At 54.8% G+C, this 193,168-nt stretch carries 178 protein-coding genes and 1 other RNA gene; 96 read left to right on the plus strand and 83 right to left on the minus strand.

The annotated features are described in order from the left end of the window. Window positions 1-204: 204 nt before the first annotated feature. Window positions 205-1,434, plus strand: a complete 1,230-nt coding sequence (gene serA / locus AAC019_RS04235; RefSeq protein WP_339897329.1) for a phosphoglycerate dehydrogenase — start codon at window positions 205-207, stop codon at window positions 1,432-1,434. A gap of 54 nt (window positions 1,435-1,488) precedes the next feature. On the opposite strand, the gene AAC019_RS04240 is transcribed toward serA, so the two are convergent. Further along, entirely contained in the window at window positions 1,489-3,318 is a 1,830-nt protein-coding gene (locus AAC019_RS04240) for a hypothetical protein (RefSeq protein WP_339897330.1), read from the minus strand. Between the two features lie 77 nt (window positions 3,319-3,395). Next, on the minus strand, window positions 3,396-4,676 hold the full coding sequence (locus AAC019_RS04245; RefSeq protein WP_339897331.1) for a TonB family protein: 1,281 nt from the start codon (window positions 4,674-4,676) through the stop codon (window positions 3,396-3,398). Window positions 4,677-4,853: 177 nt separating this feature from the next. Between AAC019_RS04245 and AAC019_RS04250 the strand changes: the two genes are divergently transcribed. The 9 genes from AAC019_RS04250 to AAC019_RS04290 all read left to right on the plus strand — a co-directional run bounded on the left by AAC019_RS04250 (window position 4,854) and on the right by AAC019_RS04290 (window position 16,166). Next, window positions 4,854-6,869 (plus strand): protein-disulfide reductase DsbD domain-containing protein, encoded by a 2,016-nt coding sequence (locus AAC019_RS04250; protein ID WP_339897332.1) that lies wholly within the window; start codon window positions 4,854-4,856, stop codon window positions 6,867-6,869. A 21-nt stretch (window positions 6,870-6,890) separates the two neighbouring features. Then, entirely contained in the window at window positions 6,891-7,505 is a 615-nt protein-coding gene (locus AAC019_RS04255; protein WP_339897333.1) for a thioredoxin family protein, read from the plus strand. 145 nt (window positions 7,506-7,650) lie between these two features. Beyond that, window positions 7,651-8,241 carry a DUF938 domain-containing protein gene (locus AAC019_RS04260; RefSeq protein WP_339897334.1) on the plus strand — a complete coding sequence of 197 codons (591 nt, stop codon included), beginning with the start codon at window positions 7,651-7,653 and terminating at the stop codon, window positions 8,239-8,241. A 37-nt stretch (window positions 8,242-8,278) separates the two neighbouring features. Then, window positions 8,279-8,704, plus strand: coding sequence for an MAPEG family protein (locus AAC019_RS04265; RefSeq protein ID WP_339897335.1), 426 nt, complete (start codon window positions 8,279-8,281; stop codon window positions 8,702-8,704). Window positions 8,705-8,834: 130 nt separating this feature from the next. Then, window positions 8,835-11,888: a PA14 domain-containing protein gene (locus AAC019_RS04270; RefSeq protein WP_339897336.1), complete on the plus strand. Its 3,054-nt coding sequence runs from the start codon at window positions 8,835-8,837 to the stop codon at window positions 11,886-11,888. Further along, window positions 11,800-12,393 carry a DUF1080 domain-containing protein gene (locus tag AAC019_RS04275; RefSeq protein ID WP_339897337.1) on the plus strand — a complete coding sequence of 198 codons (594 nt, stop codon included), beginning with the start codon at window positions 11,800-11,802 and terminating at the stop codon, window positions 12,391-12,393. Before AAC019_RS04270 ends, AAC019_RS04275 begins: the two co-directional genes overlap by 89 nt. Before the next feature lie 95 nt (window positions 12,394-12,488). Beyond that, window positions 12,489-13,679, plus strand: coding sequence for a BamA/TamA family outer membrane protein (locus AAC019_RS04280; protein ID WP_339897338.1), 1,191 nt, complete (start codon window positions 12,489-12,491; stop codon window positions 13,677-13,679). A 198-nt stretch (window positions 13,680-13,877) separates the two neighbouring features. After that, window positions 13,878-14,885, plus strand: a complete 1,008-nt coding sequence (locus tag AAC019_RS04285; RefSeq protein ID WP_339897339.1) for a cupin-like domain-containing protein — start codon at window positions 13,878-13,880, stop codon at window positions 14,883-14,885. Window positions 14,886-14,969: 84 nt separating this feature from the next. Further along, window positions 14,970-16,166 carry an NAD(P)/FAD-dependent oxidoreductase gene (locus tag AAC019_RS04290; RefSeq protein WP_339897340.1) on the plus strand — a complete coding sequence of 399 codons (1,197 nt, stop codon included), beginning with the start codon at window positions 14,970-14,972 and terminating at the stop codon, window positions 16,164-16,166. A 40-nt stretch (window positions 16,167-16,206) separates the two neighbouring features. On the opposite strand, the gene AAC019_RS04295 is transcribed toward AAC019_RS04290, so the two are convergent. Together AAC019_RS04295 and AAC019_RS04300 are read right to left on the minus strand one after the other, a co-directional pair. Beyond that, entirely contained in the window at window positions 16,207-16,620 is a 414-nt protein-coding gene (locus tag AAC019_RS04295; protein WP_339897341.1) for a methyl-accepting chemotaxis protein, read from the minus strand. A gap of 14 nt (window positions 16,621-16,634) precedes the next feature. Further along, on the minus strand, window positions 16,635-17,504 hold the full coding sequence (locus AAC019_RS04300) for a PAS domain-containing protein (protein ID WP_339897342.1): 870 nt from the start codon (window positions 17,502-17,504) through the stop codon (window positions 16,635-16,637). Window positions 17,505-17,749: 245 nt separating this feature from the next. Between AAC019_RS04300 and ppk2 the strand changes: the two genes are divergently transcribed. Next, window positions 17,750-18,508: a polyphosphate kinase 2 gene (ppk2, locus tag AAC019_RS04305; RefSeq protein ID WP_339897343.1), complete on the plus strand. Its 759-nt coding sequence runs from the start codon at window positions 17,750-17,752 to the stop codon at window positions 18,506-18,508. A gap of 66 nt (window positions 18,509-18,574) precedes the next feature. On the opposite strand, the gene AAC019_RS04310 is transcribed toward ppk2, so the two are convergent. Both AAC019_RS04310 and AAC019_RS04315 read right to left on the minus strand, forming a co-directional pair. After that, on the minus strand, window positions 18,575-19,678 hold the full coding sequence (locus AAC019_RS04310; RefSeq protein WP_339897344.1) for an alginate lyase family protein: 1,104 nt from the start codon (window positions 19,676-19,678) through the stop codon (window positions 18,575-18,577). A 791-nt stretch (window positions 19,679-20,469) separates the two neighbouring features. Further along, window positions 20,470-21,381 (minus strand): alpha/beta hydrolase, encoded by a 912-nt coding sequence (locus tag AAC019_RS04315; RefSeq protein WP_339897345.1) that lies wholly within the window; start codon window positions 21,379-21,381, stop codon window positions 20,470-20,472. Window positions 21,382-21,525: 144 nt separating this feature from the next. Between AAC019_RS04315 and AAC019_RS04320 the strand changes: the two genes are divergently transcribed. From AAC019_RS04320 to AAC019_RS04330, 3 genes are all read left to right on the plus strand, one after another. Further along, window positions 21,526-22,608: an endonuclease/exonuclease/phosphatase family protein gene (locus tag AAC019_RS04320; RefSeq protein WP_339897346.1), complete on the plus strand. Its 1,083-nt coding sequence runs from the start codon at window positions 21,526-21,528 to the stop codon at window positions 22,606-22,608. A gap of 69 nt (window positions 22,609-22,677) precedes the next feature. After that, window positions 22,678-23,412 carry an SIMPL domain-containing protein gene (locus AAC019_RS04325; RefSeq protein ID WP_339897347.1) on the plus strand — a complete coding sequence of 245 codons (735 nt, stop codon included), beginning with the start codon at window positions 22,678-22,680 and terminating at the stop codon, window positions 23,410-23,412. A 265-nt stretch (window positions 23,413-23,677) separates the two neighbouring features. After that, a complete protein-coding gene (locus AAC019_RS04330; RefSeq protein ID WP_339897348.1) occupies window positions 23,678-24,673 on the plus strand; it encodes a GGDEF domain-containing protein in 996 nt (331 codons plus the stop codon). Here the strand turns inward: AAC019_RS04330 and fghA are convergent. Together fghA and AAC019_RS04340 are read right to left on the minus strand one after the other, a co-directional pair. Beyond that, window positions 24,670-25,512 (minus strand): S-formylglutathione hydrolase, encoded by an 843-nt coding sequence (fghA, locus tag AAC019_RS04335; RefSeq protein ID WP_339897349.1) that lies wholly within the window; start codon window positions 25,510-25,512, stop codon window positions 24,670-24,672. The two genes, AAC019_RS04330 and fghA, sit on opposite strands and share 4 nt — an antisense overlap. Before the next feature lie 10 nt (window positions 25,513-25,522). Then, window positions 25,523-26,641 (minus strand): S-(hydroxymethyl)glutathione dehydrogenase/class III alcohol dehydrogenase, encoded by a 1,119-nt coding sequence (locus AAC019_RS04340; RefSeq protein ID WP_339897350.1) that lies wholly within the window; start codon window positions 26,639-26,641, stop codon window positions 25,523-25,525. Between the two features lie 105 nt (window positions 26,642-26,746). Between AAC019_RS04340 and AAC019_RS04345 the strand changes: the two genes are divergently transcribed. After that, window positions 26,747-27,625 (plus strand): LysR substrate-binding domain-containing protein, encoded by an 879-nt coding sequence (locus tag AAC019_RS04345; RefSeq protein ID WP_339897351.1) that lies wholly within the window; start codon window positions 26,747-26,749, stop codon window positions 27,623-27,625. Between the two features lie 76 nt (window positions 27,626-27,701). Here AAC019_RS04345 and AAC019_RS04350 read toward each other — a convergent pair whose 3' ends face one another. Together AAC019_RS04350 and AAC019_RS04355 are read right to left on the minus strand one after the other, a co-directional pair. After that, window positions 27,702-28,496 carry a hypothetical protein gene (locus AAC019_RS04350; protein WP_339897352.1) on the minus strand — a complete coding sequence of 265 codons (795 nt, stop codon included), beginning with the start codon at window positions 28,494-28,496 and terminating at the stop codon, window positions 27,702-27,704. 240 nt (window positions 28,497-28,736) lie between these two features. Beyond that, the gene (locus AAC019_RS04355) at window positions 28,737-29,315 is read right to left on the minus strand and encodes an MliC family protein (RefSeq protein WP_339897353.1); all 579 of its coding nucleotides are present in this window, start codon (window positions 29,313-29,315) and stop codon (window positions 28,737-28,739) included. A 777-nt stretch (window positions 29,316-30,092) separates the two neighbouring features. Between AAC019_RS04355 and AAC019_RS04360 the strand changes: the two genes are divergently transcribed. Next, on the plus strand, window positions 30,093-31,247 hold the full coding sequence (locus tag AAC019_RS04360; RefSeq protein ID WP_339897354.1) for an AraC family transcriptional regulator: 1,155 nt from the start codon (window positions 30,093-30,095) through the stop codon (window positions 31,245-31,247). A gap of 475 nt (window positions 31,248-31,722) precedes the next feature. On the opposite strand, the gene AAC019_RS04365 is transcribed toward AAC019_RS04360, so the two are convergent. The 9 genes from AAC019_RS04365 to AAC019_RS04405 all read right to left on the minus strand — a co-directional run bounded on the left by AAC019_RS04365 (window position 31,723) and on the right by AAC019_RS04405 (window position 43,249). Beyond that, on the minus strand, window positions 31,723-32,865 hold the full coding sequence (locus AAC019_RS04365) for a helix-turn-helix domain-containing protein (RefSeq protein WP_339897355.1): 1,143 nt from the start codon (window positions 32,863-32,865) through the stop codon (window positions 31,723-31,725). Window positions 32,866-32,881: 16 nt separating this feature from the next. Then, window positions 32,882-33,691 (minus strand): cupin-like domain-containing protein, encoded by an 810-nt coding sequence (locus AAC019_RS04370; RefSeq protein ID WP_339897356.1) that lies wholly within the window; start codon window positions 33,689-33,691, stop codon window positions 32,882-32,884. Between the two features lie 24 nt (window positions 33,692-33,715). Then, the gene (locus AAC019_RS04375) at window positions 33,716-34,399 is read right to left on the minus strand and encodes a DUF6445 family protein (RefSeq protein WP_339897357.1); all 684 of its coding nucleotides are present in this window, start codon (window positions 34,397-34,399) and stop codon (window positions 33,716-33,718) included. A 29-nt stretch (window positions 34,400-34,428) separates the two neighbouring features. Then, window positions 34,429-35,913 (minus strand): tryptophan halogenase family protein, encoded by a 1,485-nt coding sequence (locus tag AAC019_RS04380; protein ID WP_339897358.1) that lies wholly within the window; start codon window positions 35,911-35,913, stop codon window positions 34,429-34,431. Between the two features lie 70 nt (window positions 35,914-35,983). Next, window positions 35,984-37,549, minus strand: coding sequence for a tryptophan halogenase family protein (locus AAC019_RS04385; protein ID WP_339897359.1), 1,566 nt, complete (start codon window positions 37,547-37,549; stop codon window positions 35,984-35,986). Window positions 37,550-37,579: 30 nt separating this feature from the next. Continuing rightward, window positions 37,580-38,587, minus strand: coding sequence for a cupin-like domain-containing protein (locus tag AAC019_RS04390; protein ID WP_339897360.1), 1,008 nt, complete (start codon window positions 38,585-38,587; stop codon window positions 37,580-37,582). Between the two features lie 5 nt (window positions 38,588-38,592). Continuing rightward, on the minus strand, window positions 38,593-39,321 hold the full coding sequence (locus AAC019_RS04395) for a SapC family protein (protein ID WP_339897361.1): 729 nt from the start codon (window positions 39,319-39,321) through the stop codon (window positions 38,593-38,595). A gap of 201 nt (window positions 39,322-39,522) precedes the next feature. Then, window positions 39,523-42,561 carry a TonB-dependent receptor gene (locus AAC019_RS04400; RefSeq protein WP_339897362.1) on the minus strand — a complete coding sequence of 1,013 codons (3,039 nt, stop codon included), beginning with the start codon at window positions 42,559-42,561 and terminating at the stop codon, window positions 39,523-39,525. A 436-nt stretch (window positions 42,562-42,997) separates the two neighbouring features. Next, window positions 42,998-43,249, minus strand: a complete 252-nt coding sequence (locus AAC019_RS04405; RefSeq protein WP_339897363.1) for a GlsB/YeaQ/YmgE family stress response membrane protein — start codon at window positions 43,247-43,249, stop codon at window positions 42,998-43,000. A gap of 272 nt (window positions 43,250-43,521) precedes the next feature. Between AAC019_RS04405 and AAC019_RS04410 the strand changes: the two genes are divergently transcribed. Further along, complete coding sequence (locus AAC019_RS04410) at window positions 43,522-44,814, plus strand: DUF3300 domain-containing protein (protein ID WP_339897364.1); 1,293 nt, start codon at window positions 43,522-43,524, stop codon at window positions 44,812-44,814. A gap of 33 nt (window positions 44,815-44,847) precedes the next feature. Here the strand turns inward: AAC019_RS04410 and spoT are convergent, their stop codons facing one another. The 3 genes from spoT to gmk all read right to left on the minus strand — a co-directional run bounded on the left by spoT (window position 44,848) and on the right by gmk (window position 48,068). Further along, window positions 44,848-46,962, minus strand: coding sequence for a bifunctional GTP diphosphokinase/guanosine-3',5'-bis pyrophosphate 3'-pyrophosphohydrolase (spoT, locus tag AAC019_RS04415; RefSeq protein ID WP_339897365.1), 2,115 nt, complete (start codon window positions 46,960-46,962; stop codon window positions 44,848-44,850). Window positions 46,963-47,001: 39 nt separating this feature from the next. After that, window positions 47,002-47,262 (minus strand): DNA-directed RNA polymerase subunit omega, encoded by a 261-nt coding sequence (gene rpoZ, locus AAC019_RS04420; protein WP_041521730.1) that lies wholly within the window; start codon window positions 47,260-47,262, stop codon window positions 47,002-47,004. 188 nt (window positions 47,263-47,450) lie between these two features. Next, the gene (gmk, locus tag AAC019_RS04425) at window positions 47,451-48,068 is read right to left on the minus strand and encodes a guanylate kinase (RefSeq protein ID WP_339897366.1); all 618 of its coding nucleotides are present in this window, start codon (window positions 48,066-48,068) and stop codon (window positions 47,451-47,453) included. 377 nt (window positions 48,069-48,445) lie between these two features. On the opposite strand from gmk, the gene AAC019_RS04430 reads away from it, so the two are divergent. The 3 genes from AAC019_RS04430 to AAC019_RS04440 all read left to right on the plus strand — a co-directional run bounded on the left by AAC019_RS04430 (window position 48,446) and on the right by AAC019_RS04440 (window position 51,076). Further along, window positions 48,446-49,573 (plus strand): hypothetical protein, encoded by a 1,128-nt coding sequence (locus tag AAC019_RS04430; protein WP_339897367.1) that lies wholly within the window; start codon window positions 48,446-48,448, stop codon window positions 49,571-49,573. Between the two features lie 160 nt (window positions 49,574-49,733). Next, complete coding sequence (locus AAC019_RS04435; protein ID WP_339897368.1) at window positions 49,734-49,943, plus strand: hypothetical protein; 210 nt, start codon at window positions 49,734-49,736, stop codon at window positions 49,941-49,943. A gap of 230 nt (window positions 49,944-50,173) precedes the next feature. After that, window positions 50,174-51,076, plus strand: coding sequence for an aspartyl/asparaginyl beta-hydroxylase domain-containing protein (locus tag AAC019_RS04440; protein WP_339897369.1), 903 nt, complete (start codon window positions 50,174-50,176; stop codon window positions 51,074-51,076). Window positions 51,077-51,095: 19 nt separating this feature from the next. On the opposite strand, the gene AAC019_RS04445 is transcribed toward AAC019_RS04440, so the two are convergent. The 3 genes from AAC019_RS04445 to AAC019_RS04455 form a co-directional block, all read right to left on the minus strand. Beyond that, window positions 51,096-52,001 carry an SMP-30/gluconolactonase/LRE family protein gene (locus AAC019_RS04445; protein WP_339897370.1) on the minus strand — a complete coding sequence of 302 codons (906 nt, stop codon included), beginning with the start codon at window positions 51,999-52,001 and terminating at the stop codon, window positions 51,096-51,098. A gap of 112 nt (window positions 52,002-52,113) precedes the next feature. After that, window positions 52,114-54,555 carry a family 20 glycosylhydrolase gene (locus AAC019_RS04450; protein WP_339897371.1) on the minus strand — a complete coding sequence of 814 codons (2,442 nt, stop codon included), beginning with the start codon at window positions 54,553-54,555 and terminating at the stop codon, window positions 52,114-52,116. Then, window positions 54,546-55,793: an amino acid deaminase gene (locus tag AAC019_RS04455; RefSeq protein WP_339897372.1), complete on the minus strand. Its 1,248-nt coding sequence runs from the start codon at window positions 55,791-55,793 to the stop codon at window positions 54,546-54,548. Before AAC019_RS04455 ends, AAC019_RS04450 begins: the two co-directional genes overlap by 10 nt. 298 nt (window positions 55,794-56,091) lie before the next feature. On the opposite strand from AAC019_RS04455, the gene AAC019_RS04460 reads away from it, so the two are divergent. The 12 genes from AAC019_RS04460 (at window position 56,092) to AAC019_RS04515 (ending at window position 68,603) form a co-directional block, all read left to right on the plus strand. Continuing rightward, window positions 56,092-56,958, plus strand: coding sequence for a MurR/RpiR family transcriptional regulator (locus AAC019_RS04460; RefSeq protein WP_339897373.1), 867 nt, complete (start codon window positions 56,092-56,094; stop codon window positions 56,956-56,958). Between the two features lie 62 nt (window positions 56,959-57,020). Next, window positions 57,021-58,502: a D-aminoacylase gene (locus tag AAC019_RS04465; protein WP_339897374.1), complete on the plus strand. Its 1,482-nt coding sequence runs from the start codon at window positions 57,021-57,023 to the stop codon at window positions 58,500-58,502. Next, entirely contained in the window at window positions 58,492-58,881 is a 390-nt protein-coding gene (locus tag AAC019_RS04470; protein ID WP_041521737.1) for a RidA family protein, read from the plus strand. The genes AAC019_RS04465 and AAC019_RS04470 overlap by 11 nt, the downstream gene beginning before the upstream one ends. Window positions 58,882-58,961: 80 nt before the next feature. Further along, entirely contained in the window at window positions 58,962-60,407 is a 1,446-nt protein-coding gene (locus AAC019_RS04475) for a sodium:solute symporter family protein (protein WP_339897375.1), read from the plus strand. A gap of 63 nt (window positions 60,408-60,470) precedes the next feature. After that, window positions 60,471-60,896 carry a DUF488 family protein gene (locus tag AAC019_RS04480; RefSeq protein WP_339897376.1) on the plus strand — a complete coding sequence of 142 codons (426 nt, stop codon included), beginning with the start codon at window positions 60,471-60,473 and terminating at the stop codon, window positions 60,894-60,896. Between the two features lie 325 nt (window positions 60,897-61,221). Continuing rightward, entirely contained in the window at window positions 61,222-62,301 is a 1,080-nt protein-coding gene (locus tag AAC019_RS04485; protein WP_339897377.1) for a Fic family protein, read from the plus strand. 92 nt (window positions 62,302-62,393) lie between these two features. Continuing rightward, window positions 62,394-62,819 (plus strand): FKBP-type peptidyl-prolyl cis-trans isomerase, encoded by a 426-nt coding sequence (locus tag AAC019_RS04490; protein WP_339897378.1) that lies wholly within the window; start codon window positions 62,394-62,396, stop codon window positions 62,817-62,819. A 314-nt stretch (window positions 62,820-63,133) separates the two neighbouring features. Further along, on the plus strand, window positions 63,134-64,180 hold the full coding sequence (locus tag AAC019_RS04495; RefSeq protein WP_339897379.1) for a 2-oxoglutarate and iron-dependent oxygenase domain-containing protein: 1,047 nt from the start codon (window positions 63,134-63,136) through the stop codon (window positions 64,178-64,180). A 4-nt stretch (window positions 64,181-64,184) separates the two neighbouring features. Next, on the plus strand, window positions 64,185-65,147 hold the full coding sequence (locus tag AAC019_RS04500) for a hypothetical protein (RefSeq protein ID WP_339897380.1): 963 nt from the start codon (window positions 64,185-64,187) through the stop codon (window positions 65,145-65,147). 23 nt (window positions 65,148-65,170) lie between these two features. Next, window positions 65,171-66,244, plus strand: coding sequence for a putative urea ABC transporter substrate-binding protein (locus AAC019_RS04505; protein ID WP_339897381.1), 1,074 nt, complete (start codon window positions 65,171-65,173; stop codon window positions 66,242-66,244). A 138-nt stretch (window positions 66,245-66,382) separates the two neighbouring features. After that, window positions 66,383-66,610, plus strand: coding sequence for a helix-turn-helix transcriptional regulator (locus tag AAC019_RS04510; protein WP_339897382.1), 228 nt, complete (start codon window positions 66,383-66,385; stop codon window positions 66,608-66,610). Further along, window positions 66,603-68,603: a DUF2075 domain-containing protein gene (locus AAC019_RS04515; protein ID WP_339897383.1), complete on the plus strand. Its 2,001-nt coding sequence runs from the start codon at window positions 66,603-66,605 to the stop codon at window positions 68,601-68,603. The genes AAC019_RS04510 and AAC019_RS04515 overlap by 8 nt, the downstream gene beginning before the upstream one ends. Window positions 68,604-68,868: 265 nt before the next feature. Here the strand turns inward: AAC019_RS04515 and AAC019_RS04520 are convergent, their stop codons facing one another. Next, entirely contained in the window at window positions 68,869-71,643 is a 2,775-nt protein-coding gene (locus tag AAC019_RS04520; protein WP_339897384.1) for a di-heme oxidoredictase family protein, read from the minus strand. On the opposite strand from AAC019_RS04520, the gene AAC019_RS04525 reads away from it, so the two are divergent. Further along, on the plus strand, window positions 71,600-72,031 hold the full coding sequence (locus AAC019_RS04525) for a hypothetical protein (protein ID WP_339897385.1): 432 nt from the start codon (window positions 71,600-71,602) through the stop codon (window positions 72,029-72,031). The two genes, AAC019_RS04520 and AAC019_RS04525, sit on opposite strands and share 44 nt — an antisense overlap. Before the next feature lie 732 nt (window positions 72,032-72,763). On the opposite strand, the gene AAC019_RS04530 is transcribed toward AAC019_RS04525, so the two are convergent. Continuing rightward, window positions 72,764-75,937: a DEAD/DEAH box helicase gene (locus AAC019_RS04530; RefSeq protein ID WP_339897386.1), complete on the minus strand. Its 3,174-nt coding sequence runs from the start codon at window positions 75,935-75,937 to the stop codon at window positions 72,764-72,766. A 573-nt stretch (window positions 75,938-76,510) separates the two neighbouring features. On the opposite strand from AAC019_RS04530, the gene AAC019_RS04535 reads away from it, so the two are divergent. Both AAC019_RS04535 and AAC019_RS04540 read left to right on the plus strand, forming a co-directional pair. After that, complete coding sequence (locus AAC019_RS04535; RefSeq protein WP_339897387.1) at window positions 76,511-76,816, plus strand: transcriptional regulator; 306 nt, start codon at window positions 76,511-76,513, stop codon at window positions 76,814-76,816. Continuing rightward, window positions 76,813-78,063 (plus strand): type II toxin-antitoxin system HipA family toxin, encoded by a 1,251-nt coding sequence (locus AAC019_RS04540; RefSeq protein WP_339897388.1) that lies wholly within the window; start codon window positions 76,813-76,815, stop codon window positions 78,061-78,063. The genes AAC019_RS04535 and AAC019_RS04540 overlap by 4 nt, the downstream gene beginning before the upstream one ends. A gap of 273 nt (window positions 78,064-78,336) precedes the next feature. On the opposite strand, the gene AAC019_RS04545 is transcribed toward AAC019_RS04540, so the two are convergent. Beyond that, window positions 78,337-79,203, minus strand: a complete 867-nt coding sequence (locus tag AAC019_RS04545) for a YicC/YloC family endoribonuclease (protein WP_339897389.1) — start codon at window positions 79,201-79,203, stop codon at window positions 78,337-78,339. Between the two features lie 163 nt (window positions 79,204-79,366). Between AAC019_RS04545 and rph the strand changes: the two genes are divergently transcribed. Then, window positions 79,367-80,086 carry a ribonuclease PH gene (gene rph, locus AAC019_RS04550; protein WP_339897390.1) on the plus strand — a complete coding sequence of 240 codons (720 nt, stop codon included), beginning with the start codon at window positions 79,367-79,369 and terminating at the stop codon, window positions 80,084-80,086. A gap of 115 nt (window positions 80,087-80,201) precedes the next feature. On the opposite strand, the gene AAC019_RS04555 is transcribed toward rph, so the two are convergent. Next, window positions 80,202-80,972: an exodeoxyribonuclease III gene (locus tag AAC019_RS04555; protein ID WP_339897391.1), complete on the minus strand. Its 771-nt coding sequence runs from the start codon at window positions 80,970-80,972 to the stop codon at window positions 80,202-80,204. A gap of 209 nt (window positions 80,973-81,181) precedes the next feature. On the opposite strand from AAC019_RS04555, the gene pyrE reads away from it, so the two are divergent. Next, window positions 81,182-81,823, plus strand: a complete 642-nt coding sequence (gene pyrE / locus AAC019_RS04560) for an orotate phosphoribosyltransferase (RefSeq protein ID WP_339897392.1) — start codon at window positions 81,182-81,184, stop codon at window positions 81,821-81,823. 29 nt (window positions 81,824-81,852) lie between these two features. Next, a complete protein-coding gene (locus tag AAC019_RS04565; protein WP_339897393.1) occupies window positions 81,853-82,479 on the plus strand; it encodes a hypothetical protein in 627 nt (208 codons plus the stop codon). 33 nt (window positions 82,480-82,512) lie between these two features. Here the strand turns inward: AAC019_RS04565 and slmA are convergent, their stop codons facing one another. The 4 genes from slmA to coaBC form a co-directional block, all read right to left on the minus strand. Beyond that, window positions 82,513-83,127 carry a nucleoid occlusion factor SlmA gene (slmA, locus tag AAC019_RS04570; protein ID WP_339897394.1) on the minus strand — a complete coding sequence of 205 codons (615 nt, stop codon included), beginning with the start codon at window positions 83,125-83,127 and terminating at the stop codon, window positions 82,513-82,515. A 182-nt stretch (window positions 83,128-83,309) separates the two neighbouring features. Next, window positions 83,310-84,218 carry an acetylglutamate kinase gene (argB, locus tag AAC019_RS04575; protein WP_339897395.1) on the minus strand — a complete coding sequence of 303 codons (909 nt, stop codon included), beginning with the start codon at window positions 84,216-84,218 and terminating at the stop codon, window positions 83,310-83,312. A gap of 2 nt (window positions 84,219-84,220) precedes the next feature. Then, complete coding sequence (locus AAC019_RS04580) at window positions 84,221-86,758, minus strand: phosphomannomutase/phosphoglucomutase (RefSeq protein ID WP_339897396.1); 2,538 nt, start codon at window positions 86,756-86,758, stop codon at window positions 84,221-84,223. Between the two features lie 50 nt (window positions 86,759-86,808). Beyond that, complete coding sequence (gene coaBC, locus AAC019_RS04585; RefSeq protein ID WP_339897397.1) at window positions 86,809-88,002, minus strand: bifunctional phosphopantothenoylcysteine decarboxylase/phosphopantothenate--cysteine ligase CoaBC; 1,194 nt, start codon at window positions 88,000-88,002, stop codon at window positions 86,809-86,811. Window positions 88,003-88,174: 172 nt separating this feature from the next. Here coaBC and radC point away from each other — a divergent pair, with 172 nt between their 5' ends. From radC to rpmG, 3 genes are all read left to right on the plus strand, one after another. Beyond that, a complete protein-coding gene (gene radC / locus AAC019_RS04590) occupies window positions 88,175-88,849 on the plus strand; it encodes a DNA repair protein RadC (protein ID WP_339897398.1) in 675 nt (224 codons plus the stop codon). Window positions 88,850-89,185: 336 nt separating this feature from the next. Beyond that, window positions 89,186-89,422, plus strand: coding sequence for a 50S ribosomal protein L28 (gene rpmB / locus AAC019_RS04595; RefSeq protein WP_339897399.1), 237 nt, complete (start codon window positions 89,186-89,188; stop codon window positions 89,420-89,422). A 15-nt stretch (window positions 89,423-89,437) separates the two neighbouring features. After that, window positions 89,438-89,593 carry a 50S ribosomal protein L33 gene (rpmG, locus tag AAC019_RS04600; protein ID WP_339897400.1) on the plus strand — a complete coding sequence of 52 codons (156 nt, stop codon included), beginning with the start codon at window positions 89,438-89,440 and terminating at the stop codon, window positions 89,591-89,593. 138 nt (window positions 89,594-89,731) lie between these two features. Here rpmG and rpiA read toward each other — a convergent pair whose 3' ends face one another. Beyond that, window positions 89,732-90,406, minus strand: coding sequence for a ribose-5-phosphate isomerase RpiA (rpiA, locus tag AAC019_RS04605; RefSeq protein WP_339897401.1), 675 nt, complete (start codon window positions 90,404-90,406; stop codon window positions 89,732-89,734). A 197-nt stretch (window positions 90,407-90,603) separates the two neighbouring features. Here rpiA and ilvA point away from each other — a divergent pair, with 197 nt between their 5' ends. Beyond that, window positions 90,604-92,118, plus strand: coding sequence for a threonine ammonia-lyase, biosynthetic (gene ilvA, locus AAC019_RS04610; RefSeq protein ID WP_339897402.1), 1,515 nt, complete (start codon window positions 90,604-90,606; stop codon window positions 92,116-92,118). A 397-nt stretch (window positions 92,119-92,515) separates the two neighbouring features. On the opposite strand, the gene AAC019_RS04615 is transcribed toward ilvA, so the two are convergent. From AAC019_RS04615 to AAC019_RS04630, 4 genes are all read right to left on the minus strand, one after another. Further along, window positions 92,516-93,157 (minus strand): 5-formyltetrahydrofolate cyclo-ligase, encoded by a 642-nt coding sequence (locus tag AAC019_RS04615; RefSeq protein WP_339897403.1) that lies wholly within the window; start codon window positions 93,155-93,157, stop codon window positions 92,516-92,518. A 12-nt stretch (window positions 93,158-93,169) separates the two neighbouring features. After that, window positions 93,170-93,347: non-coding RNA, 6S RNA (gene ssrS, locus AAC019_RS04620), on the minus strand. Window positions 93,348-93,393: 46 nt separating this feature from the next. Further along, window positions 93,394-93,696, minus strand: coding sequence for a cell division protein ZapA (locus tag AAC019_RS04625; RefSeq protein WP_339897404.1), 303 nt, complete (start codon window positions 93,694-93,696; stop codon window positions 93,394-93,396). Window positions 93,697-93,746: 50 nt separating this feature from the next. Beyond that, window positions 93,747-93,953, minus strand: coding sequence for a TIGR02449 family protein (locus tag AAC019_RS04630; protein ID WP_339897405.1), 207 nt, complete (start codon window positions 93,951-93,953; stop codon window positions 93,747-93,749). A gap of 208 nt (window positions 93,954-94,161) precedes the next feature. Between AAC019_RS04630 and AAC019_RS04635 the strand changes: the two genes are divergently transcribed. The 11 genes from AAC019_RS04635 (at window position 94,162) to hisF (ending at window position 102,673) form a co-directional block, all read left to right on the plus strand. Continuing rightward, window positions 94,162-94,752 carry a UPF0149 family protein gene (locus AAC019_RS04635; protein WP_339897406.1) on the plus strand — a complete coding sequence of 197 codons (591 nt, stop codon included), beginning with the start codon at window positions 94,162-94,164 and terminating at the stop codon, window positions 94,750-94,752. A 21-nt stretch (window positions 94,753-94,773) separates the two neighbouring features. Further along, window positions 94,774-96,108, plus strand: coding sequence for a Xaa-Pro aminopeptidase (gene pepP, locus AAC019_RS04640; RefSeq protein ID WP_339897407.1), 1,335 nt, complete (start codon window positions 94,774-94,776; stop codon window positions 96,106-96,108). Between the two features lie 2 nt (window positions 96,109-96,110). Continuing rightward, a complete protein-coding gene (ubiH, locus tag AAC019_RS04645) occupies window positions 96,111-97,337 on the plus strand; it encodes a 2-octaprenyl-6-methoxyphenyl hydroxylase (RefSeq protein ID WP_339897408.1) in 1,227 nt (408 codons plus the stop codon). Beyond that, complete coding sequence (locus tag AAC019_RS04650; protein ID WP_339897409.1) at window positions 97,330-98,541, plus strand: UbiH/UbiF/VisC/COQ6 family ubiquinone biosynthesis hydroxylase; 1,212 nt, start codon at window positions 97,330-97,332, stop codon at window positions 98,539-98,541. The genes ubiH and AAC019_RS04650 overlap by 8 nt, the downstream gene beginning before the upstream one ends. 46 nt (window positions 98,542-98,587) lie before the next feature. Beyond that, the gene (locus AAC019_RS04655) at window positions 98,588-98,929 is read left to right on the plus strand and encodes a hypothetical protein (protein WP_339897410.1); all 342 of its coding nucleotides are present in this window, start codon (window positions 98,588-98,590) and stop codon (window positions 98,927-98,929) included. Between the two features lie 171 nt (window positions 98,930-99,100). Continuing rightward, complete coding sequence (locus tag AAC019_RS04660; protein WP_041521769.1) at window positions 99,101-99,313, plus strand: cold-shock protein; 213 nt, start codon at window positions 99,101-99,103, stop codon at window positions 99,311-99,313. Window positions 99,314-99,424: 111 nt separating this feature from the next. Further along, window positions 99,425-99,742, plus strand: coding sequence for a DUF3301 domain-containing protein (locus tag AAC019_RS04665; protein WP_339897411.1), 318 nt, complete (start codon window positions 99,425-99,427; stop codon window positions 99,740-99,742). Window positions 99,743-99,893: 151 nt separating this feature from the next. Further along, window positions 99,894-100,487, plus strand: a complete 594-nt coding sequence (gene hisB / locus AAC019_RS04670; RefSeq protein WP_339897412.1) for an imidazoleglycerol-phosphate dehydratase HisB — start codon at window positions 99,894-99,896, stop codon at window positions 100,485-100,487. A 9-nt stretch (window positions 100,488-100,496) separates the two neighbouring features. Beyond that, on the plus strand, window positions 100,497-101,141 hold the full coding sequence (hisH, locus tag AAC019_RS04675; protein ID WP_339897413.1) for an imidazole glycerol phosphate synthase subunit HisH: 645 nt from the start codon (window positions 100,497-100,499) through the stop codon (window positions 101,139-101,141). Between the two features lie 20 nt (window positions 101,142-101,161). Next, window positions 101,162-101,896, plus strand: a complete 735-nt coding sequence (gene hisA, locus AAC019_RS04680; RefSeq protein WP_339897414.1) for a 1-(5-phosphoribosyl)-5-[(5-phosphoribosylamino)methylideneamino]imidazole-4-carboxamide isomerase — start codon at window positions 101,162-101,164, stop codon at window positions 101,894-101,896. A gap of 3 nt (window positions 101,897-101,899) precedes the next feature. Then, window positions 101,900-102,673 (plus strand): imidazole glycerol phosphate synthase subunit HisF, encoded by a 774-nt coding sequence (gene hisF, locus AAC019_RS04685; RefSeq protein WP_339897415.1) that lies wholly within the window; start codon window positions 101,900-101,902, stop codon window positions 102,671-102,673. A gap of 217 nt (window positions 102,674-102,890) precedes the next feature. Here hisF and AAC019_RS04690 read toward each other — a convergent pair whose 3' ends face one another. The 5 genes from AAC019_RS04690 to gpmI form a co-directional block, all read right to left on the minus strand. After that, on the minus strand, window positions 102,891-103,115 hold the full coding sequence (locus AAC019_RS04690; protein WP_339897416.1) for a DUF6316 family protein: 225 nt from the start codon (window positions 103,113-103,115) through the stop codon (window positions 102,891-102,893). Window positions 103,116-103,237: 122 nt separating this feature from the next. Then, entirely contained in the window at window positions 103,238-104,170 is a 933-nt protein-coding gene (locus tag AAC019_RS04695) for a divergent polysaccharide deacetylase family protein (protein WP_339897417.1), read from the minus strand. Beyond that, complete coding sequence (locus AAC019_RS04700; protein ID WP_339897418.1) at window positions 104,167-105,588, minus strand: S41 family peptidase; 1,422 nt, start codon at window positions 105,586-105,588, stop codon at window positions 104,167-104,169. Before AAC019_RS04700 ends, AAC019_RS04695 begins: the two co-directional genes overlap by 4 nt. Before the next feature lie 53 nt (window positions 105,589-105,641). Then, a complete protein-coding gene (locus AAC019_RS04705; protein WP_339897419.1) occupies window positions 105,642-106,808 on the minus strand; it encodes a peptidoglycan DD-metalloendopeptidase family protein in 1,167 nt (388 codons plus the stop codon). A 50-nt stretch (window positions 106,809-106,858) separates the two neighbouring features. Then, window positions 106,859-108,409, minus strand: a complete 1,551-nt coding sequence (gene gpmI / locus AAC019_RS04710) for a 2,3-bisphosphoglycerate-independent phosphoglycerate mutase (protein ID WP_339897420.1) — start codon at window positions 108,407-108,409, stop codon at window positions 106,859-106,861. A gap of 224 nt (window positions 108,410-108,633) precedes the next feature. Here gpmI and AAC019_RS04715 point away from each other — a divergent pair, with 224 nt between their 5' ends. From AAC019_RS04715 to ppx, 4 genes are all read left to right on the plus strand, one after another. Beyond that, window positions 108,634-109,068: a rhodanese-like domain-containing protein gene (locus AAC019_RS04715; RefSeq protein ID WP_339897421.1), complete on the plus strand. Its 435-nt coding sequence runs from the start codon at window positions 108,634-108,636 to the stop codon at window positions 109,066-109,068. A 10-nt stretch (window positions 109,069-109,078) separates the two neighbouring features. After that, window positions 109,079-109,336 (plus strand): glutaredoxin 3, encoded by a 258-nt coding sequence (gene grxC, locus AAC019_RS04720; RefSeq protein WP_339897422.1) that lies wholly within the window; start codon window positions 109,079-109,081, stop codon window positions 109,334-109,336. A 34-nt stretch (window positions 109,337-109,370) separates the two neighbouring features. After that, on the plus strand, window positions 109,371-109,877 hold the full coding sequence (gene secB, locus AAC019_RS04725; RefSeq protein WP_339897423.1) for a protein-export chaperone SecB: 507 nt from the start codon (window positions 109,371-109,373) through the stop codon (window positions 109,875-109,877). A 196-nt stretch (window positions 109,878-110,073) separates the two neighbouring features. Beyond that, entirely contained in the window at window positions 110,074-111,585 is a 1,512-nt protein-coding gene (ppx, locus tag AAC019_RS04730) for an exopolyphosphatase (protein WP_339897424.1), read from the plus strand. On the opposite strand, the gene AAC019_RS04735 is transcribed toward ppx, so the two are convergent. From AAC019_RS04735 to AAC019_RS04770, 8 genes are all read right to left on the minus strand, one after another. Beyond that, the gene (locus AAC019_RS04735) at window positions 111,582-113,213 is read right to left on the minus strand and encodes a tetratricopeptide repeat protein (protein WP_339897425.1); all 1,632 of its coding nucleotides are present in this window, start codon (window positions 113,211-113,213) and stop codon (window positions 111,582-111,584) included. The two genes, ppx and AAC019_RS04735, sit on opposite strands and share 4 nt — an antisense overlap. Before the next feature lie 30 nt (window positions 113,214-113,243). Then, window positions 113,244-115,298 carry a polyphosphate kinase 1 gene (gene ppk1 / locus AAC019_RS04740; RefSeq protein WP_339897426.1) on the minus strand — a complete coding sequence of 685 codons (2,055 nt, stop codon included), beginning with the start codon at window positions 115,296-115,298 and terminating at the stop codon, window positions 113,244-113,246. A gap of 121 nt (window positions 115,299-115,419) precedes the next feature. Next, window positions 115,420-115,728 (minus strand): DUF4156 domain-containing protein, encoded by a 309-nt coding sequence (locus tag AAC019_RS04745; protein ID WP_339897427.1) that lies wholly within the window; start codon window positions 115,726-115,728, stop codon window positions 115,420-115,422. 37 nt (window positions 115,729-115,765) lie between these two features. Next, entirely contained in the window at window positions 115,766-116,608 is an 843-nt protein-coding gene (gene metF / locus AAC019_RS04750; RefSeq protein ID WP_339897428.1) for a methylenetetrahydrofolate reductase [NAD(P)H], read from the minus strand. Window positions 116,609-116,669: 61 nt separating this feature from the next. Beyond that, window positions 116,670-118,070: an adenosylhomocysteinase gene (gene ahcY, locus AAC019_RS04755; protein WP_339897429.1), complete on the minus strand. Its 1,401-nt coding sequence runs from the start codon at window positions 118,068-118,070 to the stop codon at window positions 116,670-116,672. A 49-nt stretch (window positions 118,071-118,119) separates the two neighbouring features. Further along, the gene (locus AAC019_RS04760) at window positions 118,120-118,476 is read right to left on the minus strand and encodes a four helix bundle protein (RefSeq protein WP_339897430.1); all 357 of its coding nucleotides are present in this window, start codon (window positions 118,474-118,476) and stop codon (window positions 118,120-118,122) included. Window positions 118,477-118,538: 62 nt separating this feature from the next. Beyond that, window positions 118,539-119,693 (minus strand): methionine adenosyltransferase, encoded by a 1,155-nt coding sequence (gene metK, locus AAC019_RS04765; protein WP_339897431.1) that lies wholly within the window; start codon window positions 119,691-119,693, stop codon window positions 118,539-118,541. Between the two features lie 30 nt (window positions 119,694-119,723). Continuing rightward, on the minus strand, window positions 119,724-120,734 hold the full coding sequence (locus tag AAC019_RS04770) for a metalloregulator ArsR/SmtB family transcription factor (protein ID WP_339897432.1): 1,011 nt from the start codon (window positions 120,732-120,734) through the stop codon (window positions 119,724-119,726). Window positions 120,735-121,006: 272 nt separating this feature from the next. On the opposite strand from AAC019_RS04770, the gene tkt reads away from it, so the two are divergent. From tkt to AAC019_RS04790, 4 genes are all read left to right on the plus strand, one after another. Beyond that, the gene (tkt, locus tag AAC019_RS04775) at window positions 121,007-123,007 is read left to right on the plus strand and encodes a transketolase (RefSeq protein ID WP_339897433.1); all 2,001 of its coding nucleotides are present in this window, start codon (window positions 121,007-121,009) and stop codon (window positions 123,005-123,007) included. A 118-nt stretch (window positions 123,008-123,125) separates the two neighbouring features. Then, complete coding sequence (locus AAC019_RS04780; protein ID WP_339897434.1) at window positions 123,126-124,301, plus strand: phosphoglycerate kinase; 1,176 nt, start codon at window positions 123,126-123,128, stop codon at window positions 124,299-124,301. A 175-nt stretch (window positions 124,302-124,476) separates the two neighbouring features. Further along, window positions 124,477-125,328: a rhombotarget lipoprotein gene (gene rhlP / locus AAC019_RS04785; RefSeq protein ID WP_339897435.1), complete on the plus strand. Its 852-nt coding sequence runs from the start codon at window positions 124,477-124,479 to the stop codon at window positions 125,326-125,328. Window positions 125,329-125,634: 306 nt separating this feature from the next. Beyond that, entirely contained in the window at window positions 125,635-125,847 is a 213-nt protein-coding gene (locus AAC019_RS04790) for a cold-shock protein (protein WP_339897436.1), read from the plus strand. An 83-nt stretch (window positions 125,848-125,930) separates the two neighbouring features. Here the strand turns inward: AAC019_RS04790 and AAC019_RS04795 are convergent, their stop codons facing one another. Next, a complete protein-coding gene (locus AAC019_RS04795) occupies window positions 125,931-127,001 on the minus strand; it encodes a CNNM domain-containing protein (protein ID WP_339897437.1) in 1,071 nt (356 codons plus the stop codon). A 178-nt stretch (window positions 127,002-127,179) separates the two neighbouring features. Between AAC019_RS04795 and AAC019_RS04800 the strand changes: the two genes are divergently transcribed. Continuing rightward, window positions 127,180-127,734 carry a YbhB/YbcL family Raf kinase inhibitor-like protein gene (locus tag AAC019_RS04800; protein ID WP_339897438.1) on the plus strand — a complete coding sequence of 185 codons (555 nt, stop codon included), beginning with the start codon at window positions 127,180-127,182 and terminating at the stop codon, window positions 127,732-127,734. Window positions 127,735-127,813: 79 nt separating this feature from the next. Here the strand turns inward: AAC019_RS04800 and AAC019_RS04805 are convergent, their stop codons facing one another. Next, complete coding sequence (locus AAC019_RS04805) at window positions 127,814-129,298, minus strand: glycosyl hydrolase (protein ID WP_339897439.1); 1,485 nt, start codon at window positions 129,296-129,298, stop codon at window positions 127,814-127,816. A 317-nt stretch (window positions 129,299-129,615) separates the two neighbouring features. Between AAC019_RS04805 and AAC019_RS04810 the strand changes: the two genes are divergently transcribed. From AAC019_RS04810 to AAC019_RS04820, 3 genes are all read left to right on the plus strand, one after another. Beyond that, window positions 129,616-130,257 (plus strand): cellulose binding domain-containing protein, encoded by a 642-nt coding sequence (locus tag AAC019_RS04810; protein ID WP_339897440.1) that lies wholly within the window; start codon window positions 129,616-129,618, stop codon window positions 130,255-130,257. A 24-nt stretch (window positions 130,258-130,281) separates the two neighbouring features. Next, window positions 130,282-130,749: a PKD domain-containing protein gene (locus AAC019_RS04815; RefSeq protein ID WP_339897441.1), complete on the plus strand. Its 468-nt coding sequence runs from the start codon at window positions 130,282-130,284 to the stop codon at window positions 130,747-130,749. A 271-nt stretch (window positions 130,750-131,020) separates the two neighbouring features. Further along, window positions 131,021-133,099, plus strand: coding sequence for an EAL domain-containing protein (locus tag AAC019_RS04820; protein WP_339897442.1), 2,079 nt, complete (start codon window positions 131,021-131,023; stop codon window positions 133,097-133,099). A 47-nt stretch (window positions 133,100-133,146) separates the two neighbouring features. Here AAC019_RS04820 and AAC019_RS04825 read toward each other — a convergent pair whose 3' ends face one another. Beyond that, window positions 133,147-133,827: an HAD-IB family hydrolase gene (locus tag AAC019_RS04825; RefSeq protein WP_339897443.1), complete on the minus strand. Its 681-nt coding sequence runs from the start codon at window positions 133,825-133,827 to the stop codon at window positions 133,147-133,149. Between the two features lie 15 nt (window positions 133,828-133,842). Continuing rightward, a complete protein-coding gene (locus AAC019_RS04830) occupies window positions 133,843-134,640 on the minus strand; it encodes an AfsA-related hotdog domain-containing protein (RefSeq protein ID WP_339897444.1) in 798 nt (265 codons plus the stop codon). Between the two features lie 253 nt (window positions 134,641-134,893). Between AAC019_RS04830 and AAC019_RS04835 the strand changes: the two genes are divergently transcribed. The 3 genes from AAC019_RS04835 to AAC019_RS04845 are packed head-to-tail and all read left to right on the plus strand — an operon-like array spanning window position 134,894 to window position 137,609. Next, window positions 134,894-135,655, plus strand: a complete 762-nt coding sequence (locus AAC019_RS04835) for a transporter substrate-binding domain-containing protein (protein WP_339897445.1) — start codon at window positions 134,894-134,896, stop codon at window positions 135,653-135,655. Between the two features lie 9 nt (window positions 135,656-135,664). Further along, window positions 135,665-137,212: an ATP-binding protein gene (locus tag AAC019_RS04840; RefSeq protein WP_339897446.1), complete on the plus strand. Its 1,548-nt coding sequence runs from the start codon at window positions 135,665-135,667 to the stop codon at window positions 137,210-137,212. Continuing rightward, the gene (locus AAC019_RS04845; protein WP_339897447.1) at window positions 137,190-137,609 is read left to right on the plus strand and encodes a response regulator; all 420 of its coding nucleotides are present in this window, start codon (window positions 137,190-137,192) and stop codon (window positions 137,607-137,609) included. The genes AAC019_RS04840 and AAC019_RS04845 overlap by 23 nt, the downstream gene beginning before the upstream one ends. 26 nt (window positions 137,610-137,635) lie before the next feature. On the opposite strand, the gene AAC019_RS04850 is transcribed toward AAC019_RS04845, so the two are convergent. After that, a complete protein-coding gene (locus tag AAC019_RS04850; RefSeq protein ID WP_339897448.1) occupies window positions 137,636-139,918 on the minus strand; it encodes a hypothetical protein in 2,283 nt (760 codons plus the stop codon). 556 nt (window positions 139,919-140,474) lie between these two features. Continuing rightward, on the minus strand, window positions 140,475-143,132 hold the full coding sequence (locus tag AAC019_RS04855) for a DUF2339 domain-containing protein (RefSeq protein ID WP_339897449.1): 2,658 nt from the start codon (window positions 143,130-143,132) through the stop codon (window positions 140,475-140,477). 169 nt (window positions 143,133-143,301) lie between these two features. Here AAC019_RS04855 and AAC019_RS04860 point away from each other — a divergent pair, with 169 nt between their 5' ends. Then, window positions 143,302-143,691, plus strand: coding sequence for a RidA family protein (locus AAC019_RS04860; protein WP_339897450.1), 390 nt, complete (start codon window positions 143,302-143,304; stop codon window positions 143,689-143,691). 27 nt (window positions 143,692-143,718) lie between these two features. On the opposite strand, the gene AAC019_RS04865 is transcribed toward AAC019_RS04860, so the two are convergent. Next, entirely contained in the window at window positions 143,719-144,558 is an 840-nt protein-coding gene (locus AAC019_RS04865) for an SDR family oxidoreductase (RefSeq protein ID WP_339897451.1), read from the minus strand. 51 nt (window positions 144,559-144,609) lie between these two features. Here AAC019_RS04865 and AAC019_RS04870 point away from each other — a divergent pair, with 51 nt between their 5' ends. The 3 genes from AAC019_RS04870 (at window position 144,610) to AAC019_RS04880 (ending at window position 149,181) form a co-directional block, all read left to right on the plus strand. Next, window positions 144,610-145,545 (plus strand): LysR substrate-binding domain-containing protein, encoded by a 936-nt coding sequence (locus AAC019_RS04870; protein ID WP_339897453.1) that lies wholly within the window; start codon window positions 144,610-144,612, stop codon window positions 145,543-145,545. Between the two features lie 2 nt (window positions 145,546-145,547). Continuing rightward, the gene (recG, locus tag AAC019_RS04875; protein WP_339897455.1) at window positions 145,548-147,638 is read left to right on the plus strand and encodes an ATP-dependent DNA helicase RecG; all 2,091 of its coding nucleotides are present in this window, start codon (window positions 145,548-145,550) and stop codon (window positions 147,636-147,638) included. Window positions 147,639-147,780: 142 nt separating this feature from the next. Beyond that, a complete protein-coding gene (locus AAC019_RS04880) occupies window positions 147,781-149,181 on the plus strand; it encodes an HDOD domain-containing protein (protein ID WP_339897456.1) in 1,401 nt (466 codons plus the stop codon). 41 nt (window positions 149,182-149,222) lie between these two features. Here the strand turns inward: AAC019_RS04880 and AAC019_RS04885 are convergent, their stop codons facing one another. Continuing rightward, window positions 149,223-150,476: a dicarboxylate/amino acid:cation symporter gene (locus AAC019_RS04885; RefSeq protein WP_339897457.1), complete on the minus strand. Its 1,254-nt coding sequence runs from the start codon at window positions 150,474-150,476 to the stop codon at window positions 149,223-149,225. A gap of 139 nt (window positions 150,477-150,615) precedes the next feature. On the opposite strand from AAC019_RS04885, the gene AAC019_RS04890 reads away from it, so the two are divergent. The 11 genes from AAC019_RS04890 (at window position 150,616) to AAC019_RS04940 (ending at window position 160,017) form a co-directional block, all read left to right on the plus strand. Beyond that, complete coding sequence (locus tag AAC019_RS04890; RefSeq protein ID WP_339897458.1) at window positions 150,616-151,227, plus strand: chorismate lyase; 612 nt, start codon at window positions 150,616-150,618, stop codon at window positions 151,225-151,227. Beyond that, window positions 151,220-152,089, plus strand: a complete 870-nt coding sequence (gene ubiA, locus AAC019_RS04895) for a 4-hydroxybenzoate octaprenyltransferase (RefSeq protein WP_339897459.1) — start codon at window positions 151,220-151,222, stop codon at window positions 152,087-152,089. Before AAC019_RS04890 ends, ubiA begins: the two co-directional genes overlap by 8 nt. A 195-nt stretch (window positions 152,090-152,284) precedes the next feature. Next, entirely contained in the window at window positions 152,285-152,983 is a 699-nt protein-coding gene (gene phoB / locus AAC019_RS04900) for a phosphate regulon transcriptional regulator PhoB (RefSeq protein ID WP_041521804.1), read from the plus strand. 31 nt (window positions 152,984-153,014) lie between these two features. Beyond that, window positions 153,015-154,301 carry a phosphate regulon sensor histidine kinase PhoR gene (phoR, locus tag AAC019_RS04905; RefSeq protein WP_339897460.1) on the plus strand — a complete coding sequence of 429 codons (1,287 nt, stop codon included), beginning with the start codon at window positions 153,015-153,017 and terminating at the stop codon, window positions 154,299-154,301. Between the two features lie 83 nt (window positions 154,302-154,384). Further along, a complete protein-coding gene (locus AAC019_RS04910; protein ID WP_339897462.1) occupies window positions 154,385-155,371 on the plus strand; it encodes a cellulase family glycosylhydrolase in 987 nt (328 codons plus the stop codon). Between the two features lie 31 nt (window positions 155,372-155,402). Further along, window positions 155,403-155,681, plus strand: a complete 279-nt coding sequence (locus AAC019_RS04915; RefSeq protein WP_339897463.1) for a dihydrouridine synthase — start codon at window positions 155,403-155,405, stop codon at window positions 155,679-155,681. Window positions 155,682-155,689: 8 nt separating this feature from the next. Then, window positions 155,690-156,118: a hypothetical protein gene (locus AAC019_RS04920; RefSeq protein ID WP_041521807.1), complete on the plus strand. Its 429-nt coding sequence runs from the start codon at window positions 155,690-155,692 to the stop codon at window positions 156,116-156,118. 12 nt (window positions 156,119-156,130) lie between these two features. After that, complete coding sequence (locus AAC019_RS04925; protein ID WP_339897466.1) at window positions 156,131-157,960, plus strand: DUF885 domain-containing protein; 1,830 nt, start codon at window positions 156,131-156,133, stop codon at window positions 157,958-157,960. Window positions 157,961-158,021: 61 nt separating this feature from the next. Then, window positions 158,022-158,465, plus strand: a complete 444-nt coding sequence (locus AAC019_RS04930) for a hypothetical protein (RefSeq protein ID WP_339897467.1) — start codon at window positions 158,022-158,024, stop codon at window positions 158,463-158,465. Window positions 158,466-158,558: 93 nt separating this feature from the next. Further along, entirely contained in the window at window positions 158,559-159,503 is a 945-nt protein-coding gene (locus AAC019_RS04935; protein ID WP_339897469.1) for a diguanylate cyclase, read from the plus strand. Window positions 159,504-159,564: 61 nt separating this feature from the next. Next, a complete protein-coding gene (locus AAC019_RS04940) occupies window positions 159,565-160,017 on the plus strand; it encodes a DUF2147 domain-containing protein (RefSeq protein WP_339897470.1) in 453 nt (150 codons plus the stop codon). A 27-nt stretch (window positions 160,018-160,044) separates the two neighbouring features. On the opposite strand, the gene AAC019_RS04945 is transcribed toward AAC019_RS04940, so the two are convergent. From AAC019_RS04945 to AAC019_RS04985, 9 genes are all read right to left on the minus strand, one after another. Then, window positions 160,045-160,686 (minus strand): putative glycoside hydrolase, encoded by a 642-nt coding sequence (locus tag AAC019_RS04945; protein WP_339897472.1) that lies wholly within the window; start codon window positions 160,684-160,686, stop codon window positions 160,045-160,047. A gap of 77 nt (window positions 160,687-160,763) precedes the next feature. After that, window positions 160,764-161,630 carry a MipA/OmpV family protein gene (locus AAC019_RS04950; protein WP_339897473.1) on the minus strand — a complete coding sequence of 289 codons (867 nt, stop codon included), beginning with the start codon at window positions 161,628-161,630 and terminating at the stop codon, window positions 160,764-160,766. Further along, window positions 161,627-162,502, minus strand: a complete 876-nt coding sequence (hslO, locus tag AAC019_RS04955; protein ID WP_339897474.1) for an Hsp33 family molecular chaperone HslO — start codon at window positions 162,500-162,502, stop codon at window positions 161,627-161,629. Before hslO ends, AAC019_RS04950 begins: the two co-directional genes overlap by 4 nt. 69 nt (window positions 162,503-162,571) lie before the next feature. Then, complete coding sequence (locus AAC019_RS04960) at window positions 162,572-162,979, minus strand: S4 domain-containing protein (RefSeq protein ID WP_339897476.1); 408 nt, start codon at window positions 162,977-162,979, stop codon at window positions 162,572-162,574. Further along, entirely contained in the window at window positions 162,972-163,634 is a 663-nt protein-coding gene (gene yrfG, locus AAC019_RS04965) for a GMP/IMP nucleotidase (protein ID WP_339897477.1), read from the minus strand. The genes AAC019_RS04960 and yrfG overlap by 8 nt, the downstream gene beginning before the upstream one ends. Before the next feature lie 92 nt (window positions 163,635-163,726). Beyond that, the gene (locus AAC019_RS04970) at window positions 163,727-164,800 is read right to left on the minus strand and encodes an efflux RND transporter periplasmic adaptor subunit (RefSeq protein ID WP_339897478.1); all 1,074 of its coding nucleotides are present in this window, start codon (window positions 164,798-164,800) and stop codon (window positions 163,727-163,729) included. 41 nt (window positions 164,801-164,841) lie between these two features. Then, window positions 164,842-166,101 carry an ABC transporter permease gene (locus tag AAC019_RS04975; RefSeq protein ID WP_339897479.1) on the minus strand — a complete coding sequence of 420 codons (1,260 nt, stop codon included), beginning with the start codon at window positions 166,099-166,101 and terminating at the stop codon, window positions 164,842-164,844. Between the two features lie 24 nt (window positions 166,102-166,125). Then, window positions 166,126-167,364, minus strand: coding sequence for an ABC transporter permease (locus AAC019_RS04980; RefSeq protein WP_339897480.1), 1,239 nt, complete (start codon window positions 167,362-167,364; stop codon window positions 166,126-166,128). Between the two features lie 2 nt (window positions 167,365-167,366). Continuing rightward, window positions 167,367-168,068, minus strand: a complete 702-nt coding sequence (locus AAC019_RS04985; protein ID WP_339897481.1) for an ABC transporter ATP-binding protein — start codon at window positions 168,066-168,068, stop codon at window positions 167,367-167,369. A gap of 343 nt (window positions 168,069-168,411) precedes the next feature. Here AAC019_RS04985 and nudE point away from each other — a divergent pair, with 343 nt between their 5' ends. From nudE to AAC019_RS05000, 3 genes are all read left to right on the plus strand, one after another. After that, a complete protein-coding gene (gene nudE, locus AAC019_RS04990) occupies window positions 168,412-168,960 on the plus strand; it encodes an ADP compounds hydrolase NudE (protein WP_339897482.1) in 549 nt (182 codons plus the stop codon). Beyond that, entirely contained in the window at window positions 168,953-169,810 is an 858-nt protein-coding gene (locus AAC019_RS04995) for an inositol monophosphatase family protein (RefSeq protein ID WP_339897483.1), read from the plus strand. The genes nudE and AAC019_RS04995 overlap by 8 nt, the downstream gene beginning before the upstream one ends. 214 nt (window positions 169,811-170,024) lie before the next feature. Beyond that, on the plus strand, window positions 170,025-170,264 hold the full coding sequence (locus AAC019_RS05000; RefSeq protein WP_339897484.1) for a hypothetical protein: 240 nt from the start codon (window positions 170,025-170,027) through the stop codon (window positions 170,262-170,264). Window positions 170,265-170,277: 13 nt separating this feature from the next. Here AAC019_RS05000 and glp read toward each other — a convergent pair whose 3' ends face one another. The 3 genes from glp to moaA are packed head-to-tail and all read right to left on the minus strand — an operon-like array spanning window position 170,278 to window position 173,063. Continuing rightward, the gene (gene glp / locus AAC019_RS05005) at window positions 170,278-171,498 is read right to left on the minus strand and encodes a gephyrin-like molybdotransferase Glp (protein WP_339897485.1); all 1,221 of its coding nucleotides are present in this window, start codon (window positions 171,496-171,498) and stop codon (window positions 170,278-170,280) included. Next, the gene (moaB, locus tag AAC019_RS05010) at window positions 171,498-172,001 is read right to left on the minus strand and encodes a molybdenum cofactor biosynthesis protein B (protein WP_339897486.1); all 504 of its coding nucleotides are present in this window, start codon (window positions 171,999-172,001) and stop codon (window positions 171,498-171,500) included. Before moaB ends, glp begins: the two co-directional genes overlap by 1 nt. 24 nt (window positions 172,002-172,025) lie before the next feature. Continuing rightward, complete coding sequence (gene moaA, locus AAC019_RS05015) at window positions 172,026-173,063, minus strand: GTP 3',8-cyclase MoaA (RefSeq protein ID WP_339897487.1); 1,038 nt, start codon at window positions 173,061-173,063, stop codon at window positions 172,026-172,028. Window positions 173,064-173,640: 577 nt separating this feature from the next. Between moaA and cobA the strand changes: the two genes are divergently transcribed. From cobA to nirD, 3 genes are read left to right on the plus strand one after another with little or no spacing between them, the layout of a single operon-like run. Next, complete coding sequence (cobA, locus tag AAC019_RS05020) at window positions 173,641-174,480, plus strand: uroporphyrinogen-III C-methyltransferase (RefSeq protein ID WP_339897488.1); 840 nt, start codon at window positions 173,641-173,643, stop codon at window positions 174,478-174,480. Window positions 174,481-174,520: 40 nt separating this feature from the next. After that, window positions 174,521-177,064 (plus strand): nitrite reductase large subunit NirB, encoded by a 2,544-nt coding sequence (nirB, locus tag AAC019_RS05025; RefSeq protein ID WP_339897489.1) that lies wholly within the window; start codon window positions 174,521-174,523, stop codon window positions 177,062-177,064. A 14-nt stretch (window positions 177,065-177,078) separates the two neighbouring features. Next, window positions 177,079-177,432, plus strand: a complete 354-nt coding sequence (gene nirD, locus AAC019_RS05030) for a nitrite reductase small subunit NirD (protein WP_339897490.1) — start codon at window positions 177,079-177,081, stop codon at window positions 177,430-177,432. Window positions 177,433-177,570: 138 nt separating this feature from the next. On the opposite strand, the gene AAC019_RS05035 is transcribed toward nirD, so the two are convergent. Then, window positions 177,571-177,807, minus strand: a complete 237-nt coding sequence (locus AAC019_RS05035) for a hypothetical protein (protein WP_339897491.1) — start codon at window positions 177,805-177,807, stop codon at window positions 177,571-177,573. A gap of 170 nt (window positions 177,808-177,977) precedes the next feature. Between AAC019_RS05035 and AAC019_RS05040 the strand changes: the two genes are divergently transcribed. From AAC019_RS05040 to AAC019_RS05050, 3 genes are all read left to right on the plus strand, one after another. Further along, window positions 177,978-178,637 (plus strand): HAD family phosphatase, encoded by a 660-nt coding sequence (locus AAC019_RS05040; protein WP_339897492.1) that lies wholly within the window; start codon window positions 177,978-177,980, stop codon window positions 178,635-178,637. A gap of 198 nt (window positions 178,638-178,835) precedes the next feature. Then, window positions 178,836-179,399 (plus strand): type 1 glutamine amidotransferase domain-containing protein, encoded by a 564-nt coding sequence (locus tag AAC019_RS05045; RefSeq protein ID WP_339897494.1) that lies wholly within the window; start codon window positions 178,836-178,838, stop codon window positions 179,397-179,399. Window positions 179,400-179,525: 126 nt separating this feature from the next. After that, on the plus strand, window positions 179,526-179,684 hold the full coding sequence (locus AAC019_RS05050; RefSeq protein WP_041521829.1) for a YqaE/Pmp3 family membrane protein: 159 nt from the start codon (window positions 179,526-179,528) through the stop codon (window positions 179,682-179,684). Window positions 179,685-179,735: 51 nt separating this feature from the next. On the opposite strand, the gene AAC019_RS05055 is transcribed toward AAC019_RS05050, so the two are convergent. Then, window positions 179,736-180,188, minus strand: coding sequence for a DUF2059 domain-containing protein (locus AAC019_RS05055; protein WP_339897495.1), 453 nt, complete (start codon window positions 180,186-180,188; stop codon window positions 179,736-179,738). 196 nt (window positions 180,189-180,384) lie between these two features. Continuing rightward, window positions 180,385-181,197: a bifunctional DNA-formamidopyrimidine glycosylase/DNA-(apurinic or apyrimidinic site) lyase gene (gene mutM / locus AAC019_RS05060; RefSeq protein WP_339897497.1), complete on the minus strand. Its 813-nt coding sequence runs from the start codon at window positions 181,195-181,197 to the stop codon at window positions 180,385-180,387. A 180-nt stretch (window positions 181,198-181,377) separates the two neighbouring features. Between mutM and AAC019_RS05065 the strand changes: the two genes are divergently transcribed. Then, window positions 181,378-183,360, plus strand: coding sequence for a hydantoinase/oxoprolinase family protein (locus AAC019_RS05065; RefSeq protein WP_339897498.1), 1,983 nt, complete (start codon window positions 181,378-181,380; stop codon window positions 183,358-183,360). 9 nt (window positions 183,361-183,369) lie between these two features. Here AAC019_RS05065 and AAC019_RS05070 read toward each other — a convergent pair whose 3' ends face one another. Continuing rightward, the gene (locus AAC019_RS05070) at window positions 183,370-184,350 is read right to left on the minus strand and encodes an alpha/beta hydrolase (RefSeq protein ID WP_339897500.1); all 981 of its coding nucleotides are present in this window, start codon (window positions 184,348-184,350) and stop codon (window positions 183,370-183,372) included. Window positions 184,351-184,561: 211 nt separating this feature from the next. Here AAC019_RS05070 and AAC019_RS05075 point away from each other — a divergent pair, with 211 nt between their 5' ends. Then, the gene (locus AAC019_RS05075; protein WP_339897501.1) at window positions 184,562-185,290 is read left to right on the plus strand and encodes an SIMPL domain-containing protein; all 729 of its coding nucleotides are present in this window, start codon (window positions 184,562-184,564) and stop codon (window positions 185,288-185,290) included. Between the two features lie 24 nt (window positions 185,291-185,314). Next, window positions 185,315-185,749, plus strand: coding sequence for an MgtC/SapB family protein (locus AAC019_RS05080; RefSeq protein ID WP_339897503.1), 435 nt, complete (start codon window positions 185,315-185,317; stop codon window positions 185,747-185,749). Here AAC019_RS05080 and AAC019_RS05085 read toward each other — a convergent pair. Genes AAC019_RS05085 through AAC019_RS05110 form a run of 6 tightly spaced genes read right to left on the minus strand, consistent with a single transcriptional unit; the run spans window position 185,746 to window position 189,773 of the window. Further along, window positions 185,746-187,026, minus strand: coding sequence for a glycosyltransferase family 4 protein (locus AAC019_RS05085; protein ID WP_339897504.1), 1,281 nt, complete (start codon window positions 187,024-187,026; stop codon window positions 185,746-185,748). The two genes, AAC019_RS05080 and AAC019_RS05085, sit on opposite strands and share 4 nt — an antisense overlap. Beyond that, window positions 187,027-188,016 carry a lipid A deacylase LpxR family protein gene (locus tag AAC019_RS05090; RefSeq protein WP_339897506.1) on the minus strand — a complete coding sequence of 330 codons (990 nt, stop codon included), beginning with the start codon at window positions 188,014-188,016 and terminating at the stop codon, window positions 187,027-187,029. Window positions 188,017-188,033: 17 nt separating this feature from the next. After that, window positions 188,034-188,348, minus strand: coding sequence for a DUF3144 domain-containing protein (locus AAC019_RS05095; RefSeq protein ID WP_339897507.1), 315 nt, complete (start codon window positions 188,346-188,348; stop codon window positions 188,034-188,036). A gap of 27 nt (window positions 188,349-188,375) precedes the next feature. Further along, complete coding sequence (locus AAC019_RS05100) at window positions 188,376-188,780, minus strand: nuclear transport factor 2 family protein (protein ID WP_339897508.1); 405 nt, start codon at window positions 188,778-188,780, stop codon at window positions 188,376-188,378. 11 nt (window positions 188,781-188,791) lie between these two features. Beyond that, window positions 188,792-188,980: an antitermination protein NusB gene (locus AAC019_RS05105; RefSeq protein ID WP_339897509.1), complete on the minus strand. Its 189-nt coding sequence runs from the start codon at window positions 188,978-188,980 to the stop codon at window positions 188,792-188,794. Beyond that, the gene (locus AAC019_RS05110) at window positions 188,973-189,773 is read right to left on the minus strand and encodes a hypothetical protein (protein WP_339897510.1); all 801 of its coding nucleotides are present in this window, start codon (window positions 189,771-189,773) and stop codon (window positions 188,973-188,975) included. Before AAC019_RS05110 ends, AAC019_RS05105 begins: the two co-directional genes overlap by 8 nt. Before the next feature lie 235 nt (window positions 189,774-190,008). Between AAC019_RS05110 and AAC019_RS05115 the strand changes: the two genes are divergently transcribed. After that, entirely contained in the window at window positions 190,009-192,345 is a 2,337-nt protein-coding gene (locus AAC019_RS05115) for a Tex family protein (protein ID WP_339897511.1), read from the plus strand. A 125-nt stretch (window positions 192,346-192,470) separates the two neighbouring features. On the opposite strand, the gene AAC019_RS05120 is transcribed toward AAC019_RS05115, so the two are convergent. Together AAC019_RS05120 and AAC019_RS05125 are read right to left on the minus strand one after the other, a co-directional pair. Continuing rightward, window positions 192,471-192,899 carry an FAD-binding oxidoreductase gene (locus AAC019_RS05120; protein ID WP_339897512.1) on the minus strand — a complete coding sequence of 143 codons (429 nt, stop codon included), beginning with the start codon at window positions 192,897-192,899 and terminating at the stop codon, window positions 192,471-192,473. A 39-nt stretch (window positions 192,900-192,938) separates the two neighbouring features. Beyond that, a partial coding sequence (locus AAC019_RS05125; RefSeq protein WP_339897513.1) for a VOC family protein occupies window positions 192,939-193,168 on the minus strand: 230 nt, incomplete at its 5' end.

A 193,168-nucleotide genomic window follows, 5' to 3' on the forward strand; every position in this document is an offset into this window, starting at 1 on the left:
ACGGTGAACGGTGAACGGTGAACGGTGAACGGTGAACGGTGAACGGTGAACGGTGTATCGTAACCACTGCGGAGCTCAAGCAAATCCGCGTTCAGCCGCCTGCGGAACTATGCTATCATTCGCGGCTCTGACGGCGGCGCCGGCCAGAACAACCTACCCCCACCTTTCATTCTCTGACAACGCGCGAGTTGAGGTCTTTGTTTTATGGGCAAAAAGTCACTGGATAAGAGCAAAATTAAGTTCTTACTGCTGGAGGGCGTGCACCAGTCCGCCGTCGAAACGCTGCATGCGGCAGGCTACGAAAACATCGAATACCTGAAAACCGCCCTGTCAGAAGACGACCTGATCGAGAAGATCAAAGACGCTCACTTTGTTGGCCTGCGCTCGCGCACTCAGCTAACCCGCCGGGTGTTTGACAATGCCCCCAAATTAATCGCCGCCGGCTGCTTTTGCATTGGCACCAATCAGGTGGATTTGCAGGCGGCGCAAGAGCACGGCGTAGCGGTATTTAACGCGCCTTACTCCAACACCCGCTCGGTAGCCGAGCTGGTGATTGCCGAAGCCATCCTGATGATGCGCGGCATCCCCGAGAAAAACATCGTCTGCCACCGCGGCGGCTGGTTAAAATCGGCGGCCGGCTCTTACGAGATTCGCGGCAAAACCCTGGGCCTGATCGGTTACGGCTCGATTGGCAGCCAGACCAGCGTGCTGGCCGAGTCGATGGGCATGAAGGTTAAGTTTTACGATGTGGTAGCCAAGCTACCGCTGGGTAACGCCTCGCAGGTGCGCTCGCTGGACGAGCTGCTGCAAACCGCGGACGTCATCAGCTTGCACGTACCCGAGACCGGCTCGACCAAAAACATGATCGGCGAGCGCGAGCTGGGCCTGATGAAAAAAGGCGCCTACTTAATCAACGCCTCGCGCGGCACCGTTGTGGATATCGACGCGCTGGCCGCGGCGGTAAAAAACAAGCACATCGCCGGTGCGGCGATTGACGTATTCCCGGTAGAGCCAAAAGGCAACGACGACGAGTTTGTCAGCCCGTTGCGCGGGCTGGACAATGTGATTCTTACACCGCACATTGGCGGCTCTACGCAAGAAGCGCAAGAGAACATCGGCGTAGAAGTGGCCGAAAAACTGGTGCGCTACTCGGATAACGGCACCACCATTACCTCGGTTAACTTCCCCGAGGTGGCGCTGCCCGAGCATCCGGACGCCCACCGCTTGTTGCACGTACACGCCAATGTGCCCGGCGTGTTATCGGCTATTAACAAAGTGTTCTCGGATAACGACATTAATATTTCGTCGCAGTACCTGCAAACCAACGATAAAGTGGGTTATGTGGTATTGGATGTACACTCGCCCTATAGCGAAACCGCGTTAGAGCAACTGCGCAATATTGAAGGCACGATTCGCTGCCGCGTACTGTTTTAAGATAAACCCGGCGCTGGTAAGTGTTTACGTTTACCAGCGCCGGGTTTGCACGCACTATTGTTTCTCTAAAGCATCCAGCGCGTTCGACAACCGGGTAAACTCGTTGTCGATTACCGAGCCCGCCTCGTGCAATAACGCAAAGCGCTGCTGCGCCTCGGCAATCACATTGCTAAACACCTCGCGCATTTCATCGTCCGTATCCAGCCCCAACAATAACTCGTCCAGCTCGGTTAACAGCGAGGCCGCAATCCGTTTTACCTCTTCGGTTTGATACGCGTACTGGATATCGATATTGGTTATGCCAGCGCGAATGGCTTGCTCCAGTGTCAGCACCTGCCGGTGGTGATGTTGCAACTGTTGACTAAAGCCGTGCTGCTCTAACTGCAACAGTATCAGCGAGTGCATCACATCCAGCAGACATGTGAGTTCTTTAAAATCAATATCGGCCAGTGCCGCTTCGGGCACAAACAGCTGCAAGCATCGCCGGGAAAAAAACAACCCCTCGGCACTGTGCTCTTGCAAGCTTACATCGGCGATATCCATTAGCCGTTGCCGCAAGGTGTTGTTATCCAGATTAGCCGAGCCGCCAAACGCTGTCTCCTGGGCAAAGGATACGGCCGCGACATAGGGTAAATTTAGCTGCACCAGAGTATCGGCCAGCAGGGCAATAATCTCGTCCGGGCTGTGCTTTTCCTGCACCGCCACCGAAAATGCCAACAGTGTTTCGGCCAGTGTATTATCGGGTAATACCGGGGTGACCGGCGGCGGTGGGGGCTCTGGGGTGGGTGGCGTTTGCTCAAGCAAACCCTGCAAATAAGCCACTTCGCTCTCGAGAGTTGCGATGCATCCTTCGCACTCGTGCAACATGCGCTCTAGGGCGTCGGTCTGGCCTTTTTTATCGTGCTCATCATTGTCTAGGGAATGCTGCAGCTCACTTAACTCGCGGTGCAAATTAGCAATGGTGTTGCGCTGGCGATGATTATTGCTGCGCAGGCTGTCAATAACGGTCAGCTTATCCAGCTCGGCGTCATGATGCAGCGATTTATGCAGCTGCTCTAGCGTTTGATCGACATGTTGTACGCCCTCTTGCAACGCCCCTACCTGTTGATGCACGCCGTCGCGCTCGCGGTAAATAGGCTCGTGCGGGTCGCTGTTGATATGGCTGTGCATAGTATCCACTACCTGGCGCTGCTCGTGGTTAGCGTGGCTTAGACGTTGCGCGTTATCGCGCGCTTTTGCGCCGGCCTCGTCTGGCGCATCTGGTTTGGCTTTATCGGCCACAAGCGCCCGATATTTTTGGTAATACTGCCGCAGTTTTTTTAGCTCTTCATCATAGCGCTGGTTTTGCCCGCGCAGCTCGGCGTTATCTTGCTCGACATGCTGTAGGGTTTTCATGCGCTCGCGCAGCAGCGAAACTTTATCGGGCTCGTGGGCTTCAATTGCACCGGTACTGCTCGCTATGTCAGCGACGATTTTCGCCAGCGCTTTTTCCAGTGTTTGCCAACGCTCGTGCTCGGTGTGTTGTTGCTCGGCCTGACGCTCGGCCTGTAGGTAGTGATAACGGATCGAGGCGATCCGCGCACTAAACGGGTCGTCGGCGGCATAGTCGCCTAAGGTTTTTTCACTAAAGCTTTGGTAGCGAGTAAGGGATTCAGCCTCAAGCGCAGGCCAATCGATACGCTTAACGGGCTCAGCGCGATCGGCACCCTCAGGGTGGGGCTCGGTATGCTCATCGGACTGGTGCTTTAAACTGGCGTAGACGCTCAGCAGCCGCCGGTAACGCTGGCGAACCCGCCATAGCATCAGCCCCAACAAAGCCGCAATCAGCAAACTAACGGCCAGGAGCTGCGCCAATATAAGCACTAGCGTGCCGCTATTAGCCATAAACCACTCAGAAGTTATTATTGGTTCTGAGAGTATAGCCCTACCGCCGGCTTACGTCATAGTTCAGTCAAACCGGGCTACGAGCGCTCCAGCATAAAGGTAATAGGAAACACAAACTCAAAGTGCTCGGCCGCTACCCCTTCGGGGATCGCCGGATAAGGCGCGGCTTTATCGATCGCGCGGCGCACGGCATCGTCGAGCTGCTTAAACCCCGACTCCAGCAACGGCTGCACCTCCAACACCTCGCCGGCGCGGTCAATCACCACCGCCATACGCACACTGCCGGTCTGCTCTAATTTCATGGCGCGGCGCGGGTACTTAATCTCGGCGTGAGTCAGTGTGACTAATTGCGAGGTGTAATCCTGCAACAGGCCGAGCGATTCGGCCGAGAAGTCCGGCAGATCTTCCTCCGGCTCGGCCACACCGGCCGCTGCTATCGCCGCAGGCGCGGGCGAGGATGGCGCTGCGCTCGAGCTGGCAACCGCGGCGGGCGCTTGTGTTGCGGCGGCGGGGCTACTAACGGCCTCCGGCTCCGGGGCGCGGCTGCTAGCGGCCTGCTCTGCCACCTTTGTACTCGCGCCCAGCTCAGGTCTGGGCAGCGTCACCGCCGCCACCGCGGGCGCGGGCACGACCGCCACGCTGGCCTGACGCTCTGCCACCGTGGCGGAAGTCGTGTTAGCGGCGTCGCTGCTATTAGATGCCACCGGCGCCTTGCTGGCAGCCGACGAAGGCGCGGCCACTTTAGGGGCGGGATTTTGCCACTGGGCGACTAAACCCAAACGCTCATCCGCCGGAGTTATCTGCCCGTAGCGCGCAATATCACCCGCCGCCGAGTCGCCCAGTAGTGCGCTTTTAAATTCACGGCTAGGCGGCACCGAACCAATCCAGGTCACCAGCAACATATTAAAAAAATTGCCGTCGTCCAGGCTGATTAGGCGCTGCCGATTAAGGTAAACGTTCACACCACTGCCATCTGTGCGCTCGCTAATCGAGAGAATATCGCCGCGCCGTAAGCTGCCTTTAAAGGCGTTAAAAAAACTGGCCAGCGACTCGCCACTGGCGCGCTGGGCGGTAGCGGGGTTGTTAATGGCGATACTCTGTAAAAACATCCGCGACAGTTTTCCCGCCGTCATATGATCGGCGACAAAACGAATTTCCATTTGCCGCGAACCTCGCAGGCTAAGCGCTTGCTGCGCATTGCTGACGGGCTCGGGTAAATACAAGCCGGCCAGAAACAGCTCTCGCTGTAATTCGATGTAAGGCGCAATACCATCGGGAGCAGCCAATGCCCGCTGCACTGGCAACAACATCATCAGTATCGCAATCATCGCACTACAACAAAATACGGTGCGTTTCATACCTTTCCCCATTGTCGGCTGGTAAAGTAAACAGCGCCCGCTCAAACGCTTACCAAGTAGCTTTGAGGGGCGGAATATTGTTGTGATTATTAGCGGTAGGGTATCGTGCGTGATAGCTGTTATCGTTTTATGACAGCACAGGTTTTATAACTAAATTAATTTTATTTGAGGTGACCCATGAAACCTGCGGTGCTCGCGCAACCTTTTATTTTTTTAGCGTTGCTGTTTGCTTTGGCATTGCCCGCGCAGGCGGGCACCATCGCCTCGGGCGACCATGTAAATGTGCGCTTAATCACCCCCAGCCAATTTGCCGCCGGGCAAACCGCTACCGTAGGCTTTTACTTTGAGGTGGACCCGCAGTGGCATGTGTACTGGCAAAACGCCGGCGACTCGGGCGCCGCACCGCGCTTTGACATAACCGCCACGGGCGCCACTGCCGGTGATATTCAGTGGCCCTACCCCGCCCGCCTACCCATCGAGCACTTAACCAACCTCGGCTACGAGGGCAATGTCGCCTATTTATTTGAGCTAACGCCCGAGCCGGGAAGCACATCGATTGCACTCGACATAAACCTCGAGTGGTTAGTGTGCAAAATCGACTGTATCCCCGGCTTTGGGCAAATGAGCGGCCAGTGGCCGGTTGCCGACACCGCCGGGTGGAACAAAAGTGATAAAGCGTTGCTCGATACCTTTGCCGCACGGGTGCCACAAGGTGCGGCCGGCAGCCCGTGGCAAGCGACCGCACTGAGTGCAGACACAGATGGCAGCGCCTCGCTCACGCTAAACGGCAGCGGGCCCGCCCCCGAGGTATTCCCCATCAACGGCGACTGGCTGATCGCCCAGGCGCCCAAGGCCACTGCGACCGACTCCGGCTACCAGTTTCGCTTTACGACTCAGCCCGGTGTAAGTGCACCGGCCAGCGCCGGGTTTGTCATCGCGCAACAGGGGCGCGCCTGGCAATTTGACTCCGTGGCACTTGGCAATAATGCAACAGCCGACGCACCCACAACCGCTACCACCGCACTGTGGCTGCTGTTAGTGGCGGCCTTTGCCGGCGGTGTGATTCTCAATTTAATGCCCTGCGTATTTCCGGTGCTTTCTATTAAGATTTTTAGCTTGCTGCAACCGGGGGTCACCCGCCGCGAGCGCCTTGGCGAAGGTTTGCTATACAGCGCCGGGGTACTGACGACCTTTGCTCTGCTGGGCGGGTTATTGCTGGCGCTGCGCGCCGGCGGCAGCGCTATTGGCTGGGGGTTTCAGTTGCAGTCGGCACCGGTGGTACTGGCGCTGGCGGTGCTGTTTTGGCTTATGGCGCTATCGTTTAGCGGGGTCTTTGAGTTTGGTCACAAATTGATGAACCTGGCCGGCGGCGCCCGCGGCGGCGCCTTTGCCACCGGGATACTGGCGGTGTTTGTCGCCGCGCCCTGCACCGGCCCCTTTATGGGTGCCGCCCTGGGGGCGGCCGCGGTATTACCTGCGGTATCGGCGCTGGCGATTTTTATCGGCTTAGGGGCGGGCTTAGCCGCGCCATTTTTACTGTTAAGCGCGTCGCCGGCGCTGCTTAAGCGCCTGCCCAAACCCGGCCCCTGGATGGACACCCTGCGCCAATTTTTTGCCTTTCCTTTATACGCTACGGTTATCTGGCTGCTGTGGGTGTTGGGCAAACTGGTGGGCGATATCGGCTGGGTACTGGGTTGCTCGTTACTGCTGGCACTGGCGTTCGCGCTGTGGCTGGCACACGGGGCGGGGCGCCTACGTACCGCGCTCGCCGTGGCGATCGCTCTTAGCGCAATCACCATAAGCGGCGCCGCCTTAATACGCGCCGAAGCACCTACCCCCCAAGCGGGCAACACGTTGTGGCAAAGCTACGATAAAACCGCCATAGCCGAGGCCCGCGCCGCCGGCCGCGCCGTGTTTATCGACTACACCGCCGCCTGGTGCATTACCTGTCAGGTGAATAAAAAGCTGGTGTTAGATACCGATCACACCCGTGAATTATTTACGCGGCATAATGTACTGGCGATACGCGCCGACTGGACCCGTTTTGACCCGGCAATAACCGAAGCACTTGAAGCGCTGGGGCGCAACTCACTGCCGGTTTACGCCTGGTACCCGGCGGGCAGCCGACAGGCGCAGCTCTTGCCGCAGCTATTGCAAGAGCGCATGATAAGCGAACTGTTTGATAGCGAATAACCCAACTATTGGAGATCCGAGATGAACGTCCGCAACCCGATCCGCCCGTTGTTATTTGCCGCCGCCCTGGCTGTGCCAAGCTTAAGCTTTGCCGTGGCCACCCCCGGCGAATCCGCCCCGGCCTTTTCCGAGGTGGACGCCTCCGGCGAGATGCACTCACTGACCGACTATGAAGGTGAGTGGCTAGTGCTCGAGTGGTTTAACAAAGATTGCCCCTATGTGCGCAAGCACTACGGCAGCGGCAATATGCAGGCGCTGCAAAAAAAGTACACCGACCAAGGCGTTAACTGGTTAACAGTGATTTCGTCTGCCGAGGGCAAGCAAGGTTATCTCGGCCCGGTTGAAGCCAAAGCCGAAGCCGAGAGCCACAACCTAAACGCCAGCAGCGCGTTTGTGCTAGACCCAGACGGCAACATGGGCCGCGACTATGGCGCCAAGACCACGCCACATATGTTTGTCATTAACCCCGAGGGCGATGTGGTCTACGCCGGCGCCATCGACGATAACGACTCCGCCAACCCGGCGGTCATCCCCGACTCGCACAACTACTTAGCCGCCGCACTGGACTCGGCCATGGCCGGCGAGCCAGTGGCTGAACCTGCCACCCGCGCCTATGGGTGTAGTGTTAAGTATTAAAGGTCGGAGGACGGTTTAAGGGGGACGGGGAACGGAAAATTTCTCGCCCCCGTACTCCATTCCCCGTCCACCGTTACCCGCTAGTCCTTTTAATGCAGCGCCAAAAACCTAGCCACCACTATCACTCTCAACCAACGATCTTTCTATGTCCTTACCCTTTTCCCAAGCGTGCGAAAACAACAAACAACCCATTCTTACCATTTTGCAAAATGTGCTTTCAGATCGCACCCGGGTGCTGGAAGTGGGCTCGGGCACCGGCCAACACGCGGTGCATTTTGCCCCCGCTTTGCCGCATCTAATTTGGCAAACCAGCGATCTGGAACATAATCACGCGGGCATCAATAGCTGGATCGATTCGCAGCCAAGCGACAATCTACACCGGCCGGTGATTTTTGATTTGTCGGAACCCAGCTGGCCGGGCGAGTTCGACGCCCTGTACTCGGCTAACACCGCTCATATTGTCAGCTGGCCGCTGGTGCAAAATTTGTTTCACGAGGTGGGCCGGCACTTACCCACCGAAGGCGTGTTTGCCCTGTATGGCCCATTTAATTACAGCGGCCAATTCACCAGCGAGAGCAATGCCGCGTTTGACCAAATGCTGCGCCAGCGCGACCCGGGCAGCGGTATTCGCGCTATAGAAGATTTAATCGAACTGGCCCAGAGCAATCATCTACACTTACAGGACGATCACGGGATGCCCGCCAACAACCGGTTGCTGATCTGGCGTAAGCTCTGACACGAATAAACTCTTTTACTCACAAAAGGATACCGCTATGCCGTTGGATTACACTTTCACTTATCTTTGGGTTTACGTCGCCCTGATTACCTTGTTGGTACAGGCAACCGTTGCCGCCATGAGCAAGGCCAAGCAACCGGGTGCCATACCGGGCAAGATGGATGAACACCTCTCCCACGACTCGTTTGTGTTTCGCGCCAATCGCACCTTTATGAACTCGCTGGAGAACTTTCCGCTGTTTATCGGCAGTGTGTTTCTCGCGGTGTTTAGCGGTACCAACCCGCGCTGGATTGGCATTTTGGTGATGGTTTACGCCCTGGCACGAATTGTCCACATGGTGCTTTACTACGCCATCGCCACCGAGAAAAACCCCAGCCCGCGCAGTTACTTTTACGGTATTGCGCTGTTTGCGCAAATCGGCATTCTGGTGCTGATTGGCATTAATCTCCTGGGCCGTCTGTAAGGAAGCGTTAAAACCCGTTTAGTTTACGGTTATGAAAACGTATTCAACCGCCGCGGCGCCTTTCGCCGTGGCACACTTCCGCACAGAGAAATCCTATACCGATAATAACGAGCACACTGCGGAGGCCGCTATGCCGACTTTATTCAACTGCCACCCATCACTACTACTGGTAAGCAGCGCGCTGGTGTTAACCGCCTGCAGCCCCGACGCCCCCACCCAAACCACCGCGAGCACAGATCTTAGCGGCCCGATGCCGGCGTTTCGTTCGGTACTGGACGGCAAGCCCCGCGTACTCACCGTCCGGCTAGACGATGAGCTGAGCGTTGCCTACGACACCGACGGTGGCGAGCTGTATAAAGTGTGGGATGGCCGCGTAGAGTTTTCGGGCGCCGTGTACGATCAAAAACACGGGCCGCAGCCGACGACACCGCCGCGCAACTATCTGTTAAACGGCGCAAGCCACTGGGCGGACGGCATCGATTATCAGGGTTACCGGCTAAATGGTGACAGCGCCCAACTGCGCTTTGGCAATGGTGATATCACCATTACCGAAACCCCGAGTCACGCCCTATCGGCCGAGGGGGTAATACTCACTCGCACGTTCGAGGTAAACGGCCTTAGTGGTGAGCAACAAGCGACGTTAGCCGGTTTAGCCTTACCGCAAAGCTTTGACGTGAAAGGCGATGGCGCTATCGAGGGCGACACGTTACACCTGAGCAACGGCACCACCATACTGACACTCTCTTACCCGCCATTGCCAGCGGCCACCGCAGAGCCTGAGCCCGCCACCCAAAGCGACGAACACCCGGGGCTGGCACTCATAAAAAACAGCGATTGCGCCGCGTGCCATAACGCCGAGGTAAAAACGGTTGGGCCATCGTACGTTAGCATCGCTACGCGCTACGCCAATGAGAACGACGCCGTTGCCGCACTGAGCGAAAAAATTATTGTCGGCGGCGCGGGTAACTGGGGCCAAGTGCCCATGACGCCCCACGCCAGTTTAAGCAAGCAAGATGCGGCGCAAATGGTCGAGTATATTCTCGCGCTTAAACCTAAAACAGAAGAGGCTGATAGCGGCGCCGGCCCAATGGCCCTGCCAGCCGTGCCGGTTAATTTAAAAGACGAAACACCACTACTGGACGAGAACACCCCGGGCGCGCTGGTGTATTTACATTATTTTAGCGGCGACCAACCCAACGTTGAGGTACTGCGCACCACACCACCGGCGCTGGGGGCGCACACCCCGCAATTGCACTTGCCCGATATCGACGGGTTTGAGCCCATCAAAGAGCGCTTTGCGTATCAGGTAAAAACCAATTTAAACCTTACCGAGCCACTTAACACCACTTTGCGTTTGGTAAGCGATGACGGCTCGTATTTGTATTTAGACGGTAAGCTCGCCATTGATCACTGGGGGTTTCACGGCCCCGACCCGATGGACACCGAGGTCTCACTCGCGCCCGGTATTCACCCGCTAGAGATTATATTTTTTCAGGGCACCTCGGGCGCGGCGTTATCGCTACAGTGGAAAAACCCGACCTCGGGCGAATTTGAGCTAGTGCCCGAGAGCATGTTACTGGCAACCCCAAATGATGTGCGCACCGTTAAACCGGTGATTACCGACCCGGATATTATTAAAACCATTCCCGGTGATCAGCACGAAGTTGCCGGTGTTCACCCCTCGTTCGATTTACACCAAGCGCGGCCCAAAGCGTTTGAACCCATGGTGGGTGGCATCGACTTTTTAGACGATGGCCGTATGGTGGTATCAACGTGGGATCCGCAAGGCTCGGTGTATTTAGTGTCTAACTTCAACGCGCCGCCCGAGCAAATAACGGTTAAACGCATCGCCCGCGGCCTGGCCGAGCCGCTTGGTGTACAAGTGGTCGATGGCGACATTTACGTGATGCAAAAACAAGAGCTCACCCGCCTGGTCGACGTCAACGGTGATGACATTATCGATGAGTACCAAAAGGTCGCTAACGACTGGGCCGTGACCGGCAACTTTCACGAGTTTAGCTTTGGGCTGGAGTACTTAGACGGCTATTTTTACGCAACGCTTGCCACCGCGATTTTACCCGGCGGCGCCAGTGCCGACCCGCAAGCCGCCAACCGTGGCAGCGCCATGAAGATCAGTAAAGCCGACGGTACGGTAGAGTTTGTCGCCAACGGTTTACGCACCCCCAACGGTATCGGTTTTGGCACCGATAACAAGCTATTTATTGCCGACAACCAAGGCGACTGGCTACCGGCCAGTAAAATTGTCGAGCTTACCGAGGGCGCGTGGTACGGCTCGCGCTCGGTCGACTTTGCAGGCACCGCCAACTTGCAAGAAACCTTGCCGGTAGTGTGGCTGCCGCAAGATGAGATTGGTAACTCCCCGAGCGAACCGGCACCTCTGAATGTTGGCCCCTACCAAAACCAAATGATTCACGGCGAAGTCACCCACGGTGGTATCAAGCGTGTTTTTGCCGAGCGGGTGAACGGCCGGTTACAGGGCGCCGTGTTTCGTTTTACGCAAGGCTTAGAAGCCGGCATTAACCGTTTAGATTGGGCACCCGATGGCTCGCTGATTGCCGGCGGCGTGGGCAACCCCGGTAACTGGAGTCACGCGGGTAAAAACTGGTATGGCTTGCAGCGCTTAAGTTACAACGGCAACACCACCTTTGAAATGCTCAGCGTCAGTGCGCGCAGCGATGGTTTTGAAATTACCTTTACCGAGCCGCTAAAAGCCGGGCAAAACGTCACCGCCGATGACTTTGAGATCATTCAGTGGCGCTATGAACCCACGGCCGAATACGGCGGCCCCAAATTAGATAAAGGCCCACTAGAGGTGCAGGCGTTTGCGCTGTCCGACGATCGCACCCGCGCGCAATTTAAACTGGCCGGATTAAAACAAAATCACCTGGTGTATTTTCGTATTAAGCGCCCATTTAGCAGCGCCAGCGACCGAGAGTTGTGGACCACCGAGGCCTGGTACACCTTAAATGCCATACCCGCAAACAAACCGGTTGATATCAATAGCGACTATCGCGTTAACCACAACCAACTCACCAAGCAAGAACACGCCGACGGTTGGCAAAACCCTAAACGGCTTGCGCAACTACAACAGCGACACACTAGGCGAGCGCTGGGTAGTCGACGACGGCACACTGCACTTAACCGGCCGCACCCCGGACGATAAAGGCTGGACAACCCCCGGAGGCGGCGATGTCGTGATCAGCCCAGAGCCGGTGACAAGCTTTGAGTTGCGCCTGGAATGGAAGCTGGCCAACGATGGCAACAGTGGCATACTCTACAACGTCAAAGAAAAACCCGAGCTAGAACACGCCTACCAGAGTGGCCCCGAATACCAGTTGCTGGACAACCCCGGCCACCCGGACGGCAAAATTGAAAAACACCGCGCTGGCGATTTGTACGATTTGATAAAATCAAAATTCGTCACGGTACTGCCCGCCGGGCAATGGAACCGCACCCGTCTGGTGGTGAATAACGGTAAAATCGAGCACTGGCTAAACGGCTACAAGCTTGTAGAAACGGATATGGCCTCGCCCCAGTGGCAGCAGCTTATTAACAACAGCAAGTTCGCCGACTGGAGCGATTTTGCCAAAACCTCCGGCGGCCACATTCTGCTGCAGGATCACGGCGATAAAGTGTGGTTTCGCAACATTAAAATGCGCAACCTTTAATACCCGCCCAGCCCCGGATATTGTCCGGGGCCATTACTACCCTTATAGGCTTTTATCAGCTAACCTTAGTGGTCAGTGCTGCACAAGGATAGATTATGAAGCCTCTGACGTTACTTAAAGCCGCCCCTCTCACTCTGGCGTTTGCCGCCGCCCACAGTTTTGCCATCAGCGAAGACTTTATCGATCCCGAAGACGGCATGCTCGATGCCAGCCAGTTTTTAAGCCAACATATGCTCGGCTTTTTACCCGTGCCGGTGATTATTACCGAGCCCGCGACCGGCAATGGCTTAGGGGTCATGGGGGTATTTTTTCACGAGTCCGACGAGCAAAAAGAGGGCGCCAAGACCACCGGCGTAGTACCCGAGAATATTAGTATTCTCGGCGCGGCCGCCACCGAAAACGGCACCAAATTTGGCGGCGCGGGCCACATTGGTTTTTGGCGGGGCGATACGATCCGCTACAAAGGCGGTATCGCCTACCCGGACATTAACCTGGATTTTTACCGTATTGCTAATGTGGATTTACAAAATCCCGTCGAGTTAAACATTAGCGGCCCCGCCATGCTGCAAAAGCTGACCTTCCGCTTAGGCGGCAGCAAATGGTTTGCCGGCGTTTACCAAACCTATCAGCACATGGAGACTAAACTCGCCAACAATATCGACATCGGGCTATTGCCCAACGATGAGCTAAACGACAAAGTCGAAAATTTTTTGCAAAACCGGCTGGACGTTAGCGAGGACACCTCGGGGCTGGGGCTGGTTCTTGAGTACGACTCGCGCGACAACCCCATGAACCCCGAGGCGGGTTATAACTACCGCGCCCGGGCGGTACAGTTTGATGATGCCATTGGCAGTGATTTAAATTACACCCAGTACCAGTTTACCGGCTTAAATTATTGGCGCTTAAGCGATAAAGTTAACCTTGCTCTGCGCCTTGATTACCAAAGTGTCGAGCCCGCCGGCGGTGAAACCCTACCGCCCTACGCTCTGCCGGGTTTGCGTATGCGCGGCATACCCGCGGCCCGCTACCAAAACAATCAGGCTTTTATTAGCGAGCTGGAAGCCACCTATAAACTAACGCCACGCTGGCACCTTAAAGGCTTTGGTGGCGCCGGCTTTGTCGCCGAAAACTGGAGTGAGCTGACCGGCGATGCCGACAATGTCGAGAGCTACGGCACCGGTTTTCGTTACCTGATTGCGCGGCGCTACGGCTTTACCATGGGCGTGGATGTCGCCTGGGGGCCAGAAGAGTCGGCATGGTACATTCAGGCCGGCTCCAGCTGGTAGTAAGGCTTAGCCAATCGCGCAGACTAGTACGATTGGCTAACGCTTAGCATCACAAATTACCTCTATTGATAACGCCACTTATAACGCTACTTATAACGCCACCCCAAAAGCCCGACGTTATAGAAACGTAAAGCACCCTTGGCAGCACTGGCCGATCCCCCTACACTCGGCAGCTCAATACCTTAACCCGCTGCTGCTATGTCCAACTCGCTAAACCCCGTACGCGAATGCCACACGGTCGACTCTGACATCTTCGATAACGACATCGTCCCCGCAGGCCAGCCCGTGATTATGCGCGCTCTGGTAAAACACTGGCCAGCGGTAGCGGCCGGTTTACGCTCTCGCAGTGATTTATTTGCCTACCTCGGCCAATACGCCACCGACGAGCCGGTTAAGCTATTTTTAGGGCCGCCAGACATTGCGGGGCGGTTTTTTTATAATCAAAGCATGAGCGGCTTTAACTTTGAGCACAGAAAAGGCGCTTTTCGTTCTATATTGGCCCGGCTCGAGAAGATGCAAGACACTCCTAAGCCTGCCGCCATTTACATGGGCGCGACGAAAATAGCAGGGGCCTTACCGGGGTTTGACACAGATAATACCCTGAGCTTGGTGGATAAAACGGTACAGCCCAATATTTGGATTGGCAACGCCGTTAATATTCCGGCCCATTTCGACACCTCAGAAAACATTGCCTGCTCTGTGGCCGGACGCCGACGCTTTACGTTGTTTCCGCCTAATCAGATTAAAAACCTCTATGTCGGGCCTATCGATCACACCCCGGCGGGCCAACCCATCAGCTTAGCCTCTTTACAAGCCCCGGACTTTGAGCGCCACCCACGTTATAAAGAAGCCTTAAAACACGCCTTGGTGGCCGATTTGGAGCCCGGCGATGCGCTCTATATTCCGCCCCTGTGGTGGCACAATGTGGAATCCTTCGACAGCGTAAATATTCTCGTCAACTATTGGTGGGAGCATTTAACCGAGCTTACCGGCTCCCCCATGCACGCGTTAGTGCACGCCATATTAACCATTGGCCACTTACCGCCGGTGCAGCGCCGCGCCTGGCAAGATTACTTTGAGCACTATGTCTTTAGCGAGGACAACCCCGCCGAGCATATCCCGCTTGAGCGGCGCGGTGCACTTAGCCCGCTCAGCCCCAAGCTGGCGCGTTACCTGCAGAATTACCTAAAGCAAGTGGGCCTCTAAGCGCCAGCGCAACCCGGCGCCCGCAAGACTTGCGGCCGACCTTGACGTATCATGGCGACTTTTGTCGGGCAGGTCGGTAAGGGTATGAAAAGCTACGATGTGATTATTGTTGGCGCAGGCGCTGCCGGCTTAATGTGCGCCGCCACCGCGGCCGCCAGAGGTCGCCGCGTGGCGCTGCTCGATCACGCCAACAAGGTCGGTAAAAAGATCCTGATGTCCGGCGGTGGCCGCTGCAACTTCACCAATTACTTTGTCGAGCCGGCCAACTACCTGGGCGATAACCCGCACTTTTGTAAATCGGCACTGGCGCGCTTTAACCAGTGGGATTTTATTGCGCTGGTCGAAAAGTACCAGCTGGCATATCACGAGAAAACCCTCGGCCAACTGTTTTGCGATAACAAGGCTAAGGATATTCTGAATATCTTACTCGCCGAGTGTGAACAATACGGCGTGGATATCGTCACCCACTGCGACATTGAATCAATCGAGCCAATCGACACCCCGGAGCATCGTTACCAATTGGAGTCCAGCATGGGGCCATGGCGTTGCCAATCCCTGGTTATTGCCACGGGCGGCCTGTCGATACCCACCATGGGCGCCACCGGTTTTGGCTACGACATCGCCAAACAGTTTGGCCTAAAAATAAAGCCGCGCGCCGCCACCTTAGTGCCTTTTACTTTTAAAGGCGAGCTGCTTGCTCTGGCGCAGTCTTTGGCGGGCGTGGCACTGCCGGTAACCATTAGCTGCGCCGAACAGCGCTTTGCCGAGGCATTACTGTTTACCCACAAAGGCATCAGCGGCCCGGCCGTTTTACAGATCTCAAACTATTGGCACTCGGGCGAGGCGATTGTGATCGACTTTTTACCCCAGCTAAACCTTGCCGAGCAACTGAAGCACTGGCGTGACAGCGGCGAAAAAGCGGGGCTAACCAAATTACTGGCGCAACACCTGCCCAAGCGCTTTGTGCAAACCTGGCTCGAATTTCACGGCGCGCACTATGCCAGCGCGCCGGTAGCGCAACTGAGCAATTCCGATATCGAGCATTTAGCTAATTGCCTGCAGCACTGGCATTGTACGCCGGCAGGCACCGAGGGTTATCGCACCGCCGAAGTTACCCGCGGCGGCATCGATACCGACGAGATCTCATCAAAAACATTTGAAGCGAAAAAAGCACCCGGGCTGTATTTTATCGGTGAGGTACTGGATGTGACCGGGTGGCTCGGGGGGTATAACTTTCAGTGGGCCTGGGCGAGTGGTTACTGCGCCGCCCAGTCACTGTAATCTATGCGATGACTTACCAGGCGGCTTCATACCGGGGGGTTTAACGCTCGACTAACTGCCCTACCATTTCGGCAAAGTGGCTTACGCCCTGCTCAATCTCGGTCAGGCCCTCGGTTAAACCCGTTATTTTTGCCTGCCCTTCACCCGAGATGTCCCGGACTTGATCCATTTTCTCCCGTATCGCCCGGGTAAGCTCGTGGTCATGGCTTACCACCGAGGCAATCTCCTGTGTGGCCTCGCTGGTGCGAAACGCCAACTGGCGAACCTCATCCGCCACCACCGCAAAACCGCGCCCCTGATCCCCCGCCCGGGCCGCCTCAATGGCCGCATTTAGCGCTAACAGGTTAGTCTGGTCGGCAATAGAGCGAATGGTACTCACAATAGTACTGATACTGTCAGACTGCGAGTTCAACCGATCCGTAATCTCTGAGGCCTGCGCGATTTGCTCGCTCACCTGATTGGCTGTGGCTACAGCGTCGTTCGGCGCGAGCGCGCCTCGGCGGTGATGTGTGTGGTCTGCTCTGAGGTCGACGAGGCCGTCTCGATAGCCTGCAGGGCCGTATTGATACGAGCCGTGATGTCACTGGCAAATTTAATAACTTTGTACACGCGGCCTTTATCGTCGTAAATCGGGTTGTAAGTCGCCTCCAGCCAAATCGCCTGACCGCTCTTGCCCCGGCGCTCAAACTTGCCCGATTTAAACTCGCCCCGCGCCAGCGACTGCCAAAAATCTGGGTTATTGCGATAAAAAGATTCTGTGCAAAATATTTTGTGGTGCTGCCCGACCACCTCAGTTAATTCATACCCGACGGTTTGCAGAAAGTTTTTATTGGCAGTTAAGATCGTGCCATCGGGGGTAAACTCAATAACAGCCAGCGAGGTATCCAGCGCAGTGAATAGCGCATTGCGCTCTTGCAGCGACTGCTGAGTGGCGGTAACGTCCGAGGCGATTTTTATCACCTTAACCACCTTGGCCCCCGAAAACACCGGAAAGTAGCTGGCCTCAAGCCAGATTATCTCGCCATTTTTAATGCGTCGGCTAAAGGTACCTTTTTGCGTTTTGCCGTCGCGTAAATCTTGCCAAAATTGCTGATACTCCTGAGACTCGACGTAGCCTGGATCGCAAAACATACGATGATGCCGGCCGATCACCTCGCCGGCGGGGTACCCCACCGTCTGTAAAAACAGGGAGTTAGCGTCAATAATTTCCCCCGTGGGGGTAAACTCGATATACCCCATACTGCTCTTAATGGCATTAAGATCCGCCTGTAAAGCACCACATTGACCATCCAACTGGTCCAGTTGCAGCACGAGCTTTTTTTGTTGTCCAAACATCATATTGTCCTTATAAGTCAGGCTCCTTTACCACAACCCGGGCCCTTAACGATTTTCATTGTCCCCACCACGGCAACCCAGTGGCTACTGAGCTACTCTAGAGTAGGTATAGCAGATATTTTAACGCGGTAGCGATACTGTAAATATCGACCCGACAGGGAGAAACCTTTCAGACTTTTTTGTTATTAATTTTGCCTTAAATACAGATAAATCATCTGTGAAGGCGCCACTCGTTAAGGTCAGTGTCCATGAGCACCCCCAGTTATAAAGAGAGTTTACATCACCTTCAGGTTGAGCTGGTTAAACTGCAAAAACACCTTATTGCCAGCGACTTACCGCTATTAGTGATTTTTGAGGGGCGCGATGCCGCCGGAAAAGACGGCGTGATTAAGCGTATTGTCGAGCACCTAAGCCCACGGGAAACCCGTGTCGTCGCCCTGGGAAAGCCATCCGATCAAGAGCAGCAAAGCTGGTACTTTCAGCGTTATGTTGCCCACCTACCCAAAGCCCAGGAGATGGTGCTAATGAACCGCAGCTGGTACAACCGGGCTGGGGTTGAGCGAGTCATGGGGTTTTGCAGCGATGCGCAATACCGGGAGTTTATCGCCACAGTGGTGGATTTTGAGGCGTTGCTCAGTAAATCCGGGGTGCAGATCGTGAAGTATTATTTGGATATTGACCGCGACGAGCAAGCGAAACGGCTGCAAGCGCGGCGGGACGACCCGTTAAAGCAGTGGAAGATAAGCCCTATCGACGCCGTCGCCCAAGAGCGTTGGGACGATTACAGTCAGGCCCGCAATACCATGCTATTGCAAACCCACAGCAACGTTTGCCCCTGGACAATCGTTAACGCCAATAACAAAAAGCGCGCCAGGCTTGCCGTGATTCGCCACTTACTGCAACAGGTAGAATCACCCGCAAAGCTCTTTGATTTTAAAGAGCCTAACCCCGAGCTGATATTTAGCTTTCACGAAAAACACCTGACGAGCGGCCAGATTGCCCCCTAGCCGAGCAGGCGCCACTAAGAAAAGCCGGGGCTTTAAAGCCCCGGCACTCACAACTCAGTCGTTAAACTATTGGGAAATGCGCCCGGAGTAAAAATCCCACAAATCGCCGCCCATTTGCGAATACTCTGTGGTGACTTTCCCGGCCTGTACGATCTGATTGATCAACTCGTCTTTACCAAAGACAGCCGCATAGGGCAGGATCCAGACACGTTTGCCCTCGCTAACGGCTTTTTGCCGCGAGCCAATGTATGAATCCAGGCTACCAGGGCTTACGATAAACCGAGTGGTAATGCCTGCGAGCGCTTTTAACCGTGTCTTAACGGAATCAATATCCACCCCATTAACCACCAACACATCGGCCAGATACATTAATGGGACCATCGCGTAGTTGTGGTAGTTAGCCGCGAGAGAACCGCGCTCTAATTCTTTAGGCAAATAACCCAAGCCTGTGGCCTGATGAATAACCACCTGATTCATAGCATAGTCGAATACAGATTCAGACCAACTCAATAGCTCGGCATCGTCATTTAACACCGACCGAGCGGCTACCGCCCATGCTGCCCAGTAGTCGTGGTTATTAATGTTTTTACTTTGCGCAACTAAACGTGGGTTGTAATCATCGATCACTTGGTACGCTAAATCATCCAACCAATCGTTGGCCTCAGAGGTCACCGAGTAGTCCTCGTAACGAGCATCAAGCTGCATTAGCGTCGAAGAGACTGCCGCCAAAAACCATTTGCGCTGCGCCACACCGGTAGGGGATGTTTTCACTCTCAGTAACGCCGAATCACGGGCCCAAATACGCATATTCTGCGACACACATTTGACGCCTTTAGCGCGTTCGCTCTCTGAATCTGAATAGATTGCTCGCCAACTCTGCTGCGCCACAAAACTCATAAACTGGCGTATATGCTCGACCTTTTTAAGCGAGCTAGCATCGTAATCAGAGCTGAGACTGGACTTAGAAGAATCTGACTGGTCGTATTTACTGTCAATAACTAAATCGCCGATATAAGCCGGTATCAGTTTCTGATCGCAGCTGCCCGAGCTACTCAAAAGACGCTGATAATCGGCGCTGGTCGTTCGATCGTATTGGTAGGGGTTAACAATAGATTGGGACAAAGCGAAAGGCGAAAATATCGCCAATACAAAAACAACAACGGGTCGCATAAGTAATTTCTCTGGCTGGTATAAAATGGCATCCTTGATAATTAAATAAGTGAAAGATCTATTCGCTGAAATGCACCAACAATGCGCACTGAGCTTCATCAAGCGGTTACCGCCTAACAGAAACAAGGCGCAAGTCCGATATGAACCCCCAAACTCCCCCGACCTGAAAACACCGTTGTGCGGCAAGTCATTTTATCGATAGGTGTTTCGGTTGCTAGACAAGTACTTCCTGGCAATCGACGGCGGCAAGTCTATGTTAAAAAATGTACAACGTACTTTGACCCACGCCACACTATTCTAGTTAGAACAGCAATTATGGCGCGTAGAACTTTTATTACTCAGCTGACCATAAAAAACAGACAACAATATTAGACCTCTTAAAAAATCCGATAATAATCGAGGGGCAATATCACTTCACAGGAATTTAGTCGGTAAAGTTATTTTGTGAAGCGCTACCGAAAGATGCCAATCTTAAAACAGGTTTTTGTGTATAAGAGAAAACAAAAACCTGAAAAACTTGCCATAACAATATCGTCATAAGTTGAGCGCACACCGAATGATGCGCGGTTCTGGTGCATTGATACCGAAAAAAACATTCGACCGATCACCAGAGACTTGATGCCATCTCCGGTATTGGACAATGACGATCGTCAGCCGCTTTCTTTCGCTCTGCTCTCTCATTACCGATCACTCTCAAACTTGTCGGCCTAGGCGGTTGAAAAACCCCTTACCTACTCAGGCTTTCAGGCTCGTTCGTAATCTAGGCGCCATTTTGCAGGTGTGTGCCCACGCTAAGGTGCGGTAAACCGTTTCAGCGCGTCCTCCAGCAAGGTGATGTCCATATAAGCCGGATCAATTAAATCAAAATGATCCGCCCCGGCAATAACAATATGCTCACTGTCATCGCCGGCAAGCTGGGCGGCATTCGCATAGGCCTCGGCCAAGTTTGACGGCACGATGCCGTCGTTAGTGCCACTTAACAGTAAACTACTGACCCCCGTCGGTAGCATCTCAATGGGTGAGGAAATAGCCAATCGTGCCCGGTACTGCGCCGCATCAATAGCACGCTGATTAACAATGGTACGCGCTGACTCTCCGCAGGCCGGAGAGGTTAAATCGCCAATGCCCGCCAAACTGATTACGCCATCGACCGCCAATGGATCAGGCTTAAACAGGGGGTCACCCTGCGAAATTTGCCCACGACTGGCCAACCACAGCGCCAGGTGCCCGCCAGCGCTATGGCCAATCACTGTCACCGCGCTGGTATCTAACGGATAGTTCTGAGCTACGACGGGCAAATAATCGGCCGCCGCCGCAACATCGGTAAACATCACCGGCCACTCGCCACCGTTACCCAAACGGCGGTACTCTATATTCCACACGGCAAAACCTCGCTCCGCCATTGCTTGCGCTAACGCCGCCTGAAAATCGAGCCCGTATGACGCACTCCAACAGCCGCCGTGAATCATAATAATCACCGGCAATAAACCACTGCGCTCGGTCGGCAGGTATAAATCGGCAAACTGCGACGCGCTATCGCCCCAGGCGATACGCTCTTGCGTCACTGACTGGTTACCGCTCAAGTCCGGCGCGGGAGCCGACGATGCCCGACTGCTGGCCAAACCACTGCTTGCAGCGGCGCCACCGTGATCGCCACCACAACCGGTGCCGAGCAACATCACCAGTAATACCGCCAACGTCATGAGCGCTGGCCAACACCCGCCATTTTTACCGTGTCGCATAACATGACCACCCAAACAAAAACCCTTTTTATAGCTACGCCTGTGACACACGCTTGGATCTTCGGCTGTGGTACAGTCGAGCATTCAGATCGTCAGGGACTTATCATGCTCACTTTTTTTATCGTGTTAACCGCGCTGCTTACGCTCTTTACCCTGCTACCGCTGGCGCGTATCGATGCCTGGCCGGTGCGGATTCTCGACTTTCCCAGGCTACAGATCGCCGCCCTATGGGTGGCCGACATTATTGGCCTTACCCTTTTATTAGGGTTTGAGGCCACGGCGGCATTAACCATGTTCGCCATTGCCTGTGGCGGCCTGGCCTATCAGCTGTGGTGGATTTTGCCCTATACTCGCCTTTACCAGTGTGAGGTAAAAAGCTGCGCACAGCCCAGCCCCGAGCGCACCATCAGCATCGTAACGGCCAATGTACTGACACCCAACCGGGGGGCCGATCAGCTACTGCAGCAAGTCCGCCAGCTTAAACCCGATCTTTTGGTCACACTGGAGTCGGACCAGTGGTGGCAGGAGCAACTCGATGTACTGCAAGCGGACTACCCTCATACCCTAAAATGCCCGCTCGACAACCTCTATGGCATGCACCTGTACTCGCAGCTACCCCTGCGGGATGCGACCATCAACTTCTTAGTGGAAGACGACAAACCCTCCATGCACGCCGAGGTCGTGTTGCGCTCGGGCGATAAAGTGCGCTGCCATTTTTTGCACCCGGCCCCGCCCAGCCCCACGGAGAATAGCGAATCGTCAGAGCGCGATGCCGAGCTGTTGGTGGTGGCCCGCAGCCTTGAGGGCGTCACCGACCCGATCATTGTTACCGGCGACTTAAATGACGTGGCCTGGTCGCGCACCACCAAAGCCTTTCGCCGTATCAGCCGGCTACTGGACCCGCGCATTGGCCGGGGGATGTTTAACACCTTTCACGCCGAGCACCGGCTACTGCGCTGGCCGCTGGACCATGTGTTTCACTCCGATCACTTTACGTTGGTTGATATGCACCGGCTGCAGCCGTTTGGCTCTGATCACTTCGCACTCTTTACTCAGCTGGCCTTTACTCCGCGCCAGCAAACCCAGCAGGAGCGCCCGGAGGCGAGTGCCGATGAGCAGCAATTTGCCGAAGACAAGGTGGCGGATCAAGACGTGAACAAACATCAAGTCCCCAAACCTGGCCAATAGCCTGGTACCGCCGCCGGAACTGAACCTCTCTCCAGGCGTCCAAAGACCGTTAACCTACAGGAGCTTGCTATGACACCTTTTCAAAAATTACTCTCTGCCACCGCGTTACTTATGTGTAGCGTATCAACCTGGGCACAACCCATGCCCGATTTTCCGTTTATCACGGTTACCGGTGAAGCCGAAATTGAGGTCGCCCCGGATACGGTAACCGTCAACTTTCAGGTCATGGAATTTAACAAAAGCTCCGAGCTTGCCATGGACACGGTAGCCGAGCGCGGTACCGAAGTGGTTGCCCTGGCCAAAGAGCACGGCCTTAGCCACGACCAGATCGAGTCTTACGCGATCGACAAACAGGTACGCCGCAACCGCGAAAATATGAACGGCAATATGGAAATCATCGGCTACGAGGTAACACAGCGATTTACCTTAGAGATTGACGGTTTAGACACCTACGAAAAACTCATGAATGATCTGATGCGCATGGACAACACCACGGGCCTTAATGCCAGCTTTGACATTTCTAACCGCGACGAAGTCATGACCTCGCTCGTTGCTAAAGCCGGCGCCGATGCACGGGCGCGCGCAAACAACCTGGCCGCCGCACTCGATGCCAAGATCAAATCGGTTTATGCCATCACCGAAGATGCCGGGTTTGACAACTTTATGGCACGGTTTGGTGTGAGTGCCGAAAAATTTGGCGCTATGTCAATGGCTGCCGACCGAGGCCAATCATTCGACCTGTTTGCCCCCGAGACCATTACCTTAAGTAAACGTATTAACGTTATTTTTAAGGTCACCCCCTAGCTCTTAAGGCTAGCGCTCAGCGCAGCGCTAGCCCGACTTTAGGGCTGTTAGCAAAGTCCGGCGCGCTCTGGGCAAAACGACTTTCACGCCTAAAAAGATTGCGTCTCCCGCCACAAGTTGCTATATGTTAAAAAGCATAATGATTCACACGGAACCCGGATAGCGTCCACAATACAAAGGCACCGCGCACGAGCCAAAAACCTGAAACCGCAAGAGCAACAAAAATCGCTTTGACTGCCACCGCCCAGAGGCAAAATTCTCGATAATGTTAAAAATACTAAGAGAGCATTTTCAGCTCGCCATGGTCGTGATGCTGTGCAGCTGCGCCATCATTGCTATCGCGCCGTTTGCCATAGCCCGGGCGATATCTCATGAATGGCTAATGGCGGGCCTCGACAGTGCCATCGTCCTGGGTATGGCCATAATTATGGCTCTCGCCTTGCGCACGGGCCGGGTAAAGCTAGCCAGCCTGGTTTTGGCTATTTTTTACAGCGCTGCCGGTGTTGCAATGGTGCACCTGCAATCAAACAGCCTGATCTACTGGATTTACCCCATATCGGTTGCCAACTTTTTTATCTTACCGGCGCGTCTCGCCGTACTGATCAACGTATGCGCACTGGTGGCACTCACGCCACTGGCGCAACACTTTAAAGAGTCACTGGAGTTCTTTGAGATTGTAATCACGCTTTTGTTGGTTAATGCGTTTGCCTGGGTGTTTTCATGGCGCACGGAAGATCAACACCGACAATTGCAACAACAGGCCACCACCGACCCGCTTACCGGTATCGGGAATCGCCGTAAACTCAGCCAATACCTAGACTCAAAAACCATCGATGAAACCGCTAAATTTAAGGGTTCGATTATCTTGATCGATCTGGACCACTTTAAAGATATTAACGACACTCAGGGGCACGATCAGGGGGATTTGGTTCTGCAAAAAGTGGCCAGTATTATTCACGGTCGATTGCGAGCCAACAACGACGAAGTGTACCGCTACGGCGGAGAGGAGTTCTTACTGCTATTACACAACACTGGCTTAACGGGGGCCATTCAAGTGGCCGAAAGCTTGCGGCACGAAATTGCCGAGGCATTTAAAAATAGTAGCGTGCCGCTAACCGCCTCGTTTGGTTGCGCGCAGCACTGCCCCAATGAATCCTGGAGCCACTGGATGAAATGTGCCGACCAAGCCCTTTATCAGGCAAAAGGCAGCGGCCGAAACTGTGTTCGGCCACTGCCCGGCGCCCCGACTACACCCGATTAGCTCTGTAAATAATCGGCGTGAAACCGCACGTGCTCATCAATAAAGCTGGCGATAAAATAGTAGCTGTGATCGTAACCTGGCAGCATCCTAAGAGTCAGCGGGTAGGCACTTATTTCGGCGGCGGCCAGCAGGGCCTCGGGCTTTAACTGTTCGGTTAAAAAGTTATCGCCATCGCCCTGATCAACCAGCGCCGGCACCGTACCACCTTCCGCCATCAAAATACTGGCATCGTACGCCGCCCAGGTATCGCGGTCCTCACCTAAATACGCTTTAAACGCCTTCTGCCCCCACGGACAATTGACCGGGTTGGCAATCGGGCTAAACGCGCTCACGCTTTGATAGCGATCGGGGTTTTTAAGGGCCATCATCAAAGCCCCGTGCCCCCCCATAGAGTGACCACTGATCGAGCGGCGGTTAGTGACCGGAAAGTGCTGCTCAATTAACTCCGGAAGCTCGTGCAACACATAATCGTACATTTGATAGTGCGTTGCCCACGGCGCCTGCGTGGCGTTAACGTAAAAACCCGCGCCCAAACCCAAGTCGTAGGCACCGTCCGGGTCATCGGCCACGCCCTCGCCCCGGGGGCTGGTATCGGGCGCGACAATGGCAATACCCAGCTCGGCGGCGGCGCGAAACGCGCCGGCCTTTTGCATAAAGTTTTCATCGCTACAGGTAAGGCCCGACAACCAATACAGAACCGGCACCTTAGTGCCGTCAGAGGTTACCGGTGGCAAATAGATGGCGAAGCGCATGGCGCAATGTAAGGTCGCCGACTGGTGCTGATATTGCTTGTGCCAGCCGCCAAAACTTTTATTGCTGTTTAACAATTCAAGGCTCATACATTACCCACTATTTATTAAAGTGAATGACGCTGCGAATCGACTCGCCCGAGTGCATTAAATCAAACGCTTTATTGATGTCATCCAACCCCATGGTGTGGGTAATAAAGTCGTCTAATTTAAATTTTCCGGCCAGGTAATCGTCGACAATACCCGGCAGCTCAGTACGGCCTTTAACGCCGCCAAAAGCGGTACCGCGCCATACCCGGCCCGTTACTAACTGAAACGGTCGGGTGCTGATCTCTTGTCCGGCACCAGCGACGCCGATAATCACCGACTCGCCCCAGCCTTTATGGCAGCACTCAAGGGCCGAGCGCATCACATCGACATTACCAATACATTCAAAGGAAAAATCCACCCCACCGTCGGTCAGCTCGACAATCACCTGCTGAATAGGCTTATCGTAATCCTTGGGGTTAATGCAGTCGGTGGCGCCCAGCTTTTTAGCCAGATCAAACTTACGCTCGTTCACATCGATAGCAATAATACGGCCGGCACCGGCCATGGTCGCGCCAATAATGGCCGACAAACCAATACCGCCCAAACCAAAAATCGCCACGCTATCGCCGGGTTGTACTTTAGCGGTATTCAACACGGCGCCCATACCGGTGGTAACGCCACAACCTAGCAGGCATACCTCTTCCAAAGGCGCGGCCTTGTTGACTTTCGCCAGCGAGATCTCGGGCAGTACTGTGTACTCCGAGAAAGTCGAGCAGCCCATGTAGTGATAGATCGGCTCGCCGTCTTTATAAAAGCGGGTGGTACCATCGGGCATTAACCCCTTACCTTGGGTCTCGCGAATTTGCCCACACAGGTTGGTTTTGCCCGAGGTACAAAATTTACACTCACCACACTCTGGGGTGTACAGCGGAATCACGTGATCGCCGACTTTTAAATCGGTTACTCCCTCGCCCACTTGCTCGACGATGCCGCCGCCTTCATGACCCAAAATGGCTGGCCAATTGCCCTCGGGGTCATCACCCGACAGGGTAAAGGCATCGGTGTGACACACACCACTGGCAACCACCCGAATAAGAACTTCACCGGCCTGCGGCGGCATCACATCAACCACTTCTATGCTTAATGGCTTGCCGGGGCCCCAGGCCACGGCGGCGCGAGATTTAATCATGTCATTCTCCTTTACGTGTTTTCGCTATTGTATTGGCTCTGCCTGAGTTAATAATCATGGTAACCTGTAAAACTTTATTACCCTAAAGTAACAATAGGGGCCAGAATGGCTGATTGGGAAGGTATTAACGAGTTTGTCGCAGTGGCCGAAACCGGTAGCTTTACCCGTGCCGCCAACCGCCTGGGCAGCTCGGTGGCTCATATTAGCCGGCAAGTTAAGGCCCGCGAACAGCGCATGGGCGTCAGTCTGCTCGTGCGCACCACGCGCAAAGTCAGCCTGACCGAAGAGGGCCGGGTGTACCATCAGCACTGCCGGCAAATTCTGGATGCCCTAACCGCCGCCGATAGCGCACTGGCCAATTTACAGCACACGCCCACGGGCCACCTGCGCCTTACCGCCCCGGTCTCGTTTGGCGAGAAGTATCTCGCGCCGCTGATCAGCGAATTCGCCCAGCGCTACCCGGGGCTGAGTATCGATTTACAGCTTAGCAACCAGCGCCTGGATTTAATCGATGAAAGTATAGATCTTGCGGTGCGCATTGGCCTGCTTGAGGACGAGCAGTTAATCCCCCGTAAGCTGGCCGAGCGCCAGCCTATTGTCTGCGCCGCCCCCGAGTATCTGGCCCGCCACGGCCAGCCCCATACTCCCAGCGAGCTGGCGCAACATAACTGCCTGCTGGGCACGTTAGATTACTGGCGCTTTAGCATTAACGGCCGGGCGCAAAACCTGCCCGTTAGCGGCAGCCTGCGCTGCAATAACGGCCCGGCACTGCGCAACGCTGCCTGCCAGGGGTTAGGGCTAGTGCAACTGCCCGATTACTACTTGCACCGGGCGCTGGCCAGCGGTGCATTAGTCGAGGTGCTAAACGCCTACGCGCCGCCAAGAGAGGGGATTTGGGCGCTGTACCCGGCCAATCGCCGGCTCTCGCCTAAAGTACAGTTACTGGTTGATTACCTGCAAGAGAAGCTGGCTAAACTGCATTGAGCGAGGCTGTTAATAGCAGCAAGGTGGGCCGCAGGAGTACTCCACCGTGCTGCAGCGCCAGGATCTAACCTGATACTTACAATTGGTAATTAAACTCAATCCGTTGATCGCCCTCGGCAAAATCAACGTTCTCGTTCCAGTTGGCAAAATAACGCACATTAAAGCGCGGGCTGATTTGATAACTAACCGCAAACTCGTGGGTTAAGATATCGCCGTTATCCGGGCCGTAGTAATTATCTTCGTAATTGTCCGAGCCAGAGATAGTGGTTAACCAGAAGGGATTGTAGTTAATCCAAATTTTATCGGTTACGGTGAGTTTACTGTACATACCCACCAGGCCATAAAAGCCCATAATTGAATAACCGCTGTCCACCGAGGCGTCATCTTCAATAGCGTTTTTACCCATGGAGACACCCGCGCCCGCTAGCGGGTAAAAGTTAAACCGCCCCATTTTGGGTAATGCCTGAATAAAGCTGTAAGAAACGTCTGCGTTGTATTCAGAGACCAAACTTTGCTTGAGATTCACCGTGGCATCGAGCTGCACAGCGCGGCCATTGGTTAAGTTGGTACTAAAATTACGAATCCGAAATGAATCCACGGAGTTAGTGGTTTTGCTATCGCTACGCCAGCCTAAGGTATCACCGTAAATTCCCTTTACTTCAATCAGGTTCATACCCGCCGTGGTCGGGTCGCCGGTATCGTAGGTCTGCCCTACCTTTAGGTTGATCCCTTTATCGGTAAACCCTGCCCCAACCTGGGTATAAATCGCGAGGGGGTCCGACATATCCTGAACGTCGTCGTCCGCCCAGGTCGCCACCGACAGGCCCATTATCGCGACAGCGCTGGCCTGTGATATCAGTTTAGTGCTCATTCCTTTTACCTCTTCCTTATGGTGCTTAAGCGTTAGCACGCTATAAAACAACAGTTACCCAGTTTTAACTGGGTCCGCCAAAACAGCAATTTTCAGTGTGCCTATGAGGCTTACTTCTCGCGGCGACGAGGGCCAATCACACCCGGCCTGCTAATCGCTCTGTACGGGTTTGCGATACCTCGCTGCGGTGCACAGCCCTCCGCTAGCGCCCCTTGTAAGTAAGCGCTAGCTTTATACCCGTCACTGCTCGCGGCAGCCTTGGTAAAGAGTATCGCCCGATTGCTGCAACATCGCTTCAGCCCCTTTCGACCAGTAAGTTATGGTGCCATTTGTGTACTTAGCGCCCGACGCCGAGCGCTCGCGGGTCAGTTTGTAGGTGGTGTGTGATTGCGCATCGGATAACATCAGCTCGTTGGGGCCTAACGTAACGCGCTGATCATCGGCGCGATATTCACCAAAAAACACCGTAAAGCGGGCATCCCCGGCGCACTGATATTGCACTTTGCGAGCGGCTTGCCCGCCATCGGCCTGCTCGTCATCTAAACAGCGTGGTTTTTGATATTCCATACAGGCTTTACGGGTACAGGCCGCTTCAGCTGCGCCGGGCGCCCGGCGACAGGTATTACAGCCATCAAAAAAGCTTGTGCAGCTCTCAGGAATAAGCTCGCGCCAACTAGAGGCATCGTACCTTGGAGTCTCGGTTATGCTGGCGGGTTTTGCCTCGGGCGGCGGGGTTACCGCGCTTTCTTGCTCGGAACAGGCGGCCAACAACAAGCCGGCAACAAGCATCAACGCAATAGGTAAAGAGGGTAGTTTCATTCTCCAGTCCTTCGGGTTAGGTAGCTTTTACGCCAAGGGCATTGGTAGGCACTCGACTCCACGCGGAGCCAACCGCTTATAGCAAGTTTACCACCTGTGAGCCTAGCAGGCTGTTGTAAAACCCCTTGCATGCTCAGCGTGGCCTGAAGCGTGCAGCTGCTGTGCATTGTCTCGACGGACAGGGTGGTTCCCTTTGCTAGAGACAAGGCGCGGCAGATGTGCGCTTCAGACCTCGCCCTACGGGGCTTTCAGGCTGGCCCGTACTCGTCGTTGCCACGTTTCGATGGGTGGGCACACACCTTCAAAATGGCGCCTAGATTACGAACCAGCCTGAAAGCCTGAGTACGTAAGGGGTTTTTCAACAGCCTGCTAGCTTGTTTTAGCCAAACTAACAGCCTTTACACTAAACCCGGTATTTATATGTGCCGTTATGATGTGTCATTCACACTTGCGGATAAGATACGACTCAAACCCGCCCCCTAGACCGCCTAATTGAGAATAGCCCACAACGCCAGAACAAATAGCAGGTTTATTGTCCATCAGCGCCCAGGGCGTGCAAAATATAGTTTATTAACACCAGCTTTAGCCATTTGCTGCGCCAGAGCCTACGCCACTGAGGCCGAGTCCATACCGCCGATCAGTCAAAGCGGGCCTCAGCGGCGTTAGGCCCGGAGCATTGACCATTGCGAACCCCAGTATTTCACTTATACTATGACAAAACACAATAAAAGCTGTAGCTACTAGACCTGACACTACTTAAAATAAGCTGCCCTCTGCATGGATACTCATATCTTTAATATTCACGACGTCGTGCTGTTAATGACGATGATCGAGTGCGTACTGCTTGCGCTTTTTCAATGGGCGCTGCCTGTTACCACTAAGCGCTTAGCCAGCGCACTACTTATTAGCTTTTTGCTCATCACCGGCATTCAGTCACTGTGTGTGTTAGTGTTGTGGAACGATGCCGTGCATATAGGTACATTTTTTGACCTACACATTGTCCCGTATTTGTTGACCTTTGCCGTGCTCGCCAAGGGGCCTGCACTGTTCTTTTATGTCTTATCGCTCACGCAGCACTCTTTTGTACTGAAGCGTAAATACCTTACCCACCTGGCTCCCGTGGCCGCCGCCTGGTTATGCCTGGCAACGTTTGCGATTGACAGCGACGATTTACGCTGGCGCAGCGCTACCGCCACGGCCACGTCTCAGCAAATCGTCAACTATCTGTGGCACGCCACTAAGCTGGTACCTTTTATTTATGGCTTGGCGGCGATCTACGTAATCAGCCGCTATTACAGTAAGCTAAAAGAGCAGTACTCCTCCATTCCCACCAGCGAGCCAAGCTGGCTATCGATACTCACTATGGGGTTCTCGCTAAGCTGGGCGTTTTCAATTTTTGTCCATATTGGCGCGCAGTTTTTATCAACCGAAGCCTCAGATTGGCTAGGGATATCAGAAAATTACTTCATTTTTATCTTAATCAATGGCTTGTTCACCTACAGCCTTGCCTACGCTCACAATGTGCAAACCACTAAGGCCGAGGAGATTACCAAAGCGCCGGTGGCCGATCGCCCCGATGAGGAGGCCATACAGAAGGTTAAAGCCGGCATGGAAGAGCAACAACTGTTTTTAGAGCACAACTTAAATATCGAAGAGTTTTCGACCAGAATCGATCTGCCGGTACGAGATGTATCCGGTGTCATAAATAAGCACTTTGGAACCAATTTCTTCGAGTTTATGAACTCTTACCGGGTGAACGAAGCTAAGCGATTGCTAGAGGACCCCGACTCGAAAGACATGACGATCCTGGACATCTTATTGCAGGCAGGCTTTAACAGTAAGTCCGCATTCCATCGATTCTTTAAACGCCTTGTAGGCATGTCGCCCTCGGAGTACCGCAAACAAGCGATGCAGGCAAATAAGGCCGCTTAACCCTCTCGTAGCCGCGCAGAAAGCATCACCGGTCGATTGTGTTGAAAATGACCTTATAAAACAGAAACACGAAGGCAAGGGGGGATAAAAAGGCCCCCTCAAAGAGGGGGCAATCACATGAAGGAGAGTTGGAAATATTCACATATTGCCAAGCTCACACCGACAGCCACCTGACCTGCTGCCGGCCGAACACGAGTAAAAACCGGAGAGACCGGCTGCCCTTTCACTCGTATGAGTATAGATTGACACTCCTTTACATCAGTTTCGTCCCACCTTTAAAAATCCCTCAAGATGGGAACCTTAACAAGGTCCGAGATTGTCCTCAGCCCAGTGTTTATGGGGCCAGAACCACTTTCCAAACAAGAAGTGGGATCTATTCGGTCGCCACTTTTATCCACCGTGTGGGGGTTTTTGACACCAAGCTGAGTCAGCGTTTGGTAAAAGCGCGACAGCCCATAAACACGACTGGCAAAAGCTACTTGGCAGGGCTTGCTGAATGCTGGGCACGGCGGCGAAAATCACTGGGCGAAGTTCCCACCAGGCGGTTAAAAAAGCGGTGAAAAGACGATTTATTATTAAAGCCAGACGCCAGTAGTACATCCAGAATTGTCATATCATTGGCCTTTGGGTCAGACAACAACCGCTTGGCCTCCTCTATACGGTGCTGATTAATAAACTCAAAGAAGCGTGTGCCTAAGTGGCGGTTAATGGCATGTGACACAGTGCGCACCGGCAAGCCTATTTTTTCTGAAAACTGATCAATATTAATACTTGGTTGCAGGTGCAAACGCTGAGTCTGAATCCCCTGCTCGATAACCTGTAAAACCTCATCGGACACTACATCTTCTTCCTCCGGATGCGTCTCGGATTGCAAACTAACAAACCGGCCAGTGTAAATAAGGCTAATAAAGATGAGGCCGTTCATTAATAAAAATCGAATAAAATTATGTGACGTGCCAACGGTATCGGCAAAGACCCCGCCCACCAAATCAGCACTCACGACCACTACAATTGACCAGGCCCAGCTAATCAAAAAGCATACACTGAGCACCGCCATCCAGGTAATCTCCGACCCCGGCAACTGCGACATATGTTGTTTGGCGCGATGCATATAAAAATACAGGGTCGAAATAGACCAAATAGCATAAGCCACTGACAGAGCACTGGAGGAATACCATAAAAAACTCGCCAGCGTACTAATAGTCGAGCCACCCAATCGTTGCTGCAGGTCTGAGCTTACTAAGCCGGTGGCCAACACCACAATAACCGCCACCAGCGCCGGAATTGTATGCAATAGGTGAATCGGGCGCGGCGGAACACTGCTATATAGCAGCGAGCGGACATAAAAGTAAAACAAAGGGCCGCGCACAAAGTGGCTCAAACAAAAAGTCAGAGGCAATAAGTGCTCACGCACAAAGGTCGGTATCGGAAAGTACGGATTCCACATAATTAGGTTAGTAATCATGTCAAGCATTACCACAATCAAAAATGCCACCAGCAAATAGCTGGCGCGCTTGCCCGAGCCTGGCTGAGCATAACGGTACGAGGCTATTAAAATCGCCTCAAAAATTGTGATAATCAGAAATATATCGTGGACATTAAATATACGTGCATCCATAGGGATGGGCTCATTATTATTTGTTTAAGGTAGGTGTGGCTCCCTGCCACCAAAAATTCACTAAAATATTTACGTCGTTTATTGACTCAACGTTATGCCACCAGTATTTCGGCATATATAAGGCATCTCCTGCATCAAGGTTGGCCACTTTTGCAACCTCTATTGCTTTTCGAAATTTCGGATACTGGGAAAAATCTGGTCTTTTAATATCCACTACACTGATAGGCCGACCACCAGGCGTGTCCTGCCTATGAGTGATGTAGAGATTCTCCTCTTGCTCTGGTGGAAACAGCGTAAAACGGCGGCGCCCCACAGCAACGCAAGCAACATTGTCCAACTTGTCGTTATGGGTGGCTACATTGACAGAGTTACCGATCCATATGTTCGGTTGCACCTTCTCGGGTAGAACCTCTATCGTGCACTCTTTTTCTAAACCTGGAAGGTATTCTGATATGCTTTTAGAGCCAATGTAAAATGCAGCGGGATTATCTCGCGCTTGCAGGCCATGCAAGATTTTTAAGGCATCGGGCAAATAGCCTTTCATAGACTCAAAGTTAAAACGATCCATGGTTTCACGATAAAATAATCTTCCCTGCTCCTGTGGGGCGGCAATCATTGCATCAAACGCCATCCCTGAGTCGAACCGCAATAGATGTTCCGCAAGCTGCGCAAAGGAGAGCTTCCCTGACTCTACTAGGGGCCAATGCTTTACCATTCCTTTGATCATGAGAGGCTTATCACAACAGAGCAATGTGGCCCTTGCAGATTCTGACAAGGAGCACCAATTATCGACCGAAGCAACATGAGTTAACTGATTACCTGACACAGGCCTGACCTATTGTAAAGATTGCTATTGGAAATTAATAAATATATTTGCTGTCAAGCGACCGCTACCAGGATCAGCATTGATGTCGGTACTCGGGTTTATCAACCCAGAGTGAAGCAGGTTTCCCGGGTACACCAACATACGCCCTTTTTTATAAGGTATCGAATGTATCAATTCAAAATGATCGTTAGTCTCTTTTACATATTTACTCTCTGGAGCACCAAACTGATCCATATGCTGTCTTGCCGCTTTAACAAATAACGGATAACGGGACGCACTAATGCGTTCAAAACCAGTGGGAATATGGCGAAAAAAACCCGTCCCTCCATGCTCTCCCTCCGATAAGTAATGTAACACCGCATAATAGTGATCGAGATTTGTATCAAAGTGTGGAACTCGCTGCAAAGTCGATAAATCTCTCTCCGGCATACTCACTAAAGAATACAGTCCATAGTGGCCCGACTCGACTATAGCCGACGGAAAATCATAAGTCTTTCGCACAATCGGATCCAATGCCTCAAGCACGTCTTTAATATACGTCTCCGGCAGTGACGCTCTCACCCCGGGGTAGCCACCTGCCGGGGCGGCGGCGAAGCTTTTCTGCGACGGTGCAGACCGTTTCAGCGCATCAGCCGGCCAGAGAAAATCATCAAATACAACAACTGGCGTTTTTTCTTGTCCCACATAGGTGACTGAGTAATCACTCATAAACTTTCACCGTCGACGCAGCCACTTTATTAACTTTTGGTTTTACAATAAAAATCCAGAAATTTTTGATGCGAAGGAAGCTTATCAACATTAGTTCGCATACTTTTTCTTAATGAAGCTAGAAAATCTTCAAGCTCATTATCGCTCATCACATCAGCGATAGGGTGGTAGGATTTTGGCTCAATACCTTGCCCCATCATTACCTGCATCCAGGATTCTTCGCCAAACAGCTCATTCTCGATCTTAAACACCCTACCCGAATCACGAAATAGCGATATCTTTTGCTCTAACGCCGCGGGGATTTCCATATGCTTACAATAGCGCCAAAAATCACTGTCCTCTCTTTCGGTAACCTTATAATGCAAAATAATAAAATCTCGGGTTCGCTCAACTTCCAGCTTATTTTGAATATTAAACTCGTCGATATCCGACTGCTGAACGCCGAAAGATGGGAAAAGCTGCATAAACCGAATTAAGCTTCGCTGAATCATGTGAATACTGGTGGACTCGAGAGGCTCTAAAAAGCCACTGGCCAGCCCAAGAGCCAAACAATTTTTGTTCCAGTGCTTACGGCGCGTTCCGGTGCGAAACCGAATCGGTTTTATATCGTTAAGTGTGGCACCGTTAATATTATTACGGAGCAATTGTTCGGCCGCATCATCATCCAGATATTTACTGCTGTAAACCAGCCCATTACCGACCCGTGTTTGCAAGGGAATGCGCCACTGCCAGCCCGCATCATGAGCGATAGACCGAGTATAAGGAATCGGCTCTCCCAGTGATTCGGTTTGCACTGCCATAGCACGATCACAGGGAAGCCAATGAGACCAATCCTCAAACCCTGTATTTAGCGCGCCCTCAATCAACAACGCCCTAAAGCCGGTACAGTCAATAAAGAAATCTCCTGCCACCAGCTCACCTGAGGCAAGATTCAGGGATTCAATATCACCGGTCTCAGGGTTTAAATTCACGTTGGTGATCTTACCCTCTTGCCGGGTTGCTCCCCAGCCTTCACTTAGGCGGCGCAAGTACGCTGCATATTTTCCGGCGTCCATGTGATAGGCGTAGTTCATTCCACCCTTTGGCAAAACGGCAAACTTACCTTCCCGGGCGGCTAATATCTCTGCGCAGTAATCACCATAGGGATGATTGATGCCCTGCTTTTTCCCAGCCAACCAAAAGTGAATAAAACTACATGCCCAACAATCTTTACCCGCGTACCCAAAAGAATGTAGGTATTCATGCTCGTTCTGGCGCCAGTTCTGAAATGATATCCCAAGCTTAAATGTACCGTTAACCTCTGCCATAAACTCTCGTTCATCTATGCCTAGGATATTATGGAAGGTCATCAGAGGGGGGATAGTTGCCTCACCAACGCCAACTGTAGGGATCTCATCAGATTCAACCAAAACGATCTCAACTGTACGCCCCATGGTTTTAGACAATAGCGCAGCGGCCATCCAGCCAGCTGTTCCTCCACCCGCAACGACAACTTTTTTAACTTTATTTTGCATGGCAACCTCTGAGTTTTATTCTGCCAGGGCCGTCAGCTCAGCGAGAGACACAAAAGGCACTGAACAACAACTATATTTTTGCAAACTCGCTATTAGAAATTTTTGTTAGCAGTGCTCTATTTTTCTGTAAGCCGCGAATTAACTTGTTAATTTTATTTTGATTTTCTTGAAACAACTCAAGCGCTCTTGCATTCTCATTAGATGATTTTCGGCGTGATTCCATATCAACACAAAGGTCAGGGCGCATGCCATATAGCACGTACTGAAAACTTGCCGAGGGGAATAACTCTGACCTTGCCATCTCATCACCGAGCCAAGGCGGCCGTTCTCGCCACAGCGTTAAAAGGTCATTCAATGAGTCTGGCAACGTCTCGCTGCTACGCTGATCTACCCAATAGTCACTATCCGCACGTTTACTTAGTGCATAGTGAAGTTTCAAAAAGTCGACTATTCTTTCCCAGTGCAGAGTAAACTTAGTATTAAAACGACGAGAAACAACAGCCATGGATTGCCGGCTACGAGGCAACTCTTCGGCCAGCATTTGCGCGGATCGCTCAACCAACACCAGAGCGGTAGCCTCCAATGGTTCAATAAACCCCGCTGACAAGCCAATCGCAATACAGTTCTTATGCCAAAACGTTTTGCGGTAACCCGGCTCAAACTTTATATGGCGAAGCTCGAGTTTTGCAACTTTTTCCGCGCCTAAACTAGCCTCAAGATACTCTCGTACAGTGTTTTCCGCAGCCGTCGCGCTGGCATGTGCACTGGAATAAACGTAACCCACACCGCGGCGGCTGGGCAATGCGATATCCCACACCCAGCCAGAAGGTTGCGCGGTTCCAATTGTGCAAGAAGCAAGATTAGCACTACTATCTGTGTAAGGAGCTTGGGTAGCAATTACGCTATCGTTAACCAAAATTTTTCTTAAACTCTTGCTTGCAATGCCAAAGTGCTCTCCTAATAGCAATGACTTAAAGCCGCTACAATCGACAAACAAGTCTCCCTCAACACGACTCCCTGTATCAACGCAAAGCGCCTGAATATAACCATCGACATCATTGTCTACACTGACAACATTGGCGTACTGATGCTCGATAGAAAGTTTCTGTACACAATGATTGCGTAACAGCTCTGAAAACTTAGCGGAGTCCAGATGGTACCCATAATTTAGTACATAAGCGTATTCCGGTGTCGCCATTTGCTTGGGGGCAAGCCCCATCTCACAAATCGCTTCCTGTGCACAAACCGCTCCGGCAAAACTAACCTTATCTTTGTGAGCAGACCAGTAGGGTGCAAGATTAAACGCACCGTACTCACTGGGCAATGTAAAGGGGTGATAGTAATGCTCACCTTGCCCTACGGACCAGCCAACAAATTTCGACCCCTGCTTAAAACTCACATTACAAGTACGAATAAATTCTGTCTCATTGATACCTATTTTTTTTAACGTATCGCGCATAGAAGGCCAGGTGCCCTCTCCCACACCAATCGGCGCCACATCCGGCGATTCAAGTACGACTATTTGAATCCCTCCGGGATCTGACCCAACGGCATGCTCAGCCGCCAACAGCCCAGCGGTTATCCAGCCGGCCGTACCGCCGCCAAGAATTACGATTTTTTTAATGGTGTCGGTCATATTTTCTATTGTTAGAATCGTTATTGACGACTAACTTTTCAGTTTTTTTGCAAAATTTAGCCAACCCAGCCGTATCGCCCGCTCATTTTTCGTGTCGAGAATGCCCCTCACGCCCTCAGGGATATGCTGCTGTGCAGCATCGTCCGAATTAAAGACGTAATGCTCAAACATGGCTCGCCACGCGCGACGCTGAGGCTCTGGCAGGCCCCGCAAAGCCAATATAGCATGCTCAAGCGCCAAATCCGGCGCGCCCTTATATTCTGGCGTCTTGCGCCACCAGTAGTTAACGAGCATGTTAACGCGGTCAGTTCCCCTCACATGATGCCACCACAGCGACGGAATGTAGATCGCATCACCCGGTTGCAATACACACTCAACTGATTGGCTTATAGCCTCTTTAAAGTTGGGGAAGACTGTATAGTCCGGCCGATCAAAATCGACCAAGCTTATTGCGCGGCCAGAGGGTGTCTGATCCACGGGGCCCAAGTACAAGTTTTTTATTTGATCGGGCGGAAACAACGTAAATACCCGCCGCCCACTTACACAACACGCCACGTTATCCGGGCTATCATTGTGCGCTGCGACCGTAGTTTCGTTACCCAGCCAGAAATTTACGGTAGGCTTATCAGCGCCAATATCGAGATCATTCTCCGCCTTGAACCCAGGCAACCAACGATCGACCAAACTTGAGCCTACGTACAAAGCCCGCGCCTGCCCCAGCGTTAATTTGTCGGCCACTTGCTGCAATAAAGCAGTGCCACGCTCAAAGGTGTAACCACTAAAATCCTTTTTATAACCAATACTCGGCTCGCCGTCCTGCAGACCGGAATAAACGGTTAAAGGCAAGCGAGCATCAAACTGCTGCAGGTAAGAAAACAGCTCCTCGGCGGAGCGCTTAGCCGCCTTAACCGCCGGCCAACCACTGATCAAACCCTCAAATTTTACCGGCGTATCCGCATCTAAAACAGCGTGTAAATCGGCAAGCGGCAACCCACTGCTACAATCAACCGTTGTTATATTCTTAGACGATGCACTCACAGCATCTATGACGCTAAGCTGGCTGGAGAAGCCTGCTTTGATTTGCGATTAATTAACTTCCGAATATTTGTAACTGAGGCAATCGCCATATAGATGGGCTCCAGAAAGTCCTGCTCATACAACAGGTGAAATGCTGCCGCATCGAGCTGTTTTAACTTGTCCTCATTGACGGCATAAAAACCCATCAGTTGACCTTGCGTGCCATTGTCTAAGGTAATATCCACCGTCACTGGCTCCAACAGGTTCAAGTCTGTGATTGCCGCTATAAAAGCGTTGTTGTGCTCAATCCAAATGTGTATAGCCTCAAGCATACCGGACATCCGCTCAAGGTACTCAGTAGGGGCGCCGTGTTCTTCAAACAGGGCGGCCCCGTCTGTTTCACTTACTTTTGGATGATCAAGGTCGATATTAACCAGACGTTTTTTATCTTCACCGTACAAGCCAATAGAGAATGGAATTCGTTGCATCATCAAAGGGATATAAGCCGCATCCCACTCACCACTCTCATCAAGGAAAAGGTTTTCACCTTGCTCTAAGCCAAATAATGCCGCAGGTATAAATCCACCCGCTTTGGCATCTTTATGGAATAAAATCGGGTAATCAGCCTGCACACTACGAAACTCGGCAGGATAGGTGGGAGACCACATCACATTATCACCCAAAGCGCTCGAATATTTGAGCTGAACTTTTAGGTGTTTATGCTTGTCGGCTGTCAACAATACAGTGTTGGCCATGACGCCACTCCTTCATTATCATTTTATTAAAGCGATCTAGTAATGATTTCGGCTAACAAACTGGCAGCAAAAATCATTACGACATAGCTTTAACTATACATCAATACCTCATAACAAAGAAAAGCCGCTAACAAGTTAGCGGCTTTCCCTGCGCTAGGTTAGCTCAGACCAAAGCCCGAGCATCACCCATATCAAACACTATTAGAAGGTGTAACGAGCACCAATATTGTAGCGTGCATAACCTTCGTAGTAACCAAGCACCTGGTCAGTAGAGCGACCATAGTTACGTCCGGCTTCTTCAGTGATGTTTAACCCTTCAGCAAAGATCGACAGGTTATCCGTCAAGTCGTAGCTAACGTTAACGTCAACCTGACTGTACTCATCAACATAGATTGGGTTGTTACCCGTGCCTGAAGTACCTGATGCCAGGAACGAATCGCGCCAGTTGTAAGCCACACGAGCCTGGAAGCCGTGCTTCTCGTAGAAGGCGATAAAGTTGGCCGTATCACTCACACCGGTGATCGAGAATTGCGGCTCGTTCAACAGCATGTTGTCAAAGGCTGTGTCTGCATCAACCATGGTGTAGTTAGCAATCACACCAAAACCAGTGTCCCAGAAGTTGTGCTGAACGGCCAGCTCCCAGCCGTCGATGTTAACGACACGATCAGAGTTAGCCGTTTCGGTGACATCCACGGGCGTATTCATGTCCTCACCCGGAATACCCACGATCACGATATTGCCACTGGCATCCAAGTAGGCGGTCTCAGGATCGGCATAATTATCGTAGATGTACTCACGAATTAGCACAGCATCACGGCCAACAGCGGCGACCGCCTCATCGTAGCGAGGGCCCATGGCAGGGTGTGGCGTGTTATCCAGAGGACCATCCTCTTCAACAACACGAGATCCGATAAAGTTTTCAACTTCTTTCTCGAAGTAACCTACCGATACATAGCTGGCGTCGCCGTAGTACCACTCTACCGATAAATCGATGTTATCCGACTTGTAAGGCTCAAGCCCTGGCGCACCGCGAGTAGCCGTTGCACCATCAATCCGTGGATTATCCGCGTAGCTAGTGCCACCGCGCATATCCAACCAGTTGGGGCGCGCAATACTCTGACCATAAGATGCACGTACAACCACATCCTGTATCACTTCTAACCTGGCATCAATCGATGGCAGCAAGAAGTCGTATTCACCGGTGTCAATGATATCCGAAGGCTCACCCACCATCGGCATTGAAAACTCGTTCGCCGACACCCAGCTGATTGGGCCGTAACCCTGTGCGGTAGCGGGGGTTTCGATCTCGGTAGATTCATAGCGCAAACCGGCATTTAAACCAAAAGGCATGCTGGCGATTTCGCTATCAAAGTTAACCTGTACGTAGGCAGAGTCAGAATTTTCTTTCACACCGTTGTACTGATCGGGCGCCTTAGCACAGTACCAGGTAGATCCATCGGAACAGTCGCCAGTACCGGCACCATCGTCATAGTTTGCCGCGGCAAAGTCACGCACATCGTAAAAATCAAATGAGAAGCGTTGGTTTAGCGGCATATTGTTGCTGCCACCCAAAAAGGCGATATCTTCAGCGGAGGTTTCGCCGTAAGAGCCGTTAAAGCGATCGAGAATAGTCTCTGGGGTAAACCACTCAGCAGGCATTTCGCCCGGCTCGCCCAAGCCGCCCCAGGTTTCACGCTGTACATTTGAGAATGCTGACTGGTAATCGCTCTCGGTACGCGCCACGCCGAACTGCAAGCGTAACGAATCGTTAAACTCCCACTCACCGTCGATTTGGATCTGGTCGATATCGTGCTTCATCTGGCTATTACGGAAGTAGCTACCCGATACCTGTAAGTCTTCTGGGCGAAGAGCGGTGCCACCGGCGCCATCCAGGACATCCAGGATCAACACAGGCATTTCGCCGGCCACGTTAACGGTCGAGCGATCACGCACATAAGCCGATACCGCAATACCTACGCTATTACCGAACTCATTACCTGGCTTGGCTTCTGCGGTTGAGCTATGAACATCCAGGCTCAAAGTCAGTGGATCAATGGGGTTCCACTCAACATTAAAGCCAATAGAGTCATTTTCATAAGAAACTGCCTGCTCGCCCACACCCATTGGCAAATCGCCATCGGTCATGTCTTCTGAGTACAGTAACGGGGTTTGTACACCGGGGGATTCTGCATCGCTAAAGATGGTGTTTTGACCACCAAAGTTAAACCAACCGCCGATGTCGTTATAAGTCGAGCTGATTTCGTTTTCGCTATAGGTGTAATCCAGTGTAGCCGTCAGGTTGTCTGTAGGCGCAAACTGCAAAGTCAGCTGACCATTGGTGCGCTTACGCTCAAACTCAGTAAACACATAGCCCATTTGCTGAGGGGTCGAGTAAATATCATCCGGTGACGGCTGGTTTTGGTGGTTGCCATTCAGGAAGTCGATACCACCCCAGGCATTATCAACACCCGCAACAGCACCTTCACTCCAATCCTGTACTACGGTACCGGGGAATGAGTTCCAACCCGTACCAATTTGTGCAGCGGCCGAGCCACCTTTACGCTCTTGGTAGCTACCGGTAACAGCCACACCAAACATGCCATCGTTAAATGAGTTGGAGTAGATACCAGAGATTTCCGGCGTCAGCTCTGAGTCAGTGGACGACTCATCCCACACACCTTTAACGCCAATAGAGGCGCGAGTATCGTTTTCCAGTGGGCGTGGCGTCACGATATTAATAGTGGCGCCCATACCGCCCGGAGAAACATCGGCGCGAGAGGTTTTGTAAACTTCTACGGCAGAAACGCCCTCAGACGCGATATTCCCAAAATCAAACGAGCGCGAACCAGAAGCAACAGTTGCCTCAATACTGGCACCGGGCATTTGACGTCCGTTTAGGGTAACCAAGTTAAAGTCTGGCCCCAGACCACGCACGGTAACTTTTGAGCCTTCACCATCACGACGGTCAATAGACACACCAGTTATGCGCTGTAGCGATTCTGCCAAGTTGGTATCGGGGAACTTACCAATGTCTTCTGCTGAAATCGCGTCAACAACACCACTGGCGTCGCGCTTTAGATCCATAGAACGCTCCAGACTGGCACGGATGCCGGTGACAATCACCTCTTCGAGCATTTCGTCGTCATTTTGAGCGTGGGCAATATTTGCCATCCCGGCGAGTGTGCATGACGCAACCGCGGTGGCGATAAGATTTCTTCTAAACTTGTGTTTGGTCATCATGAAGCTGATCCTCAAATACATTTATTTTTATAGCGAGCCAACTGTTGTTAGCCTATCCCCAGCCAATATCGCGCTTTTGTCGCAAAAGCGTCGTCCCACTTTGACAGGTAGCGATAACATGGCGTGTCTCACTTTACTAAACCCAAAGCGGGACACAACTTATGCTTTATTATCAACAACTTATCTTGTATTACAATTAAAGTGAACGAGAGGAAAATAATACATGGGACGCCCGTAAATGGGGGTAAAGTTAAGCTCTATAGTGTGTGGTTGTCGGCAAAAACCCAGGGCTAAGCGGAATAAGCAATCGGGTGACGGGCATTTAAAGTGCGTTATTTTTTCTGTTTGGCTAACCAGTACGCACAACCAACACCGCTAAATGGCCAAGTAACAGGCAGGGCAGCCAACGCCGGAGGAGCCCGGCGCCAGCTTAAACCTACGCCCTTTTAACCAGCCCAACAATAAAGAGCAGCAGTACAGCGCCAATGGTTGCAGTGATAATGGCACCAATTAAGCCACCGGCGGAAATGCCCAACAGCGAGAACACAAAGCCCCCGATTACGGCCCCAATAATGCCAACGATAATATTCCCCAGCAGGCCAAAGCCACCACCCTTCATCAGCAACCCGGCCAACCAACCGGCCACCGCGCCAATCAAGAGAAAAATAATCAAACCCGTGATATCCATAGTGTTACCCTTTCATTAGTGGGATGTATGCGAGGCCGTACCAACCACAAACAACCTCTATTGATATATAGCACAGCGAGGCGTCCGGCCTATGCCTGAGTTAAATCGATTACCTATTAGCCACTAAATCATTATTCCTCTACGGGGAATTGTCCGGCCCCTCGCTGTGTCTAGCAGCCTGCTAAATACTGTTAAGGCGTTCAGGCGGTATTAAGTTAGCCGCGTTACACTGTGACTCTAGCCTGCACTTTATAGGCACCCGGAGGCCCACGATGATGTCCATAAAACACCTTTTACAGCGCTCAGCCGCCACAGCACTGCTGTTATTAGCGGCACTCTCCAACGCTGCCGAGCCTGTTAGCGACGAAAAGCTACAGCAGCTGCTCGCCCCCATCGCGCTATACCCCGATACCGTGCTCACCCACGTGTTAATTGCCTCAACGTACCCCCTAGAAATTGTGCAGGCCGACCGCTGGGCTAAGCAGCACGATGATTTAAGCGGCGAAGAGGCGGTTAATCGCGCCCAAAATGAGCCCTGGGACCCAAGCGTTAAGGCGCTACTGGCCTTTCCGGACCTGCTCGCGCGGCTAAGTGAGGACTTACTATGGTCGCAGGAGTTGGGGGAGGCGTTTTTAGCCGATGAAGAGCGCACACTCGAGGCGGTACAGGCGCTGCGCCAACAGGCATGGGACAACGGCAGCCTGCAGCAAATGGAGCACCAAACTGTAGTGCGCGAAGAAAAACAGATTGTGATTCAACCGGTTCAGCGCGAGGTGGTGTACGTGCCTTATTACGACACCCGCACCGTGTATGGCACCTGGCGCTGGTCCGCGTACCCGCCGGTTTACTGGCCGCAGCCACCACGCTACCGCAGCGGATTTTACTGGGGCGTTTCGGCCCCGGTGGGTGACTGGTTTTACTTTAGCGGCTTTTACTGGCCCAGCCGCACAGTGGTGATTAACGTTAATCGCCCTTACTATTACGGCTCACACCGCCACTATGGTTACCACCGGGAATACACCCAGCACTGGCGGCACGACCACAACCATCGCCGCAATGTGCATTACCGCCAACCGTGGGCCGGCGCCCGTGACACCTACCCGCAGCGCGGGCGCAATATCAGCGACCGCCAGCGCGAACAGGTAACGCGCCAATTGCGGCACCACTCTAGCCGGTTGAATGCGCTTGGCGGTACCAGTGCCACCCGCTCGCCCAATACCGTAAAACGCACTGCCGCGCCCCGGGCCCAGCCGCAAACCAGCGTTAGGCGCCACACTACCCAGACAAGCCGCCCCGCGACCCGGGCGGCGGGCAACGATAGCCGCGCAGTGACTAATCGCACAGCCACAAGCCGTGCAACGCCGCGCACCCAGTATCAGCAGCCACGGACGAGCCCGTCCACCATTCAGCGTCAACCCGGCAACAGCCGCCCGGCTTACAGCGGCTCGCCCCGTAACACCATCGAGCGGCGCGCCACCCCCAGCAGCGGTGGCAGCCGCGCCGCGCCACAGCGGCAGGCGCCAAGCACCACCGGGGGTAATCGCGGGGGAAGAATCAGAGAGTAACGAATGCGGCTGGTGCTAGTGTGCTGTAACACCCTAGTTTTTACTGCGCTGAATCCGGATGACAAAGCTAAGGTTTCGGATACGGCGCATAATATTGGCCAAGTGAATCCGGTTTTGCACGCCGATGCATAAGCTAATGACGCTGTTGTGGGCGTCGCGCTCGTTAACGAGAATGTTCTCGATGTTGCCGCCCTGCTCAGTAATGCGCGTCGCCAGGGTGGCGATAATCCCGCGCTCGGACTCAACCTCCACCCTGATATCCACCAAAAACTCGCCGGAGACGGTAGGGGCCCAGTTTACATGGCTGATTTTTTCGGGGTTGTGACGAATTTCGGCCAGGTTATGGCAACTCTCCTGGTGAATCACCAAACCCTTACCCGAGCTAATGTGACCGATAATCGGGTCTCCCGGAATCGGCCGGCAGCAGCGGGCAAAAGTAATCAAAACACCGTCAGAGCTATCGATGGTTAACGGCGAATAGATGCTGCCGCCGCGCGGGGTAATGTCGGCATCGGGCTGCAGCAGTTTAGTTACTGCGTAGGCAATACGGTTACCCAAGCCGATATCCTCATAGAGCGCATCGAGCGAGGCAAGGCCGGTAGAGCTGAGCAGTTTGTCGGTCTGCTCTTCGGTCAGCTCGTCGACGTTTAAATCGATATCCGCCATAGCCCGGGCCAGCATGCGCTTACCCAAGGTAACCGAATGGTGGTGGCGCTGGTGTTTCAGGTAATGGCGAATGGCGCTGCGCGCTTTGCCCGAAATGGCAAAATTCAGCCAGGTAGGGTTAGGCTGGGCCCCCGAAGCGGTAATAATGGTAACTTTCTGCCCGCTTTGTAGCGGCTGTGACAAGGGCGCCAGGCGACCATTAATACGGCAGGCCACACAGGAGTTGCCAATATCCGTGTGTACCGCGTAGGCAAAATCCACCGCCGTGGCGCCGTGCGGCAGCTCGACAATCTTACCTTTGGGGGTAAACACGTAAACTTCGTCGGGGAACAGATCGATTTTTACGTTTTCGATAAACTCCAAAGAGTCGCCGGCGCGGCGCTGCATCTCCAGCAGGCCCTGCACCCACTGCCGGGCGCGGTTGTGGCTGCCACTCAAGGCCTCGTCGCTATTGGACTTGTACAAAAAGTGCGCCGCGATACCGGTATTGGCCATCTCGTCCATCTCTTTGGTGCGAATTTGCACCTCGATGGGCACCCCGTGCATACCCACCAAAACGGTGTGCAGCGACTGATAGCCATTGGCCTTGGGGATGGCAATATAATCTTTAAACTCACCGGCCACCGGCTTGTACTGGTTGTGGATCACCCCCAGCGCCCGGTAACAGGCGTCTACGCTATCGACGATAATCCGAAACGCGTAGACATCCATAATCTCTTTAAAAAACTTCTTCTTCTGCCGCATTTTTTGATAAATGCTGTACAGGTGTTTCTCGCGGCCAATCACCACGGCGTTGACTTTTTCGCGGCCCAGACGTTTTTCGATGGCCGCCTGAATCTGCTCGACCAGCTCTTTGCGGTTGCCGCGGGCCGTTTTTAGCGCCGCCTGCATCCTCGTCGCACGCAACGGGTACATGGCGTAAAAGCCGCGATCTTCAAACTCCAGGCGCAAATCGTTCATGCCCAGGCGGTGGGCAATGGGGGCGTAAATCTCGAGGGTTTCTTTGGCGATACGGCGTTTTTTGTGGGGTGGCATAGCGCCAAGGGTACGCATATTGTGCAGGCGATCGGCCAGTTTGACCAAAATAACCCGCAGGTCATCAGCCATGGCCAGTGCCATTTTCTGGAAGTTTTCGGCCTGCTTTTCGGCCTGAGACTCAAACTCGATCTGGGTGAGCTTGCTCACGCCGTCCACCAGCTCGGCAACCGAGTCGCCAAATTGCTTGGCGATGGCTTTTTTAGCAATACCGGTGTCTTCAATTACATCGTGCAGCATCGCGGCCATCAGGCTCTGATGGTCCATATGCATGCCGCTTAAGATATCCGCTACCGCCAGCGGGTGAGTAATGTAGGCCTCACCCGAGCGGCGCATTTGGCCGTCGTGCGCCTGCTCGGCGTAATAGTAGGCGCGCTTGACCTGGTCAATTTGCGAGGGTTCCAAATAAGACGAAAGCCGATGGCTCAGAGCCTCAATGGTTAACAACGCTATCCTCCCAAATTTGCGGGGTAACCCGCGTAAAACTTAAATGTGCGATTCGAAATTGTGGTGCTCTTCAACTCGCGGGGCCGGTGCTGGCTCGTCACGCTCCAGCAGGATGCTGGCATCAATAAAGCCTTCTTCGATCTCGCGCAACGCGATTACGGTAGGCTTGTCGTTTTCTTCCGCGACATGGGGCTCTTTGCCGCCCACCGCCAATTGGCGTGCGCGCTTGCTGCTTACCATCACCAGCTCAAAGCGGTTATCTACGTGATCCAAGCAATCTTCAACAGTAATACGTGCCATAAGTTTTCCGTCGATTTCCGTCAGTCTAAAATGTCTGTCCGCCCACTTAAACATAGGCGGGGCGGCAGGTGCGCCCTACAGGGTATTATGCGGTACAAACGCCCCAAGAGCCAGAGTCGGCGCGAGGCGGGGGCGATATTGTACACAAATTACCCATCGGGGGAAGGGCAAAAGCCCAAACCGGGGCATTATTTTGCCAGCAGGGCGCTCAGCAGCTCGCTATGACGCTCGGCCTGAAACTGCTGACGCAAGTGCTGGCTGGTAATCAGCGCCTGAAACTGCGCCAACGCAATAGTGAAGTCGTCGTTAATAATCAGGTAATCAGCCTCAACATAGTGAGAGATCTCATTCATTGCCTCTTCCATACGCGCGGCAATCACAGCCGGGTCATCTTGCCCACGGCCCGTTAAGCGCTGACGCAAACAGGGCAGTGACGGGGGCAAAATAAACAGGCTCACGGTATCGGGCATCAAGCGACGCACTTGCTCGGCGCCCTGCCAGTCGATTTCTAAAATAACATCAATACCAGAGCTTAACGTCTGCTCAACCCACTGTTGGCTAGTGCCGTATAGGTTGCCAAACACCCGGGCGTGCTCTAAAAAATCGCCCTGCTCCAGCATCGCCTCAAACGCGTCGTGGCTGGTAAAGTGGTAATCGGCACCTTCAACCTCACCGGGCCGCTTAACCCGGGTGGTATGCGACACAGATACACACACCTCGGGGTTGGACTCGACCAGAGCGCGAACCAAGCTGGTTTTACCGGCGCCAGAGGGTGCCGATACGGTGTATAAGATGCCTTTACTCATATGTCATATCCAAATTGTACCCAACGCCTACAGGCGTATTGTTTGTCTGGCCCACGCCTTGGCGTATTTGCCACAAGAGCGTCGCTCGCGCCGTCAGCCTTAGCGCCGCTGCCGGCAATCAAGTGTTTGCTCACTATAGTGAACATTATGCCACGTATCCAGAGCCCGTAAGTACCGCGGGTAAAAGCCGCCTCGCCATTGCAACCGGCAAAAAAACATAAGCCCCGGGCTCGGCGCGCGCAGATTTTGCGAGCTCTGCCCGTCCCTGCGCCACAGAAGTTTGATAGACTTTTAGCCCAAAACAAACCTCGCCACCTCCCAAAGGCGCCCAATCGCTATTAACCGCTTGGCAGCCAAACGAAACGGAGATTCTCTGCATGGACAAGTCGTACCTGAGCTCACTAACAATACTGGGGCTCGCCCTCGCGGGCTGCACCTCGGCGCCAACCGCCTATCAACGCCCCGACACCGCCAACACTCCCAAGCACGAAACCGCCGTGATACAGGCAAGCACCGAAGTCACCGGCTCGCTACTGCCGGACTTTCGCGGTAGCCAAACCGTTTACACCCGCAAAGATCGCCGCACCATCGAGAACAAAACCACTCTGGATGCCTGGTGGGGCAAGATGCTGGGCGGCGACCAACACAGCGCGGACATCTTTCGTCTGGATCAAGCCAAGGCCACCGTGGTGAACTTCAACCTCCGCGAGTACTACGAGTGTGAGATTAGCGAGTGCCCGAGCCTGGTTAACATGCTCGACGCACTGGGAAGTTCAACGGAGGGCACAGACCAGCCCGAAGCCTACGACCCGGAAGACAACACCAGTTGCCCACTGACAATGACCAAAAACAGCTTCACCGTGGAAGATACCGGCCAGCGCAAAACACTTAACGGCTACCCCACCAAGCTGTATCAGGCCAAGTGGGAGCTGGTTCAGCAGGATAGCTCTCAGCGACAAAACCAAAACAGCCTACAAATCGATTTTTGGACCACGCCACCGGATGCCGACATCCAAAAAGTATGGCAAATCCACGACCAGATTACCGATGCCTATATAAAAGAGGCAGAGCTTGGCAACAGCCCGCTGGCTAAGTTCTTACCTGAAAGCATTTTCCGCTCGCTATCGGTGTTTAGCGGCGACACCAGTGGCCAGTCCCAGCAGTGGGACAACGAGGTTAGCCAAAAACTGGCCTCCATTGAGGGCTACCCAATCAATATCGACCTAAACTGGTACGCGGATAACAACGCCTGCCAAGACGAGACAACACCCGCGGCACAAACCAGCTCGGCGACCGACCCGCTAGGCGCGCTGAAAGACATGGCCGGTAATATGATGGGGGAGGCGGTTGCCAAACAACTCGCTCCCGACGCGTCCGAGCCGGTGCTCAGCTATCGCTACCACATCACCAGCGCCCGCATCGAGCAGGTTTCCGACAGTATCTTTGAGGTGCCGGCAGAATTTAGTAAAAAGCCGCAACCGAGTTGGACGCAACAGAATCAATAACCCAACCTGCCCGCCACGGCATAAGCGGCGGGCTGTTACCGAGCCGCCCCGGCACTTTGCGACTGCCGGCAAGCGTGTGAATCTAATGTGTACTACAATGGCATCGCGCAGCCGGGCGCAGCTCAGGCCGCGCCGTTTAACCACACAGCGGAGCCCCAACATGAGCGACTTTTTAACCCTGGACGAATGTGCAGCGCGTCTGGGCACCAGCCGTCACTTTGTCGACACCATGGTCAAAAAAAATCGCTTACACCCCAACGAAAACGGCAAAGTACCAGTGACTGAATTTGAGCAATTTGCCACCTTACTCAATAAGCTGCGCGGCGGTGGTATTGCCGCAATGGTCGATGCCGTCGATAAAGACTTGTAGCCGCGAGACCATTAGCTTTACCAATTTTTGCCAACCTCTACTGCCCAGCTCACGTAGCATACGTTATTATGGCGGCTTTCCGGGTGCCAATGCACCTCAACCTATATTTGTTCAATTTCGCAATAACAATAATATCCCCGTCACTTAGCGAGCGCCCCAATCACCTGGGCGGGTCGAATGACGTCTGCCATAAGGCAAGGGGAATCAGGCGAAGCAAAAGGAGATGATCCATGGGGATTGTTGTTTTTGTCTTATTTGTTGTCTGTGCCTGCTATGTGCAACTGCGGGGCAAGGTGCGCCACGAAAAATTAACCCGCCGGCTTACCGACCACTCTAATTTAATGGCGCCGCTTAACTGCCTGTTTTATGCGTTCTCCAGAGAGAAAAACACGCCCTATCTGGATGTCAGCCACTTTCCCGAGCTGCAAAGCCTGCAAGACAACTGGCAAACCATTCGCGATGAAGCACTGGCGCTAAACAGCGAGGCACACATAAAAGCATCGGACGATCTGGATGACTTAGGTTTTAACTCGTTTTTTCGCACCGGCTGGAAGCGCTTTTACTTAAGCTGGTACGGCGACCCGGTTAAATCCGCCGCCCGCCTGTGCCCTACAACCATCGAGCTGCTGCAAGCGCAACCCTCGGTAAAAGGCGCCATGTTTGCCATGCTGCCACCGGGTGCCACGCTGGTAAAACACCGCGACCCCTACGCCGGCTCACTGCGCTACCATTTGGGGCTGGTTACCCCTAACGATGACAACTGCTACATCAATGTCGACGGCGAGAAATACAGTTGGCGCGATGGCGAAGCCGTTATGTTTGACGAAACCTATATCCACTACGCCGAAAACACCACCGAGAAAAATCGCATTGTCTTGTTTTTAGATATTAAGCGCCCCGTTACCTTCGCACCCATCGACTGGATTAACCGGGGGTTTTCCCGTGCGGTCATGTCGGCCTCGGCGACCAAGAATATGCCCGGCGATAAAGTCGGCTTCTTAAACCGTATTTTCGGCTCCGTGTATCAGGTACGCATTTTAGGCAAAAAGCTAAAAGCCTATAACCGGCGTTTGTATTATGCGCTGCAATACGCTTTGTATGCGCTATTGGTTTACTGGTTATTTTTTGCCTAAGTTTATAAGCCCCTAACTATCACTCACGATGCATTTTAGCCCAGTCACTGCCAGGCAAATCATTCACAAACGATTCAATCGTGCCGCGCTTTTGCATGGTAACAAACGCACGCTTGCCATCATCGCCGCCAAACGTAATGTTGGTGGGGTGCTGGCCGGTTAAGCTAACGGTGCGCAGCAACTCACCGTTGGGCGATAAAACAGCTACCTGCCCGGCGCCGTAACGGGCGATATAAAGATTGCCGGCCACGTCCACGCTCATGCCGTCCATACCAAAATCGGCAAAGCGGTAAAACAGCTGTTTATTGGCAATATCGCCCCCGGGGGTTACGTCATAGCGCCACACCTTGCGCTGTACGCTTTCGTTTACGTACAACACACGGCCGTCGGGGCTCAGCTCGATACCGTTGGTGGTACCCATATTGGCCTCTAACAATTGCGTTGCCCCGTCGGTATCGACACGCCAAAGCTGGCCGGTGCTATCGGCCCAGTTGGGGTCGCTGGCGTAAATCACACCACTGTCGGCCAGCACAATGTCATTGGGCTGATTCATATTGTCATCGTGGGCAAAAACACTCACGCTTTTATCGGCGGCGCTTACTTTTAACACGTTATGATTCACGTAATCGGCAATAAACATATCGCCCTGTGCATTAAAACGAATGGCGTTGCCGATGCTGTCGTTACTTAAGCTAAGCAAAATCTCGGCACTATTTTTGTCGGCTACCACACCAATGGTACCCTGACGCTCAAAGTTTACCGCGTACAGGTTGCCGTAACGGTCTACGGCCGGCCCCTCCACGCCCGAGGTAAAACTGTGCTCGGGCAACCAGTCTTCCGTTGCCGGGGCGGGCGGTGTCGCCGCGCAAGCCACCTGTGTCACCACTGCCAGTGCCAACGCGCTAAGACACATTTTATTTTTCATGTCGTCATCCTTTTCGAAGGTTTCACCTTCGTTGTATTGCATCAGTGGTCAACCAAAGATGTAGAATAAAAAAGGTGCTCTGGAGCACCAAAAGCCAGTTATGGAACAGACTTTAAACTTTTCCGTTGCCCGCTTTTATAACCGCAAGCAACCTATTAACAACACGCGCCGGAGCGACGATCATTTCATCTTGTATTTGCATGGCCCGCTGTAAATCAGCCCGGGCCCGCTGGTACTCGGTGTCGGACAAAGGTTTCCCCTGGGCCTCAGCCGCCAGAATTTTTTGTCCCCACTCACTCACCTGTTGCAACGATTGCGTAACCGCCAGCAAGTTAGCCGGGTCGTTCTTTTGCAGTTTATTTACCAGCGCCTGAGCGTCTTGTTGCCAGCCGTTTAATTGTGCCTGCGCCGCTACCAGCGCAGCGGTATTGTCCCGGTCGCTCAACCAGCGCTCAACATCACCCGCAAACTTTTGCGTCGCGCGACTCTCGGCCGGCAACACATCCACCGGATTGTTTAACGAATCCCGACGCGAGTAAGTGCCGTGTGCCGACTTTTCGTGGTGGCGATGATAATACTGCGCGGGCTCGAGAGCGCGAGTGACGCCCAACGCCAACGGGTGTTGATCGTCGGGTAACAGCGCCGCCAAGCCGTCACGCCATTGCGCCTCATGCTTTAAGCCCACAACCTCCGCCGACCACGGCGATACTTTATCTAAACGCTGATACATAAAATCTGCATCGCGCAAATCCTGGCTCGACCACAAGCGCTCGGCCACCACAAAAGCGCGTGGCCACAGGCGCACATCAATATTGTGCTCGTCCACCATCTCGGCCCACAGCGCCGCTTCTCCGCCGAGCAATAAGTCGCGGTTTTCCGGGGTGATAATATCTTTGGCAATCGCGGTAGGCAGCTCACTCGCCTCGCGTTCACTGCTGGCGATTAACTCGCCGGTTAGGGTGTAGGGCGCATTGGCCGCTAACACCGAGCCCGTTAGCGCATCGCCGTTAATGGTTAAGTTTGCTTGCAACGGCCCCATCCAACTATCCAGCGCAAAACTCAGTCGCCCGTCTTGCCACTGTAAATCTCGCACACTGGTGCGAGACTTACCGTTAAAGTCGACAAACCCACGCAGTGAGTCGCCGCTGCCAATCACACTCACAGTGCCGGCCACAGCGCTGCCGCGTTTGCGCGGCATGGTAAAGTGCCAGCTGCGCCAGAGCTCTCCAGGGTGCGCTTCGGTATCGATATCAAGCGGCTGCGGCTCAAGCTGTACGCGGTAGTGGTACGCCGAGCTTTGTGGCTGATCGAGGTAAAATCCTGTGGATAACAGCGCAGGGAAACCCGCATTGATGGCGCGCCCGAGAGCATCGGGCCCCTGCCAGCTTTGCACCACGGTGCCCTTGGGTAAATCGTTGTGCAGCACTTCATCCCAGCCGATCATGGCGCGATCAAGCTGCGTTAAAATGCTCGCTAGCCGGCCATTAAAATAGGCGTGTAAGGCGTGCTCATCAGCCAGGCTTTGCTCGGCCATAAATGCCTGAATTTGCGCGTTGTTTTGCCAGTGCTCCGGGTCGACTTCGTCGCCACCTATGTGCACATAGCCAAACGGGAACAGCTCGGTGACCTCTTGCAAAATCGCTTTGGCAAAGGTGTAAACACCTTCATTAGCCGGGTTAAGCAGCGGCTTGTGCACCCCCCAGCGATCTTCCGGCTGGTAGGGGCCGGGAGCGGACATTAACTCTGGGTAGGCAACCGCAATGGCGCTGGCATGACCGGGCATATCAACCTCGGGCAACACGTAAATGCCACGGGCCTCGGCGTAGGCAATAACCTCTTTAATTTGTGCCCGGGTATAAAACTTGCCGTTGGAGGCAAGCTCGGTCAGCTTGGGGTAGGCGCGCGATTCAAAGCGCCAGCCCTGATCATCGGTTAGGTGCCAATGCAACACATTTAATTTGGCCGCCGCCATACCATCGATCTGGCGCTTGATCGTCTCAACCGCCAAAAAGTGCCGCACCGAGTCGAGCAGTAACCCGCGCCAGGCAAAACGCGGGGTATCGTCAATGGCCACATAGGGCAACTGCACCGGGCCGGACACCCCCGCCAGCTGCGCCAGAGTCGCAAGCGCGCGCAACACCCCGAGATCGGTACGTGCCGCCAGGGTGATACCCGCCTCACTTATGGTCAGCTGGTAGGCTTCATCATCGCTGACAAGCTCTACCTTCGGGGCTGTTAAACGCGCATGATTATCGGCGCCTAATGGTTGTACCTTAATCGTCATCGGCGCTGCATTTTGCGCAACATCCGAGCGCTGTTGTAGGCCGGCATTTAAACGTTGCAGCGCCGCCCGTGCCCGGCTCGTTACCCGGTCCGCCGGTGCAAATTGCAGCGGTGCGTTGATGTGTAAGCTACCCTCGGCACGCTCCAGCGTTTGTGGGTAGGGCATCAAGGCCAACACGTCCGGCTTGCCAGCGGCCTGCACCGCTGACGCGGCACCGAGTAAAACCACAACGGCCGCATAAAGGGCTCGCTGCCACGCGGCTAAAAACATGTGTCAACCTGCTCCAGTACGTTGTATTGATCGTCAATCACGTTCAGCTTGCGCCATTTGTCGAACGTTAAACACGGGTGCGAGGTCGACAGCGCAATAATGTCACCCACCTGCAAATCGGCTTTAGGGTCAAAACGCATGGCACTGTGCTGATCCATAATATGGTAAACCTCCCACTCGGGGTCGGCGGTAACCGGCGCCGGCTGCCCCGGTCGGTAGTGCAAACTCGGCTGGGGCAGGCCGGCGTCAAACGCGGCGTCGCGTTTGCCCACGGTTAAAATGGCCTGGCCGGGCTCGGGAATCGATTGCACATAGGCCCAAATTTCCAGCGCTGACTGCAAGTCGCCACTCACCGCGCAACTATCACCCAGCCGCTCGCGTACTTTTTGCTGGGCCTCCATGTAAATGCCCTGATCGTGAATCAGATAACAACCGGGCCGAATAACGGGCACAAACAGGTTCGAGTCTGCCTCGGCAAATACCTCACAGACAATGTCGTACCAGGCCGAGCCGGCGCCGGTTAAAATAGCTTTATCACTGGCAAACTGGCCGCGCTGCATAAGCTGCTCGGCTATGTTGCGCACCTTGAGTAAATGCTCGCGAATTTTCTCGGGTGCCCCGGCGCCGCCAATAACACCTTCATAGGTTTCGATACCCATCAGTGCCAGATTTGGCTCGCGCGCAATAGCGGCGCTTAAGGTGTCTACCTGCTCTTGGGTGCGACAACCGCAGCGGCCACCGTTAACCCCGATTTCGATTAATACCTTTAGGGTTACACCGCGCTCGGCAAAAAAACGCCCCAGCTGAGCCACATTAGCGACCGAGTCAACCAGGCAGTAAAACTCGAATGAGGGGTTGGCCAGCATTGAGGCCACCAGCGCCATATTGCCGCGGCCCACCAGTTGATTGGCCATTAACACGCGGCCAATACCCGCGCGATACGCGGCGCTCGCCTGATGCGCCGTAGCCACGGTAAGCCCCCAGGCCCCGGCGTCACGCTGGCGCCGGAAAAACGCCGGCGTCATGGTGGTTTTGCCGTGCGGCGCCAGCTGCACCCCGCGCGATGCGGCAAATTGCCGCATCCACTGGATATTGTTGTCCAATCGCGACTGGTAGATAATCGCGGCCGGTAAACTAATCGCCTCACTCAACAGGTTTACCGCCGAACCATTGTTGAGGCTGACGGATTCGCCTTTATCGAGATCAAAGGCGGGTTGCACAGCAGGGTTGTCACTCATGAAAGGCCTATTTATTCCACTTAGCTACAAATTTATAAGGGCAGCAGGCTTGACGTATCCAGCCCGGCTAACGCCACCTTACTACTTTAGTCGCTCCGGCAGAGGCTAACCCAGCGTTTGCAGCTTTGATTCTGGTCCTAATGATAATAAATAACTTTATTTTTAGTCAATCTTTGATACTTACAATCACTGCAGTTATACTTGCTTTGGCGTATTCTCATATCTGGCACTGGCGCGCTTACATTTGCGTCCGGGCATGCCCCAAGGCACAAACAAAAGATATGGAAGGATACCCAACGTGACCCATGAACCCGATATTGTCTCGCGCATTAGCACTATGTTTGGCCAGCTGCGTGGCGCCGAGCAAAAAATAGCCCGAGTGGTACTGGACGATATGACCTTTGCCGCGCACGCCAATATCAGCGAGTTGGCGCAGCGCGCCGGTGTAAGTGAAGCGACCATCACCCGCTTTGCCCGCGCGGTTGATTGCACCAATGTGCGCGATTTAAAACTGCGCCTGGCGCAATCGCTTGCGGTAGGACAACGCTTTTATACCGATGCCAAGGTCGAGCCCAGCGCTACCCACGGCGTATACGAAGCGGTAAAAAACTCGCTGGAGCACAACGCCACGCTCATGACAGAGGCCGTTATACGCGGCGCCATTGAGCTGATATCGCCGGCCAGACAAGTGCTGGTTTTTGGTGTAGGGGGCGGCTCTACCGTCATGGCACAGGAGTTTCAGTACCGCCTGTTTCGCTTAGGCTTTAGCGCGGCCGCTTACTCCGACCCCATGCTGATGCGCATGGCGGCCGCCTCGGTAGACAGTAACGATGTGGTGATTTGCCTGTCGGTGGGCGGTTACAGCCCCGATGTACAAGACGCGATGGAAATCGCGCAGGAATACGGCGCACGCGCGCTGGGCATTACCACCAAAAATTCACCGCTGGGTCGCGGCGTCGACCAGCTGGTTCCCATCGAGACGATGGAGACCGACTTTATTTTTAAACCCAGTGCTTCGCGCTACGTGATGCTGGCGGCCATCGATGTTTTGGCAACCGAGCTCGCCACCCGCCACAAACGCAAAAGCCGGGAAACGCTCAGGCGTATTAAACACACTCTGGACAACCACAAGCAGGGCCAGGATCGCTTACCGCTAGGAGACTGACCCGCCCCGGCGCCCCGAGTGTATCAATCAGAAGTAACCCATGGACGGAATGTGAGTTTACTATGACACTTGATACCATTATTCGCGGCGCCCACATTGTTGACGGCAGCGGCGGCCCTATTTACACCGCCGACGTCGGCGTCCTTAATGGCCGCATTCACGACATCGCCATCAACCTTAAAAGCGAGGCCCGCGAGGTTATCGACGCGGCCGGGCTGCATCTGGCACCGGGCTTTATCGATGTGCACACCCACGATGACATCAACGTTATCGACGCCCCGACCATGCCCACCAAAATCAGTCAGGGGGTTACCACGGTTATCGTCGGCAACTGCGGCATCAGTGCCAGCCCGGTGCGCTTAAGCGCGGCCCCGCCCGACCCGCTCAACTTACTTGGCCAGCAAGCCGACTTTTGTTACCCAAGCTTTAGCGACTACGCCAACGCCGTCACGCGGGCCCGGCCCGGCATCAACGTGGGTGCGCTGGTGGGCCACACCGCCATTCGCAACAACCACATGCGCGAGCTTAACCGCAGCGCCACCGCGCAAGAGTTAACCGCCATGTGCGCCGATTTGCGCCAGGCCATGGCCGACGGCGCGCTGGGCATGAGCTCGGGGCTCGCCTACGCCAGCGCCAAACAATCGGATATCGCCGAGGTGAAAGCCATGGTGGCCGAGCTGGGCCGCGCCGGCGGCATTTACACCACCCATTTGCGCACCGAGTTTGACGGTATTCTCGAGGCGATGGACGAAGCCTTTATCACATCCGAGCACGGCAAAGTGCCGCTGGTAATCTCGCACTTAAAATGCGCCGGCAAAGGCAACTGGGGCCGCAGCGAGCAACTGCTTAATACGCTCGAGTACGCCGCCAAAAAGCAAACCGTCGCCTGTGATTGCTACCCCTACGCTGCCAGCTCCAGCACCCTCGATTTAGCCCAGGTAACCAGCGATACGCGCATTTTTATTACCTGGTCGGAGCCTGAGCCGGAACAGGCCGGACGCGACTTGCACGAAATTGCCGAGCACTGGCAGTGCGATTTACTAAGCGCGGCCAAACGCCTGCAACCGGCCGGCGCCGTCTACTACTGCATGGACGAGCAAGACGTGCGCAACATCTTACGTTACAAGCGCACCATGATCGGCTCGGACGGTTTACCCAAAGACCCTCACCCGCACCCGCGTTTGTGGGGCACCTTCCCCCGGGTACTGGGCCACTACAGCCGCGACACAGGTTTGCTGCCGTTAAACGAGGCGGTGCACAAAATGAGTGGCTTAAGCGCAAAACAATTTCAGCTTAAAGGGCGCGGTGAAATTAAGCCGGGCAACTGGGCCGACTTAGTGTTGTTTGATTATCAAAACGTGCGCGATTTGGCCACCTTTGAAAACCCCAAGCAAGCCGCCAGTGGTATCGAGCGGGTGTGGGTCAACGGAGTACTGAGTTATCAGCCCGGGCAAACCGTACCCGGCCGCGCCGGACAATTTTTATTCCGTCAGCCACAGGTTGCTGACACTTTTATAGCAGAGGAGAAACTTTGTGAGCATTAAACGTTATGGCGCTGAGGGCAGCACCGGTACCGGCGGGCAACACTTGCCCTTTTCTCACGCCGCTGGCGCCGATGGCTGGCTGTATGTCTCGGGGCAAACCCCGATGCTGGACGGAGAAGTGGTCGAGGGCAGCGTGGTCGAGCAGTCACAACTGGCCATCGACAACTGCCTAAAGATTATGCGCAACGCCGGGTACGATCGCGAGCACGTGGTGCACCTGACGGTGATCTTAACCGACGCCCGTTACTTTCAATCGTTTAACAAAGTCTTTAAAGAAAACTTTGGCGACCATCCGCCCGCGCGTATTTGCTCGGTGTGCGACCTAGTCGTCGACTGCAAAGTCGAAGTGGGCGTTATCTGTTACAAAAAACCAGAGTAATGTCAGCGGCGTCCGGTAGCGGGCGCCGTATTCTTCTAAGCTTTGATCATTCTAATAATCCGTAACGCTGCGCACTCACTATGAATACCACAACATTTCTTTCCGCTTTAGCCGTTTATATACTCGCCCTTATCGCCCTGAGTGTTTTTGTCTCACGGCGCAACAAAAGTGGCGAGGACTTTTTACTGGCCGGGCGCGGCCTGCCTATATTTCTGACTATTGGCACCACGGTTGCCACGATGGTGGGCACGGGCTCGTCCATGGGCGCCGTGGGTTTTGGCTACGCCAACGGATGGGGCGGAACCCTTTACGGCATTGGCGGCGCTATTGGTATTTTATTGCTGGGGTGGTGGTTTGCACCGGTACGCGCGCTACGCTTTATGACCATGAGTGAAGAGATTTCTTACTATGTGGGCGCCAACAAATTGGTTAAAAATATCGTTGCCGTGCTTATTTTTATCGCCAGTATCGGCTGGCTGGGGGCGCATATTTTAGGCGGCGGCTTATACCTTGCCTGGATTGCGAATATCGATTTGCAGTGGGCCAAAATTATTATCGCGGCAAGCTTTGCCATTTACGTCATTATCGGCGGCTACAACGCGGTGGTCTGGACCGACACCTTACAGGCCATTATTTTATTCGTCGGTTTTATTTTAATGGCCCTGTTCGCCATTGATCAGGTGGGCGGCTGGGATGCCCTAATGAGCGCGCAACCCGATGCCAACGTCTCATTTTTAGCGCTGGAATCCATTGGCATGGTGCACGGCATTTCGCTTATCGCGGTAATCGCTGTGGGCGTGTTGGCCACACCGTCGTTTCGTCAGCGCATTTACTCGGCGCACAACGTAAGCTCGGTGCGCAAATCGTTTTACACCTCCGGCACTTTGTACTTAGCCTTCTCTTGTGTGCCGGCCATTATCGGTATGGGCGCCTACGCCCTAAACCCCGAGCTGGATAACCGCAACTTTGCCTTCCCTTATTTAGCGGCCGAGGTACTACCACTGGCTATTGGGGTATTGGTGTTGATTGCCGGCTTGTCAGCCACCATGTCCAGCGCCAGCTCCGACGCCATCGCCGGGGTATCCATTTTACTGCGCGATATTTTTAGCCTGGTGACCGGGCGTATGCCCGCGCGCGATAAAGTGGTTAGCTACTCGCGCCTATCGCTGGTGGTGGTTATCTTTATCGCTTTAAGCTTTGCGTTACTGTCCGACGATATTATCGGCTACATCACCACCATGATCGCCACCGTCATGGCCGGCTTGTTCGTTTGCGGCCTACTGGGGCGTTTTTGGCAGCGCTTTAACTGGGCCGGCGCACTGGCGGCGCTGCTGGCCGCCTCTATCACCTCGCTGATCGTCGCCAATTTTTATCGCGACTTTTGGGGCAACCCGGTGATTCCAGCGGTTGTGGTCTCGCTGCTGGCGGGCGTGATCGTCACCTTGCTAACGCCCGCCGATGCCCTTAACCGCGAGCAGGCACTGGCACAACTCGAGCACGAGCGCGAGCAAATGGAATCGGTTTGAGCCGGAACCCCCGCAGACGTTAGACTAGGGCTTTAGCGCACAGTACCTACGCGAGGAGCCCCCATGAAACCCGTCGTCGCCATTAAACGGCTATACGACAGCCCCAGCCAGCAAGACGGCATCCGCATTCTGGTGGATCGCCTCTGGCCCCGGGGCCGCCAGCGTGAAGAGCTGGAGATCGACGACTGGTATCAGGACGCCGCGCCCTCGAGCGGCCTGCGCCAGTGCTGGCACCGCGACGAACTCACCCCCGAGGCCTTTGGTCACGCCTACCGCCACGAGCTACACAGCAACCCTCAGTGCCTTACCCCGCTGCTGCGCCACGCCCGCAACGGCACCCTCACGCTGCTCACCGCCAGCCGCGACCCGGCCAAATCGCACCTGCCGATACTGCGCCAATGCCTGGTGGAAGCCATCGCCGAGGAAGACCAGCAGTGCCAAAGCGAGGCCAGCTCGCCTACCTGTTACCAAGGCACAACAAAGCCATAGCCCCGGCCCTGGCGTTTTATTACTCAGTTGCGCCAAAGTGTCCTCGGACCCAGAACAAAGGACAGGCTCCTGACGCAAATACGTCACTTAAAGCCAGGGCTTGCGGCTATTACCCGACATTGATGCCATTGAGCCTGAGCTGACCGACACCCCAGCCAGTCACACAGTAATATTTTGTAGAGAGAACCAAAAAGCTAACTCTATCGTGCTTAATAAACATAAAAAACCAAGAAAAATATACATCTCGACACAACATGTATAGAATTTACAAAAATATATACACATTGTACCGCCATTGCTCACTCTAACGCCAAAGGTCTCATCGATGGAGTTTCATCCCCCTTTACTCCCCTTGCCCAATATCACTGAGCTGGAGACCCGGGCGGTACTAAAAAAAACCGCCGAAGCGCACCGCTTTCTGGCAGAGCTAAAAGGCGTAGCGGCCACCATTCCCAACGAAGCTATCTTGATCAATACACTGAGTTTGCAAGAGGCAAAAGACAGCTCTGAGATCGAGAACATCATCACCACTCACGATGAGCTCTACAAGGCGAGCCTGTTTGAAGAAAACCTGCTCAACCCGGCAGCTAAAGAGGTGCAAGACTACGCGGTCGCCCTCAGGCAAGGGTTTCAGGTGGTGCGCCATCAAAAATTGATTCGGCTGTCAGATATTCAGACCATTCAGCAGACCCTGGAAAAAAACAAAGCGGGGTTTCGTCGCCTTCCGGGCACCGAACTTAAAAGCTCCAAAACCGGCGAGGTCATCTACACCCCGCCGCAGCACGCCGAAGACATCGACCGGTTAATGAATAATCTGGTGGAGTATATCAACGACGACGGACTCTGCGATGCCGACCCGCTGGTTAAAATGGCGATTATTCACCACCAATTTGAAAGTATTCATCCCTTTTACGATGGCAACGGTCGTACCGGCCGTATTCTGAACATGCTTTATCTGGTGGCAAAAGACTTGCTTAACCTGCCTGTGCTGTACTTAAGCCGGTTTCTTATCCACCACAAGGCCGACTATTACCACCACCTTCAGGCAGCTCGAGAAACCGGCCACTGGGAGCCCTGGCTACTGTATATGCTCGAGGGTGTTTCCGGTACAGCGCAAAATACCATCGAGCTGATTACCGAAATCAAAAAGCTGATGAAAGCGTACAAGCACCGCCTACGTGAGGAGCTGCCCAAAATTTACCGGCAGGAGTTGTTAAACAATATGTTTAGCCACCCCTACACCAAGATCGAGTTTGTGGTGGAGGAGCTATCCGTTTCCCGAATCACCGCGACCAAATACCTTGAGCAACTCGTCGAGAACCATTTTTTAGAAAAACAAAAAATTGGCCGAGCTAACTACTACATCAACACGCCTCTGTGCCGCCTGCTAACCGAGCACAGCTGATTTAAACGACGTGCAGGCGACGACAGGTTCGTGCCACTATTAATACAACCTGTAAACATCAATCTTAAAACCACTTAATGAACCAATAAGTTATGAGCAAAAAGAAACTTAATAAAGGCTCCTCCGGCCAAAACCGCGCCGCCAGCGAGAGCTACATAGATAAGTACCGCCAAAAAGAGGGCGTGCAAGAAACCGCCACCGGCTTGCTTTACCGCGTACTGGAAGACGGCAATGGCATGACCCCCACCGAAGCCGACACAGTCGAGGTCAACCAGCGCATACAGTTAGTGGGCGGCAAAATCATCGGCGACACCTACAAAGAAGGCATCCCCGACGAATTCACCATGAAAGAGGCCATCCCCGGCATCCGCGAAGGCCTGCAACTGATGCAAGAGGGCGCCCGCTACGAGTTTGTCGTGCCACCCGAACTGGCGTGGGGTAAAAAAGGTGTGGGCAATAAAATCGGGCCCAATGCGGTACTTATTTTTGACTTGCGGTTGCTACACGTAAAATTTTAATGCGCGCCAACCAAGTCAAGTCTACCGATTACGTACGCCGCACCGCTGCGCCATTTTGGCTCTTGTGCGGCCACGCTGCCCGCAACCTTGCCTAAGCTTGGTGCACAATCCCACCTCCGGCTTTAGCGCCGCCGTTACGCACTGTGCAAAAAACCTCGTAAAAACATACCACTAGAATCCCCGAACTGTTACGCAGGCAGTTGGCGTATTAATTGCTCAAGTAACAGAAACTTCCGGGACGACCCGGAGCGGTTTCACCGTTTTTCTGTCTGGACGACCAGACGACATTTTGAATTATTATTCAGGAGGTTGTCGTGGCATCCAGCAACACACCCAGTGCCCACACAGCGTTTACCGAGTTACCGCAAGTGGATATCAGCGGCTTGCGCTCAAGCGATTTACAAGATCGCTTAGCCGTTGCCGGGCAACTTGGCAAAGCGGCTCGCGAGGTCGGCTTTTTATACATTACCGGCCACGGTATCGAACCCGCCCTAAGCGAAAACTTAAAAGCCCGCACGCGCGATTTTTTTGCCCAACCACTGGCGCAAAAAATGCGCTACTACATTGGTCAATCGGTTAATCACAGCGGTTACGTACCCGAGGGTGAAGAGCAGTTTGGCGACGGCAACATCGACCACAAAGAAACCTACGACGTTAATTTTGACTACCTCCCTAAAGACGGTCGTAGGCCCATGCTGGGGCCCACCCAGTGGCCCGATGACGACGCTTTTAAACGCGATGTAAAAGCCTATTACGAGGCGGCCCTTGAGGTTAGCCAAAACCTGTTTCGGGGTTTTGCCCTAGCCCTTGGCTTGCCCGAAGACACGCTCACCAAATTAGTGACAACCCCACCGAGCCAACTGCGTTTAATCCACTATCCGTTTAACGCAAACGCACCGCAAGATCGGCCCGGTATTGGCGCCCATACCGATTACGAGTGCTTTACCATTTTATTACCTACCGCACCGGGGCTAGAGGTACTTAACGGCGCCGGCGAGTGGATTGACGTACCTCTGGTGGATAACGCCTTTGTGATTAACATCGGCGACATGCTCGAGGTATTAAGCAACGGCGAGTTTGTGGCTACCTCACACCGGGTACGCAAAGTACAGGAGGAGCGTTACTCGTTTCCGCTGTTTTGCGCGTGCGATTACGACACGGTGATATCGCCACTGCTCGACGCCAAAGAGGCCGGCAACCAAAATCGTTACACCGCCATCAATTGTGGCGAGCATTTATACGCGCAAACCATTCAAACCTTTCAGTACTTAAAAACCAAACTCGAACAGGGCGAGATACAAATGCCCGAGGGCTCAAAGGGTCTGTCCAGTTTTGGCTACCACAGCGGAGCACAAGGATAACCCCATGCACTTACTTGAGCTTATTAACAAACATGCAACACAAGCCCAAAGCGGCGTACCCGACTGGATGCTGGGTTACTACAAACGCAGCTCCATCAGCTTTGCCGATGGCACTACCGATATAGCCACCCACGTGTGCTGGCTGCAAAGCCGCAACTTTACCATCGATTTGCGCCTGCCCATTAACAGCCAACAAGTTAGCGCCAAAGCGCTGGAGCAATACACCGAACAAGAGCTGCGCACACTGGGCAATTACGAAGGCTGGGAAGCCCCCTGCGAATGGGATGGCGCCGCCTTAAGCTGGCTTGCCGACACCTCACTGCAATACCACAACCGCTGGACCGAGCCCGGCATACTGCACCGCATTGGCAACTGCATGATCGAGCTGTGCCCCAGCAACGCCTATGTCGAAGACTGGCGTTTGCAACCCTCCGCCCCCGGCCCGTTGGTGGGCTTGCGCCTGATCGATGACACCTGCCTTGATAGCAACAGCGTCCTGTACCGGGGCGGTGGCTTAATTGTCTGTGGTGATTACGCCGCGCTGGTACTGGGGCGGCCCGACAGCCAGGCTGATGCACAACCAGCCAATCAGTTTCGTGCAGCCTTAGTGGCGGCGCAGGGCGATGCTAACGCCCTCAAACCACTGCTGCAATTTGAAACATCCGTGGCTCACGGCTCGCTGAGTGGCGGTTATAAAATACAACTTACCACCGCCCCCAGTCGCAACGGTGAGCCGCTACTGCCACTCGACGGGTTTGAGTTCGACGACAAGCAACAACAAGTGCTGCACCGTTTTACCGACGATCTTGGTCGCGCGCGCCTGCGGCGCTTTAGCATCGACACCATCGAGGCCCATTGCAGCTACGCGCAAACAACCCCCACAACACAAGACGCAACATCTTGGCTCTCGCAGGAAGCGGAAACCCTAACGCGCTACACCCAACCTCTGTTCAGTCATTCACTTTAACTTTTATCGACAGGTAACCGCTTATGACTCAGAAAAAATCTTTTATCTACACAATTATTACCGCCGTGCTTTTGGTGTTTAGCCTGGCCACACACGCCGCCGAGAAAAAAACCTCGTTTAAAGTTGCCTGGTCTATCTACGCCGGCTGGATGCCCTGGGCCTACGCCAACGACAAAGGCATTGTAAAAAAGTGGGCCGACAAATACGGCATCGAGATCGAAGTGGTACAAATGAACGACTACATCGAGTCCATCAACCAGTTCACCGCCGGCGAGTTTGACGCCTGCGCCATGACCAACATGGATGCGCTAACCATCCCCGCCGCCTACGGCGTGGACACCACCGGCCTGATTTTGGGTGATTACTCCAACGGTAACGATGGCCTTGTCATTAAAGAGGGCGACAGCGTCGAAGACATTAAAGGTCATAACGTCAACCTGGTTGAGTTGTCGGTATCGCACTACTTTTTAGCCCGCGCGCTGGATATCCACGGTATGTCTGAGCGTGACGTCACCGTGGTAAACACCTCCGACGCCGACGCGGTATCGACCTTTATGACCGACGACGTCACCGTGGCCGCCGTGTGGAACCCACAGCTGGGTATTATTTTGGATGAGGCCCCCAAAGCCACCGAGGTGTTCACCTCGAAAGAAATCCCCGGCGAAATCATCGACATGATGGCCGCCAACACTGAAGTGCTAGAAGCCAACCCAGAGTTTGGTAAAGCCCTGGTAGGTGCCTGGTTTGAAACTCTGGCCCTGATGCAAGGCGACAGCGCCGAAGCCAAAGCCGCCCGCACCTACATGGCCGAACAAGCCGGCACCGACTTAGCGGGCTACGAGGCGCAGCTAGACGACACCATGCTGTTCTACACGCCCGAATCCGCTTACGAGTTTGCCAGCAATAAAGACCTAATCGGCTTTATGGACAAAGTTCGCCAGTTCTCATTCGATAAGGGCCTACTGGGCGAAGGCAGCCCCAGCCCCGATGTCATCGGCATGGAATTCGGCGACGCCTCCGTACTCGGCGACAAAAGCAATATCAAGCTACGCTTTGATACCACTTACGTGAAAATGGCCGCCGACGGCGAGCTGTAAGCCCTTAAGCCGCCGGGTTCTCCGGCGGCTTAGCTTCTATCGGACTTTCCAGCTTTAACCCTAACCGAGAAAATGTGACTTATAGTCCGTAGACTTATTGTCTACACAAAAAGATGATCTGATCATAAGGAGACACCTATGTCAGATCATCTACTCGTTGCTATTGGCGGCAAGATAAAAGAAAGGCGCCTGAATAAAAACCTCTCTCAAGAGGCATTAGCATCACGCGCAGAGCTCGATAGAACCTACATTAGTGGCGTTGAGCGCGGCAAACGTAACGTCAGCTTACTGAACCTGTTTAAGATCGCTCAAGCCCTAGAAGTAAAAGCCGCAGAGCTGATTGACATTGGGGTGACCAATGATTAATCCAGCCATGTACGCTAGTGACTTGCAGTTATTTCTCCACGAAAGTACTGACTCTATCTTAGGAAAGTTAAGCACGGCTCACACTCAAACCCTGCAAAATATTGCCACCCGGGCCTGGGCAGAAGAGATTGAGATTCTAAAAGAAACACTAACAACCTTAGAGATCAAAAACGCTTACCTTCTTCTTGAAATGTACATTCCAAGAATAGGTCGACGCGCCGACGTTGTCTTAATTGTCAGCGGGGTGATTTTTGTCATTGAGTTTAAAGTTGGTGCTAAAAAGTTTCTTGCGGAAGATCTACGACAGTGTCACGGCTATGCTCTCGACCTAAAAAACTTTCACAGAGGTAGCCACGATAAAGTCATTATCCCTTTACTTATGGCTACAAATGCGGAAGAGCAAAAAGTTAACTTCGTGCTGAATTCAGATGACGTCGCCCAAGCAATGTGTGTTACTCCTTCACAACTGTTAAATACAATTAACAGGTTTATAGAGAACGTCGACGCTGCTAATTTCAACGTGCCGGAATGGCTCACATCGGGTTACCTACCTACCCCGACGATTATTGAAGCCGCTCGGGCACTCTATAGCTCGCACAGCGTCGCGAATATAACTCGTAGTGAGGCAGATAAAACTTGCATTGTTACGACAAGCAATAAAATCAACGACATTATCCGACACAGTAAAAGCAATAAGAGAAAATCTATTTGCTTTGTAACGGGCGTACCCGGCGCAGGAAAAACGTTAGTGGGCCTCAATGTAGCAAGCCAGCACTCCAATCCTGAAGACTCGCTCTACTCCGTATTTCTTAGCGGTAACGGCCCCTTAGTGTCTGTTCTGCAAGAGGCATTGGCGAAAGATCAGAAAAATCGTACAAATATCACAATTCGAGATGCACGCCGAAACACTGAGCAGATGATTCAGAACATTCACCGCTTTCGTGATTCACACCTGGATGGAAGCAAGCCACCTGAACAAATAGCCGTTTTTGACGAGGCGCAAAGAGCATGGAATAAAGAACAAACAAGCTCATTCATGCGAAAAAAACGAAATAAACCAAATTTTTCAATGTCAGAACCGGAGCTTTTAATTGACTTTATGGACCGCCATAAAGAGTGGTCCGTAATTGTGGCACTGATTGGCGGTGGACAAGAGATCAATACCGGAGAAACCGGTCTAATAGGATGGATTGATGCGCTAAGAGATAAGTTCAATCACTGGGATGTTTACTATTCCAGCAGCCTTTTTAAGGGGAGTTACGTAACAGATGGAGTAAATGACTCATCATTCACAAAGTCTCAATCGATCGAAAGTTTACATTTATCTACCTCAATGCGCTCTTTTAGATCTGAACGCTTAGCAAATGCCATACACCACCTAGTCGACGGAGAAGCAATAGCAACTTATTCTGAAATACGTCAATTGAAAAAACAGTACCCCATTTATGTTACCCGCGACCTGAATAAAGCCAAATACTGGATCAAACAGCAACAAAGAGGCAACGAGTCAGCCGGCATACTGGCAACTTCTGGTGCGCAAAGATTAAAACCCGAGGGAATACATGTAAAAAATGAAATAGACCCTCGAAACTGGTTTCTAAACCCATTTGAAGATGTGCGATCTTCTAACTTTCTTGAGGACGTAGCTACCGAATTTCAAGTTCAAGGACTAGAGCTTGACTGGTGTTTAGTCGCATGGGATGCGGACTATCGATTTATAAACGGCGCTTTTGAGCACTGGCAGTTCAAGGGCACAAAATGGCAAAAACGCAATAACTCCGATAGCCAACGCTACTTAAAAAATGCCTATAGAGTTCTACTTACAAGAGCGAGGCAAGGTATGGTCATTTATGTTCCCGAGGGTAATGCACAAGATGAAACTCGATGCCCTTCATACTATGACGGTATTTACGATTACCTGTTGTCGTGCGGTATTGAATCGCTATGCTTAAAAGAGAACAGTGAAGGATACGTGGAAAAGACTATTCTATGACCTTAGAATAAAGCCGCTGGACTCCTGCTTGCTCAGAATGACATGACCAAAAAACACTTATCGATCCAATTTGCTTCACTTGCCCGATCAAAACTTTTAACACGACCGCCGCTTGGGTGGCTTTTGCGGCAACGACTTTATAAGGGGCTACCAGCCCGGCATTTAAAGCCACGTTTTCGGATTTAATAATCACAAAAAAGCGCGCCCAACCCTAAGGTTTAGGCGCGCTTTGGATGCTACCCGGCAATACCGTTAGCCTGCCCGCTTACAGTGAGCGCAAGAAGGCTAATACATCCTCTTGTTGTGCTGGCGATAACGCCTCGTAGCCTTGACGCGAGGCTTCGCCCTCACCGCCGTGCCACAAGATGGCCTCTTCGATGGTGCGTGCGCGGCCATCGTGCAGGTAGCTGTGCACCGGGGTACACACTTGTTGGCCCTGCGGGGCGTTGGTTGTGCCGCCGGTAACGCAGGCGGCCAAGCCTAAGCCCCACAGCGGTGTGGTGCGCCACTCGCTGCCGCTTGCCTCACCTTCGCCAAGGTTATCGGCAAGGCCCGGGCCCATATCGTGCAGTAGTAAGTCGGTATACGGCTTAATCGCCTGGCTGCGCAACTCGCCCAGCGGGTGAAACTGGCTGGTTTGATACGAGGGCGTGTGACAATCGGCGCAGCCAATCGAGTCAAACAGGTTTTCACCGTTTATCACCGCCGGGTCGTTGTAATCGCGCTGCGCACGCACGCCTAATAGCGAGATGTATTTCACCACATTGTCGACGTGTGAGTCGGCCAGCTCAGCGCCCGAGGGGCCGCAGTTTTCTTGCTCGCTGCCACAGTCGGGGTGCGGGAACAGTGAAGTCATTACGCCCATATCGGTATTAAAGGCACCGGCGACTTGATCTTTGACGCTGACTTTAGCGGCCTTCCAACCAAAGCGCCCTAAACGCGTCTCGCCGGTCGCCGGATCGGCCACGCGATTCACACGGCCAGAGATGCCATCGCTATTGTCGTCGTCAGGGTCGGCCTGAGCCACAATATCTGACTCAGAAATTGCCTCCAGCAAACCCATACCCACCAGCTGCGGCGCAATACGCGCCGAGAAAGTCTCGGGCGTTACGCCGCTAAACTCAAAGTTAGGCGAGCGCAAACCGTTTTGCTCGGTCCAGGATGAAATCGCTACCTGACCTTCACTACCGGCGCCGCCGTTAGCCTCCGGTTGCAACACCTGCCCTAGCTGCGGGTGTGGGTTGCCGTTGGCATCGCCCACTTTAAACACCCACTTGTCCAGATGCTCGCCCACCGGGTTAGGTGCAGCGCGGCCGTTGCGCACGTGACACCCGGCGCAGCTTGTGTTGACAAACAGTGGGCCGGCACCACCTATTGCCGGGCCAAAGGCCGGGTTCTCGAACGGCCGTTCATCGTGTGTACCATCGACAAACGAGCTGTGCAGTACGCGCCGGCCGAGCATAAAGGGCTGCGCGTTATCGTAGCCGGTGTTGGTGGCCATTTGTAAAAATAAATTGTCTGGCTCGTTTGAGGCCATAGCGTGCACGGTGGTGTGGCCACCTAGCCAGGCTTTTTCGGGGATTTTAACCGAGTCTTTAATGCCACCGGCGGGCGTGGTGCCGCCCACCTCCCAAGGCACGAGCCCCTCACCCACAATATACAGGTAGGTGGTGCCATAGTAGGCCGCGCGGCCGTTGGGTACGCCGGGGGCGAGAAATTGGCTAAGCTCAAACTCTAGCTTGTCGCCTATCTGAATGGCGCGGCCCTCGCGGCAATTGTGGCTGCGCTCTTTGTGGTAATTGAGGTCGTCTTCGACCACCATGGTGCCGTTATCGCAATACTCGGCCACGGTATTCCTGCCAATATAGAACCAGCGGTTTTCGGCCTCGGTATCGTTAAGGCGAAACTCGGTTTTGACATTCATGCGCACCGTACTGCCACCTTTAGCCACGTAATCGACAATTTCGATGGCGGCGGTGCGATCTTCCCAGTAAAAACTTAGGTAGTGCTCATAGGCCTGAAAGTGATCTTCTTTGGCGTGCCGGTCGCGGCCGCGATCGGAAATACGGGTGACTAACGCATCGCCGCGATCAAACTGGATCACAGGCTCAAGCGTGGTGCCACTGTCGTACAACGGCTTAATACTGCCCAGCGGCACAGAGCTGCTTGAGCTTGAGGCAACACTCGAACTGCTGCTGGACGAGGCGCTTGAACTGATACTGGACTCAGAGCTTGCGCTGGATTCTGAGCTAGCGTCCGAGCTTGTGCTGGAGGCCGAGCCCGAACCGGCTTTATAAGTCACCTGCGCCCAAACGTTATCTGACGGGCCGGGATAAAAAATCTGGCCGCTTGCGGGTGTAAACGTATAAAAACGCGCTTCAATGGTATCGCCGTCGGTATAAATACCCGTGCGAGAATTGCGATAGGTGTAAGTGCCGTCGCCGTTGTCGGTTTCGGCGCCGCCCTGGCTTTGCAGGTTAATTACCACATGATCCTGCGCGCCATTGCGCCGCGCAAACAGGTGCACCTCTTGTTTTTGCTCGGGCAAGCGAATACTAAACTCGACCCCGCCACCGGCCGTAGCGTCGATAACAACCTCGCCCGGCCCGGCCGCAGCCGACGAGCTGCTCTCGGCGCTACTGGAGCTTGAGCTCGTGCTCGAGCTAGACACAACGCTGGAGCTGGCCGATGAGGCGCTGGAGCTGGAGCCGACTTCCGGGTCTTCACCGTAGGTCACTTTGTGCCAATCGGCATCGCTGGGGCCTGGGTAGTGAATTTGCCCGCTCTCGGGTTTATAGGTATAGAAGCGAATTTCCAGCATGTCGCCCGGCGCGTAGGCATCGGCGCGCGACACCTGATAGGTATAAGTGCCATCGCCGTTGTCGGTCACGCCGGCCGGTAACTCCTGAACATCGTTAACCACGTAATCCTGCAGGCCATTGAGACGGGCAAACACATGCACCTGGGCTTTTTGCTCGGGCAAGGTAACGCTGAAAGTGGCGCCGCCATCGGCTAGGGTATCGATAAATACCTCACCCACCGCCCGAGCTTCGCCAGGTTCCGAACTGCTGCTAGATGAAACACTGCTGGCATCCGAACTGGCACTGGAATCGCTGCTACTGCTGGCCTCGGAACTGGCGCTAGACTCGGCGCTGCTGCTGGCCTCTGAGCTGGCACTGGACTCGGCGCTACTGCTGGCCTCGGAACTGGCGCTAGACTCGGCGCTACTGCTGGACTCTGAGCTGGCACTAGACTCGGTACTACTGCTGGCCTCTGAGCTGACGCTGGCGCGTGAGCTGGCACTGGACACAACGCTCACACTCGATACCGAGCTGGCGGTGGACGCCGCGCTGCTGGACGAAGACGAATCCACAGGCGCCCCGGAGCTGCTGCTGGAGGAGGCAACACTGCTGACGACAGAGCTATGACTTGAGGCCGGCTCGCTACTGCTGAGCGCACTGCTACTAGAGGAAGAAACCGAGACAGGTTCCGAGCTATTGCCGGAGGAGGCATCCGAGCTGGCAGGAGAGGAGCTACTGTCTGAATCGTTCGATGAGCCGCCGCAAGCGGTGATGCTCAGGCAGACAAACATTGCTAACCCCACGCGCTGGGTTATGGACATTATCGACATATTATTATTTCCATCTGGGTGAAGGACTTTATTTATATTTATTAGCAAAGAGGCCTAACGCCACAGCCCACAATCAAATAGCGATCGGAATCTTATTATTGCTATTACGATAATCTATCGCGCCCTCATACAGCCGTCGTCCCATAATCTAGGCCGCCAACAAAGTGGGCGCCCGCGCGGCAAACAGAGCCGTGACACTAAAGCCGTCCGAGAGAGTGACGCTTGATGCAAAGCCCAACGGGTGAGACGGTAGTGGCGTTTTAAACCGGCGCTATTCGATACCGGGAACAACCCGGCAAGTGTTTAAGGTCGGGGCGAAAGGAGTGCGCCTGCGTTATTGAAGTAGGATTTTAGCGAGTGACACTTGAGGCAGTTGATAAAAAGTGACGGCTAACGCGAACGCAATAATGCCCCGCCGCCGCGCTACACCACACTGTGAGACAGCATTGTCCAGAAGCCAAACCTTCCATTTATCGCCGCCTTAGAGCCGTATCGGGGCACAATGAAGGGGTAACCGTATAGTTCGCGCTCAGGCCAGCAAGCTCAGCAGGCTGTCTTTATCCCCCGGCAGCCCGGTGGCGCGGGTCTCGTCAAATAGGCTATCGGCCAGCGATTGTTTTTCTCGCTGCAGCTGCTGAATTCGCTCTTCAACGGTATCCGCCGCCACCAGCTTATACACAAACACCGGCTTTTTTTGCCCGATGCGGTGGGCGCGGTCGGTGGCTTGGTTTTCTACCGCCGGGTTCCACCAAGGGTCCATGTGTATAACGACATCGGCGGCAGTTAAGTTTAGGCCGCTACCACCGGCTTTTAGGCTGATAAGAAATACTCGGGTTTTACCGCCCTGAAAGCTGTCGATGGCCTCTTGGCGTTTGCGGGTTTGGCCGGTGAGTTTGCTGTAGGGAATTTTTTGCGCTTTTAAATCGGCCTCAATCAGTGAGAGCAGCTGGGTAAACTGGGAGAACACCAGGATGTTACGGCCCTCTTCTAAAAGCTGTGGCAGGTGCTCGTTTAACCAGTCGAGCTTGGCGTGCTCTTTTATACCAGAAGCTTTGTCTAGCTTAACCAGGCGCGGGTCGATACTGGCCTGGCGAAGCTTAAGCAAGGCATCCAGAAACTGGATGTGGCTGCGCGCTATGCCCTGCCGGGCTACCAGTTCGCGGATGCGTTTTTGCATGCTAACGCGGATGCTCTCGTACAGGGCGCGCTGCTGCCCTTGCAGCTCAACGTACTGGAGCATTTCTGTTTTAGCTGGCAGCTCTTTAACCACTTGGCTTTTGGTGCGGCGCAACATAAAAGGGGCAACCCGACGTGCCAACCGTTGTTGTTTGTCGGTATCCCCGTGCTGCTCAATTGGGGTGCGAAACTGCTGCTGAAAACTTTTGCGCCCAGCCAGTAGACCGGGTAGAACAAAATCCACCAGCGACCATAACTCACCTAAATGATTTTCCAGCGGAGTGCCGGTTAAGCACAGCCGGGTTTCGGCGTTGAGCGTGCGCACTTGTTGCGCGGTTTGGGTGGTAGGATTTTTAATGGCTTGGGCCTCGTCCAAAACAACCACACTAAAGCGGCGTTTTACGTAGTGCTTTTTGTCGCGGGGCAACAGCGGGTAGGTGGTAATAACCACATCACTTTTGGCGATGGCCTTGAAAGCCTCGGCGCGATTCGGGCCGTGGATCAGGGTGGTTTTCAGCCCTGGGGTAAAGCGCGCGGCCTCGTGTAACCAGTTGCCGGTGAGGCTGGTGGGGGCCACGATCATCGCGGGATGTTTTAACTGCCCTTGATCTTTTAAATGTTGCAGCAGCGCAAGTGTCTGTAATGTTTTACCCAGGCCCATATCGTCGGCCAGTATGCCGCCTAAATGATACTGGTGGATAAACACCAACCAATTCAGCCCCTCTTGCTGATAGGGCCGCAGCTCGGCATTAAGATGCTTAGACGGCTTAACCGGGGCAATACCGCTAAAGTCTTGCAGCTGTTTTAGCAGCGCACGGGTCAAGGGTGCCTTGCGCTCATCCAGCTCCGGCAGCTCTTGCAGTTGGGCGGCCTGAAAAGCCGCCAGTTTAATAGGCTTGTTGAGTTGTTTGCGGTTGTAAAGGTCGGTGACTAAATCGCGAATAGTGTGCAGCGGGCGGGTATCAATGCGCACCCACTCATCGCCGAGCGCCAGTATTAACTCGTCAGGTGCCCCCTGTTCTAACCATTGATCAATGACCTCTGTTGTATCCAAACTCCCTTTGTCGGCGATGGGCAGCGCCAGCGCAAACTCAAACCAATGCTGGCCGCTGTCTTTAATCGCAAAATCAAAACGCGCATCGCTGATCGGCAGCGAGAACGAGGCATCGGTATTAATACACCAACCCTGCCGCGCTAACACTGGCAACACCTGGTCGATAAAATGTTGCCAAAGCTGAAGCGCCTCGGCAAGGGATTGAACATCTGGAGTCCAGGCGTTCTGATACGATCCGGCTTTGAGGGCGAGAATGAAACCAAGCTGATGGATCTGCTCTATCCAATTGACTTCCTCGTCAATATTACGACAAACCTGAATAGTGCGCTCGCCCACCTGGTGCAGCTCAACCGGGTTAAAAGGCTCGATATCATAGTGAGGCTCAACTCGCTGATCGGCGTACTCAAAATGTATAAATAGCGCGGGCAGACGCGGATGATCGGCGATGTCTATCAGGGTCAGGCTAAGGCAGGGAGTGGGTTGATCGGCGGTGATCAGCTCGGGCTCAGCAACCGGCAGCGGTAGCCGATCTTGGCTAAACTGCTGACGCAAGGTTACGGCAACGGACTGGATTTGCTCGTCCGGTACCGGCGGCATGGATTGCAAATGAGCCAGTTGCGCGGCGTCAACCGTGGCAATCAACTCACCAATACCGGCGGTTTCCGTATCCAAAAAGCACGGCGGTTCGGTGGGTAAAAGATGCCAGTGTGGATGATCGGCTAAATCGGCGTGTAGCTGATAACCCTTCTGGGTTTGCTCCCAGCGCCAACTCACCGTCTGAGACGGAAGCGGCCGAACGGTTTGACCTTTAAAGAATAAACGCCGGGTGATCAACATGTGTGTCAACGCTAGCCGCCCCGCCTCACCGGATAGCTCCTCGCGATTGTAAACATTGTTGCGAGGTAACAACTGTAAGATGGCAACATCCTCGGGCTGCACATGAGCGGGCGGACTATAGTGAAGCGAAAAGTAATCTGGCGAGTAGTGCCTAATTTGGCTCCACTGTCCGTTCTTTTTTAGATAGCCTTTTTGCAGTAACAGGTCGAGCCGCCCGTTGCGCAACTCCAACTGGTAAATCACGTAAGACTGGCCGCCGTTGAGGCCGACATCACCACTCGGGCGGCTCTGCGGGATTTGCGCCAACCAGCGCTGCAGCGTCAGCTCGGATTTAGCCAGCGCGGGTGAACCGAGCCCTGTGCCAGCAGACTCGTGCAGCCATTGTAGCGCTGTCGCGACACAGTGCTTACAACCCGTTGCTACCGGACAGGTGCAATTACCAAGCAGTGCGCCCTCATCCCAAAATAACGCCACCTCATAGCTCTTCCGCCCGGAGCCGACCACACGGGCCAACAGCTCATTGCCACTCGGTAGCGGGCGTGTTTGCTTGACCCGCCTTTGTTTAAAATACTCGACACCGCGCTGATAGCTACCGGCATCAGCCATGGTCTGGATATCAGAGGTGGTAAATTTCATTGCAGAACGTGTTCGCTGAGCTTGTGCAGTGTTTAGGGTTATTTGGCAGTATCGCGGGCGATGCAAGCCGCCACGCGGCTACCATCCTTTTACGAGCTCTTTGTGATAGACACTAGCCAACGGAAAGGCACACTTATTGAAAATGGATAATAGCATCCAATTATATAGAAATAGGCTGAAAATGGGCATTATACTGGCGCTTATGATTGACAAGAGCCTGCCTGAGCCTCCGACCTAACAGTCGGCCAGTCGGCAGATTGCCACCAATAAAGTAACTTTGTGTAGACCTATGACTAATGGGCTCCCCCAAGGTGTCAAAACTCGGGGACGTACCCGAACCGCTGGTTTGCATTTTTACGCGCAAAAAAGTGTATTGGTGAGCTAGGAGCTAGCACCATCAACTCATCAACCGATTCTGCACTAAATATCACCCGCCAGGATATTAATGCCATTTTCATGGCATTAATCGGAATATAGTCCCATTTTTTTCTTTTGCAGTTGTTTATCTAGCCAAGTTGGACTATATTCCTATTAATGATTAAATATTGGGAACATAATCCCTTTGGTTGATGTATGGCTAAGCGTGACTTACACAATGTGCTGTTTCCTAAGCAACGAAAAATCCTCACACATTTTGGTGAGGACTTATTGTTAGCCTTGAAGCGTCGTGGCTATACGAAAAAGCTGCTTTGTGAACGGACGGGATTTGACCATAAAACCGTGAACAAGGTCTTTGCAGGTGACCCTGGCGTTGCCATCGGCACTTACTTGAAGATCATGGCGGTGTTGGGAATGGAGAGTAACTTTGCAGAAATGGCCGCTCACGACGAAGTGGGCATCAAACTGCAAAACATCAAATTGCTAGAAGGTTCGAAATGAGCCGTGAAGTCGTTGAAGTGTATGCCGACTGGCATCCGATTGGAGAACCATTGTTACTAGGGCATCTCGCTTACAGTGACTCAAGCCGAGGTGGCGTGTTTAGCTTTACGTACGATAAAGCATTTCTAACCTCACCTTATCGCTTGCAAATTGACCCTATGCTGACGTTGCACGCTGGTGAACTTTACAATGACAACGCCGATAAGAATTTCCGTGCCTTTCTGGATTCATCCCCCGATCGCTGGGGGCGAATTTTGATGCAACGCCGCGCTGCTATTGAAGCCCGTAAGGGCTTTCGGGCGAGCAGTAGATTAAACGAATTGGATTACTTGCTTGGCGTACATGACTCTTACCGAATGGGAGGAATCCGATTTAAGCGAACTGGCTATTCTAATTTTTTGGACAATAATTCAGAGTTTGCTGCACCACCCATGGCGTCGCTGCGAGAGCTAGAGCACGCCGCCATACAAATTGAAAAAGACGATAACATTAACAGTGACGAGTATTATCGCTGGTTGAAAATGCTGATATCACCGGGCTCATCATTGGGTGGTGCAAGGCCTAAGGCTTGCGTGACCGATGAGCATAACCATTTATGGATAGCTAAGTTCCCCAATTTAAACGACACCCATGATGTGGGCGCCTGGGAGATGGTCTGCCATGAGCTGGCTTTAGTAGCTGGCGTTGAGATGTTTCCAAGTGAGATCAGGCAACTCTCATCGCAACACCATACCTTTTTAACAAAACGTTTTGACCGTCAGGGTGAGCAGCGATTGCATTTTTCATCGGCCATGACGCAGCTTCAATACTATGATGGCGAGCAATCGCAGGGGGCCAGCTACCTAGAAATTGCTGAGTTTCTTTCCACCCAAGGGGCACAAACAGAAGCTGATTTAGCGCAGTTATGGCGCCGAATTGTCTTTAATATTGCGGTGTCCAATACCGATGATCACCTGCGTAACCATGGTTTTTTATTGGTTAAGAATGGCTGGAAGTTATCACCGGCTTACGACCTAAACCCGACAGTTGGCAAACATGGCCTTCACCTAAATATTACGGATGCAGACAACGCTTTAGACTACCAGTTGGCCTTTGACGTAAAAGACTTCTTTCGACTTTCTCAAGACGAAGCAACTCAAATTTACGACGAGGTGTTAAGTGCGGTTAAGCGGTGGCGAACAATTGCCAAGCGCTTAGGAATCAGCCGAGCCGAACAAGCAATGAAGGAGCCGGCGTTTAATACTTAGTGACTCCTACGGCTCTATATTCCCATCATACAGAATAAAGTTAAATTATAACTCCTTCTTACTATCCACTTAATCCAGTTCAACTTGCTTACCGAGCCTCTAGGTCACCCTTGGGCATGTAGGCAAGGGCTTAATTCATCGCGCTTAGCCGCCATTTAACTATACCCGCAATAGGTTTTCTCACGTGTGGCACTTTTTAAGTACTGGGGCAGTTGGCATCAGCACGTTAATGTTTAGTGTTTTCATGTGCGGGGCAGCGAAAAAACCATACTTCTATTCAATATTCTGCACCTGCTCGCGCATTTGCTCGATAAGCACTTTTAGCTCTACCGCCGCCTGGGTGGTTTCACTGACGACGGATTTGCTGGAGAGGGTGTTGGCCTCGCGGTTAAGCTCTTGCATTAAAAAGTCGAGCCGGCGGCCGAGGGAGTTTTTTTGTTTTAGGGTGCGGCGCACTTCCGTAATATGTGTATCCAACCGGTCGAGCTCTTCGTCGACGTCGGCCTTTTGCGCCATTAGCACGATCTCTTGCTCTAACCGGTCCGGGTCTAATTCGACATCGAGCGCGGCGATTTTGCATTGCAGTTTTTCGCGCTGCGCTTGCAGTATGTTGGGCAGTTGTTCGCGCACGCTGACGACTTCGGCGGCAATGGCATCCAGGCGCTGGTTAATGTACACAGCCAGCTCAGCCCCCTCTCGCTCGCGATTGTCGATAAGCTGATCGAGAGCGTCTGAAAATAAGGCGAGCGATTGCTGATGCAGCGCATCGCGGTCTAGCTCACGCACGATTTGTACGCCGGGCCAGCGCAACACCTCGAGCGGGTTTACCGGCGCGCAGTTATCCACTTGCGCCCCAATACGGCGACAGGCATCGGCCACTTGCGCCAGGCGATCGGCGTCTAAACCAATGCTGGCATCGCCGCCTTGCTCGGGCTGCAAGTGAATGGTGGCCTCTAATTTGCCACGCTGGAGCTTTTTGCGCACGGTCTCGCGCAGGGCGGTTTCGATTTCGCGAAACTCTTCGGGTAGGCGCAGGTGCATCTCGAGGTAGCGGTGATTAACGCTGCGCACCTCCCACACCAGGGTGTATTCGGGGGATTTAACTTCGGCCCGGGCAAATCCGGTCATACTGCGTGGCATGGATGATCCCTTTATTGAGTACGACGAACCAAGTGCCGCCACCGGGCCTTAATAACGAGGGCTGGGCCCTTTGTCCGGCGGCGGTAAAACGTTACCATAAGCGCAGATGTTAACACATGCCATCAGGCAGCCGCCTGAGTTTGCTAACCGACAGGACTATTATATGCAGCGCCCCAGTGGACGACTTCCGCACGAATTACGCCCGATCACCATCACCCGCCACTACACCAAGCACGCCGAGGGATCGGTACTGGTAGAGTTTGGCGACACCAAGGTGTTGTGCAACGCCAGTGTGGTGCCCGGCGTACCGCCGTTTTTGCGCGGTCAGGGCCAGGGCTGGCTAACGGCCGAGTACGGTATGCTGCCCCGCTCGACCGGCAGCCGCATGGGGCGCGAGGCGGCCCGCGGCAAACAGGGTGGCCGAACGGTTGAGATTCAGCGCCTGATTGGCCGCTCGCTGCGCGCGGCAGTCGATTTAAACCAGCTGGGTGAAAACACCATTCATATCGATTGCGATGTGATTCAGGCCGATGGCGGTACCCGCACCGCGTCTATCACCGGTGCCTGGGTGGCGTTAGCCGATGCCATTGCCTACCTGGAGGCCAAACAACTGGTAACCGGCAAGCCGATGCTGCGAGCCATTGCGTCTGTGTCCGTGGGGATCTATCAGGGCGAGCCGGTGCTGGATCTGGATTACCCAGAGGACTCCAATGCCGATACCGATATGAATGTGGTGATTGCCGATGACGGCGGCATGGTTGAGGTTCAGGGCACGGCCGAGGCCGAACCCTTCACTGAAGAGCAGTTTGCGGCCATGCTGAAGTTGGCCAAGCAGGGCATTGCGGAGCTGAATCGCTTACAAAAAGCGGCGCTAGAAAGATAAAAGCAGCGTGTAAATGCTCTATTACGCAAAAAGGGGAGGCGCCAAACGCCTCCCCTTTTTTGTGTTTACCTTTAACGTAACGCGGCCAAGCCTAGCGTTGTAGCTGGGCCTACCGTTATAGCTCGATGTCGTAGTCGACAATTACCGGTAGGTGGCTAGAGAACTGGCCGTTTTTGTAGATAGCGCCGTACTCTACCCGCTGCCCCAAATTATTAGAGGCCACTTGCAGGTCGGTGCGCCAGCCCGGGCCGCTGCCAATAGTACCGCTGGGCCACCAGCTGTACTCGTCCGGATCGCGAATCGCGCGGCGGAAGGCATCGACGTAGCCAATTTGATTAAACAGCTGGCTCAGCCACTGACGCTCGTGGGGTAAAAAGCCCGACTCGCTCTGCAGTACATCAGAGTCGGTAACATCGCGCGGCGTATGCGCCATCTGCCAGTTACCGCAAAAAATGTACTCGCGGCGTTTGCGGGTGATTTTGTCCATGTGCGCTTGCAGGTCGTCAAAGAAGTTGATTTTAACCTCTTGCGACTCGACCTCAGAGCTTGCGCTGGGCGCCAGCAACGAGCCGATGCTCATGTGCTCGTAATCAACCTGTAAATAGCGCCCTTCCATATCGACGCCCGACGAAAAGCCCAACCCAAAAATCAGTGCTTTGGGTTGTTTACGGGTGTAGATAGCCACACCGTTGTAATGCGGCGTACCGGAATCGAAGAAATAGGCAAAATAGCCTTCGGGATGGAAGATGTCATCATCCAGCTCGTACTCGAGCGCCCGCAGATCCTGCAGGCAGATGACGTCCGCATCCTGATTATCCAGCCAATCGTATAGGCCGCGCTGCGCCGCTTGAAAAATACCGTCGACGCTCAGACTGATAACTCTCATGTTAGCCCCTTTATTGCGGACTGTGTATGATACCCGAGCTTGGAACGATTGTGTTAGTCGCCACCAGTGCAACCGCCATTATGCCGGTGTTTTTTAGCAAAACTTATTATTGTTGGCTAAATTTTCACCAGCGCAGATTGATTCTGCACAACTCGTCCGCTCGTTTATAATAGCTTGTTTTAGCCGCACCACCATAGGAACGTACCAATATGCACGATTATCAGCGCGAATTCATCCAACTGGCCATCGCCAATCAGGCGCTACAATTTGGTGAGTTTACGCTCAAGTCGGGCCGGGTAAGCCCTTATTTTTTTAACGCCGGGCGGTTTTTTCAAAGCGGCGGCGGGCTGGCCAAAATGGGCCGTTTTTACGCTCAGGCGTTAATCGACAGCGGCGTAGCTTACGATTTGATTTTTGGCCCCGCGTACAAAGGTATTCCGTTGGCCAGCGCCACAGCGGTTGCCCTAGCCGAGCATCATGGCCAGGATGTGCCCTACTGCTTTAACCGCAAAGAAGCCAAAGACCACGGCGAGGGCGGCTCGCTGGTAGGCGCGCCGCTCACCGGGCGCACCGTCATTGTCGATGATGTGATTACCGCCGGCACGGCGATTCGCGAGGTGATGGACATTATCGCCCAATCCGAGGCGACACCAGCCGCCGTGGTAATCGGGGTCGACCGCCAGGAGAAGGGCCGCTCTGAGTTATCCGCCATTCAGGAGGTTGAGCAAAGCTATAACATTCCGGTGGTGAGCATTGTTAACCTAGGTGATATTATCCGTTACCTAGAGCTGCAAGGCGGCAATAATAAGCTAGACGCCATCAAGGCATATCGCGACCAATACGGCGTTTAACCGCGCCGGGCAGCATCAAGGAGCACACTATGATTGCAACTCTAGGCGGACGGCTTGGCGCGACTGTACTGTTAGCGTTAGCGCTGACAAGCCCCACGCTAATGGCCGCCGAGGAAGACTCGGGCCCGGACAGTGTGCTGTTCCGCTATAAAAATGGCGACGGGAATCTTGTGGTGCAGCAGAGTATTCCGCCCGATGCGGCCGCCCGCGGCTATGAGATTATTACCAGTACCGGGCGCGTACTTAAAACCGTCAACGCCTCACCTAAAGGTGCCGATGCCGTTAAAGCGGCCGAGCGTATGCGCCGCGAGGCCGAGCTGGCCGAGTGGGACGCCCGGCTAAAGCGTCGCTTTAGTACGGTTAAAGATATAGAGTCGGCCAAGCAGCGCAGCTTAACCGAGCTGCGTGGCAACCTCAGTATTTTGCGCGCAAACTTAACCGGGGTTACCTCACAGCTAGAAGAGCAGCAGCGCCGCGCCGGTATTATGGAGCGCAACGGCCAGCCGGTTTCGGAGGCACTGCAAAATAATATCGCGGCACTGGAGGCTGAGTTGGTTGAGGTAAACAAACAAATTGCTCAGCGCACTGAGGCGCTGGAAGCGGCATCGGCCAAGTACGATCGGGATATCGAGCGCTTTAAAGTCATCTCGCCTTAACCGCCCCGCAAATCACGCAGACGCTAGCGCCGGTTAAACGACCGGCGCGCTTACGCGCATTAACCCCTGAGCAATCACTGCCCACTGATCGTCCCAGTACTCGGTGGGCATACGGCGAAACTCGCTGCGCACAAATTGCGTAATGCGGCCGTCGGCCAAACTCATAAGCATATTGGCCGCCGCCGATAGCGGCAGGTTGGGCCGCAAACCTTCACGCAACTCCGCCTCGCGAATAATTTGCTTTAGCTGCGTCTCAACCCGTTCAAATAATTGCGCGACACGGTTGCGCAACCGCTCGGTCTCGCCGGTTAACGCGTCGCCGGTGAGCAAGCGGGTAATGCCAGGGTTGCGCTCGGTAAAGGTGAGCAATAAGTAGAGGATTTTTTCCAGCCGCTGCAGCGCTTGTGGCTCTTCACTTAAAATCAGTTTAATGCGGCTAAAAATGGTTTCTTCGATAAACTCAATCAAGCCTTCAAACATCTTCGACTTGCTGGGAAAGTGGCGGTACAGCGCCGCCTCAGATACCCCCACCTCGCGCGCCAGGGCGGCGGTGGTAATGCGGGCGCCGGGGCTTGCCTCTAGCATTGCCGCTAGCGACTCGAGTATCTGCTGACGCCTGGATACCTTTTGGTTGTTTTTAGTACTCATAGCGCGACTGCTCTTGTGGTTTACGCCTGTGCAGGTACCACAGGTCGGTTTGTCGTAGGCCGTGCTTGCGGTGCCTGATGACCCCGGACAATAGAGTGAACTAACCGCGGTTAGCCCCCAAGCTCTATCCGCCCGAGCCGCCAGACTATTCTAGCGGCCCCGGCGGGCCGGTTTCCAGCGTTTTAGGCGGGCATAGCCTTGTTGGTGATTAGGGTACCCACACCAACATCGGTAAAAATCTCTAGCAAAACGGCGTGCGATACTCGCCCGTCGACAATGTGTGCACTGGTTACGCCGCACTTAACCGCGTCGAGCGCGCAGGCAATTTTAGGCAGCATGCCGCCGTAAATGGTGCCGTCGGCAATCAGCTCGTCGACCTGAGAGGTCGACAGCCCGGTGAGAATTTTACCTTCTTTGTCCAGCAGCCCGGCGACGTTGGTCAGCAACATAAGTTTTTCGGCCTGCAGCACTTCGGCAATTTTACCGGCCACTAAGTCGGCGTTGATGTTGTACGAGGCCCCGTCTTTACCCACACCGATGGGCGCAATCACCGGAATAAAATCGCTGTTTAACAGCATGTCGATAACCGCTTTGTTGATCGAGGCTACTTCGCCCACGTGGCCGATATCGATAATTTCCGAGGCGGCCACCTCGGGGCTTGAAGCTTTTACTTCAAGCTTTTTGGCGCGAATCAGCTGGCCATCTTTACCGGTTACGCCGATGGCTTCACCGCCGTTGCGGTTAATTAAGCTGACAATTTGTTTGTTTACCGTGCCGCCCAACACCATCTCCACCACGTCCATGGTTTTGCTGTCGGTAACGCGCATGCCGTTAACAAACTCGGAATCGATGTTAAGTTTTTTTAACAGCTCGCCAATTTGTGGGCCGCCACCGTGCACCACAATCGGGTTCATGCCCACCAACTTCATCATAACGATATCGCGGGCAAAACTATTTTGCAGCTCTTCATCGACCATGGCGTTGCCGCCAAACTTAACCACTATGGTTTTGCCGGTAAAGCGTTGAATATAAGGCAGCGCTTCGGTCAGCACCTGGGCAATATTCATCGCCGCGTCGCGATTCAATGACATAGTTAGAAATCCAATTGTAATGTGTTGTCTATTTTCTTAAGCTCGCGCTTAAACAGCAGCTTAAGCTTTTCCAGTACCGCTTCCGATTCGGCCTCAAAGCGCAGGGTAATTTCGGCCCCCGTATTAGAGGCGCGCACCAATCCCCAACCTTTTGAGAAGTCGACCCGCAGGCCATCGATGGTGGTTGCCTTACCGTTTTGAAACTCACCCTCGGCAATAAGTTTTTCCACCAGGGCGAATTTATCGGCCTCGGGCACCGCGACCCGAATTTCGGGCGTAGACGGCAAGGTGGGAAAGGCGGCAAACACGTCGTCGATGGATTGATCCCGCAGGGTGATGATCTCCAGCAAGCGCGCGGCAGTATACAGACCATCGTCAAATCCGTACCAGCGCTCTTTGATAAATATATGGCCGGAGTACTCGCCCCCCAGCAGCGCACCGGTCTCGGCCATTTTGAGCTTCATGTGCGAGTGGCCGGTCTTCCACATAATGGGGCGGCCGCCGTAGCCCGAGACAATTTGGTTAAGCTGCTTAGAGCACTTCACATCAAACAGCACATCGGCGCCCGGGTTGCGCGACAGAATATCTTTGGCAAACAGCATCAGTAAATGATCGGGCCAGATGATTTTGCCCGCCGGGGTCACCACCACTAAGCGGTCGCCATCGCCGTCAAACGCCACCCCAATATCCGCGTCACTCTCGCGTACTTTGGCCAGCAAATCCTGCAGGTTGGCCTCTATGCTCGGGTCGGGGTTGTGATTGGGGAAGCTTCCATCCAGCTCGCAGTACAGCGGGATAACATCGCAACCCAGCTCTTCAAACAGCGCCGGGGCCACCACACCGGTAACGGCATTACCGGCATCAACCACAATGCGAATATCACCCGCGAGCGCCACATCAGAGAAAATCCGGTCGATATAATCGGCAACTACCTCAATATGCTGCTCCTGGCCATCGCCCGTTAGATATTTGCCCGCCGCGATGCGCGAACGAATATCTTTGATCGCCACATCCGAGAGCGTTTGGCCATTAATGACCATTTTAAAGCCGTTGTATTCTGCCGAATTATGGCTCGCGGTGACCATCACCCCGCTGCTGGTTTCATTCAGCTCGAAGGTGGCAAAGTGCATCAGGGGGGTGGGCACCACACCAATGTTAATCACATTACAACCACTGGCCAGCAGCCCTGCAATTAACTGCTCGCACAACTCGGGGCTATGGCTGCGGGCGTCGCGGGCGACAATAATACTGCTCTCGCCCTGCTCCTGTACCTCGGTGCCAAGGGCCATGCCTATGTCGCGTGCGAGCTCTGGGGTAATACCCTCGGGGCATACTTTGCCGCGGATATCGTAAGCGCGAAACACCTCGTCCGGCACATTGCGCTGTTTAGCCGCTGGCGCCGGGGCGGGCGCGCGCGGCGCACTGTTGTCGAGCCCGAGAATATCTTCGTCTTCTTCAATCACCTCAATATCGAGAATATCCTGACGCAGTGCACTGCGATCGGAGCCTGGCGCACCGACGCTCTCTGAGGTTTTAGCGGCGGCCTGCGCATCAGTGTATTGCTTCGGCAGCGTCAGCCCTTCGCCTGCCGGCGCTTGTTTTGGCCGAACCAGTAACCGACTCAGTAACAGCGATATTACCAAGCCCAGCGTTACCGCTAAACTCAACACCAAAATCCACATACCCGGCAGTTCTTTTGACTGCTGCACCAGCACCGCCGACGGCGTGTACTCAACGCTCAGATAGCTATTGGCCACTTTTTGGGTGACCGCCGGCGCCGCTTGACCGGCACCATCAGTGCGCAGCGCAAACGGTCTGGGACTGGAAAACTCCTGCCGCAACACCAGCTTGCCGCTGCTGTCTTCGCCCGCATCGATAATGTTGTTAATGCCGTCACCCGAGTAGCTTGCCAGCAGCGCCCCCGCCGCTTTGGTATCGCCCCCGGCCGGAACGGCGCTGGCATACTGCAAATGCCAAACGTCGCCAAGCGGCGCGGCCTCGGGCAGTGTTTCGCGCCGGCGCACGGCGCGGCGTATTAAATCTAACTCGGCGTAGCGCAGTGGCGCCTGATGCTGGGGCTGGATACCCGCCTCGCCCGGCCTAAAAGCCCGCAGCGCTATTAAATCCTTACTGCCTGCCGCTAAACGCGCGGTAACCTTGGCTACCGCCTCGGGGTCAGCGCTTTGCAGCGCGGCTAACAGCTCGGGGCTTTGCGCCCATTGCTGCACTTCGGCCTGGCGCTCGGCGAGGTAGTTTTCAATGCCGCTAGCGGCTTGTTTGGCGCGCTCGGTTGCCGCCTGTTGCACACGGTCGCGCTCGGTTTGCACCACCATCGATTCATACAGTAAAAAACCCAGCAGTACATTTACCGCAAGGGTAACGCCCACCAAAATAAACAACAGACGGTGGCGCTTTTTATAAAGCTGTTGCTGCGCCTCTTCAGCCCGCCGTTCGGCGCGAGTCATGCGTGGTTTGGCAGCACCATCGTCGCTGGGCTCGGTGGCGCTGTCAGCATGCTCTGAAACCGGCTTTTTACTCATGGGAGGCGTCCTTTTACCTTATTATGTATCTGCATCTTGGGTGAGGTGAGTTACAGGCGCTCGGCCAGGCGGGCGATAAGCTCGCGCGCCAACTGCGCTTTGCTTTGCTGCTCAAAGCTCGTCTCCCCCCGCCGGTCTATTAATGTCACCGCGTTCTCGTCACTATTAAAGCCTATCCCAGCGGCGCTGATATCGTTGGCGATAATACAGTCGACTTTTTTGCGTGCCAGCTTGGCGCGAGCATAGTCTAAAACCTGCTCGGACTCTGCGGCAAATGCCACGGTAAAAGGCGCTATCGGCTGCGCGGCCACCGTGGCGATAATATCCGGGTTTTTGACCAGCTCGAGGCTCATGGTATCGGCATCGGACTTTTTGAGCTTTTGCTCTGCCACGCTGGCCGGGCGAAAATCCGCCACCGCCGCCGCACCGATAAAAAGGTCCGCCGCCGGGCTGTATTCAAGGCAGGCGCGGAGCATGTCCTCGGCCGAGACAACCTTGATAAGCTCGACTCGCTCGGGCGCGGCCAACTGACACGGCCCACTGATGAGTATGGTGCGCGCACCGGCCTCGGCCGCCGCCGCGGCGAGCGCGTACCCCATTTTGCCCGAGCTGTAATTGCTTAAATAACGCACCGGGTCGATGGCCTCGCGGGTGGGGCCGGCGGTTATCACCACGGTTTTACCGGTAAGCGCCTCGGTACTAAACAAGCGCTCCAGGTGCCCCGCCAGCTCGACAGGCTCGAGCATGCGCCCGGGGCCAAACTCACCGCAGGCTTGCTCGCCACTGCCGGGGCCCAGCACGATAAAATCCCGCTGTCGCAGGCGGGTAATATTGGCGACGGTGCCGGGCGCATCCCACATGGCCTGATTCATGGCCGGGGCGATGGCGATGGGCGAGCGCGTTGCCAGGCAAATAGTAGAGAGTAAATCATCGCCCATACCGCCACTCAGGCGCGCTAAAAAGTCGGCACTGGCCGGTGCGATGAGCGTCAGGTCAGCCCAGCGGGCCAGCTCGATATGGCCCATGGCGGCCTCGGCCTCAGGGTCCAGCAACGAGGTGTGAACCGGGTTACCCGACAGCGCCTGTAAGGTAAGCGGCGTAATAAACTCGCAGGCGGCCATGGTCATTACCACCCGCACACTGGCGCCCGAACGGCGCAGCTCGCGCACTAGCTCGGCCGTTTTATAGGCCGCGATACCGCCGGTCACACCGAGCAATATACGCTTGTTCTGTAGAGTGGACATCCCAAACTCCATCGACCGGGGGGCTGTAGAAGGTATCAGTTTAGCGGGTCGATGCCGGTAAACTTGACCGCAAACGACAAAGATACCATTCTTGAGGGTAATTTCGTATATCGAGGCGCCAGGAAAGCGCCACCCGGCGCAACGCCGAAGCCAACGACAAGGAGTCATACCGATGGCAATTCACCAGTGGCCCGAGCAAGAACGCCCGCGCGAAAAACTACTGCAGCGTGGCCCAGCGAGCCTTTCCGATGCCGAACTACTGGCCATTTTTTTACGCACTGGCTGCGCCGGCAAATCAGCGGTCGACCTGGCCCGCGAGTTACTGCAGGAATTTGGCGGCCTGCGGCCACTGCTGGAGGCGCCGCAAGCGGCCTTTTGCCGCGGCCTGGGGCTGGGCTCAGCCAAGTATGCCCAGTTGCAGGCGGTGCTGGAGATGGCCCGTCGCCACCTCGGCGAAACTCTCACCACCGGCGATGCCCTAACCAGCCCCGAGCTGGTGCGACGCTTTTTAGTGTCGCAGCTGCGCCACAGCCAGCGGGAGGTGTTTGCCCTGCTACTGCTGGATAACCAGCACCGTCTTATTCGCTACGAGCCCTTATTTTTTGGCACTCTCGATGCCGCCAATGTATACCCCCGCGAGGTGGTGAAGCTGGCGCTGGCCAATAACTGCGCTGCGGTTATTTTGGCCCACAACCATCCCTCGGGGGTGGCCGAGCCCAGCCAGGCCGACCGACACATTACCGAGCGCTTAATAAAAGCCTTAGAGCTGGTGGGAGTCAGGGTGCTGGATCATATGATTGTCGGCGACGGCGAGGTCAGCTCGTTTGCCGAGCTGGGGCTGCTGTAGTTGAGGCTAACGGCACGCCCCAAAACCAGCCAGATTAAGGGCGAATATGGCGGTTTGGTTAAAATTTCGCACTTTTCTGGTCAAAAAAGCAACTAGGCGTTGATATTGGGGGGCGCTTTTGGTATAAAACGCGGCTCTTTGCGGCCGGGTTGTTCGGCTGACCCTAAAGATCGGGATTGTGCCGGTGCCGTCACTGGTAAATGGCGCATCAAACAACCCGCACAGGCTAGCCGCGATTGGATAAAACAGGCTGCTCAATGAATTCTGCTCCGGGCTGCTATCGGCCTTTTGAAGGCAAGCAGCTCGGCGCGATTAATCAGGTTAAGAGGCAAAACAATGTCTAAGGTATGTCAGGTTACCGGCAAGCGTCCCGTAACCGGAAACAATGTTTCTCACGCAAAGAACCACACCAAGCGTCGTTTTTTGCCAAACTTGCACACTCACCGTTTCTGGATCGAAGCAGAAAAACGCTTTGTGAAACTGCGTGTTTCTGCAAAAGGTATGCGAGTGATCGACAAGCGCGGTATCGAGTCAGTATTGACCGACATGCGTGCTCGTGGTGAAAAAGTCTAATTTAGGAGATATATCATGCGCGAGAAGATTCGTCTGAATTCGTCTGCAGGTACTGGTCACTTCTACACGACCGACAAAAACAAACGCACCATGCCCGAGAAAATGGAGATCAAAAAATTTGATCCCGTTGCTCGCAAGCACGTGATGTACAAAGAAGGCAAAATCAAGTAATTCGATTTTATCTTTGTACAAAAAAAAGCCCGGCCAGCAATGGTCGGGCTTTTTTTGTACTTAAAGTCTGAGGTCGGACGCCTGTCGTCTGACGCGGGCACTTTTCCCGTCAGACCCCAGACGTCAGTCATCCGGCTATTATTTCGGATATATCGTCTCTACCCCTTCCGCGCGCCCCAGCAGCAGTACATCGGCACCGCGTCGGGCAAACAAGCCGCTCGCTACCACGCCGGTTATCTGGTTAATCTCGGTTTCCAGCGCTTTTGGGTCGACGATCGAAAGCTGGTGCACATCGAGGATGACGTTACCATTGTCGGTCACCACACCCTCGCGGTATACCGGGTTACCGCCAAGCTTAACCAGCTCGCGCGCCACAAAAGAGCGCGCCATCGGAATCACCTCCACCGGCAGCGGAAACTCGCCCAGTACATCCACCCACTTGCTGCCATCGGCAATACAGACAAACTCACGGGCTACCGCCGCGACGATTTTCTCGCGTGTTAATGCCGCGCCGCCGCCCTTAATTAGCGCCAGCTGGGCGTTCGACTCGTCGGCGCCATCGACGTAGGCGACCAGCTCGCTCACGCTGTTTAAATCCAGCACCTCGATACCCAAGGCCTCAAGCCGCTTGGCCGAGGCATCGGAGCTTGCCACCGCACCGGCAAAGTCATCTTTAAGCTCGCCCAGCATGTCGATAAAGAAGTTGGCGGTTGAGCCGGTGCCCACGCCTAAAATGCTATCGGCTTGCAGCTTGGGGGTAATGTACTCAATGGCCGCACGGGCCACTGCTTGCTTGAGTTGGTCTTGGTTCATGACAGCCTCGCGAGTGTGTATCGACGGGCGTATTATACGGACTTTGGCTTGGCTATTTCACGCTAATTCCGCCGCTGCCAGCATGCCGCCAAGGTGGATTCCGCCGAACCCGGATGACGGCGGATGTCAGCCAAGGCTAAATTGTTTATGATGGGCGGCTTTCTACTCAATTGCTGCAATCCAACATAGACTTAGCCATGCCGGACTCTTACATAAAACGCATCCTTAACGCCCGCATTTACGATCTCGCGGTCGAAACGCCACTGGAGCAAGCGCGCCTGTTATCGCAGCGCACCAACAACAACGTGCTGTTAAAGCGCGAAGACTTGCAGCCGGTGTTCTCGTTTAAGATTCGCGGCGCCTACAACAAGCTGCTGCAACTGACCGACGAAGAGCGCAAACGCGGCGTTATTGCCGCCTCGGCGGGCAACCATGCGCAGGGGCTGGCCCTGGGCGCTCAGCACCTGGGGGTTAAGGCAACCATCGTGATGCCGCGCACCACGCCGGCCATTAAAGTGGACGCGGTGCGCGCCCGGGGCGCCAAGGTGGTGCTGCACGGCGATAACTTTGACGAGGCCTCTAAGCACTCGCAAAAATTGGTCGAAGAGAAAAACCTCACCTACATCCACCCGTTTGACGACGCCGATGTAATTGCCGGTCAGGGCACCGTCGCCATGGAGATTTTGCGCCAATACCCGAAACACATCGATGCGATATTTGTTCCGGTAGGCGGTGGCGGCCTGGGTGCTGGGGTCGCGGCCTACGTAAAATACGTGCGCCCGGACGTTAAAGTCTTTGCCGTAGAATCGGCCGAGTCCGCCTGCCTGGCGGCCGCGCTCGAGAGCGGTCGCCGGGTAAAACTGCCGCAAGTGGGTATTTTTGCCGACGGCGTGGCCGTGGCACAAATCGGCAAAGAGACCTTTCGCGTTCTAAAAGAAACCATCGACGGTGTGATTACCGTTAATACCGACGAGATTTGCGCCGGCATTAAAGATATTTTTGAAGACACCCGCTCGATTGCCGAGCCCGCGGGCGGCGTGAGCGTGGCCGGCCTTAAAAAATACGTCGCGGAGAACAACATCAGCGGGCAAACCCTGGTGGCTATCGACAGTGGTGCCAACATCAATTTTGATCGCCTGCGCTACATCTCCGAGCGCACCGAGATCGGCGAAAAACGCGAGGCGATTTTAGCGGTAACCATCCCCGAGCGGCCCGGTGCCTACAAAGATTTTTGCCGCGCTTTGGGGCGGCGCAATATCACCGAGTTTAACTACCGCTTTGCCGACTCTGACCAGGCGCGTATTTTTGTCGGCGTGCAGGTCGGTACCGACCCAAGCGATCGCGAGGAGCTGGTAAGCGATTTGCGCGAAAAAGGTTACGATCTGGTGGATATGACCGACAACGAAATGGCCAAGCTGCACATTCGTTACATGGTGGGCGGCCACGCGATGCAAGTATCCGAAGAAATGGTGTTTCGCTTTGAGTTCCCCGAGCGCCCCGGCGCCCTGCTGACCTTTTTAACCGAAGTGGCCGGGCGCTGGAATATCTCGCTGTTTCACTACCGCAACCACGGTTCGGCCTATGGCCGTGTCTTGGTCGGCATGCAAGTGCCCGAAGCCGAGCGCGCTCAGGTGAAGAAGTTTTTGGCCGAGATTAACTACCCGTTTTGGGACGAAACAGATAACGAGGCGTATCAGTACTTTTTGGCTTGATCGGGTTACGGGTTACGGGTTACGGGTTACGGGTTACGGGTTACGGGTTACGGGTTACGCAATAATTGTAATCACACATCCACCTCTCTACAAAGCGCCGCCCCCCCCTGCAGCCAGCCGAACGCAGGCTTATTTTAGGGGGTAAGCACGCATGGACGCGTGCGCAAGCATCGCCACGCCATGGACGGCGTGCCGATGCGGCCCACTAAAATAGGCCGGAGTGAGGGAACCCGGAGGGCTGCGATGCCGGGGTGCGCTTTTTCGTCCCTTTTTCGTCGCATTACAAAAAGGGACTCGCCCGCCCGGCGATTGAGGGCAAACAAGCTGAAGGCTGCTCCATCAGTATATCGTATGGCACCCACCCCCGAAAAACGCAACAATGATGCGAAACGCCCCGTCACCGAATCGCAATATACTCCCGCTCGGTGGCAATGCCGTCGAGCGGCACATCCCAGCAGGCAAGCTCTAACGCATCCACCTCCTGGCAGCTGTGCGCCACCCCCACCAAGCGTGGACGCTTAAATCCCTTACCACGGCGCTTGGCAGCAAACGTTGTATCGTAAAAGCCTCCCCCCATACCCAGCCGGCCACCGGTGCGATCAAAACCCACCAGCGGCAGTAAAACGACATCTAAATGACGGTTGTTGAGCGGCGCGCGCACCGGGCCGATGGGCTCGGGAATACCAAAACGATTAGGGGCAAAACGGGTGCGGCGAGCAAAAGGGGTAAACCACAGGCGGCGCTTTAGCCACGGGTGGAGCACGGGTAAATAGCAACGCTTATGATGTTGCCATGCGCGGGCCGCCACCGGGCGCGGGTCTATTTCGCCATCGCTGGGCCAATACAGAGCGATACGCTTAGCACTGTTAAACCAGGGCTGTAATTGCAATTGACGCAGTAAACCGGCACTGGCGCTAGCTTGTGCTGTGGGCGACAGGGCGCGACGGCGTGCGCGCAGCAGGCGGCGCAACTCGCGGCGGTTGCCGGAGGTGGCAGAATTTACGGGAGCGTCGGACGCAGAAAAGTGGGTGCGGGTCATAGGCAAGAAATTAAAAACCCCAAGATGCCGCTGTCAAGTTGGCCTTGAACCCTAGAGTTCAAGGGGTGGCGCCTGCGATGTTATTAGGCTTTCCGTCGTGCGGACATGCTCACAAACACCGGCGAGGCACTACCTGGTACAGCAGTATCGGCTCAAGGACTTAGTCGACTGGCGCACATCCCAGGGTGTGTATTTATTATAACGCACATTAGGGGCTCAACCCAAAGACTTCTGCCTTAGTGTTTATCAGAGAGCTGATCCAGCTGCGCTTCGATTTTGTGTTGCATGCGATCAAGCGCCGCCTGATTAACCCCGGAACTATCGCTTGCCTGCTGCGCCAACAGCAGCTCGTGGCTAAGGTTAAGCGCCGCCATTACGGCGATTCGCTCGAGGCCAACCACCCCGCCGGCGCTTTTAATCATGCGCATACGCTCGTCCAGCACCTGGGCCGATTGCACCAGCGCTACACGCTCTTCGGCCGGACAGGCCACTTGATAATCTTTATCGAGAATTTTTACGCTGACGGTTTCGTTACTCACCGGAATTACCTCTCACTGCGGTCACCGTGACGCACTAACAGCGTGAGCTGCTACTGCGCCTCCAGGCTTTTCAGCCGGGTGATCATGGCTTCGACGCGGGTGCGCGCCAGCTCGTTTTTCTCTACCAGGCGCACGCGCTCTTGCTGCCACTCGCTCTCGCGCGCCTTGAGGGCAGTGTTTTCCTGCTGCAGGCGACTGCACTGGCGAAGTAGCTCATCCAGTTTAGCTTCCAGAGTAAATAGTAGATCTTCAGACATAGCGGCAGGTGACCAATTGGGCTTCAGGGCTTACTATATTGCGCCCTTGGCAGGGGGTCAAATGTTGTTGATGTAACTTCGAGCTATCGCACATATAGGCACTGTTACAGAAGGTTTTTTTTAAATATTCCAGTAAATCACATGGCGCCCAATCGGGCCACGGGTGGCACTCGTGATAGCATGTGCGCAGTAAACAGAGGGTTTAGCCATGACAGAAATCGAACGATCGGAAAATGAATTTGACCGCTGGGATGAATTGCTCGACCCGCTGGGCGCCGTTAACAGCCCGGCCGAGTTGCAGGGCATGCTGTGCGGCCGGCTGTGTGGCAACCCGCTAAACGAGGCCGACTGGCTGCGCTTAGTTGAAGATTTTATGGCGCTGACCGAAACACCCGACAGCGCCACGACAGACGAGCTTATTAAGCTGCTAAAAGACACTAAGGCGCAGCTGCAGGGCGAGGGCTTTAGCTTTGCGCTGTTTTTACCCGACGACGAGCAGGGCATGTCCGAGCGGGTGGAAGCATTATCGCAGTGGTGTCACGGCTTTTTATCGGGCTTTGGCGACGCCGGTGTGGTGGAGCGCGGCAACCTGCCCGAAGAGGTCAACGACACTTTGAGCGATTTTGCTGCCATCGTCCAGATCGAGGCCGACGACAACGACGCCGCCAGTGGCGAAGCCGACTTTTTAGAGGTAGCCGAGTACGTGCGGTTATCATCGCTCAGCTTGTTTCAGGCGTTTGGCGAGCAAGCGCCCGATGCCCCGCAAGACAAGGCTAACCGCTCCACCACGCTTCACTAATTTTTGCCATCCGAGGTTTGCATGCGCATTACCAAAGCCGAGTTCAGCCGTCGCCGCAAAGCGCTGATGGACGTTATGGAGCCAGACAGCATCGCCATTGTCCCGGCCTCCCCCGAGTGCACCCGCTCGCGCGATACCGAGTACCCCTACCGCCCGGACAGTGACTTCTTTTACCTGACTGGCTTTCACGAGCCCGAGGCGGTGATTGCGCTGATTCCCGGGCGCGAACACGGCGAGTTTGTGCTTTTTTGCCGTGACCGCGACCCAGAGCGAGAAATTTGGGACGGCTACCGTGCCGGCCCCGACGGCGCCTGCCGTGAGTTTGGCGCCGATGACGCGTTTCCCATCGACGACATCGACGATATTCTGCCGGGGCTGCTGGAAGGCCGCGAGCGAGTCTATTACGCCATGGGCAAAGATGCCGGCTTTGACCGCCAGGTGATGGACTGGGTAAACACCATTCGCGCCAAAGTGCGCTCGGGCGCCACGCCCCCCGGCGAGTTTTTAGACCTCTCGCACTTTTTACACGACAACCGCCTGTACAAAAGCGCCGCCGAAGCGCGCGTGATGGCCGAGGCCGGCGAGATCTCGGCCCGCGCCCACGTGCGCGCCATGCGCTATTGCCAGCCGGGCGTCATGGAGTATCAACTCGAGGCCGAAATTCTGCACGAATTTGCCATGGCCGGTGCCCGTCACCCCGCCTACAGCACCATTGTCGGCGGCGGCAAAAACGGCTGTATTTTGCACTACATCGAGAACGACGCCGCCCTTAAAGCGGGTGATTTAGTCCTGATTGACGCCGGCTGCGAGCTCGAAGGCTACGCTGCCGACATTACCCGCACCTTCCCGGTAAGCGGCACCTTTAGCCCCGAGCAAAAAGCCCTGTACGAAATCGTACTGGCCGCCCAAGACGCCGCCATGGCTACCTTAAAGCCCGGCGCTCACTGGAACGAGCCCCACGAAGCGTCCGTCCGGGTGATTACCGAAGGCCTGCTAACGCTGGGGTTATTGGAAGGCGAGCTGGACACCTTAATCGAGGAAGGCGCCTACCGCCGCTTTTACATGCACCGCATCGGCCACTGGCTGGGCATGGACGTGCACGACGTGGGCGATTACAAAGTCGGCGGCGAGTGGCGGGTACTGGAGCCCGGCATGGCCATGACCGTTGAGCCAGGTATTTACGTGGCCCCCGACGACGAGCAAGTGGCCAAAAAATGGCGCGGTATCGGTATTCGCATCGAAGACGACATCATTATTACCAAAGACGGCTGTGATGTACTGACAGACGGCGTCCCCAAAACCATCGACGCCATCGAAGCGCTGATGGCCGAGGCCGCCCGCGACCGGAGCGCCTGAACATGAGCGCGCCCGAGCCCACAGTAGAGCTTGCGATAGTCGGTGCCGGCCCCGCCGGCGCCTGCCTGGCGCTGCTGTGCGCCCAGGCGCGACCCGACTGGCGCATCGCCATTGTCGACCCCCAGCCCACCGTGCCAGAAAGCGGCCCTTACCACCCAAGCTTTGACGCCCGCGCCACCGCGCTGTCAGCCGGTAGCGTGCAGTTGTTTGAGACGCTTGGCCTGTGGCAAGACTTAAACGCACACAGCACCGCCATCAGCGCCGTGCATGTGTCCGACCGCGGCTACCTGCCCGGCCAATTGCTGGATGCCTCGGCCACCGGTATGGCCACTCAGGGTTATGTGGTGCCCAATACCTGGCTCGGGCGCGTCCTGCTGCGCGCGCTTAACGAACAGCCCAACGTGCAGCTACATCAGGCTCAGGCCACCGGGTTTCAGCCACTGGCCGGCGGCGGCCGCTTGAGCCTGGATAACAATCTGGCCCCGCTTACAGCACAGCTAACCGCACTGGCCGATGGCGCCAACTCGCCCCTGCGGCAGGCACTGGGTATTACCAGCGACGATAGCCCCTATTATCAAAGCGCGATTATCGCCAATGTGCGCACCGCCAAGCCCCACCAAGGCGTCGCGTACGAGCGCTTTACCGATAGCGGGCCTTTAGCACTGCTGCCCCTGGGGCAATCACCCCAAGCACGCGAGATGGCTATGGTCTGGACGCTGCCAACTCACAGGGCGGCAGCCGTACAGCAAGCGGCCGAACCCGAGTTTTTGGCGCGCCTGCAACAGCACTTTGGCCATCGCCTGGGGCGCTTTGAAGCGGTCAGCGAGCGCCATAGCTACCCGCTGGTGCTGCGTCAGGCACGCGAGCAAGTGCGCTCAAACCTAGTGTTAGTGGGTAATGCCGCGCACTTTTTACACCCGGTGGCCGGCCAGGGCTTTAATCTGGCCCTGCGCGACTGCGCGACGCTGTCGCACACTATTTGTCAAAGCGATGCGCCGGGCGCACTCAGCCTGCTACAACATTACCTCAGCCAGCGCGAGCAAGATCAGACCATTACCACCCGCGCCGGCGATGCCATGGTGCGGCTGTTTAGCAGCAAAGCGCTGCCCGCCGTTACCCTGCGCCACTTGGGGCTGCTCAGCCTGGAGCTGGCCCCCGCGCTGCGCTCGGCGTTTGGCAAACAGATGATGGGCCTTAGCCGCACGGCTCTGGAGGCACGCAATGGCTAATATGGATTACGACATTATTGTGGTGGGCGCCGGTATCGTCGGCACCAGTATGGCGGCCTACCTGAGCCAGACACTGGCCGCCGATACGCGCATTGCCCTGGTGGCTCCGGCCGCCCCAATAGCGGATGCCGAGCCCTTCGATGCCAGGGTCGTGGCCATGACAGAGGCCTCGCGCCAACTATTTGAGCAGCTGGATGTGTGGCGCAATATTGCCGGCCAGCGCGCCTGCCCCTACCGCGATATGCAGGTATGGGACGGCGAGGGCTCGGGCCATATTGAATTTAATGCCGCCGATGTAGGGCGCGACAGCCTGGGCCACATTGTCGAGCACCGGGTGTTAAACCAAGCGCTCGAGCGCGCTTTAGAGCTCACTCGGGTACAGCGCTGGCAGCAGCCGGTAAGCGCTTTACTGCGCGACAACAACGGTGCGGTTAGCGGCGTCGAGCTGGATTCGGGCGAGACTCTGGCCGCGCCACTCACCATTGCCGCCGATGGCGCCCGCTCTAAGCTGCGCCAGCTGGCGGGCATTACCGAGCGCCAGTGGCCTTACCAGCAAAGCGCGATCGTCGCCACAGTGCGCTGTGAAAAGCCCCACGAGTTTACCGCCCGACAGCGCTTTATGAGTACCGGCCCGTTGGCACTGCTACCGTTAATTGAGGCGCCCGGCGCCAGTAGCGGGCATCACTGCTCGATTGTCTGGTCCGCCGACCAAGGCTTTGCCGATACCCTGATGGCGCAAGATGACGCCAGCTTTTGCGCCTCGCTCGAGCGCCACTTTGAGAGTCGCCTGGGCGTCATCGAGCATGTCAGCAAACGTTACGCCTTTGCCTTGCATCAACGCCACGCCAAACAATACGTGCAGCCTGGGCTGGCGCTCATCGGCGATGCCGCCCACAGTATTCACCCCCTGGCGGGTCAGGGGGTAAACCTTGGGCTGCTGGATGTTGCTGGCCTTGGCCACGAGTTGCAGCGCGCCGGCGCGCGCGGGCTAGCAACCGGCGAGTACAGCACCCTGCGCCGCTACGAGCGCCAGCGCATGGGCCACAACCTAACCATGATGGCGGCCATGGAGAGCTTTAAGCGGGTATTTGGCAGCCGCCAGCCAGCGCTTACCCTAATGCGCAACCGGGCCTTAAGCGGGGTTAACTCGCAACCGGCGTTAAAAAGCTTTTTAGCCCAGCAGGCGATGGGCCTGTCGTTGTAACCACGCGATGTCACCACGCGATTCTTTTAGCCAAGAGCCTTTTGTCATGATCAAACGCAAAATCCCCCCCCTGCTTAACGCCTTACTGTTGCTGTGGCTAATAGCCAGTGCCGGGGTACTGGCCAGTGAGCTTAAAGCTGCCACGGTGTTTGCCGCCGCACTTACATTGGTTATTGCGGTGTTTGTCTGGAAACGACAGCGCTGGGGTTATTTTACCGCCGCCGCCTGGGGGCTGGCTTGCTACCAGTTGGCCAAAGAGGGGTTGGCGCTGGAGCAAGTGAAGCGCCCCGCCATGTTAGGGGGCTTTTTTGTGGTCATTATTGCACTGTATTTGCACGAAATCTTTTGTCGCCGCCCCAAAACAAAACACCGCTCACCCGATTCATAATAACGCCTTTTAATCGCCGTAAAATCGCCTTTGTGGCTATTGAAACCGCCATAATGAAGTGCTTTAATTTTGAGCAGTGGCGCCAATAAAGCTCTACACACTGGGCGGCATTGGCGCTGTGCACTTACTGTTGGGTCAGCCGGGCTGGCAAAGGAAGCAATCGAGGGTGTTATGTCAGATCAATTGGTCTCTGGTGTTGTTAAATGGTTTAATGACGCAAAAGGTTACGGATTTATCGAACGCGAAGGCGGAGCGGATGTGTTTGTACACTTTCGCGCCATTAATGGCACAGGCCGGCGCACCCTGTTAGAGGGGCAAAACGTGACCTTTGAAGTGGTACAGGGCCAAAAAGGTCCGCAGGCCGAAAACGTTACCGCGGTTTAAGCCTCAACCCACCTCTGCGTGCGTATAAGTTTGGTGTACGCACACCAATAATACCCAGCGCCTCGCAACGCCACCCTGTGTTGTTGCGGGGCGCCTTACTGTTTGTGAATTATGTCCAATCTAAGCGTTGTTATCTGGTGGTTTGTCATTATTGCTGTGGGCTACTACTGGTGGCGCGCACTGCAATCTAAGGCCGTAGCACTCGGCTACGCGCAGCGCCACTGCAAAGAAATGGACGTACAGCTGCTGGACCAAAGCGTGTACTTACGCCGTCTGTGGTTTAAGCGCAACAGTCGCGGGGCGCTCTCGTTGTGGCGCGCCTTCTACTTTGAATTTACCTCCACCGGCGAAGATCGCTACAGCGGCCGCGTGGTCATGCTGGGCCGCCGGGTCGAGGCGGTACAACTGGACCCACACCGGGTGCACTAACAACAAAACCTCAGACCCCGGCAACATTCCCCTCAAGGGCGGCTAAATTTGCCGCAAACCGTGAATTATTGGCCACTTGCCGATATAATTCGCGCTTTGTCCCCACTGCGGACAGGCCTTAGCAGCCCAACTGCCATTTCGGAGAACACCCATGTCAGAGCGCCAGGCGCAAGTATCACGCGATACGCTGGAAACCCAGATCAGTGTCGAGCTCGATCTCGACGGTACCGGCTGCGGCACATTCGATACCGGCGTGCCCTTTTTGGAGCACATGATGGACCAGATCGCCCGCCACGGGATGATCGATCTTAATGTTACCTGCCGCGGCGATAATCACATTGACGATCACCACAGCGTAGAAGACATCGGCATTACCATCGGCCAGGCTATTGCTCGCGCCGTGGGTGACAAAAAAGGCATTCGCCGCTACGGCCACGCCTATGTGCCACTGGACGAGGCGCTGTCGCGCGTGGTGATCGATTTTTCTGGTCGCCCCAGCCTGATTATGAAAGTGCCTTTTACCCAAAAACGTATTGGCGCGTTTGATACCGAGCTGTTTTCTGAGTTTTTTCACGGCTTTGTCAATCACGCTCAGGTAACCCTGCACATCGATTGCCTGCGCGGCGACAACGCTCACCACCAGATCGAAACCGTGTTTAAAGCATTTGGCCGCGCATTGCGTATGGCGCTCGAGCCAGATCCACGCATGGCCGGCATCATGCCCTCCACCAAAGGCAGTTTATAAGCAGGTTCTATGAGCGAAACAGTTGCGGTTATTGATTACGGCATGGGCAACCTGCACTCGGTTGCCAGCGCCCTGGGCAAAGTGTGTGATCACACAATCATTGTGACCAGCGATCCGACCGAGATCGCCAGCGCCGACCGGGTGATATTTCCAGGCGTAGGCGCTATTGGCGATTGCATGGGCGAGATCAAACGCCTCGGCTTTGATGCGGTGTTGCGCGAGCAAGTGGCGAGCGGCAAGCCGGTGCTGGGTATTTGCGTTGGCATGCAGGCATTAATGAGCAATAGCGCCGAGAGCGGCGGCACCGAGTGCATCGATTTATTTCCCGGTAGTGTCGAGTTTTTTGGCAACCAGCTAAAAGGCGATCAGGGCGAAACCTTAAAAGTGCCGCACATGGGCTGGAACCAGGTGCACCACAACGATCACCCACTGTGGACCGACATCCCGCAAGACAGTCGCTTTTACTTTGTGCACAGCTACTATGTGCAAAGCGCCCACAGCGAGCAGGTAATGGCCAGCTGCCATTACGGCGTCAGCTTTGCCGCTGCCGTGGGCCACAACAATTTATTTGCCGTGCAGTTTCACCCCGAAAAAAGCCACACCGCCGGTCTACAGTTACTTCACAATTTTGTCCGCTGGAACGGTCAGAGCTAACGCATTAAGAGAGAGTAAACATGTTAATTATCCCCGCCATCGATTTAAAAGACGGCCAGTGTGTACGTTTGCGTCAAGGCCTGATGGACGACTCTACGGTTTTCTCTGACGACCCGGTAGCGGTTGCCGCCCAGTGGGTCGAGGCCGGCTGCCGCCGCCTGCACCTGGTGGACTTAAACGGTGCTTTTGCCGGCGCCCCGGTTAACGGTGACGTGGTGACCGCCATTGCCAAAGCTTACCCCAAGCTACCCATTCAAATCGGCGGCGGCATCCGCAGTAAAGAAACCATCGAGCACTACTTAAACGCCGGTGTGCAATACGTAATTATCGGTACCAAAGCGGTAAAAGAGCCCGAGTTTATTACTGACATTTGCCGCGAATTTGCCGGCCACATTATTGTTGGGCTGGACGCAAAAGACGGCTGGGTGGCAACGGACGGCTGGGCCGAAGTCTCTAACGTAAAAGCAACGGACTTAGCCAAGCGCTTCGAAGCCGACGGTGTTAGCTCGATTGTGTACACCGATATCGCCCGCGACGGCATGATGCAGGGCGTCAATGTCGAGGCCACCGTTGCCATGGCACAGGCGTCGAGCATCCCGGTGATTGCCTCGGGCGGCATTACCAACATGGACGATATTCGCGCACTGAGTGCGGTTAGCGACCAAGGTATTTGCGGCGCCATTACCGGCCGCGCGATTTACGAAGGCACACTGGATGTCGCCGAAGCACAACAGTATTGCGACGGCGCGGAGTAAGTTATGGGTTTGGCTAAACGCATTATCCCCTGCCTCGATGTGGACAATGGCCGCGTGGTTAAAGGGGTGCAGTTTGTCGATATTCGCGATGCCGGCGACCCGGTCGAGATTGCCAAGCGCTACAACGAGGCGGGCGCCGACGAGATTACCTTTCTCGACATTACCGCCAGCCACCAGGGCCGCGACACCACGGTTCACACCGTCGAGCGCATCGCCAGTGAAGTGTTTATCCCGTTAACCGTGGGCGGCGGCATTCGCAGCAACGACGATATTCGCCGTATGCTCAACGCCGGCGCCGACAAGGTCGGCATTAACTCGGCGGCAGTGCACAACCCGGATTTTGTTAAAGCCGCCAGCGACCGCTTTGGCGCCCAGTGCATTGTAGTCGCCATCGACGCGAAACAAGTAAGTGCCGCGGGCGAGCCATTGCGCTGGGAAATTTTTACCCACGGCGGGCGCAAGCCCACCGGCATCGATGCCGTAGAGTGGGCCGCGCGTATGAGCGATTATGGCGCCGGCGAAATCCTGCTTACCAGCATGGATCGCGACGGCACCAAAAACGGCTTTGATCTGCCGCTGACGAGTGCCATTAGCGCGGCGGTCCCGGTACCGGTGATTGCCTCCGGTGGCGTGGGCAACCTGCAACATTTAGTGGATGGCGTTACCGAAGGTCACGCCGATGCCGTGCTGGCCGCGAGTATTTTTCACTTTGGTGAATATTCGGTGCTCGAGGCAAAACAGTATATGCAAGAGCGCGGTATCGAGGTGCGTTTGTAAGCGACTTGTTACGCTGCCCGGCACATAAGCCGCTTGAAAACTCGCCCGGAAAGAGCAGTGGGATACATCGACAGAAAGGCTAGCAATAGCAACAGAAAGGTTAGCGATAACGCTATCAAGCTGGCGTCAGTAATATAACGCCGCACCGGACCACAACAGGCCCGCGGAAGGTTAAAGAGGGCACGGCGCGATTCAATGCCGTGCCCGGTTAATTCTACTAGGCCGCGCGATAGCGCTCGATGACTTTGGCCGCCTCTGGCGCCGAGGCGCAGATATAATCGATAAACTCGCCCACACCAACTTCTGCGTCGCGGCGGTTATCAAACGGGCCGATATCAACGCCCTCACGGGTTTGATAATACCAGTAGCCGGACTTTTCTAAAAAACGGCCGCTGCGCTCGGGAACCTCACCGTTCTCACCTTCTCTTAGTTTCTCGGTCATAGTTTTCACCTGCTGTTTTATTCAATCCTTGTAATGGGCGTCCTGAAGCGATAGCGCGCCCGAACCACTTACTGTTTGCATTATGATGCAAATTCATCCAAGTGTGTGTGATTTTATGCCTATCACCCCGACTTACTTATACCGTGTTTATCTAGCGTAATAGCGGGCTGATAACGCCAGTTTATCAAATTTCTCCAACTCCACCAGCGGCTATTGCTTAAAACGAAAGGAGAGTGCTGGTTGGCTAGCCGGTAACCCCGCAATTGACTGGGCGCCAGCGGGCAGCTCCCGCGCCCCGCCGGGGCCTGCCGCGTTAACTCAGAGACGTTTACCAACTGGACGGACTGCTCGTCGAGCAAGCCTGCCGCCTGCTCAAGTACGGCGAGTGTCTCGGGGTAAGGATGGCCAATGGCGATCGCCGAGCCGCGCTGGCGCGCCAGAGTGATGGCCCGAGTTAGCTGTCGGCGAATGTGCAAAGGCTCGCGCACATGATCTAAAAATACATCCCGCTGCGCGCTCTTAAGGCCGTAGCCTTGCGCCACCTGCCCGGCAACACTAGCGGCGGTTGTGCGGCTATCGACAAAAAACAAGTCGCGCCGCTTAAGCTCGCCCATAATCCAACCCAGTGGCAGGGCTTGCTCGGTAAACGCACTGCCCATATGGTTGTTAACCCCCACCACCTCCGGCAGTGAGGCCAAACTTTGGCGCAGCCTGCTCAGTAGCTCGGCCCGGGGCACGCCCAACTCCAACGCTCCCGGCCCAAGCGGCAAAGCTCGTTGACTGGCCATAGGGGCGTGCAGAATTAACTCTTTGCCCCGCTCGCGAGCAAGATCGGCCAGCTCGCGACTGTGAGGCGTCATGGGGAGTACAGCGAGGGTAAAAGCGCCGTTGAGCTCGGCGGTGCGGCGCCCAAGCGATAGGTTATAACCGATATCGTCGATGATAATAGCAAGCCGTGCGGGGGGCTCTTCCTGCGCCTGCACACCCAGCGCCAAGCTTAGTAATAAGCCCGCACTCAGACGGGCCAGCATGGCAGCGGGGCGGGCTTTGCTCACGGCGCCTCTGGTGAATTATCCGGCGGCGAGCTATCCGGATTTGCAGGCGTCGCTGCCGGAGGCGCAATGCCTGCTCCGTCCTGTGGCTCGGCCAGCGCTGGCTGGCGCAGAATATTAAGACCTTTTAGCAAGTTCAACGCTTCGTGCAGCTGGTTGTCGTTGCTTAGCAGAGATTGCTGGGCGCTGCGTGCTTCGTCGCGACTTTTGCTGTCGCTCTCTTCACCGCCATTACTGTTGCCCAGGTGCCCGGCCAAATCAGCTTCGGTGGTACGCAGGCGCGGCTTCACGGCGGTCACTTTCGCCCGCTCTACCAATACATCGGGCTCGATACCCTGAGCCTGGATCGAGCGGCCGCTGGGCGTGTAGTAGCGCGCCGTGGTCAGCTTAATGGCGCGGCGCTCGGAGATGGGCACAACGGTTTGCACCGAGCCTTTACCAAAGCTGCGCGTGCCCATAATAACCGCCCGCCCCTGATCTTGCAGGGCACCGGCGACAATCTCCGAGGCCGAGGCCGAGCCGTCATTTATTAGTACGACTACCGGTAAACCGTGGGTTAAATCGCCGGCACTGGCTTCATAACGGCTGTAACTGGATGACAAACGGCCCTCGGTGTACACCACCAAACCGCCATCCATGAAAGCGTTGGCGACATCCACGGATGCTTGCAGCACACCACCTGGGTTATTACGCAAGTCGAGAATGACGCCTTTAATGTTGCTTTTGTCACCCAGGGTTTTCGTCAGGCGGCTGGCCACATCGTCGCCAGTGCCAACCTGAAACTGAGCAATACGCAGATAAAGAAAGTCGTCATCAAGGATCTTGGTGCGCACGCTGCGCACTTTAATAATGTCGCGCTCGATGGTCAGCTCGAAGGGCTGATCGACCCCTTCGCGCACAATGGTAAGGGTTAAGGGGCTACCTTTGGGGCCGCGCATCAGGGCCACCGCCTCGTTCAGGCTCAGGCCTTTTACCGGTTTTTCGTCCAGCCGGATAATCAAATCACCCGCCTCTATACCGGCTTTTTGTGCCGGGGTGTCATCAATGGGCGAGATAACCTTTACAAAGCCATTCTCCATACCCACTTCAATACCCAGGCCACCAAACTCGCCCGAGGTATTCACCTGTAAGTCTTCAAACGACTCTGCATCGAGGTAAGCCGAGTGGGGGTCCAGCTCGGCCATCATGCCCTTAATGGCATACTCCAACAGCTCGGAGTCGCTGAGCTCTTCAACATAGCTGTTGCGAATGTGATCGTAAACCCGGGTAAAAGTGCGCAGGTCCTCCAGCGGCAACAACCCTTGCGGCTCGGCCTGATCATCAGCCAGCTCGGCAGCTGGCTCTTGCGCGATTGCCGATAGCGACAATAGCCCGGTCAAAGCCAACAGGCTGACAAATCGTTGGCAACTGGCAAACAGCATGTGTTTCTCCTGCAGATGAGCGTGCGGCTCTTTTGCGTTAAAAGGTAAGCGACTCACGCCCGTGCCAGCCACGTGCTGGGGTTGGTGGGCTGACCGTTATGGCGTATTTCAAAGTACAGGCCGCTGTAGCTTTGCCCGCCCGTATTACCGACCCGGGCAATCACTTCGCCACCGTTAACCCGATCGCCGGGGCGCTTTAATAAGGTTTGATTGTGGGCATACAAACTCATGTAGCCCTCACCGTGGTCGACGATAATAAGCAAACCCTGACCGCGCAAATACTCGGCAAAAATAACCCGGCCACTGTGCACCGCCAACACCGGACTACCGGCGCGGGCATCGATAACAACCCCCTCCCAGCTTAGTTGGTTGCCCACCCGGTCGCTGCCAAATTTGTGCCGCAACTTGCCGTCGGCCGGCCAGGGCAGCTTGCCTCGCAGCCCACTAAAGGCGGCGCCGGCCGGAGCCGCCCGCCCCATGGTGGCGGTCATCTCGTCGAGCAGCGCCTGCAACCGCTGGCCGTTTTGCCGCTCGGCCACAAGTTTGGCGTCTTTGCTGTCGATGATTTTGCCAAGCTTGGCCAGGGTGCTGGAGCGCTCTTGCTGTTGTTGCTGCAACTGCCGCTGCTTAGCGCTTAATTGGTCGCGCCGCTGACGTAAGCCATCGCGCTGGGCGACAATTTTAGGTTCGAGCTCACTGAGCTCTTCCAGTGTCGCCAAATAAGATTTGAGCTTATCGTTGCGCGCTCGCAGTAAATAGTCGTGGTATTTACTCAGGCGGGTAATACGCTCGGGGGATTGCTGATTTAGCAACAGCCGCAAAGGACTTTGCGGCCCGGATTGATAGGCGCTACGCACCTGGCTGGCTATTTGACTGCGCTGCGCCTGACGACTGCGCTGCAACTCGCGCTGCTCTTGCTGCAGTGTTTGCAAGTCGGCGTCCTGAGCTTTGATTTCGTCGCCGATGGTTTCGACTTTTTCTTCCAGCTCGCCGATCTGGGTTTCGGAGGCTTCTAGGTCTTGTTGCAGCTTGCCGCGCTGACCTTTGACGTCGTCCAGCTCTGTTTTAAGCTTTTCGATGTTCTCGCGCAATGCCTCGAGCTTTTTTTGATACTCGGCGGCATCATCAGCGGCCTGTGCCGGCACTATCAGGGCCATCAGGCAGACGAGCAGCAAGCCTCCCAGCGCCCGGCTTACGGGCGCCAAAAGCTCGGTGCTCACTCTGGAGACTGGCACAGGCATACACACGAAACGCGGCGGTCTCAGCCGGGTTACTCGCTAAGAGTAATCAAATTGCGACCGGTCATTTCCCCGGGCTGATTCATCCCCATCAGGTGCAACATGGTGGGCGCCACGTCGGCCAGTGAGCCGCCCTCGGCGATAGCGCCCTGGCGCGCACTGACAAATACCAGCGGCACCGGCAACGTCGAGTGCTGAGTGCTGACCTGACCGGAGTCCGGGTCAAACATCTCTTCACAGTTACCGTGGTCGGCGGTTACCAGCACCTCGCCACCGGCTTTTTCGGCGGCCTCTAAAACCCGGCCGACACACTCATCCACCGCCTCAACGGCGGCAACGGCGGCCTCAAAGATGCCCGAGTGACCCACCATATCGCCGTTGGCGTAGTTGCAAATAACCGCGTCATATTTACCCGACTCGATTGCCTCGACCAGTTTATCGGTCACTTCAGGGGCGCTCATTTCGGGTTTCAAATCGTACGTGGCGACATCGGGTGACGGGATCAGAATGCGATCTTCACCCTCAAATACCGCCTCTTTACCACCGTTAAAGAAGAAGGTGACGTGGGCGTATTTTTCGGTCTCGGCAATGCGCAGCTGAGTCTTGCCCTGATTTTGCATATACTCGCCAAACGAATTAACCAAGTCTTGCGGCGGGAAGGCGGTGCTGGCTTTAATGTCGGCGGCATACTCGGTAGTCATTACAAAGTCGGCCAACTGCGGCACCAGCTTGCGTTCAAAGCCATCAAACTCGGGCTCGATCAAAGCGCGGGTAATCTCGCGGGCGCGATCGGGACGGAAGTTCATAAAGATCACCGAGTCGCCATCGTTGATGGTGGCAACCTCTTCGCCTTCGCCGCAAATAACCGTGGCGCTTACAAACTCGTCGTTTTCATCGCGGGCATAGGCGGCTTCCAGACCGGCTACCGCGGTTTCGGCATCGTATTCGGCATCACCGGTTACCATCACGTTGTAGCACTTCTCGACACGGTCCCAGCGGTTATCGCGGTCCATGGCAAAGTAGCGGCCGCAAATACTGGCCACACGCCCGGTGCCCAGCTCGGCAAACAGCGCTTCGGCTTTTGCCAGTGGCTGCTCGGCGCTGCGCGGCGGCGTGTCGCGGCCATCTAAAAACGCGTGTAAGTACACCTCTTTGGCACCGCGACCAACGGCGGCGCGGATCATGGCGTAGATGTGATCTTCGTGGGCGTGCACCCCGCCGGAGGACAGCAGGCCGATAATGTGCACGGCTTTATCGGCGGCAGTGGCTTTATCGATCGCGTTGGCGTAGGCGGCGTTGGTGGCAAACTCGCCGTCCTCAATCGCCTTATTGATGCGGGTAAAGTTCTGATACACAACGCGGCCGGCACCCAGGGTCATATGACCGACTTCACTGTTGCCCATCTGCCCTTCGGGCAGGCCTACCGCCAAGCCGGAAGTACCAATCAGGCTCTTGGGGCAATTGTTCCAAATACGATCCCACACAGGCGTTTTGGCGCTGTAGATCGCGTTATGTTCGGTGTTTTCCGAGTAGCCGAATCCGTCGAGGATCAGCAAAACCATAGGTTTTTTCTTGGCAGTCATAGGTAGTCGTCGCTTATGTATCGTACAAATTAGACAGGCATAAAGCTCAGTTAGCCCTGTGGGCCAGAGGCGACCCTGTGTAACAGAGCGCCCTAAAGGACATTATTCTAACCGCTATGGGGCCACAACTCTATGGGGGAGGCCGCCGGATGCTGAGAAAATAGGCGATCTTGGTGTATACTCCCCGCCTTTGTCGCCATAGGGGCCTATGCCCTGAGGCAATCATGAGCTCGATAACCAAAGGTGGTTCGGTGGAGATTATTGCTTTTCTCAATCAGGAGTGGATGCTGGTCAGTACATTGGCAGCACTTATTCTTATTTATGGGTGGCGCGAGCGGGTCAAAAACGGCCAGCCGGTTACCACGGCGCAAGCCACGGCTTTAATTAACGCGGACAGCGCCATCTGGCTGGATATACGTGAGAGCAAAGAGTTTGACGCCGGCCACATCGTCGACGCCATCAACATCCCGCACGGCAAAGTTGCCGAGCGCGTAACCGAGCTGGACAAACACCGCGACAAGACCATTATTGTGGTCGACAAACTCGGCCAGCACGCCGGTAGCGTGGGCCGCCTGCTGGGCGGTAAAGAATTTGATGTGCGTCGCCTGAGCGGTGGCATCAGCGAGTGGCAGAATCAAGGTCTGCCACTGGTAAAATAGCGGGGCTAGTATGGCTAACGTTGTGATCTACACCACGGCTATTTGCCCCTTTTGCGTCAACGCCAAGCGCTTGCTGGCGAGCAAAGGCGTTAACAATATCAACGAAATACGCGTCGACCGCGAGCCGGCCAGGCGCAAAGAAATGATGGCCAAAAGCGGTCAGCACACAGTTCCACAGATCTGGATTGGCGAGCGCCACGTCGGCGGCTTTACCGATCTCTGGGCCTTGGATAAACGCGGTGAACTGGATTTGCTACTGGCATCCTGAACCGCCCAAATTTGCAGACTAAAGAGACAGAATTATGTCAGAAGAAAACCCTACTCCAGAAGCCGCCGGCGAAGAAAAAGCAAGCCCGGCATTTGCCATCAAACGCGTCTACCTTAAAGACCTCTCGTTTGAAACCCCCATGGGAATCGAGGCGTTCAATCAAAATCAACCGCCGAAGGTTGAGCAAGAGCTGAACGTGCAAGTAACCAAAATCGACGAAGCCCACCACGAGGTGGTATTGCTGCTGACAGTCACCGCCAAGATCGAAGATCGCACCGCGTTCCTGATCGAGGTAAAACAAGCCGGTGTGTTTAACATTACCGGCCTGAGCGGCGTACAAATGGCTCAAACCATTAACTCTACGTGCCCAAACATTCTGTTCCCTTACGCTCGCGAGACCATCGATAGCGTATTGTCGCGCGGCACTTTTGCGGCACTGATGCTGCCGCCAATTAACTTCGACGCCGTATTTGCGCAAGCGATTGCACAGCAAAAGCAGCAACAACAGGCCGCGAGTGAAAGCGCTCAAACCGACGCTTAATTGACCGGCACCGCTGCTTAAAAAGCCCACTGCTTGCTGTGGGCTTTTTTTTGTCTATAACATGAGTGCCCCTCGGCAAACGGCAACACACCTGCGTATACTCATAGTTGGGCTTTTCTGGTACCCAAAGCGCGCAAAGCATGCGGTTGCGGCGCTCACGGGATATTATAATTTCTTTATATTAGAGCTAGTGCCAATGTTTAACCTCTCTCGTATTCTAGAGTCCGGGGCGAGCCAAATCGCCGCCATCGATTTAGGCTCCAACAGCTTTCATATGATTATAGCCCGCTGGGAGAACCAACAGCTTACCCTGCAAGACAAATTGCGCGAACCCGTGCGAATGGGCTGGGGGTTGGAAGCGGACGGCAGCCTGAACGAGGAGGCGCGCGACCGGGCACTGGCTTGCCTGGAGCGCTTTGGCGAGCGACTGCGCAACTTTCCCTCGGGTAGCGTGCGGGCCGTGGGCACCAAAACATTGCGCTCGATTAGCGACTCCAAAGAATTTTTACGCCTCGCACAGGAAAAGCTCGGCCACCCGGTGGAAATTATCTCGGGCGATGAAGAGGCGCGCCTGATTTATTTGGGTGTTGCCCACTCGATTGCGCCGGACGAAAAGAGCCGGCTGGTTATCGACATTGGTGGCGGCAGCACCGAGGTCATCGTCGGGACCGGTATGCAACCCACGGTCAAAGAGAGCCTAAGCATGGGCTGTGTTGCCATGACCAAACGCTTTTTTAGCGACGGCAAGGTAACCGACAAGGCCATAAAAAAAGCCCTTATTGCCGCCGGCCAGGAAATCGCTCCAGTCGCTGACGAGTACAGCGAGAAACCCTGGCAAGAGGTGCTAGGCGCATCCGGCACGATTAAGGCCGTCGCCAATGTGTGTCTGGCCGCCGGTTGGAGCAGCGGGGAAATTAGCAAAAAATCGCTCGATAAAATTATTGCCGCTTACGCCAAACACGGCGCCACCGACCTAACCTTGAGCGGCGTATCAGATGACCGGCAACCGGTTTTTTTAGGCGGTGTGATCGTCTTAGCCGCGCTGTTTGAAACACTCGACATCGATACCATGCTGGCCTCCGACTGGGCCCTGCGCGAAGGGTTGTTGTACGATTTAAAAGGCCGCCTCGAGGATCACGATATCCGCCAAGCCAGCATCGCCGGCTTAGCCACACGCTTTCATGTTAATTTGGCAAAGGCCGACCGGGTCGCCCTGACCGCGCAACAACTGTTAGCCCAAGTCAGCGACGACTGGTCACTGGAGCCGGTGGATGCCGGTAAGATGCTAAGCTGGGCCGCGCATTTGGCGCCGGTGGGGCTCGACATCTCGCACAGCGACTACCACAAACACAGCGCTTATATTGTCGAGCATGTGGATATTGCCGGCTGCTCGCGCGCCGAGCAAACCCAGTTAGCACTGCTGGCGCGCGCCCACCGCAAAAGCCTGCCAGGCAAACAGCTGTCTGAGCACGGCGACGACTTACTGCACTTAGCCATGCTGTTGCGGCTGGCGGTTATCTTTAATCGCACCCGCCGCCACAGCCTGCCCGAGGGCATTGTGTTAAGCGCCAAGAAAAAGAAAAAGCTTAGCCTGCATTTACCGCAGCCATGGCTGGAGGCCAACCCACTGGCACTGGCCGACTTGGAGTCTGAGGCCAATTATTTAAGTAACTCAGGCTACCAGCTGCAAATCGTTACCGACGATTAATATCGCGTATAAGCGGCGAGCTTTTGGTAAAAGTTTACCGCATTCAGATTGCCAAGCTCGGCCGATTTTTTTGCATCGCGGATGGCGGCGGGGTAATCCTGCAAATGAAAATAGGTGCCAGCACGCTCTAAATAGGCCTCACGATTTTCTGGATTACGGGCGATAAAGTCATCCCAATAACTCACGATTTCGGTGAGCCTTGCCTGACGGAACAAAGCAAAGTCCATTAGCTCAAAGTAGCGAAAATTATCCGGCTTAAGCTTCATTAAGGCGATAAGCAACTCCTCCGCCTCGCTGTTTTCATCAAGCGCCAAATGCGCCATGGTGGATTTAAACAGTGCTTGCTCGTCATACAGCGATGGCTGACTCTGAGTGATGACTTTTGCCTGCTCTTTGTCAAAGCCGGTAAAATCCGGGCGAGTGGTTTTGGCGCAGAGCCTGGCCCTAAAGCGCTCTATATACTCATCTGTCCCATCAAGCGCATACGCCCGCTCAACATCAATCAGCGCATCGCTAAAGCGCCCGCCGGTGTAGTACAGGGACTTAGACCGCCAGTAAAGATAGGTGGAAGTATCGGGTTGGTAATAATCGGCACGGGTAAAGTCATCAACCGCCTTGCGATATAACCCCAGCCGATAATGTGCTTTACCGCGCATATAAAAAACGGGCGGGTTAGGGCCAGATTCCAGCGCCAAATTAAATGCCTCTATCGCCGCCTCGTATTCGTCGCTGTGATAGAGCACATTGCCCAACACAAAAGGCTCAAAGCCTTGCAGCTGTGTAAGCTTAGGGTTGGCGCCGACATCAAACTCTGACTCAGCCAGAAACGCCCGGATCTCTGCCACCGAGCCGCCCCACATAGGGTCTAGCACGTCCAGGTAATAGCGCCGGGCGAGATAGTTATTGGGGTAGTAGTCATTAGCTCGCGCTAAGGCCTTTTTAGCCGAGGGCATATCGTGGCCCGGCATCGCCATATTAAGCTGCAGGTAGTAACCCATCAGTGCCTGTGGGTTAAGCGCTAACGCTTGCGATACATCTTCCAGGGCTTTGGCAAAGTAGCGTCTCATTTCACGCAGTTGATACTGCGTCAGGTCGCGGCTCCAGCCGCCACCGCGGGCCTGCCAGCCTAAACCATTGCGATAGGCCGCGCGAGCCAGATATGCCTGATACGCTTTAGGACTGTGCGCCAACCACTGCTCAAAGATCTTATCGACATCATCGCCGGCGAGATCACGAAACGCGTAGTAAGCCCCGCGCAGTGAATGCTCGAACGCGATATCCGCCTGCACTTCCTGCTGCCTCAGGTGCAACTGTTGATTTAACTGGTCAAAGTCGCGCGCGCGAAACAAGCGTCGCAACATAAGGCTGTCACTGTAGCCGGGGCGGGTATATTGAATAGTCTCTGGGTTAGCTGAGAGTTTGGACGGCAGCGTTATAGCTTCTATATCAGACTGGACACCTGAGTCGACAGCAGACTGTACCGCGGGAGGACCGGCAACCGTTTGACCGGCGGGAGGCTTATCACTGTAGCGCACCCGGCCATTTTCATCCGTCCATTGATAGATGGCGGCGCTCGCCTGCACTGCCGCCAAGCCTATCAACAATGCCCCAATTCGCCATAATCCCATGTTCATCCTCCCTGATAACCAAAGCCACGGTTAGGTGGCCATCGTCCACTGCTCGAGTAGTTTATCCTGTGCGTTAACGGGCTCTTGTCCCTCTTCCGGCTGCATATGGACATAGCTACCGTCACTTTGCAAAATCCACGAGTGGGTATTATCGGCCAGGTACAGCTTCAGATCGGCAATAATTTGATCGCGAATTTTTTTAACTTTAACCGGAAAACAGGTTTCTACCCGGTGAAACATATTGCGAATCATCCAGTCAGCACTGGAGCAAAACACCTGCGGGCTGCCGTGGTTTTCAAAGTAAAACACCCGGGTGTGCTCTAAAAAACGGCCCACCACAGAACGTACCTGAATATTCTCGGACTGGCCCGGAACGCCTGGGCGCAGCTGACACACACCGCGCACAATTAAGTCGACTTGCACCCCGGCGTTAGATGCCTCGTATAAGGCGAGCACCAGCTGCTCTTCATACAGCGAATTCATTTTGGCAATAATGCGCGCCGGGATGCCCTTTCGGGCATTCTCGGTTTCTTGCTGAATGTATTTGAGCATCCCCTTATGCAGAGTAAAAGGCGCATACATCAGCTCGCTCATTTTAGACGCTTTACCCATACTGGAGAGCTGAATAAAGATACGATACACATCGGCGCAAATATCGGTATCGGACGTCATTAAACCGTAATCGGTATAAAGCTTGGTGGTTTTAGGGTGATAATTACCCGTACCCAGGTGCACATAGTAGCGCAGCTTTTTCTCCTCGCGCCGAGCCACCAACAGCATTTTAGCGTGCGTTTTATAACCCACCACACCATAAATTACGTGAATGCCATAGCGCTGCAAGCGCTCGGCCAGAGCAACGTTTTGCTCTTCGTCAAAACGTGCCCGCAACTCGACAATAGCGGTTACCTCTTTGCCGGCCTTGGCCGCTGCCACCAACGCATCAACCACCGGAGAATTAGACCCCGTGCGATACAGAGTTTGCTTAATCGCTAACACGTGGGGGTCGACGGCGGCCTCACGCAAAAAGTCTACCACCGACTGAAACGAGTCGAACGGGTGGTGCAATAAAATATCGTTCTTTTTAAGCGCCTGAAAATAATTATCAGCGCGCTTCGGCAGCTTCGGCATCGACTGCACAAACGGTTTAAAAAACAGTGATGGGTCGTCGACCAGGTCGAACAAATCCGACAAGCGGTTTAAATTTACAGGGCCGTCTACACGGTATAAATCTCGTTTATGAATCTCGCAGCGACTTAGCAAAAACTCTTCAATATCGGGCGGGCAAGTGCCGGTAATCTCAAGCCTAACCTCATCGCCATACTGGCGATAGACCAGCTCGCCTTGTACAGCACGCAGCAAGTCATCGGTCTCTTCTTCATCGAGAAAAATATCGGAGTTGCGTGTCAAACGAAACTGATAACAGTCGATCACCTCCATACCGACAAAAATCTCTCCCATAAAGTAATGAATAATGGAGGACATAAAAACAAATTCGCGGCCCACTTTAGCCACACCGTCGGGAAGCTCAACCATATTAGGGAGCGAGCGGGGAACCTGCACAATCGCCCGGCCCGAGTTGCGACCAAAGGCGTCTTTACCGTCGAGCTTGACGATAAAGTTAAGCGACTTATTTAAAATACGCGGAAACGGGTGCGCCGGATCAAGGCCAATGGGGCTCAACAGCGGCAGCACCTCAGTAGCAAAATACTCGCGCAAATAGGCGATTTGCGCCTCGGCCCATTCGTCCCGGCGGACAATATAGATGTCTCGCTCACGCAATAGCGGAATGATTTCTTTATTGAGAATACTGTACTGCTCGGCCACCAACTGGTGAGAGATTTGGGCAATGGCGGCCAGATTATCAGCATGCCCCAAACCGTCGGAAGGGATAGCGCTGGTGCCGACTTCTAACATCTGCACCAACCCTCCAACCCGAACCTCAAAAAACTCGTCCTGATTGGTGGAAAAAATACACAAAAAACGCAGGCGCTCTAGCAGCGGAAGGGTACGATCGTAAGACTGATATAAAACCCGCCGGTTAAACTCCAGCAGGCTTAACTCGCGATTGAAAAACTGCTCTGACACAACAACCTCCTGTTGGGGCCCAGGCATGCACTGGGCGCCGAAAATACATCGCCCCAGAATATGACCAAATTATGACAGAAATAAGTCAGGCAGGTGCGATTATCCCTCGCTTACGGCCCCGTTATTGACAGAGATAGACAGTAAAGTGCTGACGACCATCCACAATACTGGACGATGGCACTACCGTATCACCCCCCAGCCGCGCCGCCTCATTGCGGGCGATGGTGGCCAACTCTTCGCCCATTTTGCCCTGATTTCGGGTAAAGGGGCCCATGCCATCCATCACGCTGGCCGTCACGTGACTTACTTGTTTGCACTCGGTGATATCCTGGGGCGCCGCCAGAGTAACCTGACGGGCGTCTTCTTCCAGCTCAACCCAACTGCAGCTTGCCAGCAGGCCTATGGCCGCCAACAACAGTGAGTTTTTCATGGTTAGCTCCTATGTTATTAACCAAGATGGGCCGGGCTTACTCTTCCAGCCCCAAATTTGTCACTATCCGCGAGATGGGCTCGGCCTGATTCATAGTGTAGAAGTGCAAGCCGGGTGCACCACCCTCCAGCAGGGTTTCACACAGCTCGGTAACAAGCTCTTCACCAAAGTCGCGCAGCGCCTCAGCATCGTGCTCATAGCTTTCCAGCCGCTTGCGTAACCAGCGGGGAATATCGGCACCACAAGAGTCCGAGAAGCGCATCAGGTTACGAAAATTAATAATGGGCATGATGCCCGGATAAATCGGCTTATCGATACCGACCTTGGCACACTGATCCATAAAATAGAAGTAGGCATCAGGGTTATAAAAGTACTGAGTGATGGCGTTGTCGGCTCCGGCATCAAACTTACCTTTCAAATAGCGGACATCATCTTCGTAGCTTTTTGCCTGTGGGTGTATCTCTGGGTACGCCGCCACTTCCAGCTCAAAAGTATCACCAAAGTGCTCGCGGATAAACGCCACCAACTCGTTAGCGTAAACCAACTGGTACGAGCCGCCCACACCCGAGGGCATATCGCCGCGCAACGCGACAATACGCTCGACGCCGGCATCGCGATATTCGCCAAGCAGCTGTTTAATGGTTTGCTCATCATCACCGCCAAACGACAAGTGCGGCGCCACCGGCGCATCCAGAGCGTTAAACTGCTTTACCAAATTTTTAGTATTATCGCGCGTCGAGCCACCGGCCCCGTAAGTGACCGAGAAAAAATCCGGGGCAAACTCGGCCAGCGTATCGCGCACGCCCGCAAGCTTAACCCGCCCCTCATCGGTTTTGGGCGGGAAGAACTCAAAGCTAAGGCGTAAAGAATCTTCACTCATAATCGTTTCCTATGGTTCCGCGTCAGACGTCCGACGCCAGACGTCTGACGTAACTCACCAATTAATATTTATAACTATCAGGCTTGTATGGGCCGTTAACCGCAACGCCGATGTACTCGGCCTGCTCTGGGCGAAGCTGTGTGATAACACCACCAAAACCTTCAACCATATGGCGCGCCACTTCTTCATCAAGCTGCTTAGGCAACACTTTTACATACACATTGGCGGGCTTGTCGGCGGCAGACAAATCGGCAAATTTGTGATCGTATAAGTAGATTTGCGCCAGCACTTGGTTGGCGAACGAGCCGTCCATAATACGCGATGGGTGACCGGTGGCATTGCCCAGGTTCACCAAGCGGCCTTCGGACAACAGCAGCAGGTGATCGCCCGTTTTGCGGTCGCGGTAGATTTTGTGAACCTGCGGCTTCACCTCTTCCCACTCCCAGTTTTCACGCATGTAAGCGGTGTCAATTTCGTTATCAAAGTGGCCAATGTTACAAACCACCGCACCGTTCTTTAGGGTTTGCAGCATGGCCGCATCACACACGTTAGAGTTACCGGTAGTGGTTACCAGCAAATCGGTTTTACCTAGCACCTCAAGGTTGATGTCTGCGGCGTTGCCGGTGTTGACGCCATCGTTGTAGGGCGACACCACTTCATAGCCATCCATACAGGCCTGCATGGCGCAGATCGGATCTATCTCGGTGACCTTTACGATCATGCCTTCCTGGCGCAAAGAGGCCGCTGAACCTTTACCCACATCGCCGTAGCCGATAACCAGTGCTTTTTTACCGGACAACAAGTGATCGGTACCGCGCTTAATGGCATCGTTCAGGCTGTGACGACAACCGTATTTATTGTCGTTTTTGCTTTTGGTAACAGCGTCGTTAACATTAATAGCCGGAACCTTAAGCGTACCCTTATTCAACATATCCTGCAGGCGGTGCACACCGGTCGTGGTTTCTTCCGAAATGCCGTGAATATTATCCAGAAGAGCGGGAAACTTCTCGTGGACCAACTGAGTCAGGTCACCGCCATCGTCCAGGATAATGTTGGCGTCCCACACTTCACCATCTTTAACCACAGTTTGCTCAATACACCACCAAAACTCCTCTTCGGTTTCGCCCTTCCAGGCAAACACCGGGATACCCGCCGCGGCAATCGCGGCAGCAGCGTGATCCTGAGTGGAGAAAATATTACAGCTCGACCAGCGCACCTCGGCACCCAGCGCCACCAATGTTTCGATCAAGACCGCGGTTTGAATGGTCATGTGAATACAACCCATGATCTTTGCGCCCGCCAGGGGCTGTTGCGCGGCATACTGAGTACGCAGCGCCATCAGCGCAGGCATCTCGCCCTCGGCGATGTCGATTTCCATACGGCCCCACTGGGCCAGTTTTTGAAACTCTTCGGCAGAGCCGGCAGCGACTTTGTAGTCGGTAAAAGAGGTAGCGATAGTCATAATGTCCTCGTGTTTGATGTCGGACGCCTGATGTCGGACGTCTGATGTATTAAAAATACTGTTTCAGTTTATTAATAAAAGCACTTAGCAATGCAAACACTCGATTTGCGGCTTCCAATAAACTCTTTGTGTTCGATAAAAAATTTAGTCGTGTGCAAAGCAGTAGCTGCGTCTCCAGCTCCTGCAAAGAGCCTTTGGCGATTTGCAAAAATCTAACAAATTCGCGATCGCTCCCTCGCCCAGCGCCTTCGGCAATATTAGACGGTATGCTCACGCAGGCTCGACGCAATTGCTCGGCAAGTCCAAAACGCTCAGAAGCCGGTAAGTCAACGAGCGACTTATAAACCATTTCAGCCAATAGCATAGATTCCTGCCACACTTTCAACTGCTGATACTTTCTCTCCATTGCCACCTCCTTGTGATCAGGTTTTTCGTCAGACATCCGACTTCAGACATCTGACATCACCCTTACAAATACTTCTTCAACAACGCAGCCTTATCGGTTTTCTCCCAGGTAAAGTCGGGCAGCTCGCGGCCAAAGTGACCATAGGCGGCGGTTTGACGATAAATGGGGCGCTTAAGGTCGAGCATCTCGATCAGGCCGCGTGGGCGCAGGTCAAAATGTTCGCGCACTAATGTGGCAATTTCCGCATCGGGCAATTTGCCGGTACCAAACGTATTGATGGAAATTGAGGTGGGCTCCGCCACGCCGATGGCGTAGGAGACCTGAATTTCACAGCGGCTGGCTAGGCCCGCCGCGACAATATTTTTCGCTACATAACGACCGGCATAGGCCGCCGAGCGATCCACTTTGGAGGGATCCTTACCGGAGAAAGCACCGCCGCCGTGACGAGCCATGCCGCCGTAGGTATCGACGATGATTTTGCGCCCGGTTAAACCACAATCACCTACCGGGCCACCGATAATAAATTGGCCGGTGGGGTTAATGTGGTACAGGGTTTCATCGTGCAGCCATTCGCCGGGCAATACGGGCTTGATGATTTCTTCACGCACCGCCTCTTGCAAGTCGGCCAGGTTAACGCTCGGATCGTGCTGAGTGGATAACACCACAGCATCAACCGCCACCGGCTTGCCGTTTTCATAGCGCAACGTCACCTGGCTTTTGGCATCGGGGCGCAGCCAATCGAGCTTGCCGTTTTTGCGCAGCTCGGCCTGTTTTTCTACCAAGCGGTGGGCAAAATAAATAGGCGCCGGCATCAGCACGTCGGTTTCATCCGAGGCGTAGCCAAACATCAAGCCCTGATCGCCCGCACCCAAGTCTTTTTGCTCGGCTTCATCTACGCCCACAGCAATATCAGCCGACTGCTTACCAATAGCATTCAGCACAGCGCACGAGGCGCCGTCAAAACCAACCTCTGAGCTATCGTAGCCGATATCCAAAATCACCTGACGGATCAAATCTTCCAGATCAACATAAGTTGAGGTGCGAACTTCCCCGGCGACGATAGCCATACCGGTTTTTACCAGAGTCTCAACCGCTACGCGGGATTCCGGGTCATCTTTTAAAATCGCATCCAGTACCGCGTCGGATATTTGATCCGCCAGCTTATCGGGATGGCCTTCCGACACTGACTCGGAAGTAAATAATGCGTATTCGGCCATAGCGTAGCTCCTGCCAAGCAAGTAATTGATTTAAATAGTAGGTTTAAAAAATTGACGCAGCTGAACCTGAAACCCGTTGCGCAGCGCGATGTACAAACTCTGACCTTCATTAAGGCCAGCCTCGCGGGCCCAGCCGGTAAAATCGGCCGGCTCAAAGCCCTGCCATAAATCACCACAATTGGCGCGCGCCCAATCTTGCTCGTGTCGGCATAAATCCGTCACTAGCAAAGCGCCACCCGGGGCCAGCGCCTCACTTAAGTCTTTAAAAATATCCAGCGGCGAAGGCGTGTGGTGCAGCACCATATTCATCACGATGCAATCGGCCAGCACCCGATGCTCGGCCAAGCTTGCCGTGTTGCCCAAAATAAACTCGACGTTGACCAAACCGGCCGCATCGGCCGAGGCGCGCGAGTGCGCCAGCATCTCATCGGCGTTATCCAGCGCCACCACATGGCTAAACCGCTTTGCCAATACCGGCAGAAACTCGCCCTGCCCCGGCCCCACCTCCAGCGCCAAATGGCGACTGGGCAGCGGTGTGTTGTTTAACAATTGTGACACTTGCTCGCCGTACACTGGGAAGCTGGCAATCAGATCTTGCTGGGCGCGGAATTTATCGGCATTGGCGGCAAAAAACTGCTGCGACGCGCTGGCTCGCTCACTGGCGATCGCCGCACACTGAGTGCGGATATCCGTGCGCAATTCGAGCTGGTCCACGCTGGCAAACAGCGCCTGCTGCAAATCGGCCAGTGGCTGCCCGGGGGCGAGCATGGCGCGGCGGTAGAAAATCGAGTTGCCCTCGCGCCGGGTGGTGGTTAACCCCGCGCCGGTTAGCAGCTTTAAATGATGGCTCATACCCGACTGGCCCACATCAAAGATGCGCGCCAACTCGGAAACCCCATAGGAGTTTTGCGCCAGTACGGCCAAAATCTCCAGCCGCAGCGGATCGGCCGCGGCCTTTAACGGCGCGACCAGCGACTCTGAGCCTAGCTCAGTGCTGGAGGGGGTGTCGGCCTTAGCCGCTAACGCAAGTGAGTTTGTCATGGCGGCATAATAGCAGCCAAGCCAACCTATATCAAAATATTTTGATATAGGTTGGCGAAATCGCTTAAAAATGCCGCCATAAACGCCCGCGCCTTTACTGATGGCGACGGTTGCGAGAGAATACCGCACCATTTGTGGCGCCTCCGGACGGGGCCCGAGACCAACACCCCGCCCGCTAGCCCAGATTAGACAAGGTTGCGCAAAACTGATTTAGGCCCGCTAGAGGTCATTTCTGAACTCACAACAGCTACTTTTAAGGAGCCTTGACCCCTATGCCGTCTCGCTACGAACTTGCAAACGCCATCCGTGTACTTAGTATGGATGCCGTCCAAAAAGCCCAAAGTGGCCACCCAGGTGCCCCTATGGGCATGGCCGATATCGCCGAAGTCCTGTGGAACGACTTTTTACAACACAACCCAGCTAACCCAAAGTGGAATGACCGCGATCGCTTTGTGCTGTCCAACGGTCACGGCTCGATGCTGGTTTACTCGCTGCTACACCTGTCTGGCTACGACTTGCCGATGGAAGAGCTGAAAAACTTCCGCCAGCTGCACTCTAAAACCCCGGGCCACCCAGAGCTGGGCTACACCCCCGGTGTTGAAATCACCACCGGCCCGCTGGGCCAGGGCATCAGTACCGCCGTGGGTATGGCGCTGGCCGAGCGTATGCTTGGCGCGCAGTTTAACCGCGACGGCCACGACATCGTCGACCACTACACCTATTGCTTTATGGGCGATGGCTGCATGATGGAAGGCGTATCACACGAGACTTGCTCGCTGGCCGGCACTCTGGGCCTGGGCAAACTGATCGCCTTTTGGGACGACAACGGTATCTCGATCGACGGCCACGTAGAGGGCTGGTTTACCGACGACACGCCTAAGCGCTTTGAGTCTTACGGCTGGCACGTTATCTCGCACGTAGACGGTCACGATCCTGAAGCCATCAAGCTGGCGATTGAAGCGGCCCAGGCCGAAGATCAAAAGCCAACTCTGATTTGCTGCAAAACCACCATCGGTTTTGGCTCGCCTAACAAATCTGGCTCGCACGACTGTCACGGCGCCCCACTGGGTGACGATGAAGTGGCCGCGACCCGTAAGTTCCTTAACTGGGAGCCGGGCCCGTTTGAAATCCCCGCCGATGTTTACGCCGGTTGGGACGCCAAAGAAAAAGGCGCAAGCGCCGAGAAAAGCTGGAACGAGAAGTTTGAGGCCTATAAAGCCGCCTACCCAGAAGACGCCGCCGAATACGAGCGCCGCGTTATTAAAGGTGAGCTGCCTGCGGACTTTGCGGCAAAAGCCGATGCCTTTATCCAAGAGTGTCACAAAAACCCGCAAAAACTGGCCTCGCGTAAAGCGTCGCAAAACACCATTGCCGCCTACAACAAACTGCTGCCAGAAATGGTCGGCGGCTCGGCGGACTTGGCCGGCTCTAACCTCACCATGTGGGAAGGCTCCAAGCCCGTTAGCGGCGTTAACGCCGACGGCAACTACATCTATTACGGTGTACGCGAATTCGGCATGAGCACCATCATGAACGGCATGAGCGCGCACGGCGGCTTTATCAACTACGGCGCCACCTTCTTAATGTTCCAACAGTACGCCGCCAACGCGGTGCGCATGTCGGCACTGATGAAGCTGCGCAACGTATTTGTTTACACCCACGACTCTATTGGTCAGGGTGAAGATGGCCCCACGCACCAGCCGATTGAAGTTCTCGGCACCCTGCGCATGACGCCAAACCTAAACACCTGGCGCCCCTGTGACGCCACCGAAACCGCGGTAGCCTGGAAATCGGCCATTGAAGAAACCGACCGTCCAAGCGCACTGGTATTTTCCCGTCAGGGTATCGATACCGTCGAGCGCGCCGACGATCAAGTGGCCAACATCGCCAAAGGTGGCTACATACTGAAAGATTGCGCCGGCACCCCCGACGTTATCCTGATTGCCACCGGCTCTGAAGTACCGGTTACCGTCGAAGCGGCCGATAAACTCACCGCCAGCGGCAAAAAAGTGCGTGTGGTCTCTATGCCAAGCACCAGCTTGTTTGATCAGCAAGACGCCGAGTACCGCCAGTCGGTACTGCCGTTAGAAGTCTCTGCGCGGGTTGCGGTAGAAACCGCACACGTCGACTTCTGGTGGAAGTACGTGGGCATCGACGGCCGCGTTGTGGGCATGAACAGCTTCGGTGAATCCGCCAAGGGCCCAGACCTGCTGGAGTACTTCGGCTTTACCGTAGACAACATTGTTGCCACCGCTGAAGAACTGCTCGACTAAGCCTTACGGCTCCCCCCCCCGCGCTCTGGCGGTGTGGCACTTTCCCGCCTATTGTTCTACTGACACTCTGTGCTATTTAATTTTAGTCGCGTAAGCGCATCACTATTTGGAGCTACACATGAACGTAAAATTGATGAGCGATCAGGATCTGGCTGGCAAACGCGTCCTGATTCGTCAAGACCTTAACGTCCCCCTGGAAGACGGCAACATCACCAGCACGGTGCGTATTTTAGCCTCGATTCCCACCATCAAAGCGGCACTGGATGCCGGCGCGAAAGTGATGCTGATGTCGCACCTGGGCCGCCCGGAAGAAGGCAGCTATGACGAGTCTGCCTCACTGGCACCAGTAGCCGCCGAGCTTGGCAAGCAGTTAGGCCGCGACGTACCCCTGATTAAAGATTGGGTCGATGGCGTCGATCTGGGCAGTGCCGATGTTGTCCTGCTGGAAAACGTCCGCTTTAACGCCGGCGAAAAAGCCAACGATGAATCTCTGGCGAAAAAAATGGCCGCACTATGTGACGTGTTTGTCATGGACGCTTTTGGCACGGCCCACCGCGCCCAAGCCTCGACCCACGGTGTTGCCAAATACGCGCCCATCGCCTGCGCCGGCCCGTTGCTCGCCAGCGAGCTGGACGCTTTGGGCAAAGCGCTGGATAACCCAGCTCGCCCGCTGGTCGCCATCGTCGGCGGCTCTAAAGTATCGAGCAAATTAAGCGTGCTGGATGCGCTGTCTAAAATTGCCGACACCCTCGTAGTTGGCGGCGGCATCTCTAACACGTTTGTTGCCTCGGCCGGCAACGAAGTGGGCAACTCTTTGTACGAGGAAGACTTGATCCCCGAAGCCAAGCGCCTGCGCGAAACCACCGACGTGATTTTTGCCACCGACGTGCGCACCACCAAAGACGGCTTTAGCGACTGGAGCCACGACAGCAAAACCGAAGTCAAAGACGCCAGCGAAATCCAGGCCGACGAAGAGATCATCGATTACGGTCCAGAGACAGCGGCACGGGTTGCCGAGATTATCAAAAACGCCAAAACCGTTTTATGGAACGGCCCCTGCGGCGTATTTGAATACGACGCCTTTGCCAAAGGCACCGAAGTGATCTCACGCGCCATTGCCGACAGCGAAGCTTTCTCGGTCGCTGGTGGCGGTGACACTCTAGCCGCGATCGACAAGTGGAACCTAGCCGACAAAATCAGCTACGTCTCTACGGGCGGCGGCGCTTTCTTAGAATTCGTCGAAGGCAAAAAACTGCCGGCGGTTGAAATTTTAGAAGAGCGTGCTAAAGGTTAAACAAGCAGCCGCTACGCGATAAGAGGTTGAGCTTAACCGAAACGGACTTTTGCGGCGCATGGATGCGCAACAGCGTAAGCTCAGGCTGATCAAGCTCAACCGATTCAACCGTCTACAGCACCCCAAAGCCTACCCTACACGATCGTAAATGGATGATATTTTATAAGGACATATAATGATCAAATCCCTCAGTATTATTGCTATTTTTTCCCTTAGCCTACTGATCTGCTCTTGCAGCTTCTTCAATGACGAGTCGCGCACCGGCGTCTCTAGCAGCTTGGTCGATTATCTGTATCCCGCCGGGGAAATCCCCTCAGTCCAACAAGACACTACGCCGCATTTAAAGCTGCCTCTCACCGTAGGGCTCGCCTTTGTGCCCGGCCAATATCGCGCAGCCAATATGCTGCCAGAGGCCAAAAAGATTCAGCTTTTAACCCAAGTAAAACAAAAATTTTCGGATTTAAACTACGTTCGCGATATTGTCGTCATTCCAGATACTTACATGCGCAGCTCGAAAGGCTTTGCCGGCATAGATCAAATAGCCCGGCTTTATAACTTAGACGTGATTGCGCTGGTATCTTACGATCAAGTCGCCATCTCATCTGGCCGAAAAAGCTCGCTACTGTACTGGACCATCGTCGGGTCCTATGTGGTTAAAGGCAGTAAGAACCAGGCAACCACGTTTGTCGATACGGCCGTATTTGACGTTAACTCACGCAAAATGCTTTTTCGTGCTCCCGGCGTCAGCGAAACACAAAATAACGCTACGCTGGTTGAGATACACGAGGTCAACAGAGAAACCCGAGAAGAAGGTTTCGAGCTGGCCATGGCTGACATGTCGATTAACTTAGCCCGTGAGCTTGAGACGTTTAAAGAGCGGGTAAAGGTGGACAACAGCGTAACGATCACTCACCGGGATCAGTCCGGCGGTGGGGGCGCAATGCCCTGGTTGCTCCTCGTAATACTGTACGGCCTGACACTTGCTAAGTTTATTGCTTGCCGCACAAACAGCGCTATCAAGCAATGAGGCATTAAAAATCACCCCACGCCGTGCATCATATTTAGGTGGTGCACGGCGATAGCGTCGAGACGTTCGGCAGGCAGCGCTTGAGTCGCACCCGGTACAATAAAGCGATAAATACCTGAAAATAAAGCTAGACAGAACTTAATGAAGGCTATACAGTGGGTACCAGCTAGAAATCGACCTCAAGTTTAGTCCTACATTTCGACGTATTATTCGTAACACCTCGTCCTGCAGTTTTAAATATCAGTCTACATTTTATGCTACTCAAGCCTCTTGTAGGCACACTTATATAAATTTCAGGATATTGTTATGTCTAATACTACTCAAGGTACCGTTAAGTGGTTCAACGAAGCTAAAGGTTTTGGCTTTATCGAGCAGAGCTCAGGCGGCCCAGATGTATTTGCTCACTTTAGCGCCATTTCTGGCTCGGGCTTTAAAACTCTGGCCGAAGGCCAGCGCGTTGAGTTCACCGTAACTCAAGGCCAAAAAGGTCCTCAAGCTGAGAACATTGTTGCTGCATAAGTAGCCCTGTTCCGCTAGAGCAAAAAAGCAAACCGCGAGGTTTGCTTTTTTTATGCCTGTCGCTTGGGTAATACCCCGAGCGCTTAATCGTCCAGGCTTGGGTCAGTTTCTATATCGGCGTCGCTTTTGCGCGCCTGACGGCGCCAGTGCCTTCTGGCCAGCTCCTGCATATCCCGGGTTTTGTCATTCTCATCGACGATCTCGCGCCCCAACAGCGCCTCCAGCACATCCTCCAGGGTGATAATCCCCTGCACATCGCCAAACTCGGTGACCACCAACACCATATGGGTCTTTTTGCGTAAAAACTCCTCCAGCGCCTGAGTCAGCTGCATACCGCCTAACAGCGCCGGCAGCTCTCGGCGATACTGCACAATAGGGGTATCGGTCTCATTGCGGGCCTGGGCCAGGAGTAAATCGCTAAGCAATACCAACCCGGTAATATTGTCTGTTGTTTCGGCGTAAATAGGGATGCGCGAAAATGGGATAGTCGTATGGCGCGTCAGCACCGCCCCCACACTGTCGGTTTCATTTTCACTAAACAACACCGTGCGCGGGGTCATGACTTCGCGAATGCTGGTTTGGCGCAGCGCCAACAGGTTTTTAACCACCATACTTTCATTTTCATCCAGGTGGCCTTCGGCGCTGCTGATGTCTGCGGCAATCGCCAGCTCCTGTCGGTTGAGCCCGCTGCCGGAGCGCTCGCCCCGGGTGATCAATCGGGTTAACTTTTCGGACAACACAATAAAGGGGTAGAGCAGCTTGATAAGGTAGTGCAGACCAAAGGCCGTCACAGGTGCGAGCGAGCGCCAGTAGTAAGCCCCCAGCGTTTTAGGAATAATTTCCGACAGCACTAAAATCAGCAGCGTCAACACCGCCGAAAAAGCGCCCAGATAAGCACTGCCGAACACAATCGTGGCCTGAGCACCAGCGCCGGCAGCGCCAATGGTGTGGGCAATTGTGTTGAGCGTCAAAATAGCGGCTAGCGGGCGCTCTACGTCTTCGCTCAACTTGCTCAGCAAATTCCCCGAGCGCCGCCCCTCTTGCGCCATTAAGGCCGTGTACGAGGGGGTAACACTCAGCAATACGGCCTCGGCGATGGAACATAAAAATGACACGCCCAGCGCCAGAGCGATATATAACAGCAGCAGCGTCATGCCATAGCCTCGGTCAGTTACAGAAGAGCTTAGCCTAGCAGCCGCCCGGCACCGTTGAAAGAAGTAGCGAGTATTGAGCTGGTGCAATAAGCACTGGATAATACCTTGAACCACTCGGGTGAATAGCGAGTACCATTGGCAACCGCCGATAAACTCGCGCCAATACATAGAGGTGATTATGCAAAAGCGACAATTACTATCGGGCGCTGTGGCGCTGCTCTTTAGCGCCACAGCGCTAGCTGACTCTTTTACCTTAAGTAGCCCCACCATCGGCGACGGCGACACCCTGAGCGCGGCTCAGGTCTTTAATGGCTTTGGCTGCAACGGTGGGAATACATCGCCCGCACTACAGTGGAGCGGCGCGCCCGAGGGCACCAAAAGCTTCGCCCTCACGGTATACGACCCGGATGCACCCACAGGCTCGGGCTGGTGGCACTGGCAGGTGGTTAATATTCCCGCCGAAGTTGACTCGCTGGCCGCCAATGCCGGGAGCGCCGATGGCGAGATGCTGCCCGAAGGGGCACGCCAGGGGCCCTCGGATTACGGCGTCAAAGCGTTCGGCGGTGCCTGCCCGCCCGAGGGCGACGAACCCCACCGCTACCAGTTTACCCTCTACGCGCTGGGCACCGAGACCTTGCAAGCGCCAGACAACGCCAGCGCCGCCTTGATTGGCTTTATGATTAACGCCAACACGTTAGGCGAGGCGAGCTTTACCGCAAAGTATGGAAGGTAAATTTCGGGGAACGGGAAACGGGGGACGGGGAACGGCATGTTTATCGTTCCCCGTAGACCGGCCCCCGTCAGCCGGCTAATCAAAACTCCGGCAGCTCTTCCAGCGTCACTACCCGTTCATGCTCATACACATGTCGCTTATGGGCGTCAGTATTGTAATACTCGCCCGTCCAAAAATTGCTGGAGTGATCGTCGGTAGTGTCGAGGGCGCCGTCGTTCCAGACCATAAACCACAGCCACCACGCACCGTCCGCCTGCATTTGATCCGGGTCCGGGATGTTGCTGTTCTCGCTCAGGGAAACCATTTTTTCTTGCTGCGGATAGGCTTTGGTTACCCTGTAATAGCCTATTTGCGATTCGCTATTGCGTTCACCGTCGTAAATATCGGTGCTGACAATATCCACCACATCATCGCCAGGGTACCAGATGGCGTTTTGTCCATTCCACACCCAAATTAAATTGTTCAGGCCGTGGTGATGGGTGAGACGATCATACAAATAGCGCCACAATAACGTTTGCGCATAGGCCGCCGGTACGCCATCGGTGCGCTCGCGCCCCCACCAAAACCAACCCCCGGCGGCTTCATGTAGGGGCCGCCACAGTACCGGAACACCGGCGTTGGCTAACGTTTGTAACTCGCCGGCGATTAAGTCCACGTCTCGCGCTATCGCGTCAAAAGCGTCACTTTGGGTATCCAGCTCACCATTTTTCACCGGTATTTCGAATTGGGTGTTTTTGCTGGCGTCACTCTGGCCAACGTAAAAGCTATTGGTCTCACCGGATGGGTCCCGCCAATGCCAGGCAAAGGTCACAAGGCCGCCATTATTCCAGTGCTCGATAGCCTCTTGCGTCTGCGCCAACCCCGAAACATTGCCCGGGGCGCCATAATTCATAAAGTCGTAACCCATAATCGCCGGGGCTTTACCGGTAACATCAATAACGCGCTGGCGCATATCGATGCGGTCGTCCCAGGTTAAATCCATTTGGCCCGAGAGCATTTTGTTACCCCACACACTGTTTAAGTAGCTAAACACGGACTTAGCGTTGGCACTGGCGCCGGAGGTAACCAAGGCGGTCGATAGTGGGGTTTGTGGCGCTGTGGTATTGCCGGGGCAAAAATCACGCGCGATACAATAACTACCCTCCGTGTCGCCCCAATCACTCGCCTCTGTGGCGCAATAGGTGATCTCCTCTTTACCGACGATACAGTCATTAAAACTACCCACACCGGGGTCGGCAGAAGACTGGTACACGACGCAGCTACGGCCATTTTCCCAGCCCCAGCCGCTGGCAGCGTCATCGTAGCGACAATAAGGTGAGCCATCGCTGGCGGCATTCGGTATGACATCTGAAAACTCCACGGAGCTAACAGACGATGCGCTATGGGGCGCCTCGCTACTATTAGCACTGCTGATTTCACTAGAGCTATCAGCGGCAACCATCAGGCTGCTTTGGGAGGCGCTAGCGGCTGTGCTATGGCCGCCACCTCCCGCGCTACCGCAGGCTGCCATAAAACCACTCATGGATAAAACAAATAACACAGAAGGGCGAGCTATCATGGGCATATTATCTCGTTGGCGCAGGGCAACGACCGGAGGATCCAGTCTGATAACGCTGGGCTCGTTATTATTGGGTGTTAAAGCGACCCGATTGTAATCGATTACATTGAGAGTACTCAAGCAAGTAAGCAATTGTGCCACTACACTCACCCAAAGCCTGTTAAGACTCCCTGTGTGAACCAGCCCGCCATTCACAACATCCATTTTGGCGGCTCGGGCACCGCCGTGCTAATAGTCGTGACGCGGCGCCTATAATGCCCTTTAGCCGCCGAGCTCAGTCGCACCCGCGATATCAAACAAGCACACTAACAAAAGGACACGTTATGCTTTATCTCAATATCTATAAAAAAGCTCACCACTTATTGCTTCCACTGGCGATCATTTGCACGCCCTGTGCAGCACAATCAGCAAGCAGTAGCTCATCCTCGTGCTCATCGTCGAGCGCGCCAAGCCAAAGCGTTGTAACGCCTGCGTTGCAATGCACGGTGCACAGCATCCAGCCTTGGGCGCAAGGCTACAATGCCAACATTGATATCACCAATATCGGCACTCAGGCTATCGACAGCTGGGAGGTGTATTTACGCCTGGCACAAGGACACAGTGTGAATCATCACTGGAACTCTGTGGTAGAACCAGGCAACGGCGGTGTTGTTAGCGTGAAAAACGCCCACTGGAACGGCAGCCTACTGCCAGGGCAGACAACCAACATTGGCATTTTAGGCGCGCATCCAGGTACGTATATCGAGCCGCTGTGCTCGATCACGCCGCTGCCCCAAGCTAACCTGACGGTTCAGGCTCACGGGCTAACCGTGCAGGCCAGCTCGGCGGAGACAATCAACCCCGCCTACACCTACACGCTCAACTTTGGCGATGGCCACACGATCAGTCACCCCAACGCCTGGCACACATACGACGCGCCGGGCGAGTATGAGATCACCTTAACCGTCAGCGATGGCGAGCAGTAAAGTACTAAAGCACAAACGATTGTGGTGACCGACAGCAACAGCAGTAACAACCCTCCGGTTGCGGATATTTTTTACGATGTATCGGACGGGCACGTCAGTATTGCCAACGGCCTATCGTACGATCCTGATGGCGACACTCTGACCAAAGAGAGCAGTCACACCTTAGGGGACGGCTACCGCCTTGAGGTACTCACGGTATTTGACGGTGAGTTGGGCGACACCACGTCGGCGTACATTGCCACTGGCTGCGGTTACTATTATCACGAGGCGCCCACAGCCGACTACAGCTATTCATTAACCGGACGCACCTTGACTGTCGATGCCCGCAACAGCCGGGGGGCTTATTTGCTCTGGGAGTTTGGCGATGGCAGTCAAAGCTCCGACGTTGTAACCCACCACAGCTTCGCTGAGCCTGGCACTTACGAGGTCACCTTAGCCGTGTACGGGTACCCTAACCGAAAGGTCGAATACTTTAACGTTACCGTCCCGTAATAACCGGGCACCCGCAAAAAGCACTAGCCGTTGCTGCACGTCAAGCTCAGTCCCGGGCATGCAGCAACACATTGATGCTCTAAAAACGCTAACGCAAAGCGGTAAAATGGTTCTAATTGCCCTATTGATGGTCGCAATTTACCACTCAAGCCGCTACATTAGACAATCAGCTTGGCGGTATCATCCGCTAACCGAATCGGTGGTCAACACGTAAACCCAAACGTACCAGGGTTGAGTCGCACCACCCGATCACTGAACGATGGGACACTGCATGGGAACACCACTCAAGGTACTGTTTGTCGAAGACTCTGACATCGACACTGAGCTCACCACCGCAGAGCTGATTCGCGGCGGCTATACCCCCGAGGTGCAACAGGTAGAAACCCGCGATGACATGCACCGGGCGTTAAATGATCACGCGTGGGATTTAATCATCTGTGATTACCTGATGCCCCGCTTTAGTGCCGAAGCGGCATTAGAGACGCTAAAATCCAGCGGTAAAGATCTCCCCTTTATTATCACCTCCGGTGCCGTCACCGCTGAAGATGTCGTCAGCCTACTAAAGAAGGGCGCTCACGATTTTATGGATAAGGGCGCGCTGGCGCGCCTAATTCCGGCTATAGAACGAGAGCTGCGCGAGGCAAACGTTCGCGAGCAGCGCCGTCAGGCAGAGGCACGGGTGCGTATTTTATCCCAGGCCGTTGAGCAAAGCCCCGTCTCGGTCGTGATCACCGACCCCACCGGCAAAATTGAGTACGTTAACCCTTGCTTTGAAAATGCCACCGGCTACAGCGCGAGCGAAGCGCTGGGGCGCCCGCTGGATTTCACGCTACCGGACAGCGAGCGCGCACAGCTTATGCAGCAGCTTTGCAGCACCGTCAGTCAAGGTGAGCAGTGGCGACAGGAAATATGCAGCGTCAGGGCCAACGGTGAATTAATTTGGGAAAACGTTAAAGTCTCCCCACTCACCGATATCGATAACCAGCTAACCCACTACATCGTCGTAAAAGAAGACATTACCGTGCGCCGCAACTACGAGCAACAGCTGCTGCGTCAGGCTCGCTACGACGATTTAACCGATTTACCAAACCGCACACTGTTGGTCGAAAGGATTATCGAGGCTCTGCAAGAGGCCGAGCAAAACAAACGGCAAGTCGCGATCTTAGGTATCGACCTCGATCATTTTAAAAACGTCAATGATAGTGTCGGCCATAGTATTGGCGATTTTTTGCTCAAAGAAGCCGCCGACCGCCTGAGCCGCTGCATCCGCCCGGGTGATACTCTGGCGCGTATGGGCGGCGATGAATATGTGGTTTTACTGCCTAACATCGACGAGCAAAGCCCCGTCTCAGAAATCGCGCAACAAATAGTGACAAAATTTACCGAACCGTTTTTTATTATCGGCCGCAACTACTATGTGACCTGCAGCGTCGGTATCGCCATGTACCCCGGTGACGCCAACAACCCACACCTACTGTTACGCAACGCCGACCTGGCGATGTACCAGTGCAAAGACAACGGTCGCAATCAGTTTCAATTTTTTACCCAGGATATTAACGACCAACTGGTAGAGCGACTTGAGCTGGAAAACCAATTGCGCCATGTGGTGAATCGCAACGAACTGGTTCTGCACTACCAACCCATTTATAACCTAAAAAACCATACCATTATCGGCTTTGAAGCACTGGTCCGCTGGCATCAGCCCAACGGGACTCTTCGCATGCCCGGCAACTTTATTCCAGCCGCTGAAAGTATTGGTATTATTGAAGAAATAGACAGTTGGGTATTGCAAAATGCCTGCCGCGAAGCTGGCAAGCTGTTACGGGAAACCCAGCCACCTCTGCGACTGGCCATCAATATTTCGGCGCGCCAATTAGAAGTACCCGGCTACGCACAATTCGTGCGTGAACAACTCGAAATCAACCGCATACCGGCCGAGCAAATAGAGCTGGAAATTACCGAACGAATATTAATTAACGATGAAGCCGCTACCAACGACAATATCAATGCTCTTGCCGAACTCGGTGTGCGTTTTTCTGTCGACGACTTTGGCACTGGCTACTCCTCGCTCGGATATTTGCAGCGCTACCCTCTAAGCACATTAAAAATAGACCGCAGCTTTGTCAGTGGAATCCACCAAAACGACAACGCTTTGCAGTTAGTCAAAACCATACTGGTGCTTGCCCAAGGGTTAGGCATGGCTACCGTCGCCGAAGGGATAGAAGACGAGCAGCAACGCGCCCTGTTATTGCAGATCGGCTGTGAACATGCCCAGGGCTTCTTGCTTAGCATTCCGGTGGCCATTGATGAAATCCAGCTAAGAATCGAGCAGCAATTATCAGCAACCTGACCTCTGCCAAAGGGAAGAGGTCAGGTTAGCCATCTAATATTACTCCCTTACTGCGCGATTAAACGCCAACCCAGTTTTTTTACCTGAGCAAGCGATAAGCGCCCACCAGCCACGACCACCGGATTGCCAACAGCACTGAGCATGGGTATATCCGACACATCATCGCCATACGCAAAGCTGAGCTCAGCCATTGCCTTACTGCCAAGCAAAGGCCGTATCGCATCGCGCTTACCCGCTCCCACCATCGGTGGGGCCGCCAGATAACCCGTCACAAAACCTGCCTGCTCCTCCAGCTGGGTTGCCAATATGTGTGCTACCCCCAGATCGCGAGCGATAGGGGTTAACACCGCCGGGAAGGAGCCCGACACTAAAACAACCTGATAATCCGAACGCTGGTGTTTACGCAGCTCATCCAACACCGGCTGGCAATAAAAATCCGGCGCTCGCCGGCACTGCTGATACCAACTCTCTCCCGCCTGCGTTAGCTCCGTTACCGATCGCCCTGCAAAATGGCGATAATAGAGTTTATTGACAGTTTCCCAACAGGCATGCGCGTGTAAGTGGGTGCGTAAATCCTCCCGATAACTCGACTCAGCCGTAAGGTCTGGGTAAAGGCGATACCAATAGTCCTGAAAGCTCAGCATACTGTTAAGTGTAATAAGCGTATTGTCCACATCAAAAAAAGCATAGCCACGCTCCGGCTCAACTAACGTTTGATTACTAATCATTATTTAGCCCTCGCACTATCGTGATGCGTTTTCGACAAGCAGCTGAGCTTGCTCTAATTCAGTGGCAACCGCAGCGACAAACTGTCGATGTGTTTTTACCGATTGCATCCGCTCTTGCTTAACGAGCCGGGCTTTCTCCATCGCCGAGAACGACATGGTAAATTCAGCTACAGCGCGACCGGATTGTTCGACCGAGGTAATGGCCGCAAACTTTAAAAACTTCGGGTTATCAATAGCACACTCCGTTATACGGGTGCGAATCGTCGCATTTACGGGAAACGCATAATTGCTGTAGGACACTGACAAGGCATTAAAAACAAAGCTATAGTCTATAACCGACTTGGGCATCAGGTAGGCTTCCGTCACCACCAACATCGCTTGACGCGCCGCCTCTATAATCACCATGCCCTGTACATGCTGGCCGCTCAAATGGTCTTGCATTAGCTCGCAATCCTCATCAATCATTAGCGCCAACTCATATTCGGTTGCCGACACCGGGCGCGGCATTGACACCAATATATTGCACACCTCAGCCTTATGAGACAGAGCTCTGCTGGCACGCTCGGGTAAGTTATGCCAGAGCGTGAAATCAAATCCAGAGACGTTGCTCGACTGGCTAGCCGCCGCCAATAAACGCTGACGACTCTGCTCACCAATCCCCTGCCCCGGGACCAACACCGTTCGCTCTTGATTACCCAAAATATGCACCGGCAAACTAAGCAAGCCGTGCAGTTGAGAAACCGTAATCGCCTCTTTGTGTGCGATATAAGGAGCAAACTTGTCACCAACTACTAATAAAATACGATCGTTCATGGTATTACCTCATTGATCAGAAGGGAGTATTACAACGCGCGGCATTTTTAAGACTAAAAAATGACCGCTCTTTGATAGTAGCTAGAGCTGTGCCGCCTCTTTATTAATACCGGCGAATACGTAAAAAGAGGGGATTCAAACGGGGTAATAACCCGAAGATACGGGTGAGAACTGACGGGCTGTCAAAGTCGCGTTATACTGTTCCGGCGATCAAGCGAGAATCTATACAGCCGTACTAATGAGGCGCAAGCTAATGAATAATAATGATTTTTTTCAAATGGTTAGATGCCACCTGAGGGTAGCTCTGAGTGTCTTACTCGTTTTAGCAGCATGCCCCATACAAGCCGATGCCGAGCCCGGTGTCCACGTTAAAATAGTCACCATTGACGCTCCACCCTGGGCCGCAAGAATTCCTCAGACCGGCGCCTTAACTGGCGCTTTTGCCGATATTGTCAATGCATTGACTGAGCGAACCGGCTATCAATTTGACGTTACCCTGGCGCCTTTTGCCCGAGCCGCACGCGAAGTGGAGCGGGGCTCGCAAGATTGCACCATTCTGGCTCCGCTCGACACCGAAAAAGTCATCCCCGGTGAGCTAACCTTCCATCACCCGTTAGGGGCTGTTCCCAACAAGAGCGTTTCGCTCAAGGCATACGAAGATTTAAGTGGGCTGCGCATTTCGGTCTTGCGCGGCGGCTCACTTAATGAGCGCTTTGATAACGATGAAAAACTGGATAAAGTCTTCGATACCGACTACGTAACCGGGCTACGCAAAGTCGCCCGTCACCGGGTGGATGTTGTCGTCGGTGCAATTCCGACTTTGATGTACATTGCCCGGTTAGAGGGTATTGCCGACACGATGGGAAAACCCCTTGTGATGCAGACGATTCCGCTCATCTTTCAATGCTCAAAAACGTCGGCACAGCTGGATGCCATGCCTGCGATTAATCAGGCATTGCGCGATATGCGTGCCGAGGGTGTGTTTGACATCATTCAGCAACAGCATGAACTGTAAGCGTTAATAATGGCTAAACAACCACATCGAAGTCCGCCCCTTGCGGGCGATCGCATTGGCCGACGCCTATTGTTTGCCATTGTGCTGTTTAGCTCACTGGTCACGCTGGTGGCGACAGCCTTTCAACTGTTTGTCGACTTTCAGCGCGATGTAGGGCAAATTAAAACCCGCCTTGACGATGTACAAAGCAGCTATTTGGCCAGTATCGGTGCCAGCCTATGGAATCTCGACCCCCATCAGCTTAAATTACAGATGGAAGGTATTCGGCAACTACCGGGAGTCGTTGCCGTCGCGATCTACGAGGATCCTACCGGAATCTCCCAGCCACTGACGATTATATTGGGCGAGTTTACCCGGCACAGGGTGATTAATCGCGACTATAAAATTATTCACCACGACCAAAACGGCGACCGAAGTATAGGCACCCTACGGGTTCAGGCATCTCTGAACGAGGTTTATTCGCGCCTGTGGGAAAAACTGATCGTCATACTTTTTACCCAAGGCATTAAAACTTTTTTAGTGTCACTGTTTATTTTGTTTATCGTTCACCGGCTTATTACTACGCATCTTGTACGCATTGCGCAGCACGTCAACCAGTTTGATGTGGTCAACTCCGCCGCCCCGTTAATGCTTAAGCGTACCGAGACACATCGCAACGACGAGCTCGATCAAGTGGCGAGCGCATTTAACCGTTTAAGTGAGAACCTAATCCAAGCCTACGACCGTATGCGTCAGGCCAACGATGCGCTGGCGCGTGATGTGCTGGCACGCCGCAAAGCCGAAGAGGAGGTCAGATACCTTAACAACATTCTGGAGGATCGGGTTAAAAAGCGCACGGCCGAACTGCAGGCCGCCAACGACGAACTGGCCAGTTTCTGCTACTCGGTATCTCACGATCTGCGCGCGCCTTTGCGGCGCATTGAAGGGTTTCGCCGGATGTTAGTAGACGACTGCAGTGATTTACTACCCGGGCAAAGTCAGCATTACCTCGGCCGTATAGAGGCCGGCACGCGCGAAATGGCCGAGATGATCGACAGCTTTTTGCGTTTATCCCGCGCCACACTCGGCGAGCTAAAGCGCGAACTGATCGATGTAAGCGCGCAAACGCGTCAGCTGTTTAGCGAGCTGCGCGAACGCGAGCCCGAGCGGGACATCAGCGTGGTTATTCAGCCTAACTTACAAGCGTGGGCCGATAGACGATTTTTTACGATGTTAATGGCAAACTTGTTAGAAAACGCCATTAAGTACACACGCTTTAAGGCACATGCGCACATAGAGGTTGGGCAGTGCCGCTATAAGGGACAAGAGGTATTTTTTATTCGCGACAATGGCGCCGGCTTTGATATGGACTATGCTGAACGGCTATTCGCCCCGTTCTCTCGACTGCACAAGGCCGATGAGTTTGAAGGTACGGGTATTGGGCTAGCCACAGTACAGCGTATTATCAGCCGCCACGGCGGCCAGATTTGGGCCGAAGCCGAACCGGATAAAGGCGCCACTTTTTATTTTTGTTTCACGGAAGGAGACAAGCACTATGAGTACCATACTACTGGTTGAAGATAATGCCGATGACGCCGAGCTGGCACTGATCGGCCTTAAACATGTTAGCGATCGACACCATATTGAGCTTGCCACCGACGGCAGGCAGGCACTTGAATTTCTTTACGCCGAGGGCCGTTACGCCCACCGACCAAGCCAAGACGATCCAGCTCTGGTACTACTGGATATCAACCTGCCCAATGGCAACGGCTTAAGTATTTTGCAGCGTATGCGCGCTTCCAGGGAGTACCACAAGACCCCCGTGTTGATTTTGACCAGCTCCGACGATTTGATCGATATTGCCCAAACCCGGCAATTTGGCGCGAACAGTTATCTGCAAAAAACCGTCGACTACCGACACTTTACCTCACGCCTTCATCAAGAGCTTGATCACTGGCTAGCCCAGGCGGGCTAATAGCGACGCGATAAAAAAGCCGGGCATTAATGCCCGGCAACACGCACCAACGGCGGTTCTGTTGCTACCGCCAAAGTTAAGTTTGGCGCACGACTCGCCTGCGCCAACCGGCCGATACACAGGTCAACTTGATAGCGTCGGCCAGGCTCCGGATTAGGTATGCAGCACTTTTGTTGTACGACGCCATCAATCGTCATAGTCATACCTTGCAGAGCCAAATCCCGCTCCATCGAAATATATAAAGTTGCACCCCGAAACTGTTTTACCACCCGCAAGTAATGCCACTCACGCGGTAGCTGCGGATTAATATTTAAGCCTTCTTTGTCGCCCTTGAGGCCCAACAACCCCTCCAGAAGCGCCAGCAACGCCCAACTCGCCGCACCACTGCTTGCCCCACCACTGGTGTGGCCCGCGCGAGTTGCCAGCGATGCACTGCCGCCACTGCAAAATTCGGGTATAAACGTCGGCAGCTGACCCCGCTGGCGGTATTGATCGCCATCGGGGCCAGGAATAAGAGCTCGCAACACAGAGAATGCGCGCTTAAACTCCCTCGCACGATAGAGGCTATAGGCGTAGTGTGCTGCGCTAGCACTATGCACCGAGCCGTTCTCGCCCAACCCCGGATGGCTGCGCGAAAAATAACTTAAGTCTTCACGTATCTGACTAAACGCGGGGGCAAGATTCACAACGCCAGCGGCACTCGTAAGCTGTGAATCAATGGCCGCTAACAGAGCACCGCGGTGCTCTGTCGCGTCGGGCTCAGTCAGCAGTGCCCAACTTTGCGGCGTTAAAAAAATCGCCCCTTCGCGATCATCACTCACGCCGTAGGTGGCGCCATAACGGGTAATACCCCGGGCGTACCACTGGCCATCCCATAAGTGCTGCTCTACCGCCCGACGCAAGCTGCTGGCACCCTCGCGACATTTAAGAGCAACCGAAGGCAACAGCATTTCAGTTTCACAAACATCGGCCCATAGCTGTAACGCGTACACCGCCGACAAAGATTCATTGGCGCAGGCGCCTCCGGCACTCGCCAGCGAACTGTGCAATAAGCCGTGACGATCGACCCGCCCCAGCAGCTCATGCATAGCGCTATTGATCCGCTCAAACACGCTAATCGCCGCGCCGTTAGCGCCCACCATAGTTTCCCGCAGCACCGCCGTATCAGCCGTCTCCGCTAAATACGCCTGTAAATACAACACCCAGCCAATACATTCATTTGTCGTTTCAGGCCTATGCCGCACACCGTCACTAACGTCATGTCCGGTAGAGCGGCACTTAAGCGCCTTAAGAAATTCGTTTCTGGCGGCGCTTGGGTGGCTGTACACCAGAGCGATTCTTTGCTGTAAATCGTCGACAGAGCCGATGCTTTCCGCCAGCTGACGGGGCAACCAGTGATTGATAAAGTGATTGAGGTTTTCATCCGGCGAGTCAATTTGCAGCGTATTGGCAAAGCCGGCACCAGCGGTTTGCTGCTGCGCCTGAACCCGGGCAAAACCCGTTGCCGATAAATACCGCTCGCGCAAACGGCGTATGTGGCGCTTGTCTCGCGCATCACCCACCATAAAACGCAGGGTATCGGTACTTCCGGGCGCCAGTTGCAACCGATATTGCAACGCCGCCAAAGGCACATCGTATTGCCGTGCATCGTCACAACCGAGCTCTTCGCGAGCGAGGGCATCTGGGTTATGCAGCCCACCTTCACCCTCAAAAACAGCCTGCCTCACCTGCCAGGAAACCGGTGGCCGCTCGTGTAAAACAAAACTTTTAATCTGCCGATAGCTGCCCTGCGGCGCTTGCGCGCCGGCCTCTGGCACCATAAAGCTTGCCACCACACCCTCTAAATCGGGGCGGTACTCGGCACTGCGGTGCTGCTCATTTAACTGAGCAAACAAGAAGCAGGGATACACACTAATATCGCGTAACGATTTTCCGCGATTGGCCACCGACACTTGCCACAGCTCCACAGCGTCGTCCTCAGCCAACCACAACTGCAGTCGAACATCTAAACCGTCGAACAAGGTGTCCCAGGTAACCTCATGTAAACCAACACAAAAGTTAAACTGCTCGGGCCGCTTGCGCACAGGCTCATAGGGCGCCGAATAAAGTTCGCCGCTGTGCTCATCTTTGAGGTAAACAAAACGACCCAACCCCTCAGCGCTGTGCTGAGGCGTCACACGCTCACTCAGATACCCGCGGCAATTTGCACTGACGCTAAGCTGGGGGTTGCGCAAAGTTCCGCACGCTAAGGGCATTTGCGTCGCTGAACACAAATTCCAGCGCGCGCCATAATCGCTAGCGTAAATCATGGTATTCCATTCCATAGCTGTGGTGGTGAGGGCACACCAAACCACAATTTATTATTGTCAGGCCCGTATGTTAGCGCTGTCATAATGATAAAATCAACACACAAAAGACGATAATATGATGTTAATTACAGTGGTAACGCTATCATTTTTGCCACAGGAAGGAACAAGCCAATACTCCGCTCACACCCACCCAGTGCGAGCTGCGGTGCCGGACAGGCCGGCCCTGTACCAGAGGACATTGACGGGTAATCTGCAGAAGGGGCGTTTATAAGGGGTTCCGTGCGGAAACACGGCTTAGCAGGCCATGTGCTGTGTATGTGCGCATTCAAGAGGCGCCACAGCACACTCATGTTAATTTTGACCCGCTCTGAGCGGATAGTCGATATTAACCAAACCCCAAATCCTGGCGCTAACCGGTACTTAAAAACTAGCGCCTCTGGGCGTTAAGCTCGCGCTTAGATAAAAGATTACAGCACCGATTAACTAACACGGATTAACCAGTGGCCACGTTAAAGCCTGTGTCGTTAACACTATATTGTTACTCGACTATCATCCATCAGTTAACTGGATCCGCTTGGCGCCTGGGAGGCAGCGGAGAAAAATATCCGACCACAAGTAATAAAATACCAACCGCAATAAACGAAACAATAGCTTCTAAAGTATTGCTATCTCGCATATCCATCAGAAACAACTTAGCCACCACAATCGTAAGCAGTGCGGCGGCCGCCAACCAAGTTGTACGCCAGTGTTTTCGGGTAGCCACAAACATAGTTAAAAGCCCCACTAGCGCCCAAAATATCGTCAATGCCGCCTGGGAAAGTGTCGAGTTCATAATGGCACCCAACTCATAATCAACCCCACTCCAATGGTGCAAACTACGCAACAGCATTGCATTACACCAAACAAATACTAGCACCGCGACGACAGCCCAGCCCTGTGGTTTGGTTACTTTGATGAGCGACAACAAACAAACGTCACGCCACCAGTAAATTCCAGTCAAAAATACCGCCAGCTGAACCAGATCCAGAGGGTTGATCAATGGCACATAAGGCAAGGGGGAAAAGTCCGCCGCATTCGACGCGCTTACTCCGATGCTCCACACCGCTAGAAAAGCTATTATCGGAAAACTACCGTAGGTTATATAACTGGTGTAGTGCTTGGCCCACGGCCATACGTTTAATTTTAAAATGCACCATATAAGCATCACACTTATTGGCACAAATGCGAGTATCTTCCAGCTATCGTTTAAATTTAACTTATCCGCGACAAACCACACTAATTCCGTGGTTCCCAGTACGGCAAACAACAGCCAACCTAATAGGTGAAGCCACACAGTATTAACCGCCGCCAGTACTCGATAATCCCGAACGTACAATAGCCCCGTATATACCGCCAATAATGCAAACCAACCGCCATAACCCCAATATTGACCGGGGTGATGCAACGTTTGCAGAGCCCACGCCACCGAAAGTAGCATAAACAGCAGTAACCCAAAGGCGGTATAACGCAGTTCAGACCATTGTAATTTTATCTCTAAAAAACCTAATACCGCGCATGAGCCGGCGACAAACACCATGATCGCGACATAGACATAAAGTGATGCGACATTCGCAAGCACCTCTTGCGCACCATTTAAAAACCACCAGGTTAGCGCCAGCAGCAACAGCGGCTGAGAAAATAGACGAATGGCCCGAATAATATCTTGAGTGCAATTACGCAATAGGTAACTGCTAAAACCATGACTTAAGGCCAATATCACGCCACCCAGAAAAACACTATTCAGCAACAAAGATTCGTCGCCGCGATGCACTTGTGCCGACAAAAAGTAGACGCCGGACAATAACTGCAGCGCCAACGCAAAAATCGCTCCCAGCTGACGCTTCTGGCGCAAACTCACCCAAAGTACAGCAGCGCCCTCTAATGCCCACACCGACGCAACCCACTCACCGTCAAATGCAAACGGAACCGCTAAAGACAAAAATACCGCCGCTAATGCCAAATACGCCTCCGACAGCAAGCGATAAGTGTTATTGCCAAAGCGCCGACACAGCATGAGTAATAGACTATAAAAAACACCCAATATAAGTGCCGCCAATGCCAATCCGTACTTATATTGATACACCATGCCAGCCTGTAGCCCAAAGCCGATTAAAGGTGCGCCAAATACTAGCGTCGCATCGACGTAACCTTTTAAATTGGGCGGCTGGCGCCGAGCAAAAAGCATGGCGATAAACACATAGAAGAGAAAAAACAATATTAAGAAAAACTGCGCACTGGGAAGGTTGGCGGGCGTATAGTTCAGTACTCCCCACAGGCTCGCAATAACAAAGGTAAACACAAACCCAAGCACATTTAGGATGCGCCAGGCTTTAAACCAGGCGGTGGCGACAATACCAGTATTAAGCAGCGCGTAGTAACTAAACAGTGTGACATGATCACCTTGTCCGCTGGCGCTTAATACGGGCGCCAGAAACCCGCCAGTGATAGCGATTACCGCTAATGATCGGGAATTTTGTATAATCGCAAGTGACGCCGATACAGTTACCGTCAACACCAACAACACAAAGCTCATTGTCGGTGGAATTAACTGAAACAAACGCAGCGCGGCAAATACCGTGATATATAAAATACCCAGCCCGCCACCTTGTAAAATCAACCCGTAAGTAACGCGCGCGCCACGCAATCTCCAACCCGTTGCCAGCAAGAGCGCCCCAAGAGCGGCCACCGAACACAGTTTAAGCTGTACCGGTAACACTCCTTGCTGATTGGCATAGCGCAACAAAAAGGCAACGCCGAAAAATAAAACGACAACACCGACCCGGACAATTAAATTGCCCTCGGTAAAATAACGTTTAAACCACGTTAAAGCACGATCAAAAAATGCCGGAAAGGTTACCGGGGCTGAATACTCGCCTCGAGCAGGCTCGTGCCCTTCACTAACTCCAGAACCTGTTAGCGATGAGGTTTTCGCTGCGTGCGGTGAACGCCCCTCTACCTTCGATTTTTTTAGCGGCAAGTCATCGGGCCCAATATCCAACGGGTCTAAGTCCAGGTCCGGCTCAGAGCTTAGTTCCTGTGTTTTATTATCGGGCGCAGAATTGGCTTTGACACGAGCCAGTTCCGTCAATTGACGCTGCAGGAATTCTACCGATTTCCTCAGCTGACTCACCCGAATAAATAAATACAACAATGCCAGAATCAGCACAAACTCCATTTTCCCTATTCCTTATCTCTTGTAAATAATTCGGCCTTATGTAGGACGCGGGCAACGCCAGATTACACGATGCCCCAGCAGGGCGCACCCTTAGCTGTGCAACGCCCTTGGCCCCCGGCAAGCTCAAGGTTTATACTTACGGGCTTTCTCCTATACAGCAAGGATCATCATGCCTAACAAAGCAATCATCCACACCGATCAGGCGCCCGAGGCAATTGGGACTTACTCACAGGCCGTCAAGGTCAATGGAACTGTCTATTTGTCCGGCCAGATTCCATTGATCCCGGAGACCATGGAGATGGTGCAGGGTGATTTTGCCGCCGAGGCCAATCAGGTCTTTAAAAACCTCGCCGCCGTCTGCGAGGCCGCCGGTGGCAGCTTACAAGACATTGTTAAACTCAACATTTACCTCACCGATCTGGGCAACTTCCCCATCGTCAACGAAGTAATGGCAAACTACTTCGACGAGCCCTACCCGGCCCGCGCCGCCATCGGCATCAGCCAGTTGCCTAAAGGCGCTCAAGTTGAAGCCGACGGCATTATGGTAACAGCGGGCTAAACAGACAAAGGGCTTCGTTTAACCACCCTAGGTATCCGGCGCGCCTAGCAGCTCGGCAAACCCCTCACGATAATCTCGATAACGCAATTGATAACCGCTGGCACACAGCCGCCGGTTATCGATGCGCTTATTCATACCATCGGCCGGTACCGCACCGGGCAAGCTCACCCCCAAACTCTGTGCGATGTAAGCCACCACCTCGGCGTAAGGGGCCGGCTCGCTATCGCTCACCAGGTACAGCGGTTGCGGCGCGTTTGTACTCAGTAGCAAATGCGCCATAAACCCGGCGGCATCGTCGGCGTGAATACGGTTGGTCCACGAGGGCTTAGGGGCAGCCCGCCCTTCACGCACATTATCAATAAGCCGGCTGCGTCCCGGCCCGTAAATGCCCGATAAGCGCAGCACACTCAGGGGTAATTCGGCGTGGCGCAGGACACTCTCGGCCGCCAGCACTTGCTCGCCGTTATAGCGCGCAGGATCAGGCGCCGTTGTCTCATCGACCCACCCGCCTGCGTTTTCGCCGTAAACGGCCGTGCTGGATACAAACAACACGCGACGAGGGCGCTGGTTTGCCGCAGCCAGAGCCTGCACCAGCGTTTGACACGGCTGTACGTAGCCTTGGCGATAGCCGGCCTCGCTGCGAGCAGCGGGCGTTAAGGTCAGCACAATATGGTCAAACCCCTCCGCTACCAGCTCGGTCATGGCTTGCTCGTCGGTGGCATCCAGTGCGCGGTACTGCAAGGCGCCGGTCGACGACGGCGGGTGTCGGCGCACGCCGCTAGTGGCAATGTGGCTGTCGCTCAAAGCGTCGGCCAAACGCCGGCCTAAATCACCACAACCGATTATTAATAGTTTTTCGCTATCCATTTTGCTAGTGTACCCATCACGATGACTTTTGCAGCCCACAGGACCTGAACCATGACTCTGACAGAATTGCGCTATATCGTCACCCTGGCTCAGGAGCAACACTTTGGCCGCGCCGCCGAACGCTGCTTTGTCAGCCAGCCCACCTTGAGCATCGCGGTTAAAAAGCTCGAGGAGGAGCTCGGTGTATCACTGTTTGAGCGCTCCAAATCGCGGGTGTCCGCCACCCCACTGGGCGAGAAGATCGTCGCTCAGGCCAATTTAGTACTCGAGCAATCCGCCGCCATTAAAGACATTGCCAACGAGGGCAAAGACCAGCTCTCCAGCCCGCTGAGCATCGGCGCCATCTTTACCATTGGGCCCTATTTACTGCCAAGTTTTATCCCCGAGCTACAAAAAGAAGTCAGTAAGATGCCGCTGTACGTCGAGGAGAGCTACACCGGCACCCTGCGCACTAAGCTGCGCAAAGGTGAGCTGGACGTGATTATCGTCGCTCTGCCCTTTACTGAGGCCGACGTGGTTACCCAGCCGCTGTACGACGAGCCCTTTGTGGTGCTGATGCGCAAAGACCACCCGCTGGCGCAATACGACAGCATCGACCCCACGGCGCTGGACTCCGAAGAGGTGTTACTGCTGGGCGAGGGCCACTGTTTTCGCGATCAGGTACTGGAGACATGCCCACACCTTAAGTCGTCGGTAGAGGGCCACAGCGGTGGCGTGCACACCGCCGCCGAGGGCAGCTCGCTCGAGACGCTGCGCCATATGGTCGCCTCGGGTCTGGGCATTACCATCTTACCGGTATCCGCCGCCGGCATTAGCCGCTACAGCGAAGAGGTGCTGGTTACCCGCCCCTTTAACGACCCGGCCCCGAGCCGCACTGTCGCGTTAGCGTGGCGCGCCAGCTTTCCGCGTTTTAAAGCGGTGGATGCACTGCGCACCGCCATTCGCCACTGCCAGCGCGACAACCCCCAGATCACACTGCGCAACTGAGTATGAGCGGCTCTGCGGATACCCTGGCGCGCCTGCCGGTTACCAGCCTCTCGGGGGTTGGGCCGGCGCTAGCCGAAAAACTCGCCAAACTCGGGATTCGCACCGTCCAGCAACTGCTGTTTCATCTGCCGTCGCGCTACCTCGACCGCACTCGCGTGCAGCCTATTGGCGCCCTGCAACCGGGTATTAGCGCGGTTATTGAGGCCGAAGTACGTGCCGCCGACGTTGTTTACGGCCGGCGGCGCTCGCTGGTGTGTCGGGTACAGGACAACACCGGCACCCTCACCTTGCGGTTTTTTCACTTTACCGGCGCGCAAAAGCAGCGCTTAACCCGCGGTGCCCGATTGCGCTGCTTTGCCGAGGCGCGCCGCGGCGCCAGTGGGCTGGAGATGGTGCACCCCGAATACGAGCTACTGGCCGATGGCGATAATAAGCCCCTCGCCCAGAGCTTAACGCCCCACTACCCAACCACTGACGGCCTAACTCAGCCGCGCCTGCGCAGCCTGACGCAACAGGCCCTGGCCATGCTCGAGCGCTATCAGCTGGAAGAGCTCCTGCCCGAGCGAGTGCGTAAAACCCTCGATCAAATACCACTGGCCGAGGCCCTTTGCCTGTTACACACCCCCCCCAAAGGCGTCGATTTACAGCAGCTGGCCGAGGGCATCCACCCATTCCAGCAGCGCCTGGCCTTTGAAGAGCTACTCGCCCATCAGCTGAGTATGTTGCAGTTTCGCCAGGGTATTCGCAGCCAAAAGGCGCTGCCGCTGCACCCGGCCCCAGAGCTGCAACAAGAGTTTCTCACCCAGCTCCCCTTTAATTTAACCGGCGCTCAGGCAAGAGTAAGTACTGACATACAAAACGATTTAGCGCGTGCCGAACCGATGCTGCGACTGGTTCAGGGAGATGTCGGCTCGGGCAAAACCGTGGTTGCCGCGCTGGCCGCATTAACGGCCGTGGCCGCCAATAAACAGGCGGCCATTATGGCCCCCACCGAGATTCTGGCCGAACAACACCGGGTTAACTTTAGCGCCTGGCTCGCGCCACTGGGTATTCACGTTGGCTGGCTGAGTGGCAAGCTCGGGCAAAAAGCCCGTCGCGAGCAAGTGGCTGACATCGCCAGCGGCAGGGCGCAAGTGGTAGTAGGTACCCACGCGCTGTTTCAGGAGGAAGTGGCCTTTGCCGATCTGGCCCTGGCGATTATCGATGAGCAGCACCGCTTTGGCGTCCACCAGCGCCTGGCACTGGGCGAGAAGGGCGCCCGGGGCGAGTGCACCCCCCATCAGCTGATTATGACCGCCACGCCCATCCCACGGACCTTGGCCATGAGCGCTTATGCCGACTTAGACTGCTCGGTGATCGACGAGCTGCCTCCGGGCCGCACCCCGGTTACCACGGCGGTTATCTCTGATCAGCGGCGCGAGCAAATTATCGAGCGGGTACGCGCTGCGTGTGGTGAAGGTCGTCAAGCGTATTGGGTGTGCACGCTCATTGAAGAATCTGAGTCGCTGGAGGCTCAAGCGGCCGAGGCCACGGCCGACAACCTAAAAGAGCAACTGCGTGAGTTACGCATAGGGCTGGTGCACGGGCGCCTAAAAGCCGCCGAAAAAGAGGCAGTAATGAGCGCCTTTAAAGCCGGCGAATTGGATTTATTAGTCGCCACTACGGTGATTGAGGTGGGCGTAGACGTGCCCAACGCCAGTCTGATGATTATAGAAAACCCCGAGCGTTTAGGCTTATCGCAGCTGCATCAGCTGCGCGGCCGGGTAGGGCGCGGGCGCGAAGCCAGCCACTGTGTGCTGCTATACGGCACACCGCTGTCGCGCAATAGCAAAGCGCGCCTTAAAGTCATGCGCGAAAGCTCTGACGGCTTTTATATTGCCGAGCAAGACCTAGAGTTGCGCGGCCCCGGCGAGGTGTTAGGCACCCGGCAAACCGGCCAGATGGAGTTTCGGGTGGCAGACTTGCAGCGCGACGGCCATTTATTAGACGCCGTGCGAGAGGCCGGCGAGCTCATTATTAATCGCGATCCGGCCCGTGCCAGCGCTATTGTCGAGCGATGGCTGGGCGGCCGCGAGCGCTACCTTGGCGCCTAAAACTACCTTCATAAAAGGCGGCCTTGATCACAGTTTTAACGCAGTCATAGCCGCTGGCGTAAATAGGCATTATATTGTCAGTTAGGGTGCCAAAACAAAACGACGATGCGCCCAGTGAGCACCACGACCAGGAGATAATTCAGTGCCAGTACCTACCAGTGTCGAAACACTGCTCAGTAGCCAAAACATTACCTATGACCTTGCCGCGACTACCCCAGAGGGCAGCGACGCGGTGGTTTGGTATCAACAACACCTGCGGCAGCAGGGTGCGGCGCGCTCGATCTTGCTGCAGGATGAAATCGGTCGGGTTCAGGTGGTGCTGGGGGCAGATCGCCTGCTCGACTTAAGCGCCGTCAACCGCCACCTAAGCCGCGAGTTGCGCGCCGCCGAGCCGGACGCCTTAAAACAATTTTGCGAAGCCAACCAATTTCAGTCGGTACCGGCGCTGCCGCAGGTCGCGGGCTTACTCACGCTGGTAGATCAACAACTGCTAGAGCGCGACAGCTTACTGCTGGACTCGGGCGATGACGGGCAGCTGATTCGGGTAGACAGCAACGAGTTTCAGCAAATTTTAAAAGACGCCATCGTCTGCGAGCTGTCGGTTGCCCTGGCGCCACTTGAGGCGGACGACAGTGGCGCGGACGATACGGTGCAAATTGCAGGCGCCATCCGCAATTTCACCCAACTGCGGGTGCGCCAGCGGCTGGAGGAAACCCTCGAGCTGCCACCGTTATCGGATACCGCGCAACGCATTATTAAATTGCGGGTTGACCCCAACGCCGATATTTCAGATTTAGCGCAAATCGTCGAGACTGACCCGAGTTTAGCCGCGCAAGTTGTCAGTTGGGCGGCATCGCCTTACTACTCGGCGCCGGGTAAAATTAAGTCTATTCACGACGCCATCGTGCGGGTGCTGGGCTTTGACATGGTGCTTAACCTAGCCTTGGGGCTAGCGCTGGGCAAAACATTACACCTGCCCAAAGACAGCCCCAATGGCGAGCTGCCCTACTGGCAGCAGGCGGTGTATATGGCCGCCACCATAGAGGGATTAGTCACCGCCATTCCCCGCGATGCCCGCCCGAGCTTTGGTATGGCCTATCTGACCGGCCTGCTGCACAACTTTGGCGCTTTGATTATGGCCGAGGTGTTTCCACCCTACTATCAGCAGTTTTGCCGCCTCAGCGAAGCCAACCCACACGTGACCCCGCAAACCATCGAGCGCCACTTGCTGAAGATCAGCCGCGATCAAATTGCCAGCCAGCTAATGGATTTGTGGGGTATGCCAGAGGAGGTGGTGGTTGGCCTGCGCCAGCAAAACAACCCAAATTATCAAGGAGAGTACGCAGTTTACGCCAAGCTGGTGTACCTAGCCCGGATGCTGCTGCGCCAACATAACATTGGTAGCGGCCCTTGCGAGGCCATACCCGAGGCGCTATTTGCTGAGCTGCAACTCACCCGGGACAAAGCGGAGGCCACCGTGGCCAATGTGATTGAGTCGTCCGACGATTTAGAACATATCGCCAGCGCCCTTAACCAGAGCTAAAACAAAATAGCCGGCGGGCCCTCACCCGCCGGCGGATGACGCTAAGCGGCTTTGTCGCGGTAACGGTCTTCATCCAATAACTGTTCACTTTTTGCCACCACGGTGGTCACCGCCGCATCGCCGGTAATATTAACCGCGGTGCGGATCATATCCAGCAACCGATCCACCCCGATAATCAGCGCGATGCCTTCTTCTACCGGCAGGCCCGCCTGTTGCAACACCATGGCCAATGTCACCATCCCCACGCCCGGCACCCCGGCGGTACCAATAGACGCCAAAGTGGCGGTTAACACCACCATCAAATAGCCCATAATGCCCACCTCGATGCCGTAGGCTTGGGCGATAAAGACCGTCGCCACCCCCTGCATAATCGAGGTGCCATCCATATTAATGGTCGCACCCAACGGCAGGGTAAAAGAGGCCGCTTTGTTATCGACGCCGAGCTTGCCCTCTACGGTACTCATGGTCACCGGCAAGGTAGCGTTACTGGAGGCCGTGGAAAAACCAAACACCATCACCGGGTACATTTTGCGCAGAAAAATTAATGGGTTAAGGCCAGCCAACAGCTTAAGCAAGCTCGGGTACACCACGACCGCCTGCAGCAGTAAGACCCCGGCAACGGTAAAAAAGTAGAACAATAAATCCTGAAATACCCCAAACCCCATCGAGGCAAATAACTTGGCCAGCAGGCAAAACACGCCGTAGGGTGCCAGCTGCACCAACATCATAATCATGCGTAGCACCACATGATTTAAGTTTTCAAAAAAGCTCGCGACCGGCGCGCCCTGCTCGCCACTTTTGGCAATTGCGACCCCCAGCAAAACCGAGAACACAATCACCTGCAGCATATTACCCTCGGCCATAGCCGCCACCGGGTTGCTGGGGAATATATTGATGATGGTCTGCTTGAGCGACAGGTCGGTATCCATGCTAGTCGCACCGCTCGCCTCCAGGTTGAGCCCTAAGCCCGGCCCCAACAGGCTGGCGATACTAATCGCCAGAGTGATCGCAATCGCCGTGGTCAACAGATAAAGGCCGATGGTTTTTATCGCCAGCCCGCCCATGCGCGATTGATTACCCAAATTGGCCGTGCCGCACACCAGCGAGACAAACACCAGTGGCACCACCAAAAGCTTGAGTGAGGCGACAAACACCGCGCCCACCGTATCAAACAGCCCACCCACCAAATACACCTGTACCCAACTGTCGGCTTCGCGCCCGGTAAACAGGTTCAGTAGCAGCCCAATGACGATACCGAGCACCATGGCAACTAATATTTTTTTTGTCAGACTCATAAACACTCTCTTAGCGCTCGGGCAGTTGCCCGCAATCTTGAATGTGCGAGGGTAACTCAGCAACGGGCAATTGTCCTGTGCTGATGCCCGCCACTGCTGTTAAAATGCTGCGCCTAACCCCAGCAGATCGAGGTATCGCTTGATTCAATCGCACGCGCTACAGTCACGTCCGGCGATATCGCCGGGCACACCCGGTCGATTTGCCCGGCGCGGGCTAGGGCTCTGGCAGCCTGCGGCACACGCGCTCAGCCCGCCGCCGGCGATAAAGCCCTGGCTGTTTGACGACGGCTCGCTCACCGCTAAGTTGCGCAAACGCAGCGCGGGGCAACTGCAGGTACAGGTGCTGCGCCAATACTGGGGGCAACCGACCCTGTCAGAGCGCCGCACACTGCAACTCGGCCGGGGTAGGGCGCTGATACGCGAAGTGCTGCTACTGGGGCCAAACGCAACGCCTTGGGTGTATGCCCGCAGCGTGTTTCCCGCAGCCAGCCTAACCGGGCGCTTGCGACACTTGCGCAAACTGGACAGCCGCCCGCTGGGTGGCTTTTTGTTTCGTCACCGTCAGCTAGGCCGCTCGCCCATGCAAATCGCCCAGCTACCACCACACGAGCGGCTCATCCCCCCCGCAGTTCAAGGAGATGATATGCTCTGGGGCCGACGCTCAACATTTTTTCTATTCGGTAAATCTTTGCTTGTCAGTGAGGTTTTTTTACCGGCGCTGCTCGACTCCCGGACCCAACACCATGACTAATCTCATTCTCGGCCGCTTAACACTCTACGCGCAACTGACCCGCCTAAACCGCCCCATTGGCTGGCTACTGGTACTTTGGCCCACCTTGTGGGGGCTGTGGCTGGCCGCCGACGGCAAACCGCCGCTGCATTTAGTGATTATTTATACCCTGGGGGCCATCGCCATGCGCTCGGCCGGCTGCGTTATCAACGACTTTGCCGATCGCAACCTTGACGGCCACGTCGAGCGCACCAAAGATCGCGTACTCGCCACCGGCAAGGTCAGCGTCAAAGAGGCTTGGGGGGTCTTTGCCGCTCTGGTGCTGCTGTCGTTTATTTTGGTGTTATTTACCAACACTCTGACACTTTACCTCGCCTTTGGCGGGCTGGCACTGGCGTGCTGCTACCCCTTTATGAAGCGCTACACCCACCTGCCACAAGTAGTACTGGGAGCGGCCTTTGCCTGGGGCATCCCGATGGCTTTTGCCAGTGTGCGCAACGAGGTGCCACAACAGGCCTGGCTGATTTATTTTACGGTACTGCTGTGGACGATTGTCTACGACACTTTTTACGCTATGGTCGATCGCGATGACGACCTGCGTATCGGTATTAAATCCACCGCCGTGCTGTTTGGCGATCAGGACCGGGTTATTACCGCCAGCCTGCAGGGGTTAGTGGTGATTGGCTTAGTGTTAATGGGTTCACGGTTTGAGCTAAACGCCCTGTACTACCTAGGGGTCGCTGTGGCGGCCGGGCTATTTATCTACCAGCAACGGCTTATTCGCTACCGCCAGCGCGGCCCGTGTTTTACCGCATTTCTCAACAATAACTGGGTTGGAGCCGCTGTTTTCGCCGGAATTATCGCCGGCCTGACCCAGTGGTAAACACCCGACTGTAAGGCGCCAAATCCGGGCCCTAATCGCGCGGTGGGTAAAATTTACCGCCAAACTGTCATAAATATGCAACAATTTATACATTAAATACGCTTGCAAAGAAGGGGACGCACCCGGCTGATAATGCCATCCGTTACCGCCGCTTCACTGATTATCCGCAATTGATGGAACACACAGGCAGGCAATATGACAAGTCGCACCATCCTTATCGTTGACGACGAATCCGCAATCCGCGATATGCTGCGTATCGCCCTCGAAATGGCCGAGTACCGCTGCTTAGAGGCAAGCAACGCGCAGGACGCACACGGGCTTATCGTCGATGAGAAGCCCGACTTAATACTGCTTGACTGGATGATGCCCGGCACCAGCGGTATCGAGCTGGCACGGCGCTTAAAACGCGACGAAGTAACCGCCAATATCCCCATTATTATGCTCACCGCCAAAGGCGAAGAGGACAATAAAATTCAGGGACTCGAAGTGGGTGCCGACGACTACATCACTAAGCCCTTCTCGCCACGAGAGTTAGTCGCCCGCTTAAAAGCGGTGTTGCGCCGCGCGGATCCTCACGCCAACAGCCATCAGCCCATTCAGGTTCAGGGACTATGCCTGGACCCCTCCAGCCATCGCGTCACCATCAATGATCGCGAAGTGGATATGGGGCCCACCGAGTTTCGCCTGTTGCAGTTTTTCTTGACCCACCAAGAGCGCGCCTACACCCGCAGCCAATTGTTAGATCACGTCTGGGGTGGTAACGTCTATGTCGAAGAGCGCACCGTCGATGTCCATATTCGCCGCCTGCGCAAAGCGCTAACGGTCGATCAGCACGAGAATTTGGTTCAGACCGTACGCGGCACAGGTTATCGCTTTTCAACCAAGGCCAGCTAACGCCCCACGCCGATACAGGACTGATACGATTTTGTTACAGGGATTCAATGCCGAGCTGAAACGCTTAGCCGTTATCTTTAGTATTGCCGTTATCATCGGCCTTCTGGTCGACCAGCTCGCCTGGACCTTAGTGCTCTTTGCCTTTTGGTACATCGGCTGGAGCCTGTGGCAAATGCTGCGCCTGAACATCTGGCTTACCGGCAACCGTAAACGCCAACCGCCCGAGGCTACAGGCCTGTGGGGCGAAGTCTTTGACGCAATCTATCATTTACAGCGGCGCCAAAAGCGCGAGAAAAAGAACCTGCAGGCCGTTATTAATCGCGTTCAGGAAACCACCTCGGCCCTGAAAGACGGTGTGATTTTGCTCGACTGGCGCGGCTACTTAGACTGGTGGAACCCGGCCGCCCAGCGTTTGCTGGGATTTTACAACTCCGATCAAGGCCAGTCGGTTATTAACTTTATCCGCCACCCGCGCTTTGTCGATTACTTTGAAACCGGCGATTACGCCGAGCCGCTAGACATTCCCTCGCCGCGCTTTCCCGACAAGCGCCTGCAGTTTCAAATCACCCGCTTTGGTAAAAACGAGCGCTTGATTGTGGTGCGCGACATCACCCAGATCTACCACCTGGAGCAAATGCGCAAAGACTTTGTGGCCAATGTCTCGCACGAACTGCGCACGCCGCTGACGGTGATTAGCGGCTACTTAGAAACCATGGCCGATAACAACACCATCCCCACCTGGAGCAAGCCACTAGAGCAAATGCAGCAGCAGTCCAAGCGTATGTCGCTGCTGATCAACGACTTAATCATGCTGTCTAAACTCGAAACCACCGACACTGGCTTTAATCAAAAACGCGTCGAGTTAGAGCCTTTGCTGCAAACGGTTAAGTCTGAGGCGGCCATACTCAGCGCCGAGAAAAACCAAACTCTAACGCTCGAGTGCACCGCCAAACTCAGCATTTTAGGCAATGAGAAAGAGCTGCACAGCGCCTTCTCAAACCTGGTGGTCAACGCCGTTAAATACACCCCCGAGGGCGGCAAAATCGCCATGCGCCTGTGGCGCAGCGGCCCGCGAATCTACTATTCCGTCAGTGACAACGGCGTTGGCTTTGACGCCAAGCATATTCCGCACCTCACCGAGCGCTTTTACCGGGTCGATGCCAGCCGCAACAGCGGTACCGGCGGCACCGGGCTCGGTCTGGCCATTGTTAAACACGTCCTGCTACGCCACGACGCCGAGCTGCAAATCAGCAGCGAAATAGGCAAGGGCAGCGTCTTCACCTGCGTATTACCCGTCAACGAGCCCCCACTGTCATAATTTTTTAACCTGAGGAGCCAACCGCCACTGCAATTCGGGTTAAACTGTAGCCAACCCGACATCAATGGACACAGACAGGTAGCATGAAACTCGCGGTTTTACTCGTCATCTCTTTTCTGCTCAGCAGCGCCCAGGCCGCCGACAAAGCCGCTCCGGCGACCTTTACCCTGGATGGCCGGCAGCTGCTGGATGCCTGCGGCGAACCCTTTGTTCCCATGGGGCCCAACCGCATGGTGTACTGGCTCGACCGCACCGGCCTGTCGAGCTTTAGCGAGATCGCCAAAACCGGCGCCAATACCGTGCGCATCGTCTGGACCACCGAGGGCAAACCCGCCGAGCTTAACGCGGTGCTTAAAAACGCCTTTAAGCAGCAGCTATTTCCCATTATTGAACTGCACGATGCCACCGGTGACTGGTCTAAGCTCGACTTGCTGATCAATTACTGGACTCAACCCGAAATAGCCGCCACCATCGCTAAACATCAACGCTACACCATCGTGAACATTGGCAATGAGGTCGGCGATAAAGTCCCCCTTGAGGAGTACACCGAGGGCTATATACGCGCTATTACCCGGCTGCGCGAGGCCGGCTACCGGGTGCCACTGATGATCGATGCACCTGGGTGGGGTAAAGATATCGACACTCTGCAAGCGGCCGGGCCGGCCCTAATAGCGGCCGACCCACAAAAGAACATTTTACTGTCGGTGCATATGTGGTGGCCCAAGATGTGGGGCTACGACGACGCGCGGGTGCGGGCCGAGCTGCAAGAGTCGGTGGACGCCGGATTGCCCTTGATCATCGGCGAGTTTGGCGACCGCTGGGACGACAGCGAAGGAGGGGCCATTCCCTACCGCACAATTATCAAAACCGCTCTGGAGCTAGAGATCGGCTTTTTACCCTGGTCGTGGGGCCCCGGTAATAAGCCGCAAAAGCACTTGGATATGAGCGATGACGGCACGGTTGAAGGCCTGACCGGCTGGGGGCGCGAGGTCATGCTCGATGAAACTTACGCGATTGCCCGCAACGCCAAGCGCACCCACTTACAAACCACCGGCGAGTGCGCGCCATAATCCACTCGCCGCGGTCATCATCGGAGCGACTATGAGCTTACCGGAAAACCAGTTGCGCAAAGACAAACGCAGCAACCTGCTGCGCCGCAACTACGAAAAAGTAAAACGTAAATACGCCGGAAAAATTCGCCACAAAGCGATCGAGCGCGCCCGCACCCGTATTTATCTGCACGGGCGCAAACCGGAAGATTACGAGCCCGACGTATTAGAAGTGATCGTTAAAGAGGAAGAGGATAAAATCATCAGCGAATACAAATCCCGCGGTATCGTCGCCCTGATTGCCGCGCTGGGTTTGAGCTTGTTTCCGTAGAGGCTCATATGTTTCGGTTTCTTGCTAAATCGGCGTTAGCCACCGTTATCTGGAAGCGTTATCGACGCCCGATTGTGTCGACGCTGATCCTTTTTATCAGTTATTTTTTTATCGCCATGGTCCACGGCGACTATGTCTCGTGGGCCACCACCACCGCCGAGCATCAGCACCTGTGGATCTCGTTTGTACTGAAGTGGCTGGCGCTGATCGGTGTGACACTGCTGTATTATTGGTACAACTCGCGCGCGATTGCGCACATCGATAAACAAGACGAAACCGAAGCCGAGCGCCATACGAGCAAAAAGTCGCGCCGCCCGCAAACCCCACCGCCAGAATCCGATGCCCCCGACCCGTTTGCGGCCATCCGCCAAAAAGACAAACTGCGCAGCCGCGCCGATGTGGCCATGGCGCAACACAAACAAAACCATAAACCCTAAACAAGGACATTTATGCGCTTCGTTAACGTCGCCCTTGTGGCTACGCTATTATTTTTTGTGCCTCCCGCCGCTCTGGCACAGTCACAAACAGAAGACGCCAAAGCCCGCGCCCTGTTTGAAACATTTTTTGAAGAGCAGGTATCGCTTAGCCCCATGTTTCAAACCCACCTCGGGCGCAAAACTCAATACGGCGAATGGGACGATATCAGCCCCGCGCAAACCGAGCTGTACTACCGGCTCTATCAAGATCAGCTGGCTCGCTTAGAGTCTCTCGATCTGGACAAGCTCAACCCGGACAACCAACTCAGCGCCGAGCTCATGCGCTTTGATTTAGAGCAGGACATCGACGGCTATCAGTGGCGCGATTACGGCTACCCGGTCAATCAAATGTTTGGCTGGCACGCCACCGTGGCCTCATTTTTAATTAATTCGCACCAAGTTACCCAGCTGAGCGATGCCACCGCCTATATCGCCAGACTTGAGGGGGTCGAGGCGCTCTTGACACAGTTAACCAAAAACCTCACCCGCCGCGCCCAACAAGGCATTCTCGCGCCGGCGTTTGTCTACCCCCAGGTGCGCCGCGACATCACCAATATCATCAGCGGTAAACCTTTTACCCCCGATAGCGACACGCAAAGCCCGTTGCTGGCCGATTTTAGCCGCAAAGTTGAGGCGTTAGACATAGCCCCCGAGCAGCGCCAGCAACTAATCGACAGCGCCAGTGAGGCGCTGCTTAACAGTGTCAAACCGGGCTACCAAGAGCTATTAAGTGTTTGGGATGAGCTGGCTAAAAAAGCCGATAACCGTGACGGGGTATGGAAGTTGCCAAACGGCGAGGCCTACTACCAATACACGCTGGCCAAAAACACCACCACCGATATGAGCGCAAGGGAAATTCATCAACTGGGGCTGGAAGAGGTCGCCCGTTTACACAAGGCCATGGAGACGGTAAAAAAATCCGTCGGCTTTACCGGCAGCCTGAATGAGTTTTTCAGCGCACTGCAGCAAGACCCGGCGCAGTACTATCACCCGGACGATAGCGCCGACAGCTCCAATGCCAGCGCGCGCGAGCAGTATTTGGCGGACACCCAGGCGCTGATCGATGCCATGCGCGAGCGGCTGCCGGAGCTGTTTGGCCATCTACCCCAAGCCACACTTAAGGTCAAAGCGGTGGAGCCGTTTCGCGAAAAGTCCGCCGGTAAAGCCTTTTACCAAGCCCCCGCCGCCGATGGCTCGCGCCCGGGTATTTACTACGTCAACCTGCACGACTTAAGTGCGATGCCGCGCTACCAGATGGAGGCGCTGGCTTATCACGAGGCTTTGCCCGGCCACCACATGCAAATCGCCATTACCCAGGAGCTAACCGACCTGCCGGCGTTTCGGCGCCACGGCGGTTACACCGCTTACGTCGAGGGCTGGGGACTTTACGCCGAACAGGTGCCCAAAGAGATTGGCCTGTACGCCGACCCTTACTCCGACTTTGGCCGCCTAAGCTTTGAGCTGTGGCGCGCCGTTAGGCTGGTGGTGGACACTGGCATCCACCAGTTTAAGTGGAGCCGCGAGCAGGCCATCGATTATTTTGTCGCCAATACACCTTTAACCCGTGACGATGCCCGGCGCGAGGTAGAGCGCTATATTGTGATGCCAGGGCAGGCCACCAGTTACAAGATTGGTATGAACACCCTATTGACGCTGCGCACTGAGGCGCAAAAGGAACTCGGCCCCGGGTTTTCGCTCAAAGCCTTCCACGATCAGGTGCTGGGCACGGGCTCACTGCCCCTAACCGTATTACAACGGCGCATCCGGCAGTGGCTGGCAGCGCAGTCGGACGCGACCCAGTGACGGTGGTACAATTGCGCCGCGCACCACTACAGATATCGATTTCGTTAGATTAAGAGGCTCTATGCATAAGATCATTCGCTCCGCACTCTCTGTGCTGCTCGCCACGGCTGCCCTCAACGCGCACGCCGATTTACAACAGCTGGGCACGGACTTTCGTACCATGATGTCCAACTACACGATCAACGGCGCCATCCAGCAACGCTGTGAGAATATCGAGCTTCCCAAAATCGAGCCCCGCCATGTGGTGGAAAAAGAAATGCAGAACAAACTGGGCATTCAAAACTACATCCAGCTGATGATTCGCATTAACCAGTCCGATGACAAAAAGAATGCTCTGGCCACCGTCGACAAACTGTGGGAGAACATCGATGGCTGTGATGATCCCAAACTCACAGCCGCACTGGGCCGTATCGCCGATGCCCACGCGGCGGCCTACAGCCGTTTTACCGAAGAGCCCGGGCTGGTGAAGCCCAAAGATATCCCGGTGCCAATGCGCCGTAACTGAGGGCTGTACACTAGTCCCTCAGGGATTTATTTGCCCTTGCGGTTAACTGGCATCTAAACTCACCTTATAACGGCTCTTAACACTGGATCCGCCATGAGTGATGCCCAAGACCTGCTGTTGGATATGATTGCAGCGCTGCCGGACCCGGTATTTATCTTAACCGAGTCCGGTCGTTATGCGGCAATTCTTGGCGGACACGATCGCCAGTACTACCACGATGGCTCACATCTGGTTGATTTCACCCTCCAAGACGTACTCCCCGGCGACAAAGCCAACTGGTTTCTACAGGAAATACGCACCACCTTGCAGCAAAATCGGTTGCGTATTCTTGAGTACAGCCTGGCCGGGCGAGATGTCGATGGCCTGCCCACCGATTCAGGCCCGGCGGGCGAGCTTTGGTTTGAAGGGCGCATTCAACCGTTACCCAACCTGATTAACGGCGAACGAGCCGTGGTATGGGTAGCCTCCAATATCACCGAACGACATAAGCTACAGGGCAAATTGCAGGCCCTTAGCGAAACCGACGAACTTACCGGCATTTGCAACCGGCGCAAATTACTGGCCGAACTAACGCAGCACTTTAATCAGTTTCAACGCTATGGAACGCCGTTGGCCCTGATGATCTTTGATATTGATTACTTCAAGCGTATCAACGATGAGCACGGCCACCTATTTGGTGACCAGGTGTTGTATGAGCTAGCGCAGCAATGCCACACGCAACTTCGCTCCGCTGACATTTTGGGGCGCTTTGGGGGAGAAGAGTTTGCCCTGGTACTGCCCAACACGGAACTGGAATCGGCCTTAACATTGGCCCAGCGCCTGCGCCAGCACTGCCAACAGCAAGTTTTTAACGGCCCCAAGGGCTGCGCTCAAATTACCATCAGCATCGGCATTAGCACGGCCAGTACCAGTGATGGCAATATCACCGATCTACTCAGACGCGCCGATGACGGCCTATATCGCGCAAAACACGCCGGGCGCAACTGCGTGCGACACCGACCGTGCGAGACTGGCAGCGCGCCGACGATGCTTCTATAGTTTATAGCGACGAGGCTAAGAGACTCTTAGCCCTAAGCTAACGATAACAGCGAGGCACCTTATGCGACACCTCCCTCACTTGCGCCTTTTTTTATTGCTTTTAACAGCGCTTAGCAGCGCCTTTAGTCACGCGGCGGCAGTCGAAGGGAACTGGATTACCATTGACGACCGCGATGGCAGCCGAAAAAGCATTGTGCAACTTGAGGTGGACAATACCGGCGAGCTCAGCGGTACAATTACCGAGCTGCTGCGCAAAGAGGCCAAAGGCTCGCTCTGTGAAAAGTGCCCCGACGACTTTAAAGACAAGCCATTAAAAGGGCTGACTTTTATGTGGGGTTTAACCCGCGAGGCCGAAGGTGAATGGGCGGGAGGCAGCATCCTCGACCCTAAAACGGGAAAAATTTATAAAGCCAAACTAGAGCTTAATGAAGGCGGCAACAGCCTCACAGTGCGCGGCTTTATTGGTATCTCGTTATTTGGCCGCAGCCAGACCTGGGAGCGCTACACACCCTAAGCCCGACCACTTCAAGGTCATCCCGCACTAGCTGTTGGGGACACAGCCCTCGTCTCCGGCAGCCATCGAGCCAATACTAATCTCGGCGACCTCCAGCTCCAGCGCCCCACTTGTGCCGATACTAAAGGGCGATACCACGTTAGCCAGATTGATGCCATTGGCGGCAAAACAGTCCAGCGCCAGGGGCAACGCCATCCACTGACCGCGGGGCATACTTTTAAGGTTATCCGCCACGTCCACTTCGGCCTCACAGGCCTCGCCGCAGCTCATTTTCACCATAACCGAGCTGGGCACTTTACTGTTTACCTTAAGCGCCACCAGCAGCTCGGCGGCTTGCTCAAACTTGGCTAAATCCACCTGACGGCCACTGATGCTGACGCTGCCCCACTTATCGCTGCGGCCCCACTGCAGCTTAATCGCCCCCGGAAACTGCTCGGTCGCGGCGCTGCTCATAGAGACCTTACCCTCTTTACTGCGGCCCTCATTGGCCTCAAGCGGCTGCCACCAGTTGCCAGGGTCAGACAGCACCCAATGCCACGCGTCGGGCGTCTGCCCCTTGGCAAAATAAATAAAATTAGGGTTGAGAGGTGCCTCGTCGGCGGACCAACATACCGCACTGATCAGCAGTGTCAGCACGGCCACTAAGCGCTGTGAATAGCGAAGAAACATGATGTCATCCTCAAGTTATTATCTATTATTGGATGAATAATCTTATGTCGGGTTAACAACGCTGTCTATTGCAGCGATTAAAAAATCACCCAACTAATGGCAAAACCGCCCATCACATTGTGCTCGGTCTCGACCAGCGGGCTATCTCGGAAATTAGTACCCTGCAAGTTTGAGTAACGCAAATAAAACGCAAACCAATAATCGCTAAAGCGCCGGCTCAGAGCCGTTTGGGCATTAAAGCCGTTGTAACCACTGCTGGCCTCGTAGGCGGGGCGCTCGGGCAGGGCGTACTCGGGTTTTACGGTGTAGTAGTAGTCGTGGTACTTACCCGAGGCAAACACAGGCCCGGTGCGTGCTGTCCACTTCCAGCCGCCTTTAATCGCCTGCCGGTAAATCAGCGAAGGGGTAGTCACCAGCCCGATGTACTCCGGCGAGCCGTCACCTAAGGCAACCACAGCGCGCACCGGAAAGCTCAGAGAAAAGCCCTGAGAGAAATCCGTACCGGTTAAATTAACGTTAATGGCCGGGCCCGCTTCCAGAGTGGAACCCAGTTCTTCCATGCCCTCACGCAGCTCGTTTTTGTCGCTGTCGGGGGTCACCGATACCGCCATACTGGCGGTCAGCTCGAGTGCTTCGGTGCGCAAAAAATCGCCGCGCAGGCCGTCGCCGTCGGTGCGAAACACCGGGCCGCGATACACCAGGTACGGAATCGGCGCAATATAATCGCGGTAGGATTCCGAGCCGCGGTAATCCGGCCCATAGAGACCGCCCACACCGATACCGGCCTCCCAGCGTTTTTCCGGCTCCTGCTTGATCAAAGTGGTTTTTTTCGCGCGCGCCGGCGCGTCAGTAACCGGTGGTTTTTGTTCAACCGTTTGCGCCTGAACCGTCAGCGCCAACAAGCCTCCCAGCAGTACACTTATGTTTTTCCAGGCGCAACTCAATGGAGTGTCCCCTGGCCAAACAGCGCGCGGATATCGGCCGCGTTATAGCGATACAGTTGATTGCAAAATTGGCAATCGATAGTGATTTCGCCTTTTTCGACCAACAGGTGCTCGACGTCTTCTTGCCCCAGAGACTTTAGCGCTTCGGCGCTGCGCTCGCGCGAGCAACTGCAGGCAAAGCGCAGTTCGCCGGGGCTAAACAGACGCAGCGATTGCTCGTGAAACAAGCGGTACAACAACTGCTGATGATCGATCCGCAACAACTCCTCGGATGATACGGTATCGGCCAGCGCTATGGTGGTGCGCCACTGGTCGGCGTTGGCCTCGGCACTGGCCGACAACTGCTGCGGCAGCGCCTGTAGCAATAAGCCCGACGCGGCGTTTTCATCGGCGGCCAACCAAAAGCGCGTCTCAAGCTGCTCACTCTGGCGAAAATAATGCTCTAAACAGCCGGCCAAATTATCGGCATCCAGCGGCACAACACCCTGATAGCGCTCGCCTTTGGCCGGGTCGAGAGTAATAGCTAGCACGCCGTGACCCAGTAAGTCCGACAGGCTGGCGGCATCGGCATCGATCTCGCCCTCGGGTGCCGGGCGTACGATCGCGCGAATCTCATTGTGATGACTGCACTCAGCCATCACTAACGATAGGGCGCCTTCACCGCGCGCCTGCAGGGTCACCACGCCATCAAACTTAAGCGTGCTGGATAACAGCGCTACCGCGGCGACAAATTCGCCTAACAGTGCCTGTACCACCTGGGGATAGTCGTTATGACTCAGAATTTCGCGGTAGCTGGTTCCCACCGTCACAATCTCACCGCGAATATCACAGTCGTCAAAAATAAAGCGGTGGAGTAAATCGTTGCTGATCATAGGGGTTCCAAAACTGACAAAAACAGACGCATTCGCGCGCCGGGTCATAGATAAAAGCTGTGTCGAGGGTTAGTCTGGCTCGTCCATGGTGCGCCGAAACCGGTGGATCTGGCGCCGCTCTTTTTTGTTGGGGCGATGATCACTGACAATAAAACTGCCCAGCCCCGCCTTGCGCTCGGCGGCGCGCTGCTCGCGCAGGGCAATGCTATCTTCCGTCTCGCGGTACAGCAGCTGTGCCTCGGGCGCACCGCGGCGTTTATCGGTCAGCGCCAACACCTCGACGGTTTTGTCATCCCAGCCCTGACGGATGGTCAGCATCATACCGACTTCCAGCTCGCGGCTGGGTTTAATACGTTGGCCGTCCGTCTGAATTTTACCACCTTCGATGGCCGTTTTGGCGAGACTGCGGGTTTTAAAAAAACGCGCCGCCCACAGCCATTTATCGACCCGCACCCGGGTGCTGACAGGCTCACCCACGGGGCGCCTCCGGCATAATCTCGCTAAAGTGCTCAATCGCGGGGTAGCCCTCAATACGCCGCGCGATCTGGCTGTCGGGTTGATGAATCGCCAACAAATGAGCAATGCCATAGTCGCGGGCCGAATCCAGCACCCGTAAGGTGTCGTCGACAAACAAGGTGCGGGCGGGGTCAAATGGCTCGCGTGCCGCCAGGGCGTGCCAAAACTCCTGAGCCTCTTTAGCGTGGGAGAACTCGTGGGAGGAGACAATCAAATCGAAGCGTTTATCGATCTGTGTCACCTCAAATTTAAGTGACATACTTTGCGGGTGAGCGTTGGTGACTAACATCACCTGTTTGCCGGCGGCGCGCAGCCGGTCGAGAAACTCTTCGGTGTGCGGCCGTATCTGAATTTTGTGCTTAATTTCTTCTTTTAGCGCCCGGATATCCAACTCCAAAGCGTCGGACCAAAACTCCAGACAGTACCACTGCAGGCTCCCCAGGTGCTCATCGATACGCTCGGCGAGCTTGGCGCGGGCGATTTCAAAGTCGACCCCGTGAATTTCACTGTAGCGCGCCGGCAGATGATGCAGCCAAAAATAATTGTCAAAGTGCAGATCGAGCAAGGTACCGTCCATATCCAGCATAACGGTATCAATAGCTTGCCAATCGATCATGGTGTACCTCTAGAGTTGAGCAAAAAGCTAAAAAAGTAAGGGCGCAGCACCGCTCGCGACGCCTCGAGGGTAACGCCCAAACCCTGCGGGCGTTACTGCCGTTTGATTTTATCACTTTCAGCCAGCCCAGATACAACCTCGATGTTAATCCCATCCGACAAGCCCACCTCAATCTCGCGGCGCTCAAACTGCTGCGGCCCGGTCTGCACCTCGACGAAGTACTTATCGTCTTCGATCAGGAGGTTACTTTCGTTGATCGCCAGCACATCCTCGCGCTTGTCCAATACGATGTCGGCGTTGGCGCTGTAGTTAGCCCGCAAGAATAACTTGTCCGATAAAATCACCGCCGCGCGGATCTCAAACTTAATGGTGCCCTGATCGTCCTGCCCCTGCGGAGAAATATACTCCAGCTCGGCCGAGAAGGGCTCACCCTCCAGCGCGCCCACGTCCAGTACCAGCTCCATACCCTCGCGAATCTTGCCCACTTCGGCTTCGTCCACCAGGCCCTCAAAAATCATGTCGGTCATATCGGCCAGAATGGCCACCGTGGTGCCGGCGCCATAGGTACTCGACTCAACGATAAACGCGCCCTCTTTGTTCGGCACATCCAGAATCATGCCGTCCGCGGTGGCACGAATTCGGTTAGATACCAAATCGGACTGACGGGTCGCGCCCTCACGAATAAGCAGCAGATTGTTTTCGGCCGAGTGCATAGCCTCTTTGGCCAACTCGTACTCCAGACGATACTTATTGTAAGCCGAGACCGATACCAGCTCTTGCTGCAGCAAATTCTTTTGCCGATTGAGCTCTTCCTCGGCGTTTTCAAAGCTAATGCGAGCGCTTTCCAGCTGCGATTCGGCGTGGTTTAACGTGACCATATTTGGCGCCAATGTGATTCTCGCGACCAAATCACCTTTTTTAACGGTTTCGCCTGCGGTCACGTACAGCTCCTCCACCACCCCGGAGACCTGTGAGGTAACATTGACCTGCTTGCGCGGTATCACTTTACCCGTGGCCACCGTCTTTTTCACAATGTTGGTGACAAAGGGTGAATCCGTTTCATACACTACTGGCTGCTCTTGTGACTTTTTGTACAAAAACACCGCCGTGCCAATAAACAACACCGCCACCAACAGCAATAAAACAATTCCAAAAAATTTTTTCATGACATTCGGCTCAATAAAAAAGTGACTGAATTTATATTCTGTTATTCATCTTGCAACGCAATAATCGGGTTCACCGCGGCCGCTTTGGCGGCAGGTAACAAAGATGCCAGCACCCCAGAGACAATCAGCACCAACACGGCAATTAAGGCGGTGGTAAAGTCCACCGAGGGCCGGGCAAACATATCCGAGCCGCCCGTTGCCTCCAGCACACTGGACACGCCGGCCAGCAGTAGCACACCCACCACCAGGCCAAAGTATCCGGCCACTGCGGTAATCACCACAGACTCTTGCACAATCATTGATACAATTGACGACGGCGTTGCCCCCAGCGCCTTGCGCACGCCAATTTCCCGGGTGCGCTCTTTAACCACAATCAACATAATATTGCCGACACCAATAGCGCCGGCGGTAATCGTGCCCACCGCCACCAGCCAGCTAAAAAAGTTGATGCCGGTAAACAGCCCCTGAATTTTGTCGTACTCCACCTGCAAATTAAAACTACCAAATACCCCGACATCGTCCGGGTGCACATCTTTGCGCTGATGCAGATATTGCTTGACCTGCTGCTCCACTTCACTGGCATGGATACCGGGTTTAGGCTGAATCACAAAACTGCCAATCCAGCCAGACTGATTAAACGCATGTCGCAGCGTATCGTTAGGGATATGTATTTTTTCTTCGTCCTGCGAGTTGTTACCGCGCTGTTGCGAATCAAACGTTCCAATTACCTGAAAGTTAATGCCCGCTACGCGAATATCCGCACCGATGACAGGCTCGCCCGGGTCAAACAACTGCTCCTTAACCCGCGCACCGATAACGGCAACTTTGCGCTTTTGCCGATCATCGATTGCATTTAAATAGCGCCCCTCGGTAACGGTTACCGAGTGTATCGGCGCCATACCCGCGTGCGCCCCCTGTACAAAAAAAGTACCACTGTTGTTTTTATGCACGGTATACGGCGGAGTGCCCGACCAAACGCCAATACTGTTTTGACCATACACCTCGGCGACGCTCGGCACATCGCGTTTTATCGCTGCGACATCATCGGGCTTTAACGTGGCCCGTCGCCCAATCGGCAAGCCCTTGTAGGGCAACTGAGTGGTGCTGCCGCTCCAGATAAAAATATTATTGGGCGATGCCGGAAAACCATCCATCACACCATTGCGCAGCCCGGTGCCGGCGCCCAACAATACCGTCAGCATAAAAATACCCCAAAAGACACCAAACGCCGTCAGGGTGGTGCGCAATTTATGCTGCGCGAGAGAGGTGAAAATCTCTTGCCACTTATCAAAATCAATCACAGTTGCGGTCCTTGATCCATCGCACTATTCAGCCTTCATCGCTTCGACCGGCATAATTCGCGCCGCGCGCATAGCCGGCACTAAGCCCGCCAGTGCACCGACAATAATCAGTAACAGCACGGCCGTTACCGCCGCCTGAAAGTTCACCTCGGGACGACGAAAAAACTCAAGCTCGGCGCCGGATACCTGTAAACCGTAGGCCATCAACTCGACCAACCCCACTCCCAAAACCAAACCGCAATAACCGGCAATACTGGTAACCAGGATGGACTCCATTAACAAGGTGCTGACAATACTAAAAGGCGTGGCGCCCAGCGCTTTGCGAATACCAATCTCTCGGGTGCGCTCTTTGACGGTGATAATCATAATATTGCTAATACCCACGATACCTGCGGTGAGCGTGCCCAACCCGACAAACCAAATGAATCCGTTAATCGCGACAAACAGCCCTTTAATCATTTTGGCCGGCTCGGCAAAGTTAAACGATTGAATCGCGCGACGATCATCTGGCGAGACGCCGTGGCGCTGCTTCAATAATTTGATCATTTGCTCTTGCACCGCAAAACCATCGGCACTTTCATCGGGGCGCGCCCAAATGGTGTGAACCTCATTGCCCCGGCCAAAGGTTTTGGCAAAAGTGCTGTAAGGCACATACACCCGCTCTGAGTCGCGCCCGTTATTGCCGCGATCGTGAAACACCCCCACTACGATCAAATGCACGTTATTTACTTTAATCCACTCGCCCACCGGGTCCGTATTCGCGCCAAATAAACGGTCGCGTACCGTGGTGCCAATGACGGCAATTTTGCGCGTCTGTGCATCATCCAACACATTCACTGTGCGGCCGGCACGAAAGGGCACCTTATCGCGAATTTTAAAAAAACGGTCGTCGATACCGTAGGTTTCGAACATGCCTTGCTTATTGCGGTACACCACCGAACCCTGCCCCATAGAGTTAGCACCGGTGACGTAGCGCAAGCCATCGATGTTATGGCGCAAGGCCTCAATGTCTTCGTTGGTGTACATAATTTTGCGGCCAAGGCCGCGACCGTGATAGGCCACGGAGGTGGTTCCGGTCCAGATCACAATCGAATCGAGCGATTCATCGCCAAAGGTATTCATCACACCGTTTTGCATACCGCGGCCAGCCCCGAGCAACAATATCAGCATAAAAATACCCCAAAACACACCAAAGGCAGTCAGGGCCGTGCGCAATTTATTTTGTCGTAGGGTAAAGAGGATTTCCTGCAGGCCATCCCACATACTTAGGCCTCCACGGGCGCCGGGTGTATAGGTTCACCGGCAGCGTTTACCACCCGCCCATCGCGCAAAATAATCTGGCGCTGAGTCTGATCGGCGATATCCTGCTCGTGCGTGACAATCACGATGGTGTTACCCAGGCTGTGCACTTTATGCATCACCCCCATGACTTCATCGGTGGTTTTGCTGTCGAGTGCACCGGTGGGCTCATCGGCCAAAATCACTTTGGGCTGGGTCACTAGTGCGCGCGCCATTGCCACCCGTTGTTTTTGTCCGCCGGATAACTGATAGGGCATATGCTCGGCGCGATCGGCGAGCCCCACCATGTCCAAATACTCCAGGGCGCGGGCATTGCGTACTTTGCGGTTCACTTTTTGGTAGTACAAAGGCAGCGCGACATTCTCTAGCGCGTTTTTAAACGGCAGCAAGTTGAACGACTGAAACACAAAGCCAATAAACTGGTTGCGCAGCGCCGCTGCCTGACGCTCTTTAATATGATTGATGGGGTGATCTGCAAGGGTGTACTCACCACTGTCGTAGTGATCCAACACCCCCAAAATATTCAGCAGGGTCGACTTGCCGGAACCGGACGAGCCCATAATCGACACCAGCTCACCTTCGGCGATGGTCAGATCGATTCCCTTCAGCACATGCAACGACTGCTCGCCAGTGCGATAGTATTTATGAATATTATGTAACCTGATCATGGCTCTTCCTGTTGATCTTTACACGCGGGCAACCGTGCTTGCTGTCAATCAGACGCACGGGCCGCCGATTTAGTTGCACAGCCTGACGGGTTGCACAGAAGCTAGCGGGGATGGGGTACACTGAAACTTCGTTTCTCAAACGTCACCGGCCATCCCTGACCAAGCGCAAGCGGCACTATGGCGATTGCGTTATGGGTCGTGTTTATAGGGCCCTTCTTGTTACTATTACGCTATTGGGTAAGCTATTGGGCATCGACAGGGCTGCGCCCTTACGTCGAGCGCCAGTGTAACCCATTTTAAGGGCGAGTATCGCCCCGTTAACCGCGAGCCTACGGACCCTCACATGCCCGAAAAACCACAAATACTGCAGCGCCAAACCGTCGCCCAAAGCCGTCTGTTTCGCGCCGAGCAACTCGATTTGCGTTTTAGCAACGGCGTCGAGCGGCGTTACGAAAAACTCTGCAGCGGTGGGCCCGGCGCGGTACTGATCGTCCCCATGCTCGACGCCAATACAGTGCTTATGGTGCGCGAGTACGCCGGCGGCCTGGAAGATTACCATTTGTCCCTGCCCAAGGGCGCCATGGACCGGGGCGAAACACCCGAGCAGTCGGCCAACCGCGAGCTAAAAGAAGAGGTCGGCTACGGCGCGGGGCAGCTCGATTACCTAAAGTGCGTGCACTTATCGCCCTCCTATATGGAGCACAAAATCCACGTTTTGCTGGCGCGCGAACTATACCCCGAGCAGTTGGCCGGCGATGAGCCCGAGCCTTTGGAGGTGGTGCCCTGCGACATCAAAGACCTGCTGGCACTGTCGATGCGCGACGACGTCATAGAAGGGCGCACCATTGCCGCGTTATTTCTCGCCCGGGCCTGGCTGGAACAACATGGATAACGGCTCGCGGCTAAGCCGCTTAGGCGACATTGCCATTGAGGCCGGCGAGGCAATTACCACTGTCGCCCGCGAAGCGCGCTGGGAGATCACCGAAAAAACCGACTTATCCCCCGTTACCCAAGCTGATCTCGCCGCCCATGACATTATCAATTCCGCCCTGCCGTCGATTCTGGACCTGCCTATTATCTCGGAGGAGGCCCAGCTTGCGCCCTATGCAACCCGCCGCGACTGGGAGCGTTACTGGCTTATCGACCCACTGGACGGCACCCGCGAGTTTATTCGCGCCCGTCCCGAGTACACCGTTAATATTGCCCTCATTTGCGCCGGCAAAGCCGAGCTGGGGATCGTGTACTGCCCGGCCAGCGGGCGTCTGTACCTGGGGAATCATCAGCCAGAACATGGCCCGGTGGGCAGCTTTAAATCTACTCACGCTAGCCCCTGGCAGCGATTAACTTCACGCCCGCTGCCGGCGCAGCCGATGTTGATTTGCGGCCACCGCCAGGACACAGCCACCGAGGCGCGCCTTCGCCAGGCGCTGAGCCAGCTTACGGGGCAACGCGAGGCACCGGCCCGCTTAGGCAGCTCAATGAAGTTTTGCCTGCTGGCCGAGGGCCTTTTTGACCTATACCCTCGCCTTGGCCCCACCAGCGAATGGGATACTGCCGCGGGCCAGGTGGTACTGGAGGGCGCGGGGGGTGCCGTACTCAATGCAGACACCTTAACGCCACTGCCATACAACACGCGCGAGAGTATCCTCAACCCGCCTTTTTGGGCCGTGGCCGATGGCCGGGATTGCAGCCGGAGCTTTTGGCAACGCTTGCAGCTGCTGAGCCGCCCGGAAGAGGACTAAGCCTGGCCAGATACCGACGCGCGGACGATATAACAACTCGCCGTGGTGGCCGCACCGGCAAACGGTAAAAAATTCTAACAAGTTTGCGCCAGTCGCACTCTGCCACCCTCAGCGCGTGCTAAGCTCTTTAAATAGCAAAATCACAGGACGATTGTGCGCGCACTCTTGCGCTGCACAGCTGGCAAATAACGGCTGGCAAATAACGGAGAGAACCATGGCAACACGCCCATCACACAAACACGCGGGTAGCACCTTTGGGGTGTCTATCAATATCAATCACACCGGGGCATTGCGCCGCCAGTTGATATCCGAGATTACCGATCTAGAGCGCCAGGTGCACGAGCTTAAAGTTCACGGCAAAGCCGTCGATTTATCGTTAATGGCCTCCTATACCGAGCTTATCAGCAGCCGCCGTGCCTACCTTAAAAAGCTACCCAACTCCTGGTGCTGGTAATAAACGCCCCCGATTAAGCCTGTGCCGAGCGCCATTGACGCAGTGGTAGCACGTGCACAGGCTCTCCTGTGCTCACCGTCTCGCCCGCCTTTAGCCACACCAGGCAATCGGCCCAATTAACAGACGATAATGCCCCCGAGCTTTGCTGAGGGTGCAATACCACGCCCGCATCAGTCATACGGCCGCGCAGATACTCATCCCGCCTGCCGGCTTTAACCCGGTTAAAGCGCGCAGGCCGCTGGTATATCTCTAATGCCGCCGGCTCCACACCCTGCAGGATTTGCACATAGGGCTCAAGCAACAACACAAAGGTGACAAACGCCGACACCGGATTGCCCGGCAAACCAAAAAAAGGGGTGTTACCCACCCGGCCAAACGCCAGTGGTTTACCGGGTTTAAGCGCGATCTTCCAAATATCCAGCGCCCCCAGCGACGCTACCGCCGGCTTAATATAATCGGCATCGCCCACCGAGACGCCGCCGGTGCTGACCACAATATCGGCGCTGCTGGCGGCCTGGCGTAGCGCCTCGGTAGTCGCCTTAAGGGTGTCGGCCACAGCCGGCAGGTACACTACCTCAACCCCCAACTCGCCCAACATGGCCGCCAGTAAATAACGGTTGGAGTTATAAATTTGACCGGCGCCGAGCGGCTGGCCCGGCTCAACCAGCTCATCCCCCGTGGCCAGTACCGCCACTTTTAACAAAGGGCGCACGGCCACCTCGGCACAACCGATACTCGCCAGCAGCGCAACATCTTGCGCGCGCAAGCGCTGACCGGCCGTCAACACCACGCTGCCGGTGGCGATGTCCTGCCCCTGGGGGCGAATATTGTCGCCGCGCTGCGCGGCTTGCTTTAGGGTGACCTGATCGCCGCTGCGCTCGCAGTTTTCTTGAATAATGACCGTATCGGCCCCTGGGGGCAGTTCGGCACCGGTAAGAATGCGGGCGCAAGTGCCCGCTATTAAAGGTTGTGGCACCCCACCGGCGGCTATGCGTTGGCTCACGCTCAACACGGCGCCCGCGCAAGCATCAGCGGCGGCCAGGGCATAGCCGTCCATAGCGCTATTGGCCGCCGGGGGTACATCGACTTCGGCCACCACATCCTGTGCGAGCACGCGCCCACAGGCCTGCGCCAAGGGCACCGTTTGCCGGCTGGCGGCACGCTTGTTAAATCGCGCCCGGGCATCGGCGCACAATCGCTCGCGGGCCTCGGCGACAGATAACGGCGTCGCCATTAGCGCAACTGCCCGACAAAATTACAGGGCTTATGCCGCGCATCCAGCTGATCGCGAATAATCGACCACGCCGTTTTACAGGCACCGGTAGAGCCCGGCAGGCAAAAAATCAAGGTGCGGTTGGCCAGCCCGGCGGTAGCGCGAGATTGTATCGTCGAGGTGCCTATTTCTTCATAGGAGACTTGCCGAAACAACTCGCCAAAACCCACCACGGTTTTATCAAACAGCGGGGTGACGGCCTCCACGGTGCTATCGCGCCCGGCAAAGCCGGTGCCGCCGGTTATCAGCACCACTTGTGGCTCGCACTGGGCGATCCAGTGCGACAAAGTAGCGCGAATTTGATAAATATCGTCGGGCACTAAATCGCGGGCAAACAGCTGATGGCCCGCCTCACTGAGTGACTCAACCAAGGCCTGGCCCGAGGTATCGTTGGCCTCGGTGCGGGTGTCGGAGACGGTTAACACACAAACATTCAGGGGAATGAATTCACTGGAACTGCTCATTAGGGTACTCGATGCTCGGGCGGGTTAACCGCCGGTGGTATTCATAAAGCGCACAATCTGCGGCTCGTCGGTGGCCAGATCAAAGGTGTGCTCTTTGGGTTTAATGCTAATGGCCTCGGTAATCGCCCGTTGCAGCATAGCGCTGTCAAGGTCAGGGTCGCGTATCACGGCACGCAGATCCCGGCTGTGCTCTTGCCCTAAGCACAACAGCAAGCGGCCGGTGGCCGTCAGGCGCACCCGGTTGCAACTGGCGCAAAAATTATTACTGTGCGGTGAGATAAAACCAATACGTGAGTCATAGCCGGCGTGGCGCCAGTAGCGCGCCGGTCCGCCGGAGCTCTCGCTGCTGGGGGTAAGCGGGTAGCGTTGCCCAATGGTAGCCCGCAGCTCGGCGCTGGTAACAAACTCCTCAGCGCGGCCGTGCTCGGTAATGGCGCCCAGTGGCATCTCTTCAATAAAGCTGATATCCAATCCGTGCTCTAGGGCAAAACCCACCAACGTATCCACTTCATCGGCATTGCGGTTTTTTAGCGCCACGCAGTTTAATTTAATGCGCTTAAAACCCGCCGCCTTAGCCGCCTTAATACCATCGAGCACGGTGTTTAGATCGCCAAAGCGGGTCAAACTGCGAAAGCGCTCGGGGTTTAGGGTATCCAGCGAGATATTAATTCGGTCGACACCGGCGTCTTTTAACGCCTGGGCGTATTGCGCCAGGTGAGTGCCGTTGGTGGTGAGGCACAGCTCATGCAACCCCTTCAGCGCTCCCAGATTTTCCATCAGCGTCAAAATGCCTTTGCGAATCAGTGGCTCACCGCCGGTAATACGCAGCTTGCGCACCCCCATGGCCACAAACGTGCGGCCCAACTCGGTGAGCTCTTCAATGCTCAGCACTTCACTGCGCGGTAAAAACGTCATGTCCTCCGCCATGCAGTAAACGCAGCGCAAATCACAGCGATCCGTGACCGACATACGCAGATAAGTAATCTCGCGACCGAAATTATCCACCAGCGGCGTGTTAGGCGTAGGTACGGGCAGTGTTTGTGAAGCGCGGGTATCGCTCATAAAGCCTTGGCTGTTAACAGTAATCGGGGTGTGTATAAAACAAGCAGCACACAATAGCGAGCACTGCCAGTCAATCGTACCTTTAGTAACATCATACCTTTTAGCATAGACGCGCCACTAACCGCACAACGAACAGACGCGATGCGTATCGCGAGCGCGCTTATTTAGATAAGGCAATCTGTGAACCAACCCGTCAATAATACTCACAATCAGCCTGTCCGTCAGCCGGGGGGCCGCGCTGTAGATTTCGCGCCCCAGCGCGAAGCAAAACTGTGCACCACTTCGGACAGACGCCAGCCTAAAGCAATACCATTTGCACCATAAAAGACCACACCAAAAACACCCGGATCGCTCCCGCATTGTGCATTTTTGCGTGCACCGGGCTCCACCCTGGAGCACAGCTTATTTTTGGCCAACACCACGGCGGCGTTTGTAATTTAACGTAAGCAACTGTTTTTAATACAAAAAACCAGCGATTTAAAAGTATTACCCGGCCTTGGCACCGTCTTTGCTCCTACCCATATCAAACAGCGCCATAAGACGCTCAAAACCTGTGAATTAGCCAAGAGTAAGCGCCATGCACAAAAACCAGACATCAACACGCGCTCAGATACATACCCTGACGCCGGCCAAAAGCCGCCGCGCCCCGGGTAAAGTCTGGCTGGTAGGCGCCGGCCCCGGCGACGCCGATCTATTAACCGTAAAAGCACTGCGCTTGATCCAAACCGCCGATATCATTTTTTTCGATCAGTTGGTCAGCGGTGAGATTCGCGCACTTTTCCCCGAGGGCACACCCGCAGTGTATGTGGGCAAAGTCAAAAACCATCATTCAGTCGCACAGGAAGATCTCAACCAAATGCTGGTAGATCACGCCCTGACCGGCTTAAACGTGTGCCGTATTAAAGGCGGCGACCCGTTTGTGTTTGGCCGCGGCGGCGAAGAGCTGCTGACCCTGCGCCAAGCCGGTATCGATGCCGAGGTAGTACCGGGCATTACCGCCGCCTCTGGCTGCTCGAGCTCCGCCGACATCCCCCTAACCCATCGCGGTATCGCCCAGGGCTGCACGCTGGTCACCGGGCACGGCGAAACCACCCTTAATCTGGACTGGAAAGCGTTGGCCGCGCTCGATCACACCCTGGTGTTTTATATGGGGGTCAGCCGCGCCGGGCTTATCAGCACCCAGTTAACCGCAGCGGGGCTGGCGGGCAATACACCGGCCGCGCTTATCGAGAACGGCTGTCGCAGCAACCAACGCGTGGTCACCACCACCGTGGCCGAGCTGGAACAAGCCGTTAGCGAACATCAGGTTAAATCACCAGCCATCATTATGGTGGGGCATGTGGTCGACCTGCACAGCCAACTAAACGCGCAATCGCTGGTTAACAGCGACGCATTAGTCAACAGCCTAAGCGCCTAACGCATCGCCCCGCGCAACCCATTACGAGCAGAGGACAGTCATGAGCAAGCAAAGAATCATCGTGGTAGGAAACGGCATGGTCGGCCACAAATTTATCGACGATGTCGTTAAAAGTGAAAAAGCCGATCAGTACGAAGTCATCACCTTTTCGGAAGAGCCGCGCCTGGCTTACGACCGGGTGAAGCTTTCCAGTTACTTCTCGGGCTCCAGCGTCGACGACCTGATGCTGACCTCGGAAGAGGCCTACCAAAGCAACGGTGTGGTTTACACCCTGAGCGATAAAGTGGTCGAAATCGATCACGACGCGCAAACCGTAACCACCGCCTCGGGCCGGGTAGAGGGCTACGACAAACTGATTCTGGCTACCGGCTCTTACCCGTTTGTGCCGCCAATTCCCGGTAAAGATCAGCCCCACTGTCTGGTGTATCGCACCATCGAAGATTTAGAGGCAATCACCGAGTCGGCCAAGCAGAGCAAAACCGGCGTGGTGGTCGGCGGTGGCCTGTTGGGCCTCGAGGCGGCCAACGCGCTGCAAAATTTAGGGCTCGACACTCACGTTATCGAGTTTGCCCCGCGCCTGATGGCCGTGCAGCTAGACGAGGGCGGCGGCAACCTACTACGCCGCAAAATCGAAGCCATGGGCGTATCGGTACACACCGAGAAAAACACCCAGCAAATCGTCGCCGGTGATGAGTGCCGCTACCGCATGGAGTTTGCCGACGGCAGCCATTTAGACACCGACATGATTGTGTTCTCGGCCGGTATCCGCCCGCAGGACGAAATCGCCCGCAACAACGGCATCGATATTGGCGAGCGCGGCGGCATTGTAATCGACAACTTTTGCCGCACCTCAGTCGAAGACATTTACGCCATCGGTGAATGCGCCCTGTGGGACAGCAAAATTTTTGGTCTGGTGGCACCCGGCTACCAAATGGCCAAAGTGGCGCTGTCGCACATTCAGGGAGGCGACGAGCAATTCACCGGCGCCGACATGAGCACCAAGCTCAAGTTACTGGGCGTCGACGTCGCCAGTATTGGCGATGCTCACGCCCGCACGCCCGGCGCGCAAACTTACACCTACGAAGACGGTGTAAAAGAAGTTTACAAGCGCATGATCGTCTCGGAAGACGGCAAAAAACTGCTGGGCGCAGTACTGGTAGGCGAGGCCGAAGCCTACGGCACGTTGCAGCAAATTTGCGTCAACAATATGGATTTGCCCGCCGACCCAGAGCAAATGATTTTGCCGCAAGTCGAAGGCGGCGCCAGCGTGGGTATGGGTGTCGATGCCCTGCCCGATACCGCACAGCTGTGTAGCTGTTTGGACGTCAGCAAAGGCGACATCGTCGAGGCAGTGCAGGGCGGTTGCACCGATATGGGCGGCATTAAATCCTGCACCGGCGCCACTACCGGTTGCGGTGGTTGTACGGCGCTGGTTAAGCAGGTAATGGACAACGAGCTGGAAAATCTAGGTATCGAAGTTAAAAACGATATCTGCGAGCACTTTGCCTACAGCCGGGTCGAGCTGGCCGACATTATCCGCGTTAAAAAAATCGAAACTTTTGACGAGTTATTGCAAAGCCACGGTACCGGCTTGGGCTGTGAGATTTGCAAGCCAGCAATAGGCTCCATCCTGGCGTCTTACTGGAACGAGTATGTCTTAAGCGACAACTTAGTGGGCCTGCAAGACACCAACGATATTTATTTGGGCAACATGCAAAAAGACGGCACTTACTCGGTAGTGCCACGGGTTGCCGGCGGCGAGATCACCCCGGATAAACTGATCGTGCTGGGTGAAGTGGCCAAAGAGTACGACCTGTACACCAAAATCACCGGCGGCCAGCGCATCGACTTGTTTGGCGCTCAGTTACATCAGCTGCCCGAGATCTGGCGCAAGCTGGTAGATGCCGGATTTGAAACCGGCCACGCCTACGGCAAATCATTGCGTACCGTTAAATCGTGCGTGGGCAACACCTGGTGTCGCTACGGCGTGCAAGACAGTGTCGGCATGGCCATCGCCCTGGAAGATCGTTATAAAGGGTTGCGCTCGCCACACAAAATTAAGTTTGCGGTATCCGGCTGTACCCGTGAGTGTGCCGAGGCGCAATCAAAAGACATCGGCGTAATCGCCACCGAAAACGGCTGGAACCTGTACGTATGTGGTAACGGCGGTATGCGCCCGCGTCACGGCGACTTATTTGCCACCGACCTCGACGACGAGACACTGGTGAAATACATCGACCGCGTGCTGATGTTTTACATTCGCACCGCCGATCGTTTGCAGCGTACCTCGGTGTGGTTAGAGAACTTAGAGGGCGGCCTGGATTACCTCCGCGACGTTGTCATCAACGACAAGCTCAACCTTGGCCAAGAGCTGGAAGACGAGATGACGCACAACATTGGCAAGTACCAGTGTGAGTGGAAAACCACCATCGAGAGCCCAGAAAAACTCAAGCGCTTTAGCCACTTCATTAACGCGGCAGAGCCTGACAGCAGCCTCGCCTACGTTGCCGAGCGCGGTCAAAAGCGCCCAGCGCGCGAGGAAGAGCGTAAAAATCAAATCCCGGCCGTAGAATTAGCGCAGTAAGAGTGGAGAATACAATGAGTACAGCAACTGCAGAAAACACCGAAGCCACCTGGGTAAAAGTGTGCGACAAAAACTCGATTGCCCCCGATACCGGCGTCTGCGCTTTGGTAAACGGTCATCAGGTCGCTATTTTTTACTCGCGCCAGCTGGATGAACTGTTTGCCGTGGGTAACTACGACCCGCTGGGCAAAGCCTACGTCCTGTCGCGCGGTTTAATCGGCTCACAGGGCGAGCGATTTTGTGTTGCATCGCCTTTGTACAAACAGCATTTTGATCTGCGCACCGGCGAGTGCCTAGACGAGGAGGGCGTTAGCATCCCCATCTACGAGCTAAAACTCGAGGGCGACTGGATCAGCGTGCGAGCCTAGAACTCAATAACGAGCGCAAGCTGTACCGCCTGCGCTCAATCATCTTCCCCCGATAGCTTCATGAAATCGGATTTGGGGTAGCCTTAGGGCTACCCCTTTTTTTATTTTGTGCCTGCGACCTTTGCAGAGTTTAAACGATTAATCGCCACCACCGTCCGAGCCGCCACTCCCATCAAAAAAATCCGGCCCCGGCGACGGCTGATTGCCATCCGAGCGCCGCGCCGCCAAAGCAAAGGCGACCCATATGGCAAGGGCAATCGAAAAAACCACTACCCCGAGCGGGGCAATCACATTGAATAAGCTATTGTCTGAGCGCACGTCGGTCATAAACCAACAGCTCAGCAACAGCGCGATTATCACAATCAAAGATTTCATGGGCAGCTCCGGCATCGCAAGGGGTGCGGTGGTCATCCTCTCAATAGCGCTTGTTATACCTTAATTGTGCAATGCAAAACGGACTTTGTACACATACCCGCGCCCTATTCGCCACATCCCGGGGGCCAAAGCCGTGGTAACATATCGGCTCAACAGGTATTGAGGTAGTTATGTTACAAGGTGTCATTTTTGATCACGACGGTACTCTGGTCGACTCCGAGCGCAAGCATTACTTACTTTGGGTTCAGCTGCTCGCCGAGTACGGCTGTGACTTCCCGGAGGACGAATACAAAGCACATTTGGCCGGCGTGCCGACCCACTTTAATGCCGAGTATTTAGTCGCCCACTACCCCTTGCCGTTAAGCGCCGAGGAATTATTTGCCAAGCGCGAGTTATTAACCCTGGGTGCCTTTGGCAAAGACGCCTGCCCATTAATACCCGACGCGCAAACGCTGGTGGAGTGGGTAGCGGCGCGTTCACTTAAAATGGCCATCGCCACCGGAGCCTCTGCACTCGAGGTGCAGCCCACGCTCACCCAACACGGCTTTGCGCAGTACTTCCCTATCGTCGCCACCCGTGAAGATGTCACCCACGCCAAACCCGCGCCCGATGTTTATTTACACGCGCTGCAACAAATGCAGCTTGACGCCGACGCCTGTATCGCCATCGAAGATAGCCCTACAGGGTTACGCTCGGCACTGGCTGCCGGGCTACCTTGTATTGTTGTGCTTAACGAGTACTCTCGCGGGTTGGATTTCAGCGGCGCGACCGTTGTGGTCAACTCAATGCAAGCGGCGCAGCAGTGGCTAACCGAGCACTATGGCTTGTAAACTTTTCAAGTAAAACCCTTAAAATGGCGCCGCGAAGACGCCACCGGGCATTAAACTGTGCACCATTACTCGTACTAACCGCTCTATTGGCTGTTTTACGGCGCTTTTTAAAAGCTGGTTCAACCTTTGCAACAAACCAGTTAAGCGGTACCCACCGCTAACAGCTAACCCCGTTAATACAGAGTATGGAGGTTTTGTATGAGTTATTCAGTAAAAGGTAAACGCGTTGCCATTTTAGCCGCAAACGGCTTTGAAGAATCCGAGCTGCAATCGCCACGGCAAACGCTAAAAGCCGCCGGCGCAGAAGTCGAGATTGTCTCAGCTGAAAAAGATACGGTTAAAGCGTGGGCAAAGACCGACTGGGGCGATGATTATCCAGTCGATCGCGCACTTGCCGAAGCCAGTGCCGATGATTACGATATGCTTATTATTCCAGGCGGCCTGTTTAATCCCGATTCGCTGCGTAGCGATACGGATGCCCTGAACTTTACCCGGCGCTTTTTTGAGCAACATAAACCCGTAGGTGCCATCTGCCACGGGCCATGGGTGCTGATCAGCGCAGGTGTTATCAATGGCCGGGACGTGACCTCTTACCCATCCATTAAAGATGACTTGGTTAATGCCGGCGCCAATTGGCACGATCAAGAAGTGGTATGCGAAAACGGCTTAGTAACCAGCCGTAGCCCAGAGGATTTAGAAGCCTTCAATAACAAACTGATTGAAGAGCTCGCCGAGGGCAAACACAAACGACAAGTTGCTTAAAGCACCGTGCAAAGCCCGGTGTTTAACCAGACATGCGCGTGCGACATTGACCAACAGGCCCACTCAGCCTACCACCAGATGTCGTACGTGCATTTTTAATGTGGAATATGTAAAAAGGGAAGATGTATGGATATTATTCGTTTGATACTGTCGATTTTACTGCCGCCCGTTGGCGTTTTTTTACAGGTAGGCTTTGGCCTGCATTTTTGGCTGAATATTTTACTGACCTTATGCGGTTACATCCCCGGCATTATTCACGCCGTTTGGATTATTGCCCGGCGCTAGCGCTTTAACTCAGGCGGGCTTAAATAAACAAGCCCGCCTGAGTTAAGATGACTACTGGGCCTCGGGCTCAGCGGGCTGATTTTCTTGCTGAGCTTTTTCTAAAATTGCCTGTAGCTCGGCTTGATGCTCTTGGGCAATGCGCATACCTACCTCACTCCCCTCCTGAAACAGCTGCGGCATAACATTAATCGCTTTTTGCCCTACCGGGGTTTTGTAAAAGTCGATTAATTTTTTAATCTCGTCTTCGGTAAAGTATTTACGGTAGATCTCGGCCATATCACCTTTCATGGCGTCCCAGGTAAAGTACTTGTTAGTCCACGCGCTAATTTCATCACTGTAGGGCGCAAGCGCCGGGTTAGATGAGGTAATCATGGTAACCATTTGCGACGAGACTTGCTCCATTTGCTCTTTGCTGCCCACTAAGTCCATTAGTTCATAAACGGGCTCAGCCGCTTGGGTAGACATACAGAGGGTCATTAACGACGCGGCGAGTAGTTTTTTCATTGCATTCTGTCCATAAGTTGCCAACGACTCGATATCATTGATAACTCGCACCCAGTTTCCAGCTGTTGGGTGGGAGCGTTATCGGTCGTTTTATCATGATTGCCGCGAGCCGCAAAAGCCCGCAGCGGTAAAAATCCCCCTGCATTTATAGCATATTTAAATCGCCGCTGCGTTACGAGTGAGGGCAAAAAATAAGCTAGCGCTGGCAGGCGGTACAATACACAGTGGTGCGCTGCCCCAACCTTACTTCTTTTAAAGGCTTGTGGCACTGCACACAGGGCTCGCCGCCACGGCCATACACTAAAAGCTGTTGTTTAAAATAGCCGGGCTTACCGTCGCTGCCAACAAAGTCGCGCAAGGTGGTGCCGCCTTGCTCGATAGAACGGGCTAAAACAAATTTTACCCGCGCCACCAGCTCGTCGCATTCGCGCCGGGTAAGGGTGCCGGCTTTACGGATCGGTTTTATGCCGGCCATAAAGAGCGCTTCATTGGCGTAAATATTACCCACGCCGACCACGACTTTACTGTCCATTAAAAACTGTTTGATGTTTTGTGTGCGCTTGCGAGCGCGGCGAAACAAATACTCACCTGAAAACTCTTCACTGAGCGGCTCGGGCCCGAGATGCGCCAGTAACGCGTGGCTGTATACATCACCCGGCTGCCACAAGATCGAGCCAAAGCGGCGCGGGTCATGGTAGCGCAGCAAGTTATCACCAAACTGAATATCCACATGATCGTGAGGAGCCGCCGCTGTGCCCGGCGGGACAATGCGTAAGCTGCCCGACATACCCAAGTGAATAAGCACGGTGCCCCCGGTAAAACCCAGTAACAGATATTTACCCCGCCGCGCCGCGTGCAATAACGTTTGCCCTTTAAGATGGCGCTCCAGCTCGGGCGGCACTGGCCAGCGCAAACGCGGCTGACGCACCGTTAGCGCGATCACTTGATGACCGACAATGTGCGGCGCGACACCACGCAAGGTGGTTTCAACTTCGGGTAATTCTGGCATTAGTAGATATCTCAGGTGCAAAGCACACAGTGTTTTGTCAGGCGCTATTGGGCCAAAAAAATGGCCCGCCGTAAACACTCGCCCAATACGCCCCCATCAAACAAGTATCAAATAACCTCTTACCCCGCGCCTGCCAGCCCCTTACAATAGCGCTTTTACGATTAATAAACTGGACGAATAATGCTGTTAGGTGTTGATACCGGAGGAACCTTTACCGACTTTGTGCTGGCTCACGCCGGGACACTCCGCATTCACAAAGTGCTTTCAACCCCCGACGCTCCAGAGCGCGCGATACTGCAGGGTATTGCCGAGCTTGGGCTCGAGCAGGCGTTGGCCCGGGGTGAGTTAACGGTGATCCACGGCAGCACAGTGGCCACCAACGCGGCGCTAGAGCGCAAAGGCGCTCACACCTTATACATTACCAATCGTGGCTGCGCCGATATACTTAGCATTGGCCGGCAAACCCGCGAGCAACTTTATAACCTGCAGCCCGAACCGCGCCCGGTGCCTGTAGCGCCTGAAGATTGTATCGAGGTGGGCTGCCGCTTAAGCGCCTCGGGGGAGCGTATCAGCGAGCTGAGCGAGGCCGATATTACGCACCTGCAAGCGGTAATCGCCAAGCGTCAGCCCGCCGCCGTCGCCATCAACCTGCTGTACTCGTTTCTCGATGACGGTGACGAAAAGCGCTTGCAGGCAGCGTGCCCCAGCAGCGTGTTTAGCTGCCGCTCATCGTTTGTGCTACCGGAGTACCGCGAGTACGAGCGCGGCATCGCCACCTGGCTAAACGCCTACCTTGGGCCTAAGGTGCAAGGCTACCTGACCCGGCTACAAGCGGGCATCACCCCCAGCCCGCTGGGCGTAATGCAGTCATCCGGCGGCACCATTGACGCCGCCCAGGCCGGCGACCGGGCCGTTAACCTGTTGCTCTCGGGCCCCGCTGGCGGGCTGGCCGCCGCGGCGCATTTTGCCCACCTGATTGGCAGCGAGGGCGAGCCCGAAAAACTGCTGACCTTTGACATGGGGGGCACCTCGACCGATGTCGCCTTGATCGATGGTGAGCTGCAACTGACCAGTGAAGGGCGCCTGGGCCCTTACCCCGTAGCCGTGCCCATGGTTGATATGCATACCATCGGCGCTGGCGGCGGCTCCGAGGCGAGCATCGACGCCGGCGGCTTATTGCAAGTAGGGCCCGAATCCGCCGGGGCCCACCCGGGGCCCGCCTGCTATGGCAAAGGCGGTTTACGTGCCACCGTGACCGATGCCAACGCCGTGCTGGGGCGCTTGCGGCCAGAGTATTTCTTAGGCGGCGCTATGGCGCTGGATGCGCCAGCCGCCGAGCAAGCGGTTGACGCCATAGCCAAGCCTCTGGGGCTGACACGGCAGGCCGCGGCGGCCGGCATTATCCAGCTCGCCAACGAGCATATGGTGAGCGCTTTGCGGGTTATATCCGTCCAGCGCGGCCGCAACCCGCGCGAATTTAGCTTGTGCTGCTTTGGTGGCGCCGGCGGCCTGCACGTATGCGCCCTGGCGGACGAGTTAGGTATGAGCCGCGCACTGGTGCCCATACACGGCGGCGTTTTATCGGCACTGGGGATGTTGGTGGCCCCTCGCGAGCGGCAGCTATCACGCACCATAGGCACCCGGGTTAACGAGTGCGACGCCAGCCATATCGACCAGCTAATCGCTGAGCTCAGCGCCGACGGCATGCAGCAGCTATTAAACGAAGGCGTTGCCCGCGAGCAGATTCAAACCCAAATCAATTTAGATTTACGCTATTACGGCCAGAGCTTCACCCTAAACTGCCCTTTTACCCAGCTTGCGGCCGCCACCGAGGATTTTCATCGCGCCCACACCCAGCGTTATGGGCATCAGCTGGATATACCGGTAGAGCTGGTGAATGTACGAGTAAGAGTGAGCGCCGCCGGCCAGGTGCCGCCGCTGCCGCCACTTAACCCGCTCGCGCAATGCACGCCCGAGTATGTCGCCCAGCTGCCTGATATTGGCGCTACCCCGGTGTATTTGCGGGATAAACTGGGGGCTTATGCCAAGCTCGCGGGGCCTGCTTTGATTTGCGAGCAAGTATCCACCACCTTGCTGGCGCCTGGCTGGCAAGCCGAGGTAGACGGGCTGGGCAATTTACAGCTGCACAAAGCAGCCGGGTAAAGGTATGAGTTAGCGCGCCGGATGTTCACCCAGCACTTGCCCGAGCCACAAAAACTTAACGGTTAACACCTCGGCCCGGGCGGCACTGGGCGACAGCGCCAAATCGTGCATGCCCCCTTCAATTTCTGCCAGCGCTACCTGCTTACCCAGCTTGGGGCCGTAGCGGCGGATATGGTCGACATTAAGTACCGTATCAACCGCCAGCAGGTCGTCGCTCCACTCGGTGGCGCGCATCGATCGCGCCGCGTGCATCACCAACACCGGGCACGCAATATCCAGCCCCTCGTGTAACCGCCGCTGGGCAAAATACACAGCCCGCGCCCAACCGGCCGTTATCGGAAACCCATCGGTTGGCTTAAGGGCAATGTTGTAGTGCCACTCGCCGTAAAAATCACTGTGAATACTCTTGGCGTACATCGAGGGCATACCATGGTGATACGCAATATGCGGAAACCAGCGCCCCAATGCCACTACCGCCCGCAGCGCCAGGCGCTCCCAGCCGTGAAACGGAAACTCTAAAAACGGGCTATTTAAATACAGGGCATCTATCGCCTCGCGATAGCGCCCCTCGTGGGCGTAAAGCGAGGTGATTAAGCCGCCCGTCGAGTGCGCATTAATCAGTAACTTTTCGGCACCATCGCTTTTAATTTGCGCAATCGCCGCATCAATTTCGGGGTAGTATTCGGCGATGTCTTCACAGTAATTGGGCCGTTCATCCGGGCGTAACGAGCGCCCGTAACCGTGTAAATCAAGGGCGTAAAACGCGTAACCCTCGGCGCGGTAGGCGTCGGCCAAATGCACCTGAAAAAAGTAATCGGTCAAACCGTGAACATACAACACGGCGCGACGCGCGACTTTGGGGTTATCCGCCGCTCGCACCAACGTGGCGCTAAAGGCACGCTGGTTATAATTTACCGTTAATCTGGTTTGCTCAAAATGCTCGAGCTCCGTATCAGCCACCCACTGGCTACCGGCTTGTGCGTTCACCATTACGCTCCTTCTTTACCATTCCCTAATGTGTTCAGCCAAAAACTCACCGTCAACGAGTTTGGATAGCGCGCGATCCTTCGCGATCGTGCTGTTTCATGGCTATAGTGCCACAGTTACATGACACTTCGCTTATCTGAGGATAGACTATATCGTCAGGGTTAAATTAATACGTCAAACCAGACACCCTTTGACTGGACCAAGAGGCATTAATGTGACCGACCAAACAACTCGATCAAACACATCCGCCGCGTTGCTACTGGGTCTTTTCCTGTTGGCCGCCGCCGGGCTGTTAGGGTATCAGTTACACAGTACCGCCATCGCCGTAAAAGATTATGAACGGTCGGTTACCGTCAAAGGTCTGGCCGAGCAAGAGCTGCCCGCCGACATCGTTATATGGCCGGTTAGCTACGCCCTTGCCAGCAATGATTTGGCAGCGCTGTATCGCGACATCGACAGCAACAGTGAAGCAATACGTCAATTTTTGTTGGCACACGATATCGCCCCGGCCGATATCAGCGTTAACGCCCCGACCGTAACCGATAAAACCGCACAATCCTACGGCGGCCCCGAGCCAAGGTTTCGCTACTCGGCCACTCAGGTCGTAACGGTGTACAGTACCGATATCGACACAGTGCGCCGCACGATGAACAGCGTGGGTGAACTGGGCAAACAAGGCATCGTACTTACCGCCGGCAACTACGACAGTCAAACGCAATATTTGTTTACCGGCCTCAACGACATAAAACCGGCGATGATTGAGCAAGCCACCAACAACGCCCGCGAAGTGGCCAATAAGTTTGCCGCCGACTCCAATAGCCGGCTGGGCAAAATTAAGCGCGCCTCACAGGGACAGTTCTCGATCGACGCGCGCGATGCCAATAACCCTCATATTAAAAAAGTCCGGGTCGTCTCCACGGTTGAGTATTACCTCGCCGATTAAATAGCCCATCATCAGGAAGCATCCATGAGCTTTGATTTAAGCCTACAAGAAATTATCGAGCATTTAATACGCCTAGGTATCGCGCTACTACTGGCGCTGCCTATGGCGTTTAACCGCGAGCAAAGTGCACGCGGCGCCGGCTTGCGAACCTTTCCGTTAGTCGCACTGGCGGCCTGTGCTTATATGCTGGTGGGCATTCAGGTGTTTTCCGGCTCAGATGCCGAGGCTAAAGTAATGTACGGCATTATTACCGGCATTGGCTTTATTGGTGGTGGCGCTATTTTAAAAAATAACGATCATACCGTGGGCACGGCAACGGCGGCCAGCATTTGGAACACTGGCGCTATCGGCGTATCGGTTGCCTACAATCGCTACGAAATCGCACTGGTACTGTCGGTGACTAACTTTATAATCTTACAGTTTTCCAGCCCACTTAAAAGAAAGGACACCCCCGACTAGAGGCTCTTGGCTAAACGGGTTTTCACTTCAATCCAGCGCGACATAAATTCAGTACTGCGCACACTGTGATAATTAAATAAAGCACCCAGAATATTGTCGCGCCGCCACTGCGCCAAATGGCTGTGGCGCTCGCGCAGAAACGCCATAAACGCCGGCGCCAAACGGGCGCGCTGATACTCTTGTGCCAGCAAAGGGGCGCAGGCACCGGAGGCCCGCCGCCAGTCAGTTTCGCTTTGATACAAGCGCACGGCCTCTGCGGCAAGCGCCGCCGAGCTATTCGCCACGGCACCTGGCCAGTCGCTATCGCCGTGCATACTTTCGGCGCCAATCGCGGTTGTGACACTGGGCGTTGCCGTTAGCATGGCATCCAGTAATTTACCTTTAATCCCCGCCCCTACCCGCAGCGGCGCCAACAACACACGGTGCCCGGCAACGGTAGTCAGTGCATCATCGGCCCACCCCTTCACTAAAAAACCCTGTTGTTTGTTGTGTAACGCGGTGGCCTTGGGCGGCGGGTAGGCGCCGTAAATATGCAGCTCGGCGCGGGGCAACTGCCGGCGAATGGCAGGCCATACATGCTGCTTTAACCACAGCACCGCATCCCAATTGGGGCGATGGCGAAAATTGCCAATACTGACAAAGTGCTCGCGCGCGGTAAATCCGGGGGCATTGGTGATGGTCGCATCAACAGTAAAAGGAAGGTGGTACAACAACTCGGCCGGTACCTGACAATAATCAACGAGCAACGAAGTTTCAAAGCTTGAAATCATTAGACTAAGATCGCAGCGAAAGATAGCCGCCAACTCGCGCAGCAGCATATCGTCTTCGCGCATCAGTGCAAACAACTCGGCACCGCCTGCGTTTACCGGCGGAACATCCGCCCCGGCACGCCCCGCGAGCGAACGCTTTAAAGCCAATTCGCGGGCCGCGCGCAAACTGTGTAGGTCTTCGGTATCCAATACCCGCAGCGCCTCGGGAGCAGCAGTGGCAACTCGCCAGCCAAACTGCTCTTCCGTCACAAAACGATCAAACACCACCACATCGGGCGCTAACTCAACCAGCCAACGCTCAAAGCTATCGCAATTAAGCGCGATAGCGTGCGGCGTTACCTTAAGCGCGGTTAAATCGCATTGATGATCGGTCGGTGAGGCGGCCGAGGCAAAATGCACATCCGTGCCATCGGCCTGAAAAGCATCAATTAAATCGAGAATACGCCGGCCGGCCGCCGATGAATTGGGCTCGGGCCACACATAGCCAATCACTAGAGCTGTTTGCATCTATAGTTTCCAGGCGAGACTTAGCGTACCAAAGTTATCGCGAGATGAGGCGTGAGTATCTATTTTGGTGCCGGACTTGTAACCAAACGTCAGGCTAACGTCATCCCAGGCATAACTGATACCAGCGGTAAAACTCATTTGTTCATGGCGCAAATCAGATGAGGGACTTTCACGATAGGTATTGCCGTTCACCAATATATTATTAAACACATAATCGGCTTCAAAACCTGCGTACACATACCAGCCACGCTCAACCGCTGCCGGGCTACTGGTGCGCCCCTGTTGCAACAAGGTGGTGGCAAAGCTGCGTTGTAACCCGTGACCAAAACGCACAATCGCGCCGCCGCCCACGGCGGACTCTAAATTACCGGCGCGCGCCTGCGCGAGTAAAACCACATCGGCCATTCGGCTTAATTCCTGGCGCCATACGCGGGCCCTGCGCAGGGCAAAAACGGGCTCATTTTTTAGCTGATAATCCCAGCCTTGCGGCTCCTTTGAGCCAACCACTTTATGAATAAACTTTTGCGACTGCTCGGCCAATGATGCCGGCCCCACCACCCCCACTGTCGTGCGGATCATATCAGCAATATTGCCATCCACCACCACGCGACTGGCCCGATAGATTAACAGGCCCGCGTAAGGAACATCGTTGGGGTCGGGCACCGGCTTGGTAATATCGGCCGGCGTCACCATCGCCTGACCAATAGAGTGTTCGTTAAAAGCCAGCTCAAAGCGGTCGTTTAACATCCAGCTTAGGGGCTTAGTCAGCACTGGCTCATCGATCGGCCCGGAGTCTGCCACCTGATATAGCGAAGCAAAAATGCCATTGGTATAACCGCCGCCATCACGACCGGTAAATAAATCATTTTGCCAAACCAGTGATACCCAGTCAGTTGCCTGAGCCTGATTAACAAACGCGAAACCCGCCAGCAATATCGCCGCTAATAGCCGGCGATGTGAACAAGCCTTACCCTTTGTGGTTGTTGTCACCTTAGCAACACCTAGCCTTATGCGTTGTTGTTTGGCTCGTCGCCGTCGGTGCGGGTATAAACTTTAAAGTTTTCCCGGTAGTCTTCGAGGTTGTCCCGCAAGTAATCGCGATACTGATTGGTCAGGTAACGCAGTGATGCATCGAGCTCGTCGGTGTACTCTTTGCGATCGACCGAAGAGCTGGCAACAATAAAAGCATTAAAGCGCGAGGCCGCTTGCAGCATGGCGGCACTGACCATACTTGGGTCGACATTGTCGCAGTGTTCGTTAGCGCGGGAAATAAAATCGTCCACCAGATCCCAGTACTGGCGTTCATCATCAGTCAGTGCCATAAGCTCTCTACTTAAGTTAACTCGTCATTAATTCATAAACGTCATACGGCGTATCAGGCCGTCTTGAAACTGGTAAATTTTAATGACTTTGGCGCTTTGACGCGCACCACCGACACTAAAACTGGCCAGCTCCAGCGTGACGACTTTGTCGCCAAGGACAATAACATTCTCTACCACGGCTTGCGGTTTGCGCTCTTTAAAGGTTTTTCCGGTCGCTTCAATCAGCGCTCCTTTACCGGCGGTAATGGGGTGATCGGGGTAGTTGTACACCTCAACATCCGGGTGAAAGTAACCCGAATAGGCACTGACATCGTGGTTGTTGTAAGCGCGGGTTTGCTCTTCGATCAGTGTCTCAAGTGGTGCGGCTAACACCGTAACACTGCAACACAATAACCAGACAACGACCGCCAAGCGGTTTACGAAATAGCCCATAGCTGACTCTTTTATCCAAAGGGACGATTGGGTTTGCCGAGTAGCACCAACACCAAGGTGGCAATGGGGCCAAGCAACAGCGACAATAAAAACCACGCGAGGCCGCTGCGATTTTTGCCCTGCGCCAGGCCGGCGTTAATTAACGCCAGCGTACCCCAGCCAACCACATAACCACTGCTTACCACCACGGTTTCATTCATCGATTACCTCCAGGGTTTTATTCACCAGGCGTTCGGAGCGCTCACCGGCGCCGCTCGACAATTGATAATCCGCGCGGCGGGTTGTAATCAACCTATCATCGTGAACCCGGTAATGACTGTCAGACTCTATTGTAATGGTAAAACTGATCACGATAAACGCCCGCCCCCGGGCACTCATGCGGGTGCGACTGGCCAGTGGGTTGCCCTGTTCATCGATCCAGACGGTGTAAGAGCCGTCGTATTCTTTCACGTATTTGCGCTGGCGCTTGGTTAAGCGCTCGTCGCTTAGGTTAAACTCCAGCCGCCGGGCGCGCTTTCCCTGATAACTATCTTCCTCGGCGCCGAGGTACTCAGCCGTTTGCAGCTCTTGGCGAATCGCCGCGGCGGCCCGTAACATCGGCTGCACAGTGGGCAAGGTCAGCTCATCAACGCCGTCCAATGTCGGGGTGGCCGCGTCCGGGTCATCCGCCCGCTCTTGTGCCTCACGCGTCATCTGTTGCAACAACTCACCAGAGTAACTCAGGCTAAGGCCCTCATCACTGTCCTTGACAATGGCCCGGGCCCGGCCGGTGCGCGAGATCATATCCTCGTCCTCCCCGGCATTGTGGGCCGACGTTAGCGCCACCTCTGTCGTTAAAGGGCTCTGTGGCTCCAGCCGCGCCAACGCGCTGTTTAATTGCTGCAGGCTCGCCTGAGCAAATTCCGGGTCATACGCCACTTTATCAGCGGCCACGGCCAGCGTAGAGCCTCCGTCCGCCAATAACATCAAAGCCAAACAGCATTGTTTTATCACCTGCGCCCACCTCCTTTTGCCATTGTCTTAGTTCTCGACCCTGCGGATCGGGTGGGGTTCATTGCCCAGTGCACTCTATTTAACCACCTTCGGGGCCCACACACTCTGTGCGCTTGCGCAAAATGCACAAACCCCACTGCATTTCAAGACTGTTATCATGGCGGGTTTTACGCATAATGCTGAAAACGCCGCGCAGGTGGCCCACAAGACTCCTTGAATTAAATAGGCAAGATCCATGAGCAGTATTTTTCAACGTATCGCCGACGAGCTGAGTGTACGCGAACAGCAGGTAGACGCCGCCGTCGCACTGCTGGACGAAGGGGCCACGGTGCCGTTTATCTCCCGCTACCGCAAAGAGGTCACCGGCGGCCTGGACGACACCCAGATGCGTAACCTGGAAGAGCGTTTGCGTTATTTGCGCGAACTGGAAGACCGCCGCGAGGCCATCTTAAAAAGTGTCGCCGAGCAAGAAAAGCTTACCCCGGTACTCGAGAGCGAGATTCGCGCGGCCGACACCAAAACCCGGCTGGAGGATTTGTACCTTCCCTACAAACCCAAGCGTCGCACCAAGGGCCAGATCGCCATTGAGGCCGGGCTCGAGCCACTGGCCGAGGGCCTGCTGGCCGACCCGACCCTAGACCCCGAAACCGAGGCCGCAAAGTACCTCAACCCCGAGCACAAGATAGGGGACAGCAAGGCCGCGCTGGATGGCGCCAAGTTTATCCTGATGGAGAAGTTCAGCGAAGATGCCGACCTTTTGGCCAAATTGCGCGACTTTTTACAGAAAGAAGCTAACATCACTGCGCGCGTTGCCAACGGCAAAGACACCGACACCTCTCAGGAAGTACAGAAGTTTCGCGACTACTTTGAGCACGACGAGCCCCTTAAGTCGACCCCCTCGCACAGGGCGCTGGCCATGTTCCGCGGGCGAAACGAGGGTGTACTGACCATTGCCATTACCGTGGGCGACCCCAACGAGCCCGCCAGCTCGCACCCGTGCGAAGCCATGGTGGCCGATCACTGGCGCATTCGCGACAGCGGCCGGGCAGCGGACAAATGGTTATCTGAAGTGGTGCGCTGGGCCTGGCGCGTTAAGCTACTTACTCACCTCGAGACCGACTTGCTGGGCGAGCTGCGCGATCGCGCCGAAGAGGGCGCTATTAAGGTGTTTGCCTCAAACCTTAACGACTTACTGCTGGCCGCACCCGCCGGACAGAAAGCCACCATTGGCCTCGACCCCGGGCTGCGTACCGGGGTTAAAGTGGCGGTGGTAGACGCCACCGGTAAAGTGCTGGATCACTGCGCCATTTTCCCTACCATGCCGCAAAACCGCACCGCCGAGTCGGAGAAGATCCTCTCGGCCCTGTGCCAAAAACACAATGTCGACCTAATCGCCATCGGCAACGGTACCGCCAGCCGCGAGACCGAGAAGTTTGTTAAAGATATGCTGAAAAAGTACCCCGAGCTAACCGCCAAACCGGTGATGGTGAACGAGGCCGGCGCCTCGGTGTACTCGGCCTCTGAATTTGCCGCCAAAGAGTTTCCCGATTTAGACGTCACCATTCGCGGTGCGATCTCTATTGCCCGCCGGCTGCAAGACCCGCTGGCCGAGCTGGTGAAGATCGACCCCAAATCCATCGGTGTGGGACAGTACCAACACGATGTATCGCAAACCCAGCTGGCGCGCTCGCTGGACGCGGTGGTAGAGGACTGTGTAAACGCCGTGGGGGTTGAAGTGAACACCGCATCGGCCGCGCTACTGGCGCGAGTTTCTGGCCTAAACACCACACTTGCCAACAATATTGTCGATTTTCGCAACACAAACGGCGCTTTTAGCTCCCGGGAGCAACTGAAAAAGGTCACCCGCTTTGGCGCCAAAACCTTTGAGCAAGCGGCGGGCTTTTTGCGCGTCGCCGGCGGCGACAACCCGCTAGACGCCTCGGCAGTGCACCCCGAATCGTACGCTGTAGTAGAAACCATCGCCGGCAAAAACGAGCGTCATATCGCCGGCATTATTGGCGACTCGGCCTTTTTAGGTAGCCTGAAAGCGGCCGACTACACCAGCGAGCAATTTGGCTTACCCACCATTACCGACATCCTAAAAGAGCTGGACAAACCCGGCCGCGACCCTCGCCCCGAGTTTCGTACCGCCAAGTTTCAGGAAGGGGTAGAAACCCTAAAAGATCTGGAACCTGGCATGATTTTGGAGGGTACTGTTACCAACGTCACCAACTTTGGTGCCTTCGTGGATATTGGCGTGCATCAAGACGGCCTGGTGCATATCTCGGCGCTGTCTAACACTTTTGTCAAAGACCCGCGCGAGGTGGTGAAAGCCGGCGACATCGCCAAAGTGAAAGTGATGGAGGTGGACGTAGACCGCAAGCGCATCGGCCTATCGATGCGCCTGGATGACACCCCCGGCGAGAAAACCGGCGGTGGTGACACGCCCCGTCGCGCGCGCGGCAACAAGCGTGACAGCGGGCGCAACCAAGGCTCGCAAGGCGGCAACAACAAAGCCGCACTGGGCAGCATGGGGGCTTTGCTACAGCAGGCCATGAAAAACAAGAACTAGCGCACAAAATGGGGTTGGATGGCGCTCAAGTTTTCGTACCGGCCGCCGCCAACCCTAGTACCGGGGACCCTTGTGTTTCTTGCCCGTATTGTACGGCATGAGGGAACCCGGAATTTCTCCGCTTATCAGTCTTCCAAACCCAGCGCAGGCATTAGCCGCCTCACTTCGCGCTGCTCGGCCTCGCTCAGCTCACCGTACCAACGCGGGTAGGGCCAGCCATAACCCCAGCGATAGGGCGTATTAAACAAGGGGCTGCCACCCAAACGGACACCGGCAAGCATCAGCAAGGCAATTTCCGACTCACCCACCTCGGCAACACAAGCCTCCAGGGCGAGGTCGGCGTCTAGTCGCTGTTGGTAGGTGCCGCCTTGCCAATAGGCCAGATCGTGCGCCTCACAGCAGGCCAGCCACAATTGCTCCTGCGCCCAGGTGCCATCGGGAAACGAGCTGCAGCCGTCGCTGGCAAACGGCAACAGCACCTGCGCGCTCAGCAGCGGCGCCCAACTGAGGGTTAAAAACGCCACCAGCACGGCTTTAGGGCAACGCGTTAACACACAGCCTCGTTATTCTTTTAGCGGGTTTCAGCAATACATTTATTCCACATTCAGCTGCCAGCTCACACCATAACGATCATCCACCCAGGCAAACAGCTCACTAAAGCCGTAGTTATCCACCGGCATATGAGCTTTACCACCGTCCAGTAATTGCCCGTAGGCCGCCTTAAGCTGTTCGGCACTGTCGCAGGTAACGAACAGCGACAGTGCCGGGGTAAAGCTAAACTCATGCTTAACGGGGCTATCCATGGCCATCAGCGACTGCCCCG

Origin of the sequence: uncultured Gilvimarinus sp., assembly GCF_963975215.1 — a bacterium.
In the GTDB taxonomy this organism is placed as follows: Bacteria; Pseudomonadota; Gammaproteobacteria; order Pseudomonadales; family Cellvibrionaceae; genus Gilvimarinus.

What these genes read in the sequence shown, in the direction of transcription:
- serA (WP_339897329.1), top strand. Translation starts at nt 205, where the DNA reads ATGGGCAAAAAGTCACTGGATAAGAGCAAAATTAAGTTCTTACTGCTG.
- AAC019_RS04240 (WP_339897330.1), bottom strand. Translation starts at nt 3,318, where the DNA reads ATGGCTAATAGCGGCACGCTAGTGCTTATATTGGCGCAGCTCCTGGCC.
- AAC019_RS04245 (WP_339897331.1), bottom strand. Translation starts at nt 4,676, where the DNA reads ATGAAACGCACCGTATTTTGTTGTAGTGCGATGATTGCGATACTGATG.
- AAC019_RS04250 (WP_339897332.1), top strand. Translation starts at nt 4,854, where the DNA reads ATGAAACCTGCGGTGCTCGCGCAACCTTTTATTTTTTTAGCGTTGCTG.
- AAC019_RS04255 (WP_339897333.1), top strand. Translation starts at nt 6,891, where the DNA reads ATGAACGTCCGCAACCCGATCCGCCCGTTGTTATTTGCCGCCGCCCTG.
- AAC019_RS04260 (WP_339897334.1), top strand. Translation starts at nt 7,651, where the DNA reads ATGTCCTTACCCTTTTCCCAAGCGTGCGAAAACAACAAACAACCCATT.
- AAC019_RS04265 (WP_339897335.1), top strand. Translation starts at nt 8,279, where the DNA reads ATGCCGTTGGATTACACTTTCACTTATCTTTGGGTTTACGTCGCCCTG.
- AAC019_RS04270 (WP_339897336.1), top strand. Translation starts at nt 8,835, where the DNA reads ATGCCGACTTTATTCAACTGCCACCCATCACTACTACTGGTAAGCAGC.
- AAC019_RS04280 (WP_339897338.1), top strand. Translation starts at nt 12,489, where the DNA reads ATGAAGCCTCTGACGTTACTTAAAGCCGCCCCTCTCACTCTGGCGTTT.
- AAC019_RS04285 (WP_339897339.1), top strand. Translation starts at nt 13,878, where the DNA reads ATGTCCAACTCGCTAAACCCCGTACGCGAATGCCACACGGTCGACTCT.
- AAC019_RS04290 (WP_339897340.1), top strand. Translation starts at nt 14,970, where the DNA reads ATGAAAAGCTACGATGTGATTATTGTTGGCGCAGGCGCTGCCGGCTTA.
- AAC019_RS04300 (WP_339897342.1), bottom strand. Translation starts at nt 17,504, where the DNA reads ATGATGTTTGGACAACAAAAAAAGCTCGTGCTGCAACTGGACCAGTTG.
- ppk2 (WP_339897343.1), top strand. Translation starts at nt 17,750, where the DNA reads ATGAGCACCCCCAGTTATAAAGAGAGTTTACATCACCTTCAGGTTGAG.
- AAC019_RS04310 (WP_339897344.1), bottom strand. Translation starts at nt 19,678, where the DNA reads ATGCGACCCGTTGTTGTTTTTGTATTGGCGATATTTTCGCCTTTCGCT.
- AAC019_RS04315 (WP_339897345.1), bottom strand. Translation starts at nt 21,381, where the DNA reads ATGACGTTGGCGGTATTACTGGTGATGTTGCTCGGCACCGGTTGTGGT.
- AAC019_RS04320 (WP_339897346.1), top strand. Translation starts at nt 21,526, where the DNA reads ATGCTCACTTTTTTTATCGTGTTAACCGCGCTGCTTACGCTCTTTACC.
- AAC019_RS04325 (WP_339897347.1), top strand. Translation starts at nt 22,678, where the DNA reads ATGACACCTTTTCAAAAATTACTCTCTGCCACCGCGTTACTTATGTGT.
- AAC019_RS04330 (WP_339897348.1), top strand. Translation starts at nt 23,678, where the DNA reads ATGTTAAAAATACTAAGAGAGCATTTTCAGCTCGCCATGGTCGTGATG.
- fghA (WP_339897349.1), bottom strand. Translation starts at nt 25,512, where the DNA reads ATGAGCCTTGAATTGTTAAACAGCAATAAAAGTTTTGGCGGCTGGCAC.
- AAC019_RS04340 (WP_339897350.1), bottom strand. Translation starts at nt 26,641, where the DNA reads ATGATTAAATCTCGCGCCGCCGTGGCCTGGGGCCCCGGCAAGCCATTA.
- AAC019_RS04345 (WP_339897351.1), top strand. Translation starts at nt 26,747, where the DNA reads ATGGCTGATTGGGAAGGTATTAACGAGTTTGTCGCAGTGGCCGAAACC.
- AAC019_RS04350 (WP_339897352.1), bottom strand. Translation starts at nt 28,496, where the DNA reads ATGAGCACTAAACTGATATCACAGGCCAGCGCTGTCGCGATAATGGGC.
- AAC019_RS04355 (WP_339897353.1), bottom strand. Translation starts at nt 29,315, where the DNA reads ATGAAACTACCCTCTTTACCTATTGCGTTGATGCTTGTTGCCGGCTTG.
- AAC019_RS04360 (WP_339897354.1), top strand. Translation starts at nt 30,093, where the DNA reads ATGGATACTCATATCTTTAATATTCACGACGTCGTGCTGTTAATGACG.
- AAC019_RS04365 (WP_339897355.1), bottom strand. Translation starts at nt 32,865, where the DNA reads ATGGATGCACGTATATTTAATGTCCACGATATATTTCTGATTATCACA.
- AAC019_RS04375 (WP_339897357.1), bottom strand. Translation starts at nt 34,399, where the DNA reads ATGAGTGATTACTCAGTCACCTATGTGGGACAAGAAAAAACGCCAGTT.
- AAC019_RS04380 (WP_339897358.1), bottom strand. Translation starts at nt 35,913, where the DNA reads ATGCAAAATAAAGTTAAAAAAGTTGTCGTTGCGGGTGGAGGAACAGCT.
- AAC019_RS04385 (WP_339897359.1), bottom strand. Translation starts at nt 37,549, where the DNA reads ATGACCGACACCATTAAAAAAATCGTAATTCTTGGCGGCGGTACGGCC.
- AAC019_RS04395 (WP_339897361.1), bottom strand. Translation starts at nt 39,321, where the DNA reads ATGGCCAACACTGTATTGTTGACAGCCGACAAGCATAAACACCTAAAA.
- AAC019_RS04400 (WP_339897362.1), bottom strand. Translation starts at nt 42,561, where the DNA reads ATGATGACCAAACACAAGTTTAGAAGAAATCTTATCGCCACCGCGGTT.
- AAC019_RS04405 (WP_339897363.1), bottom strand. Translation starts at nt 43,249, where the DNA reads ATGGATATCACGGGTTTGATTATTTTTCTCTTGATTGGCGCGGTGGCC.
- AAC019_RS04410 (WP_339897364.1), top strand. Translation starts at nt 43,522, where the DNA reads ATGATGTCCATAAAACACCTTTTACAGCGCTCAGCCGCCACAGCACTG.
- rpoZ (WP_041521730.1), bottom strand. Translation starts at nt 47,262, where the DNA reads ATGGCACGTATTACTGTTGAAGATTGCTTGGATCACGTAGATAACCGC.
- gmk (WP_339897366.1), bottom strand. Translation starts at nt 48,068, where the DNA reads ATGAGTAAAGGCATCTTATACACCGTATCGGCACCCTCTGGCGCCGGT.
- AAC019_RS04430 (WP_339897367.1), top strand. Translation starts at nt 48,446, where the DNA reads ATGGACAAGTCGTACCTGAGCTCACTAACAATACTGGGGCTCGCCCTC.
- AAC019_RS04435 (WP_339897368.1), top strand. Translation starts at nt 49,734, where the DNA reads ATGAGCGACTTTTTAACCCTGGACGAATGTGCAGCGCGTCTGGGCACC.
- AAC019_RS04440 (WP_339897369.1), top strand. Translation starts at nt 50,174, where the DNA reads ATGGGGATTGTTGTTTTTGTCTTATTTGTTGTCTGTGCCTGCTATGTG.
- AAC019_RS04445 (WP_339897370.1), bottom strand. Translation starts at nt 52,001, where the DNA reads ATGAAAAATAAAATGTGTCTTAGCGCGTTGGCACTGGCAGTGGTGACA.
- AAC019_RS04450 (WP_339897371.1), bottom strand. Translation starts at nt 54,555, where the DNA reads ATGTTTTTAGCCGCGTGGCAGCGAGCCCTTTATGCGGCCGTTGTGGTT.
- AAC019_RS04455 (WP_339897372.1), bottom strand. Translation starts at nt 55,793, where the DNA reads ATGAGTGACAACCCTGCTGTGCAACCCGCCTTTGATCTCGATAAAGGC.
- AAC019_RS04465 (WP_339897374.1), top strand. Translation starts at nt 57,021, where the DNA reads ATGACACTTGATACCATTATTCGCGGCGCCCACATTGTTGACGGCAGC.
- AAC019_RS04475 (WP_339897375.1), top strand. Translation starts at nt 58,962, where the DNA reads ATGAATACCACAACATTTCTTTCCGCTTTAGCCGTTTATATACTCGCC.
- AAC019_RS04480 (WP_339897376.1), top strand. Translation starts at nt 60,471, where the DNA reads ATGAAACCCGTCGTCGCCATTAAACGGCTATACGACAGCCCCAGCCAG.
- AAC019_RS04485 (WP_339897377.1), top strand. Translation starts at nt 61,222, where the DNA reads ATGGAGTTTCATCCCCCTTTACTCCCCTTGCCCAATATCACTGAGCTG.
- AAC019_RS04490 (WP_339897378.1), top strand. Translation starts at nt 62,394, where the DNA reads ATGAGCAAAAAGAAACTTAATAAAGGCTCCTCCGGCCAAAACCGCGCC.
- AAC019_RS04500 (WP_339897380.1), top strand. Translation starts at nt 64,185, where the DNA reads ATGCACTTACTTGAGCTTATTAACAAACATGCAACACAAGCCCAAAGC.
- AAC019_RS04505 (WP_339897381.1), top strand. Translation starts at nt 65,171, where the DNA reads ATGACTCAGAAAAAATCTTTTATCTACACAATTATTACCGCCGTGCTT.
- AAC019_RS04510 (WP_339897382.1), top strand. Translation starts at nt 66,383, where the DNA reads ATGTCAGATCATCTACTCGTTGCTATTGGCGGCAAGATAAAAGAAAGG.
- AAC019_RS04515 (WP_339897383.1), top strand. Translation starts at nt 66,603, where the DNA reads ATGATTAATCCAGCCATGTACGCTAGTGACTTGCAGTTATTTCTCCAC.
- AAC019_RS04530 (WP_339897386.1), bottom strand. Translation starts at nt 75,937, where the DNA reads ATGAAATTTACCACCTCTGATATCCAGACCATGGCTGATGCCGGTAGC.
- AAC019_RS04535 (WP_339897387.1), top strand. Translation starts at nt 76,511, where the DNA reads ATGGCTAAGCGTGACTTACACAATGTGCTGTTTCCTAAGCAACGAAAA.
- AAC019_RS04540 (WP_339897388.1), top strand. Translation starts at nt 76,813, where the DNA reads ATGAGCCGTGAAGTCGTTGAAGTGTATGCCGACTGGCATCCGATTGGA.
- AAC019_RS04545 (WP_339897389.1), bottom strand. Translation starts at nt 79,203, where the DNA reads ATGCCACGCAGTATGACCGGATTTGCCCGGGCCGAAGTTAAATCCCCC.
- rph (WP_339897390.1), top strand. Translation starts at nt 79,367, where the DNA reads ATGCAGCGCCCCAGTGGACGACTTCCGCACGAATTACGCCCGATCACC.
- AAC019_RS04555 (WP_339897391.1), bottom strand. Translation starts at nt 80,972, where the DNA reads ATGAGAGTTATCAGTCTGAGCGTCGACGGTATTTTTCAAGCGGCGCAG.
- pyrE (WP_339897392.1), top strand. Translation starts at nt 81,182, where the DNA reads ATGCACGATTATCAGCGCGAATTCATCCAACTGGCCATCGCCAATCAG.
- AAC019_RS04565 (WP_339897393.1), top strand. Translation starts at nt 81,853, where the DNA reads ATGATTGCAACTCTAGGCGGACGGCTTGGCGCGACTGTACTGTTAGCG.
- slmA (WP_339897394.1), bottom strand. Translation starts at nt 83,127, where the DNA reads ATGAGTACTAAAAACAACCAAAAGGTATCCAGGCGTCAGCAGATACTC.
- argB (WP_339897395.1), bottom strand. Translation starts at nt 84,218, where the DNA reads ATGTCATTGAATCGCGACGCGGCGATGAATATTGCCCAGGTGCTGACC.
- AAC019_RS04580 (WP_339897396.1), bottom strand. Translation starts at nt 86,758, where the DNA reads ATGAGTAAAAAGCCGGTTTCAGAGCATGCTGACAGCGCCACCGAGCCC.
- coaBC (WP_339897397.1), bottom strand. Translation starts at nt 88,002, where the DNA reads ATGTCCACTCTACAGAACAAGCGTATATTGCTCGGTGTGACCGGCGGT.
- radC (WP_339897398.1), top strand. Translation starts at nt 88,175, where the DNA reads ATGGCAATTCACCAGTGGCCCGAGCAAGAACGCCCGCGCGAAAAACTA.
- rpmB (WP_339897399.1), top strand. Translation starts at nt 89,186, where the DNA reads ATGTCTAAGGTATGTCAGGTTACCGGCAAGCGTCCCGTAACCGGAAAC.
- rpmG (WP_339897400.1), top strand. Translation starts at nt 89,438, where the DNA reads ATGCGCGAGAAGATTCGTCTGAATTCGTCTGCAGGTACTGGTCACTTC.
- rpiA (WP_339897401.1), bottom strand. Translation starts at nt 90,406, where the DNA reads ATGAACCAAGACCAACTCAAGCAAGCAGTGGCCCGTGCGGCCATTGAG.
- ilvA (WP_339897402.1), top strand. Translation starts at nt 90,604, where the DNA reads ATGCCGGACTCTTACATAAAACGCATCCTTAACGCCCGCATTTACGAT.
- AAC019_RS04615 (WP_339897403.1), bottom strand. Translation starts at nt 93,157, where the DNA reads ATGACCCGCACCCACTTTTCTGCGTCCGACGCTCCCGTAAATTCTGCC.
- AAC019_RS04630 (WP_339897405.1), bottom strand. Translation starts at nt 93,953, where the DNA reads ATGTCTGAAGATCTACTATTTACTCTGGAAGCTAAACTGGATGAGCTA.
- AAC019_RS04635 (WP_339897406.1), top strand. Translation starts at nt 94,162, where the DNA reads ATGACAGAAATCGAACGATCGGAAAATGAATTTGACCGCTGGGATGAA.
- pepP (WP_339897407.1), top strand. Translation starts at nt 94,774, where the DNA reads ATGCGCATTACCAAAGCCGAGTTCAGCCGTCGCCGCAAAGCGCTGATG.
- ubiH (WP_339897408.1), top strand. Translation starts at nt 96,111, where the DNA reads ATGAGCGCGCCCGAGCCCACAGTAGAGCTTGCGATAGTCGGTGCCGGC.
- AAC019_RS04650 (WP_339897409.1), top strand. Translation starts at nt 97,330, where the DNA reads ATGGCTAATATGGATTACGACATTATTGTGGTGGGCGCCGGTATCGTC.
- AAC019_RS04655 (WP_339897410.1), top strand. Translation starts at nt 98,588, where the DNA reads ATGATCAAACGCAAAATCCCCCCCCTGCTTAACGCCTTACTGTTGCTG.
- AAC019_RS04660 (WP_041521769.1), top strand. Translation starts at nt 99,101, where the DNA reads ATGTCAGATCAATTGGTCTCTGGTGTTGTTAAATGGTTTAATGACGCA.
- AAC019_RS04665 (WP_339897411.1), top strand. Translation starts at nt 99,425, where the DNA reads ATGTCCAATCTAAGCGTTGTTATCTGGTGGTTTGTCATTATTGCTGTG.
- hisB (WP_339897412.1), top strand. Translation starts at nt 99,894, where the DNA reads ATGTCAGAGCGCCAGGCGCAAGTATCACGCGATACGCTGGAAACCCAG.
- hisH (WP_339897413.1), top strand. Translation starts at nt 100,497, where the DNA reads ATGAGCGAAACAGTTGCGGTTATTGATTACGGCATGGGCAACCTGCAC.
- hisA (WP_339897414.1), top strand. Translation starts at nt 101,162, where the DNA reads ATGTTAATTATCCCCGCCATCGATTTAAAAGACGGCCAGTGTGTACGT.
- hisF (WP_339897415.1), top strand. Translation starts at nt 101,900, where the DNA reads ATGGGTTTGGCTAAACGCATTATCCCCTGCCTCGATGTGGACAATGGC.
- AAC019_RS04690 (WP_339897416.1), bottom strand. Translation starts at nt 103,115, where the DNA reads ATGACCGAGAAACTAAGAGAAGGTGAGAACGGTGAGGTTCCCGAGCGC.
- AAC019_RS04700 (WP_339897418.1), bottom strand. Translation starts at nt 105,588, where the DNA reads ATGCTGTTTGCCAGTTGCCAACGATTTGTCAGCCTGTTGGCTTTGACC.
- gpmI (WP_339897420.1), bottom strand. Translation starts at nt 108,409, where the DNA reads ATGACTGCCAAGAAAAAACCTATGGTTTTGCTGATCCTCGACGGATTC.
- AAC019_RS04715 (WP_339897421.1), top strand. Translation starts at nt 108,634, where the DNA reads ATGAGCTCGATAACCAAAGGTGGTTCGGTGGAGATTATTGCTTTTCTC.
- grxC (WP_339897422.1), top strand. Translation starts at nt 109,079, where the DNA reads ATGGCTAACGTTGTGATCTACACCACGGCTATTTGCCCCTTTTGCGTC.
- secB (WP_339897423.1), top strand. Translation starts at nt 109,371, where the DNA reads ATGTCAGAAGAAAACCCTACTCCAGAAGCCGCCGGCGAAGAAAAAGCA.
- ppx (WP_339897424.1), top strand. Translation starts at nt 110,074, where the DNA reads ATGTTTAACCTCTCTCGTATTCTAGAGTCCGGGGCGAGCCAAATCGCC.
- AAC019_RS04735 (WP_339897425.1), bottom strand. Translation starts at nt 113,213, where the DNA reads ATGGGATTATGGCGAATTGGGGCATTGTTGATAGGCTTGGCGGCAGTG.
- AAC019_RS04745 (WP_339897427.1), bottom strand. Translation starts at nt 115,728, where the DNA reads ATGAAAAACTCACTGTTGTTGGCGGCCATAGGCCTGCTGGCAAGCTGC.
- metF (WP_339897428.1), bottom strand. Translation starts at nt 116,608, where the DNA reads ATGAGTGAAGATTCTTTACGCCTTAGCTTTGAGTTCTTCCCGCCCAAA.
- ahcY (WP_339897429.1), bottom strand. Translation starts at nt 118,070, where the DNA reads ATGACTATCGCTACCTCTTTTACCGACTACAAAGTCGCTGCCGGCTCT.
- AAC019_RS04760 (WP_339897430.1), bottom strand. Translation starts at nt 118,476, where the DNA reads ATGGAGAGAAAGTATCAGCAGTTGAAAGTGTGGCAGGAATCTATGCTA.
- metK (WP_339897431.1), bottom strand. Translation starts at nt 119,693, where the DNA reads ATGGCCGAATACGCATTATTTACTTCCGAGTCAGTGTCGGAAGGCCAT.
- AAC019_RS04770 (WP_339897432.1), bottom strand. Translation starts at nt 120,734, where the DNA reads ATGACAAACTCACTTGCGTTAGCGGCTAAGGCCGACACCCCCTCCAGC.
- tkt (WP_339897433.1), top strand. Translation starts at nt 121,007, where the DNA reads ATGCCGTCTCGCTACGAACTTGCAAACGCCATCCGTGTACTTAGTATG.
- AAC019_RS04780 (WP_339897434.1), top strand. Translation starts at nt 123,126, where the DNA reads ATGAACGTAAAATTGATGAGCGATCAGGATCTGGCTGGCAAACGCGTC.
- rhlP (WP_339897435.1), top strand. Translation starts at nt 124,477, where the DNA reads ATGATCAAATCCCTCAGTATTATTGCTATTTTTTCCCTTAGCCTACTG.
- AAC019_RS04790 (WP_339897436.1), top strand. Translation starts at nt 125,635, where the DNA reads ATGTCTAATACTACTCAAGGTACCGTTAAGTGGTTCAACGAAGCTAAA.
- AAC019_RS04795 (WP_339897437.1), bottom strand. Translation starts at nt 127,001, where the DNA reads ATGACGCTGCTGCTGTTATATATCGCTCTGGCGCTGGGCGTGTCATTT.
- AAC019_RS04800 (WP_339897438.1), top strand. Translation starts at nt 127,180, where the DNA reads ATGCAAAAGCGACAATTACTATCGGGCGCTGTGGCGCTGCTCTTTAGC.
- AAC019_RS04805 (WP_339897439.1), bottom strand. Translation starts at nt 129,298, where the DNA reads ATGCCCATGATAGCTCGCCCTTCTGTGTTATTTGTTTTATCCATGAGT.
- AAC019_RS04810 (WP_339897440.1), top strand. Translation starts at nt 129,616, where the DNA reads ATGCTTTATCTCAATATCTATAAAAAAGCTCACCACTTATTGCTTCCA.
- AAC019_RS04820 (WP_339897442.1), top strand. Translation starts at nt 131,021, where the DNA reads ATGGGAACACCACTCAAGGTACTGTTTGTCGAAGACTCTGACATCGAC.
- AAC019_RS04825 (WP_339897443.1), bottom strand. Translation starts at nt 133,827, where the DNA reads ATGATTAGTAATCAAACGTTAGTTGAGCCGGAGCGTGGCTATGCTTTT.
- AAC019_RS04830 (WP_339897444.1), bottom strand. Translation starts at nt 134,640, where the DNA reads ATGAACGATCGTATTTTATTAGTAGTTGGTGACAAGTTTGCTCCTTAT.
- AAC019_RS04835 (WP_339897445.1), top strand. Translation starts at nt 134,894, where the DNA reads ATGAATAATAATGATTTTTTTCAAATGGTTAGATGCCACCTGAGGGTA.
- AAC019_RS04840 (WP_339897446.1), top strand. Translation starts at nt 135,665, where the DNA reads ATGGCTAAACAACCACATCGAAGTCCGCCCCTTGCGGGCGATCGCATT.
- AAC019_RS04845 (WP_339897447.1), top strand. Translation starts at nt 137,190, where the DNA reads ATGAGTACCATACTACTGGTTGAAGATAATGCCGATGACGCCGAGCTG.
- AAC019_RS04850 (WP_339897448.1), bottom strand. Translation starts at nt 139,918, where the DNA reads ATGATTTACGCTAGCGATTATGGCGCGCGCTGGAATTTGTGTTCAGCG.
- AAC019_RS04855 (WP_339897449.1), bottom strand. Translation starts at nt 143,132, where the DNA reads ATGGAGTTTGTGCTGATTCTGGCATTGTTGTATTTATTTATTCGGGTG.
- AAC019_RS04860 (WP_339897450.1), top strand. Translation starts at nt 143,302, where the DNA reads ATGCCTAACAAAGCAATCATCCACACCGATCAGGCGCCCGAGGCAATT.
- AAC019_RS04865 (WP_339897451.1), bottom strand. Translation starts at nt 144,558, where the DNA reads ATGGATAGCGAAAAACTATTAATAATCGGTTGTGGTGATTTAGGCCGG.
- AAC019_RS04870 (WP_339897453.1), top strand. Translation starts at nt 144,610, where the DNA reads ATGACTCTGACAGAATTGCGCTATATCGTCACCCTGGCTCAGGAGCAA.
- recG (WP_339897455.1), top strand. Translation starts at nt 145,548, where the DNA reads ATGAGCGGCTCTGCGGATACCCTGGCGCGCCTGCCGGTTACCAGCCTC.
- AAC019_RS04885 (WP_339897457.1), bottom strand. Translation starts at nt 150,476, where the DNA reads ATGAGTCTGACAAAAAAAATATTAGTTGCCATGGTGCTCGGTATCGTC.
- ubiA (WP_339897459.1), top strand. Translation starts at nt 151,220, where the DNA reads ATGACTAATCTCATTCTCGGCCGCTTAACACTCTACGCGCAACTGACC.
- phoB (WP_041521804.1), top strand. Translation starts at nt 152,285, where the DNA reads ATGACAAGTCGCACCATCCTTATCGTTGACGACGAATCCGCAATCCGC.
- AAC019_RS04910 (WP_339897462.1), top strand. Translation starts at nt 154,385, where the DNA reads ATGAAACTCGCGGTTTTACTCGTCATCTCTTTTCTGCTCAGCAGCGCC.
- AAC019_RS04915 (WP_339897463.1), top strand. Translation starts at nt 155,403, where the DNA reads ATGAGCTTACCGGAAAACCAGTTGCGCAAAGACAAACGCAGCAACCTG.
- AAC019_RS04920 (WP_041521807.1), top strand. Translation starts at nt 155,690, where the DNA reads ATGTTTCGGTTTCTTGCTAAATCGGCGTTAGCCACCGTTATCTGGAAG.
- AAC019_RS04925 (WP_339897466.1), top strand. Translation starts at nt 156,131, where the DNA reads ATGCGCTTCGTTAACGTCGCCCTTGTGGCTACGCTATTATTTTTTGTG.
- AAC019_RS04930 (WP_339897467.1), top strand. Translation starts at nt 158,022, where the DNA reads ATGCATAAGATCATTCGCTCCGCACTCTCTGTGCTGCTCGCCACGGCT.
- AAC019_RS04935 (WP_339897469.1), top strand. Translation starts at nt 158,559, where the DNA reads ATGAGTGATGCCCAAGACCTGCTGTTGGATATGATTGCAGCGCTGCCG.
- AAC019_RS04940 (WP_339897470.1), top strand. Translation starts at nt 159,565, where the DNA reads ATGCGACACCTCCCTCACTTGCGCCTTTTTTTATTGCTTTTAACAGCG.
- AAC019_RS04945 (WP_339897472.1), bottom strand. Translation starts at nt 160,686, where the DNA reads ATGTTTCTTCGCTATTCACAGCGCTTAGTGGCCGTGCTGACACTGCTG.
- hslO (WP_339897474.1), bottom strand. Translation starts at nt 162,502, where the DNA reads ATGATCAGCAACGATTTACTCCACCGCTTTATTTTTGACGACTGTGAT.
- yrfG (WP_339897477.1), bottom strand. Translation starts at nt 163,634, where the DNA reads ATGATCGATTGGCAAGCTATTGATACCGTTATGCTGGATATGGACGGT.
- AAC019_RS04970 (WP_339897478.1), bottom strand. Translation starts at nt 164,800, where the DNA reads ATGAAAAAATTTTTTGGAATTGTTTTATTGCTGTTGGTGGCGGTGTTG.
- AAC019_RS04980 (WP_339897480.1), bottom strand. Translation starts at nt 167,364, where the DNA reads ATGTGGGATGGCCTGCAGGAAATCCTCTTTACCCTACGACAAAATAAA.
- AAC019_RS04985 (WP_339897481.1), bottom strand. Translation starts at nt 168,068, where the DNA reads ATGATCAGGTTACATAATATTCATAAATACTATCGCACTGGCGAGCAG.
- nudE (WP_339897482.1), top strand. Translation starts at nt 168,412, where the DNA reads ATGCCCGAAAAACCACAAATACTGCAGCGCCAAACCGTCGCCCAAAGC.
- AAC019_RS04995 (WP_339897483.1), top strand. Translation starts at nt 168,953, where the DNA reads ATGGATAACGGCTCGCGGCTAAGCCGCTTAGGCGACATTGCCATTGAG.
- AAC019_RS05000 (WP_339897484.1), top strand. Translation starts at nt 170,025, where the DNA reads ATGGCAACACGCCCATCACACAAACACGCGGGTAGCACCTTTGGGGTG.
- glp (WP_339897485.1), bottom strand. Translation starts at nt 171,498, where the DNA reads ATGGCGACGCCGTTATCTGTCGCCGAGGCCCGCGAGCGATTGTGCGCC.
- moaB (WP_339897486.1), bottom strand. Translation starts at nt 172,001, where the DNA reads ATGAGCAGTTCCAGTGAATTCATTCCCCTGAATGTTTGTGTGTTAACC.
- moaA (WP_339897487.1), bottom strand. Translation starts at nt 173,063, where the DNA reads ATGAGCGATACCCGCGCTTCACAAACACTGCCCGTACCTACGCCTAAC.
- cobA (WP_339897488.1), top strand. Translation starts at nt 173,641, where the DNA reads ATGCACAAAAACCAGACATCAACACGCGCTCAGATACATACCCTGACG.
- nirB (WP_339897489.1), top strand. Translation starts at nt 174,521, where the DNA reads ATGAGCAAGCAAAGAATCATCGTGGTAGGAAACGGCATGGTCGGCCAC.
- nirD (WP_339897490.1), top strand. Translation starts at nt 177,079, where the DNA reads ATGAGTACAGCAACTGCAGAAAACACCGAAGCCACCTGGGTAAAAGTG.
- AAC019_RS05035 (WP_339897491.1), bottom strand. Translation starts at nt 177,807, where the DNA reads ATGAAATCTTTGATTGTGATAATCGCGCTGTTGCTGAGCTGTTGGTTT.
- AAC019_RS05040 (WP_339897492.1), top strand. Translation starts at nt 177,978, where the DNA reads ATGTTACAAGGTGTCATTTTTGATCACGACGGTACTCTGGTCGACTCC.
- AAC019_RS05045 (WP_339897494.1), top strand. Translation starts at nt 178,836, where the DNA reads ATGAGTTATTCAGTAAAAGGTAAACGCGTTGCCATTTTAGCCGCAAAC.
- AAC019_RS05050 (WP_041521829.1), top strand. Translation starts at nt 179,526, where the DNA reads ATGGATATTATTCGTTTGATACTGTCGATTTTACTGCCGCCCGTTGGC.
- AAC019_RS05055 (WP_339897495.1), bottom strand. Translation starts at nt 180,188, where the DNA reads ATGAAAAAACTACTCGCCGCGTCGTTAATGACCCTCTGTATGTCTACC.
- mutM (WP_339897497.1), bottom strand. Translation starts at nt 181,197, where the DNA reads ATGCCAGAATTACCCGAAGTTGAAACCACCTTGCGTGGTGTCGCGCCG.
- AAC019_RS05065 (WP_339897498.1), top strand. Translation starts at nt 181,378, where the DNA reads ATGCTGTTAGGTGTTGATACCGGAGGAACCTTTACCGACTTTGTGCTG.
- AAC019_RS05070 (WP_339897500.1), bottom strand. Translation starts at nt 184,350, where the DNA reads ATGGTGAACGCACAAGCCGGTAGCCAGTGGGTGGCTGATACGGAGCTC.
- AAC019_RS05080 (WP_339897503.1), top strand. Translation starts at nt 185,315, where the DNA reads ATGAGCTTTGATTTAAGCCTACAAGAAATTATCGAGCATTTAATACGC.
- AAC019_RS05085 (WP_339897504.1), bottom strand. Translation starts at nt 187,026, where the DNA reads ATGCAAACAGCTCTAGTGATTGGCTATGTGTGGCCCGAGCCCAATTCA.
- AAC019_RS05095 (WP_339897507.1), bottom strand. Translation starts at nt 188,348, where the DNA reads ATGGCACTGACTGATGATGAACGCCAGTACTGGGATCTGGTGGACGAT.
- AAC019_RS05100 (WP_339897508.1), bottom strand. Translation starts at nt 188,780, where the DNA reads ATGGGCTATTTCGTAAACCGCTTGGCGGTCGTTGTCTGGTTATTGTGT.
- AAC019_RS05105 (WP_339897509.1), bottom strand. Translation starts at nt 188,980, where the DNA reads ATGAATGAAACCGTGGTGGTAAGCAGTGGTTATGTGGTTGGCTGGGGT.
- AAC019_RS05115 (WP_339897511.1), top strand. Translation starts at nt 190,009, where the DNA reads ATGAGCAGTATTTTTCAACGTATCGCCGACGAGCTGAGTGTACGCGAA.